The organism is Sporosarcina sp. Y352, from assembly GCF_056786535.1.
The window spans coordinates 115,344-346,029 of the sequence record NZ_JBXCJE010000005.1; the positions used below are offsets into that span (position 1 = coordinate 115,344).

The following is a 230,686-nucleotide window of genomic DNA, read 5'->3' on the forward strand; positions in this document are numbered from 1 at the left end:
GAGGTCAGCAATATCCAACCTTGTTGCAGGCATATACAACATTGCACCGAGACTGTATGACAGCCGTTGCTTATCGGTATGCTTCGTAACCGTCGCCGGCTGACGATAGAATAAATCGTCCACGCTTACAGCCGCTAAGTCATTAAAATACTTCAATTAGAGCACCAACCTTATTTATTTAGGGTAAAGAAAAAAGAAGGTACAAGCCTTCTTCCTCTTTTTATATTAAGTCATCCTACGCTGGTTCATAGTCGTGACCATGAAATTATACGTCTAGACCATAGTTCCGACAAAGCGCTCCCAGACCTCCGGAGAATCCACTGGCGACCGCATTGAACTTCCATTCATTCTGATGCCTATAAAGCTCACAAAAAACAACTGCTGTCTCTATCGAGAAATCTTCTCCCAAATCAAAACGAAGCAATTCTTCTCCCGTAGCTTCATCCGCTAGACGAACAAAAGCATTCGTCACCTGCCCAAAGTTCTGGTTTCGCGCGTCTGCATCATGAACTGTAACCGTAATACCTATGCGGTCAACATAAGCAGGGATTTTTGAAAAATCAACAATTACCTGCTCGTCATCGCCATCCCCTTCGCCCGTCCGGTTGTCGCCTGTATGAATAATGGCGCCACTTGGATGCTTAAGGTTATTGTAGAAGATGAAATCATGATCATTCTGGCAACGATTGTTTACATCCACAAGAAACGCAGAAGTATCCAAATCAAACTCCTTGGCGCCAGTATATTTATTTGTGTCCCAACCAAGCCCTATTACCCCTCTTACAAGACCCGGGTTCGACTTTGTTAAATCAATTTTTTGTCCCTTTGATAAACTAATCGCCATTTGATTCACTCCTGTCCATCATAATTGAACGAAGAAGCCCTATAACAAACGTCATCTATTATGATTAAGCCTGAAGTCCATAATCCTTAACAAGTGAAGCTAGACCACCCTGATAGCCACTGCCAATTGCACTGAACTTCCATTCACTACCATGTCTATACAATTCACCAACAACAACAGCTGTTTCAATAGAGAAATCCTCTCCAAGATCATAGCGGATCAACTCTTCACGGTTTGCATCGTTGACGATTCGTACATAGCTATTTGAAACCTGTCCGAAGTTCTGATTGCGCGTCTCTGAATCATGAATCGTAATCGTGAATGCAATTTTTTCAACTGTAGCTGGTACATTTGCAAGATTGATATTGACTTGTTCATCGTCTCCATCACCTTCACCAGTTAAGTTATCGCCCGCATGAACCACGGAACCGTTTCCACCTTCAAGATTATTGAAAAAGATGAAATCCTTTTCGTCTCCACATTTGCCCGTTGCGTTTAATAAGAATATAGACGAATCGAGGTCAAAATCTTTCCCGCCGTCATATTTATTCGTGTCCCAGCCTAAGCCGATTGTTATGTTTGTTAGTCCTGGATTACTTTTCGTTAAATCGATTTTTTGCCCTTTGCTTAATGAAATAGCCATTTAAGTCATCCTCTTTTCTATTTTTTATATTTTATGAATATCTTTTAACCATATCTGCCAGTCCTGCGTCTGAAGATCCTGAACCAACCGCGCCAAACTTCCATTCACTGCCACTGCGGTAAATTTCCCCTACAGTTAAGCTTGTGGATCCTGCATAATTTTCGGACAAGTTGAATTTTAATAATTCCTCGTTATTCGAAGAATTTAGGACGCGGATAAATGCGTTTTCCACTTGACCAAAGTCTTGCTTACGTTTTACACAATCGTAAATGTTGACAACAAACACAAGCTTATTAACATTCGCGGGAACTTTTTTCAAGTCAACAACCACTTGCTCATCGTCTCCATCGCCCTGTCCTGTAGTATTATCGCCTGTATGTACTACGCTACCACAGTTACTTTTCATATTACCAAAGTACACCAAGTTTTCTTTACCTAGAAACTTGTCGTCTTGAAGCATTATGACAGAAGCGTCAATATCCATATTAGAACCGCCGCTATTACCGCCGCCGAAAAGTCCGCCAAGTAATCCCCCGGATTTTTTCTGAATCGGATCCCAACCAAGTCCAACAACAATCTTCTCAAGGCCAGGATGACCTTTTGTCAAATCAATTTTTTGTCCTTTTTGTAAGATAATCGCCAAATTAATCACTCCTTCGTTTAATGGAAATCCCCATTATTATGCTGTAACAACTTCATTATTCATTTTACTACATCTGACACTGGACTACCAAAACAACGGCTATTTATAAGGATTTTCTTCTTCTGTGAACCGTGGAAGGAGAATAGTTAACATCGAGCGAACTCAATCCTCTCCTACTAGTAGGACGGTCGGTCATATAATTAGTTTCTTGGATTCCCTTAGTTTTCCACTCAGCTGCTCATTTCAAACACATCAAAGACATTTTTGGTAAAGACGAGTGAAATGACTTTTCCTTCTTTTTCATAGAAGTGGATATTCCCTTTTCGCTCATCTTCAAGCTCGGTCCAACCCCACTTTTTAATTTCCTCCAAGTAATGTCTCGGAGGTTCTCCCTGTTCCCCGCCGATAGCCTTCAACTTGTACTTGGCCGATTTCGCAATTTCTGTTGTGCACGCTTCAGGTTTCAGCTCACTTGCATTTTTAGGAACCGGAAAACCCTGGTTAATGACCGCCATGCGATAGCCTTCTTCTGCGCTATATACATTCGAACAGCCCGCTATCACACCAACAATGAAAAGAAGCATGATTATCCGTTTCACAGCGTCATCTCCTCTACAAAAAGTTCACCATATATTATAACCATTTTACTTAAGGGGTAGAGACTTGTCACGGGACATATTTATGACAAGTACGTCTATTCTGTTAATTCCCCACAACTGATGTCACGGGTGTTCTCGGCTTAATCATAAAAGAGTCATCGAAAACCTGATCATATCTCGGCACTGAATACCATTTTCGAAAATTTCATCCTCGTAGTTGTCCGTGAAAAAGTCTTTGATAATAGCCTCCATACGAAATCCGCATTTCTGGTAAAATGCCAATTGACCGATGCTGGAATTACCCGTTCCCACTTCAAGCGTTTCACAGCCTAGCATCTTTGCAGTCAGGATTGCATCACGGATTAGCTTCTGCCCAACCCCTTGACCCCGCTTTTGTTCATCTACTGCGATATTGATAATTTCCATCGTTGTATCACTCAACTTGACTAGCACATAGACACCGATGATTTTATTCTCTTCTTCAGCAACACGGCACTCACCATTGGCAATATATCTTTCTATCAGTTCCCACGATGGATCGGCAAAGAGAAGAAGGTCCATCGGTGGCGCCTCATGCTTACTCAATTTTCTAAATTTCATCCTTGGACCACCATCAAATTTATCGACTTTACGTTTTCCCATCAGCCAACTATCCCGAAATTCCCCTTCATGCAGCTCATTTGCTGGCAGTAATTTCACCTTTTCAAAGCCGCATTTTTCATAACAATGTATTGCCCTTACGTTCCATATTTGTGGGTCCATTACAATCCGGTCCGCACCTTTTTCTTCAAGTAAGTACTTCACCATCGCTTGGACGAGCTCCGTTCCGATGCCTTTGTTCCAATAAGCTGACTCTCCTATGAACTGGTCCATGCCATAGATCAGCTCCGCCGAATCGCCAAAGCCATAGACTTCTCTCTCATCTCCGTCAACTATGTAAAACTGGACATAACCGATTGGAATTCCGCTAAGTTCAACCAGGCATCTAGTCACATTCTCTTCAGTTTCAAAAAATTGCTGTTCCACTTTTTCAAGATTAAATGGATTGTCGCGTCCTTCATAGTATTGTAGGATTTCTGGATCTGAAAGCCATTTCGAGAGAAGTACCTTATCAACTCTTTCCAATTCTCGAACTTGCAAATTTCCCTCATTAATAATGAATGGCCTGGTTTTTTTCCTGCCTATCACATCTTCGACAAAGCATAATTTCCCTTCAGTATACAAACTTTCATTATCCGGATACGTTGCAGCCAATTCTTTCTTCAACGTTTCATATTGTTTCGCAACGTAGGGATGTTCATTTAAATAATCCCTGAAGAATGTATGTTTCTGCCACCAATCGCCGCCATATTCTACAATATGAAGGACATGCGTTTTTGTCAGATCCTCTAGGTTTGTAAACTTAGCGTAAACAACTTTCCCCTCTAATTCCACACGACCAAGATGGTAATAACCGGCTTCTTTCAATCTCCTTTTATCAAATTTCGCTACATCATCCATTGATCGAACACCGACAAGAATATCTAGAATCGGCTTCGCGGCAATTCCTTTGATGGCAGTACTTCCCATATGTTCGATATCCACCACTTGCATTCCAATGGCCTCGCTTAATAATTCTTTTTCCTCAATGAACTTTTCTTCCCAGTCAGTAGCATGCGCTACTAATCTGACTTCACCTTTGTTCAGTCCTAACATTTTCAACACTCCTCATTTGACAAAAATGGTTCATACATCGTAATCGCATGGTTTTCTGTAATGAATTCGTCATCGATGAGTTCGCCGTTCAAGTTGTACGCCTTCCTGTAAATCGTATTATGGCGCACATAGCCACCCCATGATTCACGCGTGAAACTGTGGTCTTTTTCGTACACTTTGTAGGTACGATTCGCCACCGTGGACGCACGCCATTCACCGACGAGGGAAGTGTCCGTCAGATAGATAATCAGTTGATACAATTCACTCGTTTCGTTCTTGAGTTGTAAATCAAGATAGTTATAGGCACATGTAGCACCACTGCCGAACGGCTGATTTCGTTTCGAATCGGGGAAGACGTCGTAACTGTGGCGGTAGCGTTCAGTAAGTGTAAGCGGTGTGTGAAGCGTCATCCAATATATCAAATTTGACAACTGACATAGACCCCCACCAACACCGGTCGTCACTTGCCCGTAATGCAATATCATTCCTTCGACGTACCCTTTGCGCTTCGTCGTATTTCCTATCAGGCGCCAATAGGAAAATGTTTGTCCTGGCTGGAGTATAATTCCGTTCAATCGTTTTGCTGCTATCTTCAAATTCTTAATTTTATTGGTTTGTAATTCCATCTCGACATCTTTCAGTTGACGAAGTAGCGGCGTTCGGTGTTGGAAAATAACATGGTTCAATTTCTCCACTGACCGCTTCATTGCATACTTTTTCCCGTCCATATACCACTCTGAATACCGTTTCAACCGATACACTTTCTTCCCGAAAAATATACGTATCTTACTGCGCTTTTTCGGCTTCAATGAATTCATCCACTTCATCCCCTCTTCATTACTTATTCTCTATTTAAATAGCTATGTCCTTTGGATTTTCTCAAAAACCGAATGCATTTCATCCTTATTTTACTGCAAGTCACCTTCAATTTGTTGCCAGTCACCGAAATCCCGCAGACAATAAGGCCCTTTCATCATACACTTTGATTACAAAGAATTTTCAGACGGAGGTATTGCAATGACAATTATCAAGGTTAGCAATTTAAAAAAGGCTTACGGAGCAAATGCTGTTTTAAAAGGTTTGGATTTTCAAGCACAAGAAGGTGAAATCATCGGGGTTATCGGGAAGAACGGGGCCGGTAAATCTACATTTCTTGAAATCATTATGACGATTAAACAATATGACGCCGGAACAGTGTACGTTTTCAATGAAGATATAAAGGCACTCTCAACTAACAAGCTGGAACGAGTTCGAAAACAAATATCCGTTGTACTGCAGCCGACACAGTTCTATCAGACACTGAAGGTGCAGGAGCTGCTGCGGTTATTTAAAGCGTATTACAAATCGCCCATCGACATTGAAACAATCATTGCCGATTTCAAGTTACAACCACATCGTAAAAAGTATTTCGATAAACTTTCCGGCGGTTGGAAACAGATTGTGAGCTTGGCCATCGCTTTTTTATCGCAACCCAAGCTCCTAATTTTGGATGAACCAACGACAGGGCTTGATCCACATATGCGCAATATTTTATGGACGTACATTACCGATTATAACAATCGTACGGGCGGGACGGTCATTTTAACGACACATAATATGGATGAAATTGAATTGTATTGCGATAAGGTGATGCTTATTGATAATGGAGTCAATGAAATTTTCGATACAACAGAAGGTATTTTAGCAACAGGCTATACATCCGTCAATGCATTTTATCTTGATAAAGTATCCATATAAGGGGGAGAAAATATGTTAGTGACACAGTTAAAGTACGACTTACTCATGTTTTCAAGGGAATTGTTTTATTTGGTTTTCACGATTATCGTGCCGCCAGTAACGTACATTTTCCTGGGGCAATTGTATGGAGATCAGACATACGCAGGTAACTTGAGTTATGCACAAACGTATACACCATCGTTTATTTTACTAATAACATTCACCACCGTATTTTTTGCTTTCGGGTTCGACCAAGTGACGCATCGTGCAACGGGTGTCGAAAAGCGAATCAGACTCTCACCTGTTTCTAAAAATACACTTTTGCTATCCAGTATCGTTCGCTCCATCATAATTACAAGTTTCGGTTACCTATTCATTTATGCAATCGGTATGCTTGTGTATGATTTGCAGTTCCATATATTGAATTTCATCACAGCCTATGGATTTTTCATCGTATTCAATGCCGCTCTTCTCCTAATTGCTTCTTCCATTTACGCTTTTTTCAACGAGGTGAAAAGTGCTTTGGTATTCTCCATTGTCATTTTCCAAGTTGTCATCTTCACTGGAGGATTTACGCTTCCAATCAGTATGATGCCGAAATTCATCCAAGTCATTGCCGATTTCAATCCGCTCTATCATATGAATACGTTGTTCATTGCCATTTGGAATGACCGACTTATTTTTGACAGCGGCACGCTCATTTCCTTCGCCTATATTTGTTGTCTGGCCATTACCGCTTTGTTCGTTGTCCGTTTTTCAACAAAAAGACGCATTTGACAGACTTGTGTAAACAGATAAACTATTGTCGAGAGGGGTGTCTCGCAATGAAAGTATCATTGAACATTGATCGTGATTACGAAGAAACCAAAGTGACGATTGAATGCCCGGAACTGGACGATTCCGTGCAAGAAATTCTTGATTTTATCAAAGGTCAGGATACGGATTTTCTTGTTGGTAGAGACGGCGATATGCAGCACATTTTAAAGCCGGGTGATATCCATTATTTCCATACTGAAAAAGACAGTGTTGTCGCCGTAACTACTGCCGGTTCCTTTAAATTAAAAGAAAAGTTATATGAACTAGAAGCTATACTTCCTTCGACTAAATTCGTACGGCTATCCAAATCAGTTATTGCCAATCTCCATGAAATGAGCCGTTTTGAAGCTTCATTTAACGGAACATTATGTCTGTATTTCAAGTCGGGGGCAAAGGAATATGTTTCTAGGACATACGTCAATTCCATTAAAGATTCCTTGAAAATGAACAGGAGGAAAAGCGAATGAAAACCTTCTTATACAGAAGCATAATCGGTGTTTTCTTCGGTGCATTCATCGCTGTGATTCTGACCAATTCAGTTGTGTTATTCAGTGATATAGATATGCTGGACGGACAATTATTCTTGAAAAACTCGCTCGGCTCCATTTTCTGCGGCTGGTTTTTCACAGTCACGCCACTCTTTTTTGAAAATGTCGATTTACGATTGTCCCAACAAACCGCGCTGCATTTTGTGACAGTGGTAATTCTGTATTTCGTTCTTGCATTTGGAATCGGTTGGGTTCCATTTACATTAAAAAGCTTTTTACTCGCATTGGGATTATTCATTGTATCCTACTCAGTATTTTGGACTTCTTTCTATCTGTATTTCAGAAGCCAGGCGAAGAAGTTGAATGCGGAACTCAATGAGCTTTGATTCCACGTGAAAAGCCGTATCTGGTCATGACCAGTACGGCTTTTTATATCATATTTCCGACCAATCTGATTGCCATATACACAGCGATTCCCCAGACGACTAAAGCAGAGATTTTATTCAACAACGCCATCAGCTTGCCTGTCGAATCCAGCTTCCCGAAATAGCGCCCGGCTGTTGCAAGCCCGAAAAACCAAAGCCATGAAACGATGATTGTCGTCAGCGTGAATGCCATTCGTACATTCCCCGCGTAATTTAGTGAACTTGACCCGATAACTCCAATCGTGTCGAGGATTGCATGAGGATTCATTAAAGATACCGACGCTGCAAAGATGATTTGTTTCTTAGTTGAAAACCGCTCTCCATCTACCTTCATCGACATCGCGTCACTTCTCCATAAAACAAAACCTATATAGAGTAAAAAAAGAATTCCAATACTAAAAACAACATTTTCCAACCAGGCAAACGTCAATACTAGAAGTGAAACGCCTGATACCGCCGCCACAATCAAGAGCGTGTCACAAATCCCCGCTGTGACGACAACCGGCATGGCCCTCATAAATGTAGGTTGCAACGCTCCCTGATTGAATACGAACACATTTTGGACGCCTAACGGTACAATCAAGCCGAATGCCAGAATGATTCCGTGTAAAATCGCCTCAGACACATTCCCACCCCATTCAATCTCTACCATTTATCTATTCTCGATTGACAGGCTTTATCCTCTTTTTTCGAATGCGAAAAGCCGTACCAAATTAACTTCGGCACGGCTTCTCTATTCTCAACTTATTTCGTTTTCTGTATAATGACGACTTTCAAATAGTTGAATTCTGGGTAATCACGGTTGGTCCGGAAATCTTTTGGCAATGTCGATTCCTCAAGAATTTTGTACCTAGACCCTGCTTCATTGAATGCCTGTTCGATGAACGTTTTGAATTTCTTCATACCGAAACTCGCGTTGTTCGTCGACGCAACAATGATACCATTTTTCTCGGTAACCGCAATTGCTTCCATTAGCAATGCTGGATAGTCTTGCGCAGTACTGAACGTATATTTTTTAGTACGGGCAAAGCTTGGTGGATCTAGAATAACTAGATCGAACTTCAAATCATTTCGTTTTGCATAACGGAAATAATCGAAGACGTCCATTATTTTAATATCCTGTTGTTCATAATCGATCCCGTTTACACTGAACTGCTCAATCGTTTTTGCATTGCTGCGCTTCGCCAGGTCGACGTTTGTCGTCTTCATCGCGCCACCAAGGACTGCCGCAACAGAGAATGCACCTGTATACGAGAACGTATTTAAGACATTTCTACCCTCAGAATACTTGTCACGAATCGCTTTACGCATATCACGCTGATCAAGGAAAATCCCAGTCATTGCACCGTCATTCAAGTTGACCGCGAAATTCATGCCATTTTCTTTGACGATAATCGGGAAATCGCCTTGCTCTCCTTTAACGAAATCATCCTGTTCAATGTATCCGCCTTTGGTATCATAGCGCTTCTTCTCATAAATCCCTTTGTAATCAATGATTTTATCGAACACGCTGTAAACATGATGCTTAAGTGAATAAATTCCTTCACTATACCAGCTCACCATAAAGTAGCCGTCGAAATAATCGATTGTCAGACCGCCGATACCGTCGCCTTCTCCATTGAATACGCGGAAAGCTGTCGTATAGGCATCCGCGAATAACGCTTCACGTCTCGCAAGTGCTGCTGCGATTCTCGATTCGAAAAAGTCGAAATCAATTTCTTCTTCCTCTTTTCTCGTGAGTACCCAACCAAGGCCTTTGTTTTGCAAACCGTAATACCCTTTTGCAACAAATCGACGGTCTTTATCCACTAATCGAACAATCGTGCCTTCCGTTGTCAGCACACTGGAATTAATAATCGCATCTTTTAAAATTAGCGGATAGCCTTTTTTGAAATCTGCAATATTTCTTGCATTTACTTGTAAATCGACTGTTTTTGTCATATTGTCATCCTTACTTCACTGTTTTCCTTATTATCGCACGTTTTAACAGGAATTGCGACAAACGCACAATACATCGTAAGTAATGTCGAAACCCGTTTTGCTTACTAGTCCTTCAATAACGTTCTGGAATAAAGCAGCCCAACAACGCCAATGACAATAAACAAAATCGCGCGGACTAGAATGGAAATACTCGACAAATCTACGATGAAAAGCTTGAGTACACAAACAACCAGGAGTACAGCACCGAAGACTTTAACATATTTCCAATTCAATTTCCCCCCTAGACTTATCGACAGGAATGCAAATGCGAATAGTAGGAACGTATGCGCGAATAAAACATAATCTAAATCCCACTCATAAGCATTCGTGAATGCAAAATACCATTTATTTATGAAGATCAAATAAATAACTTGCATAAAAACAGCTAGCTGCGGTGTCTCAAACTTCAGCTCTTTTAGAGTTAAATAGAAACGCTCCCTTATAATTGCCCGAATCATAACCGTTAAGGTCGCTCCATAAGCTAGCTGCACGAAGAAGTTAAACAAAAACTCGCCTTGGTTATAAAAAGAACCTAAACCTTGAAGCAGCATTCCTAAACTTGCTACTAGAAATAGAATGACTGTTGCATGGGTCAAGTACAGGCCCTTACTCCATTTATAGACGTTATACATAGCGATTAGCACCACAAGCAACACAAATCTTTGAATATGAACGCCTGTTTCAAACGATACATAAGCATTCGCCAACCCTAACTTTGTCAGTCCATAAATATACAGAAGAACAAACACTTGAGCGATGATCAAACTTTTATCAATCAATATCGTATTCCCTTTTAAAATAGATGGTTCAAATCGGTATAGCGAATAAAATATCCAACCGATTGTCCCGATAAAAATAAGCCAAACTGCATGTTCCATAGACCAAAATCCAATTATTTGTATCGATGTCAGAACTACAGGTATCGTGAAAAAGTAAACTACTGAACCTGTAAAAATTGTCCGAAGCGTGTCATAACGTAAACCGCCCCCTATTCCAATCGCCCCAGTTAATAGGAGCAACATTAACACAACACGTTCATCTTCCATTTTGAAGGATAGGATGAAAACAGTGACCGCAAGTACCGCAACTGCGGATAGAATTCCACGCAACACATGGTCCTTCTTCCAAAATGTGTACACTGCAAGCGCAATATATAATGTTGCCAACATGCCATACACAACGACTTCCTGCATTTGGTCAAGCAGCTTTATCCAGCCCATCGTAAATACAAAATTGGAGTAAAGGAGTGCTTCTGAGAAAACATCTCTTGAAATACGTTCTTTAAAATAAAAGAATAGAATCCCACCATGCTGAATGAGCGCCGTCACGACTAGTACCGACGCATCCCCATTTATACCTTCAAGAAGCGTGAAAGCCAGTAGCGTTACATGAAATAAGAAGAATGTTACATAAAAGCTATACTTTTGTTTTTGACTAAGGGATACATAAAACAGTGATAAAAATAATAATAGGATGTATGAACAGAATTGTACGGCAGTAGCACCCTCCCCTTCCAACAAAAACGGAAGTAAAAAACCTGCTATTCCCGAAAAAATTGTTAGCGTTTCTGATTTCGTCTTTCTCGACAAAATCAGTCCTGCAATGATATATGCCACGCCTATTGTAAATGCGATAGTAAAGTTTAGATAACCATATAATAGATGTGCCGCAAATGTGGTCAAGATCCCAAGGCCGATAAAACCGCCAAGCAATGTTAGACCAAACCCTATTTTCCCACCATTGTAGTAGCGCATCCCAAGAAAGTAGAGCAAAATCGTTCCTGTGTAACCCATGCCGACTCGCACTGGATTGGTGATAAATCCATTATCCATTCCAACTTTCAGTCCCCATAAGACACCAAGCAGTAAAATAAACATAAATACACGCGGAAGCCAGTTGCTTAATGCTTTCTCAAGATTGAACTCTTTCCTAACTTTCTGCTGAATCGGAACTTCATCCTGAATTGGTTGCTCAGGCAGGCGTTCCATTATGGATGCCAAATGAACTTTTTTCACTTTCTCCGTAGCGTAACTTGTTGCGGGTTTCATGTCCTCCAGTTGCTGTTTTAACGAGTCTACTTCCCCTTCTAAATCAGAGACTCTTTTTAGAATACCCTTCAGCTCTTCATCCAACTCAATCACTCCTTTCTCAGATAGTAGTTTCATAGAAAAAATTGAATTAGAAAAAGAGAGCCACTCCCGTTAGAAAGAAGTGCTCTCATATTAAATACATGCTTATTTAGGCAAGCAATCGGAACGCCAAACTTTTCCACATTCCCACACGGATAGGTGCTCTCTCCCGCTCCTGCTGACCTCTCGTCTGATTCAAATAGGTTTGTAAATCGCCTTCAAACACACGTTCCAAACAAGGGAGCTGTGAGAAATGATGTGGTTGTACTAAACTTGGTGCGATACTGAACATTTGTAAATTGCCTTCATTTACAACCATCGCGACGAATTGCGAACAGAAAAATGCATGCTCCCGCTGAATTCCTTTGTTTACGGCAACACCAAATAATCCGATAAAATTATATTTATAAAGTTCTTTTTCCTGTTCAATCAAAAGGATTTTATCGAGCATACGTGTATAGTCCTCCGTTGTGACTTCACAACGATAAACTGCACATGTTGCTTGGCGGAATATCCCTTCTGTTGCGCATTCTTTTACAAACCCTCCAACGAAAGGATTATGTGGCTGTTTGCGCCCAAAACTGTACATTTCAATCAGCTCATTATCGAATGCAATCGATGTATGATTTAACTCTTTCCCCGTGTACATCCCAATCGCTTTTGACAGCAGGGTTCCTGTGTCAGTCAGCACGATATAGATGAATTTCTTCACTGTACCCAACCCCTTGCCGTTCTCTTATATCCATTATGTGCATTTCGGTCAGCAAATAAAACCGGCCGCGGATGGAAACTGTCTACGACCCGGGACCTACAGGGGTAACGGTAATTCAAGACAGTTAAGGATTTTTTTATACCTATTATCTATTATACGTTGAAACGAGCGATGGAGTTTCATCTATTTTAATCATTCGGTTTCCGAAGCAATTAACAATTAACATTAATTACTGCTCAATACTCGTTTGTCAGCAAATTTCCTTGCAATCATCGCGATGGTGATTGAGCCTGTAAAACCTAACATGAACAGTACTCCTGCGCCATTTGCAAGTTTCCCATCTTCAATGATAACGAAGAATCCATGATAGATTGAAGTGACAACCGTATAAAGATTCACCAAGGTAATTAGTAGAAATACTGCAATGTAAAATCCGGGATACTTTTCTTTTTTACTAAAATAGGCATTTTTCCAAATGGATCGTATTGCAAAATAGATACTGGGAATATAAAGCAATACCAACGACTCCATCAGCGGCTCCGCCCATATGTAGGTCATTTTCACAAATCCATTAATGAAAACCAACAGCGTTATGATGATTAGTGTTTCAAACGCTATTTTATTCCGGTTGTTCACCTGATATTCATCATATCTGTCATTTTTCACACTCATTCCTCCCAAAAGAGATCGTCCAATTTTTTGTCCAACACTTTACAGATGGCTAAGCAGAGCTTTAGAGATGGGTTATACTCGCCGCTCTCAATGGCATTCATCGTCTGTCGAGTAATACCAATTGCTTCTGCTACATCCTTTTGTGACATATCCATTGCTGCTCGTGCAGCCTTAATTCGCAAATTTTTCGACATGGCCACGCTCCTATTACTTTAATTATAGATATACATATATAGGGTGTCAATTATAAATGACATTAGGTAACTTATATATTACACATTTACTACATAAAAAAGCAGCGAGAACAAATTGCTCCCGCTGTACTTACTGTATTGATTTTTATTTATCCTCAGCAAACGTTGCCATTGCATCCCTCATAAACACCGCAAGCCCTTCGCCAAACTGGTCGATATTCTTTGTGAACCTTTCATCCGCAACATACATTTCACCAAGACCTTGGAATGCTTCCAAAGAATAGCTTCCCATCTTATTCAAAAACTTAAACCATTCATCAATACCAGCCTGCGCTTCATCAGAAGATGGATTAATATGACGTATTTTCGCCAAGCTGAAGTAAATACGGTTCATTTCCTCACCTAACTCCGGTCCAAACTGTGCAACTTTTTTATTCGATTCATCAACCGCCTCGTCGCCCCAGCGGTCCCTTGCTTCTTGTTCATATGGATTCTTACTGAAATCAAACCCTTTAAATTTCTCTTCGTTCGTCATTGCTACTTCCCCTCTCCCATGTTGAATTGTCTTCTCAATCGTATTGATCATACTGTCAAGCTGCTTTCGTTTCTCGAGGAGCATTGTACGCTGCATTTCAAAGGCTTCCTGACGACTAAACGCGGGACTCGTGAGCAGTTCCTTGATTTTCTTTAAAGAGAAGCCAAGTTCGCGAAAGAACAGAATTTGCTGCAACGTCGCCATAGTTTCGTCCGAGTAAAGCCGGTACCCTGCTTCTGTCGTACAATCCGGCGTTAACAAACCGATGTCATCATAATGATGAAGTGTGCGCACACTAACACCGGTCAACTGCGATACTTCTTTCACTTTCATCGCTTCAAGCCCCCCTACAAAACTAACTATAAAGTATGACGTAACGTCAGAGTCAACACATAAAAGAGAATTAAATTACCCTTTGAGCCACAAGAAAAATATCATCGTATAGGCCAGCTTTTCATCCGAAGAAATGTGTGACCCGAACTGAACATACTCATGATGGGCATCACTTTGAAAAACCGGTCTCATTGTATAAGGGAAAATACCAAAGCGGTATTTAGCCGTCATACGTCCCTCGTCATCTTCTACATCGATGTCTCCCGCAATTGCTTTTGCTTCAAGCTCTCGCCAAACCGAACCATCCGCATGATACAAAATTCCTTGATTTTTGAGTTTTGCTGTCCAATGGTTCTGTATGTAAGTGGCCATTACTGTACCATCTGGTTCGTTTAAGGTAAGTTCGTCACGCTTTAGATTACTCCGGATTGTAATTGTTGCTAGCAGTTGTCCGTTCATATCTACGATGTCATAATGCACCGGAATGATAAACCCCTTCTCAAATAGTTCGAAAAATGTAAGCCATCTTAACAATTGACCTTTGGATGGTTCAATGACAAACAGTGGATTGCCATTTGAATCGACGTTATACATTTTAAGCAAAAAAGAAGGAATTCGCTCAAGAATCAGCTCGTTTAATCCCTCCAAGTTCAACGTGCTTTCTGGTATGTTCCTTGTTTCTTTGACTAATTTCTCATGCACACCTTTGAAATGGAACCCTGCTCCAATTGAAAACAATGCAGCCAAACCGGTTATGATTAATACATCTCCATTTTCCCTGAAACTTGTATAACCGATGAAATAATATAAAATGCAAAAAATAGCGGTCCCTATCCCAATGATCAAACTAGAAATCCATGTCCTTCTATAAATCTCTTTCACTTTGTACGTCACCGCCCCTTCTATTCATAGTGCTGGGTCGAGTTACCAGTTGTCAACTGAAATTCAAAATATTACAAAATAAAAAAAGAGATTCCCAGCACACGCCGAAATCTCTTCTATATACAATTCTTTATCTGTCCACACTTTCACTCAATCGGTAGCCAAACTTCAATGTCATACCCGGTCGATCCTTTAGGATGAATATATCGTTCAAAGCTGAAACAATTTCGCAGTTGAATACCGTCTGTTTTCATTAAGTTGTTAAACGCGGTTGGTATCGCGGAAACTCCACCTTCCACCTTGGCAACAATAAACTTGCCAGCTGGAACTACAGCTACTTCTGTGTTCAGAAAACCTTCAGCAAGATGAGATTTGACGCCAGCAAGATAGTGGATTTCTCCACCTTTCATCGACAGGCAAAGTCCGAATGATTCTTCTGCCAAGACACCTTGCTCCGCAATTTCCGCATTCAACACATCCCATTTACCCGGAATTTCTGATAGCGGCCCTTTCAGTTCGTAGCCTGTCACCATGAATTCCTCGACTTCAACAATACGTGTCTCCATACGCTCAACGCCCCCTACCTATATTCTTGAATTGAACTTACCTTCTTAACAAAGTAACTCAGATTATTCTTCTTCCTAGTTGGCCTAATGAATAGTGAATCCCATGTTGAAGCGTTTGGAAACAATCAATTTCAGATAAATCTACGCCTGATTGGATGATGGCGAAGCTTAATTGCGGAGAAATTCCTACGAGAACCGTTTCCGTTCCAATCAGTCTTGCAGTAGCTACAATCTTTTCGATAAGGCTTGCCGTATAATGACTAATTTCTTTATGAAGTCCCGTTAAGTCCAAAATAAGGTATTTTACTTTATATGAAGGTAAATTAGTTAATACTCTCTCAACTAATGCTTCAGCACGATCTTCGTCATAACGTCCGATAAGAGGCACTACGACGACTCCCTCATGAACAGGTATAATTGGTGAAGAAATCTCTTTTACAAGTTCTGTCAGATCACGCGTTTTATCTTCTACCAAGGCTTCCAATTGTAAAATCGCATCGGATTCCTTCTTTCTGGATAGCTGATGAATATTACTATTCACAGTCACGTCAGACTCAAAATACGCTACTTCCGTGTATTCATGTCCTTCTAATTGATAGTGAATCACTTTATACCACATATTCGTGTTAAATGTAGTGCTAAAGATACCTGCAAAGTGAGCTGGAATAAAGTTACTCCCCACCTTCTTACCTTGCGCTGTATTTATTTGATGCTCCCAACTATTTTTAAATTTTGCGGTCAGCGTTTTCGATTCGAGGTTCAAGTTTTCAATTATTGTTTGACCCCATCCTGCAGCGGCATATGTATTCGTAATCAATGCTGATGCCTCTTCAATACTTACATCCATCTTTTTCTGAAAGTATTCCCCGACCCCGACGCCTTGTCGATAGCCTGTAGTCTCAAAAACTAAACTGGACGCTTCTTCACCTGAGATTTCTTCGATCGTGTCGAAAAATGATCTCATGGCTGTCGGAATCCAAAAAACTATGGAATCTACCTCCTCATACATGAACCGTCCACTATCAAGATCCCACTTAAAATTAAGTCCGCCTACATTTTGCTTTGTTTCCATTTATGAAACCTCCTTTTATGTTTAAGCAAGAACACCGTGATTTCAGTCGTGGGAGGTTCATAGTTAGTAGACTCTGTGAACTATCTAGTTTTCTTCAATCAACTTCTTCTTTTTCAGAAAACGGAACTTTGTTTCCGAGATGATAATTGCAGCAAGGATAAGAATTGCACCGATGATCATTTTACCAGTCATCACTTCACTTAAAATGGCTACAGAAAATGCCATACCCCAAAATGACTCGGTGGATAGGATAATTGCAGCCTTCGTTTCTGTGATGAATTTCTGAGCCATTGTCTGCAATAAAAATGCAATTGTCGTGGAGAATACTGCCAAGTAAAGAAGTGGCAGCAACCCTTCCGTTTGCGCCGAAAAGGTCATTTCTCCTTTCGAAATAATTACGGTGCATCCAATGATTGCCGCTGCCAACATTTGAATAATTGTCAGTTGGACAGGGTCTTCCTCTTTTACAAACTTCGAAGTGTAGAAAATATGGAATGCAAATGCCACAGCGCAACATAACGTCAACAAATCCCCTATATTGATTTCAGATGAAAATTTAAGTGACAAAACCGCAACCCCAATGATTGCCAAGATTGCTCCGCTGAGTTCAAAGATGTCTATTTTCTTCTTATAGATGATGAACCCTATAAAAGGGACGATTACCACATTGACTGCGGTTAAAAATGCATTTTTCGACGGTGTGGTAAATTGAAGCCCCACGGTTTGAAGAACGAAAGCTATATAAAGGAAAACACCCAAAATCGACCCTTTTACGATTGTGCTTTTTTTTATTGACCTCAACCGTTTATGAAAAACAATCCCTAAAATAAGTACACCGATTAAAAAACGACCTGCCAAAATCTGATACGGCGTGTAGTGCTCCAATGCGACAGCACTTGCCACAAACCCGCTGCCCCAAATGATTGCTGTTATGATAAGCCCTATTTCCCCAATATATTTCCGCATGTAATCCACCGCCGCTTTTACACATAGTGTACCAAATCTGATTGGCTAATGGACGAAGTTGTTAACGAAACTGTTCAATAATTGCATTTATTTTCCCAGCGTTGCTGAGATGTACATTTTCACCTGCCCATAGGGACATGAATTCAGGTTTCCCTTGCAACGCTGCTAATTTCCGAATTTCTTTTGTCAACTCATGTTGAAATGGGTACGGCGCAATCGTGCTTTCTGCCATTTCGACTATAAACCGGTTGCTGATTCCGCGTGCTGTTTTACCGGAGAATGCCTTTGTTAAAATTGTACTGCCTTCTTGAGCTTCTAAAACGGCCTGTTTATACAGCGGATGAGCGCCGCTTTCATCAGTGGCAAGGAGGGCAGTTCCAATTTGGACGGCTTGCGCTCCGGCAGAAAGCATATCATCCATCATTTTTTTATTTGCTACACCGCCTGCCGCAATGACTGGAATTTTGACGGATTTAACTGCGTCGGAAAGCAATTCATCTAAAGGTGTCATTCTAAATTCACCGAAAAAAGACCCGCGATGACCACCCGCCTCACTTCCCTGCGCAACAACGGCATCCATTCCGAACTGCTCTGCCAGTTTTGCTTCTTCCACTGTTGTCGCTGTCCCGATTAAGAAGATATCGTTTTCCTTTAATAATCGCAAAGTTTTTTCATTCGGTAGACCGAAAGTGAATGAACAAATCTTCACACCTTCTTCTATTAATACCTGAACTTGTGCTTCAAATTCCGATTCTGAAAACGGTGTATTCCAAAAAGACAACCCGAGTTCAATTCCTATCGGTTTGAGTGCCTCATACGCTTGCCGCAATTGCTCTTCACTAGGCTCCACCTTTTCCGGAACAAACAAATTTACAGCATATGGCTTCCCGGTAAGACTTTTCACTTTGCGAATGAACTTCCGCGTCTCCTCCGCAGACAGATATCCAGCAGCGATCGATCCAAGTATCCCCGCCTCCGCTGACGCTGATACAAACTCCGGCGTCGTTACTCCCGCCATGGGCGCCTGGATAATCGGGTGTTTGATTCCTAACATTTCCGTTATATTCATTCGACTTACCTCCAGTCCTTCTACTTCAACGAAAGTTCCACTAATATCCTATATTCTAACGAAAAAAAGGCAGCTATGTCAGCTACCTCGCACTTTATTCATTGAATACTTAGAATTGATGCTAAATAACTTGAAAAGACGAAAAGAATGCTCAAGATGAATGTTACGATCACCGGGGCTTTCATGAGAAATGAGTACACAGTTAAAGAGACGAAAAGAATTGCTAACAATAGAAGAGAAAGACCTGTGGCATTTGCTACAAGTTCGACATTCATTCCCTGCTGAAACTGTCCTTGATAAAAGAAACTGAATAATTTTGAAGGTCCTTCACTTTTCAAGGTGTTTCCGCTAGGCGGTGATTGTTGGCCCAATGCAGCCGTTATCGAAAAAATGACTAGGATGAGTATACTTTCCACCCTTGTCCACGGGATTGGATTGAAGTCCTGCTTTTTAAGTAACTTATTTCTAATGAGTATGCTGTTGATCCCTGCATATACCAGTAGTGGAATAATCGTTAGGTGTTTTAGTAATAATAATTGACCATACGGCAACATCCATACATTTGTGTATTCAGTAAGCTCCACTCCGAATGTCATTAATATGATTCCTGATGCAGTAATGATAAGAAAGCAACTAATAGCAACAGGCGAAAACCATTTTAAGAAACTCAACCAGTTTGAATGATCTTTTGAAAACCAGCTAACCACCAGCAGAATTCCTACCCAAATACTCACTGCTGTAAAATGGCTTATATGCGTTAAGAATCCTTTGACTTGGTCTAGGGAGCTAGCGTGACTTGCCCAACCAATGCCCATAATTATCATGACAACAAAAACAATTCCTATATATGAGTAAACAGGTTTCTGACGATCATCAAACCAAACGATAAAAATGAACAGTATATTGACAACGAGAAAAATAAAAATCCACGCCTTGCCCACTTCAAACGTAAGAAGAACTCTTTGGAACGCTCCAGAAAAGCCCATATGCTCATACAGATACATGATTAACACTAAAACAGGCGCGAATGAGAAAACCGCGATGCCGATTGTAGCGATGATTTGTACTGCTCTCGGTATGTTTACCTCTGGCCTGTGAGAACTCGGCACAAGTGCTATCAGGAAACTACCTATAAGAAGCGACACACAAAGATATAAAAGAGTTTCACTAACAATTACCATTATCATTTACTATTTTTTCTCCTTAACCCTACAAAAATCCCTACAATGATTGCAACTAGTCCAATAACGATTACAGGAATGAGGTACGAAGGTAATTGGCTTTGTTCATTTGTTTTAGTATTCTCGACATCTTCCAGAGGTGCTCCATCTTGGCTTGCATCCTGTGAATCATCTTCAATTTCAGCCGGCATTTCAGATCCTGGAACAATTACGGTAAAAGAAAACTCTCCTTGAATCGGATGACCGTCTGCACCAATAATGTTCCAAACTGCAGTATAGTCTCCATTTACTAAGGCGTTTGGAAGGCTACCTGTCATTTGCGTGTCTTCAATGATTATATCTTCAACAGGGATAGACTGACCATTTGAATCACTTACTTCCAACGTACCGCCTTGCTCTATTTTCCCTTCGAAGGTTAAGGCAATTTCACGCAATTCCTCTGTAACAATCCCTCCATTTTCAGGAGAAGACGTGTCTAACCCTGTATGTGCCAAAGCTTTGTTAGTAAGAACAAACATGAAGGCAAATGTAATGAGTACAATTTTTTTCACTATGATTCCTCCTAAAATACTAGTTGATAATACTAAGTTTTAAAAAACTTGAAGATAGACTAATTAAGTTCAGTATAAGCCCTCTTTGTGAGGAATTAATGATGTGTTTAAATTCATTATACTGGTAATATTCAACTTATCGGATTAAACCATTATCCGTCCTATCGCTATTTCCAAATGAAAACCACAACCTTGCGGACTGTGGCAGATTTTAAAATATATATGTTGAAATAAAGAATCCTACAAACAACGCTTGGCGATAGGGGATACTTCTTACGGTAAACCGGCTACCCCAGTAGACACCTTAATTATTAGTTCAACTTATAGCTGCTTTCTCTTTTCATCACAGAATCGGTACATACCCCGTCTTCTCAACAATTTCCTGACCTTGATCAGACAAAATCCATTGAATGAATTCATCGAGATGCGGGTTGTCACTTCCTGCGGTCACTGCATAAATTTCGGCTGTAATTGGATACTCCCCCGATTGGATTGTCTCCGCAATCGGTTCAATTCCCTCTACTTGTAGCAAACGAATTTTATCGTTTTGGATCATTTCTGTAGAATAATAACGGAATGTGAAGCCGATTGCGTTGCTGTAGTTTGTATAAGCTGACACTTGGTCAATGATACCGCCCATCAGGTCTATCGTATTTTCCTTAGGAGAATCCATAATTGTCACATCACCCATCAAGTTTTGAAGTGCAGTCTGACTACCACTATCTTCGGGTCGCTGGAAAGCACGAATTGCTCGTCTTCTTCCACCTACTTCTTTCCAACTTGTTATTTCTCCGGCATAAATCCCTTTTACTTCATCCAACGTCAAGCTTTTCACAGGGTTTTTGGCGTTGACAAAAAAGACAAAAGCTTCTTTACCGATTGGTGTCAATTTCAGTTCTTTGCCTGCTTGTTTCGCATCTTCCATTTGTTTGGCAGAAGGACCTGCTACAAAAATGATATCCGCGCTTCCGTCGATCAATTTTTCGTATGCCACGTTAGTCATGTTCGACATTACTTCACTGCTATATAAGTCGTATTCTTTTTCAGGATAGACTGCTTGTGCGAATGCCGCATACATCGGATAGAGTGCGGTCGCACCATCCATAACGGGTAAGTCACCTTCTAGCCTCAAAGTCGCCGGCACATCCAATTTCACCGCATTCGTACCAATTACAAAAGGCGTATACGCATGTAAATCCACTTCCACATTGTCCACACTATCCAGTGTCTGTTTATACATATCCGGAATTACCTTGGATAACGTAACAATTGCGATAATTACCATCACTAAGTAAAACTTTTTCTTTCCGGCAGCATGCTTCATCCAACCGAATGTTTTAAACGTGATTAGAACCAATACAACTACATACGTAGCAATGATAAACGGAATTGCCACATTCATGCCCGCAAGTAAAAATATTAGTGCTATAAAAGCTGATGGTAAAGCTAGTAGAAACGCAACAGCAGTTATGAGTATGACTCTTCTAACTACACTTCCCGATTTCAATTGAATCCTCTCCTTTTAAGGAATTGTTAAATTTCTCTTTACGTATACTTACAAACTATTACTATCGTGACGTTTAATGAATGCGTCAAGATGCAAATTATCACTGTCGGCAGTGATAGCGTATGACTCGTTCGTAATTGGTTTGTTTTGTACCACTCTTGATGGTTCGTCCCAACCTGAATATTCACCTAAAAAGGATAACTACGCGCATTAATAGACTGCGCATGGTTATCCTTTTTGACCTTTCTTATGACAAAATCTCACAAACCCGTCCGACTTGTCCGTCTTCCAAGCGTACTTTAATGCCATGTGGGTGAAAGCTTGAGTTCGTCAGTAAATCTTTCACGACACCCTCTGTCTTTGTGCCCGACCGTTGATCTTTTTTCAATATGACTGCCACTTTTAAGCCTGGTGTTACATCTGCACGATTTTGTCCATTCATAAATTATTCTTCCTCTCTTTTTTGAAACATACTTTGTACGACGTGTGCGGTCCCAGAATGTAGCTGACCTTCCACGCGATTGACTTCTCCAATATGAAAGTGTTTGACGAAGTAACCGTCGAAGTGCTCGAGCATTTTTACAGGATCAGAAAGCATTTCTACATTGCGCGGGCCGCCTGTTCCGTAACTTAGCTGTTCTATCGTATACAATTCACTAATATAGTAGCCGCCTGGTTTCAACGCTTTTTTTATCCCTGCCAAGGTGCGCTCCATAACGATTTTCGGAAAATGACCAAAAATGTGGACGATGGCATCCCACTGTTCGTCTTCCCACAGTACATCCGCCAAGTCTTGCAGTTCCGTTTTTACAACGACACCTTTTTCATCCGCCAACTGTTTTGTCTTCTCCAGTCCTGCCGGTGCATAATCCCAAGCCGTCACATTGAAGCCGAGTGATGCCAGGTAAACCGAGTTGCGCCCTTCACCTTCTGCGATACACAGGACTTTTCCTTTTGGCAATTGCTGTGCCATCTCCACAAGAAATCCATTCGGTTCTTTACCGAAGATGTATTCATTTGCTGAAAACCGATCGTTCCAACTGTTCGTCATTCGTCAGACCCCTTTTATTAGGTTGCTTCTAGCTTACCACATTGTTCGCTAGGTTTAAGGGAGCATCATGATTGATTGCCGCTGACGGGCCTATATACATCACTTCACCCGCAACAACGGTCATCACAACGTTCGCCTCTAACATCTTTTCCGCTTCCACTTGGAATAAATCCCTGTCCAGCACAGTGAAATCAGCATCAAATCCAGGCACAAGCTTACCGCGGACATCCGCTTTGCCAATTGTGCCCGCACTCCCAGTCGTAAACAGACCAACTGCCTCATAGCGGCTTAGTTTTTCATCAGGCAAATAGCCTTCGTGGGTTTCCCCAGGTTTCCTCCGCGTCACCGCTGCATAAATGCCAAGTAATGGATCAACCTCTTCAATCGGTGCATCCGAACCACCTCCGCAAATGAATCCGCGGTCGAGTAGCTTTTTCCACGCATAGGCCCAGTTAAGACGATTTTCCCCTAAACGGTCCATGACCCAAGGAAAATCAGACGATACAAACACCGGTTGAATATCTAAGATAATCGGCAGCTTTTCCATCCGTTCGACAAGATCTTCGCGCAATACGTTGACGTGGATAAGCCGATCGCGTTTGCCAGTAGGTACTGGGTACTTCTCGATCGCATCGAGTGCTTTTTCAACGGCTGCATCCCCGATGACATGGGCAGCGATTGCTTCCCCATTTTCTCGTGCGAGCGCCACCAGCGCATCGATTTCCTCATCTGTCACGACTGTCATACCGGACGTTTCCGGCGTATCCGCATACGGTTTGCTTAACAATGCTGTTTTACCACCAAGCGCCCCATCTATGAAAAACTTCATCTCGCCAGGATCTATCCAAGGTTCATTATAAATGGCTTGTTCTTTCACCAATTGCTCGAAAACAGTTGACCGCCGCAATAGATGTGCACGGAATTTCTTTTGTTCACCGATGACGTTCTTGAACGCTTGCAGCGGGTTTTTGTAGTCACCATAATACCCAAGGTCATCTGTCACGCCCCCTGTCAGCCCAAGTGACAGCAAATCATCGACTGACTTTTGTAAGGCCCGTGTCAATGATTCTTCCGTCGGCTCCGGAATTAGGGCGAGTACAATCTCCTGCGCTCCTTCTTTCAAGTAGCCTGTTGGTTCCCCGCTTTCATCGCGCATAATGACACCGTCTTCGGGATCTACTGTATCTTTTGAAATACCTGCTAGCTCAAGCGCTTTCGAATTGGCGAGCGCCGCGTGCCGGCACGTCCGCTTTAAAATCATAGGGGAATCCGTCACCTTGTCCAATTCATACCGTGTAAATATCTTTTTATCTAAGAAGTTGTTTTCGTTCCAACCTTCACCGACAAACCATTCGTTTGATTTCAAATCCGGATACGCGTTCATCAGCTTGTCCATCATTTCATCAGCGGATGAAGCCTTCGATAGATCCAGACTTAGTAACTTTTCGCCGTGACCAATCATATGCATATGACTATCGACGAATCCTGGATACAGAACGGAACCTTGTAAATCTATTGCAGTATCTGCTAGTACTTTTAAATCCTCATACGCACCAACTGCTCTAATCTTACCGTTTTCTGTGAGCAGCGCCTCAACTTGGCCGCCTTCTTGTTCCATTGTATACATTGTGCCGTTATACCAAAGTGTTTTCATCCAAATTCCCCCTATCTCTATAGGTATAGTCTAAACTTTCGGTCATTAGTGAGCAACATTTTGAATATCAATGTTACAATTAAGACTAATGATTAGGAGGGATTTAGTTGAGATTAACTGTTTACCTGGCAGGGGAAATTCATAGTTCATGGCGCGAGGAAGTGAAGATGAAAGTTGCGGCACTTAATTTGCCAATCGATTTCGTCGGTCCCATGGAAGATCACGACCGTTCTGATAACATCGGGGAAGATATTCTAGGCAAGCAGCAAGATGCAATTTCCAAAGATGCAGCGGCATCGAGCTTTAACAATTTGCGCACTGAGCTATTGATGAAGCAAGCCGATCTTGTCATCGCTTTATTCGGGGAGAAATATAAGCAGTGGAACACCGCCATGGACGCGAGTGCCGCCGTCGCGTTTGGCAAACCACTTATCCTTATTCGCAATGAAACACATCATCACGCACTGAAGGAATTATCCCGCAAAGCAAACGCCACCGTCGAAACGGTCGATCAGGCTGTAAAAGCATTGCATTATATTTTCGAATGAACCTATACCTTCATACGGGCTGCCCCTCTCAAGGGCTTGCCTTTTTTTGCGTTTAAGAAGGTTTACAGAAGTTACCATTTTAAATAGACATACGAAGACATTCCAAATTACCGATCTAGTTATTCAATAGAAATGGTGTTTAACCTGCTAGGGTAATGGGTATCTGAATATATAATTCGACAATTAAGATGACTATTCTCCAAGAAATTATACGGCCACGTTCGGCTCGAAAAAGTTATTTCATCTTGAAGAAAATGATTTATCATTCGAACAGTGGATAAATAATTGGCAATGGCACACTATACCTGTAAGGAAGAAAATGCGACCATGAAACCGCAGTTTTCGGTAACGTATACGTCAACTAGCTATTGTTGGATCACTCATCAGGGCAGAAATTCTGATCCTCAGAAGTCCCTAGATTCATCCAGAGATGACTGTGTGATGTGGATATCTACTTACATACACATTCTTTTGAATGATTTCTACACCAACCATACATGTCAAAAGACCGATCATATAACCTTGCGCGCCAATCATATAGACCTACGCCCCATTTACAAAACCTTTACAATGCCTTCACACATCCTCAACATTTCACCTCTATCATATGAGTTGTAGTTAAAACACACTTTAGGGGGACAACAACAGATGAAGAACTTTAAGTTTCTAGCAACACTTGGACTTGCAAGCTCGATTTTCCTAGCAGCTTGTGGCGGTACAGATACAGGAAATACAGATACGGACGGAAGCAGTTCTTCCGATAACGATACTCCTGCACTAAGCGGTAGTGTAGCAGGTGACGGATCGTCAACAGTTGCACCAATCATGGAAGCGATTGTTGAAGAATATGCACAAGCTGAAAAAGACGTTAAAGTTTCTGTAGGTGTTTCTGGTACTGGTGGCGGATTTGAGAAATTCATCGCTGGTTCAACAGACTTTTCAAATGCATCCCGTCCAATTAAAGATGAAGAGAAAGCTAAGCTTGAAGAAGCAGGCGTTGACTATACTGAACTTAAAATTGCAAACGATGGTTTAACAATCGTTGTTAATAAAGAAAACACTTGGGTCGATTCACTAACTGTTGAAGACCTTAAGAAAATGTGGGCAGAAGATGGAACAGCAAAAAAATGGTCTGACATCAACCCAAGCTGGCCTGAAGAAGAAATCGTCTTCTATTCACCAGGTACAGATTCTGGAACATATGACTACTTCAATGAAGTTGTCTTAGAAGATACTGATCTTGTAAAATCTGCAACACTTTCTGAAGATGACAACGTCCTTGTAACAGGCATTAAAGGCGACAAAAATGCAATCGGATTTTTCGGATATGCGTATTATGAATCAAACAAAGATGCTTTGAATGCAGTATTGATCGATGGTGTTGAACCGAACGCTGAAACAATCGAGTCCGGCGAATACACACCGTTCTCACGCCCGCTATTCGTTTATGTTAGTAACGAAGCAGTAAAAGAAAAAGAAGAAGTTCGTAACTTTATGGAATTCGTTATCGACAACTCAGCAGCAATGGCAGAAGCCGTCGGTTATGTACAACTTCCTGATGCAGACTACGAAGAAGCACGTAAAACATTAGATGCTATAAAATAATAACCTAACTTTATTCACCCTATAAACATTCCCGGCTGCCCCGCATTGTAGGGGCAGCCATCACACTTTCAAGTAGGAGGTCCATCGATTGACTTCATTTAAACCGACAGAAAAGATGCGGACACGCGATGTCATTGCTGCTGCCAAGAAGAAAGAGCATTTCGGAAAAATCATTCCCCATCTCTTACTCGCTGTTACCTCTGTTGCTGTACTTGCGACATTTGGGATCATTTACACATTGCTGAAAGAAACATTTATCTTCTTTCAAGAAATAAAGATAACTGACTTCCTTTTCGGCACAGAATGGGCACCTTTCTCCAATGCTGATCAGCTATTCGGGGTACTTCCCTTAGTACTCGGTACATTAAAAATTGCAGCCGTCGCACTTATCATCGGGGTCCCTTTCGGTCTTGCATGTGCGATTTTCCTCAGTGAATATGCATCACCCAAAGTCAAAAAATTTACCAAACCAATTATTGAGTTACTGGCTGGTATTCCAACGATTGTTTACGGATTCTTCGCATTAGCAGTCGTGACACCATGGCTTCAGTCATTCATTCCACAATTAAAGTTATTTAACGCACTAAGTGCTGGTATTGTTGTCGGCATTATGATTTTGCCAATGATTATCTCACTTTCGGAAGACGCACTTTCTGCTGTTCCTGATTCATTCCGCGAGGGGTCTTATGCACTTGGTTCTACTAAATTTGAAACAGCTATCAAAGTCGTCTTTCCAGCAGCGATTTCCGGAATTGCCGCATCCATTATCCTAGCAGCTTCACGTGCTGTTGGTGAAACAATGATTGTTTCTCTTGCTGCCGGTTCCACACCGGTATTTAATATGGACTTTACGGGTTCCATTCAAACAATGACTTCCTACATCGTTCAAGTCGCAACTGGTGACGCAGGTTATGGGACTACAATCTACTATTCCATTTACGCTGTCGGCTTCATGCTGTTCCTGTTCACGTTCGTTATGAATCGGGCTGCTTTATACATCAAGACGAAATACAGGGAGGAATACTAATATGGACCGCGTTCTCCTATCAAAAACAAATCGCCGTCTATCCAAAGACTCGGCGATGAAATGGCTGTTTGGTGCAATTGCCGCTGCAGTGCTAGGTATCACTTTCTTCTTATTTTACGGTATTGGTGCAGATGGTGTCGATCGGTTAAACCTTTCATTCTTTACGAATTTCGGTTCCCGTTTCCCTGAAAAAGCGGGCATTAAAGCAGCACTTGTCGGTACACTTGCCCTCATGTCCGTTGTTATTCCGGTATCCATGTTCTTAGGTCTGTGTTCGGCTATTTACCTTGAAGAGTATGCTAAAAAAAATAAATGGACATCTTTTATTGAAATGAATATCAGTAACCTTGCCGGAGTTCCTTCTGTCGTCTTCGGACTTCTCGGATTAACTGTTTTTGTTCGTGCATTATCCCTTGGCAACAGCATCTTAGCTGCTGGATTGACGATGAGTCTGCTAATCTTACCCATTATCATTGTCGCTACTCAGGAGGCTTTGAGATCGGTTCCAGATACACTTCGAGAAGCTTCCTACGGTATGGGCGCAACGAAATGGCAGACAATCATTCATGTGATTATCCCATCAGCAATCGGTTCTATTTTGACGGGCAGTATCTTATCCTTCTCACGTGCCATCGGTGAAACAGCACCGCTTATTGTTCTGGGGATTCCGGTTATTGTTCAATTCCTACCAACTGGTCCACTCAGCACATTTGCAGCGCTACCCATGCAAATTTACGATTGGGCAAAACGTCCCCAACCCGAATTTGCGGATACGGCTTCAGCAGGTATTATCGTCCTGATGGTCTTGCTTATTACCATGAACGGAATTGCCATCTACTTTAGAAACAGATCTCAAAAAAAGCTTCAAAATTGATAGGAGGATTATGATGACAAAAACACTCATCCGAACGAATACAGATGCCAAGTTACGAGTCATGAAGAATGAAAATTGGACAAAAGCGGTTTATGAAACAAACGGTTTAAATCTTTGGTATGGTACGGCGCACGCACTTAAAAATGTCGACTTGTCCATCAATGAAAAAGAAGTAACAGCAATTATCGGGCCATCTGGTTGCGGTAAATCAACTTATTTAAAAACATTAAATCGGATGGTAGAAAATGTAGGTGACGTTACGATTTCCGGTAACGTTACATTTATGGGCAATAATATCCTGGGTAAATCAATGCCTGTTGAACTGCTTCGTTCTAAGGTTGGTATGGTATTCCAAAAGCCAAATCCTTTTCCAAAATCAATCTATGAAAACGTTGCGTATGGACCTAAAATTCACGGTATCCGCAACAAAGCCATGCTAGATATTATCGTAGAAGACAGCTTGCGTAAAGCGGCTTTGTGGGATGAAGTAAAAGACCGTCTTAACAAAAGTGCATACAGTCTTTCCGGCGGTCAGCAACAGCGACTCTGTATTGCGCGCTGCCTCGCAGTTGACCCGGAAGTTATTTTAATGGATGAACCGACGTCAGCATTAGATCCAGTATCCACTCACAAGGTAGAAGAATTGATTCGCAATATCAAAAACGATGTGACCATTACAATCGTTACACATAACATGCAACAAGCATCGCGTATTTCTGACCGTACTGCCTTTTTCTTAAACGGTGAAATCGTAGAATGCGACCGCACTTCTACCCTATTCAGCACGCCCACTGACGAGCGTACGGATGACTACATTAACGGTAGATTTGGTTAATCATAAAGTGATACGCAATCAGTGGGGCTCATCCCCACTGTTTTTTTGTTTGAGATTTAAGTGGTGTTTCAAGAGGGCATCCTCGATAATGCAGGGAAAATAGAAAAGGTCAACTGTACATTAGTGACTACTACACTAATGTACAGTTGACCTTTTTCATTCGCTTTCTAATTGAATAACCTGTTTGTCAATTGCTGTATACGGGACAGTACATCTGCGGGTTTGAATGGTTTCATGATGTAATCGTCGGCCCCTAACCACAAGGCCGCCTTAATATCAGAGTCGCCTGTACGCGCAGTCATCATGGAAACCAGGATGTTTTTTTCAACCTTTTCACGTTTTAATCGACTCAGGACCTCAAGCCCGTCCATTCCTGGCATAACGCCATCCAGGAGTACAATATAATGTGCTTCCGGACTATACCAATCCGCTTCAAGAAAAGTAAGCCCATCCGAGAAAACTTGTACAGAAATATCTATGTCAGGAATCGTCCATTCCATTAGCTTCTCTTGAAGCATTATTCGGATTAACGTGTCATCGTCTACAATAATTATATGTAATTTCCGATTCACATGAGACTTTCTTTCATCAAAAATAACGGTTTGGTTACGACCCGTGCGTTTTGCTTCGTAAAGCGCTTGGTCTGCGGAGGATATGAGTTTCTCTACATCATTATCGTATGTCGCAACTCCCGCAGAAAATGTAACAGAAAAAGATTTGCCTGCTTCCTGAAAGACAATTTCATTAAATGATGTCCGAAGTCTTTCCACAAATTTAGCGGCGTCAACGGATTCCACACCAGACAATAGTATAATGAATTCCTCTCCCCCATACCTGAATACATCATCCGTTTCCTTTTTTTCTGCCTTTAACACTTCTCCTAATTTTCGGAGCACTTCATCTCCGGTCAAGTGACCATACATGTCATTCACTTGTTTGAAATGGTCAAGATCCATCATGACACATGAGAAAGGAATAGCCGATTGGTTATACCTTTCCGTAAAAAAATGAATTCTGTTGTCAAAATGCCTGCGATTCCCTACCCCTGTGAGTCCATCCGTGTAAACCGACTTTCCAATCGACTTCCTGATTTCATCCCGGTTAAACAAGTAAGGGATGAAGACCTCGCTGTCAATCGGCTTGGCAATAAAGTCCATTGCACCTCTTTCAAATGACCGCATCCTGTTTTTCCGCGATCGATCGACGCTCGTAATCATCATCGTCACTTGCCGCGCATTGGCGGTGTCTTTTATTTGATCAAGAATTTCAAATCCACTCATATCCGGCAGCTTTAGGTCAATGAGTACAAAATTGGGACGCATTGAATAAAACTGCTCTATGCCCCTCTTACCATTCATAGCAATGATTACCTGTGCGCCCATCGTCTCAAGAAGCTCTTTCACAAAGGCAATGAACTCCAATTCACTATCGATAATCAGTACAAATGTTTCTTCGTCGAAACGGTTACGGTATACCTCTGGGAAATTGAAGTTGTCTTCTTCTCCTGTACCATCCAAAAAGCTCTTAATCCTGTTACTAAAATTCCCGAGCGATGGTACAGGAATTTTACTGTCATTTCCAAATGATATAGTTTCAAGTTGAGAAGCACAAAAGTCAGAGAGTGCTTTCAATCCTAGTGAATCTGTTGTCCCTTTTAGTATGTATAAAAAGTCATAAAGTTGACCTTCTGCAATAAAACCCATTTTGCCCCATTTCGCTAAAGTCATCTCAATCCATTCGAGAAGCATCTGGCGAGAACTCTCTTGACTCATTGTTTTTTGTACCCCCCTGTTAAAAAATGAATCTATATTACCCAGTTATGAACATTATAGTCTATAAAATCACCTCCAACAATTGATATCAAAATCATAGAGTATAAATAAATTGACTACTTGGCACTCCATCAGGAGGCGGCGCATAGGATGTGATATTTCTAGTCTTCCCTTTCGGTATACTTAAATAAAAAAGGAAACACCCTAGATTTAGGTGTTTCCAATCAATTTTTCCGTTAATTATTCCGTTCCCATTTCTTCACGCACTACATCAACAATCCTGTCGACAAGGCGAACACACTCTTCTTCGTTAGGTGCTTCCACCATGACCCGGACGAGTGGCTCAGTACCAGATGGCCGTACAAGTACGCGACCGTTTCCAGCAAGCTCTTTCTCCACATCCGCTATTACTCCTGCAACCCGTACATTGTCGGTTACTGCATGCTTATCCAGTACGCGTACGTTCACGAGTTTCTGTGGATATATTTTCATTTCAGCCGCTAGTTCAGATAGCTTCCGTCCAGTAATCTTCATAATGTTCACAAGTTGAAGTCCTGTGAGGAGACCATCGCCAGTCGTATTATAGTCATGGAATATAATATGACCGGATTGTTCTCCGCCCAAATTATAATTCCCTTTTCTCATTTCTTCGACAACATATCGATCTCCAACTGCGGTTTGCACACTTTTCATGCCGTGATCTGAAAGTGCTTTATAAAAGCCTAGATTGCTCATGATAGTCGATACAATCGTGCCTTGTTTCAAACGGCCTTCCGAGTTCAGATGGCGGGCAATGATGAACATGATCTGATCACCATCAACAACCTCTCCGTGCTCATCTACTGCAATAAGGCGATCCCCGTCCCCATCAAAAGCCAAGCCGATATTAGCACCTTTTTCAACAACGAGTTTTGCCAATACTTCTGGATGTGTTGAACCGACACCGTCATTAATATTTAAACCATTCGGCGAAGCGCCCATCGTTGTGAGGTCTGCATCAAGGTCAGCAAACACATGCGTCGCCAGTGTCGACGTAGCGCCGTGTGCACAATCGAGTACAACGTGAATTCCTGCGAATTCTTCATCGACTGTCTGTTTCAAATACTGAATGTATTTATGGCCGCCTTCAAAGTATTCCGTAATCGAACCAACTGCTGCTCCCGTCGGACGTGGCAATGTATCTTCCTGTTCATTTAACAATTTTTCAATTTCTTCTTCTTGTTCATCCGTCAGTTTGTAGCCGTCAGCACCAAAGAATTTAATGCCATTGTCTTCGACTGGGTTATGTGAAGCTGAAATCATAACTCCGGCCTGGGCGTTCATGACACGTGTCAAATAAGCGACCCCCGGTGTACTGATAACCCCTAGAGTCATCACTTCAACCCCCGTTGATAAAAGACCCGCAATTAGCGCATTTTCAAGCATGTGACCAGAGATACGAGTGTCCCTTCCAACAAGTACCTGTGACTTCCCTTGGAATTCTTTCGTTAACACATGCCCTCCAAATCTTCCTAGCCTAAAAGCAAGCTCCGGCGTCAATTCTTTATTTGCAATCCCACGAACACCATCGGTTCCGAAATACTTTGTCATTTTCATTCTCCTTTTCAATCCTATCCATTCAACTGAATGTCAGGCAAGTTCAATTTGCATCGTTACTTCTTTATCGGAAATTTCCCATCGTACATCTGAAGGGCCTTCTACTACTATAGGCAGAATTTGTTCCCCTTCATCCGTCGCTCCCGACGCGTCGACATAGATAGTGAAATCTGAACTCTTTAATGCATCGATTACATTTTGTTCTGCAGTGACAGTCAATACGACTAACCCGTCTGCCGGCTTAATAAATGAACTGGTGAATTTCTCGTCCAATCCCTGTACCGCAACGCGAATATCGCGTAAATCTTTCGATGAGACTTTCACATCCTCGTCCGGTTTCGGTGTGCTAGCGGCATCATCTGTTTCTTCCAAGTCATCCGGATTGGTCTCTTCTAAATCTGATTCTGAATCCGGATTCGTTTCATTAGCCGCTACTTTTACTTTGATTTTATCCAACGACATCCCTGAAACGCCTTTAGGTTTTTTCAACTCAAGATCCAACGTTTCAGATTTCTTCACTTTAGATACATCCACATCTACGATGAATTCTTTGATTTGATCCAGCACTTTACGTGACCCGAATAAGCTAATTGATTTGTTATCAGTCGCAATAGAATCGACAGTTACACCTTCAGCGGGAGTCCCTTGCAACTTAAGTATGATTGGCACTTCTTTACTGTATTCTGCAATCTCGACTTTGACATTTACTTGTTCAGGTACAATTGTCACATTCAGCTTCGTCAAATCCTTGTCCAACACACGGACCCTAGTTTCCTGCTCGAATGTCTTGTTAATTTCTTTGTCCCCCGTAATCGAGGCTTTTACAAAACTGATGGATTCAATCACGCTCTTGGCACCTGTCACTTCGATTGTTGTTGGATCAACATCTATTTTTACAACATGGAAGTTTTCTGCGAGCAAACGCTCATTCATTTCAGGGTCAACGCGGAATGACTGTGTTATCTTTTCTTCAATAACAACGTCGATTTCCGCAGGATCAATCTGTACGTCCAGCTTTTCGGAAATATTTTCATGTTGGATCTTGACAGTATGTTTACCCATTGGCAAACTCGACAAGTCAACCCGTAGTGTAAAATCTTTTACTAACTTCGTTGATTGTACAATATTTGCCGGACCTTCAATTGTCATATTGACCGTTTCTGGTACTCCGGTGACAACAAGGTTTTCGTTGTCATAATAAACTTCTACATTCACGTCACGAATGCTGTCTCTCGCATCCCCAACCGCTTTGCCATTGGAGTTCTCTTCCGCTTGCACGAAGAAGAAAAAGATGAGTGCAAGGATTAAGGCTGTGGAGCGAAGAAACCATGGTCTATCCATAAACTTATCCATTATTTCTCCTCCTCCACTTCCAGATAGAAGATTCTTTCAGTTCAGGAGTTGAACCAAACCATACTCTTTTCAGTCGTTCTTCAAACTCCTCCATTTCAAGATTCCGATCAATATCTCCATTCGCAGTTAAACTGATCGCGCCCGTTTCTTCCGACACGATAATTGTCACGGCATCCGTTACTTCACTAATTCCGATTGCCGCTCTATGTCGAGTCCCGAGCTCTTTTGAAATGAACGGGCTCTCTGACAATGGTAAGTAACAGCCTGCCGCCGCAATTCGGTTACGCTGTATAATCACTGCACCATCATGGAGTGGCGTATTCGGGATGAAAAGGTTGATAAGAAGTTCCGAGCTAATCGCGGAATCCATACGAGTACCGGTTTCAATATATTCACTTAACCCCGTTTCCCTTTCAATGGAAATGAGTGCACCAATTCTACGTTTAGCCATATAGCTAACCGATTTCATGATTGCTTCAACGAGACGTTCCCGCTCTTCCTCTTCCTGTATATTTGTCCGAGCGAATAGTCGTCCTCGTCCCAGTTGTTCAAGTCCACGCCTGAGCTCAGGTTGGAAGATGATGATGATTGCCAAAAATCCGAACGGGAGTACTTGATCCATTAAAAATCTGAGCGTATCAAGACCGAAAATGTCTGTCAGAAATCGAACGATGATAATCACAAATATCCCTTTTAAAAGTTGAACGGCTTTCGTTCCTTTTATAATCGTAATCAGTTTATAAAAAACAAACCAGACTAGAAGCACATCTATGATATTAATAAGTGCCGCTACTGGACTGAAATCAATTAATTCTTGCCATTTGGGCATGTGCTCCGCCTACCTTCACAAACAGTTTCTTATGCGTACAGTATAGCATAACAGTACTCAACTGTCTTTCCTCACAAGACACAAAGAGCGACCGTCCCTGCTCGCGGCAGTAGCATCGGTCGCTCTGTTTACTCCCCGTCTTGGTTCTTTTCAGTTGACGCTGGGATGATTGCCTTGGCTGTTTCTTTCATTTTGTACCATAGCCAATCAAAGACTTTATCAATCTCCTCATTCTTGCCTGTTACAACCGCCGTAGAGGCCATATATTTAGAACCCCTAATAACGGTTACATCACCATCTACTTTTCCATCAATTCGGAGCGTACCGTTTTTAACAACAATATCCCCTTCAATGGTTTCCCCAGCAGGAACGAGTACCGTTTGTCCCTCAACGATTAGATTCGGTTGTTTTGTCACTGAAAATTGCTGTTCATTCCCATAACTTGAAAAAAGCGTTGCGCTCATCAAGACGAAAAATAGGGCAGCAGCCGCAAATAGTGGATGTTTTCGCAACCAGCGCTGAGCACCTGCTTGGGACTTTTCTTTTGGAAGACGCGCCATGACAGCGTCAACAAATTTATCTGGTGCTTTTATTTGAGCAGCACTTCCTATAAAAGCAATGGACTCGGTTAACCCATTCATAATTTCTCTACATTCTGAGCAGCTATCTAAATGTTCTTTCAACTGCCGCTCTTCATCGCGGCTAATGTCGCCATCTAAATACGCGTGCATGTAGTGAACGATTTGTTCCGGACACGTATTCATATTATTCCCTCCTACATGGTACCCATCTGTTTCCGAAGTACTTCCCGCCCTCTATGAACACGGGTCTTTACGGTCCCTAAAGGTAGCCCTAAAATGTCACCAATTTCTTGCAGCGGTAATTCTTCGATATATCTTAAAATGATGACAGAACGATATTTATCCGGGAGCCTACCAATTTCATAATGGATACGTTGCTGTAATTCCATTCTTTCAACTTCATCTTCCGGAAGTTCGTCCGTTGCAGCAAGTTGCGAATACATATTCAGACCATCCGTACCTGGTACATTAGCATCAAGGTAATAAGCAGGTTTCTTTTTGCGGATGCGATCGATGCATAGATTCGTTGCAATTCGAAACAACCAAGTTGAAAACTTCCGCTTTTGGTCAAATGTATGAATATTGATATATGCACGGACAAATGCTTCCTGTGAAATATCTTCCGCCTCTTGCGCATTTCCGAGCATCCTGTAACACACTTGGTACAAGCGATGCTGAAATAACGTTACGATCTCCTCAAATGCATTTTGATCGCCTTTCAGAACTTCATTTATTCGTTTATTGATAAGTTCATCCAATGTTTTTCATCCTCCGCTCTATGCGGCTGTCCCTTCTATACGTTTGAAGGTGGCGACAGGTTTCATTTTTTATATTAATTTTATTTTACCAGAGTTTACTAAATACTTCCTCCATTAATGGATAAAAGAAAAAAGCCCATCTTAGGAGCCGGATGGGCTTTCAATACCGATTAAAGTAGCTTTTCTCCAAACAATGAACCCATTAAACCTACTGCAACATCAGCAGTTTTATTTCCTTCGTCAAGAATTGGATTTACTTCTACGAATTCGGCGGAAGTAATTATTCCTGAGTCTTCCAGCATCTCCATTGCCAGGTGGCTTTCTCTGTAACTAATGCCACCCGGCACAGGCGTCCCGACTCCCGGTGCGTATAACGGATCCAATCCATCAAGATCCAGGGACAAGTGGACACCGTCAACTTCATGTGAGCGTAAGTAAGCGATGGCTTCTTCCATCACTGTTGTCATTCCGTAACGGTCTATTTCGTGCATTGTGAAAACTTTAATACCCGATTCCTTAATCAATAGACGTTCATCAGGATCAACCGAACGCGCACCAATAACGACAATGTTTTCCGGTTTAATTTTTTGCCCTTTACTATGTATATTGACGAGACTTTCATGTCCAAGGCCTACGCTTACAGCAAGAGGCATCCCATGGATATTTCCGGATGGTGAGATTTCAGCTGTATTAAAATCAGTATGCGCATCATACCAAATTACACCAAGGTTGTTGTACTTACTTGCAAGACCCGCCAATGTACCGATTGCAATGCTATGATCCCCTCCTAAAACGAGTGGGAATCGACCTGCATCCAAGACTTCAGCCACTTTCATCGCAAGATCCGTGGTCGCTTGTATGACTTCGTCTAAATTCTTCAAATTCGTATCCTTATGTTTTTTCTGTTCCACAACACTTACACGGATATTCCCTTCATCCGTCACCTCATGCCCTATCGATTCCATTCTATCAACAATGCCTGCATATCGAATTGCACTTGGACCCATATCTACTCCACGACGACTTTGTCCAAAATCGAGCGGAACACCTATTATCGATATATTTAAACGTTTCATGACAAGTACCTCCCCCTTTTCTATATATCTATTGTAAGTCTACAATAAGGTTTGGCTCAACTCGACAAATAACTGAATAATTATTCGTTTCTATCTACTTTTCCCATTAACTTTTCACACACATCTGGCGGGGTAGGTTTACTGAAATAATACCCCTGCCCTTCACGACATCCCAAATTCTTCAAAATAGTCACTTGTTCTTCCTGCTCTACGCCTTCAGCAACGACGTTCAGACCAAATGTATCCGCAAGTGTTACAATGGCCTTGACAATTGCAAGGCTGTCTTCATTCATATGTATATCCCGTACGAAAGACATGTCAATTTTCACTGTATCCACCGGCAATTCTTTAAGGTAACTGAACGTGCTATAGCCCGTCCCAAAATCATCAATGGATACTGTAATACCTAAATCCCTTATTCCCCTAATTCTCTCTTGCATGTCTTGCCTATCCGCAAACGCACTTTCCGTTAATTCAATTTCGATTAAATTCGCGGAAAGGCCAGTTTCATCGAGTATCATTTTTACGGTTTTGACAATCTCCGGTTCTTCCAATTGGACGGCGGACATATTGACAGCAATCGGTAAAGGCGCATATCCTCGTTCCTGCCACTCCATCGCCTGCCTGCACGCTTGTCGTAGCACCCATTCTCCCAAAGGAATGATGATTTTCGTTTCTTCAGCGACCGGGATGAACTTATCTGGCGAAATCCTGCCGAGATCCGGATGATTCCACCGTACGAGTGCTTCAACGCCCACTAATTTTCCAGTCTTCAAGTTTACCTTAGGTTGATAATCTAAATGCAATTGACCGAGAACAACACTTTTTCTCAACTCATTCTCCAATAAAATTCGTTCCAAGGTATTGGACGCCGTGCCGTGTTGATAGACTTCAACGCCACCGCCGCCATTCGCTCTTGCGATGGATAGGGCTTTTTCCGCTTTTATCCTCAGTTCAGAAGACTTTTTAGCATGCTCAGGATAAAGAGCGATGCCAAAACTAAATGAAAGTGTATGCTGCTGATCCATTACTTCAATCGGCTCCTCCAGCAATTGTTGCAATTCCCGTGTTAGCTGTTCTGCATGTGCTGCATTTCGTATATTCTTTAGAAGTATTGCAAACTCGTCACCCGAAATCCTGCCAACAACTTGTTCTCCTTGGAGGCTATCTTTTAATCTCTTTGCAACAACAGACAAAACATAGTCACCTGCCTCATAACCAAGTGAATTATTGACATAGCGTAGTCGATCGATATTTAGATAGACAATTGCCAGATTTGTACGATGTTCCTTAGACTTCTCTACTTCTTCTAGCAGTATTTTCCTAAAAGAAGTCCGGTTCGGCAAATCTGTTAATTGATCATTGTAAGCCAGTTTCCGTACCAGTTGTTCCGACTCCTTACGCGCTGTGATGTCATAGCGAATTGAAATGTATTGATAAGGGTTTCCTTTTTCATTCAGAAACGGAACGATTGTCGTATCCACCCAATAATGTGAACCGTCTTTAGCTTTATTACAGATTTCACCGCGCCAGTTATTCCCGCGGCCTATGGTGCCCCACATATCCTTGAAAAACGCACGCGTATGATAGCCTGAGTTAATAATCCGGTGGTTGGCACCAACAAGCTCTTCAACGCTGTACTGTGCTATTTTTGTAAATAGCGCATTGACATAGACTATCTTGCCAGTGCGATCTGTAATGGCCACGATGGCTGACTGATCAAGTGCATAGGCTATATCTCTGAGCATTTTTTCCGGACTGTGACTGCTATCATGACGTATTAAATCGTCTATCATTTTATTATTTTCTAGCATACAATCACTTCTCTCTAAGGTTTCCTTTACAATTCGACAAAAAACAATACTTTTCAATAGTGTATATTAAATGAATGCTAAAGTGCTAGACTGAAATGAACTTAAACATGAAACAAAAAAACCCTTCTCAAATTTCCAGAAGGGTTTAATAAAGCTATTTGGATTTCACATGGTTTTGGTAAAGCAAAAAAAATGGCTGGGGTAGCTGGATTCGAACCAACGAGTAACGGAGTCAAAGTCCGTTGCCTTACCGCTTGGCTATACCCCAATGGTAGAAGGATTACTCTTTTTAACGCTTCGTGTAAATAATTCATGGAAAACTCTTTTCAACACTTTGTGTAAATAATTCATGGAAAACTCTTTTCAACGCTTCGCGTTGAAAAAGTTTAATTGGTGGTGGGGGGCAGATTCGAACTGCCGAACCCGAAGGAGCGGATTTACAGTCCGCCGCGTTTAGCCACTTCGCTACCCCACCAAGTATAGTATAAAGAATTAAGTTTTAAACCTAACAAATTAGATTTAAGTACTTAAGGTAAACTAATTTCACTACAACGTAATGAAAAAGTTTTAATGACCCCTACGGGATTCGAACCCGTGATACCGCCGTGAAAGGGCGGTGTCTTAACCGCTTGACCAAGGGGCCTCATAAAATAATAACTTCCAACTAAGTGTTACTAGTCGTAATAATTATAATTTGTGGCGCATTCCTACGTCTTCTTACTAAAGCCATAATGAAGATATAGTTATATGAACAAGAACTTCTCTGGAGCTTCCAGCCGGAATCGAACCGACGACCTCTTCCTTACCATGGAAGCACTCTACCTACTGAGCTATGGAAGCATATGGCTCCGCAGGTAGGACTCGAACCTACGACCGATCGGTTAACAGCCGATTGCTCTACCACTGAGCTACTGCGGAATAATTAAGTATAGACGTTATTGCCATTACGACAAATTCCATTATAACAAGAAGAAAATATATATCAAGTCTTTTTTAAAATTTGTTTGTTTGCTTGTTCCCGACAGCAACTTTTATATATTACCACATCTTTTTCATATTAGTCAACTGTCTTTCATAAAGTATATTATACATTGTTTAAAGGGGACAACATATGAGAAACAAATACTTCTTCACCGCTATCGTCTGCTGTGCGCTTCTCCTGCTCCTCCCTGCCTTACCTAAACAGATGTCCTTAGTATCTGTCTTCCGAGTAACGGAGGAGCCTGCCGTAATCGTGCGCGGTACTAGCGGCTCTGCACTAACCGTGAATATTTCATTTGGAGATAGTGAAGTCGAGCAGTGGTTCCAGGAATTAGGCAAACCTTATCCCCTCATTTTTGTAGATATGAAGTGGGCTGATCGCTTTCCTGAAACTGTACAGCTTATCAAAGAAAAAAATATTCCAGTCGGACTTCTTGGGGACGAAGGAATGGCTTACGAACAAAATACACCATTGTTCATTGATCAGCTGGAGCGTTTTGAAAAAACATTCGGTCTTAAACCTCTTTGGTTTCGAACGCGTGATGAGGTATTTCCAGTAGCATTACATAACATGCTCTGGGAGGCGGAAATTAATGCTCTTGGTTCATCTGTAGTTTGGCGAGGTGGTGATCTTCCACCAGTTACTAAAGGGGAAATTCTATCTATTCCCCACCATCGTGAAGATCGTATAAATTTAGCCGAATTAAAGAAACTAAACAAAGATCGAACATTTATTTCGGTGGAAACAATGCTGTTTGAAACAAAAGTGAAGGTTAAGAAGATACCCAAATGAACATTTTGGTTGTATTATACCCCGAATTTTAAAAAACAGTACAGTTCGCCATATGGGCTACTGTACTGTTTTTCATTTTGTTTTGGATGCCTTTTGAGCATTCTGGACTTTACGGCGTGCTTTTTTTCGTTCTTCTAGTTTCGCCTTATCTTCATCTGACTGCCTGTTGTACTTTGGAAGCACAAGAAGTTGATAAGCATTAACCGCAAGAAGTGGGAATAGCAACATTGTTACCCATGAATCGATATTTCCTGAACGTACCATCAGTGCGGGTAACCATTCAAGCGTTGTAATAACAATCATGAAAAACAGTGCTGGAATAAGTGTATATTTCTTTGTCCATTTCGCCTTAAAATAAGCCGTTATAGCCGATACAGCCACAAGTGTTACCAGCAATCCAAGATATAACATTGTTCGTCCTGTTTCACCCGTCGTCAATTGGAACCTGAAGAAGATGAGATCAAATAAAACAATCGCAATGATTAGAAGCTGAACCCAGTTCCATAAAGTAAGTGTTTTGAAGATATTTACACCGAATTGATGAATTGTCAAATAAGCAAAAAAGCCCATTTGTGCGACAACGCTCATGGTGAAACCTAGAAAAATTAACCATAGAAATGCACCTATGAATTGCCCGTACTCACCATTCGTTAAATATCCAGAAAAGAATTCCCAGCGGATAATAAGTCCTGCAATCCCCGTTACGAATCCTCCGATTAATAGTGCTGTAAAAAAGAATTTTACCCAATTTCGTATAGTCACGATAGTGTTCCTCCGTTTTTATTACTTCCAATAGTGTAACAACGTTTTCACGAAAAATCTATTTCATTAAACGTTTCATGCATATTTATCGTTGGATTGTGAACAATAAATGAAAATGCTTGTGGAAGGGAATTTGATTTCCATGAAAAAAAGAGTCCTACTACTATTATTTACAGTTTTTCTGCTGACAGCGTGTGGAGCGCAGCCGACAGCTCCAACATACGATGAAATGAAGAAAATGATGACCGATTCACTTCAGACGGAGGACGGAAAGAAAGCGGTTCGGCAAATGTTTGCTGACCCCGAATTCAAAGAACTGCTTATCTTGGAGCAACCTGTAGTAAAGAAATCCGTTGAAGATACGCTTCTTTCTAAAAAAGGAGAAGACTTTTGGAAAAAGACATTTGAAGATCCAAAATTCAACGAGAGTTTTGCTAAAAGTGTAAAAGAGCAGCAGCAAGAAATCATGAAGCAATTAATGGATGATGCTTCGTTCCAAAAACAAATGGAAGAATTTTTCTCCCAGCCAGACATGTTAAAACAACTGGAAACAGTTACACAATCGGCAAATATGAAAAAGCATCTCGAAAAGGTCGTTCAAGAAACAATTAACAGCCCGTTAATGCAAACGAAGTGGCAAGAGCTCATTTTAAAAGCTGGGGATCCAAAAGCGGAAGAAAGTGGCGGTGGCGGTGGCGGTGGTGGTGGCGGCGGCGGTGGCGAATCCGAGAAAAGCAAAAGTGGAGGAGGCCAATAGCCTTCTCCACTTTCTCTGTTTTTCACTTTTCTGTTTTTGTAATAATAGTTGCCGCGATGTCCATGTAGATTTTTCCAATAGCATGGTCTTCTGCATAGACTGAAGGAGCAAAGTCTTCTTCATCCCAGTCTGGTTGACCTAGTGGAATCTGTCCTAACAACTCTGTGCGGAGTTCCTCGGCCAGCTTCACACCGCCGCCCTGTCCAAATACAAATTCACGTTCACCTGACGCTTTTGATTGGAACCAAGACATATTTTCAATAACTCCGAGCAATTCATGATCTGTTTGAAGCGCCATCGCTCCTGCACGCGCAGCCACAAATGCAGCTGTGGGATGCGGAGTCGTCACGACGATTTCTTTAGAAGTCGGAATCATTTGATGGATATCGAGTGCTACATCTCCTGTGCCGGGTGGCAAGTCGAGGAACAGGTAATCGAGATCGCCCCATTCAACGTCACGGAAGAATTGGTCAAGCGCTTTCCCCAGCATCGGGCCACGCCATACTACAGGCGCATTATCTTCAACGAAAAAGCCCATCGAAATAACCTTGACACCAAGTCGCTCCACCGGGATTATCCGATCACCGCGAACCACTGGTAAATCAGTTACGCCCATCATATCCGGAACGCTGAATCCGTAAATATCCGCATCAATTAAACCGACTTTTTTCCCAAGCCTAGCTAGCGCTACAGCAAGGTTTACCGACACAGTCGACTTTCCTACGCCTCCTTTACCAGAAGCTATTGAAATGAATTCTACGTTACTCAATGGGGACAGAATATCTTGAGCTTCCGATTCTGTCACTTTTCCACGGAACTGTTCTAGCACCTCTGCCGGTAATTCTTCGAAACGGATACCGACGGAATCGGCTCCTGCTCCTTTCAATGTATCGACAACTTGCGTTTGAAGACCCATTTGTTCGGCTGTGTTAATTTTTGCGATTGCGAGCTTGACACTGACATGTTTTTTCTCAGGCTTGATCGTCACGCCAATAATTCCACTCGTCTCCGCAAGCGTTTTATGTAAAAATGGATCTTTCAACTGTCCCAATAACTCACGTACTGCTTGTTCGTTCATCAATATAGACACCCCTTGGAGGTTAATTAATTCTTCCCCAAGTATAACATAGTATTCTGTTTTCAAGGATTGTTTTCAGCTCACCTTTCGTCCGCAGTATGAAACTCTATAATGCCTTCAGTTATTGCATTAGCCACTTTCCCTTGATACGCCGGATCTGTCAATAGAGCTCGTTCTTCGTTATTAGAGATAAAACCCGTTTCTACGAGGACTGCCGGAGTTGGTACTTTTTTCAACAAATAGACACCCTTTATCGCCATCGCAACCCTTTCCGTGTTTTTCAAATTCGTTCTAAATGATTCTTGAATTGATTTCGCCAAAAATTCACCGTTCGGATCTCCTTCGGGGTGATAGAACACTTGGGAACCGCGCCACTTTTCTTGGGGTATGGCATTGACATGCACACTGATGAACATATCCGGAGTTTCTTTAATCGCGATACTTTCCCTTAATTGCAAATCCGCCATTTTACGTTGCCTTATAGTTCCAAACGTTTCTTGCGGTGCATGTTCAGCCAAAGCATCACCGTCTTTCATCCGCGTCATGATAACAGTTGCCCCTTTCTTTTCAAGACGCTTTTTCAATTCATGTGAAATACTCAGAGTGATGTCACGCTCTACAACGTCTTCAAATGAAGCTCCTCCGTCCAATCCTCCGTGTCCAGGATCAATAAGAATCTTTACACCCCCGAGTTCTGCAGGCATGAAAAAGTTTCGATCAGACGAAGCATTCACCCCATACAGGACAACCACGAGAGAACATACAAAAAGCAAACAAATTACCAACCACCGTTTCATAGGGACACCGCCTTTTTCCCCACTATACGCAGGAATGCCAGCGGATATGTCCCACTTGAGACTGTCAGAAAAAATTGAAAGAGATAAAAAAAAGAGGAAACCTATAAAGGTCCCTCTCAAAACTTACTTATTCAGTCGCACCTTCCCATTCGAGCATGCCGCCTACCATATTTGTTACATCATAGCCTTCATCACCCAGGAACTCCGCTGCACGCCCGCTACGGCCGCCTGAACGACAAATGAGTATGTATGGCTTAGATCTATCTAACTCGTCCATACGGATCGGTACATCACCTAGAACGATGTGTTTCGACCCAGGTATCATTCCTACCGCTACTTCATCCGCCTCACGCACATCTATCAGGTTGAACTGTTCACCTTTCTCCAAACGTTCCTGTAACTCGGTTGTTGTGATCTCTTTCATAAAAATCATCCTTTCCCTTTTTCTATGTCTATACTTTAACACAGAAAAGCCCTTTTCCACGAATGGAGAAGGGCTTTTCTTAAATGCAATATTAACGTTTTGAGAACTGTGGTGCACGACGTGCGCCTTTAAGACCTGGTTTTTTACGTTCTTTCATTCTTGAATCACGCGTAAGAAGTCCTGCTGATTTAAGAGCCGCGCGGAAGTCAGGATCTACTGAAAGTAGAGCACGTGCAACTCCGTGACGGATTGCGCCAGCTTGTCCTGTGTATCCTCCGCCATCAACGTTTACAAGGATATCGTAGCTTCCAAGTGTTTCCGTTACTACGAGTGGTTGTTTGATGATTTCGCGAAGTGTTGCGAATGGTACGTAGTCTTCTACGTCACGTTTGTTGATGGTAATAGTGCCATCTCCAGGAACTAGACGTACACGAGCTACTGAGCTTTTACGACGGCCTGTGCCGAGATATTGTACTTGTGCCAAGTTATTTCCTCCTCTTAATTAACCGCGAAGTACGAATACTTCTGGTTGTTGTGCTGCGTGCGGGTGATCCGGTCCAGCGTATACGTTAAGTTTTCTGTATGTTTGACGGCCTAAAGGACCTTTTGGAAGCATTCCTTTAATTGCAAGTTCAAGCATTTTTGTAGGGTAGTTTGTACGCATCTCAAGAGCCGTACGTTGTTTCATGCTGCCCGTGTAACCTGAGTGACGGTAGTAAATTTTGTCTTTCAATTTGTTACCTGTAAGATGTATTTTTTCTGCATTGATGATGATGACATGGTCACCTGTATCAACGTGTGGTGTGAACGTAGGTTTATGTTTGCCGCGCAAAAGTGATGCAACTTCAGAAGCAAGACGACCAAGCGTCTGTCCTTCAGCGTCGACAACGAGCCATTTACGCTCTACTTCGTGACCTTTAGCCATGAATGTTGTACGCATAATTTTATCCTCCTAAATGAATATCTATTCGTTCCCGTTTTCTCTATCCCTAAACACAATTTTACCTTCCGGGGCTTCTTTGTGGGGTTATTAGAAATACCATTACTCATCTTATCTCGAATACCACATTAAGTCAAGCATCTTTTCTAAATACACCAGGAAAAGTTGCCTCAGTCTTGATAGCTTACATTTTCAAGGTACAAACCGTGTGCTGGTGCGGTTTTGACGTTGGCTTTCCGACTGCGAGAGTCGAGTATCTGTTTGACGTCATCAGACGTCTTCCAACCGTTGCCCACAACAAGAAGCATACCTGCAATACTCCTAACCATATTATATAAAAACCCGTCACCTTCAATGGTCATGATGAGGTATTCACCTTTTTTTTCAAGTGTTAGCTGCCTCACCGTTCGGACTTTATTGGTCGTAGCGGTTTTTGAAGAACAGAAGCTTGTAAAGTCATGCGTCCCAATAAAATGATTCGCAGCAATTTTCATTGCTTCTATATCAGGATGTGACCTGCCTAAATGAACAGAAAAATTACGCTCAAATGGACTATGCACCTCGCTATAAGACCACTTATAGACATACGTCTTTCCAGTAGCAGAATAGCGGGCATGAAAATCTTCGCTAACATAATCAGCTTGAATAATTCGTATATCTGTTGGAAGTAGAACATTCAACGCCAGTTGCCAGCGATCTGTCGGTAGTGACAGCGGAGTATCAAAATGAATGACTTGTCCTGTTGCATGAACACCGGAATCCGTCCTTCCACTTGCGACTGAAAAGATTTCCTTGTCCTTATGCATTTTCACAAGCGCCTTGTCAATTTCCGACTGCACCGTCCGCATACCCGGCTGTACCTGATACCCTGCGAAATGAGTACCATCATATGAAATTATTGCTTTCACACGCTTCCTATCCATTTACACGCCCCCTATGCCCTGAGTAGGAAGAGGACGACAATGAGAACGGCGAGTAAGCACATAATGGTTGTATCGCGCCAATGCCACTTCAACAGTCGGTACCTCGTCCTACCTGCGCCTCCACGATAGCCGCGGACTTCCATAGCGACTGCAAGGTCTTCAGCACGCTTAAACGCACTCACGAAGAGAGGAACAAGCAAAGGAATGACCGAACGGATTCGCTGCTTAATGGAGCCGGTGCTAATGTCCGAGCCCCTCGCCAATTGTGCTTTCAATATCTTATCCGTCTCATCCATCAATGTTGGAATGAAACGAAGTGAAATAGACATCATCAGTGCCAACTCATGTACAGGCAATTTAAACCGCTTGAATGGACCCAGTAGATCTTCCATCCCATCCGTTATTGAAATCGGCGATGTTGTCAGCGTCAGTATAGACGTGAGTAAAACGAGTACAAGAAAACGAAGTGAAATGAAAATCCCTTGTCTTAATCCTTCTTCATAAATTTTAATGAATTTCCAGTCAACGAGCAAGGCTCCCTCTTTCGTGAAAAGAACATGCATGAGAAAGGTGAAAATAATTAGAAATAAAATGGGCTTTAAGCCGTTGAGAAGAAAATAGAGGCGTATTCTTGAACTGAAGATAACTAACACAGTAAATCCTAATAATAAAGCATAGGTCACTGCATTATTTGCAAGGAACACGCCAATGATAAATAGAAAAACAAATGACAGTTTCGAACGTGGATCGAGCTTATGAATAAATGAATTACCCGGGATAAAACGACCGAAGATCATTTTCTCTAGCATTAACGGCCACCTTCTTCCGCAGCGGCAGTCGCAATCGCTTTTGCGAGCTGTTCTTCCGTAAGTGCCAGAGCATTAAGCGGACGGCCAATTAACTGTTCAATATCTCGCTGAAACTTTACTGAACGCGGTAAACCGAGCCTGAAGGATGATAGTATCCCTTCATCTTCGAAAACTTTTTGCGGGCTGCCCGACAAGACTGAAGTTCCATCATGCATAACGATGATATTATCCGCATAACGTGCAGCATCCTCCATACTATGTGTGACCAGGATTGTCGTGAGGTTTTCCTCAGTATGCAGGCGATTAAATAACTCCATGATTTCACGGCGACCGCGCGGGTCAAGACCCGCTGTGGGTTCATCCAAAACGAGTACTGACGGTTTAAATGCTAGTACACCGGCAATTGCAACTCTGCGCATCTGGCCACCTGACAAATCAAAAGGAGACTCCTGTGCAACTTCTGCCGGCAAACCCAGCAATTTTATCAATTCATGTGCTCTTCTTCTAGCTTCTTCTTCAGGTACACCAAAATTCATAGGACCGAACATGATATCTTTCTCAACCGTCTCTTCAAAAAGTTGATGTTCAGGGAACTGGAATACAATTCCTACACGACTGCGGACTTCTTTCAAACCTTTTGCCTTCGTGCCTGCAGAAATCGTAGTATCACCTATTTTCACTACACCTTCTGAAGGCTTTAGCAAACCATTCAAATGCATAAGTAGTGTCGACTTTCCAGATCCAGTATGCCCAATTATGGCTGAGTAAGAACCCGATGGGATTGTCGCATTAACATTGTGCAAAGCCCTCTTTTCAAAAGGAGTGTCTTTCCCATACAAATACCCTACTTGCTGAAGTGAGATGTCCATAATTCATTCACCAACTCTTCTTCTGTCATATGCTCACCAGTAATCTCCATCCCAAGCTCCCGCAACATTCCCGAAACCCGCAATGCAAATGGCAAGTCAAGACCTATTTCCTCAAGCTCCGCACCTTTGGCAAATATCTGCTCAGGCGTCCCAACTGACAAGACTTTTCCTTTGTTCATGACAATAATGCGGTCTGCAAGAAGCGCTTCTTCTAAGTCGTGTGTAATCGAAATAACAGTAAGACCCGTCTTACGCTTCAATTCTTCAACTAAATGAATGACTTCATTACGTCCTTGCGGATCAAGCATCGACGTTGCTTCATCCATAATTAGAAGTTTCGGATGTAAAGCGAGCGCTCCTGCAATGGCAACGCGTTGTTTCTGTCCGCCTGAGAGATGGTGCGGCTCATGATCTAGGAATTCACTCATATTAACCTGCTTAAGTGCTTCATGAACTCGAGTTACCATTTCATCATAAGGGACACCGTTGTTTTCCAATGCAAATGCAACATCATCTTGGACTGTTGAACCGACAAACTGATTATCTGGATTTTGAAAAACAAAACCCATCTGGGAACGAATCCCCCATAAATTCTCTTCTGTCAGTTTTTCATTGAATAAATTGACATTCCCTTCATCAGGAAACAGTAGTCCAATCATCATTTTGGCAAGTGTCGACTTACCTGAACCGTTATGGCCGACAATTGCTATCCATTCATCGTCATGTACCGTAAATGTCACGCCATCGATTGCTTTTTTCGTCTCCTCATTCTCACTTTGATAAGAATAAGATATATTATCCATCGACAGAATTTCCTTCATCGCCTTCCACCTCCGGCTACATTCACAGTATGTATACTACTAAGGATCCCCTGCAAGTTGACAGGGAATCCCATTTATAAAATTTAGACATTTAATTTTGGATAAAAAAAAGCGCGCACCTCATCCGAAGAAATGCGCTCATATCTATGACTGTTCCAGGTGCTCAATCCGGAACCGCGGATGAGGTGCGTAGAGCTAGACCAGACGTTAAAAACGACGATCGTAACACTCAGCTTTTAAAGGTGTCGTATAAATTTTTAAAAAAAGGGTGCGGCTCTGGGTACGCCAGACACACCCTCTGAAGATTTACTTAAGTACTCCTTCGGTGAAATTTCACCAAAGGCTATACTTGAGTTATCATTCGCATTCATCGCTCTACTTAAAAAAGGAGATGACTACTGCTGAATGTTGTTAAACGAGTTCGATAACAACGACAGGTGCTCCGTCGCCGCGACGAGGTCCCATTTTCATGATACGTGTATATCCACCTTGACGCTCAGCGTAGCGTGGAGCGACATTATCAAAAAGTTTTTGGATTGCGAAGATTTCTGTCTCTTTGCCTTCATCGTCCGTCAATGTAACGAGTTCACGACGGATGAATTGTGCAACTTGTCGACGTGCATGCAAGTCTCCACGTTTTCCAAGCGTAATCATTTTCTCAACAACTGAACGCAATTCTTTCGCACGAGCTTCTGTCGTTTGAATACGTTCGTGGATGATAAGATCTGTAGCTAGGTCGCGAAGCATTGCTTTACGTTGTGAACTTGTACGTCCAAGTTTTCTGTATCCCATAGAAGTTTCCCTCCTTCAATCTATAAATTCGCTCAATCTTCCGTGCGTAACTCCAGGTTAAGCTCGTCCAACTTCGCTTTCACTTCTTCAAGTGATTTACGTCCGAGATTTCGTACTTTCATCATTTCATCCTCTGACTTGGTAGCAAGTTCAAGAACTGTATTGATGCCAGCACGTTTTAGGCAGTTGTATGATCTAACTGAAAGGTCGAGTTCTTCAATCGTCATCTCAAGCACTTTTTCTTTCTGATCTTCCTCTTTTTCCACCATGATTTCAGCAGTTTGTGCTTCATCTGTCATACCGACAAATATATTCAGATGCTCCGTCAAGATTTTCGCCCCGAGTGAAACAGCTTCTTTAGGACCGATGCTGCCATCTGTCCAAACATCAAGTGTTAATTTATCGAAGTTTGCCATTTGACCAACCCGAGTATTTTCCACTTGGAAGTTAACGCGTGAAACAGGAGTATAAATGGAGTCGATTGGAATAACGCCAATTGCGAGATCCTCACGTTTGTTTTGATCAGAACGTGCATAACCACGTCCACGTACAGCATACATACGCATGCGCAAGTGTCCGTTTTTACCAAGAGTCGCAATAGGAATTTCAGGATTCAACACTTCTACGTCACTATCATGTGTAATGTCCGCAGCTGTGACGACTCCTTCGCCTTTCACGTCTATCTCAATCACTTTCTCTTCATCTGAATAGATTTTAAGAGCCAGTTTCTTCACGTTCAAAATAATTGTTGCGACGTCTTCGACGACACCTTCAATTGTTGAGAATTCATGAAGCACGCCATCAATCTGAATCGATGTAACGGCAGCTCCTGGCAGTGAGGATAGAAGGATGCGGCGTAGGGAATTCCCCAAAGTATTTCCGTATCCACGCTCAAGTGGTTCGATGATGAACTTACCGAACTTGATGTCTTCGCCGATCATAACTGTTTCAATCTTTGGTTTCTCAATCTCGATCATTCATTTACCCTCCTTCAAAACGTCAAATGTATTGGCCGTTCCATATTGAAATCGATTATCATAGACGGCAAATTGCAATCGCACAATCATTTTTGACAAAAATTGTGTTTCTCAATCATATGGAGTAAAAGCCATTATACACGACGGCGTTTTGGCGGGCGGCATCCGTTATGTGGAACCGGTGTTACGTCTCTAATTGCAGTAACTTCAAGTCCTGCAGCCTGTAGTGAACGAATTGCTGCTTCACGTCCAGCTCCTGGACCTTTAACAGTAACTTCCAACGTTTTCAGACCATGCTCCATTGATGTTTTAGCAGCTGTTTCAGCAGCCATTTGTGCAGCAAATGGAGTTGATTTACGAGACCCTTTAAAGCCTAGTGCACCTGCACTTGACCAAGACAATGCGTTTCCTTGCATATCTGTAATTGTAACGATTGTGTTATTGAATGTTGAACGGATATGTGCAATCCCGGATTCAATATTCTTTTTCACACGACGTTTACGAGTTTGTTGTTTACGTGCCATGTTAAGAAGATACCTCCTTTACCTATTATTTTTTCTTGTTCGCTACTGTCCGTTTTGGACCTTTACGAGTACGTGCGTTGTTTTTCGTGTTTTGTCCACGAACGGGCAAGCCACGACGATGACGGATTCCACGGAAGCTACCGATTTCCATCAAACGTTTGATGTTAAGGGAAGTTTCACGTCGAAGATCACCTTCAACTTTAAGTGTGTCCATTTGTTCACGGATTTTATCGAGCTCAGCGTCTGTAAGATCGCGAACACGCGCGTCTTCAGAGACTCCAGCTGCTGCCAATACTTTCTGAGCAGTTGTTTTTCCGATTCCGAAAATGTAAGTTAATGAAATGACTACGCGCTTATCGCGCGGAACGTCTACACCAGCAATACGTGCCATATATATTGTGCACCTCCTTCAGAATTAGCCTTGTCTTTGTTTATGTTTTGGATTTTCACAGATTACCATTACTCGGCCGCGTCTGCGAATAATTTTACATTTTTCGCACATCGGTTTTACAGATGGTCTTACTTTCATCTTACCCAACCTCCTTCAATATTCCGGAGTTACAAAAGATTATTTGAAACGGTATGTGATACGACCACGTGTTAAATCATAAGGCGAGAGTTCCATTGTCACTTTATCGCCAGGTAGAATACGGATAAAGTGCATACGAATTTTGCCAGATACGTGCGCAAGAATTGTATGGCCGTTTTCCAGCTCTACTTTAAACATTGCGTTTGGCAATGTTTCGAGTACGGTTCCTTCAACTTCAATTACATCATCTTTCGCCATCAACCCAATCTCCCTTCTATATCCAATAAAGGTTCTCACCATCGAGCGGCATCAGTCGCCTTTAAAGCTTCCTTCAACATATGTCCGGATTGCATGAGTGATGTTCAAAAGAGGTCCGTCACATTCCGTTTCCCTTAAGTCAGTCCTCGACTTCTAGTTGTGGAAAATCGCGTCGAATTGGACACGACTGTCCAGAATGCCGTGGATGAGTTCCTAGTTGCTTTATACAGTTCTTTCCACGAAACATATTATACCTACCTGAGTAAGAAAATGCATTTCTAATGTATCAGAACATTAAATTGCTAAAATTCAACCAGTTATTATACCGGGCATCATATGCTTTTGCAGCTCGTTAAACGTTTTTTCGTTCACCAATACTATACTGCCCAATTAATGGCATAAATATCTCAGTCCGAAAAAGATTACTTTTCGCTATCTTGAAGGATAACGTCCAGATCTTTGAAAACGTCCTTAATATCTTTCTGTCCATCTATGTTCACTAACACCTCTTTGGTATCGTAAAACGCCAAGAGTGGTGCCGTTTGATTCATATTTACTTCCAGACGGTTCGTGACAGTTTCCGGATTGTCATCGGCTCGCTGATAAAGTTCTCCGCCATCCTTATCACATACACCTTCAACCTGTGGAGGATTAAAAAGCAAATGATAGGATGTACCGCAAACTTTACAGATGCGGCGGCCTGTCAGCCTCGCGACAAGTTCTTCTTTCTCGACCTGGATATTGATGACGTGCTCAATTTTCCGACCCATGTCAGCCAAAAGCTGATTAAGTGCTTCAGCCTGAGGTACTGTACGCGGGAAACCGTCGAGCAAGAATCCGTTATCGCAATCGGATTTGCCTAATCTTTCACGAACAATTCCGATTGTCACTTCATCAGGGACAAGTGCTCCCTGATCCATGAACGATTTTGCTTTGACTCCAAGTTCCGTGCCTTCTTGAATAGCTGCACGGAACATATCGCCTGTAGAAATATGAGGGGTTCCGTACTTTTCGACAATTCTGTCTGCCTGTGTGCCTTTACCGGCTCCTGGCAGACCCATTAATACGATATTCATACGTATTGCACTCCCATTCATATTCAAATCACGAAGAGATGAACCTCCGCGAAGATTACTTCATGAACCCTTTATAATGCCTTTTCACAAGTTGTGATTCAAGTTGTTTCATCGTTTCAAGTGCAACCCCGACGACGATGATCAAACTCGTTCCTCCAATTTGCGCAGACTGTGGAAGGTTTGCGAAATTGATGAAGAAAATCGGCATGACTGCCACCGTAGCGAGGAATATCGCGCCAACGAATGTCAGTCTATACAAAGTGCTCGTTAGGTAATTTTGTGTATTTTGTCCTGGACGAATGCCCGGGATATAAGCGCCTTGATTCTTTAGATTATCTGCAATTTTCTCCGGATTCACCTGAATGAAAGCGTAGAAGTATGTGAATGCAAGAATCAGTATCAGATAAAAGACCATTCCAACCGGTTTTGTATAATCAAACATAGTTGTAATTGCGGTCGTTACACTGTTAGTTCCAAAGAAGGTCGCAATTGATTGTGGTGTAATGAAAAATGCTGAGGCAAAGATTACCGGGATAACCCCCGCAGCATTAAGTTTCAATGGTAAGTGTGTCTGTTGGCCTGCAGTCGTTTGACTTCGTCCTGTGACACGTTTCGCATATTGAATTGGAATCTTCCGTAATGCTTCCTGGAAGTATATGACCAAGACAGTAATCGCAATGATCAAGAGGAGTAGAAGAGCCATAAGCGCAATTCTAATGAACAATGCATCGCCCGCTCCTTGGATCTGAGTTGCGTAAAGTTGGTTGACTGCATTTGGAATCGCTGCGACGATACCAGCAAAGATGATAATGGAAATACCATTCCCAACACCTTTTGCCGTGATCTGTTCACCGAGCCATAGAAGAAATGCAGTTCCTGCCGTCAATACGATCGCGATGACAACATATGTCGAAACACCTTCGTCTTTTATCAGCGAGCCGCCATACATTCGGTTGAAACCGAAAGACATTGCGATTGCTTGAATAAAGGCTAGGATTATTGTGAAATACCTAGTGAACTGTGCAAGTTTACGTCTTCCAACGTCACCTTGTTTCGCCCATTCGGTAAATTTTGGTACGACATCCATCTGCAATAATTGCACGATAATGGATGCGGTGATGTAAGGCATAATTCCCATTGCAAGAATGGAGAAGTTTGCAAGAGCTCCACCGCCAAATACATTCAGTAAGCCGATAAGGTTATTATCAGTTTGCTGTAAAGCAGTCGCATCAACGTTTGGTACTGGTATAAATGTTCCTAATCTAAAGATGACAAGAACAAGCAATGTGAAAAATATTTTAGACCGTATGTCTTTAACGCGCATAAAATTAGCGATCGTCTGAAACATTAAATCACCTCGGTCTGTCCGCCCGCCTTCTCGATTGCTTCCTTAGCAGAAGCAGAGAATTTGTGAGCTCTGACAGTAATCTTTTTCTCAAGAATTCCGTTACCCAGAATCTTAATACCTGATTTAGCGTTGCTCACGATGCCTGATTCAATTAGTAGTTCAGGCGTTACTTCTGTGCCTTCGTCGAAACGATTAAGTGTGTCAAGGTTTACAATTGCATAATCCTTGCGATTGATGTTCGTAAAACCACGTTTAGGTAGTCTTTGGAAGAATGGAATTTGTCCACCCTCGAATCCAAGACGTACGCCACCGCCCGAACGGGAGTTTTGTCCGCCATGACCTCTACCGGAAGTTTTACCAAAACCAGAACCGATTCCGCGTCCAATACGTTTACGTTTTGTACGAGAACCTTCAGCAGGTTTCATAGTGTGTAATTTCATCTTATTGGCACCTCCTTATTCAAAAAGTCGATAATTATTGTTCAGTGATCGTAACTAGGTGGTCGACTTTGCTAATCATGCCGCGAATTGCAACATTATCCTGATGTTCGACCGTTTGGTGTAATTTGCGAAGTCCAAGTGCTTCGATTGTTTTACGTTGTGCAGGTTTCGCACCGATAGTGCTTTTTGTAAGGGTGATTTCAAGTTTATTCGCCATTGTATTTCCCCCCTTAACTGTACAGTTCTTTCACGGTTTTACCACGCAATTTAGCAACATCTTCAGCGCGTTTCAAATTCGTTAATCCTTCGATTGTTGCACGAACCATATTAATAGGTGTGCTTGAACCAAGTGATTTTGAAAGGATATCCGTGATGCCTGCAAGTTCAAGTACCGCACGGACAGGTCCGCCGGCGATAACTCCAGTACCTGGAGCTGCTGGTTTGATGAGGATTTTCCCTGCACCAAAGTGTCCAAGAATTTCGTGCGGAGTTGTTCCTTTGACCATTGGTACAACGATCAAATTCTTCTTCGCATCTTCGATAGCTTTACGGATTGCATCCGGAACTTCTTGTGCTTTACCAGTACCGAAACCGACACGGCCATTTTTATCTCCGACAACGACGAGAGCAGTGAAACGGAAACGACGTCCGCCTTTCACAACTTTCGCTACGCGGTTAATCGTAACTACGCGTTCTTCGAATTCACTTTTATTCTGATCATTACGACGCATGAAATGTGTCCCTCCTTCTTAATTAAAATTCCAGACCGTTTTCACGAGCTGCGTCCGCAAGAGCTTTCACACGGCCGTGGAATAAGTAGCCGCCACGGTCAAATACTACCGCTTTAACGTCTTTTTCTACAGCTTTCTTTGCAATCATCTCGCCGACTTTTACTGCTGCTGCAGTGTCCGCTTTGGATTCAGATTCGAACTCTTTATCCATTGAAGAAGCACTAACAATCGTTACTGCATTTACGTCATCTATCAATTGAGCATAGATATGCTTGTTTGAACGGAATACGTTTAGACGTGGACGTGCTGCAGTCCCGCTAATTTTGTTACGAACCCGTGTATGACGTTTCTTACGAGTAGCGTTTTTATCTTTTTTCGTAATCATCGTGATCACTCCTTCCGGATGCCTTAAGCGGCATTATTTACCTGTTTTACCTTCTTTACGACGGACAACTTCACCTTCGTAGCGAATTCCTTTGCCTTTATATGGCTCTGGTGGACGTACTTTTCTGATGTTTGATGCAAGAGCACCTACGCGTTCTTTATTGATACCGCGGACAGTGATCTTAGTGTTAGCAGGAACTTCAACTTCAATTCCTTCTTCGGGTGTAAATTCAACCGGGTGAGAATAACCAACGTTCAATACAAGTTTAGGACCTTGAAGGGAAGCACGGTAACCTACACCGACTAGTTCAAGTTTACGTTCAAAACCTTGTGAAACGCCAATCACCATATTGTCGAGAAGTGAACGCGTCGTTCCGTGAATAGAACGGTGTTCCTTGGATTCAGAAGGACGGACCAAAGTGATCACATTGTCTTCCTGCTCGATTTTAATATCCGTGTTAAATGTGTTTGTAAGTTCGCCTTTAGGACCTTTAACAGTAACGAAGTTACCTTCTGTGATGGTAACTGTCACGTTTTCAGGTACCTCAATCGGCTTTTTGCCAATACGGGACATTCAATTGCACCTCCATTCAATTGTTACGAATTACCAGACGTAAGCTACTACTTCTCCGCCTACTTGTTTAGCGCGTGCTTCCTTGTCAGTAAGAACGCCATTTGATGTGGAAACGAGGGCGATACCAAGACCATTCAACACTTTTGGAACTTCGCTTGTTTTTGCATAAACACGAAGACCAGGTTTTGAAATACGTTTAAGTCCAGTGATGACACGCTCGTTATTTTGACCATATTTAAGGAAAATGCGGATGATACCTTGCTTGTTATCTTCTACATATTCAACATCGCGTACGAAACCTTCACGTTTCAAGATTTCTGCAATTTCTTTTTTCATGTTTGAAGCAGGTACTTCAAGCTTCTCGTGACGAACCATATTGGCGTTACGGATGCGTGTAAGCATATCTGCGATCGGATCACTCATTGTCATTACATTTACCTCCTTCCCAAATTTAGGGGTTTACCAGCTGGCTTTTTTGACGCCAGGAATTTGTCCCTTATACGCTAGTTCGCGGAAACAAATACGGCAAAGCTTGAATTTCCGGTATACAGAATGCGGACGGCCACAACGCTCGCAGCGTGTGTATGCCTGTACTTCGAATTTCGGTGTACGTTTTTGTTTAGCAATCATTGACTTTTTAGCCACGTTTACGCCTCCCTCTTATTTACTTCTGGAACGGCATGCCGAACTGCGTTAATAACTCATGTGCTTCTTCGTCCGAGTTTGCAGTCGTAACGATGACGATATCCATACCGCGTATTTTAGAAACTTTATCATAGTCGATTTCAGGGAAAATTAGTTGCTCTTTAACACCAAGTGTGTAGTTACCGCGACCATCGAATGCTTTCTTCGAAACACCACGGAAGTCACGTACTCGGGGTAGAGAAACAGAGATTAGCTTATCTAGGAATTCGTACATACGCTCACCGCGTAATGTAACTTTTGTTCCGATAGGCATACCTTCACGGAGACGGAATCCCGCGATTGATTTCTTCGCTTTTGTGATGACCGGCTTTTGACCGGAAATGATTGTTAGATCTTCCACTGCCGCATCTAGTGCTTTCGTGTTTTGAACAGCGTCACCAACACCCATGTTAATAACGATTTTATCTACTTTAGGGACTTGCATAACTGATGTATATTCAAACTTGCTCATTAGAGCAGGTGTGACTTCGTTTTTAAACTTATCTTTTAAACGGCTCATCTGTTGGACCTCCTTTCATCCGTTACTTATTTGTCCAGTAATTCCCCGGATTTTTTAGCAACACGAACTTTTTTGCCATCTTCGATCTTGTAACCTACGCGAGTTGGCTCGCCTGTTTTAGGATCGATTAACATGACGTTTGATACGTGGATAGCTGCCTCTTGGCTCACAATTCCACCTTGAGGATTCTCCTGGTTAGGTTTCGTATGCTTCTTGACGATGTTAACACCTTCAACAAGTACACGATCCTTTTTAGGGAAAGCCACTAAAATCACACCGGTTTTACCTTTGTCTTTACCAGTGATGACCATAACTTTATCACCTTTTTTAACATTCATTCTGTCGCACCTCCTTGATTGGCACTATCATGTAATTAAAGAACTTCAGGAGCGAGTGAAATGATTTTCATGAAGTTGCTGTCACGAAGTTCGCGAGCAACCGGTCCGAAAATACGTGTTCCACGTGGGCTCTTGTCGTCACGGATAATAACACAAGCATTTTCATCAAATGTAATGTAAGTTCCGTCTTTACGGCGTACTCCGCTTTTCGTGCGGACGATAACAGCCTTGACGACTTCACCTTTTTTAACAACGCCACCTGGTGTTGCTTTTTTTACCGTAACTACAACAACATCACCGATGTTTGCTACTTTACGGCCTGTACCGCCTAATACTTTAATTGTTAAAACTTCACGAGCGCCTGAGTTGTCGGCGACTTTCATACGACTTTCCTGTTGAATCATTGAGGCTACCTCCTCCCGGATTTATATATCCGAACGTTATTAGATGATGACCGCTTTTTCGACTACTTCAAGTAGACGGAATCGTTTCGTTGCCGATAATGGACGAGTTTCCATAATACGAACAACATCACCGATTTTCGCTTCATTCAGCTCATCGTGGGCCTTGAATTTTTTAGAGTACTTAACACGTTTACCGTATTTAGCATGTTTCTTCTGTGTTTCGATCATTACAGTAACTGTTTTATCCATTTTGTCGGATACAACGCGGCCTGTATACACTTTGCGTTGGTTACGCTCCTCAGTCATGGCTGCAACCTCCTTCATCAGTTATTTGCACTGATTTCTCTTTGACGTATTACAGTTTTCATGCGCGCAATCGATTTACGAACTTCTCGGATGCGTGCAGTGTTTTCTAATTGACCTGTCGCGAGTTGGAAGCGAAGGTTGAAAAGCTCTTCTTTCAGTGATTTCACTTTTTGCTCAATCTCTGCAGTTGTCAGATCACGAATTTCATTAGCTTTCATTAGATTCACCACCAATTTCTTCACGTTTTACAAACTTAGTTTTGATAGGAAGTTTGTGAGATGCAAGGCGAAGCGCTTCACGCGCAACTTCTTCCGGTACACCTGCTATTTCGAACATAACTCTACCAGGTTTAACAACTGCTACCCAGCCTTCTACAGCACCTTTACCGGAACCCATCCGGACTTCAAGAGGCTTCTTCGTATATGGTTTATGCGGGAAAATGTTGATCCAAACTTTACCGCCACGTTTCATGTAACGTGTCATTGAAATACGTGCTGCTTCGATTTGACGGCTTGTAATCCATGCCGCATCAACCGCTTGTAGACCGTATTCACCGAATTGAACTGTTGCTCCGCCTTTTGTAGTACCGCGCATTTTACCACGGAATACACGACGATATTTAACTCGTTTAGGCATTAACATAATTAGTTGCCTCCTTCCTCAGAGATCTTCTGTTTCTTCACTGGAAGGACTTCTCCACGGTAAATCCATACTTTAACGCCAAGCTTACCAAATGTAGTATCTGCTTCAGCATGTGCATAATCAATATCTGCACGTAATGTATGGAGAGGGACAGTACCTTCACTGTAATGTTCCGAACGAGCTATGTCAGCCCCGCCAAGACGACCAGAAACCTGTGTTTTAATTCCTTTAGCACCAGAACGAATCGTACGTTGAATCGCTTGTTTTTGTGCACGGCGGTATGATACGCGAGTTTCTAGTTGACGAGCAATTGACTCTGCAACTAATTTAGCATCAAGATCTGCACGTTTAATTTCGATGATGTTGATGTGAACGCGTTTACCAGTGATTTCGTTCAGTTGTTTACGAAGTGCTTCAACCTCAGTACCACCTTTACCAATAACCATACCTGGTTTAGCAGTGTGAATGCTGATGTTAACACGCTTTGCAGCACGCTCAATTTCTACTTTAGAAACAGACGCTTCTATAAGACGCTTTTCAATGTATTCACGGATTTTCAAATCTTCGTGTAAGAGAGTCGCATAGTCTTTTTCTGCGTACCATTTAGACTCCCAGTCACGGATGATACCGACCCGTAAACCGTTAGGATGTACTTTTTGACCCACGAATTATCCCTCCTTCTTTTCAGATACCACTAAAGTAATGTGGCTCGTACGCTTGTTAATCGCACTTGCGCGTCCTTGTGCGCGTGGTCGGAAACGTTTCATAGTCGGACCTTCATCAACGAATACTTCGCTTATGAATAGGTTTTCGACGTCCATTTCGTAGTTATGTTCAGCATTTGCAATCGCTGATTTCAAAACTTTTTCTACAACCGGAGATGCCGCTTTCGGCGTCAGGCGTAGAATTGCGATAGCTTCACCGACTTTTTTGCCCCGGATAAGATCAACGACCAAACGGACTTTGCGAGAAGCAATACGGACTGTGCGGGCAGTAGCTTTTGCTTGTTGCATCAGAAATAACCTCCTCTCAAATTAACGTCTTGTTTTCTTATCGTCAGCGCCATGACCTCTGTATGTGCGCGTTGGTGCAAATTCACCCAGTTTATGACCTACCATATCTTCAGTAACATAAACAGGAACATGTTTACGTCCGTCGTATACAGCAATTGTCATTCCGATGAATGTCGGGAAGATAGTTGAACGGCGTGACCAAGTTTTGATAACCTGTTTTTTCTCGGAATCCTTTTGTGCTTCAACCTTCTTCATTAGATGATCGTCTACAAATGGTCCTTTTTTCAAGCTGCGGCCCATGTCGGAACCTCCCTCCGTGTCTGTACTACGGTCCATTCGTTGAACCGCAGTGCATTCAAATTATTTCTTGCGGCGACGAACGATAAGTTTGTCGGATTTGTTGTTTTTCTTACGTGTTTTATATCCAAGTGTCGGTTTACCCCAAGGAGTAACCGGCGATTTCATACCGATACCAGTTTTACCTTCACCACCACCGTGTGGGTGATCGTTAGGGTTCATGACAGAACCACGAACTGTTGGGCGTTTACCCATCCAACGTGAACGTCCTGCTTTACCGATATTGATAAGTTCGTGTTGCTCATTACCGACTTGACCAATTGTCGCGCGGCATGTTGCAAGAATCATGCGAACTTCTCCAGATTGAAGACGTACAATTACATACTTGTCTTCTCGGCCTAATAGTTGTGCAGAAGTTCCTGCAGAACGTACTAGTTGTCCGCCTTTACCTGGTTTCATTTCGATGTTGTGGATTGTAGTACCCATTGGAATGTTTTCAAGTGGAAGTGAGTTACCCACTTTGATATCTGATTCCGGGCCTGACATAATCATTGCTCCAACTACTAAACCTTTTGGAGCAAGAATGTAGCGTTTCTCTCCATCTACGTAATTGATTAGAGCAATGTTAGCTGAACGGTTTGGATCGTATTCGATCGTAGCAACGCGTCCTGGTATGCCATCTTTCCGTCGTTGGAAATCGATGACACGGTATTGGCGCTTGTGGCCTCCACCTTGGTGACGAACAGTAGTCCTACCAGTGTTGTTACGGCCGCCTTTCCGCTTAAGCGGTGCAAGCAATGATTTTTCCGGTTTGTCAGTAGTAATCTCAGCAAAATCGGATGTAGTCATGTTACGGCGTCCGTTGGAGGTAGGTTTGTATTTCTTAATCGCCATTTGTGTTCCCTCCTTCGTATAATTAGATATCTATTAGTCGTTCAAATTACATTTCGAAAAGTTCAATGTCTTTTGAGTCAGCAGTTAGTGTAACAATCGCTTTGCGGCGTCTGTTCGTATAACCAGAATGCTTACCCATACGCTTAAGTTTACCTTTGTAATTCTGTACGTTCACTTTATCAACTTGAACACCGAAGACTTCTTCGATAGCTTGCTTAATATGTGTTTTATTAGCGCGCGTGTCAACTTCGAAAGTGTACTTTTTGAATTCCATTTGTTCAGAAGTACGCTCGGTAATGACCGGACGTTTTAGAATATCACGTGCTTCCATTAACCAAGCACCTCCTCTATTTTTTGCACCGCTGCTTTTGTCATAACAAGTTTGTCGTGACCAATAAGGTCAAGTACATTGATACCTGTAGCTGTTACTACACTGATTCCAGGGATGTTACGTGCGGACAATGCCACAGTTTCATCTAGGTCTGCAGTTACAATCAATGCTTTTCTGTCAATCGAAAGATCAGCAAGTACTTTGATGAATTCTTTTGTTTTTGGTGCTTCGAATGTTAGTCCTTCAAGAATGATTACTTCTTCGTCGCGAACTTTCGTAGAAAGTGCTGAAAGAAGAGCCAACCTGCGGACTTTCTTCGGTAATTTGTAGCTGTAGCTTCTTGGAGTTGGACCGAATACGATACCGCCTCCACGCCATTGTGGTGATCGAATCGAACCTTGACGGGCACGACCTGTACCTTTTTGGCGCCATGGCTTACGTCCACCACCAGCTACTTGTCCGCGGCTTTTCACTTTATGGTTACCTTGACGCAATGAAGCACGTTGGCTAACTAATGCTTCGAATAAAACAGATTCATTCGGCTCGATGCCAAAGATTGCTTCATTTAGCTCGATGTCTCCGACAGAAGTTCCTGCCTGATTTAATACGGTTACTTTAGGCATTCCTGTTTCCTCCTTCCTTTAGTAGTTAGTTCCCTTTGATTGCGCTGCGCACTTGTAGAAGTGATTTGCGTGCTCCAGGAACGTTACCTTTAACTAGTAACAAGTTACGTTCAATGTCAACCCGTACAATTTCAAGGTTTTGAACTGTTACTGTTTTACCGCCCATACGGCCCGGCATTTTTTTACCTTTGAATACACGTTGTGCATCTACAGATCCAATTGAACCTGGTGCGCGGTGATGACGTGATCCGTGAGTCATAGGTCCGCGTGAATATCCGTGACGCTTGATAACACCTTGGAACCCTTTACCTTTTGATGTGCCTGTAATATCAACGATATCGCCTTCAGCGAAAGTATCGACTTTGACTTCTTGACCAATTTCGTAGCCACTAACGTCTAATTCGCGGAATTCACGAATGAAGCGCTTAGGTGCAGTATCAGCTTTTGCAACGTGCCCTTTTTCAGGTTTGTTAGCAAGCTTTTCGCGTTTATCTTCAAATCCGATTTGGATTGATTCGTAGCCGTCCGTTTCTTTTGTCTTCTTTTGAAGAACAACGTTTTGTCCAGCTTCAATCACAGTTACCGGGATAAGATCTCCGTTTTCAGCAAAAATTTGCGTCATACCGAGTTTTCTTCCCAAGATTCCTTTGGTCATTTAGTCCACCTCCTGAATTAATGTGTGTTTTATTTTGTATCGATTAAAGTTTAATTTCAATGTCTACGCCTGATGGTAAATCGAGTTTCATTAAAGCGTCGACAGTTTGTGGTGTCGGATTAACGATATCGATAAGACGTTTATGAGTACGCATTTCGAACTGTTCGCGCGAATCTTTGTATTTATGTACCGCACGAAGAATCGTGTAGACAGTTCTTTCAGTCGGTAGTGGAATCGGACCCGATACACTAGCACCCGAACGTTTTGCTGTTTCTACGATCTTTTCAGCCGATTGATCAAGAATTCTATGATCATATGCTTTTAAACGAATACGAATCTTTTGTTTTGCCATTATTTTCCCTCCCTTGCGCCTATTTTGTTATAGACATTCTCCGCGAAAATTTCCCACACACATGCCATGGCAAAGCGGCCTGGTGTGTCGGCAACCTCTCGCTTCATCGCAGTCAAAGACCAACATTCAATATTATACACAAAGAAAAAGAATCTCGCAAGTGTTTTGGCGGAATTCTTTTTCTCAACTTTATTATTATAATTCTTTCTCTCCATTTTTGCAACACAGAGCTTAATAGTCCGAAAAATTTATTTATCAGTTTAGATACATTACTGTTATCCATCCGAACACCAACAACGGAATGTTGTAATGAATGAACGTTGGTACACATGTGTCCCATATATGATTATGCTGACCATCCACGTCAAGTCCAGCAGTCGGTCCAAGTGTAGAGTCAGATGCAGGCGAGCCTGCGTCTCCCAGGGCCGCTGCAGTTCCTATGAGTGCGATGATTGATAACGTACTGAAACCGAAGGCCATACTAAGCGGTACAAAGATTGAAGTGATAATTGGAATCGTAGCAAATGATGATCCTATGCCCATCGTGACAATCAAACCGACCATAAGCATTACAAAAGCAGCGATTCCTTTACTGTCACCAAGAACGGTACTTGCATATTCCACAAGCGTAACAATATGACCCGTCTCTTGAAGCACAGCAGCAAATCCATTCGCCGAAATCATAACGAAGCCGACAAACGCCATCATGCGCATTCCTTCATTGATAAGACCATCAGCATCTTTCCATTTTAGTGCCCCTGTAATATATAGAATTGTGATACCGGTTACGGCACCTGCAATCATCGAATCTGTTGGTATTTGTACTGCAAGGGTACCGATAAGCGCAACCACTGTAAAGACGATATTGCGTTTCTTCACAATAACTACCTCTTCGGCAAATTCAATTCGCTTATCCGCATACTCTCTTGGTTTACGATAAGAGAAGAAGATCGCAATCAGTAGTCCAACCACCAAGCCCAGAACAGGAAATGCCATTGCTTTCGGGATATCTGCCATGTTGATTGCTAGTCCAGATGCTTCCATTTGAATAGCGAGAATCTCGTGGAAGATGAATCCATAGCCATATGGCAGTAGGATATATGGAGCCGTTAATCCAAATGTCAGAACGGAAGCAATTAAACGACGATCCACTTTCAACAAATTTAAAATATGTAGAACTGGCGGTACTATTAACGGTATGAATGCAATATGAATAGGTATAAGATTTTGTGAGAACAAAGCCATCGTTAGAAGAACTAATATAATTAGAACTTTTCCGAGACCGGTTCTGTCCGCTTCCCCATCTCTCTTTACAATTCGTAGCATTGCAGCTACCAGTAGCTGTGGAATACCAGTTTTAGAGATTGCAACAGCAAATCCGCCAAGTAACGCGTAACTTAGGGCAATGGTTGCACCGGCTCCTAGCCCACCCGTAAATGAAGTTATCGTCTCATTTAATGACAAACCACCTGCAAATCCGCCAATAATTGCTCCTGCAACAAGAGCCAACACGACGTTAACCCGCAGTAAACTTAATATAAGCATTATTCCTACAGCAATTAGTACAGCGTTCATGTATTTTCCTCCCGAATGTTTCTTTAGTCAGTTAAAGCGTTGAAGTGACTATATTAAGATAACAAAGGGTGTTTCATCTGTCAATGGAAATTCAAGGACAAAAAAATCCCGCCACAATGGGCGGGATTTAAAAGGTAACGAATTATTTAATGATTGTTGCTACAACGCCAGCGCCTACAGTACGTCCACCCTCACGGATAGAGAATTTCGTACCTTCTTCAAGAGCGATTGGAGCAATCAAATCGATTGTCATTTCAACGTTATCGCCAGGCATAACCATTTCTACGCCTTCTGGAAGCTCGATAACACCAGTCACGTCAGTTGTACGGAAGTAGAACTGTGGACGGTAGTTAGAGAAGAATGGAGTATGACGTCCACCCTCTTCTTTTGAAAGAACATAAACTTCAGATGAAAATTTAGTGTGTGGAATGATAGTACCTGGTTTAGCAAGTACTTGCCCACGTTGGATATCGTCACGTGATACACCACGAAGTAGTGCACCAATGTTGTCGCCAGCTTCTGCATAGTCAAGAAGTTTACGGAACATTTCTACGCCTGTTACAGTAGTAGCTTTCGGTTCTTCAACGATACCGATGATATCAACAACATCACCGATTTTAACTACTCCACGCTCAACGCGACCAGTAGCAACAGTTCCACGTCCTGTGATTGAGAATACATCCTCAACAGGCATCATGAATGGTTTTTCAGTATCACGTGGTGGTGTAGGGATATATTCATCAACAGCATTCATAAGCTCCATGATTTTATCTTCCCAAGCTTCTTCACCTTCAAGTGCTTTAAGAGCAGATCCTTTGATGACAGGAATGTCATCGCCAGGGAAATCGTATTCAGAAAGAAGGTCACGAATTTCCATTTCTACTAATTCAAGAAGTTCTTCGTCATCAACCATGTCACATTTGTTCATGAAGACAACTAGGTAAGGAACACCTACTTGACGTGAAAGAAGAATGTGCTCACGTGTTTGTGGCATAGGGCCGTCAGCTGCAGAAACAACTAGGATACCGCCGTCCATTTGAGCTGCACCAGTGATCATGTTTTTAACGTAATCCGCGTGACCTGGGCAGTCAACGTGTGCGTAGTGACGTGTTGCAGTTTCATATTCAACGTGTGAAGTATTGATTGTGATTCCGCGTTCTTTTTCTTCAGGTGCGTTGTCAACGTCAGCATATGATGCTGCAGTTCCACCTAATTTTTTTGCAAGAACTGTTGCAATTGCTGCAGTTAGTGTTGTTTTACCATGGTCGACGTGACCAATTGTACCTACGTTAGCATGCTGCTTGGAACGGTCGAATTTTTCTTTTCCCATTATGGAAATCCTCCTCGAAATATAAAAGTTATTTTTGTTTTTATATATAGTTATAGGTGTTAAAGGGGGGCCCCCCTTTAACTGCCCATATCTACTACTTACATTTTAATTAGAAACAAATTAGAATGCTATTATTCGCCTTTGTTTTTCTTGACAATTTCTTCTGCAACTGATTTCGGCACTTCTTCATAGTGATCAAATGCCATTGAGAAGTTTCCGCGTCCTTGTGTGTTAGAACGTAGAGATGTTGCGTAACCAAACATATTAGCTAGTGGAACCATTGCACGAACTACTTGTGAATTACCACGAGCGTCCATTCCTTCTACACGGCCACGGCGTGATGTAACATCACCCATGATATCGCCCATGTATTCTTCAGGAATTTGAACTTCTACTTTCATCATCGGTTCAAGTAGAACCGGGTTAACTTTTGATACTGCGTTTTTAAGTGCCATAGAAGCAGCAATTTTAAACGCCATTTCGTTGGAGTCGACATCATGATAAGAACCGTCGAATAGACGAGCTTTAATGTCAATCAAAGGATAACCAGCAATTACACCATTATCTAGTGAATCACGGATACCTGCTTCAACTGCAGGGATATATTCACGTGGAACTGATCCCCCAACGATGTTGTTAATGAATTCAAATCCTTTTCCTTCTTCGTTAGGAGAGAATTCGATCCAAACGTGACCAAACTGTCCACGTCCACCGGATTGACGCACGAACTTACCTTCAACTTCCGCCGAAGAACGGAATGTTTCACGATAAGACACTTGCGGTGCTCCGACGTTAGCTTCAACGTTGAATTCACGACGCATACGATCTACAAGAACGTCAAGATGCAATTCACCCATACCAGCGATGATTACTTCTCCTGTTTCTTGGTCTGTATGTGCGCGGAATGTAGGGTCTTCCTCTTGAAGCTTAGCAAGAGCCATACCCATTTTATCTTGGTCGGCTTTCGTTTTCGGTTCAACAGAAAGTGAAATTACTGGTTCTGGGAAGTCCATTGACTCAAGAATTACAGGCGCGCTAGCATCACATAGTGTGTCACCAGTTCCTGTATCTTTAAGTCCAACTGCAGCAGCAATTTCCCCTGAATGTACTTCAGAGATTTCTTCACGTGAGTTAGCATGCATTTGTAGAATACGTCCTACGCGTTCACGCTTACCTTTTGAAGCATTCTGTACGTATGATCCTGATTGAAGAACACCAGAATACACACGGAAGAATGTTAGTTTACCTACATAAGGATCCGTCATAACTTTGAAAGCTAATGCCGAGAAGGGCTCTGAATCGTCTGAGTGACGCTCAACTTCTTCATCAGTTTCAGGATTTGTTCCTTTCATAGGCGGGATGTCAAGTGGAGATGGAAGATAGTCGATAACAGCATCAAGAACAAGTTGTACACCTTTGTTTTTGAAAGCAGTCCCACATACAACCGGATAGAATTCAACAGCTAATGTCGCATTACGAATCGCTTTTTTGATTTCATCGTTTGTAATTTCTTCTTCATCCAAGAATTTATTCATAAGTGCTTCATCGAATTCAGCAACCGCTTCAATTAGTTTTTCACGGTATTCTGCAGCTTGCTCACGATATTCTTCTGGAATTTCTCTAACTTCAGCGTTTAGGCCTGTATCATCTTCGTAGAAAACTGCGTTCATTTCAACTAAATCGATAATTGCAGCGAAAGTATCTTCCGCACCAATCGGCAATTGAATTGGATGTGCGTTTGCTCCAAGACGGTCAACAAGTGTGCCTACTGAGTAAAGGAAATCAGCACCAGTTTTATCCATTTTGTTAACGAAAACCAGACGTGGAACGCCGTAGTTTGTCGCTTGACGCCAAACTGTTTCTGTTTGTGGTTCAACACCCGATTGAGCGTCAAGCACTGTTACAGCCCCATCAAGAACACGAAGTGAACGTTCAACTTCAACAGTGAAGTCTACGTGACCCGGAGTATCAATGATGTTTACGCGGTGGTTTTTCCATTCAGCCGTTGTAGCAGCTGAAGTGATTGTGATTCCGCGTTCTTGCTCCTGCTCCATCCAGTCCATTTGAGATGCACCTTCGTGCGTTTCCCCGATTTTGTGGATTTTACCAGTGTAATAAAGTATCCGTTCAGTTGTCGTTGTTTTACCAGCGTCAATGTGAGCCATGATACCAATGTTACGTGTATTCTCTAAGGAGAATTTTCTAGCCATTATATGATCTCCTTCCGTCTTGGATTAGAGTAGTTATGAATCGCTTGAGCTTACCAGCGATAGTGAGCGAATGCTTTGTTAGCATCAGCCATTTTGTGCATTTCTTCACGGCGTTTCACAGAAGCACCAGTGTTGTTGGAAGCATCAAGGATTTCATTCGCAAGACGTTCTTCCATTGTTTTTTCTCCGCGTGTGCGTGAGTAGTTAACAAGGTAACGAAGTCCAAGAGTTGTACGGCGATCAGGACGTACTTCAACTGGTACTTGATAGTTTGCTCCACCTACACGGCGTGCTTTAACTTCAAGAACTGGCATTACATTAGTAAGTGCCGCTTCGAATACTTCAAGTGGATCTTTTCCAGAACGTTCTTTCACTAGCTCGAACGCACCATAGAGGATTTTTTGAGATGTACCTTTTTTACCGTCAACCATCATTTTATTAATAAGACGTGAAACGAGCTTCGAATTGTAAATCGGATCCGGAAGTACGTCACGTTTCGCAACAGGGCCTTTACGTGGCATGTTGTATTCCTCCTTTCAAGTTTTTAAGCGTTTGCCGCTTAAATAACCTTCAATCATCATTTTTTAAGCGGGTTTTGCTTAACTATCATTTTGAATTTATGTTGTGTAATTAGTTTTTCTTAACTTTTGGTTTTTTAGCTCCGTACTTAGAACGGCTTTGTAGACGTCCAGTTACACCAGCTGTATCAAGTGCTCCACGAACGATGTGGTAACGAACACCTGGTAAATCTTTTACGCGTCCTCCGCGAAGAAGAACAACACTATGCTCTTGAAGGTTGTGACCTTCACCGCCGATGTATGCGTTGACTTCCAATTGGTTCGTCAAGCGTACACGTGCATATTTACGAAGAGCCGAGTTTGGCTTTTTCGGTGTCATTGTACCAACACGCGTACAAACACCTCTTTTTTGTGGTGAGTTTACGTTTGTTGTAGCTTTTTTGAAGCTGTTATAGCTTTTTCCAAGTGCTGGAGATTTAGATCCTGCCACTTTTGTCTTACGTGGTTTACGGACCAATTGATTAATTGTAGGCATCGATTTTTCCTCCTTCCGAACTTCTTTTGTAAGACCACACATCCAGGTGGTTCATTTTTGGGGTAAAAACAAAGTCTTTGTGCTAATCTGCACAAAAACTATTAATCAGTAATCGCAACCACAGCTGCACCGACTTGAATGCCACATGCATTTCCGAGTTTTTCTCTCGAATCAACATACGTTACTTGAACGTTATGAAGTTCGGCCTCCTCCATCACTGGAGCAATAATCCGTCCTTCTGCATCCTGCGCAATAATAACTTCTATCACTATCCCTGCACGGATTGCTTTCACTGCCTGCTTTGTACCGATGATCGTCTTCTTTGCCTGCTCAACTTTTTCATAAGACATTTCCATATCCTCCAAAGTACAGACATCAACTATCAACCTTTTGTATTTTATCACCTGTATCGGTAACTGTCAACACTTTCAATAATAAATGGGAAGGAAGTCTTTCGAGTTCCCCCATTTACTGTTGAGTTAAAGACTTCAAACTTATTTCGTTACACTTTTTTCTTTATCCTGTTCCATAACGATGTGACGGTAACGCTGCATTCCTGTTCCAGCTGGAACAAGTTTCCCGATAATGACGTTTTCTTTCAAGCCGAGTAGCTCGTCGGTTTTCCCTTTGATGGCTGCATCTGTCAAGACACGAGTTGTTTCTTGGAAAGAAGCTGCCGATAAGAAGGATTCCGTTTCGAGTGAAGCTTTCGTAATACCGAGAATAACAGGACGACAAGTCGCCGGAACTTTGTTGACTTTAAGCACTTCCGCATTCGCATCTGAGAATTGATGGATGTCGAGTAGTGAACCCGGTAATAGATCCGTGTCCCCTGCTTCGATGATGCGCACTTTACGAAGCATTTGGCGAACCATTACTTCAATGTGCTTATCACCGATTTCAACACCCTGACTGCGGTAAACTTTTTGAACTTCTTTCAAGAGATAGACTTGAACGGTAACGACGTCTTTGACAACAATCAGTTCTTTCGGATCGATAGAACCTTCTGTTATCACTTCACCCCGGTCAATCGTATCACCGACCTCAACTTTAAGACGGGCGTTGTATGGCGTCAGGTATTTCCGCGTTTCTACATCGCCTTGAATTGTAATTTCTTTCTGACCTTCACGAATTTCATCAATTTCGACGATTTCACCTTTGATTTCCGAAATGACTGCAACCCCTTTTGGATTACGTGATTCGAAAATTTCCTGGATACGTGGAAGACCTTGTGTTATATCAGACCCTGCAACTCCACCTGTATGGAACGTACGCATTGTAAGCTGTGTACCCGGCTCGCCGATTGATTGTGCAGCGATAATACCAACTGCTTCACCAACTTCAACTGTTTCACCTGTTGCCAAGTTAATGCCGTAACATAATTTACAAACACCGTGTTTCGTATTACATGTGAACGCAGAACGGATTGTTATTTGTTCAAGTCCCGCATCCAAAATGGCACGAGCTGCATCAGCCGTAATTAAGCCATCACGTTTAAGGATTAGGGCACCTGTTTCAGGATGGTAGATTGTTTTCTTCGTGTGACGGCCTTCGATACGTTCATCCAGACCTTCGATAACTTCTGTTCCATCCATAAGCGCACCGATATCCAATCCACGATCTGTACCACAATCATCTTCACGGACGATGACGTCTTGTGCAACGTCAACTAGTCGACGTGTCAAGTAACCTGAGTCAGCTGTCTTAAGGGCTGTATCGGCAAGTCCTTTACGAGCACCGTGTGTCGAGATGAAGTACTCAAGCACTGTTAGACCTTCACGGAATGACGATTTGATTGGAAGTTCAATGATTCGTCCTGCCGGGTTGGCCATCAGACCACGCATACCAGCTAGCTGCGTAAAGTTAGATGCGTTACCCCGTGCGCCCGAATCACTCATCATGTAGATCGGGTTAGAGTGATCAAGTGAATCCATCAGTTTGTCCTGAATTACATCCTTGGCATGACTCCAGTAAGAGATAACGCGATCATATCGCTCTTCCTCAGTAATCAGACCACGACGGAACTGTTGTAGTACTTTATCCACTTTGTCTTGTGCTTCATTCAAGATGTCATCTTTATTCGGCAAAACGACGATATCGGAAATACCGATTGTAATTCCTGCACGAGTAGAGTATTTGAATCCAAGGTTTTTCATACGGTCAAGCATTTTCGACGTTTCTGTAATATGGAAACGTTTAAAGATTTCCGCAATAATATTACCTAGGATTTTTTTCTTGAAAGGTTCAATTAAATCCATTTCAGCTAAATGGTCCTTTATGTTGACAGTACCACTTACGAAATACTTATCTGGTGTTTCAATTTGTAAGTTGAAATCTGTCGGCTCGTTAATATACGGGAACGATTTAGGCAGAATCTCGTTGAAAATAACTTTACCAACCGTTGTTAGTAGTAGTTTTGAATTTTGTTCTTCATTGAAAGTAGGGTTGTTCAAAGTACTTGCCTGAAGAGCAATACGTGAATGAAGATGCACATGACCGTTATGGTAAGCGATAAGTGCTTCGTCCGCACTGCTGAAGGAAGTTCCTTCACCTGATGCTCCTTTACGTTCCAATGTGAGGTAATAGTTTCCTAACACCATATCTTGAGACGGAGTAACAACTGGTTTCCCATCTTTCGGGTTCAATATATTTTGTGCCGCTAACATAAGAAGACGCGCTTCAGCTTGTGCTTCTGCCGATAACGGAACGTGGACTGCCATTTGGTCACCATCAAAGTCAGCGTTGTAAGCTGTACAAACGAGTGGATGAAGCGTAATTGCACGCCCTTCTACAAGGATTGGTTCAAATGCCTGGATACCCAGTCTGTGAAGAGTCGGGGCACGGTTCAATAAGACCGGATGCTCCTTGATGACTTCTTCTAGAACGTCCCATACTTCTGAATGTAGACGCTCAATTTTACGTTTAGCACTCTTAATATTATGTGCTAGACCACGTTCAACAAGTTCTTTCATTACAAAAGGTTTGAACAATTCAATAGCCATTTCTTTCGGCAAACCACACTGATACATTTTCAGGTTAGGCCCTACGACGATTACGGAACGACCAGAATAGTCAACCCGTTTTCCAAGTAAGTTTTGACGGAAACGACCTTGTTTACCTTTCAGCATATGTGAAAGGGATTTGAGTGGACGGTTACCCGGTCCAGTAACTGGACGGCCACGACGACCATTATCGATAAGTGCATCGACTGCTTCTTGCAGCATCCGCTTCTCATTCTGAACAATGATGCCCGGTGCTCCAAGATCTAAGAGGCGTTTCAATCTATTGTTCCGGTTGATGACCCTTCGGTACAAATCATTCAAGTCGGATGTTGCAAAACGTCCTCCGTCAAGTTGTACCATCGGGCGTAGTTCCGGTGGGATGACTGGCAATACTTCTAGCACCATCCACTCAGGCTTATTGCCTGAATTACGGAATGCCTCAACGACTTCAAGGCGTCGAATCGCACGTGTGCGGCGTTGTCCTTGAACAGTTTTCAACTCTTCTTTTAAGAACTCCATCTCTTTTTCAAGATCGATTGCCGCAAGTAGTCGCTCAATCGCTTCAGCACCCATGAGTGCTTGGAATTTAGTTCCGTATTTTTCGCGGTAGATGCGATATTCTCTTTCGGATAGCAACTGCTTTCTTTCAAGCGGTGTATCCGCAGGGTCAACTACTACATAAGATGCGAAGTAAATAATTTCTTCCAAAGCACGTGGTGTCATATCGAGTATGAGTCCCATACGGCTTGGAATTCCTTTGAAGTACCAAATATGCGTCACTGGAGCTGCTAGTTCAATATGCCCCATGCGTTCACGGCGAACTTTTTGACGCGTCACTTCTACTCCACAACGGTCACAAACGACGCCTTTATAACGTACGCGTTTATATTTTCCGCAATGACATTCCCAATCTTTCGTAGGTCCGAAAATACGTTCACAGAACAGACCGTCTTTTTCGGGCTTCAACGTACGATAGTTAATTGTTTCCGGCTTTTTAACTTCACCATATGACCATGATCGAATCTTATCTGACGAAGCAAGGCCGATCTTCATATACTCAAAATTATTTACATCTATCAAGGAGCCTACCTCCCTTTAGTCTTATCGCTGCATTTGGCTTTTCCGAGCAGGCGCACACATTATATTGAATAGAGAAAGGGGAAGATGTGCATTTCCCCTTTGAACCATTTATATCATTCACTAGGCAAATCAAACTGTTTGATCTTCTTTTATCAGATTCAGAGCATCTGTCGGTTGCATATCGTCATCTTCATCAAGATCACGCAACTCGATTTCTTCAAGGTCAATCGATAACATTTTAACGTCCAAACCAAGGCTTTGAAGTTCTTTTATTAGAACTTTGAATGATTCAGGAACACCCGGTTGTGGAACGCTTTCACCTTTAACAATTGCTTCATACGTCTTCACACGTCCTACAACATCATCCGACTTCACAGTCAGAATCTCTTGAAGCGTATATGCAGCACCGTATGCTTCTAGCGCCCACACTTCCATCTCTCCGAAACGCTGTCCACCAAACTGAGCTTTACCGCCCAGTGGCTGTTGTGTAACGAGTGAGTAAGGTCCTGTTGAACGAGCGTGCAATTTATCGTCGACCATATGCGCCAATTTGATAAGGTACATAACACCAACAGATACACGGTTGTCGAAAGTTTCGCCTGAACGACCATCATAAAGTACCGTTTTTCCATCTCGGTCCATACCGGACTCTTCCATCGTTTCCCAAACGTCCTGTTCATTCGCTCCGTCAAATACGGGCGATGCCATATGAATCCCAAGACTGCGGGATGCCATACCAAGGTGCATTTCAAGAACCTGTCCGATATTCATACGTGATGGTACGCCAAGCGGGTTAAGCATGACGTCGATTGGTGTGCCATCCGGCAAGTAAGGCATATCTGCTTCAGGCAAGATGCGAGAAATAACCCCTTTGTTACCGTGACGTCCAGCCATCTTATCCCCAACGGATATTTTACGTTTCTGAACGATATACGCGCGCACCAATTGGTTAACACCTGGCGGCAATTCATCTCCGTCTTCACGGTTGAATACCTTAACATCCAGAACGATTCCGCTAGCCCCGTGAGGTACTTTCAGGGATGTATCACGGACTTCACGAGCCTTTTCACCGAAGATTGCATGTAAAAGCCTTTCTTCAGCAGTCAGTTCAGTTACGCCTTTCGGTGTCACTTTCCCGACTAGGATATCTCCATCACGCACTTCAGCACCAACACGGATGATTCCACGGTCATCCAAGTTACGGAGCGCTTCTTCACCTACGTTAGGAATGTCGCGCGTGATTTCTTCAGGGCCGAGTTTAGTATCCCGTGCTTCAGATTCGTATTCTTCGATATGCACCGATGTGAATACATCATCTTTCACAAGTCGTTCACTCATGATAATAGCATCTTCATAGTTGAAGCCATCCCATGTCATGAAGGCAGTTAGAACGTTACGACCAAGCGCAAGTTCTCCTTGTTCCATTGAAGGACCATCTGCAAGAATGTCAAGTGGCTTAACTCTGTCTCCTACACTACAAATAGGACGTTGGTTGTAACAAGTTCCCTGATTCGAGCGGATGAAGTTTTCTAGATGATGTATTACAAGATCACCCTTCACTTCTTTGCCATCCACGGTTTCAATGCGACGAACGCGGATTTCTCTCGCTTCAACATGCTCGACAATTCCATCAAACTTCGCAAGTACAGCTGCACCTGAATCGCGTGCTGATATGTGTTCCATACCAGTTCCTACGAAAGGTGCTTCCGGATTGAGAAGAGGAACAGCTTGACGTTGCATGTTCGCTCCCATAAGGGCACGGTTAGAGTCATCGTTTTCTAAAAATGGAATACATGCAGTTGCCGCAGAAACTACTTGTTTAGGCGAAACATCCATATAGTCGATTTGTTCGCGTTTAAATACTGTATTATCCCCTTGGAAACGTCCAACGACTCCTTCACTAACGAAAGAACCATCTTCTGAAAGGATTGCATTTGCTTGAGCCACGACGTAATTATCTTCTACATCTGCAGTCAAGTAATCAATTTTGGCGGTGACCTTACCAGAGACAGGGTCAACTTTGCGGTATGGCGTTTCAATGAATCCGAACTTGTTCACTTTCGCAAATGTTGAAAGTGAGTTAATCAGCCCGATATTCGGTCCCTCTGGTGTTTCAATTGGACACATGCGTCCGTAATGGGAGTAGTGAACGTCACGTACTTCCATTCCTGCACGTTCCCTTGTTAAACCACCAGGCCCTAATGCTGACAGCCTCCGTTTGTGTGTTAATTCGGCAAGCGGATTTGTCTGGTCCATGAACTGGGACAATTGTGAACTACCAAAGAACTCTTTAATCGATGCGATAACAGGGCGGATGTTAATCAGCTGCTGCGGTACAATCGACTGCGTATCATTTATAGACATACGTTCTTTTACGACACGCTCCATTCGGGAAAGCCCGATACGGAATTGATTTTGAAGTAGTTCGCCTACAGAGCGCAGACGACGGTTACCGAGATGATCGATATCATCCGTATTACCTACCCCATGGAGAAGGTTGAAGAAATAACTGATTGAAGCAACAATATCTGCCGGCGTGACATGTTTAATAGAATCATCGACATACGCGTTGGATATTACGTTGATTACTTGCTTTTCTTCACTTTTCGGAGAATAGATTTTAATGGACTGGATTGTTATCTTTTCTTCAAGAACTCCACTTGCGTGGGTAATCTCTTCAAAGCCGATACCTTTTTCCAAATGCGGAAGCAGTTTGTCCAATGCGCGACGATCGATGAGTTGGTCTTTCTCCAGTAAAATTTCGCCTGTTTCAGGATCGACAAGCGTTTCAGCTAGCGTCTGATTGAAAAGACGGTTTTGAACATGAAGTTTCTTATTCATCTTGTAGCGTCCAACATTGGCTAAATCGTATCTCTTTGCATCGAAGAATCGAGAGAATAACAGGTTTTTCGCACTATCAAGTGTTGGTGGCTCACCCGGGCGAAGACGTTCGTATATTTCGAGTAATGCTTTTTCAGATGTTTCCGTGTTGTCCTTCTCTAGCGTGTTGCGCAAATACTCGTTATCACCGATTAAATCAATGATCTCCTGGTCGGATGAAAATCCGAGCGCGCGAAGGAGTACTGTAACAGGCAATTTACGAGTCCGATCAATTCGGACGTGGACAACATCTTTTGCATCTGTTTCATATTCCAACCAAGCACCACGGTTTGGAATGACAGTTGCACCGAAACCACGTTTACCGTTTTTGTCCGTCTTATCACTGAAATAAACACTCGGTGATCGAACGAGTTGTGAGACAATAACCCTCTCAGCACCATTAATGACAAACGTACCATTTTCCGTCATCAGCGGGAAATCTCCCATAAAGACGTCTTGTTCTTTTACTTCTTCCGTCTCTTTATTATGGAGACGTACCTTGACGCGGATTGGAGCTGCGAACGTAACATCGCGCTCTTTTGACTCTTCAACAGGGTATTTAGGCTCCCCAAGAGTATAATCGATGAATTCCAACGAAAGATTTCCCGTAAAATCTGAAATCGGGGAAATATCGTGGAACATATCCATCATTCCTTCTTCCATGAACCACTCATAAGATGCCGTCTGGATTTCAATCAGATTCGGCAGATCGAGCACTTCGCTGATCCGTGCGAAACTCCTCCGCTGACGGTGTTGACCATACTGTACTAGATGACCTGTCAACTCTTTCACCCCTTATAAAACAATATTAGGTCTTTTCGAAATCACAAATATAGTGTATGATATCGAAAAAACAAAAAGAAAACGAGTTCCGGCAAGAGCTCATTTTCGGTTTGACTATCTTTTATACATTGTCAGTATGCCTTTCATTTCCATTTTTCATGCAAAAGGGCATACGACTGCACTATAATAATTTATGCATTTTACAACTTTACCATATCAATACTATAGCGTCAATTCTTTTCAACTTTAATAATAGAATAACCCTTTTTCTTGACAACCGTTTCAACATTACCAAAAAGCTTTTCCAAAAAATCAATTGTTGAAGGTGCACCTTGTTTCTTCTGGATGACAATCCAGAGTTCACCGCCGACTTTCAACTTGGAAAAAGCACCTTCGTAAAACTTGAATACCATCTCTTTTCCTGCACGGATCGGAGGATTTGTTAAAATTGCAGCAAACCCCTCTGCCGTGATACCGGATAATGCATCACTTGAATAAATCTCCGCATTTGTAACACCGTTTTGTTTTGCGTTATGCACAGCAAGAGTGAGTGCACGTTCGTTCACGTCGACCATGTGAACAATCCGTTCCGGAAAAGATGCGGCAATCGATAAACCGATTGGACCATATCCACAACCTAGATCAAGAATTAAACCCTCTGATTCCGGTGCACTAAATGCTTCAGCTAAAAGCCGTGAACCAAAATCCACTTCCCCTTTACTGAATACCCCGGCATCCGTTTTGAATCGAAGTGTTTTTCCACGCAATTCCGCAGACCATTCTTTCGGATCGCTTTTAACCTTCGGATTTTCCGAGTAATAATGTTCAGACATACCAGTCTTCCCCCTCGTATAGAAACTTATAACAAAAAGTAACAAAAAGCAGATAGTAATTTCCCACTACCGGCTAGATAAAAAAACGAAGAAAAGCTCGTCTATATCTGACGAGCTTTTCTTCATTATTCAAAAATTACTTAACTTCGATTGACGCGCCAACTTCTTCAAGTTTAGCTTTCATTTCTTCTGCTTCTTCTTTAGAAACAGCTTCTTTGATTGCTTTTGGAGCTTCGTCAACAACCGCTTTCGCTTCTTTCAAGCCTAGGCCAGTGATTTCGCGAACTGCTTTGATAACTTTGATTTTTTGGTCTCCAGCAGCAGTAAGAATTACGTCGAATTCAGTTTGCTCTGCAGCAGCTTCTCCGCCGCCAGCTCCTGCCATTGCCATAGGTGCAGCAGCAGTTACGCCGAACTCTTCTTCGATTGCTTTTACAAGGTCGTTAAGTTCAAGTACTGTCATTTCTTTGATCGCTTCAAGAATGTTTTCTTTAGTCATTATATGTTCCTCCTAGTAGTTGTTTTGTCAGGTACCCGCAAGTATATACTTATCGAATTTAACCCGCAATGTTTGTTTCAGGCAGCGTTATTATGCGCCTTGTTCTTCTTTTTGTTCTGCAACAGCTTTTGTTGCAAGCGCAAAGTTGCGCATTGGAGCTTGAAGTACGCTGAGTAGCATAGAAAGTAGACCATCGCGTGACGGAAGTTCCGCCAATGCTTTAATGTCAGTTTCTGATGCAACTAAACCTTCGATTACGCCAGCTTTAATTTCAAGCTTTTCGTTTTTCTTTGCAAAATCGTTAAGGATTTTTGCAGGAGCAACGACGTCATCATTTGAAAATGCAATTGCGTTCGGTCCTGTTAGGTGTTCGTTCAACCCTTCAAGTCCTGCAGCTTCAGCAGCACGGCGTGACATCGAGTTTTTATAAACTTTGAAGTCAATACCTGCTTCACGAAGTTGTTTACGAAGTTCCGTAACTTGACCTACAGTCAAACCACGGTAGTCAACAACAACAACAGAAGCTGCTGATTTCAACTTATCCGTAATTTCACCAACAACTGCTTGTTTGGCTTCTAATACTTTGCTCATTTGGACACCTCCTAAAAAGTTTGGGTCACTTATACCGAAATGAAAAGCCCTCAATCTACGGAAGTAGACTGAGGGCTGAAAAGTCGTCATCTTTTTAAAGAAAAAGAGCGTCTTGTCCTCGGCAGGAAGTTTTAAGCGGCATGCCGCTCCTGCTGTCTACGGTACAAATGATTATATTCACAACAGAAGTCATCTTATCAAAAGATTATCTGTTTGTCAACATTTTTTATTTGTTGATTGAAACGCTTGAAGGATCCACTTTTACAGAAGGTCCCATTGTAGTCGTGATGTTAACTGACTTCATGTAAGTTCCTTTTGCAGAAGCAGGTTTCGCTTTTTGAACAGTTTCAAAAACAGTTTTGAAGTTTTCTTCAAGTTTAGCATCGTCGAATGAAACTTTTCCGATTGGCGCGTGAATGATTCCCGCTTTGTCCGCACGGTATTCAACTTTACCTGCTTTGATTTCTGCTACAGCTTTCGCTACGTCAAATGTTACTGTACCTGTTTTCGGGTTAGGCATAAGTCCTTTAGGTCCAAGAACACGACCAATTTTCCCTACTTCACCCATCATGTCTGGAGTAGCAACGATAACGTCAAAGTCGAACCAACCTGATTGGATCTTAGCGATATATTCTGCATCCCCTGCAAAATCTGCACCTGCAGCTTCAGCTTCTTTAAGTTTTTCGCCTTTAGCGAAAACGAGAACACGTTGAGTTTTACCAGTACCGTTTGGAAGTACAACTGCCCCACGGATTTGTTGATCATTTTTACGCGTGTCGATTCCTAGACGGAATGCAACTTCTACAGTCGCGTCAAAGTTAACTGTACTAGTTTGCTTTGCAAGTGCGATTGCTTCTTTTGCGTCATACGCTTTCATGTGTTCAACTAGCTTTACAGCTTCTGTGAACTTTTTACCTTTTTTAGCCATTTTATATTTCCTCCTCGATTGTGGTTTTAACGGGTTAAACCTCCCACGAATAAGGGTTGCGTGCTCCGGAGAACAAGCGCAACCCCCACTACAAACAACTATTGATTTATAAAATCATGATCAGTCTTCGATCGTGATTCCCATACTGCGAGCAGTACCTTCAACCATTGCCATCGCTGCTTCAACTGACGCCGCGTTTAAATCTTCCATCTTTTGTTCTGCTATTTCGCGAACTTTATCACGTTTCACAGTAGCAACTTTCTTTTTATTCGGTTCACCTGAACCTTTTGTAAGATTAGCTGCAACCTTCAGCAAAACTGCTGCCGGTGGAGTTTTAGTAATGAAAGTAAATGAACGGTCTTCGAATACAGAGATTTCAACAGGAATAATAAGACCTGCTTGATCTGATGTACGCGCATTGAATTCTTTACAGAATCCCATGATGTTCACACCTGCTTGTCCTAACGCCGGTCCAACTGGTGGAGCCGGATTCGCTTTCCCTGCAGGAATTTGCAATTTAACAACCTTTATGACTTTTTTAGCCACGAGACACACCTCCTTAAGTCCGTGATGTGGTAATAGGGTTGCCCCTCCCACTCATATGTGCCTGCCGACTTGCGCCGGTAGAATTTGATAGTTCGTTCAGACCACTTGATTATAGGCTGACCTTTGAAATGATACCACTGTTTCGCGTTTTGCGCAAGTAGTATACGATTATAATTTTTGAACTTGTTCGAAGTCGAGTTCCATTTTCGTCTCTCGTCCAAACATATCCACTGATACTTTCACTTTGCCTTTATCTTCATCGATTTCTTCCACTTTACCTTGGAAGTTTGCGAATGGCCCTTCGAGTACTTCAACCATTTCACCGAGAGCAAAGTCAATTTCTGCTTTACGCTCTTTCACGCCCATTTGTTTGAGGATGAACTCAACTTCTTCTGGAAGTAACGGTGTCGGCTTAGCGCCTCCACCAGATGAACCGATGAAGCCTGTAACTCCAGGTGTATTCCGAACAACATACCAAGAATCATCTGTCATGATAATTTCGACAAGGACATATCCTGGGAATGTCTTTTTGAGGAGAACACGTTTTTTACCATCTTTGAAATCTGTTTCTTCTTCTTCCGGGATGACAACGCGGAATATTTTATCTGACATGCCCATCGTTTCAACACGTTTTTCCAGATTGGCTTTCACTTTGTTTTCATAACCGGAGTACGTATGAACGACATACCAATTTTTCTCCATATCCATAGTGACGAGGACTGTACGTCCGTCCCTCCTTTTATCGTGCAAATAATATAGAAGCGTAAACGCTTTAGATTCGTCGATAATTTATATCATACGTTACCTGGCGTTGGGGTCTAAACGTTAAATCTCCATCTAATAACTTATTCACTGGTTGTTTCCTAGACAATTGAAAAAACCCGCTCAACCTGTCAGACGGGCTATTTTTCAAGGGATTATTCATGTTTCTTCTTATAATGCAATATACCATTCCAGAACTCGTGAAATACCAAGGTCAAGAATTCCGAAATATATCGCCATGAAGACGACTGTAGAAAGGACTACGATTGTGTAACGAGTCAATTCTTTACGTTTCGGCCAGCTTACTTTTCTCATTTCCGAGACAACGTCTTTTAAAAAACCACTTAACTTGCTCATTATACCGTAACCCTCCGAATATTAAGTATGATCCTGCTTTATGCCGTCTGTTTGTGCAATGTATGTGCATTGCAATTGCTGCAAAACTTCTTAAGCGTCAAACGTTCCGTTGGCTTATCGCTACGTGCTGGCACGGTATAGTTCCGTGACCCGCATTTGTCGCAACTTAAAATAATTTTCTTAGACATTCCCTCACCCTTTTCGACTCATAGTTCTTGTCCGAATGGAGCCGGGTAGCGCATTTTTAACTACGCAGGGAACGGAGATAAATGCTGGCAAAAAACATCGAAGTCTTATGTCCCCAGGCTTTCTGAACATCTTTTCATAGTCTTGCTAAAGAGTACCACCTATAATTCATGATGTCAATACGATGGAAATCGCTTTTTAGTTGACCGCATCAACTTGCATATATCGCTCAAGTTTACGCTTAATCCGCTGAAGCGCATTATCTACAGATTTAACTTGTCTATTTAACTCTACGGAAATTTCTTGATAAGATTGTCCATCCAAGTAAAGTGCTAGCACTTGTTTTTCAAGACTACTTAATACTTTGTTCATTTCATCTTCCATCTGGATAAAATCTTCTTTATGAATCATAAGCCCTTCAGGATCATCCAACACCGGACCTGCAATCACGTCGAGCAATGTACGTTCGGATTCTTCGTCAAATACAGGTTTATCTAATGAAATCGATGTATTTAAAGGGATGTGTTTCTGTCTGGTCGCCGTTTTGATAGCGGTAATGATTTGACGAGTGATGCATAGCTCCGCAAAGGCTTTGAACGAACTTAACCTATCCTCTTTAAAGTCACGAATTGCTTTGTATAGACCAATCATGCCTTCTTGAATAATATCCTCTCGGTCTCCACCAATAAGGAAATAGGAACGCGCTTTCAATCTGACAAACGATTGATACTTTTTAATAAGGAAATTGAGAGCATCCGTGTTGCCTTCGTGGATAATAACAATGATTTCCCCATCGGATAACCCGTGAAAATTCGGTATGTTACCTTCTGCGTAAGTTTGCTTCAACACGTGGATCACCCCGGTTCGTTATCAATACTATTTAACTAGTATACAGTATTGGAAAAATTTACGTCAACCGTTCACTTCATTCCACGGCGCCATTTTTCAAATATTTCCGCTATTTCATCAGTTAGAGGTATCTTTGAAAGTGGCTGTTGTTTTTGAATAGTCTTTACTTCCGTGGAAATCAGCTGATCTATTTCATTCATCTCTAGTTCAAGTTCTCTTGCCGACTTTCTCAGAGCTCCATGCGCAAAAATGACCCATTGTTCCGTTAAATCTGATGTAGCCACATGAATTTGCACACGCCTGCCACTCAATTCAGTGACAAGTTTTTCAATTCTTTCATCGGCAGTTTCATTTTTCCTTGTAAAGACAATTTCAACATTATTAAGCACTTTCCTTTTTTCTACACCCGGTACAAGATGCGCATCGAAGACGATAATGACACGCCAGCCGGTATGCGCCCTGTATTCCGCCATCCGTTCAATCAGCCGGTCACGTGCATCCGCCAATTTTTTACGCTTCATCCCACCCAGTTCCTCCCACGCGCCGATGATATTGTAGCCGTCGACCAGGAGTATATCTGTTTTCATCTGTCGGACTTAAGCGGTTGACGTTTACGCAGTACCTCGTACATGAGAAGGGACGCTGCTACCGAAGCGTTCAAAGACGTAACATGGCCGATCATTGGCAAATGATAAAGAAAATCACATTTCTCTTTTAAAATTCGAGACATTCCCTTCCCTTCACTGCCGATAATTACAGCCAGAGGGAGTGTTGCGTCCATCAGTCTATAATCCACTGATTTACTAGCATCCGTTCCCGCTATCCAGACACCCCTCTTTTTTAACTCTTCAACTGTCTGCGATAAATTATTCACACGCACAACCGGAATATGTTCAATTGCACCTGTTGATGACTTCGCTACAACGCCTGTCAATCCTACAGCACGACGCTTCGGTATAATAACACCGTGCACGCCAGACGCATCCGCAGTCCGCAATATCGAGCCTAGATTGTGAGGATCTTCGAGTTCATCAAGTATAAGGAATAGCGGGTCTTCCCCACGTTCGGTCGCGACCGTGAAAAGATCTTCGAGTTCAGCGTATTCGTAAGCCGCTACAGAAGCGACAATTCCTTGGTGATTAATATCGAGTAAGCCATCCAGTTTTTGTTTCGGTACTGCCTGTACAATAATCCCTGCTTTTTTCGCAAGCGACAGAATTTCCCCGATGCTTTTCATGTTAAGGCCTTCGGCAACCCAAATTTTATTCAACTCTCTACCTGAGCGTAGCGCTTCAACAATCGGATTTTTTCCACCGATCAGCTCGGATTCAATGTCATTCTCATTTCCATTTTCATACTCATTCATTTTGACCCTTCCTCCTTCGTTAGTTCGATGAATCTGATTGCCTCACCGATATATTCTTGGACTCGCTCTGTTCTTCCTAGTAAATGTAGATAACCAATGACCGCTTCAAATCCTGAACTGTAATTATACGTTATTACATCGGTGTTTTTCGGTACTGAACCGGACTTCGCATTACGACCGCGTCTCATGATTGCCTCTTCTTCTTCTGTTAAAAACCCTGATTCCTGCATCATTTTCAGCGTAGCTGCCTGCGATTTAGCGGATACATAGTGCGTTGCTTCCCTATGCAGTATATTTGGCTTTACGCGCCCCGAACGAAGGAGATGCTCCCGAATTGCTTGTTCGTAAACCGCATCTCCCATGTAAGCGAGGGCTAAGGCCTTTATTTGTTTTACATCTATATCACGCAAATTGTACAAACCAGTCATCCTCTTTTCCAGCGAGTGCCTTGTGCTGTATCTTCCAAGAGAATTCCTTGTTCTTTCAGTTGATCGCGGATTTCATCTGAACGATTAAAATCACGATTACGGCGCGCTTCCAAACGCTCTTCGATTAACACGTCGATGTCTCCATCTAAAAGGCCTACTTCCTCATCAAACGGCAATCCAAGAACTGCCATCAAACCATCAAACGTGTCAATGAAATGCTTAAGTACTTCAGTTTGGGTGTTTTTCTCCAATAAATAGACGTTAGCAAGCTTCGCTAATTCAAATATGGATGCAATTGCATTTGCAGTATTGAAATCATCATCCATAGCAATTTCAAATGTTTTTTTGATTTCATCCACTTTATAATTCCAAATATCTGCCTGATCACCGAGATCTGCAGATGCAACAAGACGGTGTTTCAAGTTATTGTACGCAGTCTGAATTCGTTCCAAACCGTTTTGTGCGCTGATGACAAGTTCCTCCGAGAAGTTGACTGGATGTCTGTAATGCACGGATAACATGAAGAACCGAAGCACCTTCGGGTCAATCTGCTTGCGGATATCATTCACAAGAACAAAATTCCCAAGTGATTTGGACATTTTTTCATTATCAATATTAATGTAGCCATTGTGCATCCAATAACGCGCAAACTGCTTACCTGTCATTGATTCGGATTGAGCAATTTCGTTCTCATGATGTGGGAATGTTAGATCCTGACCGCCTGCGTGAATATCGATCGTATCGCCGAGGTGCTCTCTAGCCATTACCGAACATTCGATATGCCATCCCGGACGTCCTAATCCCCACGGACTCTCCCATGAAACCTCACCAGGCTTAGCCGCTTTCCAAAGTACGAAATCAAGTGGATTGTCTTTCTTGTTCCCTTGCTCAATACGCGCTCCAATTTTCAGTTCATCTGTCGATTGATGGGACAATTTACCGTAGCCTTCAAATTTCTGTGTACGGAAATAAACATCCCCCTGTGATTCGTAGGCATAGTCTTTATCGACTAAAACTTTTACAAAATCCACGACATCCTCAATGTGATCTGTCACACGTGGATGAACGTCTGCTTTTCCACAACCGAGTGCAGTGACATCCTCAAAGTAAGCGTTGATGAAGCGCTCTGTCAGTTCTCCAACTTCTTCCCCAAGTTCATTTGCCGTTTTGATAATTTTGTCGTCTACGTCCGTGAAATTCGAAACGTACTTCACATCATATCCCCGATAGTCAAAATAGCGTCGAACTGTGTCGAATACGATAACCGGTCGTGCATTACCAATGTGGATGTAGTTGTAAACTGTTGGACCGCACACATACATCTTCACTTTGCCTTCTTCTATTGGAATGAAAGGTTCTTTCTTACGCGTCAGTGTGTTATAGATTTGAATAGTCATGATAATTTCCCATCCTTCACTTTGGAATCCTCTAGTTGTTCAAGCCTGTTCTTCAAGTACTCGACCTCATTTTCAAGCATCTCACATCGATCCGCCACTGGATCCGGCATATCGCGGTGATCATGCTTACTCTTGACACGTACACCGTTCGCAACGACGACTTTCCCGGGAATCCCCACAACTGTCGACTCGGGCGGGACGTCTTTCAATACGACTGAACCTGCTCCTACTTTGCTACCCTCACCGATTATGATGGAACCCAGTACTTTCGCGCCAGAGGCAACAAGTACATTGTCATGGAGTGTAGGGTGCCGCTTTCCACTTTCTTTACCCGTTCCACCGAGGGTTACGCCTTGATAAATCGTAACGTCGTTGCCTATTTCACAAGTTTCCCCAATAACAACTCCCATACCATGGTCTATGAAAAACCTGCGCCCGATTTTAGCACCCGGATGTATTTCTATACCTGTGAAAAACCGGCTAATCTGCGAGACAACACGAGCTAGGAATAACAGTTTCTTCTTAAATAGAGCATGTGCAATTCGGTGAGACCATAACGCGTGCAGGCCAGAATAAGTTAGGATAACTTCAAAAACATTACGTGCTGCTGGATCTTGTTCAAATATGCATTGAACATCTTCTTTCATTCTGCGAAACAACTCGTTCACTCCCCCTTAACTCAGTGTCTAGCTATTGCGGCCAGATGCTCGGGTCATTAGCCGACCCGGCTATGCGGCCGCCTCCGCTTTTCTCATAAAAAAAATACGTCCCCGTCAAATAAATGACAGAGACGCATTGAATGCGCGGTTCCACTCCGCTTGGAAGGTGTTAGCCTTCCCGCTTGACGCCTATAACGCTGGCGATGCGTCCGGCCTACTAACTTTCGGCACGGCACTCTAAGGGGCATTTCCACAATGTAGAGGCACGGATCATTTACAGCCGGTGATGATCCTCTCTGAAGAGCTTGCATTGTGTACTTAATCCTTTTCATAGGTTTACGTAATTAATTTAATTGTACATTTCAAAAGAGGAAAGTCAATGTTATTGTTTTGCGAATTTAGCCACACGTTCAATTGACTTTTCTTTCCCAATCAATGCAATGGATGCCTGCAATTCTGGGCCATGCATTTGACCCGTTGTTACAACACGGATTGGCATGAACAAGTTTTTACCTTTGTGGCCTGTTTCCTTTTGGACTGCTTTGATGGCGTCTTTAATAGATGGCGCATCAAATGTCTCAAGCGCTTCTAGCTTTTCTTTAAAGGAAGCCATCACCTCAGGCACCTGTTCTCCAGCAAGTACTTCCGTGGATTCTTCATCATATTCAATCTCGTGGTCGAAAAACTGGGCAGATAATTCAACAATTTCTGCTCCGAAGCTCAACTGATCCTGATAGAGAGCGATCAAATCGTGAGCCCATGCGGTTTCCGATTCAGTCATCTCTTTATTGAGAAGACCTGCATCTTGAAGGTATGGCAATGCAAATTCGACCACTTCTTCAAGGCTCATCTTTTTCACGTATTGATTGTTCGTCCACGTCAATTTTTGTTTATCGAACATGGAGGGAGATTTAGAAAGACGGCTTACGTCAAACATCTTGATTAATTCTTCGTGCGTGAATATCTCCTCTTCTCCACCTGGAGACCAGCCTAGCAGTGCGAAGAAGTTAAACATAGCGTCAGGTAAATACCCAAGGTCTTTATACTGCGAAATGAATTGAATAATCGATTCATCACGTTTAGAAAGTTTTTTTCGATCTTCATTGACAATTAACGTCATATGACCGAATTCTGGATACGACCAACCGAAGACATCAGACACCATCAGTTGTTTCGGCGTATTTGTTAAATGCTCCTCGCCGCGGAATACGTGGGAAATTTTCATTAAATGATCATCGATAACAACCGCAAAGTTGTAAGTTGGAATGCCATTTGCTTTCACAAGAACCCAGTCGCCTACATCTTTCGACTCGAATGTCACTGTGCCTCGGACAAGGTCTTCCACTTTATACGTTTTGTCTTTCGGTACACGCATACGAATTGTATATGAAAGTCCAGTAGCTTCTTTTTCCGCTACTACTTCTGCACTCAGATTCCGGCATTTACCGCCGTACATTGGAGCAGCGATTCCTGCCGTCTTCTGCGCTTCACGCTCTATTTCCAGTTCTTCAGATGTACAGAAGCATTTGTAAGCATGACCTTTTCCCAATACTTCCTGACCGTATTTCGTGTAAAGATCGAGACGTTCCATTTGACGATAAGGAGCGTATGGACCTCCGATATCAACCGACTCATCATAATCGATACCTAACCACTTCAAGTTTTCAAGCTGGGAAAGTTCTCCCGCTTCGATATTACGTTCAATGTCTGTGTCCTCAATTCGTACGATGAATTTACCACCATGGTGACGTGCGAATAGGTAATTGAATAATGCTGTGCGTGCTCCGCCGATATGTAGATGGCCGGTTGGACTTGGCGCATAGCGTACGCGTACTTCTGAAGTCATATGAATCTCTCCCCGATCTGATTTCATTACTGTTTGTTATTTTACCACTTGCCTCGACCGTTTAAAAGGTGTTATGCCTTAACGAGCAGAATTGTTGCCATAGAGGCAATTCCTTCCTCGCGTCCAGTGAACCCTAATTGTTCAGTTGTCGTCGCTTTGACATTCACTTGTGTTACATCTGCTTTCAGCAAGTCTGCGACACGCTTTTGGATTACTTCAATATACGGAGCCATTTTCGGCTTTTGCGCAATAATCGTACAGTCAATATTGCCGAGTTTATAACCTTTTTCTTCTACAAGTGTCCAAATCTTTTCTAACAACACTGCCGAATCAGCGTCTTTAAATTCCGCATCCGTATCCGGAAAATGCCTTCCGATATCCCCTTTACCAATTGCACCAAGCGCTGCATCGGTAATTGTATGTAGAAGTACATCCGCATCAGAATGACCTGTCAGCCCTCTGTCATGCGGAATTAGAACACCACCGATGATAAGCGGACGCCCCGTTTCAAACTTGTGTACATCAAACCCTTGTCCTACTCTAATCATTTAAAAAACCTCCTACTTTTTTTCAATAAAACCTCTCCAAAAACAAGGTCCTCTTGCGTTGTCATCTTCACATTATCATAAGTACTTTCTACAATATGTATCGGTTCGCCAAGGCGTTCGACGAGCATCGATTCATCCGTGCCTAGAAAACCCTCTGCTTGTGCTTGTGCGGATGCCAGTTTCAGCAACTCATAGCGGAATGCCTGGGGAGTCTGAATGACCCACAACTTCTCACGATCCACTGTGCCTTCGACAACACCCAATTCAACATACTTCATTGTATCTTTTGCCCGTACGCCAGCAATCGCCGCTCCGTGCTTCTCCGCTACTTTAACAAGCTCAGTAATAACGCTATGTCGGATAAATGGCCTGGCAGCATCATGAACGAGGACAATACCACCCTCGTCATGTGCACAGATACATGCCGCTACACTATCTTGCCGCTCCCCTCCACCATCTACTAAAGCTGTAACTTTATTAATAGCGAATTGGTCAAGCATGGATTGAATTTGAGCACGCTCTTCAGGCTTCACAGCAAGAATAACCCCAACACACGCCGGATCTCCTTCAAACACTTGTAGTGTATGGATAAGAATTGGTTTGTCATCCAGTTTCAAAAACAATTTATTGAATCCGGCATCCATCCGTTGACCACTTCCGGCTGCCGGCATCATCACTGTATAGTTCACGATTTCCATCCCTTTTTTATGAGTTCGTCATGCTCAATTTAGTTTTTAAGGTTTACCATTTTTCAATTTAGCAAAAATCATTCTTCCCGCCGACGTCTGCAACACACTTGTTACAACGACATCGATGGCATTACCAATATGGAATTTCCCATCTTCAACGACAATCATTGTACCGTCATCCAAGTAGGCAACACCCTGGTTCTGTTCTTTACCGTCTTTAACAATCACGACATGCATGTCTTCACCCGGAATAACAACCGGCTTCACCGCATTCGCAAGATCGTTGATGTTTAGAACTGAAACGCCGTGCAAATCTGCGACTTTATTCAAATTGAAATCGTTTGTTACTACGAGCCCACCCATACTCTTAGCCAAATGCACAAGCTTCATATCGACTTCGGGAACACCAGCGAAATCTTCGTCAGTAATTTGAATAGATGGACCGTCATAGGTTTGCATGCGCTTCAATACGTCAAGTCCGCGTCTGCCTTTCGTCCGTTTTAACGTGTCTGAAGAATCCGCAATATGCTGAAGCTCTGTTAATACGAACTGGGGCACAACTAACACACCTTCGAGAAAACCTGTCTCCGAAATATCAGCAATCCGACCATCTATAATAACGCTGGTATCCAATATCTTGTAGTGCTTCCCTTTTGTTTGAGTGGATGCATCCTCCACTTCTTTCTTTTTGAGTCCACTGTTCTTTGTAGATTGTAGCGTATTGATAATTTCTTCCCGCTTCTTAAACCCAACCTGAAAACCTAAATAGCCGAGAATGATTGATAATAGAATCGGAAGAACCGATGTAATGATTGGTATTTGGATACTGCCCAAACCAAAACTGACAAGGAACGCGACACTTAAACCCACGACGAGGCCGATTGTACCAAATATTAAATCAAAAACTGGCGCTTTCAGTAAAAGTTCTTCCATCCATTTGATGAAATTGACAATTGGTTCCACTAAGAAAAGACCGAGCACGTAAAAAATTGCTGCTCCAAGGATTGCGGACACGTATGGATTATCAATCCATAGACTCTGGGAGAAAGAAAATAAGGCGAATAAATGCGGTAAAAATAATACACCCAGTGTTCCTCCTATAAGCAGGAATGTAACTTGAACTACTTTTTTCAACATATGAACCACCTCCTTCAGTTATTAATTATACATGTTTTCACGCCAAAACGCTTTGATAAGCATAGGCAGGAGTAGCTTTCACCTCTGTTGTAATAGGACTCTTTAGGACAATTGAAAGTTTCTCTTTTTCCGTTTATTTCAAAAGAGAAGTGACAGAACTGCCATAATTACAGCCCTGTCCTTCATTCAATCTGTGAAAGCGATTTTCAATGCATCACTGACTGTTTCTACACCTATCACACGGATGCCTTTCGGGTAATCCCAGCCGCCAAGGTTCGATTCAGGAATGATTGCGCGTTCGAAACCAAGTTTTGCTGCTTCCGATACGCGCTGTTCGACCCTGGATACCCGGCGTACTTCCCCCGTTAAGCCAACTTCGCCAATAAAGCAGTCGGATAGCCCTGCCGCTACGTCGCGGTAGCTGGAGACGATGCTAACGAGTACAGCTAGGTCAATCGCCGGTTCATCCAGCTTTACGCCGCCCGCTACTTTAATATAAGCATCCTGTGCTTGCAGGAGCATCCCCATACGTTTCTCAAGTACAGCCATCAGCAATTGGACACGGTTTTGGTCGAGCCCTGTTGCCATGCGCTTCGGGTAATTAAAGCTTGATGGCGTCACGAGCGCTTGAATTTCCACAAGAATCGGCCTTGTTCCTTCCATAGATGCAACGACAGTTGAGCCAGCCCCCCCTTGAGATCTTTCCCGAAGGAATAGCTCGGATGGATTTAGTACTTCTTTTAAACCCTCCTGCAACATTTCAAATATGGCAATTTCATTTGTAGAACCAAACCGGTTTTTTACACTGCGTAAAATCCGGTATGTATGATGACGCTCCCCTTCGAAGTAGAGTACAGTATCCACCATATGCTCAAGCAGTCGCGGGCCGGCAATCTGTCCGTCTTTCGTTACGTGGCCAACGAGGAAAATGGCAATGTTTTGCGTCTTTGCGATCCGCATCAGCTGAGCCGTACATTCGCGTACTTGAGATACGCTTCCCGGCGCTGAAGCTACTTCTGGATGATGAACGGTCTGGATTGAGTCCACAACGACAAATGTAGGTTTCACATCTGCAATCGTTTCGTGAATTAACCCAAGATCCGTTTCTGCATAAATATAGAGTTCGTCAGACTTTACGCCTAACCGCTCGGCACGTAACTTTGTTTGGCGAATTGATTCCTCGCCTGAAATGTAAAGGACACGCTGCCCTTTATTCGCCAAGAGCGACGATACTTGTAGTAGGAGTGTCGACTTTCCGATACCCGGATCCCCACCGATAAGTATGAGTGAACCAGGGACAATTCCACCACCTAGAACGCGGTTAAACTCTTCAAGATCCGTTCCGATTCTTGGTTCCTCAACCATTTCAATCGAACTAATTGGTAGCGCCTTATGACGGACTGTATCCGTATGTTGAAATGCGCCGCGCGGACCTTTTTGGACAGCGGCTTCAACTTCTTCCTCCATCATGTTCCACTCACCACACCCCGGGCAGCGGCCCATCCACTTCGGTGATTCATATCCACATGACTTACACATGAATTTTACCTTTCTTTTAGCCATGGAATCCTCCAAATACGAAAAGGACAGCCCATCTTCCCCCAAAATAGCGGGTTAAGGATGGGCTATCCAATTCACTCTTTATTTTTCGATTACTACTTCTTTTTCTGCGACCTCTGTTTGTTCAGCATCTTTGCCAACCTTGACGACAAACTCCTCATTCACCACATCGACGAGGACTTTACCACCTACGAGGACTGTACCTTTTAAAAGTTCCTCGGACAACCGGTCTTCGACGTGTTTCTGGATGGCACGGCGCAATGGTCGAGCACCGTACTCAGGGTCGTAACCCGCGTCAACAATTTTCAATTTCGCAGCATCCGTTAATGCAAGCTCGATATCTTGTTCGACGAGACGTTTAGTCAACTCATTAGACATAAGTGTGACGATTTCACGCAAATGATCTTTTTCAAGAGAATGGAACACAATCATTTCATCGACACGATTTAGGAACTCTGGACGGAAAGCTTTCTTCAACTCTTCGAGCATCGCCGACTTCATGCCTTCGTAATCACGTCCTGCGTCTCCAATATTGAAGCCCACATAACGATTTTTCCTGAGTTCTTGTGCACCTACGTTGGACGTCATAATAATAACCGTATTACGGAAATCGACTGTGCGTCCTTTTGAATCCGTCAATCTTCCATCTTCCAGTACTTGCAGTAGTATGTTAAATACATCCGGGTGCGCTTTTTCGATTTCATCCAACAGGACTACTGAGTAGGGTTTACGTCGAACTTTCTCTGTTAACTGTCCGCCTTCTTCATAGCCTACATAACCTGGAGGTGAACCGACAAGTCGTGATGTCGAATGTTTTTCCATATACTCGGACATGTCGACGCGGATCATTGCGTCTTCGTCACCGAACATGACTTCTGCAAGCGCTCTTGCAAGTTCCGTCTTCCCGACACCTGTAGGACCGAGGAATATGAACGAACCGATTGGACGCTTAGGATCTTTCAAGCCTGCACGCGCTCGGCGTATTGCCCGGGAAATAGCTGTAACTGCTTCACCTTGACCGATAACACGTTCATGGAGCATTTCTTCCATATTGAGCAATTTGGCGGATTCCGCTTCTGCAATTTTAGAGACAGGTATTCCCGTCCACATCGCTACAACTTCAGCGATATCTTCAACTGTTACTTCGGATTCCTTTTGACCTTGCTTTTCTTTCCAGTCAGTTTTCGTTGTTTCAAGTTCTTCTTTCATCTTCTGTTCTTTATCACGGAAAGATGCTGCTTTTTCGAATTCTTGACTTTGTACAGCCGCATTCTTCTCAGAACGAATTGCTTCTAGTTTCGATTCGAGCTCTTTCAAGTTCGGTGGTGTTGTATATGAACGTAGGCGAACCTTCGAGCCCGCTTCGTCAATTAAGTCAATTGCTTTATCCGGAAGGAATCTGTCGGAAATATAGCGATCCGACATTTTTGCAGCCGCTTCAATTGAGGCATCCGTAATTTTCACACGGTGATGCGCTTCATAACGGTCACGCAATCCGTATAGAATCTGGATTGTTTCATCAACAGTTGGCTCATCGACTTGAATCGGTTGGAAACGTCGTTCAAGCGCTGCATCTTTTTCAATATATTTACGGTATTCGTCCAGTGTCGTTGCACCAATACATTGCAATTCACCGCGTGCGAGCGACGGTTTCAGGATATTAGATGCATCGATTGCACCTTCCGCTCCTCCTGCTCCAATTAATGTATGCAATTCATCGATGAACAGGATGATATTGCCTGCCTGGCGAATCTCTTCCATTACTTTTTTCATGCGATCTTCAAATTCACCACGGTATTTCGTACCTGCGACAACTGTTCCCATATCAAGCGTCATAACACGCTTGTCGCGAAGGATTTCAGGTACTTCGTTGTTAATGACTTGCTGCGCAAGCCCTTCCGCAATTGCTGTCTTACCGACACCCGGTTCTCCGATTAGTACCGGATTGTTTTTCGTCCGGCGTGCCAATACTTCAATAACACGTGTGATTTCTTTGCTACGTCCGATAACCGGATCTAGCAAGCCTTCACGTGCCACTTCTGTTAAATCACGTGCCAAACTATCTAACGTTGGTGTTGCGGCAGAATTAGAGACCCCTTGACCTGTTGCTGAACTGTCATTGCTTCCCAGCAGTTGAAGTACTTGCTGACGCGCTTTGTTCAAGCTAACGCCGGAATTATTCAATACTCGCGCTGCAACGCCTTCACCTTCACGAATAAGTGCAAGCAAAATATGTTCCGTACCGATATAGGAATGGCCAAGTTTGCGTGATTCATCTACGGATAATTCAATAACTTTTTTTGCTCTAGGTGTGTAGTGAACGATGGGACCGACATCCTTTGTTCCGGCTCCGACAAGTTTTTCCACGCCTTGTACGATTGTTTCAAAGTTCACACCAATCGCTTCAAGTGCTTTCGCGGCAATACCCCCGCCTTCACGGATTAGCCCTAGCAAAATATGTTCTGTGCCGATGGACTCGTGTTTCATTCGAATTGCCTCTTCCTGTGCAAGTTGCAATACTTTCTGTGCACGCTGTGTAAATCGGTTAAACATCATAATCAGTCCTCTCCTTCTATCTATATATATACAATCAATTCCCCAAATACTCGTACATTACTCAATTGAATTATAAATATTAGAATGGAGCGATAAAACAACCATCCTAATTATACGTATTCAACTGGTAACGTCAGAACTCCTTTATTAGAGAAATTGACTTTGACTATCTTTGACCTGACTATACAGAAACCTCAGATAATGTGCAAAATAGTTGCTCACTCTTCCGCTTCTTTTTCAACCGGCGGCACTGTTCTTTCCACGTTAAGCCGTTCGCGGAACAATTTTGCCCTGAAGATATCCCGTTCTTCCTGGGATAACTCCGTACTCGCATATTGCTGCAAAAAACCCGGTTGCATAAATATCATCAACTCATTTAAGATCGACACATCAACGTCCTGGATAATACCTAAATCGATTCCGAGCCTGACGTCGGACAGACATCGAGCGGCTTCTCCTGACGGTAACAGACGTGCATAGCTGATTGTGCCGAGCGAACGAAATAGCCTGTTCTCAAGTGAAATCCGTGACTTTGCAAGTAACAACTCCCGTGACTTACGTTCATGAGCAATCAGGCGAGATGTAATGTTCCTGAGGTCTTCCAATATCTCCTGCTCCGTTTTACCAAGCGTTGTCTGATTTGATACTTGATAGATATTTCCTGGCGCTTCGCTTCCCTCTCCATAACTTCCACGGACAATCATGCCAAGTCGCGAAATAGCCGGAATAATACGTTCGATTTGTTTGGTAATGGTAAGTGCCGGCAAATGCATCATAACTGATGCGCGCATGCCGGTTCCCGTATTTGACGGACAACTTGTCAAAAAACCGAAATCCTCATCAAACGCGTATGGTAGTTCTTTTTCCAAATAATCATCTACTTGGTCCGCCTTTTTGTAGGCATCCTCTAGCTGGAGCCCTGGACAGATGCATTGAATCCGAATATGGTCTTCTTCATTGACCATGACACTCACCGTCTCATCTTCCGATAACAAGACAGCCCCGTGCCTATTAGGTGCTGCAAGTTGCGGACTGATTAAATGCTTCTCAACGAGCACTTGTCGTTCCAGTGCTGGAAGTTCCGACATCTTGGTGTAGGTATACCCGTTTTCTACAGCATCAAGCAAGACGCCTGTAACCGCCCTGTCAACCGCCATAGCCTCTTCTTCCGTGATGGCGATTGGAAAACGATAGCCTGTTAAATTACGTGCAAGCCGAACCCGCGTAGATAATACGATATCTGAGTTTTCTCCATAAGCTGTCATCCAGGTGGTTACCGCATTACGCATGAACTTTTCAATCGACATCGTTTTCTTCACCTCCATGTGAAAGGTGTTGCTTGAGTGTATTCGCTTCGTCACGTAATTCTGCTGCTTCTTCAAAACGTTCGGCTTCTACAGCATCTTTCATTTTGACCCGAATCTCATCAATCTTCTTTTTAACGGCATATAGCTCATTAAAAGACACTGGGATTTTACCCGTATGTGATGAACGTCCGTTGTGCAGTTTCCCAAAAACATATGGAAGGCTTTCGCGGAACGTGTCGTAACAGGCCGCACAGCCAAACTTACCGATATCGAGAAATTTCGGGAACGTCAAACCGCATGAAGGACATTCAGGTCCTGTCAACTGTTCCCCTCTTGCCGGCTGTTGTTCCTGGAATGATTCTGAACCGCTAAACCAGTGCGATAGAAATTGTTGAATCGACAGCGGTTCCTGATTAGGATCAAAAATTAATGTATGTGATTGGAAGGCGCACTTCTCACATAAATGATGTTCCATGGATCCGACCACGCTTTCTTGAGTGATGCTGACGGATGCGGGCCGTTCTTTACAATTTTCACATATCATTGAAAGTCACCTCAAATCAGTTAGATTATCAATCAATTTAGTTGCTCGTAAATGAGCGTCAAAAGCATCGCTTGCAAAATACGTGCACGTATAATATCACGTTCGGGAAGTGGCTGATGGATTGTTGTTCGATCGACAGCGGCGAGAATAAGCTTTGACTCGCGCTCAGATATAACGTCTTCCTCAATTAGTCTGTAGACGACATCCAGGGCCATTGTAAAGGAGGCTCCTGACTGGATACCCTCTAGAATATGTTCAATTAATTCTTTACGAGAATTTGCCTGCACGCGGAATATGCGTATATAACCACCGCCACCTCGCTTAGACTCAACTGCATATCCTCTTTCCGCTGTAAAACGGGTCTTAATGACGTAGTTGATCTGCGATGGTACGCACTGGAATTTTTCTGCAACTTCATTGCGCTTAATTTCAATCGTTCCACACTGTTCCTCTTCGATTATTGCCTTCAAATATCCTTCTATAATGTCGGAAATGTTTCGCATGTCCTCACCTCTTTCCTACTGGGGGAATAAGCCGTTGACTTTGACTATCTTTGACTTGATTGTACAGGACTCTCTGTTCGCACTGCAATCGATATGCACCAAGAAGGAGGGGATTCCCTTAGCATCGGCATAGTAGGTGTTCTTTTAGTCTCTAAACAAAAAAATGGAGTGCAAGGCGTATAGCCTTACACTCCTTTACCCTCTATTCCACGCTAACATTCGTCAATTCTTTGACCGGCAAGAATAGTTCTCCCGTTTCTAAATACGTTACGGCAAGTTTATCGCCTGCTTGAATATAAATGGCAAGCGGCACAGTTTCAGAAGAAACGATGAAGTTACGTCCATCCTCCGCTAAAAATGAAATCAGTGTAAAGTCGCCAACGCGTTCTTTAAAGACACGCACGACAGTTACCGCCACCTTCGCCTCTTCGGCGCCTGAACTGCCATCCACACTGCTACTTCCGCGTTGAAGAGCTGTTTTATATAACTTTAACGCTTCATTTGGCGTATTTCCGTAGACCGAAATCTCCGGATTCGCTGCTGATACGATGAAGTAATTTTGTAGGAATCCATTTGAATCGAGTACCGGTGTCAACCAGCTAGCTTCTCCGTAGAAGTTATACAAGACTGGCATTTCTCCCGACCATTTCTTTTCTATGAATTTCTTTTCTATGATTTGAAGTGCTCCTTGAGAATCCATATAGGACTCTTCTAGATTACCTGTATAATATGTGGCTATACCTGTTCTCCCGTCAGTCAACGCATAGCCTAGCATCGAATCGACGCCTTCTTTCGGGCTAGTGAAATCGGTGAAGTAATACATATGGCCATCTTCATCGAAGATTGGACTGACATTCGCCTCTGTTCCTTCATCAGACGGTAGTTTAACGTCTTTCTTCCCAATGATTGAATTCCAGAAACCATGGATATAGTTACCGAAATAGCTGTTCTGCAAACTGACAGCTTCAGGTGAAACAGCGCCATCAATATATTCCGGAACATCTTTTAGCGAATATTTCTTCACACTACCACTCTCAGGATTAACGACTACAATTCCCTTTACGTCAAAACCATTACGTGCGCTGATGAATTCACCGTATGAACGTATATAATGCGGCTTTCCTTCATCATCAATTTCGAGTTGTACATCTCCATAAAAGATGAGGTTCGGCATTTTCATCCGTATATGACGCTCAACTTGCTTATGGAAGAATGACGATGGCGTGTAAGCCATTTCTGCTTCCACAAATTTAGGATTATCTGCTGAATCCGTCGCGCTCATCGTGAAATAGCCCGGAGTTGTATCCGCATTTAGCCATTTAAAAAAGCCAGAAAACTCAACGGGTGCAATGTAGACGAATTTACCATCTACTTTTTGAATCTGCAGACTGCCAAGTTCATAATAACTTGTATTCGGTACTTGCCCGAACGCTTTCTTCATTTTATTTCTTGCAAATTTCGGAGGGACACTTGCTGGCGTTTTCGTTTCGTCAAAAGCTGTGATTTCAACTTTCTGGTCCATCTCAACCGCTTTGTATTTCTTATCGGCATTGAATAGCGGAGCACTTAAAATATAAACGCCAAACACAAGTGCGCCCAGGAACAAAATACCTTTCACTTTACGATCTTTACCGCCAGCGGAAATGGCTCCTAGAAGTGTAACGACTAGAAACGCAATCCAAAGCGACGTCCAGTTGCGATCCATATTAGTCAAATAGTAAAACAAAAATACCAAAATAGCAGAGATAATCGCTACTGTAGCTATTGCGGCACCTCTATTGAAGGCAATCGGCGTTTGCGCATCATCTGTGACACGTTTCGTTTGACTGCTGAGGATAAAAGGTACGATTAATAAACTGAATACAACGCCCGTAATTATAGAAAATAATAGTAAGTTAAGCATAAAATACACCCTTTTCCATCTTGAATATTTTTTGCTGATAGTTAGTATACGGACTATCAGCAAAATAGTTTCATTTTTCGGATTGAAGATGAAAAAAGTTTATCATTTTGAATATATGGGTAAACAGAGCAATAGAGGATTTTTCTTGCCCTTCTTTTTTCCTCGGTCTTACAATCCAGTAAATAAACCATTGGAGGCAATACATTTTGAATTGGTACGAGAAGTTAAATGAATACTTCCCCGTTGAAGAGATGAAGTCAAAGGAACATATGGACGCGTTGCTGTTGGATAAGAAAAGTGTCTACAAAAAAGACGAAGGACCACATCATGTGCTCATGTATGTTGAGTTCGAAAAATTCATCTTCGTAGATTATTTGTTTGTTTCCACACAATCACGCGGTATGGGACTTGGCGGTAAATTGTTGACAATGTTAAAGTCCAAAAATAAACCGATCCTCCTAGAAGTGGAGCCAGTCGACTATGAAGATACAGATACAGCTAAACGACTTAAGTTTTACTCACGCGAAGCGTTCTCACATGCACAGCGCATCGGCTATAACCGCCGCTCTCTGGCTACGGGTGAAAACACAGTGCTCGAAATTTTATACTGGTCGCCTACTGATTCAGGCGAAGAAGAAATCTACAACGCAATGACTCAGACGTACGATGAAATTCACACATACAAAGATGAAACTTTTTACGGTCAAAAGTACGACCCGACCGATAAAGTACTTGTTTTTCACACGAAGGGCAAACGCGATATTCTTCAACCTTTCGATACATCCGAATAAAAATGGACTTCCCTTTGGAATGGGAAGTCCATTTTTTATGCCTTAATCATTTCTTTCTCCAAAGGTTCCAAATCTACTTCGAATCCTAAGTCTTCCAGCATTTTACGATCCCAATCGCTTTCCTGTCCAGCCGTTGTTAAATAATCTCCGATGAAAATTGAGTTTGCTGGGTATAAACCAAACGGTTGTAGACTGCGTAAATTCACTTCTCGCCCACCTGAAATCCTAATTTCTTTTGTAGGGTTGATAAACCTGAACAAACACAGTACTTTCAAGCAATAACGTGGTGTTAATTCGTCCGTACCACCAAGGGGCGTGCCATCTACGGCATGTAAAAAATTGACTGGAATTGAATCTGCGTCCATTGCGTACAGACTACGCGCCATGGAAACGACATCTTGTTTTGTCTCACGCATACCGATAATTACACCCGAACACGGTGAAATACCCGATTCCTTCACAAGATCCACTGTATTTACACGATCCTCATATGTATGGGATGTCGTAATACTTTCATGGTGCTCAGCTGAAGTATTAATGTTGTGGTTGTAGCGGTCGACGCCGGCTTCTTTCAATCGTTTTGCCTGTTCCGGTTTCAAAAGTCCGAGACATGCACAAACGGTCATATGTTCATGCTTCGACTTAATTTCTTTCACAGAATCAATAACGATTTCGAGTTCACGATTCACAGGACCCCTACCGCTCGCCACGATACAGTAGGTTCCCGCATTCAATTCGGCCGCCCTTGTCGCACCCGCTACAATTTCTTCTTTTTTCATCATGGAATACTTTTCGATTGGCGCTGTCGAAATAATCGACTGCGCACAATACCCGCAGTTTTCCGCGCATAAGCCCGATTTCGTATTCATTATCATATTAAGTTTCACTTTATTCCCATAATACTGTTTCCGAATTGTATATGCCGCATGCAAGAGTAAGAGTAATTCCTCATCAGGACTATCCAATATGGAGAGTGCTTCCTCATCCGTTAAGACATGTCCTTCTAGAACACGTTCAGCTAAATCAGTATACTTCGTCATATTAGCGCCTCACTTTCAATACTTTATACATACGATGTCCAAACATTCCGCCAAGAACTGCAAGAATAATATCTTTCGGCAATGGTGGAACCATCCATAACCACGCCACTTTGTACGTGAACGCATCTGGAGCCGCAGCCCAAAACTTATAGGCATAATACATCCAGTTCGTACCAAATAGATAGTTCACAGACATTCCAACGAGTGCCGCGATAATATATCCATGAAGCTTTCCGTTCTTCTCAACAATTTTTCCGGCAATGAATGCAACGAAAATGAAAGAGACGACAAATCCGAATGTCGGACTGATAATCGATCCAAAACCGCCTCCGAATCTTGCAAATACGGGCGCCCCCGCAAGCCCGATGAACATGTAGACCGTCATTGCCAGCGCGCCTCTGCGACTGCCAAGAATAAGTCCTGCAAGAATCGCGAAAAAGGTTTGTAATGTAATCGGTACTCCGCCAACTACAAGAAATGGTAAAAATGCTGTAATATTGGCTCCAATCATCATCAGTGCTGCGAACATGCCACTGTAGACAAGTGTTAGTGGGCTCATTACAATTTTACTGTTTGTTTTTACTGCAACTGTTGTCATAAGTACACCCCTTAAGTTTGTGTTATCTTTAATAGAATAGTAGATAACACATTATGTGTCAACCTAATATTATTAAGGGTTAACACAAATGCGCATAAAAAAAGACCGACAGCATATTCGCCATCGATCGAATTTAGGATTTTTCGCCTTCATCTTTTGGAAATAAAAAGTAAGAAATGACCCCGCTCACAATCATCGCACCGATTATGATAGCCAAGCGCGTTAACTCGGGCACTTCTTGGTATTCTTTCGTCAACTTCATCCAGCCGAATCCGCCAACTAGTAACATAATGGGAATGACAAATTTAAAAGCTTTCAACAAATTCACCTACTGTATAGAGTTATGGTAGTTTTATTCTACCATAACACTACCTTATCTACGACGACGACGTCTTCCACAGCCATGCCGTGAACCGATACCGCCTACTTGCGGACCATAGCCATCCATGCCCGGACCATAACCAGGTTGGGCGGGCAGTGTTTGACCCATAACGTCTTGTGTCGTTTCTGTGTAATAGTGACGCGGAATTTGAACGGTATGAACCCGATTCACATTAACGATCGGATGGATAAAAGGTACTTCTTGTGGAACAAATTGATCGTGACAACGATACTGCGTTGGGCATACGACCGGTTGCACCTGTCCGGCACCCATATTGCCTGGGTACATCTGATTGCCGTGATGCATTTGATGGCCGTGATGCATTTGATTACCGTGATGCCAATTACCTTGTTGCATCATACTATCACCTCCTCCTTATATTAGATGTGAAAAGTAGGAGGACAAACGGGCGATAGACTCTACGGGCGGTAAGGAATATCAGAAAACGTATTTTGTTATCTGGGATTAAAATTCGCTTTGCTCAAGCAAGCGAATGTGGTTAACATCAGTCCCAATACAATGGATGGATTCAGAAATCATGCTAATACCGCTTTGCGCTTTGTGGATGCCTCTCGCGATAAGCCGGAAAGAAGTTCACTTTCAGTCTTATCGCTTCGGCTACCACGAAGTCGCGCCTTCGCTGGATTGTCTATGTTAGAAAGCGCATTTCGTTGTTAGGGGTGAAATCTGCAACCTATAGTGCGTACTTCTTCGAATTAAATCACATCATATTCTCAGGATATACATCCCTAAAATCACAACTCTATCGATTATGAACACTTCAGCGCAGGCGCGGCAAAGGGGTAGCCGAAGCCCTGAGACTGGATGCGGAGCGTTAATCCAGGCTCAGGGTCAGAGGCATCCCCAAAGCGCCAAGCGATATACAATCCACAATCCGAATCATAGCTCTCTCGATAATGAACTCCCAGAGCGCCAAAGCGTTGTATGAGGATATCTTTATTCCCACCTATTTAACTCACTACTATTTTATTTGCTTTTGTAGATTTATTTTTTCACATATCCTAAAACTTTGCCTTCCACGCTATCTAGCGGTAATACCCCGAACTCTCTACTATCTGTCCCTCTCCACCATTGATCCACTAAAACAAATATGGTGTCTTCCATCACTTTTACGGGATCCATATTAGTCGCGAAATAGTTCTTGGTAGATTCTATATTTACGCTTTCGAGCGTGTTCTTTCTTTTAAAATATGCTTCTTCTTCCATGCCCAATATCGTAGCTTTCGCATAAAAAGTATCTAATATTTTATCATCAATAAAAACTTGTCCTTTTTTTATTTCAACAATCTCTCCTGGCAAACCAACTACCCTTCCAATATAGTTTTCAGGCGACTGAGGGTAACGTTTTAGGACAGCGGTAGGGGTTTTATAGTAAATTACATCCCCGCGATTCACATCCGAATAATCAAGGTCCACAACCAGTTCACTATGAGCAACTGTGTCATAATCATGATTTCCTCTATCCATTGCATCCGAACGCCATTCTATTAACGCTGTGTTTTCAGCGGTTTCAATCAACCCGACTTCTGGTTTTGTGTTTTCATCCGTTATGGTTTCCGCTGAACAAGCCACCAAGAAAAGCATAATCGCGACTATACTAATTTTTTTCAAATCCACCCTCTCCTTCTGAAAACAGTATTCTCTGTTTAGTTGATGTTTTACTAGAATACTTATTTTCCAGGGATATTAACATATAGAAGTTGGAAATTCGGCAAAGAAAAACACCTCAACTACCATCATTCTCTTTGTCAGAGAACATGCAAATTGAGGCGATTGGTGGTGCCTGGGTTTAGTTATTGGATTTCATTCGGGATTTCTTTATCGTCATCGAATACGTGGGGCTCTTTCCTTTTTACATCTAGTTCTTCAGGTGAATCATAAATCGGACTTCCCTCGCCAATCATTTTTAACTTAGCAATGAAATCTGGATTGTGCCTAAGTTCCATTTCAGACGACTCCACAGATAAGCGTTCCATTTATATCATCCTCCTCACAATTTTAACCGTGGCGAACTACGCTGGAATATAGCTATACATACAACAACATTCGATTTCTCTTTCTACCATTATACTAAATATTCAGAAATAAGTAAACTTTTAAGTGTTGCATGTTTTTTTAGAGACCGCAACGGATATACTATAACTACATAGCATAGCTAAACGAGGAGGTTCCTAAATGAAAAGAATTATATTATTTGATGGCGATTGTAATTTCTGTGATGCAAGTGTGCAATTTATCATAAAGCGGGATCCTTCAGCCCATTTCCATTTCACTTCATTGCAAAGTGAAAAAGGGGTGGAACTTCGTAAACAATATGCCATTTCAGATGAGATAGACAGCCTGGTTCTAATTGAAAATGGTCGGGTTTACACGAAGTCTTCTGCCGCGCTACATATAGCGAAAAAGTTGGATGGGCTATGGCATCTGTTATTTCTATTTATACTCGTACCGCCTATAATACGTAACGGCGTTTATGATTATTTCGCTGCGAATCGCTATAAATGGTTCGGTAAAAAAGAGGATGCCTGCATGCTGCCATCTCCCGATGAGCGCAAGCGATTTATTTGACCAACACGAAAGAGGGACCCAGACATCTCCGGGTCCCTCTTTCGTTATTCATTTAAACCTGCAGTTCTTTATTCTCTTCAGCTGTAAATGCGCGTGACCTAGTCAGAAAACGTTTGCCTTCTACTCCTTCAAGTGAAAACATGCCTCCGCGACCCGGGACAACATCTATAATCAACTGTGTATGCTTCCAGTATTCGAACTGGTTTTTGTGCATATAAAACGGTGTTTCACCAATGTAGCCAAGAAGGACGTCCTGGTCACCCAGTATTAGTTCACCGTCCGGATAGCACATGGGGGATGAACCATCGCAGCACCCACCCGACTGATGAAACATCAGCGGTCCGTGTTTTCCCTTTAAAAACGCAATGAGTTCAAGTGCAGCGTCAGTTGCGAGGACGCGTTCCGTCGCCGTCATCCGCACTCCCTCCTTTCTTACCGCTTAAAAGAACCCTTGTTTGTTTTCGCTATAGCTCACTAACATGTTCTTAGTTTGCTGGTAGTGACTAAGCATCATTAAGTGGTTTTCACGTCCAACTCCCGACGCCTTGTATCCACCGAATGCAGCGTGTGCCGGATACATATGATAACAGTTCGTCCAGACACGGCCTGCTTGGATGTCGCGGCCAAAACGGTAAGCTGTGTTCATGTCGCGGGTCCAAACAGCAGAGCCAAGGCCATATAGCGTATCATTCGCGATTTCAAGTGCTTCTTCTTTGGTTTTGAATGTTGTAACGGACACAACCGGCCCGAATATTTCTTCCTGGAAAATACGCATTTTATTGTTGCCTTTAAAGACAGTCGGTTTGACATAGTAACCGCCTTCCAAGTCGCCCTCCAACTTGTTTTGCTCCCCGCCGACTAAGCATTCTGCGCCTTCCTGTTTTCCGATATCAAGATAAGAAAGAATTTTTTCGAGCTGTTCATTCGAGGCTTGCGCGCCCATCATGACAGTCGGGTCTAGTGGATTTCCTGTTTTAATCGCTTTTACCCGCTCAATTGCACGCTCCATAAACTTATCGTAAATCGATTCCTGGATTAAAGCACGTGAAGGACATGTACATACTTCCCCTTGGTTAAGAGCAAACATGACAAACCCTTCCACCGCTTTATCCAAGAATGCATCGTCTTCTTCCATGACATCTTCAAAGAAAATATTCGGTGATTTACCACCCAACTCAAGTGTGACAGGGATTGCATTTTGTGAAGCATACTGCATGATTAGACGTCCTGTTGTTGTCTCACCTGTAAACGCAATTTTACCAATGCGCGGGCTCGATGCAAGCGGCTTTCCTGCTTCCAAACCGAAACCATTCACGACGTTGAGAACGCCAGGCGGCAATAGATCTCCAATCAGTTCGACGAGAACGAGAATCGATGCCGGAGTCTGTTCAGCAGGCTTTAGCACGACACAGTTACCTGCTGCGAGTGCCGGTGCGAGTTTCCACACTGCCATTAGAATCGGGAAGTTCCAAGGTATAATTTGTCCAACGACACCAATCGGCTCATGGAAATGGTACGCCACAGTATCATTATCAATTTGGCTTACTCCGCCTTCTTGTGCCCGGATAGCACCGGCAAAATAGCGGAAATGATCGATAGCAAGTGGCAAATCCGCATTCAATGTTTCACGGACTGCCTTTCCGTTATCCCACGTTTCGGCAACAGCAAGCATTTCCAAGTTCTGCTCAATCCGATCAGCAATCTTGAGCAATATATTTGAGCGATCTGTAACTGACGTTTTACCCCATGCGTCTTTTGCAGCATGTGCCGCATCCAGCGCTAGTTCAATATCCGCTGCAGTTGAACGTGCCACTTGTGTAAATACTTTGCCTGTAACCGGCGTCACATTATCAAAGTATTCACCCTTGGCTGGCGCTGTCCATTTTCCGCCAATGTAGTTATCGTAGCGTTCCTTGAAATCCACTTTTGCACCTTTTGTGTTCGGAAATACATAAACCTCATTTTCTACTGCTTGTACCATTTAACCATTCCTCCCCGTGAGCTGATTTTCACACGCAATGCCACTATACGTTGCAAACTTCTGCGGTATGCACTTCCACCCGAATTAAATTAGTGTATGCGCTTACACATCTTCTGGCATAAAGAAAGAAGCTTGTCCTCTCATTCTGTCAGACTATACTAATTATTTCAACTACTAAACTCAAAAATCATTCGACATGTTCATCAATTATTAATGCCTCCGTAATAATTTGTTCATATTTACCTATTATGATTAGGTTAATCGATTAAATAGGAGGAAGATATTATGGATACAGAGAACAAAAATAAATCAGGTAAAAGATTTTTATCAACCATCGGAGCTGGCATTATCGGTTCCGTATTGACGATAGCAGTTGTTACAAATACAGACTTTCTGAAGACGAGTCAGACAGAGTCACCGCCCGCGACTACGGAAACGGCTCCATATAATGTGCAACAAACGTCTGCGACAACAACCACATCACTCTCCGATATGGTCGAAAATTCATCGGATGCAATTGTCGGGATTCTTAATTATCAAAATGCGCAAAACCCATTTTCGCAACAAACCAAAAGCACCCAAGCTGGTACCGGTTCGGGCGTTATCTATAAAATAGATGGGGACAAAGCGTTCATCGTGACAAACAACCACGTCATTGAAGGTTCAGAGAAAATCGAAGTATCACTGGAAGGCGGAGAAGTTGCGACAGCTGAGCTGATAGGCAAAGACGCGCTAAGTGATCTTGCGGTTTTGACAATCGATGCGAAGTACGCAAAAAACTCCTTGGAGTTCGGCGATTCTGACAAGCTTCGTGCTGGGGATGAAGTCATCGCAATCGGAAATCCGCTCGGCCTCGACTTCTCCGGAACAGTCACACAAGGTATTGTAAGTGCGGTCGATCGTTCCATTAATGTACAGACATCTGCCGGCGAGTGGGAAATGAACGTCATCCAAACGGACGCGGCGATTAATCCAGGTAACAGTGGTGGTGCTCTTCTGAATAGTGCCGGTGAAGTAATAGGTATTAACAGCCTAAAAATTTCCGAAAGTGGCGTTGAAGGACTTGGTTTTGCAATTCCAAGTAATGAAGTTGTCCCGTTAATCGAAGAAATGACGAAGAACGGTGAAGTTGAACGTCCTTACATCGGCATCGGACTAGCAGATTTCAACCAAGTACCACGCACGTATTTTCAAAACCTTCCTGAGAAAGTGAAAGGCGGCGTGATTGTCGCTTCAATTGATCCGCAATCGGCAGCAGGAAAAGCTGGACTGCGTGTAGAAGATGTCATAACTGCGATAAATGGTACCGAAATTCTTGGCTCGGCGGATCTGCGAAAGTTCTTGTATTCCAACCTTTCTGTCGGTGACAAGGCAACATTTACAATTTATCGGGGTGCAGAATTGAAAACGATTGAAGTTACACTTACAAGCAACGTCTCCACGGCAAATTAAAATATACGGCCATTCACCTCTTCCTACTAGCCAAGGGAGAGGTGTTTGCAATTGCAAATTCCCCCATTTCGATTTACGTTTAGTAGAACACAATGCGTAAGGAGGTGTATTGCAATGAAAATCTTAGTAATTGAAGACAACGAAAGTGTCTCCAAGATGATTGAGCTGTTTTTTTCAAAAGAAGGAATAGATGGTTCATTCGTAAAAAATGGTTTGGAAGGTTTTGAACTTGCAAAGCAGGACGGCTGGGATTGTCTCATCATCGACTGGATGCTCCCCGGAATGGACGGTATTTCAATTTGCCGTAAACTTCGGCAGGAGGCTATTGCGACACCCATTATTATGCTGACCGCAAAAGACGGCGAATCAGACCAGGTACTAGGGCTCGAAATGGGCGCGGACGACTATGTTACGAAACCATTTAGTCCACTAGCACTCATGGCCCGCATTAAAGCCGTGACTCGGAGGTATTCGACACTACAAGACAAACCGTTAGAAGACGGCATTGTCGAAACAGCACATTTCAAAATTAATCCAAACACACGCGAAGTCTTACGGGATGGCGTGCGAATCCAAAACCTAACTCCAAAAGAATTCGATTTGCTGATTCACTTTGCCCAACATCCAAAACAAGTCTTCTCACGCGAGCAGCTGCTCGACAATGTCTGGGGCTATGACTTTTACGGTGACGATCGAACTGTAGATGTACATATCAAGAGGCTTCGGACGAAAATCGCAACAGAAGAACTTCCTTTTTTCCATACAGTATGGGGCGTTGGCTACCGATTCGACGAAACTGCGGGTGACGTCACCAAATGAAAATCAAATACCTCTACCAGCAACTTATGAGTCACTTCAGTGTCATTGTCATCGCATTTTTACTACTAAGCTTACTGTTTTCTCATTATGTTGAGCGATTTGTATATGACAATAAAACAGAAGAACTGGCTATATACGGGCAGTCTATTTTACGAGACATCAAACAAGACCAGCGAAATTCGGACCGTATTTTAAAATCATATGGAGATGTCCTGAACGCTCGCGATATCCAATATAGCTTATTCGATGAAAAGTCGGCCATCATTTACTCAACTGGCATAAATGCGCCGCTCATTAGTTTAAGTGAAGAAGAATGGCGAAATATCAAAAACGGTAAGACAATTATCGTTAAGCAAGACTTTAAACGTTTCAATGAAGCCGTTACATTCGTTCTCCTACCTTACATTCGTGGGCAACAGTTTGTCGGCGGGATTCTATTAACATCCCCTATCAAAGGCTCTCGCGAAGTTATTTCACAGATGAATTCTTATTTGCTAATTACGACGTTTATCGCACTGGCAATTTCGCTACTTCTCAGTTGGATTTTATCGACTTTCCACGTCAGAAGGATCAAACGACTTCAACTGGCTACATCCGCGGTTGCACAAGGCGATTATTCGGTGCGGATACCGTGGTCGAATGTTGACGAAATCGGTGAACTTGCCGGGGATTTTAACGAAATGGTTGAGCAATTAGATGCTTCTATGGAAGAGATTGAAAATCTTGAGAACAGACGACGTCAGTTTATGGCTGATGTATCCCATGAATTACGGACCCCTCTTACGACAATTAGAGGCATCATCGAAGGCTTAAGAAACGATATGATACCGGAAGCCGAAAAGGTGAAAGGCCTGCAACTAGCCACGAACGAGACAATGAGACTCATTCGGCTTGTCAATGAAAACCTAGACTACGAGAAAATTCGTTCAAACCAAGTCACATTGATCAAACAAGACATCCAGCTTATTGAATTGCTGGAAATCATTCAGGATCAGCTCGAAGGCGTTGCAGCAGAAAGGAATAATAAAATTATCGTTACTGTTGAACCCAACGTGTTCGTGCATGCGGATTACGATAGACTCACACAGATATTGATCAATATTACGAAAAACAGTATCCAGTTCACTGAAAGTGGCGCTATCTACCTTCGAGGCTACACAAGCGAGGAAAACACTGTCATTGAAATTGAAGATACCGGTATCGGCATCGACCCCGAAGATATCGAGAAAATTTGGGGCAGGTTTTATAAAGCGATTGTGTCACGGACAACCAATCCATATGGTGAATTCGGCCTCGGTTTGTCGATTGTGAAAAGTCTCGTTAGGATGCATAACGGAACAATCAAGGTAACCAGCGAAAAAGGACAAGGCACAAAGTTCACTTTGTCATTTCCACACCAAATCGAAAAGTAAATACTTGTTTTGTTTCCCATTTCAGACTTGTTAATAGTTTGTTCATATCTATCCTGTAGGATGAATTTACATCAACTACTGGAGGAATTAATTTTGACTAAAAAAAGGAACTTACTCTTAATGGCAGTTGCCTTGCTCGCAATTATGTTTGTGGCAACGGGCTGTTCGCAAGAAGCTAAAGCAACAAAAGCCACAGATGAAACGGTAGCAACGGTCGGTGATGAAAAAATAACGAAAGATGAACTGTATGACGTACTCGTTCAATCTTCCGGAAAAGAAGCACTCGATTCTATGATTGACAAGAAAGTGATTGCACTTGAGCTGGAGAAGAAAAAAGTAAAAGTTACTGATAAAGAAGTAGATGCAGAACTTGCGAAATACGTTGAAAGTGGTGGCGGGCAAGAGGCATTCACTGCCGCACTGGAGCAAATCGGCGTGACTGAAAAACAATTCAAAGAAGACATTACAGAATTTTTGTCCATCCAAAAAGTGCTAGAACCAGGTAAAGATATAACAGACGAGAAAGTTAAGGCCTACTTCGAAGAGAATAAAGCGTCTTTCCAAGTAGAAGGCGAAGCTGAACCTGTCTTGGCTGATCACAAAGAGACAATAAAACTACTTTTATCCGACCAGGAATTGCAAGCTAAGTATGTCGAGTGGTTGGATAAAGCAAGATCATCGTACGAAATCGAAAATTCGTTATCAAAAGAATAAACAATACCCCGTCTGTTGATTAACTAAAATTTAACCAGTAAATAACTCAATCAAATACCGGGTACTACAAGTATAGTTGCTTTGGATTGCTTTGAATTGAACAACTTCTATATCATTATCGAGATATCTTGATAAGTAGGGATGCGACTTCTTCGCATCCCTACTTTTTTTCGATAATCGTATGGTGTTTGTTCTTCCGTCGCTCTCCAAAAACATAAGTACAAGAAGTACCGAAGCTATTCGGGACGATAGAATAGCTCGCATCTCATCTGGAGAAAGGCGGTTAAAGTGTCGTGATTAATTCACTGAAAGCAAGCCGGAAATATCCCAGTGAAAATGGCTGTTATACAACATTTCAATGAAAGCGTCTTCATCGTACTTTCTCCTAAAATATTATATGCAATATATCATATACGCTTTTATTTCACATTCTTTCATGTTAAAGTTAGTGAAAATCTTATTATCTGAAAGGGGCGAGTTCCATGCCGCAAATGTTAGCTTTAGTAATTGTTGTTGCTATTTTATTTATCGGAGATGCCGTTTCTGTTCGAACAAATGCATGGATTCCATCCGTATTCGTCAGTGCCGTTCTCTTTCTACTCGGCTATTGGACATTTTTCCCGCCTGATATTGTTGCGGTTGCAGGCGTACCTCCCGTCGTTGCTACCATGTTGATTTACTTACTCATTACAAATATGGGAACATTGCTTTCGCTACGACAACTGAAAGAGCAATGGAAGACAATAACAATTTCCCTGTCAGGAATTCTAGGGGTTGTCGTTTTCCTCTTCGGAATCGGAACATTACTGTTCGGTCTAGAAACAGTTATTATCGCAATTCCACCCCTCGTTGGAGGAATCGTATCGTCATTAATCATGTCGGAAGGTGCTGTGGAAGCGGGACTGATTAATTTATCAGTATTCGCAATTGCCATTTACATTATGGGAGGGTTTGCGGGTTATCCCCTTACGTCATTTGTTCTGAAAAAAGAAGGTAAAAAGCTTCTTGAGAAATACCGAAATGGGGAACTTTTGGTCAAACAAACGAGCGATCATCCATCTCCTCAAAAAGAACCGATTGAATTGAAAATGTTTAGTAAATTACCGGAAAAATATAATACCGATTACTTTAAATTCTTCAGGCTTGCAATCGTCGGATATTTAGCGTATCTCACGTCTACATTCCTTGCACCATTCGTTTCAGTTAGCCCGTATGTCATTTGCCTCTTGTTTGGAATTATCGCAGCTAACGTTGGATTCTTGGAACCGCGTGTGTTGCAAAAAGCGAACGGTTTCGGTTTGGCTATCATGGTTCTTATGCTATTCGTTTTCGACGGATTGAAAGTGGCAACACCAGCTATGATAGTTGATATGATCTATCCACTCGTCGTATGTATCATTTTAGGCGTTATTGGAATGCTCCTCTTCTCGTTCATCATGGGGAAAGTGCTAAAAGTAACTAATAATATGGCGTTCGCCATTTCCTTGACCGCTTTTTACGGATTCCCAGCTGACTACATTATTACGAACGAAGTCATCAACTCCTTAACAGAGGACGAAAAAGAAAGAGATGCATTAACTGGGCAAATGTTGGCACCAATGCTCGTCGGTGGATTTACAAGTGTCACGATAGTTTCTGTCATCCTCGCAGGCATCTTTGTAGGGTTCCTGTAAGAATTTTCCCTAGGCGACTGTTACCTAGGAAATTCTGAAGCTATTCGGACTACTAACATAAGGAGGAATAGGAATGAAAGCCATTCAACAAAGGATTGAAGAACATATTGAATTGTTGAGTCGTTTTACAGCTACTCCTGGTAATGGTGTGACACGGCTTACGTATAGTGAAGAGGATTTACACGCACGCAACTACATCAAAGAGAAAATGAAGGAGTATGACCTTCACGTTTCGGAAGATGGCTTCGGTAATATTTTCGGAAAGCTGGAAGGTACATTAACAGACGCCCCTTCCGTCATAGTCGGTTCCCATTTCGACTCCGTTCCTAACGGGGGCGCCTATGACGGCGCTGCTGGTGTTATTGTCGGTTTGGAAGTTGCTGCATTGTTCAAAGAGAACAATCTTAAGCCCGCTTACCCACTTGAAGTCATTGCACTCGTTGAGGAAGAAGGCTCCCGTTTTGGCGGCGGTCTGATGGGTTCACGTGGCATGATGGGTTTATTGTCAGATGAAGATTTTAACTCATTGGCCGACAAAAATGGCGTATTGGCAGTGAATGCGATGGCCGACATTGGGCTTAATCCTACGAATATAAAAAAGCGGGACCCGAAAACAATAAAAGCCTTTCTGGAGTTACACATCGAACAAGGCCCTATTCTTGAAGAGAAGAACATTCCTATTGGTGTCGTTGAAGCAATTGTCGGTCTCACTCAATTAGAAGTGACAGTACATGGTCAGGCAGGACATGCTGGCACTACACCAATGGATCGGCGGTCTGATGCACTTGTCTCTGCAGCTCATATCATCTCAGCCTTACCTCAACTCGCTAAGATCGAAGGAAAAGGCACCGTCATTACAACGGGGCAGTTGAATGTCTTCCCGAATGGGGCGAATGTCATTCCAAACAAAGTAGTTTTCTCCATCGATATTCGTTCGAGCAAAGAAGCGCATGTATTGAATGCTGTCCAAAAGGTAAAAGAGTTGATTGCGCAGCAGGATGGCAACGGAATTCGCACTTCAGTAGAACAGCAACTCTATATCGCACCAAAACAGCTTGATACAAGCATCCGTTCGTTATTAAAAGAAGTCAGTGACGATCTTAAAATCCCATATTGTCCAATTAATAGCGGTGCCGGCCACGATGCCATGGTTTTTTCAGATTTCACAGCTTGTGGGATGGTATTCATCCCAAGCAAGGACGGGCTAAGTCATTGCCCGGAAGAATGGTCCGATGCGAGTCACCTCGCGGAGGGAACGAATATTATCTTTGAAGCAGTAAAACGATTAACGGAGGGACCTACATCATGATCAGTCAAAAAATAAAAGAAGCTATTACTAACTACAGCGATGAACTAACCGCTCTGCGACGCAAATTGCATAGCGAGCCGGAGCTGTCGTTTGAAGAAGTGAAAACAACTGCATTCGTCTGTGCCTATTTGGACGAACTCGGTATTTCCTACCGTAAAACAGAGCCGACTGGTGTTATCGCAGAAATTAAAGGCGCGCTTCCGGGCGAAACAGTCGCATTGCGCGGTGATATGGATGCGCTCAATGTTGAACAACTAAACACCCATGTCCCCTACGCTTCCAAAATAGACGGTAAAATGCATGCATGCGGCCATGATGCACATACATCGATGTTATTAATCGCTGCAAAAGCATTGTCCGAAGTGAAAGACGAATTACCAGGTAATGTTCGCCTGCTGTTCCAACCCGCAGAAGAAATTGCGCAAGGAGCCAAAGCAATGGTCGACCAAGGTGCCATGGAAGGCGTCGACAACGTTTTTGGTATCCATATTTGGTCGCAGTTGCCGACACATAAGGTTTCTTGCCCACCAGGACCTACATTCGCGGCGGCAGATATTTTCAAAGTGCATTTCACAGGTAAAGGTGGACACGGTGCCATCCCTCAAGACTGTATCGACGCAGCGCTCGTTGCTTCTTCGTTCGTTATGAATGTTCAAACCATAGTTTCACGTACAATTGATCCGCAACAAGCCGCCGTTTTGACTGTTGGTAAAATGGAAGTCGGTACGCGTTTCAATGTCATTGCTGAGAATGCATTGATTGAAGGAACGGTTCGCACGTTCAACCAGGACACGCGTAATCATATCGAAAAAAGCATTTCACATTACGCCAACAGCGTCGCCGACATGTACGGAGCGACTGCAGAAGTTGAATATATCCGTGGCACACAGCCGGTTGTCAACGACGAAGCGAGCGCAAACCTCGTCCAGCAGGTTGCAGCAGAAGCATTCGGTCCGGATTTTGTTTTTGATGAAAAACCGACGATGGGCGCTGAAGATTTCTCATTCTTCCTCGACAAAGCACCCGGTAGTTTTGCACTTGTAGGATCCGGCAATCCCGAGAAAGATACGGAATGGTCACATCACCACGGCAACTTCGACATTGACGAAGACGCACTCGCTACTGGCGCGGAACTGTATGCGCAGTATGCCTGGGCTTACTTGAATAAATAATAGACTGATCAAAAGGAAAAGCCAAATTGGCTTTTCCTTTTTTTTCATGAGCAATAATATCCCCTCGCCTCCTTCACCAAGATTACTAGAAGGATAATCCCCAGATTACAGCCCAACAAGTGGAACATTCCAATAAACTTTATATACAAGGTTGTTATTTTGAATCGCGGAAAACATGGAAATCAATCAACCCGAACTGATGTTTAAAATTATTTTCCCCGCGTCATTCCCGTCCATCGTGAGCGGCCTGCACCTCGCACTCGGAAGTGCATGGATTTTTCTAGTCGCAGGCGAAATGGTAGGTGCGCAATCAGGGCTTGGTTTTTTAATTGTCGATGCGCGTAACACACTAAATCTTGCAGGTGTACTCGCCGGCATTATCTTCATAGGGCTATGCGGATTTATCCTTGACCGCCTAATTACACTGTTTGAGCTATGGGTCGGCCGTCATTGGGGTGCATCTATATAAATCCAAAAAATAAGAACGGAAGCGAGATACTTCTCACTTCCGTTCTATCGTGATTTCGCGAGTTACGTGTTTAGGGTCTGAACGGGTTCAATTTCGACACTTATAGCTTCAATATCATGGACAATTTTCCCCGTTCTTTTTGAGTAATACACAATCTCAACTTCATCGCCCGTTGATGAATCAACAAGTTTTTTATAGCATTCATCCAAATGTTTGGTGCCCCATATGATTAATGAATTAAATACATGTTCTAGATCTTCACCGCTCTTGGTAAGCATGTACTGGTAACGTGGAGGATGATTGGTGTATAGTTTCGCCGTAACTAACCCCTCCGCTTCCAATAACTTTAGACGTTCCGATAATAGATTAGCAGATATGCCATTTAACGCTTTCTTTATTTCGTTAAAAGTCGTTCGTCCAGTAAGGATTTCATGAATGATGAGAAGCGTCCAGCGATCACCTATTATGTTCAGTGATTGAGCGATGTTGCACGGCAGATTGTATTTTGGTTTCACAACAAACATCCTTTCAATGAAATCTCATTGATTGATTATACAACATTATCAGTCAATGGGTTGCTTTTATTAACTAAGTATTATAATATAACCCTTAAGGTTGATAAAACCAATAGGAGAGGTAGGTTTTCGGAAATGAGTCTATATTTAATCGAATCATCTCTAACTGGAATCGCAAGTACTAAGCAAGAGGTGGACCAAAAAGCAAATGAGCTTCAAAAACTACTTAATGAAAAAGAAGCTACTTTGATTGAATTACAAGTATCGAAAGACTTTTCACGCTCTTTTTTCATTATCGAAGCAGAAAATGAAGAAACAGCAACAAGCGTAGTAAAAGAAGCAGGCATCGCAATCGAACTCGTTAAAGATGTACGCCTTGTTGGAGACGAATTGGAACAGGTAAAACAAAAAAAGGACGTCGTGAATTATTTAGTTGAATGGAATATTCCAGAAGACTTGACGATGGATCAGTACCTTGCACGCAAAAAGAAAAATTCCGTTCATTATGAAGAAGTTCCAGAAGTATCATTCGCAAGAACTTACGTCTGTGAAGATATGAGCAAATGTCTATGCTTCTACGATGCACCTGACGAAGCTGCCGTAAAACGTGCACGTGAAGCAGTAAAAACCCCGATTGACTCAATTACAGAAATTCTAGGATAACAAGATGACTTAGGAGTGGTATTCGTGACGAAAAGCACAGCAGAGAAAAAGGAAGTCCTCAGCAATTTAATCGAGCAGGAATTGAAGCCATATGTGAAGAAAATCGATGTGGATGCCTTCTATGCGGAAACATTTTTACGTAAACTTGGCGAATCAGGGCTTCTTTCTTCTGTCGGACGCACGAGAAAAGAGGTTGTCTTGGATGAGGTGTCCATAATATCCGAAACAGCAAAAACGTGTATGACGACTGCTTTTTGTTTATGGTGCCACTTAGCTGCTATATCATATATCCGCAACACGGAAAATGAACAACTGCGTGAGGATTTACTGGGGCAACTTGAAAACGGTAGCATGCTTGGCGGAACGGGACTTTCTAACCCAATGAAATACTACGCAGGGCTTGAAAACTTAAACTTGAAAGCAGAACGCACAGAAGATGGATATCTAGTCTCAGGCGTGCTTCCATCAGTTTCAAATTTAGGGAAATACCATTCATTCGGACTCGTAGCTAGTCTAAATGACAAGGAACGGATTATGTGCTTCGTCTCATGCAGTTCAGAAGGTCTGTCAATGAAGGAAAGATCCGATTATCTCGGTATAAATGGTAGCGCCACGTATGCTTGTGTATTTAAAGATGTATTTGTGCCAGATGCGCGTGTAGTTTCAAAAGATGCGGATTCATTTATAGAGAAAGTACGACCCGTGTTTATCGCTTATCAGATTCCACTCGGTTTTGGCGTAACAGAGGCATCGATTCGTTCAATCGAAAAAGTATGCAACAAACAAAACGGGTGCAACCAATATCTACAAACGCAACCGAACGAACTCAAGGAAGCGAAAATAGGATTTGAGAAAGATCTACAGGACTTGATCCAGTCCGACACCTTCGATTGGAAGGAACTCGCGAAAATCAGATTATCGATGGCCTATTTAACACTGAGCGCAGTTCAGACCGCGATGCTCCATAACGGAAGTGCAGCTTATCTAAATGCCAGCCCGAGCGCAAGAAGACTGCGTGAGGCTTACTTTTTCGCCAACTTAACACCAACTATCAAGCATCTTGAAAAGGTATTGAGTTCATAAACGCTTTCAAGAAATGCGCTCAGTAACCCCGACATCGACGAAGACGCACTCGTTACTAGCGCTGAACCGTACGCGCAGTATGCTGGGCTTACTTGAAGAAATGATGAAAGAACGGAAAAGCCTAATCGGCTTTTCCGTTCTTTTTTGTGGGTGGCGGCGAGAACATGCTGCAATACTGTAATAAAATAGCTTGAGTTAACCATAGAGTCATTGTGATATGATGAAACTAATTATTCCTATATGATTTAAAGGGAGGAGTTTCTATGAACTTCATTGCCTGGACAATTGTGGCATGTGAAATTGGTTTTTGGGTCGTCATTGCTCTCGGACTCATCACGCGCTATATTTTCAAACGTGAAAAGCTAGGTTTTTTCTTGCTCGCCCTAACGCCTGTAATCGACTTGATTCTACTAATAGTCACGGCAACTGATCTTTATAATGGAGCAACTGCGACGCAAGTGCACGCCATAGCGGCCATATACCTCGGTTCATCCATTGCGTTCGGTAAAAGCATGATTCGCTGGGCTGATGAACGCTTTCGTTATTATGTTCAAAAAACAGGTGCAAAACCGCCGCGTAAAATCGGCTATGAACATGCTCGTCACTCGATGAAGGGTTCAATGCAGCATCTGCTTGCGTATATCATTGGCGGTGCTTTCCTGATTGCCATGATTTATTTTATCAGCGACCCGGCGAGAACCGAAATACTGTCCGCAACATTAAATACATGGGGGCTTGTACTAGGCATTGACTTTGTAATTTCTATTACGTATTTCATCTGGCCACGGAAAGCGGCAACGAAATGAACGCATGAAAAAAGCCAACCTGTAGTGAGGTCTGGCTTTTTTTGTATTAACTTTAATCTTCTTCACCCATTAGCAGATTCCTTCTGTTTAAGCTTCAGTGCATGTAACCCGATAAAGACCAGGATAAGGATCATCGAAATTAGGGATCCACCTCCAAGCTTCCACCCCTCACTTAAAGATGTAAAGTTGAGGACAAATTCCGGACCGAAAAGAAGTATCGGAATGATGATGACAATCCATGATTTCAGAAAGACCGCCCCGACAATAAAGACGAGTAGACACACTGCGACGAAAAACTTATTCATACCTATTGTAGCAATGTATAATGGTTCAAAAAGAATCGCACTTATCAATGCAACAGCGATGAATAGAGAATTTACAACGATTACTGCTACGAGCACGGGAACTATATTTCTCTTACCGTTCAGTTCTTTTTTCGCTACATTTCTGAACAGTACCCAGTAGACAATAAGTGAGAGGATAACAACAATCGGTATGCCAATCAACTGAATAATATCCAGCTCAAATCTGTTATTTAGTGCTGAGCCCATTACAGAATAGGCGATAATCAAAATACTTAAAATTGGAATGAACTTCAGCCAAGATGCATAATCATTCGTCATTTCTCTTTCAAGCGACTTCATATACACAGCCGGTGATCCAGCTGTAATGCTGTCCACATCCTTTCCGCGACGTTCGAGCTCAGCTAGATGATCTTCGAGTTCCCCTGCTACCTCTTCAATCTCAGCCTCATTTTTACCGGATGTTATTAAATATAATCGAACATTCTTTACAAACTCATCACTTCTCTTTGATAACTTCATGTTGCTCCCCCTCCTCCATTAATAAATTCACGCCCATTGAAAGCTCATGCCATCGTTCTTTGAAATCATCAATATCGGCGCTACCCGCTTCCGTTAGTGAGTAATATTTACGTTTAGGTCCGTTTGGAGAGGGACGCATAACTGTCGATACAAGCCCATCTTTCTGCATTCTCATAAGGACCGGATAAATACTCCCTTCACTCACCATCGTCAACCCATACTTCTGCAACTCTTCAATCATCTCGTATCCGTACGTCTCCCCTTTGCTTATAATTGCGAGAAGACAGCCCTCCAATATACCTTTTAACATTTGACTCGATGAAGCCATCTATCTCCTCTCCTTTTCACTACCTTGTATAACACCTTAGCATGCACATTTTTATATGTCCACTACCTTGTATAACACGTTAGTGTTTTTTTGGTATTCAAATGGAGAGGGCGCTTGCTTTTAAATTGAACGCACCAAAAAGCCGACCCATTAATGAACTGCCCCCCAATTGTTAGACATCATCTAACAATTGGAAGAGCAACTCATCGCAGGTCGGCTTTTATATGATTAATCGATATTGCAATAGCTGCAAACAACTTCGGCAACCGATTTCGCGGAAACAATAAGGGCATCTTCATCAATTTCAAACTTCGGATGATGATTCATGAATGCTCTATCTACCCCTTTTGGCTTACAACCGATATTAAAGAAAACGCCAGGTACTTTTTCCAAGTAATACGAAAAGTCTTCCGATCCCGAGAACACTGGGAACTCCACTACTTCCTTGATATCCGGGTCATTTGAATTCTCAAGAATAGAAACAACCTCCGCGGTTACCGTCGGATCATTGTAGAGAGCCGGATAATCAGCCGTATACGTCAAGTCACACTTCACGTCGAACTCCACCTCAATGCCGCTTACAATGCGATGAATTTCCCTCGAAATCAATTCCTGCGTTTCTCCGTTCATATAACGCACATCGCCTTCAAGTTCGATACTGTCCTTGATGACATTGAATGAACCTTTCCCGTCAAACGAACCGATTGTAACAACACCCATTTCAAATGGATTCAAACGCCTGCTGACAATGGTCTGGATAGCTGTTACGAAATGGGCACCCGCAACGATAGGATCATTCGCGTGATGCGGAGAAGAACCATGCCCCCCACTTCCTTGAATCACTAGCTTGAAATACGTTCTTCCCGCCATTGAATAGCCACTTCGATAACCGACCGTTCCCGCTGGATGGGTTGGAAATAGGTGCGTACCGAAAACCAAATCCAAATCGTCAAGCACACCTGATTCGACGATACTCTTCGCTCCGCCCGGCGGTGTTTCTTCCGCATGTTGGTGAATAATTTTAATCGTACCGGCAATGGATGATTTCATTTGAATAAGGCAGTCTGCAAGAATTAACATATAGGCAGTATGTCCGTCGTGACCACACGCGTGCATGACACCCTCATTTTTCGATTTGAACGGCACGTCAGCCTCTTCATGAATGGGCAGTGCGTCAAAATCGGCACGGAGCCCGATTGTCTTACCAGGCTTGTCTCCTTTAATGGTTACGATAATCCCATATCCATTGCCAACATTCGTCTGAACCTCTACATTTTTTCCTTTATAAAAATCAGCGATATATTGTGCAGTTTTTTCTTCTTTGAAAGACAGTTCAGGATTCTCATGTAAATGGCGGCGAATCGCTACCATCTCGTCTTTACGACTATCAAGCAGATCCAATAATTGACGTTTTGTTTGAATTCCTTCTTGCACGCTTTGACTCATTTGTGTCATTCCTCCTTGTTTTTCAATAAAACCAATACATGCATTGTCTCATACCAATGTTAGTTGTTCATCCTCATTTATTTTACTGCTTTCTTACTTTTTAACTTTTCAAGTAGTATGCAACCGACAACTGTCCCCAAAATGCAAAGGAACGTTTTCAATGAAGCCGGCACCGGACCCAAATTAACCAGAAGTCCAAAAGCCAACCCAACGATGCCCCATAGCGGTTTCTTAATGGCAAATTGAGCAATAACTCCACCGAATATGGCCGGCAAGACAAACTGGAAACTGGCGGTTAATGATTCCGGTAACAATGCAATTAGATATGAACCGAATAGGATGGCGAACACGAGAACAACCGTATTAACGATAGAAGCAGCCGCTATAGCGAGCGTCGCTGTCACTTCCCCTTTTTTCGTGCCAGGTTCCGCACCGACTACACTTTGAGCGATCGACGCGCTCGGCAAGCACATATTTCCTATGTTACCTGTCAGAAATGCGAGATAGGTGCCTGAAACGCCTAAAACCGGATAATAACTAATGGGTTCAACAAACCACAAAACCGCAACAATGGATGCATAGGCAAGGAACCCTGACAAAATCGGGGACCATCCCGGATGAAAATTAAGACCGAATGATAGATATAAAGGCAAAGCGAGCGTTAATGCAATAACGCTCCAAATCGTCAAACGTCCCCAAAAATGCGACTTAGCATGAAATGTTGCAAAATCGATTGCCCCACCTGTTTTATTCGTCTGTATAGCCTCTTGTAACATCACTTCCGTTTTTGCTTCGTTCACAATTGCCATGCTCGTTCTCCCGCCTTCCTCGTTACATTAATAAAAGCCCCACCGATATACCGACGACAATAACTAATCCGAGTGACCATTCTCTTAACCAGCTCAATTTAAACCTATTAGAAGCCCATATGATAATCGGCATGATAAGAAATGCAATGATAAATACCGCTGTCTCATTAAGTCCTTTCACCATTTGACCTGCCCCAAAATAACCGAAAGCCCCAATCATCGCCGCAGTCGAAACAACACTTAACATTTGAATGTTTTTTCCATTTCCAGCGATTTTCTCTTGAAATTTTCCCAGTGATTTCGTGAATAGTGCTGTAACTAATAGCCAGCCCATACCACCGAGACACATGACCCAGACCGCTGTTGTAAATGCTTTTTCAGTAAAAGTCGACGAACCCAGTTCCGATCCGGCAGCCTGCGCTCCCAAGCTCGCCCCAACAGTTTCAATCGGTGCAGATCCGACGATTCCAATTCGCATGAGCGTCACCGGATTTCCAAGAAAGGTTATCAAGGAAATTGCGACAATAACAATCGCAAAAGATGGCCCTAACGAACTAATTGCTCCCGTCCGCACTACCGATTTCACCTCTTGGTTTGTCAACCCAACAGCAGGCGCTGTTTTTGAAGCGAGCCTGATAAAGACAATTGCTTGAAAGATAACAATCCCAATAACGAGCGATGCAATCAGCCAAATCGGGAAACTGTTTGCCAAATTCATTACTTGTTCCATCTGTTTTCCTCCTCATTTTTTCTAGTCACTACCCCAGGTTTTCAAAGCAGTATAAAAGATACCTTTATAAAGCGCTTTCATTTTTTAGAATCTTTAATCTTTTCATTTTATGTTCCCTACTATACACTGAGAGTAGATTGATAACAATAGAGGTTTATACATAATTTCATTTATATTTATGGATATATCTACACCTTGATGATTTGGGGGAGTCTCATATGACTAAAAGCAACACGGATAATCCTATATTACATGGGAAGCTTGGGGACGTTGAACTTAAAATTTTGGTCGATAGCATCCGTTCTATTACTTCAAGCTTAGACCTTGATGAAGTTTTGCAAAAGATTATGCGGAATGCACTTAAGGTGATTCCAGCTACAGGTGCGGGTTATTTAATGCTGTATGACGAAGAATCAGAGCGGTTAATCCCAAAAGCGCTAATCGGATTTAGCGATAATATTTACAATTTCAAAGTAAAAATTGGAGAATCCATTACAGGGAAAGTATTTGAGGATGGAATAGGTCGGATATTCAATTCTAAGGAAGAAATATTCGAGGCAATGAATCATAATGGTGTTTCCCAAAAAAACTATGATCATATCACATCATCTGCAAGCTTTCCTGAAGCCCTTATTTGCGTTCCTATTTCTATCGAAAATAAAAGGATTGGAATCATGATCACCCACCAACGACATCTAAAAAAAGTGTTGGATGAACATGACCTTCTTTTATTGCAAGCGTTTGCCGAACAAGCTGCTATCGCTATTCAAAATGCACAGTATTTTTCAGAAGCGACTCAGCAGATTGATACAATTACACAACTGAGTGCACAGCTTGAGGAGCATAACAACCAACTTCAAAAAAGACACGAAGTACATGAGGCGTTAACGACTATTTCATTAGAGAATAATGGCCTGGAGGCAATCATACACAAATTCAACCAATTGATTGATTCACCCGTCAACTTTTTCAACGTTATCGAAGACAAATTCTATTTGTACAATCTTAATGAAACACCCAATTACGATCCTTTCGAACTTAAAAAAATCTTTTCAAAGAGAAGGAAACCAATTCACTTAAAGGAGGATTCCCCTTTTGCAACAACCCATTATTTGCACCCTATTCATAATGGCTCCATCTTTCTTGGTTGTTTCATAATTGACGTTGACGAGAATATATCCGAACCGGATCGGATTGTGCTCGAACAGGGAAGTTCCATTTTAGCTTTAGAGTTAATCAAAAATCAAACTGCCACTGAATACTTTTATAAAAAGACACACGAACAATTCCTGGCACTGCTTAACGCTCAAAACGCTGAACACCTTGACGCGCTCGCACAGAACTTCAACCTAAACGCTACTTCCCATTGGTTCATGACAATTTTTGAAATACCAAATTACTCGGATTTACAGCTACTAGAAATCAAGATCCACCACTTAATTCTAAAATTAAAGAGCGAATTGCCCATGACAGGAACAATGATTTACGGATTACAAAATCGAGTCATCTTCTTTGCTTCCTTAACCAATCCGGATTATTTCTCTAATTTTCACCAGAAATTCCAAGCTATCAAACAAGAGTGGGACACAAGGGGTAAACCTTCTTTCCGTGCAGGCACCAGTGCAATTTATAATGGCTTGCACGCCACAAAAAAAATGTACGAAGAAGCCAATAAAACACTGATCTACCTGGCCTCACGTAACCACCTGGATATAATTCGTTATGAAGACATCGGATTGAACAAGCTTTTTTTAAACCAATCGCCTGAGGAGATCCGACAATTTGTCATTGAAGTCTTTCTTCCCCTAACGAACGCGAACGAACACAAAACTGAGTTGGAGGAAACCTTACTTTCCTATTTCGAATCAAACCGGTCTGCTACAAAAACGGCCGAGAAACTACATATTCACATCAACACACTGTACCAACGCATACGAAAAATCGAACATTTACTGCAACTGGACTTAAACAACAATGAGGACTCTTTGAAGATTCACCTAGCCTGTCATTTGCGAACGACTTACTTATGAAAATAACATTAGGATACGAGAATATACCGACCGGATATTTGGTCGGTCACCCCTCCAGATGAAAACAAAAGAATTTTCAAACACAAAAAAGCCGACCTATTAATGAACTACACCACCTAATATTTGGAGTGTAGTTCATCGAAGGTCGGCTTTTTGTATTATGCGTTCATGCTTTTCATTGCTTCTCCAACTTGCACCGTTCGTCTCGCTTGATGAGCAACTGCCGCTTTGATCGCCGCTTCGCCATCCACCATTTTTCCGTCTTGGTCGACGGTTACGCTTGTTCCATATGGGTTTCCGCCAGCTCCGTAGGCAACTGCATCCGTGTAACCAGGCGCCGCAACAATTGCTCCCCAGTGGTACATCGTCGTGTATAGTGACAGAATTGTCGCCTCCTGGCCACCGTGCGGGTTTTGTGCGGAAGACATTGCGCTTACTGCTTTATTGGCAAGCTTGCCTTGTGCCCACAAACCGCCTGTCGTATCGAAGAAGTTCTTCATTTGACCCGGCATGTTACCGAAACGTGTCGGTACGCTAAAAATAATTGCATCCGCCCAGGCAAGGTCTTCTGGCGTAGCTACTGGAACGTCTTTTGTCGCTTCAACATGCGCTTTCCACCCAGGATTTGAATCGATTACGGCTTGTGGCGCTGTCTCCGGAGCTTTTATCACTTTCACTTCAGATCCTGCTTCTTTTGCTGCTTCTGCTGCCCATTGCGCCAATTGGTAGTTCGTACCACCCATGCTATAGTATACGATTGCCGTTTTCGTCATAGTTACCGTCTCCTCTGTCGTTGTTGTAGTTGGATTTTCGAATAACATGTCTAAAAAACCCATTTCAAAAGCCTCATTTCATTTGCACAAAAGCTCTTTTATACCATTCCACCGCTGCATCCACTTCTGTGTGCGTCAGCGAATGGTCGTTCATCTCCCAATGGACTTCCGTCGCTGCACCCGCTCCCGCCAACAGTTCATCCAGTTCTTCTGATTCCTTTGCAGGACAAATCGGATCGTTTTTTCCGGCGGTGATGAATACCGGAATGCCAGTTAAGTCAGGCAAATTAATGCCCCGTCTCGGAACCATCGGGTGGTGAAGAATTGCACCTCTCAAAGAATCGGCATAATGGAACAGCAGGCTTGCCGCGATGTTTGCTCCATTCGAATAACCAACTGCGATGACATTTAACCTATCAAAACCATTTTCCTTTGCAGCTTTGTCAATAAAATCATGCAATTCATTCGTACGGTAGATTAAATCTTGCTCATCAAATACACCTTCTGCTAACCTACGGAAGAAACGGGGCATGCCGTTTTCAAGGACATTCCCTCGAACGCCAAGTACCCCTGCATTCGGGTCGATCGACTCTGCAAGTCCGAGTAAATTCTGTTCCGTACCTCCCGTGCCGTGCAACAAAAGCAGGACTGGTTTAGATGAATCTTCCCCAGGCTTATAGATATGCTTCAAAATCCACCACTCCTTCCACCATGTACACCGCTGATTTTCAAGCATAAAAAAACAGGAAAGCCTATTAAGCTTTCCCGTCCACTTGTTTTCTATTCAGCTGAATTCTTACAGTACCTTACTCAAAAATGCTTGCGTCCTTACTTCTTGAGGGTTTCCGAAAATTTCTTCAGGTATATTTTCTTCTACGATATAACCGCCGTCCATGAAAATGACACGATCTCCTACTTCACGCGCAAAGCCCATCTCATGCGTTACAACAATCATCGTCATACCTTCCAAAGCAAGTTGTTTCATAACTGCGAGTACGTCGCCAACCACTTCAGGATCGAGCGCAGACGTTGGTTCATCGAACAGCATGATTTTGGGATCCATTGCAAGCGCCCTAGCAATTGCCACACGTTGCTTTTGACCACCTGAAAGCTCACCTGGATACGTCTGCGCCTTATCGGACAGACCAACTTTCGCCAATAACTCTAATGCTTTCTTTTCAATCGATTTCTTATCACCTTTACCCAGTTTCATGGGGGCAAGCATGATATTTTGAAGCGTTGTCATATGAGGGAACAAGTTAAATTGCTGGAATACCATACCGACGTTTTCACGTATTTTATTGATATCTTGCTTCGAATCTGTGATATCTAATCCATCAATGACAACACGACCCGCAGTGATGTCTTCCAGACGATTCAAACAGCGTAAAAATGTACTTTTTCCAGAACCAGAAGGACCGATAACGCAGACCACTTCACGTTCCTTTATCTCAACATTGATATCTTTCAGTACTTCAAGGTCACCGAATGATTTCTTTAAGTTTGTTACTTGGATAATAGTCATCTAAGCACAAACCTCCTTTCGAAGAAGCTGGCAAGCAGCGACAACAGATAGATGATGATGAAGTATATGATACCAACTGTCAGCCAGATTTCAAAGTGCATAAACGTAGCACTTGCCTGTACTTTCCCTTTCTGTACAATATCCGCAATTCCTATAATGGACAGAAGTGAAGTATCTTTGAAACTGATAATAGACTGGTTCGTAATTGTCGGCAACATTCTTCTGAAAGCTTGCGGTAACACAACAGAACGCATCGTTTGCGTTTGTGTGAGACCGAGAGACCTTGCTGCTTCCGTCTGCCCTTTGTCGATCGACTGAATGCCCGCACGAATAATTTCAGAGAAATAGGCACCGGCATTCAATGCGACAGTCAAAATACCAGCAACCGTTCTGTCCAACGAAATAAATTCAAGTGAATTTAATCCAAAGTAAATAAAGAACAATTGAACAATAAATGGTGTACCACGGATTATGTCCACAAATGCCTTCGAAATCCAGTTTAATGGCTTAATAGGCGTCAGTCGCATTAAAGCTGTTACCAATCCAATCAAAAATCCAATAATAATTGAAAAGAAAAAGATGTAAACGGTAACTTTCAGTCCTTCAATTAAATATGGCAATGCAGCAATTATCGTCTCCATTTAGTCATCTCCTTTAAGAAAAAAAATATAGCGCAAGGAACACGCTATACTTTAAAAGTCTATTTTTTATTCCCCAAGATACTTGTCTAGAATTTTGTCATATTCGCCGCTGTCACGAAGGTCTTGCAGTCCTTCGTTAATTTTCTTAAGAACATCTGCTTGTTCTCCTTTAAGGACAGCAATTCCATATTGGTCTCCATTCAAACGTTCGCCGACAGTTTGTAAGCCAAGACTGTTTTGGGAAATTGCATAAGCAATTACTGGATAGTCTTCAATCAATGCATCTGCATTGCCGTTTTGAACTTCTTGGAACATAGAGGGGCTATCATCGAATAGAACGAGTTTGTAGCCATATTCACCTTCATTTTCCTGTGCAAATTTAGCGCCAGTTGTTCCGTTCTTCGCTGCGATTGTCTTACCTTTCATATCTTCAATCCCTTTAACATCTGTTGTTTTTTCATCAACAACGAGTATAAGACCTGCTTCAAAGTAAGCGTCAGAGAAATCTACTACCTGTTTACGCTCGTCAGTAATACTCATTCCAGCGATTGCGATATCAAGTTGGTCTGCTTGCATTGCCGGAATAATTCCGCCAAAATCCATTGCATCGAATTCAATTTCAAATCCTTGGTTTTTTGCGATTGCTGTAATAATGTCGATATCGATTCCTGTATATTCTCCGTCCACTTCGAACTCAAATGGTGGATATGTTGTATCTATTCCAACCTTATAAACTTCCTTGCTGTCCCCAGAATCCGAGCTGCCCCCAGTGCTTTCCTCTTTATCCGTTCCGCATGCTGCAATAACTAGGATAATAGATAGTAGCAAAGTGATAATACCAAACTTTTTCATACTAATTCCCCCTCTTTGGTAATTTCATAATCTAACATATCACAATAGTCCCACATCGTTAAGTCTATTTTTGCGTTTCGACCTAAGTTTCGGTTCCTGAAAGATTGAGTCAACTGTGCAAAATTAAATATAAACACTGAACTCTTCCTATCTTAACAAGCGGAAAGAGTTCAGTGTTTACTATTCAAAATTAGATATTCGCCAGTATTGCCATGCTGTTACACCCGACATCCAAGCAAGACCTTTACTCTCGGCCTGATGAATCGGTTCCCACGTTTCTCCTTCACCGCGAATCAAATAGATTTCATGATTGGGTGCCTGATCGTGATAGCCACACAAGTCATACATACCATCCCGCCGCATAACGGCACGTACTTCATAATCGATATCAGGAGCTGTCGTTAAAGGATTGCCTACAGCATGGGTAAGATGGAATCCGGACTCGCCTTTCTTGTGGTCTGTACGCTCCAATGAAATCCCTTCGCTTGACGCTGTTTCCTGTTCTCGAAAGCGCTTCAAAACAGAATAAGCAACCGAAGGACCCACATCCCTCGTGAACGTTAGCGGAGAGTCCTTGAGATTGTACTCGAGGTCGATGTCCACACGGGTACGATAGCTTTCCCCATTTGGGTCAAACCCTCTGTCATCCCCCTTGAAATACCGATTCCGTGATAAGAGGTTTGGATTCATCACCCATTCGTCTTCCAGAAAAGTCGTATATCTAAAATGCCACTTATCCGCGTTTGGCAACTGCACTCGATCTTGGACGGGGAGTAGCAGCTTGTTCGCCTCGCCTATTACTTTTACTACCGAAAACCTTTCAACCGCCGCTTCTTCCTTCGACGACTTCGGATTCACTAACCCGAAAGTAGAGGAAACAACGGACTGAAAGACATTAAACCGTTCCTCCGATTTCACGAGTGGTCGCTTGGACTCGATGGAATATACATAAACTTCATCCAACGAAAAGTCCCGGTCGATGTAGCGATTTCCATTTACCGTCGCCATGTATGTTCCATTTCGGTAAACGTCATATTCGTCTACATCTTTAATTCTTTCCCAAGACAGCGCAATTTGTGTTTTTGCAACGATGGTTGTCATAATAAGGAATTGGAGTGGATTTTCTAGTTCCTTCTCTTCAGCAAAAGCAGGCGTTTGCAATACAATAACGTCGACAACATTTCCATCTTCGACTCGTTCAATGGAATAATTATATAGTTTGCCATGTTTGAAATCACCGTCGCTGAATTCAGGCACGGTTCCTTCATATAAATGGCATCCGTCTTTATAGACATTATAGGTCCCACCTACATCATTCCATGTGAAATAAATCAAATCTGGCTTATGCAACACGGATTGTATTTCAAATGCTTTCTTTTTCATAAACACGCCTCCGTCCTATTCAGAAGTGTGGTGTATTTTACGCATGATTAAACATCACATTTCGATGCCAGTTAATGAAATAAGCACTGCCCCTTTCATTCGACTTGCCGCTTCCGCAGGATCTTCTTCTCCCGAAATCGCAGAAATTACTGCTACACCGGACGCTCCCGCCTTAATAACTGCACCCGCCTTACGTTCTGTAATACCGCCAATACCAACGATAGGTAACCCAGGCAAAAGAGATGCTACTTCACTTACCATTTCAATCCCAATGGTAGGTTGCGCATCACTTTTCGACGTCGTTTCATAAACAGGACCAAGACCAATGTAATTTGCCCCCGCATCAGATGCGGCTAGCGCCTCCTCCACATTATGGGTAGAAACACCGATAAGCATGCCTGTGCCGACCCTCTTGCGCACAGCAATAATTTCTCCGTCTTCCTGTCCAAGATGGACACCATCCGCCTCTATCTCAATTGCCAGATCCAAATCATCATTGACGATGAACGGCACATTATATTGTCCGCACAATTGCTTACACGAGATAGCAAAAGACTTCAGTTTTTCACCTTGTAAAGCACCATGCCCCTTTTCACGTAACTGAAAACATGTGATACCACCTTTTAGCGCCTCTTCCAATACGAACAGTGGGTCGAGTCCTGCCAAATTCGTAGTTCCCATGATGAAATAGAGATTTACAGTCCGCTTATCCATTCACTACAACCCCTTCAAGTATCTTTTTTTCACGTCGCCCATACGCCCAGTGATTCGTAGGGCCGTGACCTCCACCAATTCCTAGTCCATCTTCAATAGCCGCGTGGATGAAACATTTCGCAGAAACCACCGCCTTCGCAGCGGGCTCCCCATTTGCGAGAAAAGCTGTCAGTGCGGCAGAATAGGTGCACCCCGTTCCGTGCGTATCTTTCGTATCTACCCAAGGCGAGCGAACTGAAAATCGTTCTCCCCCCGCACCCATGAACAAATCTTCCGCGAATAACGCTTCTTTACGGTGCCCCCCTTTAATGAGGACTGCACGAGCACCCAAAGCCAATATGCGTTTCGCCGCTTCTTCCATATCCGCATCAGACTTTATCTCCATTCCCGCAATTACTTCCGCTTCCGGGATATTCGGCGTTACAATGGCCGCAAGCGGTACCAGAACGGTTTTTAACGCAATAACCGCTTCATCTTTTAATAATGAAGCACCGCCTTTTGCAATCATCACCGGGTCGATAACCAGCGGAATTCTATTCAAACGAAGAGCATCTGCCACTGTATGAATTATTTCTGAAGAAAATAACATTCCCGTCTTAATGGCTGTGACTTCGAAGTCTTCCATTACCGCCTTTATTTGCGCTTCAATGATGTTCAATTCAATTGGTTGAATCGCCGAAACGCCAAAAGTGTTTTGCGCGGTAACTGCTGTCAGTGCTGACGTACCGAAAACACCCAATTCATGAAACGTCTTCAAGTCCGCTTGAATACCCGCACCGCCACCACTATCCGATCCCGCAATTGTCAATGCCACTTGTACCATTCAATTCGCCATCCTTTTATATATATTAAAAAGCCGCTTTCCGATGACGTTAGGAAGCGGCTGGCCATTTAAATGGTGCTAAAAGGCGTACCCACTTTCCTACGCCGGTATAATCCGGATCAGGTTCCAAGGGTCCGCGCATCCATGCACGTCTCAGCCTTAAAAAAGGCTCCCCCAGTGGTTGTTGAACTATTTAGCTTTGTATTTAGTGTACCATACCTGACCTAAGAAGACTGATAAGTATATTATTTCGGAGCGTGTTTACTTCTTTAATAGACCAGGAGGCGTATAATTAAAAATACAATATCGAAAGAAGGCGCATTTGTATGCATAAAGCAGACAGCAGACCGAATAATCCCGACCGATCCATGTGGTTCAGTTTTTTGGGGGCACTCGTTATTATCGCACTAGTCATTGTTACTAGTCTTACAGTGGGTTAACATATCAAACTACCAAACAGGCCAAGACTCCATCGGCCTGTTTTTTCATTGCTGGACAGGACATAGTGCGCCGCTTCGCAGTCTTGTCATGTGCTTGTCGCGTCTTGCAGGCGACCTCCGCTTTTGTTACTCCAAAGTCGTTCCACGGTTGTGGATTCGTCATTAATGTGAACGACGTAGACATCTGGATTGGTTAGTGCTTGCCACTTTTCAAAACCAAAGTGTTCATCATGGCATCTTAACAACAATGCCATCAAATTCCCGTGCGTTACAAGCACCGTTTTTGATTCCTCACCTAGTTCATCAATTACATCGCATATCCGCGACATAGCCTCTCTTGAAGATTCCCCATTATCATATTTTAGGTGAAGGTCCAAAAAGGTATCCTCGAGTTTTATCAACCAATCCCTAAACGCAGTCGAACTCAACACCCTCTCCTTCAGTCTGCTATCAACCTCGACATACAAACCTTTCTTTTCCATTAGAGGCTTGGCTGTTTCACGTGCACGCTTAAATGGGCTCGTAATAATCCGATCCACTTCAATTTCATCGAAGAAGTCTGCAAGATGCCCCGCTTGTAATATGCCCTCTGCAGTCAAATCCGCCTCCGGTTCCTGCCCTTCGGCTGAGCAATGGCGCACAACATATATCGTTTTCCCCATTTCTGATTCCCCCCTTACATACTATTCTATTTTCCCTCGTAGTCTGAAAAGGAAACATTTCAGGTATCATGCAATTACAAAACGACTCATTTAGCTAGCAAAGCAGATATGTAGACAAATAAGTTTAAAGGGCTTAAGCTTAAATTACCTTGAATTCAAGATAGCACCTCTTATATAACTTTCTTGGAACCACTTTCCAATTAATTATTTTGGATTCTAGCTTTAGGTGACTATACAATTCATTTACATCATAGAAGGACTTTCAATTTAAATTAAGTTGGAGATACTATATTTAAATTGAACTTTTCACTTCTCAGAGAATTACATAAGTCCCGTCATGGCGAAGTACGCATCAAATTAAGAACGGAATGGTAGCACAGTAAATTCAAATTGGTTGATCTTCTGATGTAACCCAATTGCAGATATTCGTGTTTCATTCACATTTTCCAACAAAGAATAGTAATGGCGGTGTAAGTAATGGGTTTTTTCAATAAACTATTTGGCAAGAATAATGAGGAGGAAATAACAATGACTAACGCAAAACTAAAAATCGGTATTGTTCAAGGTAGTGTACGTGTAGGTCGTAATGGTGATGCTGTTGCAAAATGGATGAACGAATTTGCACAAAAACGCAATGACGCAGAATATGAAATTGTGGATCTTGCAAATTATAACCTTCCACTTTTGGGCTCAGCAAACGCACAACCTGATGCTGAAACTCAAATTAAAGCATGGTCAGAAAAAATGGCTTCTTTCGACGGCTATATTTTCGTAACTCCTGAATACAATCACGCAATCGGTGGAGCACTTAAAAATGCACTTGACTACTTGAACCCAGAATTGAACAACAAAGCAGCTGGGTTTGTTGGATATGGTAGCTTAGGTGGTACGCGTGCACACGAAAACCTTCGTCTAATCTTAGGTGAGCTACAAGTTGCTGACGTACGTACGGCAGTTACATTCTCACTAATGTCAGATTTCGAAGACATGAGCGTGTTCAAACCTGCTGACTACCATGCTGGTAACGCTAACACAATGCTTGACCAAGTTCTTGCTTGGAGCGGCGCTTTAAAAACTTTACGTTCTTAATAGTCAAAAGGTGTGAAAGGATGACTACTCATCCTTTCACACCTTTTTTCATTTTAACTCACTAAATTCATTTCCCCGAAATTATACGAATAGTGCGCTTGAAGTAATAATAGGATGAATTTCTCCATTTATAGCAAAAGAAACTTTCCCTGTCTCTTCGGAAACTACCAGCACTAAAGCATCGCTTACTTCGGATAAACCAATCGCAGCCCGATGACGTGTACCTAACTTTTTTTCACCGACAACTATGTTTGATAAAGGCAAAACATTTGCAGCAGAAAAAATTTGATTGTTACGAACCAATACAGCACCATCATGAAGGGGGTTACCTGGATAAAAGAGAGATTCCAAGAGGGAGTGAGTCAATGTTGCACCGATGGGCGTTCCAGAGCGTATAAAAGAATCCAAGTGATTCTCTCGCTCAATCACAATCAATGCACCATGCCTTTGGTTTGAAAGGCGTTGAATGCTAGTAGATATCGCTAAGTACTTGTCAGTATATGGTGACAAATAACAATTTAGATAAAAAGATGCAGCAACAGCTTCCGCTTTTTCAAACTCCCCTTTAATATCAGCAAGTTTTCCTAATAGACAATAGTCATCACTTTTCAATGTTTTTATTCCATGATTAACTTGAACCAAAACATTCTCTAGCCCCTTTATTAATTGTTCTTTCAGTGGGGTAAAGTCACAATTCATTTGGTCTATGTTAATACACCTCATTTCATTTGTTAGCGTTTTTGTCAAACTCCATCTACTCCATTTGTTTTTTGTTTAGTAGCATAGTTTACCCTAATTCCAGCATTACATCCTCGCAGGATATGCTTTTACTGTATTTCTTCTATTATTCGCATTCAAAATTTCCCGGGAAAAGTAATAAAAATTGATATTGAGAGAGTTGTGATTCGAAGTATGGGTCGTAGACCGCTTAGCGCTTTGGGGATGCCTCTGGCCATGAGCCTGGATTAACGCTTCGCATCCAGTCTCACGGCTTAAGCTACCCCTTTGCCGCGCCTGCGCTGGGGTGTTTATTATTGAGTGAGTGATTTTTAGATGTATGGACTGAGATATAATGTGAGTACTATTAGATACTAATTTCATTGAAGAAAGAAACACTTCAGATTGCAAATCTCCTCTCCGACTTTGAAATGTGCCTTCTTATATAGATCCTACAACGAAGGCGCGACTTCGTGGTAGCCGAAGCGATAAGACTGATAGAGGGATGCAGTTCAATCCCTCCCGGATCTTCTTTCCGGCTTATCGCGGTAGGCATCGAGGGCGCTGAAAAAGTTCTTTTTTTATAGTAAGATCTAGTTGATTGTAGTGAAGAGCGGCGACTCCAGCGGGAACAGCTAGGAAGAGAAGGAAGTTCACTCTTCCCTGGCTGAAGACCCCGCAGGAACGCAGTGACGAGGAGACTGAAGCCGTGCCCGCGGAAAGCGTCCGCTCGGAACGGAAATCAACGGGATTGTAGGAAATCGGACTTTTTCAGTGGCTTCGGAGGCATCCACGAAGCGCTGAAGCGGTTTTAACGGAATTACTAATATATCTATATGTAGACACAAAAAACAGGCCGCCTATTCTCCATATACGGAAAACAGGCCGCCTAAAAGATGTGTTACTTATTCATTTGAGCAAGGAAGTCGGCAAGAGGATCTAGCTCTTCTTCCTCTTCGACAGGCGTGCTTTGCGTTTGTTTTAACGATTCCCAGTCGAAGTTGTCCAAATCGTCATCCGCATCATTATTTATGAAGAACTTCTCTTCAATGACCGTTTCTTCTTGGAGATATAAAGCATCATCCACCTCTAATGCATTACTGTTAAGCGAAGCAAAGAGGGCAGCTGTACGGTTTGGATCGGACAACAGCTGATAAACAATACTTCCAAGCAACGCTTCAGAATGTTCATGTTTGAGCCAATCCCGTTGCGCTTTAGTTAATCCTTTTGGCAGCGGAATGACGATGGTTTCCCTGTGCTTTACAAGAGAATCATTCACACCATCTATCACAAATTCAGCAATTTTGCTGGAAAAGTTTCTTCGTTCAACTTCTTTCAACTTTTGCAATTGCTTTAATGTGTGGTCAGATGTATCGGACGGGATACGAAATGTAATGGGCTGACCCCTTTTTAATCCTGTTTCACTCATGCACTCTCACCCTATTTTGTTTTAACGAACTTTTCTTCGGCTTTCCGTTGTTGTTGTTGTTGTTGTGTTTGTTGTTGCGTTTGTTGTGGTTGAACTTTTTGATTCTTTCTAGCGAAGTCTGAAATTAGCTTGTAATAGGCATTAGCCATCATCCAAACGCTTTCTTTTTCATCTTCAAAGAAATCGATGTTAAAGCCATCCAAACTATTATTCAATGTTTTTAGATAGTCTTTAAGTACAATAGAACCTCCGCCGATAAAATAACAAATCTCTGATTGCGAGTTTCTTGCCCATACATTACGCAAATGACGGTATTGTTTTTTCGCTAAATCCATAAGAATACGGTCAACAATGTCATGCACACTTGTCCGGCTTCCTTTTACCATAATGTGATTGCGGTCATTTTTCTTCGTAATAATGTCCACTACATCTAATCGGCTATCCAACTCTACGCCATGTCTAGCATAGATTTCTTCCCGGATTGCATCTAGCGACTCTGATACGCCTAGGTTGAATCCTTGTGCTTTATCATCATCTACTTTACGGTTTTTAATGACTGCCACATCTGTTGAGAGGCCGCCGATATCTTGAATTAAAAGTTGCTTATCAATTAGTTCTTTATTAATGACATTTAAATCATTATCCATTACAAGGTTGATAAACGCCGCAAAACCTTCTGGATAGACTTTCACTTCATCAAACTTAATATTAACCTTTAGGCCTTGGTATTTAGGTGTAACTAAAAACTCCACCTGGTGAACAGATCCAAGCAGTTGAGAACGATAGCCAACATCTTTCCCTTCTTTCACTTCCCTAAGCGGAAGACCTGTACCCAGTGTATACGTAGCTTCAATAACATTGTTATTGCGTTTGAAAATGGCTTTATTTTCGTCACGCGCTGCATCTAATGCAAGTGCCGCGAACATCATGACTAATGTTTGATCTTCTTCTGATTTGTTACTCCCCGGGTCTAGCTCTGTAGAGTTACCACTTTTCGTCGCTAAATTCCCAACCCGATAAATTGCATTGTTATCATGTAATGTTGGCGAGTGCAAACGAATATGAATGCCATCAGCAGGCTCTTGGTTGTCGAGTTCTTCAATTCCGATGATTGGACGATCTGCAATATCCTGTGCAATTACATTAGGTATATTGAGTTCTACTTCTACTTTACCAAAAATTGCTTTTAATGAATCATTTCCTACGTCAATTGCCGCAATGCGAGATTCTGTCAATTAAATCATCCCTTCTATAAAACATATCTTACTACTAAAATAGTATCTGAATTTCAGAGACAGGTCAATCCTACGTTACCATTTAACATACAATTGTAATATTGTAATCACTTCCGTAAACTTGTAAACATTTAAGTATACTTGTATTCTTTCGTGTAAACACCTTCACCTAAAGCATGTGTACATCTTTGTGTACGTGTTTACAACATTGTTTACCTATGTATACGAAATCGTGTACAACATAAGTATTAATGTACACAAGGCTTATAGCTATTTGAGAGTATGCCACTTCACACTCCCCTCCCTGCCACTCGGTTCGAAAATCAATCACTCCTCGGCGTGATTATGTCTAAAACTCCAGTTAAATCGTATATATTATTCAAATTAATCCCACAAATGACAGTCATGAATGAGTTCTACTGAATGAAGTTAAACTGCTATAGTACGCACCTATGGGAATTTCGCATCGATTCCTTATCAATATTGGGGTTAATCAGTCTCTTTATCAGCAAAAACGACCTCCCAGGACTCCTTCTAGTATGCCTCTCCACTAAAAGTAATATAAATCTCTACGAACTCTCTAAACCCACGCTAAAGCGCCTTTAACACCCTCTGTCGACTCGTATTATCAATACACCTAAGTAAAATGCAAAAAGGCACAAAAAAAACAATCGTGATTGTTCAAACATTCACGATTGTTTTTACACAAGTACCTGTCATTTTTCGATATCCGATTCAATCCGTTTCATGAACTCCTCCGCCGCGCTATAACCTTGCTGTTTTAGATACCAGTTATTCGCTGCCGCTTCGATTAGACCCGAAATATCTCGACCTGGCTGAAGTTGGATTTGAATGTGAGGGATTTGAACGTCCATGTATTCTACGAACTTCTCTTCCAATTCCAATTCGTTATTCAAGTCATTCCCCTTCCATTTGATCAATTCAATATCTAGTGAAATTCGTGTCTCTTCTTGAAAAGCCGCTCTTCCATATAAGCGCACAACATTTAACAAACCAATACTACGCAATGCAAGGAATTCTTTGTTATTGTCATCATGTGTACCAAGCAAAGTTTGTGGACTCAGTTTTTTCAGCACGACAATATCATCCGCTACCAACCGATGTCCCCGACCTATCAGCGTATGCGCCGTTTCACTCTTCCCTACACCCGAATTGCCACGTAGCAGAACACCTATCCCTGATACATTGACACAAACGCCATGAATCGCTATCTCCGGAGCCATTGCTTTCACAACATATCCATCCATCTTCGCGCTTAGCTCCCCCGTGGAATCACGTGTGCGCAACACAGGGATCTTTTCTTCCGTACAGTACTGAATCAGACCTAATGGCTCTTCCTGCTTTGACGTGATAATAATGCAAGGAGGCGCGTATTGAACAATATTCCCAATCCGCAGCTTACACTCCTCAATGGTTAGCGTATGCAGATAATTTATCTCATTTTTCCCTAAAATTTGTACATAACCAGTTGCGATGAAATCAAATTTATCCATAAATTCTAATCCTGGCCGACGTACTTTAGTCTTTTTAATAATACGATGCAATTGGTCCTGTCCGCTCAACACTTCTAATGAAAATGTATTGACTATCTCCTCAATCGTTATTATTCTCATGAACAGCCTCCATTTTACAGTCTTCTTACTACACTACCATTTGGTGCTTCTCCTTAAAACGACTTTATGTCTTCTTACCGCCATCCACTGGTTCGTTCTACTTTCGGTATGAACGAACTGGATAACGCCTTCAACCTCGCTTCCAGCAGTTTGAGACGACCCTCGACAGTTCTGGTGTAGATGAAGTCAGACTTTCCAACCCGTCGTTCCCAATCTTCCAAGAAATAGCTAACATATTCTTTCTTTTGTCCGATTATTTGTGGGATAGCATGATAATCAGACCTCTTCCAAAGCTTTCCTGCCTTACGTATTAGAATGTATCGAGGATTTTCAATGGGTTCAAGAAACTCCTTCAATGCAGTCATGAAGATCGTCTTCTCATGTGTCGTCCCTTCTTCAAGCCAGCATGTGTATGTTCCTGCGCCGTCTCGCGTCACTCTAATCATATTCTTATGGAGAGGTGTTTTAACAGCACCTGCATGAAGCATGGATACATAGACAGTTTCCGCAATCTCTTTCATGCTCGCTTCAACGGAAGGGTGCTTGCTATACAACTTCACCGTTTTATAGAAAGAAGGTGCTGCGAAAAGGAGTCCGAGTACTGTCGCAATCGCCATTCCTTCACCGAACGAAAAGGCACCAAGATTTCGGAAAAGATTGCTGAAATCAACTACTGCTTCTAAAGCGATAAAGCCCGTGATCCACAAAAGACCTCTCAACGTGTTATCCAGATAATATGGACGCGGTAAGGATTGTTTATCTGCCACGATTTCCTCGGTCATTTCACGGCCTCCATCGATGGCTCTTTGCCAACGGACATAAAAAGTGTCTCTTTTGCCCGCACGTTGAGTCATTTCACGATTTAATATGTTAACGCTTTCCACTGTACCTGGAGGAGCCCCAATCTCCAGTCGAGCAATGCCCGTTTCGATAATATCTCGCTTTGCTCCTATGCCAATTAAGGATCGAAATCTCCGCGTTAGATTATCATAATCTGCTCCTCCACCTGCATCACTCCTATCTACACAGACCAGATGCCAGATGGAAGACGTTTTAGCGGGATCATTTCGATCTGTTCGAATTGCACGTCCGCGCATTTGATTGGACAGCATGAAAGAACCTACATTAGAGGCTAAAATAAGTGAATTTATGCAAGGCGCGTCCCATCCTTCTCCAAGGAGAGCGGCCGTCCCGGTTAGCACATCCACGCCGCCCCTTTTGAGAACTTCAGTCATTATCGCGACCATCTGTTGTCGATCAGCCGAGCCCACCTCGATTCGGATAAAGGACGCATCAACTTCAAGTGGTAATGCAACGACAGTCACCCCACGGTTATTTGCCTCCTCCTCAAATATGGACCTTGCACTCACCGGCAATACGACAATCGAGCCAGTCAGGATACCCGGCTTAATGAGTGGACCGAGGTTTCTACGCAGCACTTCAAAAATCGGTACGACACCAAGGCGAGCAAATGGAAGCTCATCCCCTTTTTTTAATGGCATATCCGCAATTCGAATGTAATCTGTCAAAATAACCATGCGGAGCTGTTCGCCGAGAAGCGCTTTCTCTGCCTTCACAATTTCTTCTATACTCTTCAATTTTGATGCACTATGTATTAGCCCCCTCTTTATGGACGCGTTTGAAAGGAGTACGACTTTCCGACGTTCCACCGCTCCGATACGCGTTAGACGTTTTCGTATGTCTTTTAAAATGATGTTTTTATCATCCATATGAAATAGCAAGCCCGTAAGCAACTCTTCAAGCCAAGGAAGCGACAACTCCGGCATTTGCTCATCTTTCATCCCGATGATAGGGAGGGCATGGGCATACGCTTGTGAATTGTTATTTTTTAAGAACAAAAGCATACTGGAGAAAACACCTGGACTGGACAAAATCTGCTCAACATGTGCTTCAGGTTCTGCTATCCATGGATGGTTTTCGAGATACACCACAAATTCTTTATCCCCAATCAATTGCTCGATGAAACGATCCACATCGTCACGAAACGCTAGAATTCGCATCATTTCATCCACTTCAGGAATTGAATAGTGAATGAAATCCTGGTGTGGACAAAGTTCTGACGCTTTCACAAGCTCAGGTACCGATATTTCCAAATCAATCGGTCCGCACAATGCGACATAACGCTGCCACTCTGAAGCTCCCACATCGTAAGGTGGTGTGGCAGTTAGCGCGACGACAACAGGTTCACCAAGTCTCTTCTTCACGTCCATCATCGTCCTCCACCAAGATGTGCGAAGATGGTGGGCTTCATCCAATATAAGTGTGCCAAAGCCAATCTGATCCAGTTTACGGATTAGCTCATCACCACTTCCGATCATATGGTCTTCTAGCAGTTCATCGTCAGTCTGTTCTTCACCATTATCTAGAATTTCTTCACGTCCAGAGATTAGGCTATGTAACGATTGATAGGTCGTCACAGTAACAAATGCAGGTTCCTTTAAATTAGTAGACATCCAATCAGGCGGTTCGTCTCCAAGGAAAAGCTCTGTGAATCGTTCCATCCACTGCGCCCGAATGGCCAAGGTCGGCGCAACAATCAAGGTCGGGCGATCCAGCCGAAGCATAACCTCAAGACCGAGGACCGTTTTTCCAGATCCCGGCGGCGCCACAAGATGCAGATGCCCATTCACTAGATGACTTTCCAGTTCGTTCAGTATGCGTTTCTGATAGGAACGCCACTCATAGCAGAATTGAATGCCATCCGGAAACCGTTTCATGCTTCACTACCCCCTTTCGATCGGGCTGGTTCTTCATAACTTTTTCATTTTACCGTTACACAAATTATACCAAATGAACACCATCTTTTCTCACTTGTTAGCGAAAATCTTTACCGAAAGAAGCCTATTTAGTAATCTCGAAGTTTCGAATCTTTTTTTGTGGCATTCAAAACAGCGTCCCTTTTGGCAGTCGTTGTTTTGAATGACTGATTTCATATAACAAAAAGGGATATCCCATGATCGGATATCCCCCTTACTTCATTATTGATTCGGATGTATTGCAACTGAATTCATAGCCTTTCAAACATAACAAGGCACTCTCTTTGAATTCAATTAATATTTATACGACTGCCCACCGTCGATAGAAATTACAGTTGCGTTAATGAATTCAGCTTGATCTGAAAGTAAGAAGGCAACTAAATACCCTACTTCTGCAGGTTTCCCGAAACGTTTCATAGGGTTTACACTAACAAACTCTTTACCTGCTTCTTCCCAATTGTCGCCGCCTAGTTGTTTCAATGACGCTTCAACCATTGGCGTCATAATCGCACCAGGTGCAATCGCATTTATGCTAATTCCGAACTGTCCGTATTCAATACCAGAGTTTCTTGTTAATCCTACAACGCCGTGCTTACTTGCTGAGTATCCCGATTGATTACCCACACCACGGATCCCACCAACAGAAGCTGTGTTTACAATCGATCCAGATCCTTGTTTTTTCATAACGGCTAGTACATATTTCATCCCGAAAAATACACCATTTAAGTTAACACTAATAACTTTCTGGAACTCATCGCTACCGTAATCTTCTGTCAGGTTTTGTTTGCCTTCAATCCCTGCATTATTGAAGAAACCATCAATTCGACCAAACTTCTTAACTGTTTCATCTACATAATTCTTAACGGAATCTTCATCTGCGACGTTTGCTGTGATTAAAAGCACTTCTGCTTTTGAAGATACTTCTAGCGCTAGTTTTTTTGTTTCCTCTAACCCTTCGCTATTTAAGTCAACTAAAGAAACATTAGCTCCCTCTTTTACCACTTGTAAGGCAGATTCACGACCTAAACCTGAACCTGCACCTGTAATTAAAATTACTTTACCATCGAATCGATTACTCATTATGAATTCCCCTCTCAAATTTGGCTCATTAGTCGTTCAATTTCTTTATCAGACTTCCCATACCTGTGATAAACGTACACTCATCAGAAGGCAGGAATAACACCAAGTTACTAACACTTTCTTTGTCCCGTTATCTAGTATCTATTCCCTAGCACATATCCATTTAAACAATTGCATGGGCAGAATCAGACATCCTGTGAATATCACTTATGCACATTGTGGATGGTTGAAAGTGCATTTCATTATTGTGGATAAAACCTGCAACTTGTAGCGATATAAAGCGAGTGAATGCACTTATCAACAGTCGCAATACGTGGAATGAATTAGAATTCCCGCTATTCCCGCTTCGGCTACCACGAAGTCGCGCCTTCGCTGGAAGGTCTAGGTAAGAAAGCACATTTCGTTGTCGGGGAGAAGGCCTGTAGCTCGTAGTGTGTCTTTCTTCAATGAAATTAGTATCAAATAGTAATCGCATCATAATCTCATTGCATACATCTTAAAATCACTTTCAATAATGGAACACTCTAGCGCAAGCGCGACAAGGGGTAGCCGAAGCCCTGAGACTGGATGCGAAGCGCTAATCCAGGCTCAGGGCGAGAGGCATCCCCAAAGCGCCAAGCGGTCTACAATCCACACTCTGAACCGTAACCATCTTCCCCGTTTACCATTGTCCCTTTGCGGTCATACTTGGGGGAACACGGACTTGTACAGATGGAGGTAGAGATTATGAAAAATACACAGAACAATCAAGAGTATTTGACGAACAGAGAAACGTTTGCACGACGAAATCTCTGGTCGGGTATCTTGTTTGGATTAGGATTTGTTGCTTTTCTTGACGAAACCTTGTTCCACCAACTGCTCCATTGGCATAAATTTTACGACAAATCGACTGTCGCGGTCGGTCTTGTTTCAGATGGGCTATTTCATGCATTTAGCTGGTTCGCGACCGTTGGGGGGCTATTCCTGGTTGCCGATTTAAGAAGGCGTCATGCACTGTGGCATAAGATGTGGTGGGGAGGAAAACTTCTTGGCGCGGGGGCTTTCCAACTATATGATGGAACAATCCAGCATAAGATCATGCGCATCCACCAAATCCGATACAATGTAACTATTTTACCGTATGACCTTGTATGGAATATTTCCGCAGCTATTATGATTATCATCGGCATCGTCCTAATCATCCAAGCTAAACGCGATCAGCGTAAAGCAATAGGAGTGATTTCCCATGCATCATGAACCGAGCAATCACGCTTTCTTTCTCTTTACCGATTTGTTTTTTGGAATTCTGGCATTGCTTGCGATTGGATTTTACATAGGGGCTGTTTTGGCAACCAACCGACGGATACGCCTTCGTAAATGGCCTTGGTTACGCACGATTTCTTTTGTTATAGGTGTACTATTCGCTGCAGCCGCAGTGGTCGGTCCACTCTCTCGTCAATCCCACTCCGATTTCACGACACATATGGTGGGTCACTTGCTTCTCGGCATGCTCGCTCCGCTGCTCATCGCACTCGCTGCACCCATGACATTGCTGCTGCGCACACTCAATGTCCATTCCGCAAGAAAACTGAACCGGCTGTTACAACGTCATCCGATCCGTTTCTTCACCCACCCCATCACCGCCTCCATCTTGAATATTGGTGGGTTATGGCTCCTTTATACAACCAATTTATACACTGTTATGCATGCAAACCTTTTTCTCCACGTCGTTGTGCACATTCACGTATTCATTGCCGGATATTTATTTACAGTTTCTTTATTATACATAGATCCAGTTTCTCACCGTTCAAGTTTCCGATATAGAACAGTCGTCTTTGTCCTAGCCCTCGCTGGTCATGGCATCCTGTCCAAATTCATCTACGCCTACCCACCGGAAGGCGTTCCAGGAGAACAAGCTAGGAATGGAGCCCTACTGATGTATTACGGTGGGGACGCGGTCGATCTGCTACTCATTTTCATCCTATTCAGGCACTGGTATAAATCTGTTCGTCCACGAAAAGGCGCAGAAATCTTTGTCAGCCATAAACATCAACAAGTTAAAGTATGAACCTCCCATGACTGAAGTCACGGGTGTTCTTGGCTTAATCATAAATTCAGAGCTTGCCTAATAAACTTAACTATTAGGTAAAAGAGAGGATGAAGCTTTGAAACGGGGGCTGATTTTTGCAGGCACTATCATCGTTGGCATAATGCTGGGCATTTTGGTAACTGTACTCCTCAACTAAGCTAGATTCAATGAGTGTGGCGGGAGGACTAGGCTCATTGCTTAGTCTTTTTCGTAGTGGTTTAGAGGCTCTGACTTGAGCCTTGAAAGAATAATTGAGTAAACCAGGTTACACCTGTTTCTTTTCCAATATCTCAACAAACTTTGTTGAGGCTGATGATAGCGGCACACTTTTCAAATAGCATACACCGATACTTCTCTTAGGTATTTTTTGAATGAGTTGTACTTCATGTACCAAACCTTTCGCTAAATACTCTTCGGAAAACTCTTTGGTCACACAAGCGATCCCTAGATTTATTTTAGCAAACTCCAATAACAAATCATGAGAGCCTAACTCAATTTCCGGGGACACCTTTATCCCTTTCGATATCATATAATCCTCAACATACTTCCGGGAATTTGATTTTCGTTCAAGTAATATTAATGGCAGTTTTGCCACTTCTTCCAGGCTTACAGGATTGGATAATATTTTCTGGAACCTCTCCCCGTAAACAAACGTATCTTGAATTTCAAACCAGGGTCTTAGTTCTAGCGAAGGGTCTATAATGGGTAGGTTACAAATCGCAATATCTACCCCACCTGATTTCAAGATCGAACAAAGTTCAAATGTTGTGCCATTTACAATTTTTAACTTGATATTTGAATACCTTTTATGGAAATACTCTAAATAAGGTAGTAAAAAATACCTTGAAATCGTATCACCAACACCAATCTTTAATTCCCCCGTCGTTAGGTTTTTAAATTCCAACATTTTTTCTTCGCCAGTTTCAATTAAATGAATCGCCGAATTTACATATTCAAAAAGAAGGCTACCCTCATCTGTTAAAGAGACCCCTTTAGGCGATCTATTGAAAAGGCGCGTGTCCAATTCTCTCTCCAACTGCATGATCGCTTGACTGACAGCGGGCTGCGTCATATATAGACCTTTTGCTGCTTTAGAAAAACTTTCACTTTTGCCGACCATACAAAATACTTTATATAAATCCAACTTACTAACCATATAAGCACCTCTTATACCTATCATTACATATATTCATTTTACTTATACCATTAAAACGTTGTATAGTACAAGTAGATAAGAATTTCAAAATACACTAAAGCGACACGAGGAGCGATACTATTGGGAAGAGTAGTGGGAACAGTTGTTAGAGGTCTTCGTTGCCCGATTGTTAATCGAGGGGACAATATAGAAGAAATCGTTGTAGATAGCGTGCTAAAAGCTTCAGAAGTTGAAGGCTTTGCCATAAATGATAAAGACATCGTCACGATAACAGAGTCTATCGTTGCACGTGCTCAAGGGAATTACGCGACGATCGATCACATCGCTAAAGATATTAGCTCGAAATTTGGTGATGATACAATTGGTGTAGTGTTTCCTATCTTAAGCCGAAATCGTTTTGCAGTCTGTCTTAGCGGTATTGCAAAAGGCGCTAAAAAAATTGTTTTAATGCTCAGCTATCCATCTGATGAAGTTGGTAATCACTTAGTAGACATAGACTTATTAGATGAAAAAGGAGTTAATCCTTGGACAGATGTCTTAACAGAAAAACAATTCCGCGATCATTTCGGATATATTAACCATGCTTTTACGGGTGTCGATTATATTGATTACTATAAATCGTTAATTGCCGAATACGGCGTGGAATGTGAAGTTATATTCTCAAATAACCCTAAAACCATTCTGTCGTATACAAAAAGTGTTCTTACGTGTGATATCCACACGAGATTCAGAACGAAAAAGATACTACAAGCCAATGGTGTAGAAAAAATTTATAGCCTGGATAACATATTATCCGAGTCCATCGACGGCAGTGGATATAATGAAAAATATGGCCTGTTAGGGTCCAATAAATCTACTGAAGACGGCGTAAAACTATTCCCACGTAATTGCCAGCCTGTCGTTGATAACATACAGAAAACACTCAAAGAAAAGACTGGTAAAAATGTAGAAGTCATGGTTTACGGCGATGGCGCATTCAAAGACCCAATCGGTATGATATGGGAACTTGCAGATCCAGTTGTATCACCCGCTTACACAGCAGGCCTGAAGGGCACGCCAAATGAAATAAAATTAAAATACCTTGCAGATAATAACTTTGCCCACTTAAGAGGAGATGACCTTAAACAAGCAATCTCTGACTTCATCGATAACAAAGACGAGGATCTTGTGGGGTCGATGGAATCACAAGGCACAACGCCTAGAAGACTGACTGACCTTATCGGCTCTCTGTCTGATTTAACATCAGGCAGCGGCGATAAAGGGACACCGATTGTCTTCATCCAAGGTTATTTCGATAACTTTACAAAATAACCTTATCTCAAAAACAAGCAATGCCATTTTTCTTTGGCATTGCTTGTTTTTTATTTCCTTTCGGGGCATTGAGCAAAGCACTGAAAATTACATTCCTCCAACGCTTTTCTATCAAGTACCGCAATAGGTTTGATAAGGTGCCGTCGTATCCGGCAATGTAGAGAATTCAGCTTGTTCATCGGAGTACTCGTAAGGGTTTGAAAGCACATTCAAAAGCTTTTCCATCACGCTATAGTCTTCTTGTTCCACTGCGGCCTTCAGTGCTGCTTCGACTCGGTGGTTCCGTGGAATTAATGCAGGATTACTGTTCTTCATCAGCTGTTTCGAATCGACTTTCGATTGTTGCTGTCCGCTTATCCTCGCCTGCCAGCGCTCAAACCATTGAGCAAAGTCCGGGGTTCCAAACAGGACTGTATCTTCCGGCTTATCTAAAGTAAATGCGCGGAAGGTATTCGTATAATCCGCCTGATGCTTTTCCATCATACTGAGTAAGTCATTAATCAGTTCTTCATCCTGCGTTTCTTCGTCAAATAGCCCCAGTTTCGCTCTCATACCTGCGAGCCAATGAGCGTGATACAACTCAGTAAAACTTGAAATCTCATCTTGGGCAAGTTCAACAGCCCTCTCCTGGTTGTCATGCAATAGTGGCAAGAGGGTTTCAGCAAATCGTGCAAGATTCCATCCAGCAATTAATGGCTGATTACTGTAAGCATAGCGACCTTGCCTATCAATGGAACTGAACACCGTAGCGGGGTCATAGATATCCATGAAAGCGCAAGGCCCATAATCGATGGTTTCTCCGCTAATGGTCATATTATCCGTGTTCATTACCCCGTGGATAAAGCCGACCAGTTGCCATTTAGCAATGAGCTCTGCTTGCCGCTTCATGACTTCCTGAAACAATGAAAGGTATCGGTCCTCATCCGCTTCAATGTCCGCGTAATGACGCTTGAGTGTATAGTCAGCCAGAATCCGTAATTCATCAATCGTTCCCCATTTTGCAACGTATTGGAAGGTACCGACACGCAGGTGACTGGCGGCCACTCGGGTCAGAACTGCACCAGGCAGCTCGGTTTCACGGATGATTGATTCAGCAGACGTCACCACCGCCAGACTACGAGTCGTAGGAATACCCAGCGCATACATGGCTTCGCTAATGATGTATTCGCGCAGCATCGGTCCAACTCCTGCCCGTCCATCGCCTCCACGTGAGTACGGCGTTCTACCTGAGCCCTTAAGCTGAACATCAACCCTTTCACCTTGAGAAAGAATTTGCTCGCCCAACAGTATAGCCCGACCGTCCCCCAACATGTTAAAATGTCCAAATTGATGCCCCGCATACGCTTGAGCAAGAGGAGATGCACCTTCGGGAATCTCATTTCCAGCAAGCACCGCTACACCCTCTTCGCTTTTCAACGCCTGAACGTTTAAACCCATTGCTTGTGCTAATGAATCATTAAGTTTGATCATCTTCGGTGCGCGTACTGGAGTTGGATTGATGCTAGTGAACAACGCATTCGGCAAACGGGCATAACTGTTATCTAAGTTCCATCCTGTTTCTATACTCATGTATAATTGCTCCTTTTTTTAAGTCTATCTTTATATCAGTATCCATCAAATCGAGGCAATTTCATAATACTGTGTCCTATTCCCTTGCTTGTTAACATATATAATACCTTTCCCTTTGCAGCGAAAACTACTCATGAAAAATAACTTCTACGATGGCCAAAACTTTTTTTGATAAAATACACGAATTAGGAAAAGATACGATTGAATGAAGAAAAAAGTAAAGGGGCGACTTAAGCATGTCGATGGAATGGTTTAACAGAGTAACCAGTGAGCTTCATGATCACTTAAATTCAATTTGCGAAAAATATGATCAAGTCGGTCATATGGCGATTGACCAAAGCGCCAAACATCCACGTATCGAATTTTTTGTCGAAACGGAGGACGGCGAAAATGAATACTTCTGTACCCTTCATTTTGACCCACATAATGCAGAGTTTTACGTGGAAACTTTTGACTTTGAATTCGAGCAGCCAACGAGAATTATTCTTACTGACATTGAGGATATAATTGACGCTGTTCATGATATCTTCCATGATTTCATGACCGATGATGATCTAGATGATCTCGACGAAGAGTTTGTTTTAGACGCAGTAGATGGCGGAGAATACTACGTGGGTGAAATTACTGATACAGAGTTTGAGGAACTGAGCGTCGAATGGGAAACACCTGAAGTCACCGCTTTCCAAATTGAAGATGAAATAGAAGTAACGCATCAATTCGGCGTAGTTAATGCTACTGGCAATGGCGTTCTCCGAAGGGTCAAGCGCTTCTGGTCAGAAGGAAACGAGCTTCACAAAGAAGAAAGCAGTTTTGTCTTTACAAAAGAAGAAGCCAGCACACTTATTGCTTTGGTTGCGAGTAATATGGATAAGATGGCTTCATATGAAAATCTGTAAAGCTTAAAGAAAATACGTAACCACAAAAACAGGCATTAGGAAATTTTCCTAATGCCTGTTTTATCGTTTGTTCAAGAAACTAGTGAATCGTACGCTCCAAAAACTGATCTACTTTCTCTTTGTAGTTGTCTTCGTCGAGCGCAAAGGATTCACCGTGGTTCGCTTCTGGGACAAGAAAAAGTTCTGCATCACTTGACGTATTCTGATACAAATCCTCTGTCATTTCTGTAGGAACGAACGTATCACCTTTCCCGTGGATATACAGAATTGGGACATCCGTTTTCTCCACTTCTTTCAACGCACTTGCCTCCCTGAATGAATAACCAGCCCTGATTTTTGTTAAAGCACTGGTGCTGTCTAACAATGGGAGAGCCGGCAGGTGAAACATTCGGTTCATTTGGTACGCGAATAATTGATAGACAGATGCATATGGACTGTCCGCTATAATGGCCTTGACTTGTCGGGGAAGCCCTTCTTCTCCACTAGCCATCAAGACCGTTGCTGCGCCCATCGATAGACCATGGTAGGCCACTTCAGTGCCAGATCCAAGCTTTTCCACCAATGTTTCTGTCCAATCGATTAAATCGAGCCGATCCGGCCAGCCGAATCCGTAGTAATCACCCTCGCTTCTTCCATGCCCTCGTGCATCAGGCATAAAAAGATTGTAGCCCAAATCTTTATGATAATACTGCCCAAATAGCCCCATTTGCTTCGCGTTACCTAAATAGCCATGTGTTAAAATAACCAATTTATCTGTTGGCTGGGATGCGGGCAAATAGTAGCCTGACAGTTCTAGTCCGTCGCGTGATGGTAACGTAAGGCGTTCAAATTTTTGAGCAGCCGTCCAGTCTATCCAATCGCCATTCAAAAAAAGGTCCATTGTCTGATCCGACACTTCTAAATCTGAATTCTTCTGCAAAAACTCTTTCGGTCCTCGCTTGACTGCTAACTCATAGAAAAAAAAGCTACCAATGAGTTGGAACAGCAAGAAGACAGTTGCAATAAGAAAAAGTAGTTTCTTCCAATTAATTCGAATTTTAATCAGTCTCCTTTTCTTTTCTGTCCCCGCGCATGCATGAGACCTATGACTATTATAGTAGAAAAACAGATAGAATTGGACGAAATCACTAAGATTACACAAATTCCCAAAGCGTTTCGAACTATAGCATTTAAAATTAAACAGCATCTCAATCTAATTCAAAAATCATATTTTTCGATCTATCTAAAAAACTGACCCCTACGCTTTACACTAAATTGATACTTTTCAATAGTCCAGATATTTGCTAAAGTTATGAATACAAAAATGATTTCACTAAGAAAGGGATGCTTTATGACTATGAGAACATCACTAACGACTACAACAAGTTATTCAAAATCACGCACTTTTGATATGGTAATAACAGCAATGTTAATTGCACTTGTATTCGTTGCAACCCTTACTTTAAATATCAGACTACCTATCGCGGCAAATGGCGGGTTGGTTCATCTTGGAACAGCCATGCTCTTTATTGTAGCAATTCTTTTTGGCCCTAAAAAAGCGGCACTCGCTGGCGCTATCGGTATGGGGTTATTTGACTTAGTGTCTGGTTGGACATTGTGGGCACCATTTACCATTGTGGCTCGTGGGTTGCAAGGATATATTGTTGGGACAATTGCTTGGTCGTTGAGCCGCAGAGGAAAAAGTATTCCTTTCAATCTACTAGCCACAATCGCTTCAATTCCCTTTATGTTGGGCGTTTATTACGTTTGTGAACGGATTCTTTTCGGCAACTGGGTGATACCACTTGCTTCAATTCCCGGAAACCTGGTTCAAAATATTGTAGGGATTATTGTAGCCATTCCAGTATGTGTTTTGCTGAAAAAAGTTTCTGTTTTTAAATAGGAACAATGCATTTATTTGCAAGACTAAGAGCGCACTCATTTTCATCACCCAGACATAAATTGCTTCTCCTTGGACACAATAGAAAGGATGAAATCTTTCTGCAAAAGGAGGTTCATGTTATGTCAGAGGAAAACAAAAACAAGAATAAGGATAAAGGGAAACAACGAAATGCCGCTAAATACGATACCAAGCCGAAAAACGATGTAGAGTTTGCAAGCGAGAGCGAATTTCTAAATTTAGATGGTAAGAAAAACAAAAGAAAACGATAAAAACAGTGCCTGTTCACCATATGTGTGACAGGCACTGTTTATTTGGTTCAACAATTTTCATATTGAATAACTAAAAAAGACGCATTTCCGTTGTATATACGGAAATGCGTCTTTTTAAACTGAGGTACCAATTTTAACTATAAACGGGCTCGTTTTCACTTAGACCAAGCGACTCCGCTGTTGAAGCATGAATTTCGCGCAGAAGCTCTGGATTTTCCATTAGGGACATGCCATAAGAAGGAATCATTTCCTTGATCTTCGGTTGCCATTCTTCAATATGTTCAGGGAAACATTTCTCCAGGATGTCAAGCATGACCTGAACGGCGGTTGACGCACCCGGGGAAGCGCCGAGCAATGCAGCAATCGATCCATCTGCCGCACTCACCAGTTCCGTACCAAATTGAAGCGTACCTTTGCCGCCCTTTTCCGTATCCTTTATCACTTGTACACGTTGGCCAGCTACTACTAAATCCCAATCCTCACTTTTTGCGTTCGGGACAAACTCTCGCAAAGCTTCCATGCGCTTTTCTTTCGATAACATCACTTGCTCAATCAAGTATTTCGTCAAAGACATCTCTTTTACGCCAGCCGATAACATCGTTAGGACATTATTCGGTTTTACGGAAGTTAATAAATCCATCATGGATCCGGTTTTTAAAAACTTCGGAGAGAAGCCCGCGAACGGTCCAAACAGCAACGATTTTTTATCGTCGATGAATCGTGTGTCAAGATGCGGAACAGACATTGGTGGTGCACCCGCCGGAGCTTTCCCGTATACTTTCGCATGATGCTGTGCCAAAACTTCTGGATTTTTACAAACCATAAACATGCCGCTTACTGGGAAGCCCCCAATCCCTTTTCCTTCAGGAATTCCGGATTTTTGTAGTAAATGCAGGCTGCCTCCGCCGCCGCCAATAAAGACGAATTTGGCAGTATGGCGTTCCACTTTTCCATTATCAACGTTTCGTACTTTCAATTCCCATGAACCATCGCTCAACTGATTAAGATCCTCTACGCTTTGTCTGTAGCGCATGTCGACGTTTTGACTCGTTAAGTGGTCAAACATGCTATTGGTTAACGCACCAAAATTGACATCCGTTCCAGCGTCAATTTTCGAAACCGCAATCGGCTCATTGGTTGTCCGGTCTTTCATAATAAGCGGAAGCCATTCCATTAGTTTCTTAGGATCATCCGAAAATTCCATCTCTTGAAATAATGGATTGTTTGACATCGCTTCAAAACGTTTCTTTAGAAACTTTACATTTTTCTCACCGTGTACGAAACTCATATGAGGCAACGGCATGATAAAGTCCTCTGGATTACTGATTCGTTTTTTCTCAACCAAATACGACCAAAATTGTTTGGAGATTTGAAACTCTTCATTAATTTTTATCGCTTTACTAATATCAATAGATCCGTCGGGCTTTTCGCTTGTGTAGTTCAGCTCGCACAGTGCAGCATGGCCCGTCCCCGCATTATTCCATTCGTTCGAGCTTTCCTCCCCGGCGTTTGAAAGTTTCTCAAAGACGGTGATTTTCCAGTCCGGTACCAACTCTTTCAAGAGTGATCCTAACGTCGCACTCATAATGCCAGCACCAATTAAGATAACGTCTGTTTTCGTTTCTTGGCTACTCATTTTATCCATCCTTATTTTGAATTTGCAAAAAAGAGCGTGGACAATCCCGTCACACACCTTTTTTGTATCTATTAATCTGTATCACACTCTATATTAATTATGCATCGATGATTAAACATACTATTCCTTCCTAATTATAGACTAGTTTCGACAGATAAAAAAGGGAGAAGTTTTCCTAAAAGAAATTAAATACAGAAAAAGCGACATATTTCATCATTTCCTGCGAAGGTAAGTTGAGCGAATTGGCTGAAATGTGCCTACGCTGACGCTTACTAGCCATGAGTAGGATTTCATGAAATAGATAATAGCCGAGCTTGCTCTCGAATTCAATGAGAGAAGGTCCGCTTTTATTATTGAGCAATCGCAACAGTTAGTTCAAATGAGGCGAAACTCCAATCGTCCAAGTATAATGAACAAAGTTTATCTTCTGTCCATTCATTTCGAATTCTTCACCCTCAGTAGCGATCCTCTCGAACCCATTGGTGTTTAGAACTTTTTGAGACGCTATATTGTTAGTTGTTGTTTTCGCTTTAACTCGCTTTATTTCTTTGTCATCTACTATTTCTAATAATAACTTCAATGCTCTAGTGGCAATACTTTTTCCAGTATGCGCTTGCCCCACCCTATAACCGAGATGACCGATTTTTTGAGATTTATCAATATCTACTAAATTTATTCTTCCTAGTATAGAACTATCGTTATCGTTATCTTTAATTAAATAGAAATACGAACCTCCTTGAACTTGTTCTTCAAGTAAAGCTTCGTGTCTTTTTTTAAAAATCTCAATGTTATAGTAGTCATCTCCACGAGAAGGTACCATTTCTTCGAAAAATGTTCTATTTTCAAGTTCAAACTTATATAAACCTTCGGCATCTGTAACTTTTAATTTTTCAATATATACATCCATGTATAATACCCTCCATACAAATCCCCATTCTGACATTGCTGACAGTTACAGATTTTCTTAAAACAATCCTACCAATGAGCAATACAATTCGTTAAACATTGACTTCATGATGATTTTTTCTAATGAAAAATTCATGTTCTTCATCTACACCCATTACTAATGGTTTATCAAGTGTTATTGTCATTGGGAAAATCACTGATTTCTTTTCCGAGAACAGCCATCTTCTACCTATACTAGTTAGAAGAAGAAAAACACCATTATTATATTCTTGCATGAAATTTAAAAGATTATTTGTAATAGGGTCACTATCTCTTTCAAAAATATTAACTTTTTTCAATTCCTCTCCAACCTTTGGTGCATCTTTTACAATTAAACCAATTTCACTGATATTCAAAATATTATTTACTGAAAATGGCGTTTCGCTATTTGGATTCACAGTATGCCGAGCAATAAGTTCAACTATATTTCCTGCTGGATCTTCAAAATAGCAAGCGGATGCAGACCAAAATACAAAATCTATCTCGTCTTCTCCCTCTTCTAATAAAAGCGTAGTTTTTCCTTTCAACCATTCCTTTGCTTCCTGAAATTGATTGGCGGGTATATTAAATGCAAAATGATAATAGGGGTCGCCTGCTACTTTTTCATTAGTAAATTCTAAAATACTTGTTCCTACTTGAATTTGAAATCCATTTGGATTCTCCCCACAAATTGAAAAACCCAAATGTTGCGTATAAAATTCTTTCATCATTTCTATTTTATTTGTTTGTAAAGTCAGTAATTTTATCTCCATAAAAAATTCCCCCTTATGAATATCTACCTTTAATTACTGCAGAGTAAGCGTAAAATAGCGACCACTTTTTTTACGCTTATTTATCTATTGAAATAGTAGGGAAACCATTATTCAGGTTTCCCTACTATTATTTTTCAGATTCTATTTTAGGAGCCTTTATTATTGGTTGCTCGGCTGTTGTAGAATTTTCTTCTTTAGCCCTTTTTGCTTTCAGTTTAAAATATTCGTCTACAGCTTGCTGGACAATCTTATTTTGAGCGCCACTCGTGTGATCTCCTGGCCTTGTAGTAATGTTCGGGATAAGGACTGCATAAGCAATTTCCGGATTTTCGTAAGGTGCAAAACCGACATGCGATAAGTTGATTGTCGCCTTTCCAGAGCTAAATGCCTGCGCCGTCCCCGTCTTCCCAGCTCCATCATAGGCTTTTCCTTCAAATATTTTAGAAGCCGTCCCTTTAGGTGCATAATACACGTAATGCATACCACGCTTCATTTGATCAATTTCTGCATCCGTATTCTGAATCTTATTTAAGATATTAACCTCTGTTTCTTGAATGAGCGGACCTAGAATTTCACCATCCTCAGATGGTTCGCGCATTTCTTTTAACACTTTCGGAGCAATACGATAACCGCCATTTGCAATTGTTGAGACGAATTGAGCCAGTTGAAGTGTTGTATAAGTGTCGAACTGTCCAATGGTTAAATCCATTAAAATACCTAATTCATTACTATCACCAATCAGGCCGCCTGACTCGCCCGGTAAGTCAATGCCGGTTTTTGTTCCAAGTCCGAAAGACGCAAAAGATTGTCGGAATGTATCATATGCATTTCTTCTATTACTTCCCGAGTCCTTAGAACTATTTCGGGAATTCACCATGGACAATGCAGTACGGAACATATAAACGTTCGAAGACCTGCCGATTGCTTCAATATCATTTACATAAACTCTACCGTTTTGATTAAACAGTGATCTTTTTGTAATACCACCACCGATATTAATTGGTTCATCTATCTTCGTTTCACCGATACGTACCAAATTTTCCTGATACCCCGTAAGAATCGTTGCCATCTTAACTGTTGATCCCGCTTCGTGAAGTGCAGTGAACGTCCCAAATGCGTAGTCCCATATTTCGAGCTTTCCTGTTTCTGGATTCGTAACAACCTGCTTACCTACAAGAGAAAGAACTTCACCATTATTCGGATTCATCATGACTAGGAAAGCCCTGTTCAATTCTCCGGTATTTGGGCCTCTTTTCAATTCCAACAATTTATCCGAAACAATTTTTTCAAGTGTCTGTTGCAGTTCGCTATCAATCGTCAGAATAAGATCCTTGCCTGGTTCGCCTTCTCTGATTGTTTTCGTTTCGACGATACGCCCGCTACGATCTTTAATATTCTTAACAATTGTTTTTTGTCCCTTTAACAAGTCTTCATAATACTGCTCAATATAACTTTTTCCAACACGGTCATTTCTTGAATAGTCCCGTGCCAATAAATAATTCTCTCGAGATTTAGGAATACCTTCAATGGGACTCGTAGTTGTCCCTAGAATCGTATTGTCTGATCTCCTCATACGTTCCCAATCTGTCGTTGTATCTACGCCTGGCAACTCTCCTAGACGTTCAGATACAGTTGCGAATTCCTCGTCCGTCACATTTCCACTTTTCACTATTTGTGGGGAGTACGCATAGCCCGACATCATTTCTCTGTAAATCGCAAGTACTTCTAGCTCCTCTTCCGTGAATGAATCAATTTCCTCTTCCGTAATACGTTCACGTGTTAGCCTATTAATCTCACGCTGCAATTCGATCCTTGAAAGCGTACTTTCCTTTTCAAGTTTCTCTAATTCCTTTATAGAAACCTTTTTCGACGCTGCCTCAGAATTCTTTAAAATCCAGAAGTCTCTCCTATCCCCAGTAGTAATCCTTTTCGTCTCTTGGTCAATCAAGACCGCAAGTTTCTCAGCGACTTTTAGCATATCTGCTGAACTCGTAGACGTCATTTTCGTATATGTAATGGCATTTTTAGGATCGTTATCAACCAGAATATGCCCCATGCGGTCAAAAATTCTTCCCCTTGGCACGCTTGTGTTGACAGGTATTTCTTCTGTTTTTTCCAACTCACGTGAATATTCCTCACCTTTGACGATTTGTAAATAACCAAGGCGGAAAATGAGCAATGAAAATAGGATAAAAATCGAAAAGAACAGGAAGTTCATCCGGAATGGGATATGTTTTCGTTGGCTTATTTTAGCCTGATTCGCCTTGCGCGTCTGATTATTCATAATACTCCCCTCATTCTCCATTACTTATTTCGAATTATATCATGCATTATATAAAACTAGCATATATTTACGTTTGAGGGAATTTTTTACTCCAATACTCAATGAGAATCGGCCGCCCTGTAAAGGCTGTCGATTCTTAAATTAATGCTCATGTTATTTCAAGAAGAAGTAAGTTTAGTCTTATTATTAAGGAATCTAAGCAATACCATAGCTAACGCTAATATTCCTATTAGTAGAAAACCAACGAAAAAAATTTTCAACCCAGCAGTAGGAGATTTTGATACGAAACCACTTAATACCAAAAACAAAGCGCCAATACCAGATAAGAAGTACGAAAATATCCTACCCTTACGTTTGAGTAGTATATATCCTATAAGGATTATGAGGTACGTTGCACTTAGTAACATAAGTAAAGGAAAAGTAGGTGCAAATTTTGCAGCATATACAAAATGGTCAATCGGTAAAACTTCAGTTAGGTTTTCTACTTGTCCATTTACCATTTGAGAAAAGATTGCAGTATGTTCCCATTCCCACGGTTTCTCCAATATCGTACTGCCTTCATACCAGGCAGCCCCAGTAGAAAGCATTAATAGTATTGAAGCCAAACCAAATTGGATAATAATTTTAATAGACACTTTCGACACCTCAAATATATTTTAAAATTTAATATTTTTACAATTGAAGAAGCAGGCCGTCACCAATGCACTTTAAAAATCCTATTCTACTGTAAAATAAAACACGCTTAGGAAAATTTCCAAAGCGTGTTTTATTTCACATCATCCTCTGACTGATATTGGTCCGAGACAATAAAATCGTCTTCTAGTAGCACGTAAGGGTGTGTTTCCATCAAAATTGTTTTGAGGTAGTCAGGCATTTTATTTGATTCGTACGCACAAATTAATGGAAACGCCAGCAGGTTAACAGCTTCGTCTACTATTTTCTCTAAGTCTTCTATAAGATGTAGTGGCTCTTCCATAGTGGCCCACTCGACATGTGCCCATGCGCGGAAAGAAATTTCATTTTCCAAATAGGGCTGGATTGTATTACTAAAGTACTCAGCGATTGAAGGAGGATGATAGCTGCCACTAGACCAATAGAATTCCAGGCTATTTACATAGTGTATGAACTTCATTTGATCTTTTGTTAAACGAGTGCTCAGTTCTTTTTGAATAATAGGGTATATTCGAGAATTCTCAATGAGAATCACGTAATCTCCTGCTGCAATGCCATCTTGTACATAATTCAAAACCTGTATAATATAATTTTCAATTCCATTGTACTTATATAAAACATGAAGATGAACATCTTTTGGGTTCTCAAACAACTGATTCATTTTGCTTTTCATTTCTATTTTTGCAATATCATTTGAAATTTCAATCACATTTATCCCTCCTTTATTTATTTTATAAATATACTTTGATAATTCTATCTTAAACTAAATCCCACTATTTGCAAGATAACATATGCATTATTATTTAAATAATCCAACAATTCAAACCGTTATCAGCGAAAGCAACTAACATGATTCTGATATCTCCCGTATTCCCTCTTTCTTTCCTCTATCGTAAAAGACAATGAAAATAACACGTCTCATTCAATAACTGAATGGAACGTGTTTTGTTAGCTAGTTACAAGTATCTATGACTATAAACGTTGTATTTCTAACACCAAAAGCTTAACCCTCGGGAATTAGCAATCGCTCCTAAACAACCTAACCGTTATAAACACTTTCACATGTTCCAGCTAGTGGTTCATAAAAACAATGTTGTTTAAACTGACCAGTAAAAGGTTGATCATACCATGTTGGAGGACATGGACCAGACGGATTAAAATACCAAAGGGCATATTTCGCTGGATGGTCTCTCCAGTAAAGCAAAGTCTGTTTTGCTAATCTCTTTTCATTAGGTCTCGCTCGTTCATAAAACAAATTCCCTTTTTGAACAGCTTCAAAAGAATAGTTTCCTCCTTGTATTTGAAAAATGACGTCTTCAATTGATCTTAAATCTATAAAGTCTGGACATTCTGCCACAAGACGATTAACGATTACATTTCCAACATATAACATTCCTTGATTACCTTCAGCCTCGGCTTCTGCTCTCATCATCCTTGCTATTAAGTCAATGTCTGAATCGCGGTATTTTACTCTCGCCATTTTTTCACCCCAAGGTATAGTATGAATAAAAGTATACAATGATGTCATTATTACAACTTTATTCAACTGACGCTTGAACATAAGAAGCGTTTGCTCTTATTGAGCAATTGCACCTGTTACTTTAAGTACAATACTTCACAAATGTCATGGGATAAATCCGTGAAACTATTTTACTAATCTCTATTTAAGCTAGCTAATATCTAAAAATCTGATCGATTGTTGAACACAGATTAAACATCCTTCCCCAACTTGCCTGCATCGTTAATTGATGAACACAGTTTCATTAAATGAAATCCCAAGATATCTATACCTCAAATGAACCTTATTTATAGCTTCATGATGAATAACACTAATCCCATAAATCTCATCCTTTTTAGAAGCTGTGCCAGCATCTAATTTTTTTAAGTTTGAAGATGGAGATGTGCCCACTTTAATAGATACATCCTCTAAACTTTTGAATCCATACTCTTTTGATTCCTCATTATTATAATCATCCGATATGATGAAACCTTGTAAAGCGTTAGTAACCTGTACTTTTGTTTTTAATGGTGCTTCATTGTTGTTCACTGAAGTGTCTAATACTTTAATTTCACGAAAACCTTTATTACCAATTCCAACAACGACTGATTTACGATCTCCAGACGAAGCAATAGTACCAATTTCTAAAGGCGGATTAAATTTCACAATAGAATAGAAAACGGCTATAGCTACTCCTAAGATTAGAACAGAAATCCAAAGTTTCTTCTTCACTTTCCCCCTCCTTACAATCGTTTTTCTTCAAATAAACCTGCCTGTTAGTAAAAGTGGGTTTCTACTTATTAGAAACGCTACCATCAGCTTAAAAAATGTAATGATTCATTTGTCTAATTGTTTTTCTCTCTTCCACTTAGAATACGTATAGACTAATTGAAAAAGCAAAGCAACTATTAATACAGAGGTTGATATTATTTTATATAGAACGGGTAATTCCGAATAAGTGAACAGTATTATAATTACCACGACACTGAATGGTACCAGCCATAAAGTCCTCATGAACTTTTTTCTAAAATTCAGCTTCCAGTAAATAATTCCGCCATTACGTCCATTCTTCAATGTAAACACCCCCATATTTCGTATGTGACCTGCCCGTTGGCTTAACAAGGTATTTTGTGTTTTAACAGTCCTTTTTATAAAATATAAGAGTTGCGTTATCGTTTAATTTCTTGCTGACTCCTGTTTTGCTATAACCCATTTTTTCGTATAAATAACAATTTTGTTCTTCCTCTAGTATTGTAGCTAATTCCCAAGTAGTTGCTTGGGGGAACATATCTTCAATTAAATTTAAAACCTTTTGAGCTATCCCTTTTCCTTGATGAGTAGGCAAAATAAACATAGGACTAATCCAAAATTGAACGTCTTCTCTCCAAAAAACACAGATAGCTCCCACAAGGGTATCGTCTGCAAATATCTTATAGAAACCACTATTATATTGATTTATTCTCGATAGTACTCTTTCGATAGTTTCATTCGCTGGGTTTGTTTCGTAATCCTCATATTTATGTAACAAAGGCATAAAGGCTTTTACCTGAATATCAAAAATAGCTTGTGCATCGTTTTCAGTTGCCTTTTCCAATATAAGTCCCATTATTTAACCTCCTTTATATTTGAATTCTGTATTATTCAACAAGAATTTGCTTACTTGTTAGTGAAAAAGCGTCTCCACTTATTGTAGAAACGCATCCCTAAGTTGAGTAATCCCACTCATCTATGTTATTGAAATTCTTTACTCCACTCATCATCTTCCAATATCACACCATTTTCAGCGACGTAACCGATAATAACAGTACCCTGTTGCAGTTTGTCTTCGCTTTCCAGAAAAGATATGAACTCATTAAAGAGTTTTTCATCCTCGTTACTCTTTTTTCGGGGGATATTAATACGAATCGTAGGTGCAACGTTAAAATCTTTATAACTCCCCGGATTAGCAGAATCAATACCCAATTCATCTCCTACTTCGTCATCATAATAGACGTGAAAATCAGTGATTTCTCCGAATTTTTCTTTAATGTAAGGACCTATTTCATGTTCTAAATCATCTGCCCATTTATCAGCGGCGTAAGTGTCCACTATTTCTTCCTTAGCTTCGCTATAGTAAACAAAAAATGTTACATTATTTCTCTTATCCCGCACCTTGGCACCGTATTCAAAATTAAAGTTACCCATATTATCATACAAAATGTCATATATCTCGAAGTTATTATTAAATTTATCTTCTAAATATTCCTCTGCTTGAATTTTCACCTTTTCTTCTTTATCTTTATCTGGCTTCATACTCTGAAGAAAAGAAATTACAAGTATTGCTATTCCTAATAGAATCACTCCGAAAACAATAAGGGTTACTTTTAAAAATTTGTTCACAAAGTCACCTCTATCCCCTTTTAGTCTTTCCACAAAAAGAAATTCATGAATTTTGTTCCAGTAATGCACCCGTTAGCGAATCTTCCGATAATTTATCCAAGTAAACTATCTGTTAGTGAAAAATAGCTATCATTGATCAATTTAATATCTATTCTACATGCTAATTTAAATTGAATAACTCTGAAATGATTTCAGCACTTCCTGGAGAAAACATAAATAATGAGAACGAAATACATAATAGTCCTACTAAAACCAGGCTGTATTTTTTATTCCCAAGTAGCCCCTTAACTACTAGAAATAATCCTACAAGTAATAGTAAGAAATACCAAAAGCCCATAATCTCACCCCTGCTTAACTTAATACAATGACGCTACCGTCCACTGTAAAGTTCTTCCTCCCTGCTTTAATACAGTCAAAACGAATTTCCCCAAATTAACTTATTAGTGAAAGTTTTTTCCAGTAACATGCAAGGTTGCAATATTGTAATGTGAACGTCATCTAAAGCGATGGCTAGAAACTTGCGCGCCTCCTCTAATAAAATCAATAGTACAGATGGTTATAAAATAGAAATGGCGATAAACAAAATGAAAAAACAATACTGGTTATTTTCACAACACTTATGGCGGTAACAGCATTAACAGGATGCAATATGTTTGCAAAAGCAAATGGAGTAATCCTGTATGGGGAAGAAGAGGAAATTCTAAATGCTGTGGAGAAAAAGAAGGATAAGTTAGTAGAAGAAGAATTGCACAAAATTAAAATATTAACAAATGATGATAAGAAAATCATGATCCTGACAGAAGAAACCGCTCAATCACTTGTAGAGAAAAAATTAATATCAGAAATAACAAATCAAGAAAAAGCTAAAACGAAAACAATTTCATCTCTTTCGAAAGTAGCTAAAGGCGAGGCATTGCTTTTCACTAAGGAAAAATCACACGAATTAGAAATAGAGGATGTAAATATAAACATTAACTATGAAGGTAATTTGGTCATTGGGGAAGGAAGAGTATATACGGATCTATTTTTAATAGTAAATGATGATGATTGGGATTCTCTAAAAGGAACGGAAAAAACATTGGCTATATTAGAATATGACAAAGATCCAAGTGCCAAGGGATTAAGTTATGACGTGGAAAAAGCACATCTAGTTCGAATACAAGACTGAAAAAGGAAGAACTCTACATCATAAAATGCACCCTATAGAATAGACGTAAGCGGCAAATAACGGCCACCTGCCATACGCGTGGCCGTTATTTGACGCTTACGTTGGATCAAAGCTCTGGATAATTGAAAAACGTTTCTCGATGCGAGGCTACTTTTAACATCTTACATACTTGCGTTTAAAACCAATCTTTTCTTTATCGACTATTTTTTGAATACTTTCGGAAGCATTGAGAAGACTGCTTTTTTTGTTGTCTCGTTTGACTTCTACGATACCTATTTCATTTGCGATCTTAACTGCCTTTTCATGGAGCGGCAAATAGGAAACACCTACAGTGTATACAAAATTATTCATAGCGGATTTCGTTCGTTCTGGCGCATCGTGAATCGTATTTTTCACTATATCAAGCATATCGGAAATTTTGACTGCTGAAAATTCAACGTCCTTTCGATTCCCTAAAAGCCAACAGTAACAACTATAGCCCGCTGACATTCTCAACTCTTCACCGCTTGCAATCCATTTATCAGCAACTTCTTGTGCAATATCTGACTCTGACAAAGTTACAGCCACTACATAATCGGACAGCATATAAAAATACGCCCCATCCATCCAACGATCATAATCCGACTCAGTCATGGCTTTTGGGTCTGCAATAATGCCTGCAAAGTACATTGCATCATAGTTCCTTGTCGCATAAAGCTCTTCAGCTAAAGCTTGATTAATTTTTATTTTCTTTACGATTGGTTTCATAGCGCCTGTACCCGCGCCAAAAAGCGGCTCTTGCGCACCATTCGATATGTACATTTTTTTCATTCGTTCCTTACCAAGGGCTTCAAGCTCCTGCATAACCATTTCTAAATTCATCGTTTAGCACTTCCTTCTTTTTAGAGTTTTCCCCTACTCGTTTGCCAGCAATTCCATCACTATTATCCCATTTACTATCACTTATTCGATTAACTCATTGATATGTCTCATGGATTCCTCTAATCTATCTAAATAACTTCCACTAACAGATATATACTCAACTCCACGCTCATTTAACATCTTCTTCAGCGACTCATTATTCTTCATTCTAACTTCGCGTTCGCCAAATGTTCTTGTGCCATCATTTATCCATTCAACATCTGGTTCTAAAAATAGCCATAAATCATAATCCTGTCTAGCGGCTATTGAGTCCACTATACCGTCGAAATGACCCGCATATAGATCGGAGTAGTATTGAGTCACATTTGCTTCTGTATCGATGAACAGCACCCTGTTGGCTGTCTCTGCTTGCTTCTTTTCATTAAGCTTATGTTGCATTGCAATTTCTGCATAATCCGTTGGAAGCGACACATCAACAACACTATCCCCAAGTTGTTCATAAAACACCCTACCGTACTCTTCTACATAATTGGTATTGTATAACTTAGCTAAATTGCGAACGAGAGATGACTTTCCTGTTGACTCTGTGCCAACGACAACTACCTTCTTAACAAAGTGGGGTTTGATGATATCAGGAATCATATTCCAATGTTTCATGGCACCTTCTGTACGTAGCTTAGTTGCCGAGATGTTGTACGTTAAACGTTCTGCATCGATGACAATGTGCTCGGCCTTAGGATACAGCCCTTTAAAGTAGACATCATATTTGGGCTCAGAGCTGAATACGTGGGTGATTTCCTTTGTGATTGCGAACTTTATTTTCTTCGCTCCATCTTCCCAGTCAGCATACTGTCCAGTTTCTTTCTGCTCAATGGCGTGAACGTGTACATGTGGCATGTCTTTTGTGATTTGCCTCCACCATCTGAGTCTGATGTTGTATGGGATATGTTCAATGACAGCATTCGTAAATAGTGTGTTTCGTTCATATTCGGTATCATATGTGACAATTACATGTAGCTCGTCTACCCTCGTTGACGCTGTAATCACGGCATAGACGTGTCCTTGATGTGGAATTAGAAACTTCCCGCCTATAAAACCTACTGTCTTAGGCATAAGTTGTCACCCGCTTCTGGCCTGTGTAAATCTTACTCCAATTGATATAGGAAACTACTGAATTGAACAAAAATGCCGACCACATTAGTACCATAGCCCAATCATTTCCACCTTGTTGTAGCAACACAATAACCCAAAGTGTAATCGTAAGTACGTTAACAGTAATCCACAGAATCCACTGTTCGACATATCGCTTAATCATCAAAAATTGTGCAACGATTGAAAGCACTACAGCCACAGAGTCTAGTCTGACTTGTTGTCCACCCATGTAATCTAGCAAATAAGCGTATCCAATTGAAGCGATAATTGAAATGATAGTTAATTGAAGAATTTGCTTGTTATTTAACCTCTTAACTACAACATCTTCTCCACGAATACTATCTTTTGTTTTTGCTCTGCTCCATAAGTAGATACCTATGAATTGAATCGGTAAGTAGAATAATCCATTTAACATCGCTTCCCCAAACAGTCCGTACGTCCATGCGATATAAGCATATGTGGCCGCTTGAATGATACCTGCATAATAAGTGGATATCTTCCCTTTTCCAGCAAGCACAACGCACAACACTCCGAATGTAGAAGATACCAATCCCAACATCGTGTCATCAAATGCAAAAAACAGATAAACGTTAATTACCATAAAGAAGCTTAGCCATGTCTTTTCAAATGTTGTCCATCCTTTTAACATTTTAACCCTCATTTCTAAACTATTGGTATCGTAGGAGATTACAACATCAAACTCGAATAATTTCATGGGATTAAGGCCGAACTACCTTGTATATGCCATAGACAAAAGGCTGACAAAACGTCAATTTCTGAGAAGTATTTAATTTCATTACTCAATAAGAAAAGGCTACCATGAGGGCAGCCAGTTCTTCACTAACACACCTTTTAGTGAAAGTAGAAATAGTAGTAATTTAAATAGGTTATCTATTTTTTATTTACGCCAAAAAGTTGAACAGTCTGCCTTATCCAATATATTAAAGTCGATCATTTTTTCAAGTAATGAAAAATCAATCGGACCATCCCATGGGATACGTACCAACTGCTGGGTGTGACCATAGCCGGCCTGCACAATTTCATCAGTGAGATGAATAATCCCTGCATTTTCAGGGGCAACAGCCAAATGTTTTTTAGCTGTGCTAAAACCAATAATATATGTGTCGTGATCGGTAAACATAGGCTGATTCCACGCGATTTTCGGCATTAAACTCGGATATTTTTCAGTTACCCATTCTAAAACTTCTTTCGTTCGGGCTTGATGTTGTGGGTCATCAATACCCGCTAAGTATTCTGCGAAAACTTCCATATGGCGCCCTCCTAAAATAATAATTATGTAGTTCGGTGAAGGCGACTAACGAGGTAGCCGAAGCAATAAGACAGACAGTGAGTTTTCGCCTGGCTTATTGCGGAAGGCGTCCCCTATCACCAAGCGTTCTAGGTAGGATTCTATATTTCAACATATATAGATACAAAACAATATTTTAAAAAATGGATATGTTCATTGTTGTCTCGGCGGGTTTCGTTTCGACAATCATTTCCCCATTCCGCATCGAATAGAGCACTGGTGCTTGCGTACGAATCGCTTCATATTCGGAATCAGCGTCAATCACAATTAGATTCGCCTTGTTTCCTTCTTTCACGCCATACTCGTCCTTCATGCCGAGCGCTTTGGCTCCATTTACTGTGATTAAATCTAGGGCTTTTACGATATAATTATGATCGGTCATGTGGCAGGCGTGCAAACCAACATCGACGACATTCATCAAATTGCCATCGCCGAGCGGATACCAAGGGTCCATAATAGAATCGAGTCCAAAGCTGACATTGATCCCTTCATCTACCATCTCTTTTACCCTTGTCAGGCCACGACGGACTGGATGACTGTCAAATCTACCTTGTAAATGTAAATTGGCTTTCGGCAACGCAACAAAATGAATGCCGGCTTTTTTCAGCGTTTGGAATAGCTTGTACGTGTATGCATTACTGTACGAAGCCATCGCGGTCGTGTGGCTTGCTGTCACCCGGTCACCCATGCCTAATTTCAGCGACTCCCCAGCGAGTACCTCCAAATACCTTGATTGGTCATCATCGATTTCATCGCAATGGATATCAACCAATTTATCATATTTGTTTGCTAGCTCAAGCACCTTTAACACGGAACGGACCCCATCTTCACGGGTCAATTCATAGTGGGGAATCCCACCAACGACATCGGCCCCCATTTCAAGTGCTTTAACCAACAGTTCTTCCCCATTTGGTTGTGTATAAAGGCCTTCTTGCGGAAATGCTACGAGTTGCAAGTCCAACCACGGCTTAATTTCCTCTTTCACTTCCAGTAATGCTTCCAATCCTTTTAATGTCGGATCACTAACATCCACATGTGTCCGAACATGCTGTATACCATGTTTCAACTGCATTTTTATCGCCTTCAAGGCACGTTCTTTAATATCGTTTTTCGTTTCATTGGCGATTTTCTTTCTTTCAGACCAAATTTCGATCCCTTCGAATACAGATCCCGATTGATTCCACCTTGGGGTTCCGGCAGTAAGCACGTAGTCCAAGTGAATATGCGGCTCCACGTAAGGGGGTAGTACTATTTTTCCATTTAGATTGATGTTATTGAGATCACTAGACTCGCTTGTACCGGTAGCTGGTTTAATGGATTGTATGATACCGTCTCCCACTTCAATATCCCATCTACCTTTTTGGCCATAGAGCTTTGCATTCTTTAAAATCATTTAACAATCCCTCCTTCATGTTAGTACCTATCTAATTATAGCAACGGGCATTGTTGAAGACAAGATTTCCAGTCGTTTCCATAATAGAAGTACTCAAAACTCCCTGAGTACGACCCTCTAACAATGTGAGTACCTATTAATGCTCTGTTTCATTCGTTCAGCTACCTTTCCCGTAACTTCACCACAAATACACTACAACTTTATAATATTGGAATGAAACCTGGCTTGAAGTAGAGATACTTCTTCCAAAAAAGCACATCAATTTTATATAAAATTGATATGCTTTCATTTTAATTTAATTCTAATTAAGTTTTCTCTGAATAACTACATAGTTCAATTAAAGTGCCATCTGTTGAGGCGGGATTAATATAAATGAGCCTTCTTCCACGTGCGTTCGTACGCAGTGTGTCCTCTAGAAAACGAACGCCATTTTCACTTGCCTCGCGTATTGCTTTGTCCAAATCGTCAACTCGATATGCTATATGATGCACGCCTTTTCCCCGTTGCTTGATAAACCGAGCCATTGGAGAGTTCTTGTTGGTTGGTGCCAGTAATTCAATTACTTTATCTTCCGTTCTGACTACAGCAACGTGCACTTCAACACCTGGTGCATCGCTTGTATAACGGTCTTCCACTAATCCTTTTAATACATTAATGTAAAAGGGAAGAGCATCATCAATGCTTCGAACAGCAATTCCAACGTGATCTAAAACGTATCCCAATTTTGCTCCCCCTTTCAGCTATGTCCTTACTATCAGCTACATTTATGCGAATCTAATGCATAGGATCGCCTTAGATTTCTTGCTTAATCCAACAGCTCTTCTTGAATCAGTTTAAATCCTTCAATCATCGTGTCTTCTTCCACTTCTATCAAAAGGCAGCGTTTTCCATTGTAATTGACCTGTCTGACATATCTTAAGTCTTGCGGGCTGATTGCGATATCCGCTACTTTCGTGCTGATTTTGATGGACTTGGATGTGTAACTTGGAACGACATGGCTTGCTTTCATTTCATACGTTTCGTCATCAATCACCTTTTGAAAAGCCATTTCCACTCTTTCCGTATTCACGTTCTTCACGCCGCATGCCTTCAACACACGTTCCATCTCTTTCGTATCCAAGGTAGGGATGCTTTCGTCTTCCTCTTCCTCGTCTCCCTCATCCATCATGCGATTGATTTCTTCATATACGTTGGCGAGGGTCCGCGTATCCACTACATCACCAATCACTTCTTTTACTATCTCTTCAAATACGGCTTTGTCATCCTCTGCAGTCATGATATCTTCACCGTCCAGCACATTCTCGATGAAATTAATGTCTGGCTTATTCGATTTTCCTGCAGCGTAAAGGATGCGATTGACATCTGCCGCGCCATCCGTAAAGCTAGGAAACCAAAATCCACCAATTGGAGACGCAAGATTAATGATGGGATCGGCTATCGTACTCGATTTAAATTCCCTCTCGATAAAATCAAACACAAGTGAACGTTTCGGCAGCTCGGTCTGATTCATGCTACAAAGGATGAAAGGATTCGTAAACACCTCATCCCGATTGTCTATTTCGGATTCATCTGAATTTCGTTTCGTCGGTTTATAATAATTTCCGCGAATGAATGTTACGACCAAGTCCTTTTCATATTGGACGTCCTGAACCATCTTCCGCGTGATACTATGCATACCCGCTTTCCATTCTTCAACGTCGTCTGTACGAAGACCTTCATATAAAAGCTGCTGCGTATGATCCGTTTGCTCTTCTGCTGGACGCGTAAAACTGACTTCAAACAGTTTCACATCCAATTTTCCACCTAAAACCTTTTTAAAGTTGGTGAGGAATAATTCTTGTTCCTCCCGATCTAACAAGGGGAACGGCTGGCTCTCCTCATGAAAGATGTCAGTACTCTCCTGCTTAATATAAATTTTATAAATATCAGTAATTTTTAGTAAATCAGTGTCCAACTTAAATTGTTTACGAATCGCTGCAATATCTTTCTTATTCATCTCAAATTCCAACTCCCTGGCTAGTAAAATCATACTCTTTAAAAAGAAAAGCATCTAAAACCAAAACTACAGTTTAGCTTTTCACACGCCCTTATTATAGCAATATTTACGATAAAGACAGGAAAGCAGTCTATTTTGAAAGACATGCGGATCAAAAGTCTTTCTTGTAGAAATGGAACTATACGGGTAAAGCAAATCAAGTAAGCCATCTCGATAACAAGTCCACTTAAGGTATATTTTTAGTGTTTCATATCAATTGGATTCAACAGCTTAACTAACTATTCAACACCATAATGTTTACAATCCCTATAGATATAGTATATATTTATAGCAGAAAGTTTGAAAGGGAGATTGAATATGACAACGATTAAAAATGATCATTTGAAATTCGGCAGTGCAGATGCACCTTTGAAACTAGAGGCTTTTATTAATTTGGCGTGCCCAGGCACTAAAAGAATTTATCATTTAGCAAAAGAAGTATTACCAACATATATCGAAAATGGTCAAATTGAAGTGATTGTGAAATTATACGATAAACCACGCGAAGAACTTCTCCACGGTGCATTGATTCACTGGACATTCGACAATGCAAATCCAACAGAAACATTAGATGTGATTGGTAAACTACTTGAAACACAACCAGAATGGCACGAACTATCAAATAAGGAATTAAAACGATTGCTTGTCGATAAATACAACTTGCAAGAAGAGGAACGCCTTGAAAACGTCGATGTAAGCTTGGCGATTACGGCTGAAGCGATTGAACGTGAAGTGAAAATTGTACCCACTTTATTCTTCAATGGTGAAAGATTATTAGGTTTTACGTATGAATTAGAACCGTCTGATTTAAAACAAGCTGTAGAAACGGCATTAGCAAAAATTTCATAAAACGATCAATGAGGAATAGCTCATCTATCGATTAACTAAGACAAGATCTCAAATCAGAGGTCTTGTTTTTCTTTGTGATTTTCAATGCATATGCTTATTTTATTATTTCTATAAAGTGTTTTAATATCCTAGCTGTTAAACCCCAAATTGTATACTTTTCATAATCGAAAAACCATTCTTCCACTGAACGAGCTCTCCATTTATACTGAGTACCATTCATTATTTTTTCAAACGGGAAGTTTGGCAAAGGCACTGGATCCACAGATATTAAATGCATATAAGGCTCATAGTTCAATAGCCATTTAATAGGAATTGTAAATACTTCTTCAACTTCATCTTTGTTATACGAATGGATAATTTGATTGTAATCAATGATTGCTACAAAGGGATAGATAACAAATGAAGACGAGGCAATGAACGGGCTTAATGTCCCTACAATCGTAACTGTTTCTGGGTCGACACCTAATTCTTCATGCGTTTCTCGTAAAGCGGCTGCCATTGGGGATGGGTCTGTGGAGTCGATTCGACCGCCGGGAAAACTAATATCACCTGGCTGTTTTCTCATGGTGAATGAACGTACTTCAAAAAGAATATGCCATTCTTCCTCCACTTTAACGAGTGGTAGTAAAATCGCTGAACGAAAAGCTGTTTGCTCCCCTATAAACAAGGGCTGACCTTCATTTAACTGGTTCTTCAATTTGTCTAGAAACATGAAATCCCCCTCACCTCAATGTTTTATATTTAATATATCGTAACACTAAAAGATGTATGTTTAAAGAACCCTTTTGAATCCCCTGCGGCGCTTTTTTAGGGGCCTCCCGCCATAAGCAAGGATTGATAAAGTGCCGGCTTGAATAAGGTCAGAATCCCCGCTATAAGCGCTTTGGTGCTCTGTGGATGCCCCCCAGCGAAAGCGTCTACATTATAACCATCCCCTCAACATATAGCGAACTTTTTTCCGTTATAATTAGAAGAACTTTCTGCTCAGGCGTCGCCTTTGTCCAAATCGGCTTCCCCAAAAGTAATCGCTGAATTTCCACACTGCCTTTGTACTAAACCATACCCACACTTTCTATAAATCTAGGAAAATACCTTCATTAATTCTTTATTTTATTGCTTATTCTTATCACCACAAACACAAATTACCATTATACAAAAAACCTTGAAAGGCATTTAGCCAATCAAGGTTCAATTATTTTTTATATTTCAATGCTTCTTCTAATATATTCTTTTCATGTTCTAACATACCACTGACTATAACGCCACAAACCATTTTATTTATGTCTAAAGCAAATCCCACATTATCATTTTGTATAATTGACACAGTATCATTTTCCGAAAATGAAATTAATACCTTATCAATCCCTATATATACATTCAATTTACTATTTTCATCTATATACATCTCTTTGTCATATTCTTCAACTTGGAAATTAGGTATACCTTTAATCAAAGTTATATTTGTCATATCCAAGTTCAAATTCTCTATCTTGTATACGTTTTCACTCAAAGTTAGTGTAATAGAACGAATATTTCCTGTATATTTCCCTACTCCTATTTCAATTAAAGATTTCTTGAAATCCCCAGTTCGCCAATATATCGTTGGTTCCTTTGATATATTCCAAGTACCGAATTCTATATTAATCGGTGTATTAACATCATATTCAATATTCACAAACTTAATTTCTTTATATTCTGTTACTTCCAACATAATCATGTCTCCTTCTAAGGTCTATATACAGCGTGCTTTGTAGTTAGCTATATAATGTAATTCATTACTAATTCTATTTTTATGCCAACTAGCCTAATTAAATTCGTAAGTTTTTGTCTTGTTACCAGTAATAATACTTCGTATGTTTAAAATGTCATCTCGACTAATTATCGTACATTTTTCATAAACAAAATATCATTATACAAATCCTTGTAGTAAAACCATCAAAAGTTTTTGAGTTTCTTTGTTTCAGTTATAATGTCTTTATATTTATCTATCTTAAAAATCTTCTTCCCATGCTTCTTGTGCATCCAACAACCTTTGTGATAAAAACTCATAAAAGTTCTTAGCTGTGTTGTAGTCATCAAGTCCCCCAGGTCTATTCCAAGCTATTACTGGGCACTCATTATTCTCCATTTTTCTTGTATATAGGCAATAAACATATTCTCCAGCATTTTCGATAACTACTAAATCCTTTTCCAATCCTAAATCTCTATATCTCTTTGTGTTAACAACAACAGCTCTATTTGACTTAGTCACTCCTGAAATATCAACTCCAAATAATCCACCAGAACCATAGGTAGTTAAAAACCACTTAAAACTTTCTGGTAACTCCACCCTTAGCTCATTTTGGACAAGATTGATTTGACTTTCATCTACTCCACCAGTAAAGTCATCTGATTCCTTATGTTCATTTATAAAATTTGTTAATTCCTCTTTATCCATATATGGTTCCTCCTTTTACAAGTCGCTTTTCTCGATTTGCTTAGCTCTCCATCTCCAATATTTACCTCTAAAGTTATCGTATGGCTTTTTTAATACAGGGTCATTTCTAAAGCTCCAACCATTCTCCACCAAACCATGCAAAACTTTATGATATTCATCATGCATACTCGCAGGAATTTCCACCATTGACCCTGGCTCTCTTTGGATTAAATGATGAAGCTCTATAACTATTCCATCTTTCCAAATTGGTGCTCTTCCTTTTTTCATTAACCTTGGTCGTTCCAGTATATTCTACATCCTTATAGTTTTTATATTCTAAACATTTTCAACTTTCTTAGGACTTATCCACTTCACAACTGGAGTTTTCCTAACAAGTTTAATACCCGCGTTACCCGCTTTTATCACCTTCCCAAAAGGGGTAAACGAGGCCAGTGCCAGTCCCTTGGCCGCGAAGGAACCATCGGGATTCTTGATTGTATTTAAGTCATCCAGGATTAAAAAGTTAGCTACTCCCAACCCGGCTTTATCAACGAGGCTCAATTCTTTTGGTCCGTAATCCTTTGAAACTCGGACGAGTCCTTGGTTCATCATGATGTATTCGCCTGTATGAGGATCGATTGTGTAGTCATTCACATCATGACTTACATGTTGTTCTTTTTCCATTGCGGCATAGAGTGCTTTCATTCTCTCGTCTTCAGGCGTATTCGCCCCTACTAGATCGCCAAGATTTTCCACAGATTCTTGCCCAGCATAAAAAAGGTACCTTGTACTAACACAATTTGGAATTGTGTCAGAATCAGGCACCTTAAATTCAAATAGCATAAATTTTTAATTTTTGTAGTAACAGTATGACACCTTTTATATGTGTGACAACTACTATGTTAAAACTTACGAGTTCGTTAATTTAATATACATTCCACGTGTTTATATTCATCACCCAGTAAAATGTCATCTCGCCTAAGCTCGTACTTCGTTTTCTTCTATAATTGCACACGGTACTCTATGATGGTACAACCATCATAGAGTATGTACTTTTTTAACAGCCTATTCTCTTTCTTACCACTGCAAACATACTTTATTCGTATTAATCTACATATTCTGCCGTACTAATAAAGTCCAAATTATAGGTATTCTTATCTACGAAGTTAACAATTTTACCTTCTTTATTATAATCATAATTATAAATTAAAATGATAGTATTGTATTTAGACTTTAACTTAATGTTATTGTACTGTTGTATTAATTGATTATCATACGAAAAATCTACTAATAGCTTTTCTATGTCATCTTCAGCGTCAGGAATCCAATCTTTTTCAACTAAGTCCCTATCATAATAACCTAATTTAAAATCTATCTCAAAAATAGAGGGAATACTATCTCCATCTTCATTATATTTTATTTCAGTGTACGTTTCGAGTTCATCAAAATCACTAAAGCATCCTAACCATAAAGAAACATCGTTTTTCATTTTTTACCTCCCCAAACCTTCTGGTAAATCCATAATGCCATTTTTCATTCTATTTCCAGCCCACTCATTAAGCCCTTTAACAAAACTTTCATAGTCAGAAGCAGAATCAATAATCTTTAACATTTCATTATGTGCTTTTGTCGAACCTCTGCTTCCATGACGACCAGGTGGATTTACAAATTCAACATCTTTGGTCAAAGACCTCATTTCTTTAATGTCATCCATACTAATTTCCCACTGCTTAAATTTAGGAGTTCTTGCTACAAGATGCCACTCATGGTATCCTCCTGGACGTCTAATCCTATCTTCTATTTCACTTCTCAATTGAGGATTATTCCACATTTCATCATTTTTTTTGCTGCTAGATTATCAAACCATTTATTGAACTCGTTATTTCTTACTGATGGAATTTTCACATCACTTAAATGCGTCCTATTCCCACTAGTACTCTTACTAACTTCTCCCGCACCCTTACCACTAACCTTTTCAACTTTCTTTGGATTAGTTGTTTTCACAACTGGAGTTTTCCTCACAAGTTTGATGCCCGCATTACCCGCTTTTATCGCCTTCCCAAAAGGGGTAAACGAGGCTATTGCCAATCCCTTGGCCGCGAAGGAGGCATCGCGATTCGTGATTGTATTTAAGTCATCCAGGAACAAAAAGTTAGCTACTCCCAACCCGGCTTTATCAACGAGGCTCAATTCTTTTGGTCCGTAATCCTTTGAAACTCGGACGAGTCCTTGGTTCATCATGATGTATTCGCCTGTATGAGGATCGATTGCATAGTGATCAAGGTACGGTCTATACGTCGTATGCGTATCAACACGCCGTTAAAGAAAGGAATTACCATGAGCATGTCCCGCAAAGGTATGCCCGCTGATAATTCCCGAATTGAGACGTTTCACTCCCCACTAAAGTCTGAAACGTTCTATCTCGACGGAATTCATCGTACAACAAATGCACATGTCATCCAAATCGTCGAAGACTACATTGATTATTATAACAATATCCGTATTCAAACGAAATTAAACAGCCAGTCGCCGGTAAAATACCGTCAACTGGCTGCACTATAAGTTATTTTCTTACTGTCTCAAAAACGATAGGCAGCTTAAAATAGGTGGGCGCTATTTTAAGCTTACCTTTTAAAGAAGTGATTAGTCTAAAAGTATTGTTTTTCCACACAAACTTTTGGATTCAAAAACTTTGTTACCCGAAATTTAATCCATGTACTCCTCAGCAATTTGTATACTTCTCTTTAAATTTAAGTCTGGGTATCTTTGATCTAGGCAGTATAGTAATTCAATATACTTTTTACTTTGCAAATTATATGCCACTTCTTCAAAAACCTCACTTAAAAATGAAAGTTCTGTTTTTGTACAAATCTGTAAGAAATTCAAAGTCAAGTTTTCATCTTCACTAAGTAAGACAATTAGCTCTTCCCACTTTTGCTCAGTTCTTGGGTCATTATCATCTAGTAATGCTCGTGCACCTAAGACTGCTCTTACTTTTTCCTCAAACATTGTTAATACCTCCCTTTAAAACTACGGTTGTAACATATTATCCGGAAAAATAGTTCCTATCTCTCCATTTGTTTTGATTACACCTACCCTAACACCATTGTAATCACCGAATACTGGTACACCATCAGCAATATTCTTGTGTTCAGGTATATTCGTTACATATTCTCCAGCTTTCCTTATATCTTCCTTAGACCAATTTCCAGGAAACCATGCTTGACCAGTAACTATTCGCTTTCCTTTAGACTTATGGTCTGGTACATTGCCAACTCTCACCCCGTTAGGATAACTTTTTTCAATATTGTACTCGATGCCATCCTGTTTAAGAAACTCTATATTATCTTGACCATGACCACCACCACTCATTTTAGAAATTTTTCCTGTTTTAGGATTTCTAGTAAAGTCACCTACATTTGCATGGTTAAGGGATTTTTCACTCACTTGTATTTTTAGAGTTACATTTTTACCCGTACCCTTACCAGTAACATTTTCAACTTTCTTAGGACTTATCCACTTCACAACTGGATTTTTCCTAACAAGTTTAATACTTGCGTTACCCGCTTTTATCACCTTCCCAAAAGAACGAGGCCACTGCCAGTCCCTTGGCCACGTATCAACTATCGGAATTCGTGATTGTATTTAAATCATCCTTGATTCATCATGATGTATTCGCCCGTATGCGGATCGATTGCGTAGTCATTCACACTATGACTTACATGTTGTTCTTTTTCCATTGCGGCATAGAGTGCCTTCATTCTCTCGTCTTCAGACGTATTCGCCCCTACTAGATTGCCAAGTTCATCACCGGATCCTTATCCGGCATTTACGCCGTCCAACCCAGCCGTCTGTGAACAATCCTTCGATATCAGAAATCCATGTTTCCATCGTCTTCAGATCATTCTCTATCGGGTGAGGACATTTACGTTATAGCTTTTGAATGACATGAAAAACTGTAAGAACGGCAGGTGGCACTCCGCATAAAATGCACGGATCGCATCCCCCCCCTTGTCCTTTCAATAGATCTTCCATCGTAACAAGCCCTTCGACTGCGCTCTCGATTGCTTTCATTTCACTTTCTAAACGATTTAGCATGGTGCTATTTCGCCGCAAGCCATCGTGCAAACGGCTGATATTTACTACTCTCATAGCGCCATCAGTATATATGAAAAGGAACCTATCAATGACATAAATCTGTATCTTGTCTTTGATAGGTTCCACGGCGTTTTATATTTTTGAGTTTCAGATGAAGATCAGTAAAGTCTACATCATTTTCTATGAAAATCTTTGTTAGTTCATCCAGTTCTTTATAGTGGTGCATTCGACACTAGGTATGCCCTCAACAAAAAAACCTTGAAAGGCACTTGGCCAATCAAGGTTTTACTATCACATTATATTTTAGGAATATCAACTAATTCACCTGGTGATTTACTAATAAGCAAATCTGATATATTCGGGTTATTTTTTCTAATCCTATATATCTGATTTTTTTAATTCAGGCTCAAATGATATATTACGTGTCTTAAAATTTAGGTTTATTAGTTTATTATAAATATTTAATAAAAAATCCTTCCACTCTTCTAATGCTGAATTTGAAACTTCCTCCGGGTTTTCTAACATTCGAAATCCATCTGCGTAATGAAACATTAGTAATCCTGTTCCTAAATCACAATACTCATTTTCAATGAGTGCTGTTGGACCAACAAACCCACTATTCCAGTTATAATTTGCTGCAAAAAAATGGAGTATTAGTGGATTGTCTATATTACCTAATTGACTGATTATATAATTTTTATCCGTATAATAAAGCAGTTCTTCCAGAAAAGTAATTTCTATGTTACCCATCAATTAAGTCTATTCTCCATACTTATAAGTGTTTTCTTACTCATAATTTGTAGTAGTAATAAAGTCAAAAGTATTAGTTGAAGTAATTTCATTGTTATACTCAAAGTTATATATCAGAATTACTGCATTATATGATTTTTTTAAGTCTATACTTTTCTTAATTTGTGGGATGATAATTTCTTCATACGAACACCCAGCTAATAATGTGGAAATATCACTACTACTATTCTTATTGACCGCTTTTTCTATAGTATCCTCATCTGTTTCATCCATATCAATATTAAAATCGATAAAAAATTTGGAAGGTACAGACTCGCCATCCTCATCATACGTTAAATCTACATACTCTCCTATAGAGTCCTCTTCTTTAATATTACCTAACCAAAAAGAAACCCATCCTTGTTTTTCCATTATAGTATCCTCCTACTTTAATCTAAGACCTTCCGGTAAAGATGAAACCCCACCCTCTAGCCTATAATTAGCCCAATTATTAAGTCGTCTTACAAATGTATTATAGTCGTTAGAAGTATCTATTATTGCTAACAATTCATTATGTGCTTTAGTTGAGCCTAAACCTCCATGAACACCGTTTGGATTGACAAATTGAACATCAGATATAGATGTTCGTAAAACTTTAATCTCTTCAGCACTAATATTCCAATGCTTAAATTGCGGAGCCCTTGAAACTAAGTGCCATTCATGTAAACCTCCAGGTTCTCTAAGCTGACGTTCAATTTTCTTTCTAATCTTTTTATCTTTCCAAAGTTCGTCTAGTTCACTATTTGTAAGGGAATTGAAGAATTTATTAAAGTTCCCACTCTTTGCAGTTGGTATATCATCAACAGTTAATTTGGTTATATCTTTAGCATTATCTATACCCTTACTAGTAACATTTTCAACTTTCTTTGGATTAGCTGTTTTCACAACTGAAGATTTCCTTACAAGTTTGATGCCCGCGTTACCCGCATTTATCGCCTTCCCAAAAGGGGTAAACGAGGCCACTGCCAGTCCCTTGGCCGCGAAGGAACCATCGGGATTCGTGATTGTATGTAAGTCATCCAGGATCAAGAAGTTCGCCACGCCCAACCCGGCTTTATCAATGAGGCTCAGTTCTTTTGGTCCGTAATCCTTTGAAACACGAACGACTCCTTGGTTCATCATGATGTATTCGCCCGTATGAGGATCGATTTCGTAGTCATTCACAGGATTATCTACATGTTCTTCCTTTGCTAACGCGGCATAGAGTGCTTTCAATTGCTCATCTTCAGAAGTATTTGCCCCTACTAGATTGCCAGGTTCATCTCCGGATTCTTGTCCGGCATTTACGCCGTCCATCCCAGCCGTTCGTTGCGCTAAATCTGTCTGAAGTGTATTTTCCGCCGATAAAGCTGCCCATTTACCCATCGGGAAGTTTATGGCCGTCGTGCCGTCCGTGAACAATCCTTCGGTATTAGAAATCCATGTTTCCATCGTCTTCAGGTCACTCTCTATCGCTATTAATGCCCTCGTCTGGTTCGCATCAAATTCATACAAATCGGCAATCGTTTGATCCCGTTTCCTCCGTGCATCTCGAACCCCATCCTGCACATCACTATCATTCAAATGTGGAAGGGCAACGATATCCGCGACTTGATTCATAATGTCGTTGGCTTCGTCGGTGAGACTGCTTGTCAGTCTAGAAATTACCGTAAGTCCTTCTTCAACTTCTCCTTCAAGAAACGTTTGACGGATGAACCCGTTCGCATCCGGCTCCAGTGCATCGAGTGCGGAATCCATTTGTGTGAGGACATTTGCATAATTGCTTTTGAATGTCATGAAAAACTGTAAGAACGGCAGGTGGCACTCCGCATAAAATGCACGGATCGCATCTCCCCCTTGTCCTTTCAATGAATCTTCCATCGCAACAAGCCCTTCGACTGCGCTCTCGATTGCTTTCATTTCATTTTCCAAACGATTTAGCATGGTGCTATTTCGCCGCAGGCCATCGTGGAAAGGGCTAGCATCTAGTACTTTCAATATAACATCCCCTGCTTCGGTCCGGATAATCCACTATGCAAGACGGATGCTATTTTCCCACTCTTCACACCCATGAATTCAACGGAACTGGTAGTTGTTTTAATGCTCACATCACTTAATTGGTTTTGAACCACTGTATAGACCATCTTCACTTCGGTCGACATGGTAGTCCCCCTTCCCTTACGCACTTTTTTGCCGCTTCCTTAGCAAACCGACGCTCGATAGTCTGTTGGAAAGACTGTATGATTTTTTATTACAAACGTCAGAAGGATCTTAAAAAATAGTATTATTCATTACTATTATAAATAGCATTCCAACCCTGGGTTTGTCAAATATATCCAACAATATGGAATGTTTATGCGAGACTATTATCCCTATGTCTATTGTCGTGTTTGTATAACTAGCGCATTATTACATCTAATTCTTCCACCTCATTCTGTGATGTTACTTCTTATGTAGTAGATAATCCGGTGGGGAATTATAATTTCATGGCTAAAGATTCATCTTTAGATGAATTCAAAAAAGGAGCTGACAACCGATATGGTTTTAGCTCCTTTATATATATCCCCTTATATAGTCATGCAGTTTTTTTATTTCTTCCGTCTGTTCAAGAAAGCTTTTGTTCGTCTTTCTAATCATGTCATATAGTACAAGCGTAATTGCATTGATAAACAACGAGTCTATATCTACACCTTCTTTATATTGGATGATAACTTTCATTAAAACGATGACTTCTTCCTATTTTACAAACTATACTCAGTCAACTACAGTAACGCCCCGCAAATCATGACAATTCAACTGTATCGGTATTCTTTTGGCATCTAATTATTTACCCAAAAAACGGACTACATGATTAAGTGATTAAAATCGGGGTATATCAAAGACATGCTTCACTTAAACAACTAGACAAACTTTTGGAGGAGATTATAATGGCTTTGAAACTAACAGGAGACAAGAAATGGTTGAAACTTGGTGCAGCAACATTCTTATCGGTCGGGATGCTTGCAGCCTGCGGAGACGGTGAAGACGATGATGTCGACGTGGATGTTAATGATCCTGTAGAAGATGTCAATCCTAGTGACAATAAGGATACAGATGTGGACGTAGATACTGAGGATGGTACGGATACAGATGCCGACATTGACGATGGTGGTGAAGGCGTCAATGATGATAAGACTGACGACGGAGATACCGAAGACGGCAACGAGGGTTGACCAGCAAAACCACTAAGCGCTTAGCTCACAAAAGGACTGAATGGCACATTGGCCATTCAGTCCTTTTTGGTAACTCAAAGTTTATTTTTCAAATGAACATCCCAGCGATTGCAGCACTTAATAACGAAGCTAACATGCCTGCTGCGACTGCACGGATACCAAGTTTAGCAATGTCCGGGCGACGACTTGGTGCTAGAGAACCCAATCCGCCAATAAGAATGGCCAGCGAGCTTAAATTCGCAAAGCCACACAGCGCAAAGCTTACAACAATGACCGTTTTAGGACTGAGAGAAGGTATTTCAGGTGCAAATGACGCATAAGCGACAAACTCGTTCAACACAAGTTTTTGGCCGATGAATCCCCCTGCAGTAACCGCTTCCGACCATGGAACGCCGATTGCAAACGCGAGCGGTGCAAACAAAACGCCAAGAATCCCCTCAACCGTCAACGACTCAAAACCAACCATTTTACCGAGCCCGCCCAGCATTCCGTTCATTAAAGCGATAAGAGCGATGAACGCCAGTAACATTGCACCGACATTCAAGGCAAGTTTTAATCCATCCCCTGCCCCGCGTGCCGCTGCATCGATGACGTTCACCGATTCCTGATCTTTTTCCATCTCAAAGGTTGTAACTTCCGGGCTTTCCGTTTCCGGGAAAAAGATTTTCGCCATTACCAACCCTGCCGGTGCAGCCATGAAACTTGCCGCAATCAAATACTCAAGAGGGACGCCTAAAAGCGCGTACCCTGCAAGAACAGAACCTGCGACAGACGCAAGTCCGCCCGTCATGACTGCAAAAAGCTCTGACTTCGTCATATTTGCGATAAACGGTCGAATGACAAGCGGAGCTTCCGTCTGACCGACGAAAATATTTGCGGCCGCTGACACCGATTCAGCCTTGCTCGTGCCAAGTAATTTCGATAATCCGCCTCCGATCAGTTTAATGATCAACTGCATAATTCCGAGATAGTACAATACGGAAATTAGGGATGAAAAGAAAATGATGACCGTCAACACTTGGAATGCGAAGACGAAACCGAATCCTTCCAAATCCGCTGCCGGACCGAAAAGAAATGCAACCCCTTCGCCAGCATAGTCAATGACATTTTGCACGAGGTCGGAAAACGCTACCAAGCCCGCTCTACCTGCCTCCCACTTCAAGACGACGAATGCAAACGTCACTTGTATGATTAAACCAACGACGATAGTCCGGTAATTAATCGATTTCTTTGAATTAGAAAAAAGAAATGCAATTCCTAACACAACCACTATCCCTAAAAGTCCCCACAATAAATTCAACAGCTACACCTCATAATGGCAATTTCCCATTTTTAATTTTGTTAAAAGTACATCTATTCACACTAGGTAACACCTAATAACCTCGTCAGACGTCGGACAACTAAATGATTTTATCAAACGAAATGGCATAAGTAAATTAATTGTATGAAAAACAGGAATAACTATGTTTTCATAATGATTCAACGGTTAGTATTCCACTTTTTTTTGATATTACTCACCTTTATTTTGACGAGTTTCTTATGTATCTGCGCATGAAAATATTTCAACAGTAAAAGGCATACAACTGTTGATTTAATGGGTTCAGTTGATGCGGGGAAAACGCTATTGACTGTTTAAACATCATATTAATCTTTGTTTAAACAGCAAATTCACAATGTAAATGGCAAATAAAAACGCCCAGAAATCTGAGCGTTTTTGGACACATATTTATTATCCTAAATTATCTAATGCACTCCAGTTCGATGAGTATGCCTCACCGATTTTGTTGGTGATTCCACTACTTCAACCAACTACATGCGTCCAGGCGACCAAATTTCAATGCGCCTACCTATATCCTCTACATTTAAATTTTTTATAGTTGTCTCCTTTCCCCTACTTTTCTTCTATATAAAGAATAAAGGGGATATTCTTTATGACAACTTACTTAACGGAATACGCACACTTCACAAACAAACACGATTTGGACGCAGCAACAAGGCAACACGTACTCACACACTGGAACGGAATGAACCAAACTGAGCGGGCCGTTCTCGAAATGATTCGTCGCTACTCCGTTAAATATGGCGCTGCCCACTTGAAACACGAAACCATTGAAAAGGCCATCAAGAAATCCAATGCAACTGTACGACGCGCCATTCGCAAGTTAGAAAAGCTTGAAATCATCGAACGCATTCACTATATCCGCCCAGTCATGAGCGGTCTAGGCGCTAACATTTATGTCATTAAACCTACTAATGACCAGTCGAATTTGAACACCCCGAAGGATGACGAAAAGCCTTCTGGCAGTGAGGCGGAACCTTCTAATCTGCAAAACGAAGCTTTTCTTTCTAAAGCGCTAAGTACTAAAGATCTTAAAAGAACGTCTCCTTCGGAAATTGTGCCTACTACACTTTTTGGTAAGATGAAAACGCTTCTTTCTTCAACAATCGGAGAGAGTAAATTAGCACGCAATTTTTACGGTGTCTATCGAAAACAGTCCCTGCAAATGCTGAAATTCAGTATCCACGAAGACAAAGGGGACCTGTTCGAGCAATTGGCTATGCAAGCACTTCGTATTGCGATTCAAACGACAAAAGTGAAAAACATTCGAAATCTGCCCGGCTATTATTCAGGCGTATTGCGCGAACTCATCGACAAAGCTTTATTCAGCGAGGCTTTCATGGATTATGACGTGCCATTCGAGGGGTTTTTCTACCGGTAGTTGTCATTCAACACGTGGAATAGTCGGTCCAGAACTTTTGACCATGAGAAAGGCACCTATTCTTCAGGTTCAAAGCGTTTATATCTGGTTCTGGTTCTTTGGATTTCTGACGCTCCAGATACTTCTGGTTGTGAATCCTTAGGTTCCGGATTCTTGGGTACTTCTGGCTTTGGACCTTTAGGCTGTGGATTTCCAGGTATTTTTTTAGACTCTACAATTTAATGATCTGGATAGTCGGTAGTGAATTTTTTATAACATCTTAGTGTTACAGCTAAAAATAGAAGGGTAGCCACTATCGCTAATCCAGGAGGGCTCTTTAGAAAACTTACTATGTACCCGGCTTTAGGTATATGAAATTGTAGAGATCCAATAACCAATTCTTTTGGAATCAGGTCTTGATCGCTACTATTATTTGCATCTCCTTTTGTTTGAAAAAAAACGTCATTATTTTTGTCAACGACCTCTACAATTCTGTGCGTGATTAACGTATTATTGCTATTTTTGAACGTGACTATGTCATTCACCTTTGCTTTCTCTGCGTTAAAAGTCTTAACCACTATTAAATCCCCAACTTTAAGCCCCGGTTCCATACTCCTCGTTAAAACGGTCATACTGATGTATCCAAATACAGTAGGAGGTTTTCCGGGTATCTTACTCGAATGCCATAATGAATAGATAGATGCAAACGCTACGATTATTAGTAATGTAGCAATACTACTTCCTATCCTTCTAAAATATTTTTTCACTACCAATAATCCCCTTTTTTAATTCATCAAGTCATTTTTCAATCTCCTTTGGATTCATAAACTAACAAAGAAAGTTAAATTTTCATTGCGGTAGTTGAAGTATTGAAGTTTGTTTTGAAACGGGGGTATGGAGCATGTCCCACTTAACGCCTGTAAGTCGTTGGTGACATTACTTTATGATGAATACGAATCTTTTATTCCACCGACCTACAAAAAACAATCTTGCACCCGAAAAAATTATAAAAGCGCACTCCACGGAGTGCGCTCAATGTAATCTCTTTATTTGAAGTAACAGCATACAGCTATTCTTTCAGACGTTCCTGTTCTTCTAAATGCTTGCGGAGCCGGATCAAATAATCCGGTGCATCCATAGGGTCAGTGACAATCATTTCAATCATGCACAGTTGGCTTGTTTGTGCTTGCTCCGCTGCTGCAATCGCTTCATCCAGCTCTTTGTTGGTACGCACCGCAATCGTGAACGCCTTACCACCAAAGGCTTCAGCTAGCTGCGTATAATTCCAGTCCGGAATCTCGTTGTACTGCTGGTTGGACGTTAAAACATTCAAATACTTCTCAATCGTGTAGCCGCTGTTGTTGAGGATGAACAGAATCGGTCGGCAGCCATTATCCAGCATTGTGCTGATTTCCTGAACCGTCACCTGCAGCGAACCTTCTCCCGTAAACAGCAGCACACGTCTATCCGGTTCCGCGATGCATGCCCCGAATGCGGCAGGCGTTGCATAGCCGATGCTTTGCCAACCTTGCTGGCTAATGTATTCAACCCCTGCTGGAAGTCGTACTTGTGACATGCCGTATGAAAAGGTTCCAGTCTCAACCACAACAATGTCTTTGTCCTTCAACATCCGCTGGAAGCGTGGATAATAAGATTCCGCCCGGATTGGCTGCTCCGGCTCGCCAGATAGTTCATCATAAGGGAAGGTAACCTGAGGTAAAGCGCCACTACGGGACCAACCACATGCGCTCAAGGCAGCAATGAGATCTGCCGCCATCACCTGCTCGTACATGGATTCCCCGACTCGTACAAACTCGGGCTGAATGTCGATGAGACGAAGACGATCAAGCTTTGTCGTTTCTTTAGCGGAATTCGTGTCGTTCCAAATCATGCCAACCGCAATCACACAATCCGCGCTTTCTACGATTGTACTGACCTGTTCACTTCCTAATGCTCCGCCGTATACGCCGATGTAATTCGGATGGCGTTCATCGAAGCTACTCTTGCCCATCATAAGCGAAGCAGCCGGTACGTTTAAATTCGACGCGAGCTGGTGAACGGAATCTCTGAGTCCATAGCGGAGCGACAGCATATCCGATAAAAGCACTACATTGTTCGTCCCATTCAACAATTTCGTTATTTGCTGAATCGCTGCCTCAAGCGCAGGTTTGTATGTCGTGATTTTTTTCACTTCCGGAACAACGCGCTGGACGATGGGCTTTGTGACCAAATCCATAGCTACCATCAAATAAACCGGCTTGCGTTTTTGTTTAGCTATACGGATTGCTGCTGTAATCTCCTGTTCGGCATTTTCCGGCGTCACGATTGCTGTGTAGGCGCTCAGATGCGAATACACTTGCCGGAATACGTCAAAATCGCCGTCCAGCAGGGAATGATGCGCTAGTTTATGCGCCTGCTGATCCATTGATTTGGGCGCTCCGACGATATGTATGAGAGGTACATATTCACTGTTCGCACCCGCAATAGAATTGCAGGCGCTCATCTCGCCAACGCCAAAAGTTGTAATGAGCGCCGATAGGCCACGAAGTCGTCCGTAACCATCAGTTGCATATCCCGACCCCAGCTCGTTGCGTCCATTGATGAAACGGATTCCATCATATTGCTCCAATGAATCCAGAAGGCTGAAATTGTAATCACCGGGAACACCGAAAACTTCGGTAATGCCTTCCGCTTTTAAGCTGTCGAAAAGATACTGTCCGAGTGTGGGCGGGTGTGTTGGTATGGGCAGTTGCATTTTATCCATTTAAATATATTCCTCCTTCACGTTTTTCACAGGATAGCTATTTCCGTAACCAATTGAGCGTTTCGGTAGCTACTCTATATATCTAAATTACCCCAATTCCTCATGCCTACTCCCAATTTCTCGTCGGTTCTATCCGTTCATACGAAAGAAACACTACAACAAGCCGCTGTAGTGTTTCTTTGCTGTTTTTCTTCCTATTTGAAGGGGTACATTAAACTAGGTGAGTAAGACGAGAAATGAATCACACTCAAAAGCTTTGCGAAACCTGCGGGGGTAATCGCTTCATCATATTACTGCTCTTTCACAATCTCATTGACTGCATTTAATTGCTGCTTCATCAAATCTAGCTGTTCTTTGTTTTGCTGGACTGAATTTGCCGGCTCATCCTGCTGTTCTGCATGTAAGAACGCCTTGTCCGCACGTGATAGCGAATTGAAAGCATGCTCAACTGCGATTTCTTCTGGATGTGTCATTGCTTGCTTCACCGAACGATCCGCCTTTTGAACAGAGTTGCTTAAAAATGTGTTTGGATTATCCTTTTTCCAACTTGTTTCAGAGCGCTTAGCCATTTCTACCTCTTCCCTTCCTCCAAATAAATTTAGTTACAGCGCGCTTAGTATTGTGAATTATTCTTAAAGTATGCGCGGCTCAGGCTATTTCAATTTAAAAATAAGGCATTAATTTAACCTCAAAACAATGCATACCTTCATCCGCCTTAGCTAATACTACCCTCGAACAGGAGGGTACAAAATGGAGGAAATTACGTATTCAGAAGCCGTATTACAGGAATACAAAGTTGGCATGGGCAGTTTCGCAGAAAAATTGCCGGATGTGACCAAGGCTTTTCATGCATTCACTGAGTCGTGTTTCGAAGACGGCAAATTGAAGCAGAAAGACAAACAGCTAATCGCACTCGCCATTAGTGTGCACGCTCATAACGAATATTGCATCCTTTACCATACAAAGGGTTGCCTGGATGCGGGTGTTACTGAGGAAGAAATGATGGAGGCAATCGGAGTGGCTGCAGCTCTAGGCGGCGGTTCCGCAATGAGCCAAGGCGTAACCATTTGGCAAGATGCCCTCGAAGACTTTACAGGAATCGTACTATAACAATGAAAAGGAACAAATCCTGTCAAATGGATTTGTTCCTTTTTTAGTATGATAACTATGAGTTGAGTAAACCCTAAACTATAAGCCCCAATCCAATTTCAGAAAGTCTTTAAGAATTTTTAACTGTCCAGGATCTAACTTATTTGCAATTTCTGTTTCTAAATTTGCCTTCAACGACTCATTTTTTTCATAACACTCTTCGCCTAATTGAGTTAATCGTATGCGTTTGTTTTTTTTGTTATTTTCCATGTTGTTAATTTCAACTAAGCCTTTTGCTTCCAAGCTTTTAATGACTTTATGGGTGGCTTGCCTGGATATATCCACATGTTTGGAAACATATGCAATCGTAGACTGTTTTTTATAAACTCTCGCCATGATGAACCACTCGGAATTCGACAAATAAATATCACTGCTGGCATTCCATCGTTTTTCTGTTATTTTTCTCAGTTGAAGATGTCGTTCGCTTAATATATCTATTAAATCTAAGTTTTTTAATTCCAAATCCAACCATTTCACCCCTAAAGATATCTTTGCACCTACTATATAAAACCACTACTCCATTGTCAACCAAATTGACAATTTAGTGAATTTGGCGTAAAATGAAAATTGTAAACTAAATTGACGATTGTAGAGTTGGAGGCTAACAGGTATGTTTAATATTGGAGATGTAATTATTTATTCGTCACATGGATTATGTCAAATTGACGATATATGCGAAAAAACCTATGGTGACAGTACGGGAACCTATTATGTATTGCATCCACTTGATAATGCGAGATTAATCATAAATATCCCTATTGATAGTGAAAAAATTGTCATGCAGAACGTCTTAAATAAAGAAGAGGCGGAAGAGATTTTGCATTCCTTCCAACAGCCAGGCATCGAGTGGATAGAGAATGGCAGAGAGCGTACGAAAAAATATAAAAGTCTTGTAAACACAGGAGACCGTACTGTAATTGCTTCAGTGGCGGTTACGTTAATGGAGAAAAAGCGTGAGGCGGATGCAGACGAAAAGAAACTCGATGGAGATGATCGAGTTCTTTTGGCAAACATAGAGAATATGATGTATAAGGAATTAGCGGTGTCGTTGGATACTTCTTATGAAGAAATATCTAAAAAAGTTAAGCTCCTGGTTAGTCAATAAGCAGTAAGTGATCGCTGCGCAAGAAACAAACGTAAAGCCCCAGTTTCCCAGGGCCTTACGCTTTTTTCGTGTGCTTAAGTAAAATACTCCAACTTCGCATTCGGGAAGTACTTTTCCATATAGCCGTATAAATACATCTTTATTTCATCCTCTTCGTCCTTTTGATAAATATACTTACCGATTCCGTACTTGCCCCATTTGTAGCGTCTTTTTTCTTCATCTAACTCCAGTTTTGTTTTCGGATAGTTCTTTTCAATCACTTTTTTCGCGGGCTTCGTAAACCGGTGTTGAATGAATTCAAATGTTATGTCGTCTCTTGCATCTTGCGGTAATTCCTCGTCAAGTCGCTTAAACAAGTGGTGGTAGCCTTCCTCCCAACCTTCGTGAAGATAGATCGGCGCAACGATAAAGCCTAATGGGTAGCCGGCTCTTGCCACTTTCCCTGCAGCCTCGATTCTTTTATCCAGAGGAGAAGTGCCCGGCTCGAAATTCTTAATGACGTAATCAGCGTTTACGCTAAATCTGAAGCGCGTATTGCCATTATGCTTGGCATCCAGCAAATGGTCGACAAAATGGAATTTCGTCACAAAACGCAGCCTACCTAGTTCTGTTTGGCCAATATGTTCAATTGCTCTCTTTAATGAATGCGTCAAATGGTCAATTCCCACAATATCGGATGTACACGCAGCTTCGAACCGGGTAATCTCGGGTGCACGTTCTTCGATGTATTGATCAGCCGCTTCTAAAATTTCCTCCACGTTAACGTAAGTTCGAATATAAGGTTTGCTGCCCATCGTTGTTTGAAGATAACAATAATGACAATGCCCCATACACCCCGTCGCAAGTGGGATTGCATATTCAGCTGAAGGCTTGGACGTATCGAACTTTAACGTTTTTCGAATGCCTACAACTAAGGTGGATTTCGCGATACGGTATTTTTGAGCGTCTGTATCACCCGGTAAATCCCGAATTTGATTATGTGATGTCGTAAAACGCGTTTCAATCCCCATGTTCTCGAACTTTTCCTTTAGTTCTTTGCCAAGCGGATAATCAAGTGCATTTGGCTCAAAATAAACAAGCTGTGGTGTAAAGGGTTTATTCATACCGCGAACTACCTAATCCATAATTAGTATCCATATGATCACCTTTCTCCTTTTTGTATAGCTTGTCTTAAAAGTGAGAAATTATGAAAATGGACTTGATGAAAGGTACCCGTGCTAACATAATTCGAAATTGTATCAGAACCAGGTACCTTAAATTACAGTGATGAAGGTAATTCATCAGTTGAAAGAAGTGTCAAGGAAATCGAGTTATTCTTTGACGCTCCTTTTAAAAATGACTTTGTGCTCACATCTGGTACGGTTCCCCGTGATGGAGCTAAGTGAGGTTTTGTCAATATACCCGATGAAATTAGACTCTATTCCATAGTAGAATCAAGTCCTATAATCGAGGAATACCAAATTAATTTAGTTCTTTTTAGATAAATATACAAATACTGAATACATCTCTTTTATTATTTTCCCAATAATCTTTTTGCTAGCTGGCGGTCTTCTTTATCTTTCGTCGTATTTGCAATATTTTTAATACTCCCCTGCAAAGCAGGTTGTTGCGAAATCGATGGAGACCATCCTTCTAGTACACTGAGTGCATGGTATTGCAAACTCCCATTATCTGATGCAAGAGCAGCTTGAATCAATGGTAATCCCACTCCTTCGTGTCCATACAAATCTTGAACAATGCATTGCAGACAATGTTGTTCTTCATCTGACAGACTTGATAACGATAAATGCGTTTCCGCAAATGTGCAAATGTTTTCGATATACTTACGATTATTAGTATCCATAACCGCTACATATAGTTCACTGTTTTCGGGATATTTCTCTAGCATATCAAACAAATTCTGCGTAACGTCTAATTGATAAAAGAGAGCGATTTCAAGTGCTTTCATATTGTTTTCTTGCTGTAGTGCATCCATGACAAGCTGTGGCCATTTGGGTTCATTAATAAAGGGTTGAATCGCTTGCTGAATAGAAGCGTACTCTTGTTTTTTCCACTGATCGTTAAACCGTTCTTCCCAAACTTCACCATCGGCATTTAAATATTCACTTATTTTCATTAACGGATAAAAATCCTCAAGTGTTTTACAGTGCGTACTCGCATGATAAACGAAGCGCGAAAGAACTAAGCTTGCATATGGATAGTCTTCGATGCTTTCTGAAGCACGCTCATTAAGAAGGGCTTGGATGATAAGACCTGCTCCATCATATAGCTCTTTCGAAATCGCTTCTTCGTATAGAGCTACATCAAGTTCTCCTTTTACGGCACAACTATAGGCTAAATACTCATCCATAATTATATTTCTGCAGCCCTTTGTCAGTAACCATTGTTTTATTTCTGGCGTCGTTGCTTCCAATTGTTCAACAGCCGCAATCTTACCCCAACCATGGACGGACTGAGCAAGTTGCCAAACCTGGTTGTTTGCCCGCATTGTGCCATTTTTCAATGCAAATAGGACAAAGGGTGTAAACTCTTCATGCATGCCCAATGTGAATAATAGCTCTTTATATTTTTCACAATTCGTACAACCAAGTACGGTGATTGAAAACTTTACAACCTCTCTATGTGCTGCATGCTCTAGAAGCCATAATGCCTCTTGTTGTACACGGGATTCGTCAAATTGAGCTTGCTGGAATCGTTCAATGAATTCATCACTGTAGTTAGCCATATTGTCAAAAATAATTTTTTCGTATGTTACTTTTCGTGTTTTGGTAGAAGGGTGATTTAGCTGTTCTTCAAAAAGCTTCAGTAGTTTTTTTACGTAAAATGGTGTAGGTATGTCATCTGCAACATTATCGAACATACCTGCAGCCAATCGTGGATGATTTTCATCATACAAATATTCTTCATCTGGTAAATGATCATCTACTATTTTGTTGTGCGTTTGAATTTGTTGTTGAATAAAGGGAACAATTTTTTCTTTATTATCCCATGGAAGAAAGTCTAACTTCAGGGAGTCGTCTAAAACCGTTTCATTATCTATTTTTACAATACAATTAAGCCGTACATATCCACCGAGTTTAACGGAAATGACATGCTTTGTGCCATCTGCCAGATCAAGTATCCCTGATAACTTGGAATACGGGATAATATGGGAAAATAAAGATTTTCTTTTTTTCCTATCAACTGTTATACCATCAATGATAAGTAACTCTTCTTTCATCTGGTTTACAACTTCAATACGATGCCCTCTATAATCCATCTCCCACGTTTTATGTACTTCTTTTTCTACGTCTTTCTTTAGGTTACGCATCTCACGTTTAAATTCGTCTTTAAAGCCCATAAAGTCCTCCCTGAAGTAGGAATCGAATACAGTATAATTTGTACTCGTTTCCGATTCCTTTTTGCGAATCTATATTATTAATGTTATAAAAGGTGCCTTAAATTTTCCTGCACAGCCTCCCAACCACTTGTACACTCACATTGAAGAATAAACAAGGCGGTCGCCTACAAAAATCCGACAATGCATTCTCACGATTGAACCTATTGAAACCTTTATATCTTCATACTTGTCAGCTTCAATCTCTACCTTTCCAAATAATCTTGAACTGAACCGAATTCCTATTTGTTGATCTTGTAAAACCCCGTCAACAAACAGTTTTTCACCACCAAACCAACTGTTTTCCACACGAATACTATGGCCAGCGTGCATTACTTCCCACGTCTTTTTCATGTCCCCGCCTCCTTAGTTAAAACTTTCTGTCGGACAAACAGTCACGAATATTTGAACCTTCACGGTAATTTCTTGCGCGAGTAATGCAAATCCGCGTAGCGCATCTGAAGGTTTATCCCCTTTAAAATCTCTTCAACTCTATATTTATAGAGTCGATAGCAAAATCCTGATAACGCTGCATCCGTCCCCACTCAACCATATGCTCATAATCAGGGTGTTCGGGATTAGCAAGAATCTTGAGGAATTCTTCATAACCATACGCACCGCCTACATCTTCTGGCGGTGTATTCCCTTCACCTTCTAAGCAAACAGGATAGTTGAACTCATAGTTCTCTATCATACTTTCTACTTCGATATCATGGTACCAGTCATCACCAAAATCATAATTGTATGTCATTTTTTCGTATGCAGGGATATATTCCGATAGCTTCACGCCTTTTTCATGCTTCATGCTAACTTCCCCTGGATAAGAAAAAGCCTCTTGGTCACAAACAAGATGAATGATTGGTTTATGGTTTTTTTCTTTATGTCCTTCAATGATGTGATTCCCTGCATTGACCGCCCTACCATAAACGTGAAAATCATGAAGATGATAATCTTGCCATCCAAAGGCCGTCTGTAAAACTTTGTGCAATTGGTTAAAGGTTTTATTTACAGGGACCACAAGTCGCCGCCATACTTGACGATTTTCAAGCCTAAGTGTCACTTTTATTATTGCTGCTTTCGCTTCAAAAATGGATTGGTCCACAAAAAGGGTAAGATCCTTATACATCTCTTCATTCGGTACAATATAGCTTTTTTTCCCATCTCCAACTAGAAAAGCGCTGATTCTGATACCCATGTCCGGCTGAAAAATAGAATCTACATCCCATAAATCATCAAGGAAGTATACATTATCACAAGCCTTATTCATCCTTGCCACAGAAGTCCGATCCTTTGTTTTCGTAATGGAAACTTCCCCGGTATGAAGTAAATACTGGTCAATCACCTTGTCCGATATCCCTTCTCCCTGAAATGTTTCACGGATTCCTTGCAGGGCAATTTCAGTGAACCTTTTAAAGTCTTTAGCTTTCAGGCCGTACAACACAACGGCATAACGATTATGATCATTCACTAACACAACCACTTTCTTACGATTGACCACGATTATATTTGCATGCCAAGAGAAAAGTGAATTTTCCTCCTCAACTGATTCAGGTTCGACTTTGAGTTCAACTAAGAGTTTCTTCGTACAACAGATTAGCATAACTGACAACTCCTTTAATGAAGGATACCTAAGTTATCGGCGTCTGTGCAAGGAAAAACCACAAGCAATTCATTTAATTCCCGGTTGATGAGTAAGCCAAGAACACTCGTGACTTCAGTCGCGGGAGGTTCATTGTATGAATTGAATAATATCTTGCACCGCAACCTAAAAAAGACTAGCAACTGGTTCGCTAGTCTTTCTAATTGTTTATGAGGCACCGGATGTTTATTAGACAAGTTTATGTTCTTGGATAAAATCTTTCAAAATACCTTTTAAGTTCGGACCGCTTATTTCATCTAAATCGTAGTGTACACGTGTACACGGTTTATTAATCGAAATGATGCGTGTTAAATCGATTGGTGTGCCAATAATCACTGCATCACAGTCGGCATTATTAATCGTTTCTTCAAGATCTTTCAATTGCTGTTCGCCGTATCCCATCGCTGGAATCACGTTACCAATATGTTGGTACTTGTTGAACGTATCAGCTAGTGTACCTACTGCAAATGGACGTGGGTTAATGATTTCCGCCGCACCCAAACGTTCAGCCGCAACTGTACCCGCGCCAAGTTTCATCTCTCCGTGTGTCAACGTCGGACCATCTTCAACGACTAACACGCGTTTTCCAACAATTCTCTCTGGAAAATCGACTGTAATCTTGGATTCAGCTTTAATGATTGTGCTATTTGGACTTGCAAATTTAATATTATTTTCGACGATTTGAACAGCTTCCTCTGGTGCACTATCCACTTTGTTAATGATGGCCACATCAGTTGTTCTTAGGCATACTTCGCCAGGATAGTATTTCAATTCATGACCTGGGCGATGTGGGTCCAAGACAGTAACAGCTAAATCAGGCTTGAAGAATGAGAAGTCATTATTTCCCCCGTCCCATAAAATAACGTCACAGCCATCTGGATCATTTTCAGCTGCAGCCAAAATATCTGCATAATCCACGCCAGCATACACAATATTTCCTCGTGCTACATGTGGTTCATATTCTTCCATTTCTTCAATTGTACAATTATGTTTCTTTAAATCCTCAACTGTGGCAAAACGCTGAACACGTTGTGCATTTAAATCGCCGTAAGGCATCGGATGTCTCACTACAATGACTTTTAAATCATTCTCCAGAAGCGTTTCGATTACTTTACGTGACGTTTGGCTTTTTCCAGTTCCAGTTCGCACAGCGCAAACAGAAATGACGGGCTTATTGCTTTTTAACATCGTGCTTTTTGGACCTAGCAATGTGAAGTTAGCACCCGCTGCATTCACGATTGCAGCTATGCTCATTACATCTTCGTAACGAATGTCACTATACGCAAAAATACATTCATCCACTTGTAGCTCTTTAATCAGCTCTGGTAATTGATCTTGTGAATAAATCGAAATTCCTTCGGGGTAAAGTTCACCTGCTAATTCGCTTGGATATTTTCGTCCATCTATATCTGGAATCTGTGCCGCTGTAAAAGCAACAACATTAAATGCCTCATTCCCGCGATAATAAGTATTAAAGTTGTGAAAGTCTCTTCCTGCAGCACCTATGATAATAATATTTTTTCTTTCCATAGCAATCTCTCCTATACCTACAATGTCTTAATGTTGTTATAATTATAACAAGTAATGCATAATAATACAACTTTATTTTCATAAGTGCTAAAAAATAAAAAATATGGAGCTCAGAAAAAGACAATCCCTACGTATTGTTCTTGTACGGCAGACACGCTTTTCCTTGCCTAATGCTTGCTGTGCCTCCCTTTATTGTATAGGGAGGTGTTTCCGGCAAAACATTCAAGACCAAGAGTCGGATTGAATGTTCTCTATAAAATATTTCATCAAATGAAGGAGTTATAGGCGGTTCTGTATTTTCATATATTCTTTTTTGTAATTCTTCTATATCTACATCAAATGGAATCCCCAATAAAACATTGTCTAATCCCCGCACTTTGTCGGCCACACCGAAAACAACGCTGCCCCCGCCGCCATTTGCCATACAAACTGCATATTTAATCATTTTATTGATATTTTCCTCCAAAGCACTATAATTCCATTGCTTAAAGTCTAGGTCCTGGGCTTCAAAATTATCTGCAATATGATGATCCAATTGCTGAATAATCCTCATGATTTCGCTTTTTTTCTTCATAAGAATATCCTCCTTTCCAGCAAATATATCTATATGCATGCAATTACGTGAATGAATGCTTATACAAAAAAGGCAGTCCCTTATCACAAATGTACTTGTGGGAACTACCTGTTCTTATAATTATATGTTTGTTTAGGCATGGCTGTTTATATTGATTTTTGGAATTGTATGGTGGTCTGTTACTTGCAGGAAGCCCCCGTGGGTTAATGATTCATTTAACCTCCCTTTCTAACCAATTCAGAGCTATCTTCAGCATTTTTAATTACTAATTATTGAAGCAAAAAACCTCACTTATTTATGATAGGGTTCCCCGTGATACACCTAACGTTTATTTTAACTTTCTGTTTTTCTTTCTTTATAGACTTCAATTTTATCTTGAATCCATCTTTATGCCTCAAAAGTTTAATTCCAGTTAAGCCCTTATCCATTATGGAAGTAACAGACAGGTTAGTTGCATAAGTTTTAATTTAAAGAGATTAAAGTTTTATTTGTAATGAGGAATGTTTTATATTTTCGTCTAAATCATACTTTAACAACAATAATATTGCTAAAATTAATAAATATTTATTGATAAACAATAAATAATGTATTAAAATGAAACATACCATATATATGTGAGTTGCTTTTATGAAACCAAAAATGATTTAACGATGTGCGGTGTAATCAACGGCTAACCTTTAAAGGCAAAAGCCATTCGATTATTAAATCTAGAAAGGTTTGTAAGGCTTTAGAATGTCAGCCTGGAGATATTTCAGAAACAAAAGTGACGAAGACATTTAAAGACAATGAAGTTTGGTTATAAGCAATGTGGAGGATAGTAGGAATTAGTAGGACATTTATTAGAGGAGGTATAACCGTGGAAATCGACAATTCGATTAGTAAAAATATTACTAACCCCCGTGAGCTGGAGAGAATGTTTAGAAATGACCCCAATGCCTTTAAAAAGTCATTCTCATACGCATGGGAACAAAATCCTGATTCGCCGGTTCTTGCCGCTTGGTATGAAAGATTGAATTTCAAGGAGACGGCACATACAGAAAAAGCTTCCTTGCTTCAGAATGGTTTCTTATTCATGGGCATTTTAGCCATTCTGGCCGGGATAAGCACCAGGATCATTTTCCATTTTGTCGAACAGCAGGCAATAGCCCCAATTAACCTTGCTTTTGGGATTCTTCCTTTTATTGCAGTTTATTTTGTATACAAAAATAAACCCCATAAAAAGGTTCTTTACACACTTGCATTGATGTTCCTAATCTCCGGTTTGCATCTTAATATGCTGCCATTAAATGATAATGACAGTACTATCCTTGCTTATTTACACCTTCCCATATTCTTATGGGGATTGATAGGGCTTGCATTTACAGGAAATGAATATACAAAAGGCAGCACAAGATTAGCCTATCTTAAATTCAATTTGGAACTTTGCATACTCTACGCCAGCATGGCCATTAGCGGAATGCTGTTAGCAGCATTAACTATGCAGTTGTTTAGCTTTGTCGATTTGGATATAGAAGACTTCTATTTTAGAAATGTTGTGTTATTTGGTGCTGCCGCTCTCGCTATTGTGGCTACATACCTGGTATCGATGAATCTTAAACTTGCTAAGAATATTACACCATATATCGCTAAAATTTTTAGTCCTCTTGTCCTGGCCACATTGTTGGTCTATCTTATAACGGTTATTTGGGTCGGAAAAAATCCATTCTTGGATCGCAATTTCCTGATAGTCTTCAACGGAATACTATTTAGTGTATTGGCTGTTACCATATTTTCCATTACTGAAAGCGGTACAGACAGGAAAAAGAACATTTCTGATTATATAAATTTCGCCCTAATTATTCTTGCTCTTATCATTGACAGTGTGGCTTTGTCAGCCATCGTGTTCAGACTTTCTTCTTATGGGATTACACCAAACAGACTCGCTGTTTTAGGTGTAAACATACTTATCTGGGGAAATCTAATTTGGATTATGGTCTCCTATATGCGTTTTCTACAAAACAAGACCGGACCTTCACCCATCCAAGATGCGGTTACTAAGTATTTGCCAGTCTACGTACTTTGGGCGGCTTTTGTTACATTTACTTTTCCTTTCATTTTTAATTAGAAAGGCTTTATTAATGTAACGAATATTGATCTTCCTTATGAATGCCGAAAATGAACAGGTTCTATCCATAGCCCGTACATTTTCGGCTTTTTGTTTTTCTAAAAAAACTCATTTACTTGTGATACGAGACGAATACTTTCAAGGTATGACCTTTTGTATCTTCAGTAAGTAACGACTATAAAGGGGATTAAAATAAAAATTGACTTCTAATTCGTTTCAAAATTTGCAGCACAAGAAAATTATTGACTCAATCCCTTAATAATTAACGTCCCTAACCGTCTAGTATTATGAGGATTTCCTTTTCCATTAAGAATAGACACGGAAATCAAACCAGCTATTTTCTTTAAAATAGGATATGCAGCTGAAAGCTTCTCTCCGTCCTCATAAACTTCAATAGTCCCACTTTCCAACTCTTGGATGACGTAGTTATGATAAGCTGCTTTTCTGACTATCAGAATCTCGCTATCATTACGGATTTTCTTGTTTGGTTTATAAATCTTTGATAATGTAATAGCCAATTTCCCATTCCCTTGTTGAGTCATTAATGTTTTAGCTTCATCAATTGACTTATCTAAGAGAATTTCCAACTCCATTTCCTTATCATCAAATCTCAATATGACAACGCGATCTACAAAACTCAAAGTGTTTGGATTAAAAGATACATGTCCTTGGCCATTTGACATTGTTGTCGTCTTCACTGATATCTTTTCATTCTCTTTTGTGACAACATCATATCCTTTTTCCTTTACATGTTCAGCCAAATTTCCATTCGTATACAGGGCAACATACAATTCGCCAATACGTCCTAAGAGATGTCGTAACTCAGCTGGATTCGCTCCCCAACTAATCTCCCTTTCCAACCAATTCATTGCCTCCCCTAACGATTGAATAATTTGCATTTGTGATAGTGCCAAATTAAATCTCCCCTTTCAAATGACGGTTACAGTCCAAATTTCCTTCTATCCCTCCATTATAAACAGAAGTTATACACCTTTTATCTTATAAGGCGACCACCGATACTAATATAATTCGGAATTGTAGCAGCACCAGTTACCTTAAATTATCTCATAAACTTTCTGACAAATGGATTGTTATAAGCAACTCGGCCCGTTATGTTTAATTTACAGAGAAAGTTTCCGGAGGGATAGTCATGCCAAACTGGTTGGATGGATACGCGATATTGACAGGTAGGATTGAGGATATTTTAACGTTCATTACAACGCGAACAATGTATCAAGAGAAGCCTGTACATGCAATAGTAGAGGGAAATAAAATCATGTTCCCCGCTGGTTTTGTTCCAGAAGATCTATATGTATTAGATTCATCTCGTGCATTTATTGGCTTTTGGTATGAGCATGATATAAAGACAACAGATACCCCAGACGTTTATGAAGTTAGTGTTACTTGGGACCAGGCACGTGGTCTCATTACAGAGGAATTATCAATCTTAGCTAAGCAAAACAACTTGTCTATTGAAGTAGAAGGCATCCTATTTGAGTTAGAGCTTAAAGAGCACATCATCATTAATAACCGGGGAGAAATATTATTGGACGATTGCATTGAATATCGTCATCAAGACTATGATCCTTATGATGATTTCAGGAAAATAAGATAGTACTTGAGTATTTGATTTCGAGAAAAATCACGGGAAAGTGAGGTAGGCGTCGAAGCCATATGACTTGTTTTAGAACAAGGGACCTATTTTATTTCTTCTTAAATTATATCGATTTTAATTTGCCATAAAATAACTAATCACGTATAATATTAAGGTTACTCTTGATCCTAATCCACAAATAGTGTATAATGATTAAAAGAAAGCGAAAGGGTGTTCGCAAATGTCTGATAACAAAACTATGCGCGTTTTGGAATTATTCGCTGGCGTCGGCGGGTTCCGTCTCGGATTGGAACAAGCTAATCCCCATTTTTTCGATGTTACCTGGGCAAACCAATGGGAACCTTCCCGAAAAACTCAAGATGCTTTCAACTGCTATTCACGTAACTTCCAAAGTGGAACTCACAGTAATGATGATATAACGAAAGTAACCGACGAAGACTTCCGACTAGCCGCTCCTGATTTGGTGGTCGGCGGTTTTCCTTGTCAAGATTACTCCGTGGCCCGTACACTTTCCGGTGAACAAGGAATTCAGGGAAAAAAAGGCGTTCTATTCTGGGAAATTAAGCGAGTTATAGAAAGTACAAAACCAAAGTATATCCTTCTCGAAAATGTGGACAGGCTTCTTAAATCTCCATCTTCACAAAGAGGAAGAGACTTTGCGGTCATGCTCGCAACATTTAGGGATCTTGGTTACAGCGTCGAATGGCGCGTAATTAATGCTGCTGAATATGGCTTTGCACAAAGGAGAAGAAGAGTATTCATCTTTGCCTATAAAAATGGCATAACATTCGAGAAGGTTCAAGATAAACTTGACGATAATGAAGTGATTTTTAAAGAAGGATTTTTTGCAAAACCATTTCCCGTCTATGAAAAACCATACAAAAATCGGATAACTGCAGAAGCTCTGCCAGAGGATATCATTGAAATCTCCGATAATTTTTCTTTCAATTTCCATACTGCTGGAATTATGAGGTATGGAAAAATATTAACTGCTCATGTTGATCCCATTTTAAAAAAACCGACTATTTTACAAGATATTCTTCTTGATGAAAACATGATTGATGAAAAGTTCTACCTCACACCAGAAAATGAATTGAAATTTAACTATTTAAGAGGACCTAAGAAAATTGAAAGAACTACAATTGATGGTCACAAGTATGTTTTCTCCGAGGGCGGTATGTCTCTTACCGATGATCTAGAAAAACCTGGAAGAACTATGTTAACAAGTGAAGGTTCTATTAATCGCAGCACGCATGTCGTGGAAGTCAACGGTCGCAAAAGATTTCTTACCCCTATTGAATGCGAACGAATGAACGGATTTCCAGACGACTGGACTGCTTGGATGACGGATCGAATGAGATATTTTTGTATGGGGAACGCATTAGTCGTGGGTTTAATCGAAGTAATGGGCAGACGAATCGAAGAAATCGAAAAAACTAACAAACCTGCCGAAGTGCAAATGGAACTATCCCTTTAAGCTGATACTTATGTATCGGCTTTTTTTATTTGTGGTAGAGTATTGGTAATAGTCTGTTTAGAGGGAGTGTATGAATGATTTATAAAAGTGAAGAAGAATTAATGTATAAAGCCAAACAAGCAGAAGGGCAATCTTTTGGTGAAATTGACAAAACTGGCCGTATCGTAAATGAACGAGCCAAAGGACAGCTTGGACAGATAGTTGAAGAAAGTTTCTTTGGATATGAAATAAACTCTAAAAGTGAAGCAGACTTTTCAGACCTAGGAATCGAATTAAAAGTCACCCCTGTAAAGAGAAACAAAAATGGCACATTATCAGCAAAAGAAAGATTAGTCCTAAATATTATTAACTATAACAATGAGGTCAACTACTCATTTTCCGAATCCAGCTTTTGGAGAAAAAACGAACTTATTTTAATGATGTTCTATGAGTGGATTCCAGATCTTAGCAGAGCAGAATACAAAATACTCAAATCTCACTTACATAGATTTCCCGATGAAGACCTACAAATCATTAAGCATGATTGGAAGTTGATTGTCGATAAAATCAAAGCCGGTCTCGCCCATGAAATTTCAGAGGCGGATACCAACTACTTGTCCGCATCGACGAAAGGCGCAAATAAGAGTTCCTTACGCACACAACCGTTCAGTAATGAAATGGCAATGCAAAGGGCTTTCTCATTTAAACAAAGCTATATGACTGCCCTTGTGCGGAATGTGATTCGTGATGAAGACTTAATAAGGTTCAGTACAACTGCCGACCTCCAACAAAAAACACTGAGTCAATTACTAGAAGATAGGTTTGCACCTCACATCGGCAAATCCCTAAATGATATCGCTTTTGAAAATAGTTTGAGTATAAATTATAAATCGAAAAGCTTTTTGCAAGAATTTATTAGCGGTTTACTTGGGATAAAGGGAACAAAACTCAACCAAATAGAGGAATTTGCAAAAGCCAACATAGAAATTAAAACAGTAAGATTAGAACCTGATGGAAATCCGAAAGAGCATATGTCTTTTAAAAATATTAATTTCATCGAATGGTCCAATGAAAAGTGGGATGATAGCTGGCTTAAAAATCATTTCGAAGAAACAAAGTTTCTTTTCATCATTTTCCATTACAAGGAGACCAAAAAACAAAATCCGAATCGGCAACTTTATTTTAGCGGCATAAAACTATGGAATATGCCACTAAAAGAAATCGAAGGTAGGCTTAAAGAATTTTGGGCTCATTTACAATCTTTGATTAATAATGGTATTGATTTAAAACCTGTACAGCAGAAAAAACGAATAATTGTAAGTAATAATCTTCCGAAACCGGGTAATAATGGACTTTGTCATATCAGGCCAAAAGGAAGAGATGGTAGTGACAAAACCCAATTGCCGGACGGTCGGTTGATTGCTAAACAGGCTTTTTGGTTGGACAAAGAGATAGTTAGTAAAATCATAACAACGGGCTCAACTCACTGAATTTAAGTGTTGTGCCTATGTCAATATCTTAGACACAACAAAGTTAAATCCCTTTCATAGCATATAATTATACGAGAAATGGTAGTGATTACTTATGGATATTAATTTATGGAAATATGAATATAAACATAGTCTACGGAATCTAGAACAATGGATGCTATTCGCTATAGCTATTGGTCGATTTTCCAAGAAAAATAGCCTTGTAGGAAATAACATCCATATATATCTCTCTTTACCTAATAACCTGATTTTTTCATATTTTGTAGCTTTGGGCGTTTTCGATGAAAATATGAAAAAAGAAATTGCAGATGACACTATTTTATCTCAATTTAAAAAATTGAAACACGGTGATTATATTTACTATTACAATTTTGAAAAGTGGGTTCGCTGTTCTGTAATAGATTTACTTCATGGTGAGTTTTCTAACGATTCCTGGTATTTGAAGTTTTATAACTTACAAAAAACTACACATTCAATTCCACAAAAACAGTGGCGAGAGCAGGTGATAATTGCTGGAAAAGGTAGCGAACATATTAAATCAGCAAGAAGTATTAAAGAATTAGATCGATTAGGTTCGACCAACTTACGGTATATTTACGACAGTTCGACGCTTCAAACACATGAATTATTAAATGAGCCTTGCATTAATATTGCAGGAACAAAAACAGAATTTAATGATAATTTACGTGTAATTAAATTTAATATCTCTGGTCATAAATTAACGATGAAAGATTTTTTGATGGATGGAAGTATGAGCGATTTCCGAAATATTCATTGGGTTACAAATTCAACTAGTGCTGATACTACAGATGACAAAAGTTTACCTATATTATTTATAGGAGCCAATAAAGCTCTTACACACCTGAACGGTTTTAAGAATAATTGTCGTGTTATTCTAGATGATCGCCATGAAAATACCGAAACCTCAGATCTGTTGCGTGCAACAATAGAGCAAGAAATCGTTAACACAAAAAGCACAATTGTTACAAATCAGATTGTCCAGTATCTAAATGAGGGAAATATCACTTTACCCAAGGGGGTTGAAATGCTTGGTTGGCAATCGAAAAACTCATATCGAGCTAATTAACTCACACTATATGGAACCTAAAAATATTGAATTTCTTCAGATAGAAAATGCTGAAATTTCAAGTCTATATGTGTTGTGCAGAGAATTATCGAATGAAATTAAAAAACATTACGAATCGGAAGATCAATTAATAGAAACATTCACCGCATTCAGGAAAATAATTAATCGATTTTTCACCTCATTGGATATTTACAATAATATTTTCGACGAGTTTTTAGAGGATATTTTTATACTCCTTCAAAATATTCAAGCTCGTTATCCTGACTTATTTCAGCAATATTGTATTCCCATTGCTAAAATTCTAAAAACAATTCAAACAGACTATGGAGAAATAAATTTCATGAGAAATTTACTCTTGGAAAAATCACAAAGTATTATTACAGAAAAAACATATATTTTGACTAAGTTTTTAAGTAACACCCCATTTTTATTATTAAATGAAATCCGTGTTCCTATTATGAAAGCCAATGAATTTATTAGGTTGGGCATTGTAGCTGACAATGTTATTTTTATTGGTTCACCATTTAACTATGACAATAAATATTCGTCATTATTTTTTGCGAAAGACACTTATTTTGTAACGTACTCTATTTTTAATAATAAATTACAAGAGGTTGAAAACTTCAAACAACTTAGCACTTCGGATACTGTGACTACTATCTATGATTACATTCAATTATCGGAAGGTCATAATGGTGCTATTTTCGAAGTAGATTTGGGGAATATTACAGATAGTTTGAATGAAGAGGAAATTATTAAGCACTATGAAAGCAATACTAACTCAATTAAAGTAGCAGATAGAGTTGAGTGTAAACTTATTTTATTAGAAAATAATTATTACAGTCTCATTCCAAATACCTCCAAAATACGTCGCTTAGAACCTAGTAGTTTACAACTCGATTCTGTTGGATTAAAGCAAATAGAGTTAGGGAATTTACTGCTCTTCCGTAATCATAGCTCAGTAGATTTAATTATAGAAATTGCCGATTCCCTATTAGGAGTGAAATCCATTGGATACCGCAGTAATCAAAGAATTTGGAGAAAAAGACTTACGAATCAAATAAAAAGTCATGGTATTCGAAAGCTTACCCAAATTTTAAAAACCCAAGGTATATCGACTGCTACAGAGCAAAATATTAGAAATTGGATTGAGCCTGAACGAATTGCCCCTAAATGTCTACCTGAATTACTAAGTCTTTTAGATTTTAGCGAAAGAGAGAGCCGCATTATATTACGTTCCACTGAAAAAATTCGTTCTGCACATTTAAAAGCAGGGAGATTTGTGACAACACAACTACTTGAATCAATAAAACCAGATTTAATTAATGATGTAGAGAATCAGGGCTTCGCTACCTTCTCTGCTGATACCTTAGTAGGAGCATCATTCAATATTGAAGTCGTAAAAAAAATTCATGAAAAAACAATTGTTGTAGATAAAAAAGATATTTTAAAAGTTTGGAGGGCATAATATGGTTGTTAAAATGGAAAATGCACTTATTAATAGAGAAAAACTTATTAAAGCCGTCGAAATTGAAATTATTGGTCCTAGTCGTATACACGAGAAGTCTAAAGCATTTAAAGAAGCTGGGAATATTGTGTTAACAGCGGATGAGGCAAAAAATAATTATTATCGGTTACATTGTGGAGAAAAAGAAGAGGTTTTGCAAACAGATTTCCCTTCTCGAAGATATTCTGCAGGTATGCTTTACCCTATGCAGGCTAAACAAGAAGAAATTGTTGCATTAGATGGGCTTTCCCCGAATGAAGATGAAACAGACATAGTTATTATAAATCCAGATTTACAACACAAGGAATTGAACCAAACTAGAAATGAAAACTTAACTACAGAAGGAACAAAAAGTGTATCATCAAATGATTTCTTACCCTCAAGCTTAGGTTTTACTTGCCGTATTGCACCTGAAACAACAAAACTTAGAGTTTCTTTTAAAGGGGCAAACTATAAGGCACATAAAGTAACTATTGGAGAAAAGAAATATTCGAAATCATGGTGGCTTCGAGAAACAATGATTGGCGAGTATACGATAGATTTGGATTCGTCTCCTGACAACTTTCAAAGAAGTGTAACACTTCCTCTATATAACTTAGATAAAGAATTAATAAATAAGTTTGATATTTCTCTAAGTATTCGTTGTAGATTAAAAAACAATACAAAACTCATTACATTAACAGTCACAAACCGTACTTCTACACAAAAAAATAAGGGACAAGCAGATGAAGCAGTTGTTTTCCAAGCAGAAATTTCTGCACAAGTGTTAAATAGCTCATTTTTGAATTATCCAAAACATTATCAACGCATGTTACCTATGACACCTGAAGAAACAAATGACGAGCTACTTTACCGTAATAAAATTAACTATGCGTTTGGACATGGATGTTCTACTACTTGGGACCAATTTTCCGATAGAATCACAGAAATTAAGACCACGTTCGTTCCAACCTATGAAACAACTAGTATGACACCAGATGTTACGATTGTAAAAGATGGTATAGAATCTGAATTGAAAATTAGTATGATTGACTTAGCGAACTGCATAAGCTATGAAAATATTGCCACGATATTAGAACCTTTACTAAATGGATATGAACAATGGATTCGAGCTTGCGAACAAGAAATCAATGCACTTACTACCGTCCTTCAGCCTGCAGCTATTCACAATATGAACCTAGGGAAAGAAAGTTTAAATCGAATGCGTCGTGGGTTAACCCATTTACAAGATGAAACAATACGAACAGCTTTTATACTTGCTAATAAAGCAATACTATTACAACAAGTAAACGGGAAAACAGAGCGTGTCCCTGAAACAAAAAATCTCGAATTACATTACGCACTATCTTATTCAGAAGTTGTAAAACTATTACCGCAGCTCTTACAAAGTCGAAATAGCTGGCGTGCATTCCAAATTGCATTTTTCTTAATGTCAATTGATTCTATCGTTAATGATGAATCGCCTGAGAGAGAAATCGTGGATCTTATCTGGTTCCCTACTGGTGGCGGTAAAACAGAAGCCTACTTAGCGGTAGGCGCCTTCCAAATGTTCTATCGTCGACTAGTTAACCCAAGTGATGCCGGAGTCGATATTTTGATGCGTTATACATTACGATTATTAACGGCTGATCAATTCCAACGTTCTTCCCGCTTAATTTGTGCAATGGAGTATTTACGCACGACCGAGGACACGACACTAGGTTCTAAACCATTTTCAATTGGTATGTGGGTTGGTGGTACAACATCACCAAATAATCATAAAAAAGCTCTTGCTCAATTAAGAGAGATGAATAATGGTGTACGATCTGAAACATTTATTTTAAATCGTTGTCCTTGGTGTGGCAGTACGATTGGTAGAATCAAATCAAAAAATCAAAAGGGTAAAAAAGATACTTCCATCCATGGTTATACAAGTGTAGAAAATAAGCTAGTTACTTACTGTCCAGATGTAGATTGCCATTTCCACGAAGAAATCCCAGTGTACTTTGTAGATGAAACTATTTATGAGAAGCGTCCAACTTTCTTAATTGGGACTGTCGATAAATTTGTCCAACTTGTATGGAATCCTCAGGCACGAACGCTATTTGGCATAGGTAAAAATGGAGAACAGTTATACACTCCACCTAACTTAATTATTCAAGACGAACTCCATTTAATTTCTGGACCACTTGGCACTTTAGCCGGTCTTTTTGAGGGATTAATTGAAGAACTTTGTACCAAAAAAGTAAATGGTAAATCTATTAAACCAAAAATCATTTGCGCGACAGCGACAATAAAAGATTTTGAAGAACAGGCACGTTGCTTGTTTGCTCGTAAAAAGGCAAATCTATTTCCTAGTCCTGGTTTAAATATAGATGATTCTTTCTTCGCAAAAATTGCTCTAGATAAAGGGACTAACCGGCCAAAGCCTGGACGTAAATATGTAGGTGTATTTACATCAAACGTAGGGTTAATGATGGCTGAAGTACAAACATTCTCTGCAATTTTACAAGAAGCTTTCCTCCTACCAGAAGATGAATGTGATCCATATTGGACATTACTTGCTTTCTATAACAGTTTGAGAGATTTAGGTGCAGGCATTAACCTTTGTAACATGGATATTCCAACTTATATTAGTTCCATTAAAAAAAGAGAAGACTATGATCAACAGCGTTTTATTAAAGAACCTTTAGAATTAACATCTCGTTTACAAAGTCATGAAATTTCAAAAACAATTGATGACTTGAAAAAAGAATTCAATACAAAAGTTAAAAATAAACCATTAGATGTTTGTCTTGCTTCTAACATTATTGAAGTAGGTGTAGATATTGATCGTCTGTCAGTTATGGCTGTAGTAGGGCAGCCAAAGACAACAGCTCAATATATTCAAGTGACAGGTCGGGTTGGGCGTAGAGCAGATGAACGTCCAGGAGTTATTTTCACAATCTACTCCAATCGAAATTCTCGTGATAAATCTCATTTCGAACATTTTAATGAGTATCATCAAAGGCTGTATGCACAAGTAGAAACAACAAGTGTAACACCGTTTTCTGATGCAAGCCTTGAACGAGGTCTTAGCGCTGTTGTAATCGGTTTTGTCCGTCAGCGATTCACAGACTTACTCGCTAAAACACCAGATGCCGCAGCATTTGCGGATATTATGGACTCTGAAGAATTTACACACTTTGAACAGAGTTTAGTTAACCGTTTAAAAATAGTAGATATCGAACAAGCAAATGTATTCAAAAATACAATGGATGCCATTTACAATAAAATTTTAAGTGGAGACTTTAACTCTTGGGATGTTGGTAATAACGTACAGGGATTAATGTATAAAAGCGGAGATCCGATTGCTAAAAATAATTCACCCAAATCTATAGGAGTTATTAATTCACTCCGCAGCGTAGACGCTGAAAGTAAAGGCGAAATTTCGTTAAATATTACATCAGAATCAGTAACTCCAAAAACAAAGAGAGATTGGGGAGTTTTTAATATATGAGAAGGTTACCATTACGCCGTAGTCAATTAGTTGGCTCAAACGGTCCAGGTTCTTTAATTGTTAGCCCTGAAGGGGAGACTGCTATTGTTGGCGCTTTAGATTATTGGCTTCAGGATTCTAAAGGGAACAATATAGATTCTAAAGCTGAATTCGAAATATTCGAACCACGTCTTAAAGGTTTTTTAGGCGTTAATAAATTATATTTACCACCTGACTATCGAGATGTAGGGGCAGATGTAGCAAATGCAAAAATTACGATTCCCCTTTTACGATTCCCAAAGTGGAATTATTGTCCATTTTGTCACACTATGCATGAATTAAATTACACAATTGAATCAGCGAGAAACTACTGTGCCGAATGTGAAAATTCTCGCTACTATAAGCAAGTACCATTTATTATTATTTGTGCCAAGGGACATATCTCAGATTTCCCCTGGCGAGAATGGGTACATCAAAGTGATCAACCGACTTGCAGAGGAAGGATGAAGCTCATTACAGTGGGTGGAGCAACACTTGATTCTTGGAAAATCACATGCTCATGTGGCTCTGCTAGAAGTTTAAAAGGAATCACTTCGAATAATTCTCAGAAACCTGGCGGAACAGTTCTTTCCGAAAAACTGAATTCTACGAATAAAGAATTTAAATGTAATGGCCATAAAGCTTGGTGTGGGGATGAATTTGAAGAATGTAACGAAAATCCTGTGGCAATTCTTCGTAACTCAATCAATGTTTATATGCCACAAAAAATTAGTATAATCTCATTACCCGGTGAAAAAAATCAAAATGTTGATCGCTTACTTGATATACTCCAGCGGAATGTTGCTGTATTGGGAGCTTTAGAAGCTGCAAATACTTTTGAAGGAAAAGTAGATATTTTGTACAACGCTTTAAGTACACAGATTAAAGCGTCCCGTGAAGATTTTGAAAAAGTTGTCCTTTATTTAGAGGATAGCATCGTTGAAGATGGCAATACAATTGAAGTAGGTTCTCCATTATTATTACGCAATAAAGAATTTGAGAAACTTCAGGATGAATGTACAGAGGATTATTTGAAGGTTCAAGTAGAATGGACAAATACAGATAAGGATACAGATAGTATACAATTTTCCGATGTTTATAAGTCTTTTTTTAGACGAGTTAATCGCGTGACAAAACTAAGAGAAACTACTGCATTATCTGGTTTTAAGCGTTTAAGTAGAACAGATGAAAACGGTCAGTACTCTTATACTTCTTCTTATGACCTAATGTATCATAAAGAAGTACCCCATAATCAAAAATGGCTTCCTGCATATACAGTATATGGTGAAGGTATCTTTATTCAATTTGACTTAGAAAAAATTTCACTTTGGGAACAAGAAGAACTTGTAAAAACATATTTTGAGGATTATAAAGAACGAATTGAAAATATGGATCATATAATGCCTGAGATAATAGAGGCACCTCGTAATATTATGATGCATACACTAGCCCATTTGATAATTGAAGAAATTTCGAATACAAGTGGCTATAATATGGCATCCATTCGTGAACGTCTTTATATGCATCCTGAACAAGCATCCATATTGATTTACACATCCGCGGGAGATATTGAAGGTACTTTTGGAGGTCTTGTACGTTTAGGACGAAAAGATAAATTTTTTAAGCTAATCGATAATTCCATAATGAATTCACAATGGTGTAGTTCCGATCCTGTTTGTAGCGAACTTGCAATTTCTCAGGGACAAGGGCTCCATGGTGTAAATGGGGCAGCATGTTATAACTGTGTCCATCTACCAGAAACATCTTGTGAAATCGGCAATATGTATCTAGATCGGAAGCTGATTAGCGATCCAACAATTGGATTTTTCAAATCTATATTTTAATTAACAGGATGATTGAATTATTGTTTTGGATTCAAAATTTAGTGTATGGAACTTCTTTGGTTCTAGAATTCATTCCGACTGAAACCCCTCCAAAACGGGTAAAGAACTAGTAACATATGTCGCAAAGGAGTTTTAGCCCCCATGAATCCCCAATTCGAAGAGATGCAGAAACGTATGAATCATATCGGAAACCTGAATAATTACTTGGAGGAGTTGCTTGCAAAAATCCCGGGTAATTTGTTGTCGGGTAAGCAACAGGCGAAATTGATGGATGTTTTGCTAGATGATAAGGATTTGAACAAGCTGCTGGAAGGTTTGAAGGATCCACGTCCTCCCCGCTTTGTGCTTGTTGGCAGGACGGGTGTCGGTAAAAGTAGTCTAATCAATGCGATGAGTGGGAGATATCTTGCGGAAGTGAGCGACGTTGAGATTGGGACGAAGGAAGCGCGACGGTTTACATATGAATCGGATGGTCAGGTGTATTTTGAAGTCATTGACACACGCGGAATAGGTGAATCGGAGTCGTTTACCAAGTCGGCTGAAGCTGAGCTTACGGCTATTATTAAGGAATTCCGGCCGGATGCGATCCTATTTTTGCAGAAGGCGACGGAGCGGGCGCATATCGATATTGACGTGGACAGTGCGAAAAAGATCATGCTGAATGTGGGATATGATTTGCCGATGGTTGGCATACTTACGCATGTGGACGAGCTGAATCCTTCTCGCGCGAAAGACCCCGCGGATTATCCGGTGGGCAAGCTGGACTTGGTGGAGGAGAAGAAAGCGCAACTGCAACGAATCTTCAAGGCCCGTGATGCGCACGTGGAGGCGATTATTCCTGTTTCTTCTTATATCGAATGGAATCGGAACCCTGATGAGTTGTCTGATGCTGAGCGCCGTGCGTTGACGATTGAATTTGACGGCCGTTACGGCATTGAGGAACTGCTGGATTTTTTGGAACAAAGTATCGACATACGGGCAGCCATTCACCTCGGCATGACGATACGAATGAATAAAATCTCTGAAAAGATTGCGCTGCGGTTCATTAAAGTGTTTTCGGCACTTTCAGCGACAGTTGCACTGAGTCCGATTATCGCGACGGATATTGCTGTTCTTCTGTCGCTACAGACCGTCCTTCTGATGATCATTGCCTATTTGTCTGGCCGCGATTTGGAGTTTAAAACGGCAAGGGAATTACTGGTTTCGCTCGGCGGAATTGGAGCGACTGGTTTCACGTTGCGAATGATTGCGCAGCAAGGCAGTAAGTTTGCGAATCTGGTGCTGCCAGGTGCGGGGTCTGCGATTAGTGCAAGTATCGCGAGTGGCGGAACGTATGCGATTGGAAAGGCTGCAGTCGCTTACTATTTGAAAGGTGTTCCGGAAGATGAGTTGAAGCAGATCGTGAAGAAGGCGCGGGATGAGTTTGATGCATCACGCCCCTAATGCAAATCTCCACTTCACCATGTATATTGCCGTTTGAAGCGGAGACAATACGTTTAAGTGGAAAGGAGAGATTGGATGACATTTGATAATGTTAAAGTAGCGGACTTGGACGTTAAACAATTGGAGGAACTACTTGCCCTTGAAACTAAATTAGGGGTTACGCTCGTCGCGTATGAAGGTTCAAGCACTACGGCTTCTAAGCGCGAGTAATACACTACTTTTGGTATCAATACTCTATTACAAACAAGAAAACGCCATTGCTGATGTAGTGTCAGCAATGGCGTTTTTCTATGCGTTTCAGTTTATCCGAGTTTATTACAATAACAAGGTTCTAGACGTTTTAAAAAACGCTTTTGCAGTGATTTTTCACCAATCAATCCCTGTCACAGCACCAAAACCTAGCGCTAGCATGATAACGAATGCTGGATGCCAATTCCACTTTTGAAGCATCAAGAAACTTGCCAGGGCGATGCCGCCGGTAAGTAGAAACCCTACCCCTTCGACCGCTGTCTCCACAAACTGGAGAGTCATGAATAACAAAAGAATGGCGATGACTGGACGAACAAACTTCGTTATACTTTTCACTTTGGGATGGTCCTTGTATTTCATGAGAATTGCCATTAATCCGATCATCAATAATAGAGAAGGTGCAACGGAAGCGAATAAAGCGACCACCGCCCCTAGGATACCGCCTTCTGAATAGCCGACGGATGCAGCCATTTTCGTCGCAATGGGTCCCGGCAAGGAATTCCCGATAGCGACGACCTCACTGAATTCTTGGGTGTCCATCCACCCGTAGGTACCGACGACTTCGTTTTCCACGAGCGGAATGCTAGCCGGTCCGCCCCCGTACCCTAGTATTCCAGGTATAAAAAACGCTAGAAACAGTTGCCAATAAATCACGCTTTTCCCCTCCTATTTCGAATTGGAAGGAAGATGAATATAAGAACGAGCAATATAACAAATGCGGGGTGTATGTTCAATGCTTCCAATAAAATCCCCGCGGCGACCAACATCGTTAATGCCTTTTTCCAACCGAGCGTATCGCCGGATTTTTTGACGAAATCCCAAGCCAGTATGCCTAGCATAACTGCCACGACTGGCACAACAGAAGCGGACATGTTTTTTACCCATGGAATGTCTTTGTATGTCTGCAAAATGCCGATTAACAATATCATCATTATGGACGTTGGGATCACAGAGGCAATTATGGCATTGAGACAACCTAATTTACCGCCCACTTTGTAGCCAATATACCCAGCCAACTTTGTCGCAATCGGTCCAGGCATTGTATTTCCGAGCGCAAGTGTGTCGCTGAATTCGTCTTCATCCATCCACTTGTATTTGCGTACAACTTCTTGATGGAACAACGGAATTGCAGAAGGTCCTCCACCAAAACCCAATAAGCCTACTCTGCAAAAGGCGGCGAATAAATCTTTTTGTAGCTTCCACTTTCCAGAAACGGCCGTTTTCTCGACACTTCGGGTAGTCTCGTTAACTTTTACCAAGCTGCTAGCGCCCCATCCGTACGAGATTCAGTTCCGCCCTGAAGTACGCCTGTTTCTGGGTCTCGCCATATGATTTGGCCACGTCCAAAACCTCCGCCATCAATTGAGACTGTCACTTCATGGCCTTTTCTACTAAGTGCCTGCACCAAATGATTCGGGAACTCTGGCTCCACTCGCACTTTTTTCGCTTCAGTCCATTGCCACCTAGGCACGTCAAGCGCCGCCTGGGGATTTAGCAAGTAATCGATTGTGTTTACGACGACTTGGAAATGACCTTGTGGCTGCATATAGCCTCCCATTACACCAAATGGACCAACCGCATTTCCGCCTTTTGTGAGGAAACCAGGAATGATTGTATGATAGGATCGTTTACCTGGTCTCAGAACGTTCGGATGGTTTTCATCGAGCGAAAAGTCGTGCCCTCGATTTTGAAATGCAATCCCTGTTCCTGGAACAACAATACCCGAACCAAAGCCCATGTAGTTGGATTGGATGAAAGATACCATATTCCCTTCTTCGTCTGCTGTCGCGAGGTACACAGTTCCCCCCTTCGGCAATTCGTAAGGCTCTGGATCGATTGCTTCATCACCAACCAGCTGTACCCGTTTTTCCGCGTATTCGTTTGATAACAGGTGTGCTGTTTCGACTGGCATATCCGCTTCTTCCGTAATGAATGCCTTACCATCTGTGAATGCTAGTTTCATACTTTCGATTTGTTCATGAATCGATTGAGCAGATTGCCACTCGGGTTTACTTAGTTTCTTATAAATATTTAATGCCATAAGTGTTACCATCCCATGACCATTTGGAGGGATTTCCCACACATCATAGCCTTTATAGTTCACTGAAATAGGTTCAACCCATTCCGGTTTGTAGGTAGCTAGGTCTTCTTTCGATAAAAAGCCGCCATGTTTTTTCATGAATGCATCAATCTCATCGGCAATTTCGCCTTCATAAAAATCACGTGCCTCAGTTTCTGCAATGGCTCGAAGTGTCTTTGCATGACCTGGTGAAGACCACATTTCACCTATTTTAGGTGCACGGCCATCTGGTGCAAACGTTTCGAACCAAGCATTGAACTCATCTCCGCTGAATTGCTTTTTAAACTCTTTATAGGCTGATTCCCAGTACTTGCCGAGGATAGGTGTGAGCGGGAAACCTTCTTCTGCGTAACGAATGGCTGGCTCCAGTACTTCCTTCAAAGGTAGCTTTCCAAACCTGCGCGACAGTTCTACCCATGCCGCGGGCGTCCCAGGCACTGTAATTGGAACCATCCCGTAAGTCGGCATCTTATCGTGCCCCAGTGCTTTAACTGCTTCCACCGTTAACGTCGCTGGTGCAGGTCCAGATGCATTAAGTCCGTACAATTTATCCTTCACCCAGACCAGTGCGAACGCATCGCCCCCTATGCCATTTGAAGTTGGCTCGACGACTGTGAGTGCTGCCGCTGTTGCAATTGCAGCATCAATGGCATTGCCTCCTTTTTGTAAAATGGCCAATCCTACATTCGCTGCAAGTGGCTGTGATGTAGCGACCATTCCTTTTCGAGCAAATCCTGTATGTCGCTGTGATTGAAACGGATGATATAAGTGATCCATGAAAGCCCTCCTCGGGTAATTTTATTTTCAGCTAAATTGTGTTTTTTAATCACTTGTTAATCAAAAATCAATTTTCACTTAACAAATGTTATAAATATGGTTGTCACGAGTATAAAACAAAAATTCAGTTAAAGCAATACATGGTTTTTCAAAAAAATGTATAACCATTTCGATTCACAAAATAAAAAACCTATCCAAGAATAGGTTTTTTCTGTCCGATTTACAATTTCAGTCCCGCTCGACTTTTAAATCTCCGAAGTAAGATATGACTCTCCACTCTCGTTATTCCATCAAGTGCATATAATTCTTCATTGATGAACTTCTCCAGGTCGGTAAAATCATTTACCAATACGTGCATATGAAGGGTTGATGGGCCAGTCATTTGATAACAGCTTGCTACAGAGGGATTGTCAGCGAGCGCTTGTGCAACACTCACTAGGGACGCGGGTTCGCAGTCTACTTCGAAGAATGCTGATACACCCTTCCCCACTTTTTCACTATTCACGACGACTGTGAAGCGCTCAATAATCCCATTCTCTTGGAGATTATGAACCCTTTCACGTACCGCAACACGTGATAAATTAAGTTCTTTTCCTATATCCACGTAAGATAGGCGTCCATTAGCTATAAGTAGCTCTAAAATTCTTTTATCAGTTGCGTCCATTTCCGGTTTCCTCCCTACCTATATGTCTAATATCTATGTAAATTACGTACAATGTGATCCGAAATGTATAGTTCCAATATGCACTTTGGGTAGATAAAGGTCAAGTGCTGCCTTTCGGGAGATACGCTGTATGGTCAGCATTTCAATCAGACTTCCAACTTGTTTACGTTTTTGTTTGGCTTCATGGAGTACTAGTTGAGTAGAAGACGAAATGATCGAAAGCTGAAGCACAAAAATACGTTGTTTGGCAGAGCAATATGAAAACAGGACATACAAAAACCTCACTCTACAGTGAGGTTTTTCATCAATTCTATTCTCGATTGACAGGCATTGAGCAACACCTGAAAGAGCCGCCAGATTTAATGATTTCATCGAATTCGACTTCGATGACTTCAAAACCGTGTGCACGGATTTGAGCGTTGACTTGTTTGTTTTGTGGGAGACTAAACACTTTTTTGTCACCAATGGATAGGACGTTTGTGCCCATCGTGAATTGTTCTTCTTCGGAAACGTCAATCAGTTTATAGTTTTCTGCAAGATAGTCAATAATTCTCTGGTCAAATGCTTTCCTGAAAATCAGCGCGACCTTAGGTGAAAGAATGTTAAATACGCAATCGAGATGTAAATACTTTTCATTGAAAGGGACAGGGATAATCGTGTAATCCGGTAGATCCACCTTTAGTTTCTCAGCGGCCTCAATCGAAGTTCGACTGCTAATACCGACAAACAACGTGCCGCGATCTACAATGACATCTCCGCCTTCAACTTGACTCGTAGTGGTTTGGAACGAAATATCTTCTTCATCCAGCCATTCCTCGAGTGCTTCCTCTTCCCCTTTGCGTATATCGCTTGCCATTTCCGCTACAAAAATATCTTCACCCACAGTAAAACCGATATCTCGGGTAAAAACTTGCTCTGGAAACTTTTCGGATGAAGGCAATTTAATGACTTCCACTCCATGCGCTTTAAGGAGTTTTTCAAATTCATTATGCTGTTTCATCGCTAATTCAATATTTATATTTTCATCTTCATACTTTCTTTGTACGTCATTGATGACTTCTTCAATAGCCATAAATTTCGGCTGACATAGGATGACACGGAGAAGCGTATCATATTCAGTATTGCATTGAGTTGTCGAGGTATCTTCCATAGGGGAATTCATCATCGTTCCTCCAATTGATTTTTTCATTTTCTATATTTTCGTCTTCTATACGTTTCCCTAATGCTTCGTTTTCAAACATTTTTTGTTTAATTTCTGTAACTAGAGGGAAGATGAAAGATTAAAGAATTAGTAGATTGGGGGAGAAACAATGATTCAGTTAGATAATGCTTTATTGACAAAAGAGGATTTTGCGGAGCGAACGGATTTACCTGATTGGTTGTTGAAAGAATACCAAACATTCCATGAAACGGTGACAGACAAATCGTTTCCTTGTTATTTCGGTATGGGTGGAGAGTTAAAGGGTGAATTGCGTTATGGATATGTGACACAAGACGACTGGTCCAACTTGCCAGCGACTTTAAAGGCATTTTTAGCACTATTCGAGAACCCCGAGCATAAGCGACATGGTCTCTTCGTTTTTGTAGAACCGTTTAAAAACGAAGGCTCTTTAGAGGATTATCGGATGCAGTTCTGGGAAATATTACAGTATTTGCATGGAGCAGATGACTTTGAATGGCCTGCCGATAGTCCCCGAGATCCTGCGCATCACTTATGGGATTTTCGTTTCCACGGTGAGCCGATTTTTGTTTTTGGCAATGCACCAGCTTACAAGCAACGGAAAACGCGAGATCTTGGCAATGCGATGGTGCTCGGTTTCCAGCCGAGACGAATCTTCGAAGGGCTGAAAGGAACAGAAAAAGGCGGTGTGATGTCGCGTGAAAAGGTACGCGAACGCGTAGAAGTTTGGGACCAGCTTCCGAAACACCCCGACATCAGTCATTTTGGCGATCCCGATCATAATGAATGGAAACAGTTTTTCATTGGCGATGACGTGGAACCGATTCAAGGTAAATGTCCGTTTTCACATAAGGAGATGCAGTAAATACCATACAAACCTAAAAAACCTCACATTTCTGTGAGGTTTTTTATTCTCTGCAATTATTTCCCGAATAATGTCCATTTCCCGGGAAATAGCTCGAATTATTTCCCGCTCATTTCCGCCATCCCATAGTACAGATTCATTTCAGATTCGGGCACCATACTACCGCCTGTTCCCCACACGAGATGAGTTGTGTTTAAGGAATTTGCGCCTGGAATATTCTTGTTAATGACTTGTATCGGGCCAGTCATCCCCGCAAGTGCAGATGGTTCAAGTCGAATGCTTTCTGTATCTGCAAGTAGCTTCAATAACTTGAACATTGTTCCGTCTGCTATTGTGTAACAGCCAGCTAGTAAAGGTTCCATCGTCTTTCCGACAAAACCAGATGCTGTGCCAACCGCGAGTCCGTCAGCGGCCGTTTTATTGTCGAGTCCGAAGTCTTGAACGGAAACATTATCGTGAAGACCGGTCATCATGCCAAGCATCATACACGGGGAATGTGTTGGCTCTGCAAAGAAACAACTTACCGCGTCACCGAAAGCGAGCTTCAATCCAAACGCTACGCCTCCAGGTCCTCCACCAACACCGCATGGCAGGTAAACGTAAAGTGGGTTGTCTTCAGTAACGATTGTACCTCGAGCTCTCAACTGGTCTGCAACGCGTTCTCCCGCCACTGCATAACCTAAGAACAGATCGAGTGAATTTTCATCATCGACAAAATGACATAAAGGATCTGCATCTGCCTGACGACGTCCTTCTTCAACAGCTTTGCTATAGTCGTCCGCGTATTCAACGACCGTTACACCCTTTTCACGCAGCATGTCTTTCTTCCACTGCTTTGCATCTGCAGACATATGAACTGTGACATTGAAACCTAGTTTAGCGCTCATGATGCCGATACTGAGACCTAGATTTCCCGTTGAGCCAACAGCAATTTTATGTTTGGCAAACAAGTTACCGAATTCAGGTTCTGCAAATTTACTGTAGTCTTCCTCTGTTGTTATCAATCCATGTTCAATCGCAAGTGTTTCGGCATGTTTTAGTATTTCATAAATACCTCCACGTGCTTTGATAGAACCTGAAATAGGAAGCGCATTGTCTTCTTTCAGGAGTAGCTCTCCCTTAATTGTTGTTCCGTATGCATTGGAAAGTGCATCTTTCATATTAGGCATGGCGGTAATCGGCGATTCAATAATGCCATTAGATGCTTTGGTTTCCGGAAAAACGAGCTCGATGTACGGTGCAAAACGCTTTAGACGATCAGATGCGTCTTTCACGTCTGCTGCTGTCACGCCTGTTTTCACAAGGCCTGTTGTTGACGATTCGATTAAGGGATTGAGCCACAATACTTCTTCTCGTGCCGCCATCTGCTCGATGAGCGGTAATTTTGCTATCCATTCATTGACTTGTGTTTTATCCATCATGTTTATCGCCTCTTTTTTTCAATTTTGTAACAACAGTATATCATGATGTGCCAGTTAAAATCGCCAAACAAATAGCCCTTCCACGAGTGGCAGGGCTACTCTTCTTTATTTTTTGGATTGATGATTGAGTTTGCTTTTCAGTAAATTTGATTTCTCCCCATTATTCCATAACTAATTTCTCAATTAGCTCTCTTGTCAGATCGAATCTTGGGTTCGTCGTATCTTCGCCATTTGCTTCAACATCCATGACGACCGAGATAATACGTTGCCCATTAAAGACGCCCGTGCTCACAAAGCAAGATCCTGCTTGATCTGTGTAACCGGTTTTCAATCCGTCAATCCCTGGCATTGCTTGTGGCATACCCGCCAACATTAAATTTGTACTCCACAATGTAGCGCCGGCACTTGTTTTAAAACTCGCCATCTTTGTAAAGTCGAGCACCTCAGGATATTTGGCAATCAGCTTTTGTGCAATGACTGCAACGTCACGGGCAGATGCACGATTCGTTTGTTCAGGTCCTTTGCCAATGTAATCGCCATCCAGGCCACTCGCATTGAAGAACGTTGTCTCTTTCAGCCCGAAACTGTTGGCTTGTTCATTCATCAATTCAACAAACGCTTCTTCCGTTCCACTAACCATTTCAGCTACCGCTATTGCAGCGTCGTTCGCGGAGTTTACAGTCATGGCAGTAAACAGTTCTTTCAATGAATAAGTACTGCCTTCAGTCATCCCAAGTTTGACCGCTGCGGATTTTCCCATGACTTTTTGAATTGCTTCACTTGGATTGTATGTACTATCCCATGATAGCGTGCCGTTCTTCACGGCGTTAAGGACAAGATACTGTGTCATCATTTTGGACATGCTTGCGATTGGTAACGATTCGGCACTATTTTCTCCATAGATCACTTTCCCCGTGTCGGCATCCATTAAAATGATTGCTTTTGCGCCAACATTTAACTCTACTATTTCCGGGGTTGCTTCCTTCGTTTTCAATACAACCGTTACGCTAAGTATAACTAGCACTAGTATAAAAATTAATTTCTTCATCTTTTTCCGCCTTTTCAGTCGATAGGGTTCATTACCTTAATATTGAACCCTAATCATGAAGATTCTCTTAGCGTGATTATGAAGATTTTCTTAAGTTTCGCTATACATGCGATCTATAGGAATCGACCAATTAGCCATACCACAACTAAAATCGCACCAAATCCAAACCAAATAAGCGCTAGTAGTTTCTCCCTTTTCTTTTTATCTTCCATATTTTTTGTTAAAAAACGTACAAAGAATTCTAACGCGATTGCCAATACAATTATTAGTATCCAACGCATTTCTAGCCCCTCTTTTCTAAGTGGTTATCTCAATACATTAATCCTACCATTTAACACTTCAAAAGAATGTTCCATATACAGTTCCTTTTCCTTAATAAGTCATTTCAACAGCACACACCACACCCGTTCTTCGCGAATATGCTACTAGAACTACTCAGGTGATGGCGGTGCTTAAAATGAAACTAACAACGATACTTGCGGGCCCTATTTTGCGAAGAGTTGAAGCCGATTCGGTAACAATTTGGATCGCAACGAGCCAGCCTTTTGATATTGACGCTTCCATTTACGTTATCTCTACCGATGCTAAGCTTCCTACAAAGACGCGCACCTCTTCCATTCGAGCTGGACAGCAGCTTTTCATCTACCTCGTACACATAAACGGAAACTTCCCGGTAGATACGTTGCTCGGGTATGACCTGTTTTTCCATAATGGTATAGACTCTTACACCTTTGCAAGCCTCGGTTTAACTTCAGCCAATAAAGAGCAATCCATCACTTACGGTGATCTTGCTTATCCCTCATTTTTCATCCCCGCCGGTAAAACCTCGAACTTCCTCTATGCTTCATGTAGAAAGTTACACGGGAAAGGCGAAGATGCACTTGCGGCAGGGGATGAACTTATAAAGAATACCCAGCTAGACTTGGAGAAACGACCAAGCGCTCTGTTCCTTCTCGGCGATCAAATCTATGCGGATGATGTAGCAGATCCTTTGTTCCCAGTTATCCAGGCAGTTGCAGGGAGCTTAAATAGACAAGAAGATTTAACTCAGCTGGACAGCCGGCTTGCAGATAAACCATTCAATACTTCATCCGTGCAAGTAAACGGCAGGCAATTCATTATGGAACAGTTTTGCCGATTTACAGCTACAAATGCCGGCAATCATCTAATGACATTCGGTGAGTATGCCGCTATGTACTTACTGTCCTGGAGCCCAAGCTTATGGGAAACCGCTTGCATCCCTTCATTTGATGAAATCCTTGAAACGGATGGCTATCATTTTATGTTGCCGGATGATGAGGCGGAATGGGCGCGCTGCAAGGCGAGATACGACCGGCAAAGCGAAGACCTTCTCCAAACAATCGGAGCGCTCCATCAGGTTCGAAGATTACTTGCGAATGTTCCTACGTATATGATCTTTGATGACCACGATGTAACGGATGATTGGAATTTATCGGCCAATTGGCGTGATCGCGTAGCACAATCACCTTTAGGGAAACATGTAATCACAAACGGATTGTTCGCTTACTGGGCTTTTCAAGGTTGGGGCAATGAACCACAACGGTTCGCGGAGGAGTTCCTACTGTCGATGGGCAATCATGTCGACGGGTTTATTGCCGATACACCTGCGTACGAAGAGTGGACGGAACACCTTTGGGATTTCCGTTATTGGCACTTCGTAGCGCCTACCAATCCCGCTGCCTTGTTTCTAAATACGCGTACATTGCGTTCTTTTGACGATGCGCCACAACCGGTAAAAGTAGGCTGGATGGTCAAAGAAAGTGTCCGAAGTCCTCGGCTGATCGGTCCCGAGGGGTGGCGTTTTGTGTCTGAGACGCTCGTCGCATCCGGTTGGAAAAAGGGCAACCCACTAATTATCATCTCTCCGACGCCTTTTTACGGCATTGGTCTGATTGAATCTATTCTTCATGCATACGTCTATCCCCTTCGTGCACTAGGGATTCCGGTTAATGAAGGATTCGATTTTGAAGCATGGAAATATAACGGGAAAGGGTTCAATGATTTTATCCGAACCATTTTCAAATGGCAGCCTTCTCGCTGTATTATTTTATCGGGTGACGTCCATTATGCTTCTGCAGTCACTTCACATATAACGTCTAAAACCGGTACAGTTGCCGATATTGTGCAATTTACAAGCAGTCCTTCAAATAATATGAGTTTTAGGGGTGTATGGGGATTCTGTATGAGAATGGCAATTTTGCTAAATGCTCAAAAGCGAAAAGGGAAGAAAATACAGCGCTATTGCGATGAAAACTTGAAGATTGTCAACGGGAAAGAAGGTGCTAAATGCCCGGACAGTGCGGAGTGGCAAGAGGAGCTCCGTTATGTGTCGATGAGAAATGGCGCGATTGTTGAAACAAAGAATAATATTGGATTTCTATCGATTCATGAAAATTCCTTGCAGAATTCGCTTCTTCGAGTGAACGAAGAGAAAATTTCATTTGAAAGATTGGAGTGACATCTACTTAGTTTGATTGACCACCCTATAAAAAAAACTCCGCCGACAAAAAATAGTTGGCGGAGTTTTCCCATTTACAACTTTGTCCGTACATCCCATAGCTCTGGGAAGAACTGGTGGTCGAGAACAGCCTTTAAGTAATTGACACCCGACGAACCGCCCGTCCCCATTTTAAAACCGATGATTCGTTCAACGGTTTTCATATGACGGAAACGCCACTGCTGATGGCTGTCTTCAATATCGACTAGCTTCTCCGCCAGCTGATATAAATCCCAGTGATCATCTACATTGCGATAGACTTCAAGCCACGCAGCAGCTACCGACGCATCCCCTTTGTACGTAACAGAGAAATCGCGGTCGAGTAGTTCTGGATTAATGGCGAAGCCGGCTCTCGCAAGCGCACGTATCGCTACATCGTAAATACCCGGCGCACGGAAAGCCGTCTCAAGGCGACTCACAAGTTCAGTATCTTTCTCGTAAATCTTCAAAATATGCGATTGTTTGTAACCGAGGGCAAACTCGATAAGCCTATTCTGGTAGGACTGGAAACCCGATGCACGCCCCAAACTGTCCCGGAATTCCATGTATTCAGCAGGCGTCAACGTCGACAATACATCCCATGCCTGAATAATTTGCGTCTGAATTTTTGATACGCGTGCCAGCATTTTAAACGCTTCCGGCAGTTCGTCTTTTTCAATCAATTCAATACCTGTGTTGAGTTCATGCAAAATCAGCTTCATCCACAGTTCGCTCACTTGGTGGATAACGATGAACAGCATCTCATCATGATGGCCGGACAAGCGTTGCTGGCTCGACAGCAATGTATCCAGATTCAAATACTCCCCGTATGTCATCGTATCTTTGAAATCCGTGTGAATTCCTTTTTCCGTCATAACGGTTTTCGACTCCCCTCGATTGCACGCAGCACAGCACGAACAGGACTGCCGTCACCTTCTTTTATGGGAAGTGGCAAGGCAATCAGATCATAATCGCCAGCATCCACTTTGCTGAGGTCAATGTTTTCCAAAATCATGACGCCATTGTCATTGAGCGCATGATGCGCACTGACCGTCTTGCTCGTTTCCGGGTCAACAGATGGCGTATCTACACCGATAAGTCGAACGCCTCGTTCTTTCAATAACGGCCCAATATCCGTCCGTAAATACGTAAACGTCTCTGGGAACACGTTCGGATCAGGACGGCTTCCTGTTTTCAATAAAATCCGTTCAGCCCCGCCGAAATCAATGCCTTCCAGTTCTGCACGACCAATGCTTTCTTTTCCTGAAACATCAACGATACGTGCACGTCCGATGTATAAATCAATCGGTAAATCAAGCACTTTCAATCCATTATCGTCAAAATGAAAAGGCGCGTCGATATGTGTTCCCATATGCGTGCTGGTAGATAGTTTCCCAATATTGACTGATCCTGTTTCATTCTTTGAGTACTCGACCTGGTAAGAAAACGGCGTGTCACCTGGCCATTCGGCAATCTCATTATGCAATGGTTGCGAAATATCAATCCACTTCCCAGTCATGCGACAACACCCCTTTTGTTCTCAAACTTTTCGTAGCGTTTTTCATCCATGATGACTTTTAACTTTTGAATCGTATGCCAGACGTCTTCGAAAGAATTATAGAGCGCAACCGGCGAAAGTCGAATGCCATTTGGTGCACGAAAATCCGGAATAACGCCGGCTTCTTTCAACGCTTTACAAATGCGCGCCGCCTCAGCGTGTTCCAATAAGATATGCCCCCCACGCGTATCGTCAATTGGATTTCCAATGACAAAACCATGCGCAGACAGTTCTTGTTGAATGAGTTTCAGCATATAATCCGTAAGTTGAAGCGATTTTTCGCGGATACGCTTAATGCCTATTTCGTCAAACAGTTCAAGCGCACCAATAACCGGTGCCAGACTAAGTACATGCGGCGTCCCGATTTGATAGGCCGCGGCATCCATCGCTGGATCCATTGTATGATTCATATCGAATTGCGATTCCTTTTTCGAACCAAACCATCCCGCTAATCCAGGCGCTTTACTGAAATGCTTGTCATGAACGAACAATCCTGCAACCGAACCAGGCCCCCCATTCAAATGCTTATACGTACACCAAAATGCGAAATCCGCTCCCCAGTCATGCAATTCATGTTCAACCGAACCAACGGAATGGCATAAATCAAAACCAATTGGGATGCCTCTTGCGTTCGCCGCCTTTGCGAGTTTTTCCATGTCTAGAATTTGTCCGCTTCTGTACAAAACAGCCGGTAGGACAATGAGTGCAATGTCATCTGTCATCGCTTCGATAATATCGTCTTCACGCAAAAATCTGCCATCCTCACTCTTCACTTGGACAAGGTGTTTGGCAGGGTCATATCCTTTAAGCAGAAGTTGGCTTTTCAATGCATATATGTCTGAAGGGAAATTGAGTTCATCCGCGAGAATTTTTGTTCTCGTTCCGGAAGGTTTGTAAAATGTGGCCGCCAACTGATGTAAATTTGTCGTTGTAGAACCAGTTGCAATCACTTCATTGCTCAATCCGCCTACAAGTGGTGCCATTTTCTCCCCAACCGACTCAGACAAATAAAACCAAGGATTGTCCCCCTCCGTCCATCCATCGATGCCTAAATTTCTCCAAGAATCCAGTAAGTCATGCAGCGTGCGCTCCGCTCTTTTCGACAACAAACCGAGTGAATTACCATCCATGTAGATGGTGTTTTTGAGTAAGTAAAATTCACTTCTGTAATGAGCCAAACCGTCTTTATCGTCAAGCCCTCGTGCATATTCGAACTCAAACATGTTCGATTCCCCCTTGTGAGAAGTTTCTGTTATTAGTGAAAGTGTAACATATTGGGTGGGGTGTGTAATGAGGGGATAGTGTTGGGGGTTTGGGCGTTTTGCTTCAGTTTTCGGGCGGTGCGCTCCGGGATTTGAGCGGTTTGCTTCGGATTTCGGGCGGTCCGCTCCAGGATATGAGCGGTTTACTCCAGCATTCGGGCGGTCTGCTCCAAGCTTTGGGCCGTATACCTCGGTTTTCGGGCGGTCCACTCCGGGATATGAGCGGTTTACTTCGATTTTCGGGCGGTTTGCTCCAGGTTTTGGGCGGTATACTCCAGTTTTCGGGCGGTCTCCAATAAAAAACAAAAAAACCGACATCGCTGCCGGCCTCCTTCTTCATATGTATCCACTTACTTAAACCAGCCCTTGTCTTTAAATCGAGAAATGGCTTCTATCCGGTTACCGACGTCGAGTTTATCCAAAATCGCAGAAATGTAATTTCGTACTGTGCCCGGCGTTAAAAATAAATCCCCTGCTATTTCTTTAGTTGTCTTGCCGTCGGCGATGAGCTTAAGAACTTGGGTTTCACGTTCCGTCAGCGGATTTTCAGTTTCGTCCCCGTCACCGTAAGCGATGTCGACGAGTTCAGGCGCGTAAATCCGTCTGCCGTCCATAATTGTCCGAATTGAATTGACAAGCTCTTCAATCGGACTATCCTTTAGCAGATAGCCACGAACACCCGCTTTTCGGGCACGTTCAAAATAGCCAGCTCTGGCAAACGTCGTCAAAATAATGATTTTACAAGACTCGCTTTTCAAAGCTTCGGCGGCGTCGAGTCCCGTCATTACAGGCATTTCAATGTCCATGATACAGACATCTGGCTGGTGCTCCCGCACGAGGGCAACTGCTTCCTCACCATTTTTTGCTTTACCAACCACTTCCATATCCTCTTCCATATTCAATAAGGAACCGAGTGCTCCGAGCATCATCCCTTGGTCTTCCGCTATGACAATACGTATCACGTCAATCACTCTCCATAATATGTTGTATGACTGCAGGAACACGAATCGATAATTTCGTTCCTTCGCCACCCTCCACTCGAAGGCTTCCGTTGACAAACTCAAGTCGTTCGCGCATTCCAGTCAAACCATTACCAGGCGAGGTTTCTCCGCCTCTCGTGATGCCAATTCCATCGTCTGCTACATTGATAACGAATTCATTTGGCAACTGTTCAAACGATACACAGCATGTCTTTCCGAAACTATGTTTCACGACATTGGTCACCGCTTCTTTCAAGCACATGCTTAAGACACTTTCAACAATCGCAGGAATATTGGTGAATGATGGATTGCCCTCGATTGTATAATCCATTTCAGCCGCCTTCAACATCTGCTCAATGCGAATCACTTCATCTTCAAGTTTCATCGACCGCATGCCCGCCACTAACTCACGGACTTCTTTCAATGCTGTACTTGCAGTCTGCCTGATATCCCGCAGTTCTCTTTCAGCCGCTCTCGGATCACGAGATACCAGCTTTCCGGCCAAATCACTTTTCAAGCCAATCAGCGATAACTTTTGACCGAGTGTATCGTGCAAATCACGGGAAATTCGTTCGCGCTCCTCCAGGATAATCAGCTCTGAAATTCGTTCGTTCGCATTTTCTAATTGATCAACCAAGTTTTCACGCTTATTGCGATTGTAAAGATTAAACGGCAACAGCACTGTACCAATTACGCAAATAAGGATGAAATGGATTTGTGAGATGAACAATTCAATTTCAATGAAAAATCCTATGACAATCGCAAAAATTGTAATCGCAATATGTAACCCGTATATGACAAAAAAACCAATTGGATTTCGTATATTACCAATGAAAAATGCAGTGAATATGGACAAATACACATAACCGAATAACAGCGTCATCGCGACGTTAATCACAATTTCAAAACTGATCCACATATAAACGATTCCGCTCTTTGATTTGAATGAAAACATGTAGGACAGGAAAAATAATAATAGCAACGAAATGCCAATCGTTATTTCAAGTGGGGAAGATGATCTAAAGATGAAAAAGAACGGAAGAAAACAAAATACAGCCCATGCGTAAATACTGACCCATGGATTTTTTGGGAAGATACTATACCAACTTTGCATACCGTTCGTTCACCATCCTGTCTATACTTACCATTGTACCAAATTTCCGGATAAAAAAAACAGCCATCCTCTGAAGAGATGACTGCTTTCGCTATTATTTCTGGTCGAAACTTGTGCGTTTCGGTTTCAGATCAATAGAAGGACTTGCTGATTTAATCATATGCTTTACGTCTTTGAATGCGATAAATCTTTTCTTCTCCGGATCATACAACCGGTAACGGATTGACGAAATACTTTCTTTGATTGTAATCGTTGTTGCCACATGAAGAGGTGGTGTCGATTCATGTGCCATTTCCAAGTTGTAATTGGGAACACGCGGTGACAAGTGATGGACGTGATGGAAACCAATATTTCCTGTAGCCCACTGCAACACACGTGGCAACTTGTAGTATGAACTGCCGTCAATAGCAGCTTTCACATAATCCCACTCAGATTCCTCTTCGAAATATGAGTCTTCAAACGTATGTTGAATGTAGAACAACCAAATTCCAAGTGCTCCTGCAACGAACATAATTGTTCCTTGAATAAGGAGGAATGCCTGCCATCCAACAAGTAGAATCATGCCTGTGTAAATGACAACAAGTGCTGCGTTCGTCAAATACGTATTGTTGCGCTCTTTCTTACGCGCATCTTTACGGTTGAAACGGCTTGAGATAAGTACAAGGAAAAGCGGTCCAAAACCGAACATGACGATTGGATTTCGGTATAACCGGTAACCAAAACGATGCCATTTCGATGCTTCTACATACTCTTCAACCGTCATGACCCAAATGTCACCTGTGCCGCGCTTGTCGAGATTCGAGCTTGTTGCATGATGGATTGAGTGTTCACGTTTCCACTTTTCATAAGCAAACAGTGTAAGGATACCGGTAATGGTACCGACGATGTCATTTGTTTTTTTGTTTTGGAAGAATGAACCATGCGTGCAATCATGGAAGATGATAAACGTCCGAATGACGAATCCTGATGCAATCACAGAAATTCCAAATGTTAGCCAGATCGAAACCGACAAACTCTGGTAAGCCAAGAACCATAGGATTAGAAATGGTGGGACTGTATTGATAAGTTGTATAATACTTTTCTTTTTATCTGACTTCGCAAAAGGGGCAACGTCTTTGTGTAACTGCTTCGTTTTTTCTTTAGACATGTTGAGTAATCCTCCTTCAATCTGATGTTCTTTTTCTGATTCACTATCTTGAATCTAATGATAAAGAAATATCCGACTTTACAGAAGGCATAGATGTCATGATTATCGATATGACAAGTGTCACTTGTTGTGAATTAATTCACAAGGATAGATTTCCTTCCTATTTCTGAATCATCGGCACAAAACTTGCATGTATTTATAGGTGTAAAGATTTTTTTCACCTATAAATACAAAAAGAGGAGCGTTAACTACATGAAAATTGGAAACGAAAAACAGATTGTTACAGATAACTATCATGGCACTCTTGTCGAAGATCCTTTCAGATGGTTGGAAGACGATAAGAGTATTGAAACAAAAAACTTTGATGAGCAACAAACAGCCAACACACAAGCCTATTTCAAAACAATTCCCGAAAGAAAAGAACTAAAAGAAAGACTATCCCGACATTGGAATTACGAAAAGTACTTTGTTCCTCAAAAAGAAGGGGACTATTACTACTACCAAAAAAATGATGGCCTGCAAAATCAACCTGTATTTTATCGTTCGAAGTCACTGTTAGATTCCTCACCCGAAGTTGTAATCGATCCAAACGCACTAAATCCGGCTGGAACAACAGCTTTAACACATATCTCTTTCAATAAAGAAGGAACAATAATGGCTTATGCACTTTCAGATAACGGTAGCGACTGGCAAGAAATAAGTATCCGTGACATGGAAAATGGCGTGGAGTATCCCGAAAAGATTTCACGTTGTAAATTCAGCAGTCTTGCCTGGGTTGAAAACAGCACAGGCTTCTATTACAGCCGCTATCCGAAACTTGGTGATGTGGACGCTG

At 41.4% G+C, this 230,686-nt stretch carries 244 protein-coding genes, 5 tRNA genes, 4 pseudogenes, 1 riboswitch and 2 other annotated features (2 of these 256 only partly in view); of the genes and pseudogenes, 52 read left to right on the top strand and 201 right to left on the bottom strand.

The features are described from left to right. The 7 genes from AC1TO6_RS10305 to AC1TO6_RS10335 form a co-directional block, all read right to left on the bottom strand. Window positions 1-156, bottom strand: the start of a protein-coding gene (locus AC1TO6_RS10305) for an HpcH/HpaI aldolase/citrate lyase family protein (protein ID WP_482101522.1). Its footprint begins 1,023 nt before the window's first position; only the first 156 of its 1,179 coding nucleotides appear in the window; it begins with the start codon at window positions 154-156; its stop codon lies off the left edge, out of view. A gap of 109 nt (window positions 157-265) precedes the next feature. Then, entirely contained in the window at window positions 266-844 is a 579-nt protein-coding gene (locus AC1TO6_RS10310) for a TerD family protein (protein WP_482101523.1), read from the bottom strand. Between the two features lie 64 nt (window positions 845-908). Continuing rightward, entirely contained in the window at window positions 909-1,487 is a 579-nt protein-coding gene (locus tag AC1TO6_RS10315; protein ID WP_482101524.1) for a TerD family protein, read from the bottom strand. Between the two features lie 31 nt (window positions 1,488-1,518). Further along, window positions 1,519-2,130: a TerD family protein gene (locus tag AC1TO6_RS10320; protein ID WP_482101525.1), complete on the bottom strand. Its 612-nt coding sequence runs from the start codon at window positions 2,128-2,130 to the stop codon at window positions 1,519-1,521. A gap of 230 nt (window positions 2,131-2,360) precedes the next feature. Next, a complete protein-coding gene (locus tag AC1TO6_RS10325; RefSeq protein ID WP_482101526.1) occupies window positions 2,361-2,729 on the bottom strand; it encodes a hypothetical protein in 369 nt (122 codons plus the stop codon). 144 nt (window positions 2,730-2,873) lie between these two features. Beyond that, window positions 2,874-4,424 carry a GNAT family N-acetyltransferase gene (locus tag AC1TO6_RS10330; RefSeq protein WP_482101527.1) on the bottom strand — a complete coding sequence of 517 codons (1,551 nt, stop codon included), beginning with the start codon at window positions 4,422-4,424 and terminating at the stop codon, window positions 2,874-2,876. 2 nt (window positions 4,425-4,426) lie between these two features. After that, the gene (locus AC1TO6_RS10335; RefSeq protein WP_482101528.1) at window positions 4,427-5,242 is read right to left on the bottom strand and encodes a VanW family protein; all 816 of its coding nucleotides are present in this window, start codon (window positions 5,240-5,242) and stop codon (window positions 4,427-4,429) included. Between the two features lie 199 nt (window positions 5,243-5,441). Between AC1TO6_RS10335 and AC1TO6_RS10340 the strand changes: the two genes are divergently transcribed. Genes AC1TO6_RS10340 through AC1TO6_RS10355 form a run of 4 tightly spaced genes read left to right on the top strand, consistent with a single transcriptional unit; the run spans window position 5,442 to window position 7,830 of the window. Beyond that, entirely contained in the window at window positions 5,442-6,161 is a 720-nt protein-coding gene (locus tag AC1TO6_RS10340) for an ABC transporter ATP-binding protein (RefSeq protein WP_482101529.1), read from the top strand. Window positions 6,162-6,173: 12 nt separating this feature from the next. Next, window positions 6,174-6,917: an ABC transporter permease gene (locus AC1TO6_RS10345; protein ID WP_482101530.1), complete on the top strand. Its 744-nt coding sequence runs from the start codon at window positions 6,174-6,176 to the stop codon at window positions 6,915-6,917. Between the two features lie 47 nt (window positions 6,918-6,964). Continuing rightward, the gene (locus AC1TO6_RS10350; RefSeq protein WP_482101531.1) at window positions 6,965-7,423 is read left to right on the top strand and encodes a LytTR family DNA-binding domain-containing protein; all 459 of its coding nucleotides are present in this window, start codon (window positions 6,965-6,967) and stop codon (window positions 7,421-7,423) included. Beyond that, window positions 7,420-7,830: a DUF3021 domain-containing protein gene (locus AC1TO6_RS10355; RefSeq protein WP_482101532.1), complete on the top strand. Its 411-nt coding sequence runs from the start codon at window positions 7,420-7,422 to the stop codon at window positions 7,828-7,830. Before AC1TO6_RS10350 ends, AC1TO6_RS10355 begins: the two co-directional genes overlap by 4 nt. 43 nt (window positions 7,831-7,873) lie before the next feature. Here AC1TO6_RS10355 and AC1TO6_RS10360 read toward each other — a convergent pair whose 3' ends face one another. From AC1TO6_RS10360 to AC1TO6_RS10445, 18 genes are all read right to left on the bottom strand, one after another. Further along, a complete protein-coding gene (locus AC1TO6_RS10360; RefSeq protein ID WP_482101770.1) occupies window positions 7,874-8,494 on the bottom strand; it encodes a LysE/ArgO family amino acid transporter in 621 nt (206 codons plus the stop codon). A gap of 119 nt (window positions 8,495-8,613) precedes the next feature. Next, the gene (locus AC1TO6_RS10365) at window positions 8,614-9,810 is read right to left on the bottom strand and encodes a class I SAM-dependent rRNA methyltransferase (protein ID WP_482101533.1); all 1,197 of its coding nucleotides are present in this window, start codon (window positions 9,808-9,810) and stop codon (window positions 8,614-8,616) included. 104 nt (window positions 9,811-9,914) lie between these two features. Beyond that, entirely contained in the window at window positions 9,915-11,981 is a 2,067-nt protein-coding gene (locus AC1TO6_RS10370) for a DUF2339 domain-containing protein (RefSeq protein ID WP_482101534.1), read from the bottom strand. Between the two features lie 106 nt (window positions 11,982-12,087). After that, window positions 12,088-12,690 (bottom strand): hypothetical protein, encoded by a 603-nt coding sequence (locus tag AC1TO6_RS10375; RefSeq protein ID WP_482101535.1) that lies wholly within the window; start codon window positions 12,688-12,690, stop codon window positions 12,088-12,090. Between the two features lie 225 nt (window positions 12,691-12,915). Next, complete coding sequence (locus tag AC1TO6_RS10380; protein WP_482101536.1) at window positions 12,916-13,356, bottom strand: hypothetical protein; 441 nt, start codon at window positions 13,354-13,356, stop codon at window positions 12,916-12,918. 2 nt (window positions 13,357-13,358) lie between these two features. Then, complete coding sequence (locus tag AC1TO6_RS10385; RefSeq protein WP_482101537.1) at window positions 13,359-13,556, bottom strand: helix-turn-helix transcriptional regulator; 198 nt, start codon at window positions 13,554-13,556, stop codon at window positions 13,359-13,361. Window positions 13,557-13,701: 145 nt separating this feature from the next. Further along, entirely contained in the window at window positions 13,702-14,424 is a 723-nt protein-coding gene (locus AC1TO6_RS10390; protein WP_482101538.1) for a MerR family transcriptional regulator, read from the bottom strand. Window positions 14,425-14,499: 75 nt separating this feature from the next. Further along, window positions 14,500-15,306 (bottom strand): hypothetical protein, encoded by an 807-nt coding sequence (locus AC1TO6_RS10395; RefSeq protein WP_482101539.1) that lies wholly within the window; start codon window positions 15,304-15,306, stop codon window positions 14,500-14,502. Window positions 15,307-15,452: 146 nt separating this feature from the next. Further along, a complete protein-coding gene (locus AC1TO6_RS10400) occupies window positions 15,453-15,872 on the bottom strand; it encodes a GyrI-like domain-containing protein (protein WP_482101540.1) in 420 nt (139 codons plus the stop codon). Window positions 15,873-15,930: 58 nt separating this feature from the next. After that, a complete protein-coding gene (locus AC1TO6_RS10405; RefSeq protein ID WP_482101541.1) occupies window positions 15,931-16,944 on the bottom strand; it encodes an STAS domain-containing protein in 1,014 nt (337 codons plus the stop codon). A gap of 84 nt (window positions 16,945-17,028) precedes the next feature. Next, window positions 17,029-17,910, bottom strand: coding sequence for a DMT family transporter (locus AC1TO6_RS10410; RefSeq protein ID WP_482101542.1), 882 nt, complete (start codon window positions 17,908-17,910; stop codon window positions 17,029-17,031). Window positions 17,911-17,971: 61 nt separating this feature from the next. After that, the gene (locus AC1TO6_RS10415) at window positions 17,972-18,979 is read right to left on the bottom strand and encodes an NAD(P)H-dependent flavin oxidoreductase (protein ID WP_482101543.1); all 1,008 of its coding nucleotides are present in this window, start codon (window positions 18,977-18,979) and stop codon (window positions 17,972-17,974) included. 98 nt (window positions 18,980-19,077) lie between these two features. Further along, window positions 19,078-20,166 carry a copper resistance D family protein gene (locus AC1TO6_RS10420; protein ID WP_482101544.1) on the bottom strand — a complete coding sequence of 363 codons (1,089 nt, stop codon included), beginning with the start codon at window positions 20,164-20,166 and terminating at the stop codon, window positions 19,078-19,080. Next, window positions 20,163-20,711: a copper resistance CopC family protein gene (locus AC1TO6_RS10425; protein ID WP_482101545.1), complete on the bottom strand. Its 549-nt coding sequence runs from the start codon at window positions 20,709-20,711 to the stop codon at window positions 20,163-20,165. The genes AC1TO6_RS10420 and AC1TO6_RS10425 overlap by 4 nt, the downstream gene beginning before the upstream one ends. A gap of 343 nt (window positions 20,712-21,054) precedes the next feature. Next, window positions 21,055-22,218 carry a PstS family phosphate ABC transporter substrate-binding protein gene (locus tag AC1TO6_RS10430; protein WP_482101546.1) on the bottom strand — a complete coding sequence of 388 codons (1,164 nt, stop codon included), beginning with the start codon at window positions 22,216-22,218 and terminating at the stop codon, window positions 21,055-21,057. 247 nt (window positions 22,219-22,465) lie between these two features. Then, the gene (locus AC1TO6_RS10435; RefSeq protein ID WP_482101547.1) at window positions 22,466-22,660 is read right to left on the bottom strand and encodes a YwbE family protein; all 195 of its coding nucleotides are present in this window, start codon (window positions 22,658-22,660) and stop codon (window positions 22,466-22,468) included. A 3-nt stretch (window positions 22,661-22,663) separates the two neighbouring features. Then, window positions 22,664-23,269, bottom strand: coding sequence for a class I SAM-dependent methyltransferase (locus AC1TO6_RS10440; RefSeq protein ID WP_482101548.1), 606 nt, complete (start codon window positions 23,267-23,269; stop codon window positions 22,664-22,666). 28 nt (window positions 23,270-23,297) lie between these two features. Beyond that, window positions 23,298-24,923: an amidohydrolase gene (locus AC1TO6_RS10445; RefSeq protein ID WP_482101549.1), complete on the bottom strand. Its 1,626-nt coding sequence runs from the start codon at window positions 24,921-24,923 to the stop codon at window positions 23,298-23,300. Between the two features lie 107 nt (window positions 24,924-25,030). Here AC1TO6_RS10445 and AC1TO6_RS10450 point away from each other — a divergent pair, with 107 nt between their 5' ends. The 5 genes from AC1TO6_RS10450 to pstB all read left to right on the top strand — a co-directional run bounded on the left by AC1TO6_RS10450 (window position 25,031) and on the right by pstB (window position 29,812). Next, complete coding sequence (locus tag AC1TO6_RS10450; protein WP_482101550.1) at window positions 25,031-25,471, top strand: YtoQ family protein; 441 nt, start codon at window positions 25,031-25,033, stop codon at window positions 25,469-25,471. Between the two features lie 648 nt (window positions 25,472-26,119). Continuing rightward, entirely contained in the window at window positions 26,120-27,076 is a 957-nt protein-coding gene (locus AC1TO6_RS10455; protein ID WP_482101551.1) for a PstS family phosphate ABC transporter substrate-binding protein, read from the top strand. Between the two features lie 88 nt (window positions 27,077-27,164). Further along, on the top strand, window positions 27,165-28,103 hold the full coding sequence (gene pstC, locus AC1TO6_RS10460; protein ID WP_482101552.1) for a phosphate ABC transporter permease subunit PstC: 939 nt from the start codon (window positions 27,165-27,167) through the stop codon (window positions 28,101-28,103). A gap of 1 nt (window position 28,104) precedes the next feature. Then, the gene (pstA, locus tag AC1TO6_RS10465) at window positions 28,105-28,977 is read left to right on the top strand and encodes a phosphate ABC transporter permease PstA (RefSeq protein ID WP_482101553.1); all 873 of its coding nucleotides are present in this window, start codon (window positions 28,105-28,107) and stop codon (window positions 28,975-28,977) included. A 61-nt stretch (window positions 28,978-29,038) separates the two neighbouring features. Then, window positions 29,039-29,812, top strand: coding sequence for a phosphate ABC transporter ATP-binding protein PstB (gene pstB, locus AC1TO6_RS10470; protein ID WP_482101771.1), 774 nt, complete (start codon window positions 29,039-29,041; stop codon window positions 29,810-29,812). Between the two features lie 167 nt (window positions 29,813-29,979). Here pstB and AC1TO6_RS10475 read toward each other — a convergent pair whose 3' ends face one another. The 13 genes from AC1TO6_RS10475 to AC1TO6_RS10535 form a co-directional block, all read right to left on the bottom strand. Continuing rightward, window positions 29,980-31,584 (bottom strand): GGDEF domain-containing response regulator, encoded by a 1,605-nt coding sequence (locus tag AC1TO6_RS10475; RefSeq protein ID WP_482101554.1) that lies wholly within the window; start codon window positions 31,582-31,584, stop codon window positions 29,980-29,982. Between the two features lie 240 nt (window positions 31,585-31,824). After that, entirely contained in the window at window positions 31,825-33,174 is a 1,350-nt protein-coding gene (glmM, locus tag AC1TO6_RS10480) for a phosphoglucosamine mutase (protein ID WP_482101555.1), read from the bottom strand. 39 nt (window positions 33,175-33,213) lie between these two features. After that, window positions 33,214-34,533, bottom strand: coding sequence for a CdaR family protein (locus tag AC1TO6_RS10485; RefSeq protein ID WP_482101556.1), 1,320 nt, complete (start codon window positions 34,531-34,533; stop codon window positions 33,214-33,216). Then, window positions 34,526-35,362 carry a diadenylate cyclase CdaA gene (gene cdaA, locus AC1TO6_RS10490; protein ID WP_482101557.1) on the bottom strand — a complete coding sequence of 279 codons (837 nt, stop codon included), beginning with the start codon at window positions 35,360-35,362 and terminating at the stop codon, window positions 34,526-34,528. The genes AC1TO6_RS10485 and cdaA overlap by 8 nt, the downstream gene beginning before the upstream one ends. Before the next feature lie 128 nt (window positions 35,363-35,490). Then, entirely contained in the window at window positions 35,491-36,126 is a 636-nt protein-coding gene (locus AC1TO6_RS10495; protein WP_482101558.1) for an anti-sigma factor family protein, read from the bottom strand. A gap of 11 nt (window positions 36,127-36,137) precedes the next feature. After that, window positions 36,138-36,701, bottom strand: a complete 564-nt coding sequence (gene sigW, locus AC1TO6_RS10500; protein ID WP_482101559.1) for an RNA polymerase sigma factor SigW — start codon at window positions 36,699-36,701, stop codon at window positions 36,138-36,140. A gap of 170 nt (window positions 36,702-36,871) precedes the next feature. Next, complete coding sequence (gene rocF / locus AC1TO6_RS10505) at window positions 36,872-37,777, bottom strand: arginase (protein ID WP_482101560.1); 906 nt, start codon at window positions 37,775-37,777, stop codon at window positions 36,872-36,874. An 80-nt stretch (window positions 37,778-37,857) separates the two neighbouring features. Continuing rightward, entirely contained in the window at window positions 37,858-39,591 is a 1,734-nt protein-coding gene (locus tag AC1TO6_RS10510; RefSeq protein WP_482101561.1) for a putative bifunctional diguanylate cyclase/phosphodiesterase, read from the bottom strand. Window positions 39,592-39,784: 193 nt separating this feature from the next. Continuing rightward, a tRNA-Gln gene (locus AC1TO6_RS10515) sits at window positions 39,785-39,859 on the bottom strand. Between the two features lie 123 nt (window positions 39,860-39,982). After that, window positions 39,983-40,066: transfer RNA gene (locus AC1TO6_RS10520), tRNA-Tyr, on the bottom strand. A 96-nt stretch (window positions 40,067-40,162) separates the two neighbouring features. Next, a tRNA-Glu gene (locus tag AC1TO6_RS10525) sits at window positions 40,163-40,234 on the bottom strand. A gap of 121 nt (window positions 40,235-40,355) precedes the next feature. After that, window positions 40,356-40,431 (bottom strand) — tRNA-Thr (locus AC1TO6_RS10530). A 3-nt stretch (window positions 40,432-40,434) separates the two neighbouring features. After that, window positions 40,435-40,509, bottom strand: a tRNA-Asn gene (locus tag AC1TO6_RS10535). 193 nt (window positions 40,510-40,702) lie between these two features. Between AC1TO6_RS10535 and AC1TO6_RS10540 the strand changes: the two genes are divergently transcribed. Beyond that, a complete protein-coding gene (locus tag AC1TO6_RS10540; protein ID WP_482101562.1) occupies window positions 40,703-41,365 on the top strand; it encodes a polysaccharide deacetylase family protein in 663 nt (220 codons plus the stop codon). 72 nt (window positions 41,366-41,437) lie between these two features. Here the strand turns inward: AC1TO6_RS10540 and AC1TO6_RS10545 are convergent, their stop codons facing one another. Further along, entirely contained in the window at window positions 41,438-42,127 is a 690-nt protein-coding gene (locus AC1TO6_RS10545; protein ID WP_482101563.1) for a KinB-signaling pathway activation protein, read from the bottom strand. 142 nt (window positions 42,128-42,269) lie between these two features. Here AC1TO6_RS10545 and gerD point away from each other — a divergent pair, with 142 nt between their 5' ends. Beyond that, the gene (gene gerD, locus AC1TO6_RS10550; protein WP_482101564.1) at window positions 42,270-42,884 is read left to right on the top strand and encodes a spore germination lipoprotein GerD; all 615 of its coding nucleotides are present in this window, start codon (window positions 42,270-42,272) and stop codon (window positions 42,882-42,884) included. A gap of 22 nt (window positions 42,885-42,906) precedes the next feature. Here the strand turns inward: gerD and AC1TO6_RS10555 are convergent, their stop codons facing one another. The 70 genes from AC1TO6_RS10555 to AC1TO6_RS10900 form a co-directional block, all read right to left on the bottom strand. Beyond that, entirely contained in the window at window positions 42,907-43,962 is a 1,056-nt protein-coding gene (locus AC1TO6_RS10555; RefSeq protein ID WP_482101772.1) for an Mrp/NBP35 family ATP-binding protein, read from the bottom strand. An 80-nt stretch (window positions 43,963-44,042) separates the two neighbouring features. Next, window positions 44,043-44,759 (bottom strand): N-acetylmuramoyl-L-alanine amidase, encoded by a 717-nt coding sequence (locus AC1TO6_RS10560; RefSeq protein ID WP_482101565.1) that lies wholly within the window; start codon window positions 44,757-44,759, stop codon window positions 44,043-44,045. 127 nt (window positions 44,760-44,886) lie between these two features. Then, the gene (locus AC1TO6_RS10565; RefSeq protein ID WP_482101566.1) at window positions 44,887-45,183 is read right to left on the bottom strand and encodes a rhodanese-like domain-containing protein; all 297 of its coding nucleotides are present in this window, start codon (window positions 45,181-45,183) and stop codon (window positions 44,887-44,889) included. Window positions 45,184-45,274: 91 nt separating this feature from the next. Beyond that, complete coding sequence (rpsI, locus tag AC1TO6_RS10570) at window positions 45,275-45,667, bottom strand: 30S ribosomal protein S9 (protein WP_482101567.1); 393 nt, start codon at window positions 45,665-45,667, stop codon at window positions 45,275-45,277. 18 nt (window positions 45,668-45,685) lie between these two features. Then, on the bottom strand, window positions 45,686-46,123 hold the full coding sequence (gene rplM, locus AC1TO6_RS10575) for a 50S ribosomal protein L13 (RefSeq protein ID WP_340793008.1): 438 nt from the start codon (window positions 46,121-46,123) through the stop codon (window positions 45,686-45,688). A 170-nt stretch (window positions 46,124-46,293) separates the two neighbouring features. Continuing rightward, a complete protein-coding gene (gene truA / locus AC1TO6_RS10580) occupies window positions 46,294-47,046 on the bottom strand; it encodes a tRNA pseudouridine(38-40) synthase TruA (RefSeq protein ID WP_482101568.1) in 753 nt (250 codons plus the stop codon). Between the two features lie 11 nt (window positions 47,047-47,057). Next, complete coding sequence (locus tag AC1TO6_RS10585) at window positions 47,058-47,855, bottom strand: energy-coupling factor transporter transmembrane component T family protein (protein WP_482101569.1); 798 nt, start codon at window positions 47,853-47,855, stop codon at window positions 47,058-47,060. After that, complete coding sequence (locus AC1TO6_RS10590) at window positions 47,855-48,724, bottom strand: energy-coupling factor ABC transporter ATP-binding protein (RefSeq protein WP_482101570.1); 870 nt, start codon at window positions 48,722-48,724, stop codon at window positions 47,855-47,857. Before AC1TO6_RS10590 ends, AC1TO6_RS10585 begins: the two co-directional genes overlap by 1 nt. Further along, window positions 48,700-49,545 (bottom strand): energy-coupling factor ABC transporter ATP-binding protein, encoded by an 846-nt coding sequence (locus AC1TO6_RS10595; protein WP_482101571.1) that lies wholly within the window; start codon window positions 49,543-49,545, stop codon window positions 48,700-48,702. The genes AC1TO6_RS10590 and AC1TO6_RS10595 overlap by 25 nt, the downstream gene beginning before the upstream one ends. A gap of 411 nt (window positions 49,546-49,956) precedes the next feature. Beyond that, entirely contained in the window at window positions 49,957-50,337 is a 381-nt protein-coding gene (gene rplQ / locus AC1TO6_RS10600) for a 50S ribosomal protein L17 (protein WP_482101572.1), read from the bottom strand. 32 nt (window positions 50,338-50,369) lie between these two features. Further along, window positions 50,370-51,314: a DNA-directed RNA polymerase subunit alpha gene (locus AC1TO6_RS10605; RefSeq protein ID WP_482101573.1), complete on the bottom strand. Its 945-nt coding sequence runs from the start codon at window positions 51,312-51,314 to the stop codon at window positions 50,370-50,372. A gap of 134 nt (window positions 51,315-51,448) precedes the next feature. Further along, entirely contained in the window at window positions 51,449-51,838 is a 390-nt protein-coding gene (gene rpsK, locus AC1TO6_RS10610; protein WP_482101574.1) for a 30S ribosomal protein S11, read from the bottom strand. Between the two features lie 25 nt (window positions 51,839-51,863). Next, a complete protein-coding gene (gene rpsM, locus AC1TO6_RS10615; RefSeq protein WP_067204810.1) occupies window positions 51,864-52,229 on the bottom strand; it encodes a 30S ribosomal protein S13 in 366 nt (121 codons plus the stop codon). Window positions 52,230-52,253: 24 nt separating this feature from the next. Continuing rightward, the gene (gene rpmJ, locus AC1TO6_RS10620) at window positions 52,254-52,367 is read right to left on the bottom strand and encodes a 50S ribosomal protein L36 (RefSeq protein WP_067204807.1); all 114 of its coding nucleotides are present in this window, start codon (window positions 52,365-52,367) and stop codon (window positions 52,254-52,256) included. Window positions 52,368-52,406: 39 nt separating this feature from the next. Further along, window positions 52,407-52,625: a translation initiation factor IF-1 gene (gene infA / locus AC1TO6_RS10625; RefSeq protein WP_067204804.1), complete on the bottom strand. Its 219-nt coding sequence runs from the start codon at window positions 52,623-52,625 to the stop codon at window positions 52,407-52,409. 422 nt (window positions 52,626-53,047) lie between these two features. Beyond that, window positions 53,048-53,701 carry an adenylate kinase gene (locus tag AC1TO6_RS10630; protein ID WP_482101575.1) on the bottom strand — a complete coding sequence of 218 codons (654 nt, stop codon included), beginning with the start codon at window positions 53,699-53,701 and terminating at the stop codon, window positions 53,048-53,050. A 55-nt stretch (window positions 53,702-53,756) separates the two neighbouring features. Further along, window positions 53,757-55,049, bottom strand: coding sequence for a preprotein translocase subunit SecY (gene secY, locus AC1TO6_RS10635; protein ID WP_482101576.1), 1,293 nt, complete (start codon window positions 55,047-55,049; stop codon window positions 53,757-53,759). Then, window positions 55,049-55,489 (bottom strand): 50S ribosomal protein L15, encoded by a 441-nt coding sequence (gene rplO, locus AC1TO6_RS10640; protein ID WP_482101577.1) that lies wholly within the window; start codon window positions 55,487-55,489, stop codon window positions 55,049-55,051. Before rplO ends, secY begins: the two co-directional genes overlap by 1 nt. A 34-nt stretch (window positions 55,490-55,523) precedes the next feature. After that, on the bottom strand, window positions 55,524-55,706 hold the full coding sequence (gene rpmD, locus AC1TO6_RS10645; protein WP_482101578.1) for a 50S ribosomal protein L30: 183 nt from the start codon (window positions 55,704-55,706) through the stop codon (window positions 55,524-55,526). Window positions 55,707-55,719: 13 nt separating this feature from the next. Then, window positions 55,720-56,220 carry a 30S ribosomal protein S5 gene (gene rpsE, locus AC1TO6_RS10650; protein WP_482101579.1) on the bottom strand — a complete coding sequence of 167 codons (501 nt, stop codon included), beginning with the start codon at window positions 56,218-56,220 and terminating at the stop codon, window positions 55,720-55,722. Between the two features lie 22 nt (window positions 56,221-56,242). Continuing rightward, window positions 56,243-56,605 carry a 50S ribosomal protein L18 gene (rplR, locus tag AC1TO6_RS10655; protein ID WP_482101580.1) on the bottom strand — a complete coding sequence of 121 codons (363 nt, stop codon included), beginning with the start codon at window positions 56,603-56,605 and terminating at the stop codon, window positions 56,243-56,245. A 33-nt stretch (window positions 56,606-56,638) separates the two neighbouring features. Then, complete coding sequence (rplF, locus tag AC1TO6_RS10660) at window positions 56,639-57,178, bottom strand: 50S ribosomal protein L6 (protein WP_482101581.1); 540 nt, start codon at window positions 57,176-57,178, stop codon at window positions 56,639-56,641. Between the two features lie 30 nt (window positions 57,179-57,208). Then, window positions 57,209-57,607, bottom strand: a complete 399-nt coding sequence (gene rpsH / locus AC1TO6_RS10665; protein ID WP_149581701.1) for a 30S ribosomal protein S8 — start codon at window positions 57,605-57,607, stop codon at window positions 57,209-57,211. 30 nt (window positions 57,608-57,637) lie between these two features. Further along, the gene (locus AC1TO6_RS10670) at window positions 57,638-57,823 is read right to left on the bottom strand and encodes a type Z 30S ribosomal protein S14 (protein WP_482101582.1); all 186 of its coding nucleotides are present in this window, start codon (window positions 57,821-57,823) and stop codon (window positions 57,638-57,640) included. A 19-nt stretch (window positions 57,824-57,842) separates the two neighbouring features. Further along, the gene (gene rplE / locus AC1TO6_RS10675) at window positions 57,843-58,382 is read right to left on the bottom strand and encodes a 50S ribosomal protein L5 (protein ID WP_482101583.1); all 540 of its coding nucleotides are present in this window, start codon (window positions 58,380-58,382) and stop codon (window positions 57,843-57,845) included. Window positions 58,383-58,408: 26 nt separating this feature from the next. Further along, the gene (rplX, locus tag AC1TO6_RS10680; protein ID WP_179392967.1) at window positions 58,409-58,720 is read right to left on the bottom strand and encodes a 50S ribosomal protein L24; all 312 of its coding nucleotides are present in this window, start codon (window positions 58,718-58,720) and stop codon (window positions 58,409-58,411) included. A 35-nt stretch (window positions 58,721-58,755) separates the two neighbouring features. After that, window positions 58,756-59,124: a 50S ribosomal protein L14 gene (gene rplN / locus AC1TO6_RS10685; RefSeq protein WP_482101584.1), complete on the bottom strand. Its 369-nt coding sequence runs from the start codon at window positions 59,122-59,124 to the stop codon at window positions 58,756-58,758. Window positions 59,125-59,163: 39 nt separating this feature from the next. Next, window positions 59,164-59,430: a 30S ribosomal protein S17 gene (gene rpsQ, locus AC1TO6_RS10690; protein ID WP_340792992.1), complete on the bottom strand. Its 267-nt coding sequence runs from the start codon at window positions 59,428-59,430 to the stop codon at window positions 59,164-59,166. A gap of 17 nt (window positions 59,431-59,447) precedes the next feature. Continuing rightward, window positions 59,448-59,648, bottom strand: a complete 201-nt coding sequence (gene rpmC / locus AC1TO6_RS10695) for a 50S ribosomal protein L29 (RefSeq protein WP_025783856.1) — start codon at window positions 59,646-59,648, stop codon at window positions 59,448-59,450. Continuing rightward, window positions 59,638-60,072 carry a 50S ribosomal protein L16 gene (rplP, locus tag AC1TO6_RS10700; protein ID WP_482101585.1) on the bottom strand — a complete coding sequence of 145 codons (435 nt, stop codon included), beginning with the start codon at window positions 60,070-60,072 and terminating at the stop codon, window positions 59,638-59,640. Before rplP ends, rpmC begins: the two co-directional genes overlap by 11 nt. 2 nt (window positions 60,073-60,074) lie before the next feature. Continuing rightward, window positions 60,075-60,737 carry a 30S ribosomal protein S3 gene (gene rpsC, locus AC1TO6_RS10705; protein ID WP_482101586.1) on the bottom strand — a complete coding sequence of 221 codons (663 nt, stop codon included), beginning with the start codon at window positions 60,735-60,737 and terminating at the stop codon, window positions 60,075-60,077. A gap of 3 nt (window positions 60,738-60,740) precedes the next feature. Then, on the bottom strand, window positions 60,741-61,085 hold the full coding sequence (gene rplV, locus AC1TO6_RS10710) for a 50S ribosomal protein L22 (RefSeq protein ID WP_067204760.1): 345 nt from the start codon (window positions 61,083-61,085) through the stop codon (window positions 60,741-60,743). Window positions 61,086-61,106: 21 nt separating this feature from the next. After that, the gene (rpsS, locus tag AC1TO6_RS10715) at window positions 61,107-61,385 is read right to left on the bottom strand and encodes a 30S ribosomal protein S19 (protein WP_340792988.1); all 279 of its coding nucleotides are present in this window, start codon (window positions 61,383-61,385) and stop codon (window positions 61,107-61,109) included. Window positions 61,386-61,445: 60 nt separating this feature from the next. Continuing rightward, window positions 61,446-62,276: a 50S ribosomal protein L2 gene (gene rplB, locus AC1TO6_RS10720; protein ID WP_482101587.1), complete on the bottom strand. Its 831-nt coding sequence runs from the start codon at window positions 62,274-62,276 to the stop codon at window positions 61,446-61,448. 46 nt (window positions 62,277-62,322) lie between these two features. Beyond that, a complete protein-coding gene (gene rplW / locus AC1TO6_RS10725) occupies window positions 62,323-62,607 on the bottom strand; it encodes a 50S ribosomal protein L23 (RefSeq protein WP_340792986.1) in 285 nt (94 codons plus the stop codon). Beyond that, entirely contained in the window at window positions 62,607-63,230 is a 624-nt protein-coding gene (rplD, locus tag AC1TO6_RS10730) for a 50S ribosomal protein L4 (RefSeq protein WP_482101588.1), read from the bottom strand. Before rplD ends, rplW begins: the two co-directional genes overlap by 1 nt. A gap of 25 nt (window positions 63,231-63,255) precedes the next feature. Beyond that, entirely contained in the window at window positions 63,256-63,885 is a 630-nt protein-coding gene (gene rplC, locus AC1TO6_RS10735; RefSeq protein WP_482101589.1) for a 50S ribosomal protein L3, read from the bottom strand. 43 nt (window positions 63,886-63,928) lie between these two features. Beyond that, window positions 63,929-64,237, bottom strand: coding sequence for a 30S ribosomal protein S10 (rpsJ, locus tag AC1TO6_RS10740; RefSeq protein WP_067204744.1), 309 nt, complete (start codon window positions 64,235-64,237; stop codon window positions 63,929-63,931). A 255-nt stretch (window positions 64,238-64,492) separates the two neighbouring features. Then, on the bottom strand, window positions 64,493-65,812 hold the full coding sequence (locus AC1TO6_RS10745; RefSeq protein WP_482101590.1) for a Na+/H+ antiporter family protein: 1,320 nt from the start codon (window positions 65,810-65,812) through the stop codon (window positions 64,493-64,495). Window positions 65,813-65,954: 142 nt separating this feature from the next. Then, window positions 65,955-67,142, bottom strand: coding sequence for an elongation factor Tu (tuf, locus tag AC1TO6_RS10750; protein WP_482101591.1), 1,188 nt, complete (start codon window positions 67,140-67,142; stop codon window positions 65,955-65,957). Window positions 67,143-67,273: 131 nt separating this feature from the next. Continuing rightward, entirely contained in the window at window positions 67,274-69,352 is a 2,079-nt protein-coding gene (gene fusA / locus AC1TO6_RS10755; RefSeq protein ID WP_482101592.1) for an elongation factor G, read from the bottom strand. A 50-nt stretch (window positions 69,353-69,402) separates the two neighbouring features. Next, complete coding sequence (gene rpsG / locus AC1TO6_RS10760) at window positions 69,403-69,873, bottom strand: 30S ribosomal protein S7 (RefSeq protein ID WP_067204733.1); 471 nt, start codon at window positions 69,871-69,873, stop codon at window positions 69,403-69,405. Between the two features lie 109 nt (window positions 69,874-69,982). Further along, entirely contained in the window at window positions 69,983-70,405 is a 423-nt protein-coding gene (rpsL, locus tag AC1TO6_RS10765) for a 30S ribosomal protein S12 (RefSeq protein WP_482101593.1), read from the bottom strand. Between the two features lie 101 nt (window positions 70,406-70,506). After that, entirely contained in the window at window positions 70,507-70,755 is a 249-nt protein-coding gene (locus AC1TO6_RS10770; protein ID WP_482101594.1) for a ribosomal L7Ae/L30e/S12e/Gadd45 family protein, read from the bottom strand. A 144-nt stretch (window positions 70,756-70,899) separates the two neighbouring features. After that, window positions 70,900-74,487, bottom strand: coding sequence for a DNA-directed RNA polymerase subunit beta' (gene rpoC / locus AC1TO6_RS10775; RefSeq protein WP_482101595.1), 3,588 nt, complete (start codon window positions 74,485-74,487; stop codon window positions 70,900-70,902). 129 nt (window positions 74,488-74,616) lie between these two features. Next, on the bottom strand, window positions 74,617-78,150 hold the full coding sequence (gene rpoB, locus AC1TO6_RS10780; RefSeq protein WP_482101596.1) for a DNA-directed RNA polymerase subunit beta: 3,534 nt from the start codon (window positions 78,148-78,150) through the stop codon (window positions 74,617-74,619). Window positions 78,151-78,380: 230 nt separating this feature from the next. Beyond that, window positions 78,381-78,983: a class I SAM-dependent methyltransferase gene (locus AC1TO6_RS10785; protein ID WP_482101597.1), complete on the bottom strand. Its 603-nt coding sequence runs from the start codon at window positions 78,981-78,983 to the stop codon at window positions 78,381-78,383. A gap of 136 nt (window positions 78,984-79,119) precedes the next feature. Then, window positions 79,120-79,482, bottom strand: coding sequence for a 50S ribosomal protein L7/L12 (gene rplL, locus AC1TO6_RS10790; protein ID WP_482101598.1), 363 nt, complete (start codon window positions 79,480-79,482; stop codon window positions 79,120-79,122). A gap of 90 nt (window positions 79,483-79,572) precedes the next feature. Further along, window positions 79,573-80,073: a 50S ribosomal protein L10 gene (gene rplJ, locus AC1TO6_RS10795; RefSeq protein ID WP_482101599.1), complete on the bottom strand. Its 501-nt coding sequence runs from the start codon at window positions 80,071-80,073 to the stop codon at window positions 79,573-79,575. A 31-nt stretch (window positions 80,074-80,104) separates the two neighbouring features. Continuing rightward, window positions 80,105-80,253, bottom strand: a sequence feature (ribosomal protein L10 leader region). A gap of 46 nt (window positions 80,254-80,299) precedes the next feature. Next, window positions 80,300-81,001 carry a 50S ribosomal protein L1 gene (gene rplA, locus AC1TO6_RS10800; RefSeq protein ID WP_482101600.1) on the bottom strand — a complete coding sequence of 234 codons (702 nt, stop codon included), beginning with the start codon at window positions 80,999-81,001 and terminating at the stop codon, window positions 80,300-80,302. Between the two features lie 120 nt (window positions 81,002-81,121). Beyond that, window positions 81,122-81,547: a 50S ribosomal protein L11 gene (rplK, locus tag AC1TO6_RS10805; RefSeq protein ID WP_482101601.1), complete on the bottom strand. Its 426-nt coding sequence runs from the start codon at window positions 81,545-81,547 to the stop codon at window positions 81,122-81,124. 168 nt (window positions 81,548-81,715) lie between these two features. Next, window positions 81,716-82,249 (bottom strand): transcription termination/antitermination protein NusG, encoded by a 534-nt coding sequence (gene nusG / locus AC1TO6_RS10810; protein WP_482101602.1) that lies wholly within the window; start codon window positions 82,247-82,249, stop codon window positions 81,716-81,718. A gap of 231 nt (window positions 82,250-82,480) precedes the next feature. Next, window positions 82,481-82,666: a preprotein translocase subunit SecE gene (gene secE, locus AC1TO6_RS10815; RefSeq protein ID WP_482101603.1), complete on the bottom strand. Its 186-nt coding sequence runs from the start codon at window positions 82,664-82,666 to the stop codon at window positions 82,481-82,483. Between the two features lie 38 nt (window positions 82,667-82,704). Then, the gene (gene rpmG, locus AC1TO6_RS10820; protein WP_482101604.1) at window positions 82,705-82,854 is read right to left on the bottom strand and encodes a 50S ribosomal protein L33; all 150 of its coding nucleotides are present in this window, start codon (window positions 82,852-82,854) and stop codon (window positions 82,705-82,707) included. Window positions 82,855-83,050: 196 nt separating this feature from the next. Then, complete coding sequence (gene sigH, locus AC1TO6_RS10825; RefSeq protein ID WP_482101605.1) at window positions 83,051-83,698, bottom strand: RNA polymerase sporulation sigma factor SigH; 648 nt, start codon at window positions 83,696-83,698, stop codon at window positions 83,051-83,053. Window positions 83,699-83,772: 74 nt separating this feature from the next. Next, window positions 83,773-84,288, bottom strand: coding sequence for an NYN domain-containing protein (locus tag AC1TO6_RS10830; protein ID WP_482101606.1), 516 nt, complete (start codon window positions 84,286-84,288; stop codon window positions 83,773-83,775). Beyond that, window positions 84,285-85,067 carry a 23S rRNA (guanosine(2251)-2'-O)-methyltransferase RlmB gene (gene rlmB, locus AC1TO6_RS10835; protein ID WP_482101607.1) on the bottom strand — a complete coding sequence of 261 codons (783 nt, stop codon included), beginning with the start codon at window positions 85,065-85,067 and terminating at the stop codon, window positions 84,285-84,287. The genes AC1TO6_RS10830 and rlmB overlap by 4 nt, the downstream gene beginning before the upstream one ends. Then, entirely contained in the window at window positions 85,064-85,495 is a 432-nt protein-coding gene (locus AC1TO6_RS10840; RefSeq protein ID WP_482101608.1) for a Mini-ribonuclease 3, read from the bottom strand. The genes rlmB and AC1TO6_RS10840 overlap by 4 nt, the downstream gene beginning before the upstream one ends. Further along, a complete protein-coding gene (cysS, locus tag AC1TO6_RS10845) occupies window positions 85,492-86,892 on the bottom strand; it encodes a cysteine--tRNA ligase (RefSeq protein WP_482101609.1) in 1,401 nt (466 codons plus the stop codon). Before cysS ends, AC1TO6_RS10840 begins: the two co-directional genes overlap by 4 nt. Then, window positions 86,889-87,551, bottom strand: coding sequence for a serine O-acetyltransferase (gene cysE / locus AC1TO6_RS10850; RefSeq protein ID WP_482101610.1), 663 nt, complete (start codon window positions 87,549-87,551; stop codon window positions 86,889-86,891). Before cysE ends, cysS begins: the two co-directional genes overlap by 4 nt. Window positions 87,552-87,675: 124 nt before the next feature. Further along, window positions 87,676-87,892: a binding site (T-box leader), on the bottom strand. A 41-nt stretch (window positions 87,893-87,933) separates the two neighbouring features. Further along, window positions 87,934-89,397 (bottom strand): glutamate--tRNA ligase, encoded by a 1,464-nt coding sequence (gene gltX, locus AC1TO6_RS10855; protein ID WP_482101611.1) that lies wholly within the window; start codon window positions 89,395-89,397, stop codon window positions 87,934-87,936. A gap of 71 nt (window positions 89,398-89,468) precedes the next feature. Continuing rightward, window positions 89,469-89,945, bottom strand: a complete 477-nt coding sequence (gene ispF, locus AC1TO6_RS10860) for a 2-C-methyl-D-erythritol 2,4-cyclodiphosphate synthase (RefSeq protein ID WP_482101612.1) — start codon at window positions 89,943-89,945, stop codon at window positions 89,469-89,471. Then, window positions 89,942-90,634, bottom strand: coding sequence for a 2-C-methyl-D-erythritol 4-phosphate cytidylyltransferase (gene ispD / locus AC1TO6_RS10865; RefSeq protein ID WP_482101613.1), 693 nt, complete (start codon window positions 90,632-90,634; stop codon window positions 89,942-89,944). Before ispD ends, ispF begins: the two co-directional genes overlap by 4 nt. Window positions 90,635-90,679: 45 nt before the next feature. After that, a complete protein-coding gene (locus AC1TO6_RS10870; protein WP_482101614.1) occupies window positions 90,680-91,771 on the bottom strand; it encodes a PIN/TRAM domain-containing protein in 1,092 nt (363 codons plus the stop codon). Window positions 91,772-91,957: 186 nt separating this feature from the next. Beyond that, window positions 91,958-93,334, bottom strand: coding sequence for a DNA repair protein RadA (gene radA / locus AC1TO6_RS10875; protein WP_482101615.1), 1,377 nt, complete (start codon window positions 93,332-93,334; stop codon window positions 91,958-91,960). A 78-nt stretch (window positions 93,335-93,412) separates the two neighbouring features. Then, on the bottom strand, window positions 93,413-95,887 hold the full coding sequence (locus AC1TO6_RS10880) for an ATP-dependent Clp protease ATP-binding subunit (protein ID WP_482101616.1): 2,475 nt from the start codon (window positions 95,885-95,887) through the stop codon (window positions 93,413-93,415). A 218-nt stretch (window positions 95,888-96,105) separates the two neighbouring features. After that, window positions 96,106-97,194: a protein-arginine kinase McsB gene (mcsB, locus tag AC1TO6_RS10885; protein WP_482101617.1), complete on the bottom strand. Its 1,089-nt coding sequence runs from the start codon at window positions 97,192-97,194 to the stop codon at window positions 96,106-96,108. Then, entirely contained in the window at window positions 97,184-97,669 is a 486-nt protein-coding gene (locus AC1TO6_RS10890) for a UvrB/UvrC motif-containing protein (protein WP_482101618.1), read from the bottom strand. Before AC1TO6_RS10890 ends, mcsB begins: the two co-directional genes overlap by 11 nt. A 101-nt stretch (window positions 97,670-97,770) precedes the next feature. After that, window positions 97,771-98,241, bottom strand: coding sequence for a CtsR family transcriptional regulator (locus tag AC1TO6_RS10895; RefSeq protein ID WP_482101619.1), 471 nt, complete (start codon window positions 98,239-98,241; stop codon window positions 97,771-97,773). Window positions 98,242-98,443: 202 nt separating this feature from the next. Then, complete coding sequence (locus AC1TO6_RS10900; protein ID WP_482101620.1) at window positions 98,444-100,144, bottom strand: hypothetical protein; 1,701 nt, start codon at window positions 100,142-100,144, stop codon at window positions 98,444-98,446. A gap of 206 nt (window positions 100,145-100,350) precedes the next feature. On the opposite strand from AC1TO6_RS10900, the gene AC1TO6_RS10905 reads away from it, so the two are divergent. Beyond that, entirely contained in the window at window positions 100,351-100,935 is a 585-nt protein-coding gene (locus AC1TO6_RS10905; RefSeq protein WP_482101621.1) for a GNAT family N-acetyltransferase, read from the top strand. A 35-nt stretch (window positions 100,936-100,970) separates the two neighbouring features. Here AC1TO6_RS10905 and bioB read toward each other — a convergent pair whose 3' ends face one another. From bioB to AC1TO6_RS10935, 6 genes are all read right to left on the bottom strand, one after another. Beyond that, the gene (gene bioB / locus AC1TO6_RS10910) at window positions 100,971-101,975 is read right to left on the bottom strand and encodes a biotin synthase BioB (protein ID WP_482101622.1); all 1,005 of its coding nucleotides are present in this window, start codon (window positions 101,973-101,975) and stop codon (window positions 100,971-100,973) included. 1 nt (window position 101,976) lies between these two features. Beyond that, window positions 101,977-102,573, bottom strand: coding sequence for a biotin transporter BioY (locus tag AC1TO6_RS10915; RefSeq protein ID WP_482101623.1), 597 nt, complete (start codon window positions 102,571-102,573; stop codon window positions 101,977-101,979). A 133-nt stretch (window positions 102,574-102,706) separates the two neighbouring features. Continuing rightward, window positions 102,707-102,892 (bottom strand): histidine kinase, encoded by a 186-nt coding sequence (locus AC1TO6_RS10920; protein WP_482101624.1) that lies wholly within the window; start codon window positions 102,890-102,892, stop codon window positions 102,707-102,709. 54 nt (window positions 102,893-102,946) lie between these two features. Continuing rightward, entirely contained in the window at window positions 102,947-103,315 is a 369-nt protein-coding gene (locus AC1TO6_RS10925) for a hypothetical protein (protein WP_482101625.1), read from the bottom strand. Window positions 103,316-103,960: 645 nt separating this feature from the next. Continuing rightward, window positions 103,961-104,587, bottom strand: coding sequence for a signal peptidase I (gene lepB, locus AC1TO6_RS10930; protein WP_482101626.1), 627 nt, complete (start codon window positions 104,585-104,587; stop codon window positions 103,961-103,963). 182 nt (window positions 104,588-104,769) lie between these two features. Beyond that, on the bottom strand, window positions 104,770-104,952 hold the full coding sequence (locus AC1TO6_RS10935) for a hypothetical protein (protein ID WP_482101627.1): 183 nt from the start codon (window positions 104,950-104,952) through the stop codon (window positions 104,770-104,772). A 199-nt stretch (window positions 104,953-105,151) separates the two neighbouring features. On the opposite strand from AC1TO6_RS10935, the gene AC1TO6_RS10940 reads away from it, so the two are divergent. Next, window positions 105,152-105,544 carry a thiol-disulfide oxidoreductase DCC family protein gene (locus tag AC1TO6_RS10940; RefSeq protein ID WP_482101628.1) on the top strand — a complete coding sequence of 131 codons (393 nt, stop codon included), beginning with the start codon at window positions 105,152-105,154 and terminating at the stop codon, window positions 105,542-105,544. A 52-nt stretch (window positions 105,545-105,596) separates the two neighbouring features. Here AC1TO6_RS10940 and AC1TO6_RS10945 read toward each other — a convergent pair whose 3' ends face one another. Both AC1TO6_RS10945 and adh read right to left on the bottom strand, forming a co-directional pair. After that, window positions 105,597-105,959, bottom strand: coding sequence for a DUF779 domain-containing protein (locus AC1TO6_RS10945; protein WP_482101629.1), 363 nt, complete (start codon window positions 105,957-105,959; stop codon window positions 105,597-105,599). 24 nt (window positions 105,960-105,983) lie between these two features. Continuing rightward, a complete protein-coding gene (gene adh / locus AC1TO6_RS10950; RefSeq protein ID WP_482101630.1) occupies window positions 105,984-107,525 on the bottom strand; it encodes an aldehyde dehydrogenase in 1,542 nt (513 codons plus the stop codon). A gap of 285 nt (window positions 107,526-107,810) precedes the next feature. Here adh and AC1TO6_RS10955 point away from each other — a divergent pair, with 285 nt between their 5' ends. The 8 genes and pseudogenes from AC1TO6_RS10955 to AC1TO6_RS10990 form a co-directional block, all read left to right on the top strand. Next, the gene (locus AC1TO6_RS10955) at window positions 107,811-108,977 is read left to right on the top strand and encodes a S1C family serine protease (protein WP_482101631.1); all 1,167 of its coding nucleotides are present in this window, start codon (window positions 107,811-107,813) and stop codon (window positions 108,975-108,977) included. Window positions 108,978-109,091: 114 nt separating this feature from the next. After that, window positions 109,092-109,796 carry a winged helix-turn-helix domain-containing protein gene (locus AC1TO6_RS10960; protein WP_482101632.1) on the top strand — a complete coding sequence of 235 codons (705 nt, stop codon included), beginning with the start codon at window positions 109,092-109,094 and terminating at the stop codon, window positions 109,794-109,796. Then, the gene (locus AC1TO6_RS10965; RefSeq protein ID WP_482101633.1) at window positions 109,793-111,208 is read left to right on the top strand and encodes a sensor histidine kinase; all 1,416 of its coding nucleotides are present in this window, start codon (window positions 109,793-109,795) and stop codon (window positions 111,206-111,208) included. Before AC1TO6_RS10960 ends, AC1TO6_RS10965 begins: the two co-directional genes overlap by 4 nt. Window positions 111,209-111,301: 93 nt before the next feature. Next, on the top strand, window positions 111,302-111,922 hold the full coding sequence (locus AC1TO6_RS10970; RefSeq protein WP_482101634.1) for a SurA N-terminal domain-containing protein: 621 nt from the start codon (window positions 111,302-111,304) through the stop codon (window positions 111,920-111,922). A gap of 482 nt (window positions 111,923-112,404) precedes the next feature. Continuing rightward, the gene (locus AC1TO6_RS10975) at window positions 112,405-113,595 is read left to right on the top strand and encodes a hypothetical protein (RefSeq protein WP_482101635.1); all 1,191 of its coding nucleotides are present in this window, start codon (window positions 112,405-112,407) and stop codon (window positions 113,593-113,595) included. A 73-nt stretch (window positions 113,596-113,668) separates the two neighbouring features. Continuing rightward, window positions 113,669-114,904: an allantoate amidohydrolase gene (locus AC1TO6_RS10980; protein WP_482101636.1), complete on the top strand. Its 1,236-nt coding sequence runs from the start codon at window positions 113,669-113,671 to the stop codon at window positions 114,902-114,904. Then, entirely contained in the window at window positions 114,901-116,076 is a 1,176-nt protein-coding gene (locus AC1TO6_RS10985) for an amidohydrolase (RefSeq protein ID WP_482101637.1), read from the top strand. The genes AC1TO6_RS10980 and AC1TO6_RS10985 overlap by 4 nt, the downstream gene beginning before the upstream one ends. Before the next feature lie 163 nt (window positions 116,077-116,239). Next, window positions 116,240-116,545 (top strand): annotated as a pseudogene (locus AC1TO6_RS10990) (ABC transporter permease); the annotation flags it as partial. Between the two features lie 62 nt (window positions 116,546-116,607). Here AC1TO6_RS10990 and AC1TO6_RS10995 read toward each other — a convergent pair. After that, window positions 116,608-117,060 (bottom strand): winged helix-turn-helix transcriptional regulator, encoded by a 453-nt coding sequence (locus AC1TO6_RS10995; RefSeq protein WP_482101638.1) that lies wholly within the window; start codon window positions 117,058-117,060, stop codon window positions 116,608-116,610. Between the two features lie 135 nt (window positions 117,061-117,195). On the opposite strand from AC1TO6_RS10995, the gene AC1TO6_RS11000 reads away from it, so the two are divergent. The 3 genes from AC1TO6_RS11000 to AC1TO6_RS11010 all read left to right on the top strand — a co-directional run bounded on the left by AC1TO6_RS11000 (window position 117,196) and on the right by AC1TO6_RS11010 (window position 119,612). Beyond that, entirely contained in the window at window positions 117,196-117,723 is a 528-nt protein-coding gene (locus AC1TO6_RS11000) for a DUF4242 domain-containing protein (protein WP_482101639.1), read from the top strand. A gap of 24 nt (window positions 117,724-117,747) precedes the next feature. After that, window positions 117,748-118,806, top strand: a complete 1,059-nt coding sequence (locus AC1TO6_RS11005; RefSeq protein ID WP_482101640.1) for an acyl-CoA dehydrogenase family protein — start codon at window positions 117,748-117,750, stop codon at window positions 118,804-118,806. Window positions 118,807-119,069: 263 nt separating this feature from the next. Beyond that, window positions 119,070-119,612, top strand: coding sequence for a hypothetical protein (locus AC1TO6_RS11010; protein ID WP_482101641.1), 543 nt, complete (start codon window positions 119,070-119,072; stop codon window positions 119,610-119,612). Window positions 119,613-119,674: 62 nt separating this feature from the next. Here AC1TO6_RS11010 and AC1TO6_RS11015 read toward each other — a convergent pair whose 3' ends face one another. From AC1TO6_RS11015 to AC1TO6_RS11035, 5 genes are all read right to left on the bottom strand, one after another. After that, on the bottom strand, window positions 119,675-120,436 hold the full coding sequence (locus tag AC1TO6_RS11015; RefSeq protein ID WP_482101642.1) for an HAAS domain-containing protein: 762 nt from the start codon (window positions 120,434-120,436) through the stop codon (window positions 119,675-119,677). Continuing rightward, window positions 120,414-120,764 carry a PadR family transcriptional regulator gene (locus tag AC1TO6_RS11020; protein WP_482101643.1) on the bottom strand — a complete coding sequence of 117 codons (351 nt, stop codon included), beginning with the start codon at window positions 120,762-120,764 and terminating at the stop codon, window positions 120,414-120,416. The genes AC1TO6_RS11015 and AC1TO6_RS11020 overlap by 23 nt, the downstream gene beginning before the upstream one ends. A gap of 228 nt (window positions 120,765-120,992) precedes the next feature. Further along, window positions 120,993-122,210 (bottom strand): M20 family metallopeptidase, encoded by a 1,218-nt coding sequence (locus tag AC1TO6_RS11025; RefSeq protein ID WP_482101644.1) that lies wholly within the window; start codon window positions 122,208-122,210, stop codon window positions 120,993-120,995. Window positions 122,211-122,287: 77 nt separating this feature from the next. Continuing rightward, a complete protein-coding gene (locus tag AC1TO6_RS11030) occupies window positions 122,288-123,019 on the bottom strand; it encodes a small-conductance mechanosensitive channel (RefSeq protein WP_482101645.1) in 732 nt (243 codons plus the stop codon). A 22-nt stretch (window positions 123,020-123,041) separates the two neighbouring features. After that, window positions 123,042-123,749, bottom strand: coding sequence for a DUF5058 family protein (locus tag AC1TO6_RS11035; protein ID WP_482101646.1), 708 nt, complete (start codon window positions 123,747-123,749; stop codon window positions 123,042-123,044). Window positions 123,750-123,967: 218 nt separating this feature from the next. Here AC1TO6_RS11035 and AC1TO6_RS11040 point away from each other — a divergent pair, with 218 nt between their 5' ends. Next, complete coding sequence (locus AC1TO6_RS11040) at window positions 123,968-125,779, top strand: helix-turn-helix domain-containing protein (RefSeq protein WP_482101647.1); 1,812 nt, start codon at window positions 123,968-123,970, stop codon at window positions 125,777-125,779. A gap of 158 nt (window positions 125,780-125,937) precedes the next feature. Here AC1TO6_RS11040 and wrbA read toward each other — a convergent pair whose 3' ends face one another. The 9 genes from wrbA to AC1TO6_RS11085 form a co-directional block, all read right to left on the bottom strand. Beyond that, window positions 125,938-126,615: an NAD(P)H:quinone oxidoreductase gene (gene wrbA / locus AC1TO6_RS11045; RefSeq protein ID WP_482101648.1), complete on the bottom strand. Its 678-nt coding sequence runs from the start codon at window positions 126,613-126,615 to the stop codon at window positions 125,938-125,940. A gap of 10 nt (window positions 126,616-126,625) precedes the next feature. Then, window positions 126,626-127,243, bottom strand: coding sequence for an alpha/beta hydrolase (locus AC1TO6_RS11050; protein ID WP_482101649.1), 618 nt, complete (start codon window positions 127,241-127,243; stop codon window positions 126,626-126,628). 105 nt (window positions 127,244-127,348) lie between these two features. Next, on the bottom strand, window positions 127,349-128,077 hold the full coding sequence (locus AC1TO6_RS11055; protein WP_482101650.1) for an amino acid ABC transporter ATP-binding protein: 729 nt from the start codon (window positions 128,075-128,077) through the stop codon (window positions 127,349-127,351). Then, complete coding sequence (locus tag AC1TO6_RS11060) at window positions 128,074-128,718, bottom strand: amino acid ABC transporter permease (RefSeq protein ID WP_482101651.1); 645 nt, start codon at window positions 128,716-128,718, stop codon at window positions 128,074-128,076. Before AC1TO6_RS11060 ends, AC1TO6_RS11055 begins: the two co-directional genes overlap by 4 nt. 66 nt (window positions 128,719-128,784) lie before the next feature. Then, window positions 128,785-129,570, bottom strand: a complete 786-nt coding sequence (locus AC1TO6_RS11065) for a transporter substrate-binding domain-containing protein (RefSeq protein WP_482101652.1) — start codon at window positions 129,568-129,570, stop codon at window positions 128,785-128,787. Between the two features lie 180 nt (window positions 129,571-129,750). After that, on the bottom strand, window positions 129,751-130,953 hold the full coding sequence (locus AC1TO6_RS11070; protein ID WP_482101653.1) for a DUF3238 domain-containing protein: 1,203 nt from the start codon (window positions 130,951-130,953) through the stop codon (window positions 129,751-129,753). A 54-nt stretch (window positions 130,954-131,007) separates the two neighbouring features. Beyond that, window positions 131,008-131,667, bottom strand: coding sequence for a thiamine phosphate synthase (gene thiE / locus AC1TO6_RS11075; protein ID WP_482101654.1), 660 nt, complete (start codon window positions 131,665-131,667; stop codon window positions 131,008-131,010). Then, entirely contained in the window at window positions 131,660-132,490 is an 831-nt protein-coding gene (gene thiD / locus AC1TO6_RS11080) for a bifunctional hydroxymethylpyrimidine kinase/phosphomethylpyrimidine kinase (RefSeq protein ID WP_482101655.1), read from the bottom strand. The genes thiE and thiD overlap by 8 nt, the downstream gene beginning before the upstream one ends. Before the next feature lie 79 nt (window positions 132,491-132,569). Continuing rightward, window positions 132,570-132,676, bottom strand: a riboswitch (TPP riboswitch). A gap of 340 nt (window positions 132,677-133,016) precedes the next feature. Next, the gene (locus AC1TO6_RS11085; protein WP_482101656.1) at window positions 133,017-133,592 is read right to left on the bottom strand and encodes a histidine phosphatase family protein; all 576 of its coding nucleotides are present in this window, start codon (window positions 133,590-133,592) and stop codon (window positions 133,017-133,019) included. A gap of 528 nt (window positions 133,593-134,120) precedes the next feature. On the opposite strand from AC1TO6_RS11085, the gene AC1TO6_RS11090 reads away from it, so the two are divergent. Further along, window positions 134,121-134,681: an NADPH-dependent FMN reductase gene (locus AC1TO6_RS11090; RefSeq protein WP_482101657.1), complete on the top strand. Its 561-nt coding sequence runs from the start codon at window positions 134,121-134,123 to the stop codon at window positions 134,679-134,681. An 81-nt stretch (window positions 134,682-134,762) separates the two neighbouring features. Here the strand turns inward: AC1TO6_RS11090 and cdaS are convergent, their stop codons facing one another. The 6 genes from cdaS to AC1TO6_RS11120 all read right to left on the bottom strand — a co-directional run bounded on the left by cdaS (window position 134,763) and on the right by AC1TO6_RS11120 (window position 143,553). Further along, a complete protein-coding gene (gene cdaS / locus AC1TO6_RS11095; RefSeq protein ID WP_482101773.1) occupies window positions 134,763-135,389 on the bottom strand; it encodes a sporulation-specific diadenylate cyclase CdaS in 627 nt (208 codons plus the stop codon). Between the two features lie 910 nt (window positions 135,390-136,299). Next, window positions 136,300-136,827, bottom strand: a complete 528-nt coding sequence (locus tag AC1TO6_RS11100; protein WP_482101658.1) for a hypothetical protein — start codon at window positions 136,825-136,827, stop codon at window positions 136,300-136,302. 11 nt (window positions 136,828-136,838) lie between these two features. Beyond that, window positions 136,839-138,062 carry an Alp7A family actin-like protein gene (locus AC1TO6_RS11105; RefSeq protein WP_482101659.1) on the bottom strand — a complete coding sequence of 408 codons (1,224 nt, stop codon included), beginning with the start codon at window positions 138,060-138,062 and terminating at the stop codon, window positions 136,839-136,841. Window positions 138,063-138,778: 716 nt separating this feature from the next. Continuing rightward, a complete protein-coding gene (hprK, locus tag AC1TO6_RS11110) occupies window positions 138,779-139,696 on the bottom strand; it encodes an HPr(Ser) kinase/phosphatase (protein ID WP_482101660.1) in 918 nt (305 codons plus the stop codon). A 74-nt stretch (window positions 139,697-139,770) separates the two neighbouring features. Beyond that, complete coding sequence (locus AC1TO6_RS11115) at window positions 139,771-142,434, bottom strand: DEAD/DEAH box helicase family protein (protein WP_482101661.1); 2,664 nt, start codon at window positions 142,432-142,434, stop codon at window positions 139,771-139,773. A gap of 333 nt (window positions 142,435-142,767) precedes the next feature. Further along, window positions 142,768-143,553 carry a glucose 1-dehydrogenase gene (locus AC1TO6_RS11120; protein WP_482101662.1) on the bottom strand — a complete coding sequence of 262 codons (786 nt, stop codon included), beginning with the start codon at window positions 143,551-143,553 and terminating at the stop codon, window positions 142,768-142,770. A 726-nt stretch (window positions 143,554-144,279) separates the two neighbouring features. On the opposite strand from AC1TO6_RS11120, the gene AC1TO6_RS11125 reads away from it, so the two are divergent. Beyond that, window positions 144,280-144,789, top strand: coding sequence for a DUF2243 domain-containing protein (locus AC1TO6_RS11125; protein ID WP_482101663.1), 510 nt, complete (start codon window positions 144,280-144,282; stop codon window positions 144,787-144,789). Beyond that, window positions 144,779-145,600 (top strand): cytochrome c oxidase assembly protein, encoded by an 822-nt coding sequence (locus AC1TO6_RS11130; RefSeq protein WP_482101664.1) that lies wholly within the window; start codon window positions 144,779-144,781, stop codon window positions 145,598-145,600. The genes AC1TO6_RS11125 and AC1TO6_RS11130 overlap by 11 nt, the downstream gene beginning before the upstream one ends. 286 nt (window positions 145,601-145,886) lie before the next feature. Here the strand turns inward: AC1TO6_RS11130 and AC1TO6_RS11135 are convergent, their stop codons facing one another. Continuing rightward, entirely contained in the window at window positions 145,887-146,777 is an 891-nt protein-coding gene (locus tag AC1TO6_RS11135; protein ID WP_482101665.1) for a LysR family transcriptional regulator, read from the bottom strand. A gap of 120 nt (window positions 146,778-146,897) precedes the next feature. Here AC1TO6_RS11135 and AC1TO6_RS11140 point away from each other — a divergent pair, with 120 nt between their 5' ends. Beyond that, on the top strand, window positions 146,898-148,088 hold the full coding sequence (locus AC1TO6_RS11140) for a coenzyme F420-0:L-glutamate ligase (protein WP_482101666.1): 1,191 nt from the start codon (window positions 146,898-146,900) through the stop codon (window positions 148,086-148,088). Window positions 148,089-148,199: 111 nt separating this feature from the next. On the opposite strand, the gene AC1TO6_RS11145 is transcribed toward AC1TO6_RS11140, so the two are convergent. Continuing rightward, window positions 148,200-149,657 (bottom strand): protein adenylyltransferase SelO, encoded by a 1,458-nt coding sequence (locus AC1TO6_RS11145; RefSeq protein ID WP_482101667.1) that lies wholly within the window; start codon window positions 149,655-149,657, stop codon window positions 148,200-148,202. Window positions 149,658-149,893: 236 nt separating this feature from the next. Here AC1TO6_RS11145 and AC1TO6_RS11150 point away from each other — a divergent pair, with 236 nt between their 5' ends. Next, complete coding sequence (locus AC1TO6_RS11150) at window positions 149,894-150,553, top strand: hypothetical protein (protein WP_482101668.1); 660 nt, start codon at window positions 149,894-149,896, stop codon at window positions 150,551-150,553. Between the two features lie 79 nt (window positions 150,554-150,632). On the opposite strand, the gene AC1TO6_RS11155 is transcribed toward AC1TO6_RS11150, so the two are convergent. Further along, window positions 150,633-151,472 (bottom strand): alpha/beta hydrolase, encoded by an 840-nt coding sequence (locus tag AC1TO6_RS11155; protein ID WP_482101669.1) that lies wholly within the window; start codon window positions 151,470-151,472, stop codon window positions 150,633-150,635. Between the two features lie 417 nt (window positions 151,473-151,889). Here AC1TO6_RS11155 and AC1TO6_RS11160 point away from each other — a divergent pair, with 417 nt between their 5' ends. Together AC1TO6_RS11160 and AC1TO6_RS11165 are read left to right on the top strand one after the other, a co-directional pair. Next, window positions 151,890-152,435: an ECF transporter S component gene (locus tag AC1TO6_RS11160; RefSeq protein WP_482101670.1), complete on the top strand. Its 546-nt coding sequence runs from the start codon at window positions 151,890-151,892 to the stop codon at window positions 152,433-152,435. Window positions 152,436-152,554: 119 nt separating this feature from the next. Then, window positions 152,555-152,704, top strand: coding sequence for a hypothetical protein (locus AC1TO6_RS11165; protein WP_482101671.1), 150 nt, complete (start codon window positions 152,555-152,557; stop codon window positions 152,702-152,704). 133 nt (window positions 152,705-152,837) lie between these two features. On the opposite strand, the gene AC1TO6_RS11170 is transcribed toward AC1TO6_RS11165, so the two are convergent. The 10 genes from AC1TO6_RS11170 to AC1TO6_RS11215 all read right to left on the bottom strand — a co-directional run bounded on the left by AC1TO6_RS11170 (window position 152,838) and on the right by AC1TO6_RS11215 (window position 162,870). After that, a complete protein-coding gene (locus tag AC1TO6_RS11170; RefSeq protein WP_482101672.1) occupies window positions 152,838-154,397 on the bottom strand; it encodes a malate:quinone oxidoreductase in 1,560 nt (519 codons plus the stop codon). 313 nt (window positions 154,398-154,710) lie between these two features. Further along, window positions 154,711-155,247, bottom strand: coding sequence for a GNAT family N-acetyltransferase (locus tag AC1TO6_RS11175; protein ID WP_482101673.1), 537 nt, complete (start codon window positions 155,245-155,247; stop codon window positions 154,711-154,713). 91 nt (window positions 155,248-155,338) lie between these two features. After that, window positions 155,339-156,037 (bottom strand): VOC family protein, encoded by a 699-nt coding sequence (locus AC1TO6_RS11180; protein ID WP_482101674.1) that lies wholly within the window; start codon window positions 156,035-156,037, stop codon window positions 155,339-155,341. A 127-nt stretch (window positions 156,038-156,164) separates the two neighbouring features. Beyond that, complete coding sequence (locus AC1TO6_RS11185; RefSeq protein ID WP_482101675.1) at window positions 156,165-158,321, bottom strand: peptidoglycan D,D-transpeptidase FtsI family protein; 2,157 nt, start codon at window positions 158,319-158,321, stop codon at window positions 156,165-156,167. 158 nt (window positions 158,322-158,479) lie between these two features. Further along, window positions 158,480-158,956, bottom strand: coding sequence for a DUF4306 domain-containing protein (locus AC1TO6_RS11190; protein ID WP_482101676.1), 477 nt, complete (start codon window positions 158,954-158,956; stop codon window positions 158,480-158,482). Window positions 158,957-159,087: 131 nt separating this feature from the next. After that, a complete protein-coding gene (locus AC1TO6_RS11195) occupies window positions 159,088-159,702 on the bottom strand; it encodes an MEDS domain-containing protein (protein ID WP_482101677.1) in 615 nt (204 codons plus the stop codon). Window positions 159,703-160,032: 330 nt separating this feature from the next. Then, a complete protein-coding gene (locus AC1TO6_RS11200; protein WP_482101678.1) occupies window positions 160,033-160,473 on the bottom strand; it encodes a cell wall hydrolase in 441 nt (146 codons plus the stop codon). Window positions 160,474-160,734: 261 nt separating this feature from the next. Then, window positions 160,735-161,223: a hypothetical protein gene (locus AC1TO6_RS11205; protein ID WP_482101679.1), complete on the bottom strand. Its 489-nt coding sequence runs from the start codon at window positions 161,221-161,223 to the stop codon at window positions 160,735-160,737. A gap of 403 nt (window positions 161,224-161,626) precedes the next feature. Next, window positions 161,627-162,097 carry a GNAT family N-acetyltransferase gene (locus AC1TO6_RS11210; protein ID WP_482101680.1) on the bottom strand — a complete coding sequence of 157 codons (471 nt, stop codon included), beginning with the start codon at window positions 162,095-162,097 and terminating at the stop codon, window positions 161,627-161,629. A 125-nt stretch (window positions 162,098-162,222) separates the two neighbouring features. Next, window positions 162,223-162,870, bottom strand: a complete 648-nt coding sequence (locus AC1TO6_RS11215; protein ID WP_482101681.1) for a hypothetical protein — start codon at window positions 162,868-162,870, stop codon at window positions 162,223-162,225. Between the two features lie 649 nt (window positions 162,871-163,519). Between AC1TO6_RS11215 and AC1TO6_RS11220 the strand changes: the two genes are divergently transcribed. Continuing rightward, on the top strand, window positions 163,520-164,038 hold the full coding sequence (locus tag AC1TO6_RS11220) for a lipoprotein BA_5634 family protein (RefSeq protein WP_482101682.1): 519 nt from the start codon (window positions 163,520-163,522) through the stop codon (window positions 164,036-164,038). Window positions 164,039-164,191: 153 nt separating this feature from the next. On the opposite strand, the gene AC1TO6_RS11225 is transcribed toward AC1TO6_RS11220, so the two are convergent. The 7 genes from AC1TO6_RS11225 to AC1TO6_RS11255 form a co-directional block, all read right to left on the bottom strand. Next, window positions 164,192-164,899 carry a DNA alkylation repair protein gene (locus AC1TO6_RS11225; RefSeq protein ID WP_482101683.1) on the bottom strand — a complete coding sequence of 236 codons (708 nt, stop codon included), beginning with the start codon at window positions 164,897-164,899 and terminating at the stop codon, window positions 164,192-164,194. Between the two features lie 81 nt (window positions 164,900-164,980). Further along, entirely contained in the window at window positions 164,981-166,012 is a 1,032-nt protein-coding gene (nadR, locus tag AC1TO6_RS11230) for a multifunctional transcriptional regulator/nicotinamide-nucleotide adenylyltransferase/ribosylnicotinamide kinase NadR (protein WP_482101684.1), read from the bottom strand. Continuing rightward, a complete protein-coding gene (gene pnuC / locus AC1TO6_RS11235) occupies window positions 166,005-166,700 on the bottom strand; it encodes a nicotinamide riboside transporter PnuC (RefSeq protein ID WP_482101685.1) in 696 nt (231 codons plus the stop codon). The genes nadR and pnuC overlap by 8 nt, the downstream gene beginning before the upstream one ends. 249 nt (window positions 166,701-166,949) lie before the next feature. Beyond that, window positions 166,950-167,321 carry an iron chaperone gene (locus tag AC1TO6_RS11240; protein ID WP_482101686.1) on the bottom strand — a complete coding sequence of 124 codons (372 nt, stop codon included), beginning with the start codon at window positions 167,319-167,321 and terminating at the stop codon, window positions 166,950-166,952. Between the two features lie 175 nt (window positions 167,322-167,496). Beyond that, window positions 167,497-168,753 carry a cytosine deaminase gene (gene codA, locus AC1TO6_RS11245; protein ID WP_482101687.1) on the bottom strand — a complete coding sequence of 419 codons (1,257 nt, stop codon included), beginning with the start codon at window positions 168,751-168,753 and terminating at the stop codon, window positions 167,497-167,499. A 305-nt stretch (window positions 168,754-169,058) separates the two neighbouring features. Beyond that, window positions 169,059-169,475 carry a VOC family protein gene (locus AC1TO6_RS11250; protein ID WP_482101688.1) on the bottom strand — a complete coding sequence of 139 codons (417 nt, stop codon included), beginning with the start codon at window positions 169,473-169,475 and terminating at the stop codon, window positions 169,059-169,061. Window positions 169,476-169,558: 83 nt separating this feature from the next. After that, a complete protein-coding gene (locus AC1TO6_RS11255) occupies window positions 169,559-170,749 on the bottom strand; it encodes a DUF4317 domain-containing protein (RefSeq protein ID WP_482101689.1) in 1,191 nt (396 codons plus the stop codon). Window positions 170,750-171,106: 357 nt separating this feature from the next. Here AC1TO6_RS11255 and AC1TO6_RS11260 point away from each other — a divergent pair, with 357 nt between their 5' ends. Further along, on the top strand, window positions 171,107-171,637 hold the full coding sequence (locus tag AC1TO6_RS11260) for a thioredoxin domain-containing protein (RefSeq protein ID WP_482101690.1): 531 nt from the start codon (window positions 171,107-171,109) through the stop codon (window positions 171,635-171,637). Window positions 171,638-171,731: 94 nt separating this feature from the next. Here the strand turns inward: AC1TO6_RS11260 and AC1TO6_RS11265 are convergent, their stop codons facing one another. The 8 genes from AC1TO6_RS11265 to AC1TO6_RS11300 all read right to left on the bottom strand — a co-directional run bounded on the left by AC1TO6_RS11265 (window position 171,732) and on the right by AC1TO6_RS11300 (window position 176,294). Then, complete coding sequence (locus AC1TO6_RS11265) at window positions 171,732-172,349, bottom strand: NUDIX hydrolase (RefSeq protein WP_482101691.1); 618 nt, start codon at window positions 172,347-172,349, stop codon at window positions 171,732-171,734. Window positions 172,350-172,829: 480 nt separating this feature from the next. Continuing rightward, window positions 172,830-173,348 carry a hypothetical protein gene (locus tag AC1TO6_RS11270; RefSeq protein WP_482101692.1) on the bottom strand — a complete coding sequence of 173 codons (519 nt, stop codon included), beginning with the start codon at window positions 173,346-173,348 and terminating at the stop codon, window positions 172,830-172,832. Window positions 173,349-173,627: 279 nt separating this feature from the next. Continuing rightward, window positions 173,628-174,074 carry an SMI1/KNR4 family protein gene (locus AC1TO6_RS11275; protein WP_482101693.1) on the bottom strand — a complete coding sequence of 149 codons (447 nt, stop codon included), beginning with the start codon at window positions 174,072-174,074 and terminating at the stop codon, window positions 173,628-173,630. A 15-nt stretch (window positions 174,075-174,089) separates the two neighbouring features. Next, window positions 174,090-174,341 (bottom strand): HNH/ENDO VII family nuclease, encoded by a 252-nt coding sequence (locus AC1TO6_RS11280; protein ID WP_482101694.1) that lies wholly within the window; start codon window positions 174,339-174,341, stop codon window positions 174,090-174,092. 48 nt (window positions 174,342-174,389) lie between these two features. Beyond that, window positions 174,390-174,809, bottom strand: coding sequence for a hypothetical protein (locus AC1TO6_RS11285; RefSeq protein ID WP_482101695.1), 420 nt, complete (start codon window positions 174,807-174,809; stop codon window positions 174,390-174,392). Between the two features lie 349 nt (window positions 174,810-175,158). After that, the gene (locus AC1TO6_RS11290) at window positions 175,159-175,542 is read right to left on the bottom strand and encodes an immunity 22 family protein (protein ID WP_482101696.1); all 384 of its coding nucleotides are present in this window, start codon (window positions 175,540-175,542) and stop codon (window positions 175,159-175,161) included. A gap of 3 nt (window positions 175,543-175,545) precedes the next feature. Then, window positions 175,546-175,767 (bottom strand): hypothetical protein, encoded by a 222-nt coding sequence (locus tag AC1TO6_RS11295; protein ID WP_482101697.1) that lies wholly within the window; start codon window positions 175,765-175,767, stop codon window positions 175,546-175,548. A gap of 95 nt (window positions 175,768-175,862) precedes the next feature. Beyond that, window positions 175,863-176,294, bottom strand: a complete 432-nt coding sequence (locus tag AC1TO6_RS11300; RefSeq protein WP_482101698.1) for a hypothetical protein — start codon at window positions 176,292-176,294, stop codon at window positions 175,863-175,865. A 26-nt stretch (window positions 176,295-176,320) separates the two neighbouring features. Between AC1TO6_RS11300 and AC1TO6_RS11305 the strand changes: the two are divergent. Further along, window positions 176,321-176,615: pseudogene (locus tag AC1TO6_RS11305) on the top strand (transposase); the annotation flags it as partial. Window positions 176,616-176,759: 144 nt separating this feature from the next. Here AC1TO6_RS11305 and AC1TO6_RS11310 read toward each other — a convergent pair. The 9 genes and pseudogenes from AC1TO6_RS11310 to AC1TO6_RS11350 all read right to left on the bottom strand — a co-directional run bounded on the left by AC1TO6_RS11310 (window position 176,760) and on the right by AC1TO6_RS11350 (window position 181,637). Continuing rightward, window positions 176,760-177,062, bottom strand: coding sequence for a hypothetical protein (locus AC1TO6_RS11310; RefSeq protein ID WP_482101699.1), 303 nt, complete (start codon window positions 177,060-177,062; stop codon window positions 176,760-176,762). Window positions 177,063-177,083: 21 nt separating this feature from the next. Further along, window positions 177,084-177,629: an EndoU domain-containing protein gene (locus AC1TO6_RS11315; RefSeq protein ID WP_482101700.1), complete on the bottom strand. Its 546-nt coding sequence runs from the start codon at window positions 177,627-177,629 to the stop codon at window positions 177,084-177,086. A gap of 365 nt (window positions 177,630-177,994) precedes the next feature. Then, window positions 177,995-178,082: pseudogene (locus tag AC1TO6_RS11320) on the bottom strand (T7SS effector LXG polymorphic toxin); the annotation flags it as partial. 36 nt (window positions 178,083-178,118) lie between these two features. After that, a pseudogene (locus AC1TO6_RS11325) lies at window positions 178,119-178,205 on the bottom strand (hypothetical protein); the annotation flags it as partial. Window positions 178,206-178,529: 324 nt separating this feature from the next. After that, complete coding sequence (locus tag AC1TO6_RS11330; RefSeq protein WP_482101774.1) at window positions 178,530-178,901, bottom strand: DUF4274 domain-containing protein; 372 nt, start codon at window positions 178,899-178,901, stop codon at window positions 178,530-178,532. Window positions 178,902-178,937: 36 nt separating this feature from the next. Next, entirely contained in the window at window positions 178,938-179,312 is a 375-nt protein-coding gene (locus tag AC1TO6_RS11335) for an immunity 22 family protein (protein ID WP_482101701.1), read from the bottom strand. A 12-nt stretch (window positions 179,313-179,324) separates the two neighbouring features. Further along, window positions 179,325-180,917: a ribonuclease YeeF family protein gene (locus AC1TO6_RS11340; protein ID WP_482101702.1), complete on the bottom strand. Its 1,593-nt coding sequence runs from the start codon at window positions 180,915-180,917 to the stop codon at window positions 179,325-179,327. After that, complete coding sequence (locus AC1TO6_RS11345) at window positions 180,914-181,081, bottom strand: hypothetical protein (protein ID WP_482101703.1); 168 nt, start codon at window positions 181,079-181,081, stop codon at window positions 180,914-180,916. The genes AC1TO6_RS11340 and AC1TO6_RS11345 overlap by 4 nt, the downstream gene beginning before the upstream one ends. A gap of 391 nt (window positions 181,082-181,472) precedes the next feature. After that, complete coding sequence (locus AC1TO6_RS11350; RefSeq protein WP_482101704.1) at window positions 181,473-181,637, bottom strand: hypothetical protein; 165 nt, start codon at window positions 181,635-181,637, stop codon at window positions 181,473-181,475. A 209-nt stretch (window positions 181,638-181,846) separates the two neighbouring features. Here AC1TO6_RS11350 and AC1TO6_RS11355 point away from each other — a divergent pair, with 209 nt between their 5' ends. Continuing rightward, entirely contained in the window at window positions 181,847-182,131 is a 285-nt protein-coding gene (locus AC1TO6_RS11355; RefSeq protein WP_482101705.1) for a hypothetical protein, read from the top strand. Between the two features lie 88 nt (window positions 182,132-182,219). Here AC1TO6_RS11355 and AC1TO6_RS11360 read toward each other — a convergent pair whose 3' ends face one another. After that, the gene (locus AC1TO6_RS11360) at window positions 182,220-183,431 is read right to left on the bottom strand and encodes a NupC/NupG family nucleoside CNT transporter (RefSeq protein WP_482101706.1); all 1,212 of its coding nucleotides are present in this window, start codon (window positions 183,429-183,431) and stop codon (window positions 182,220-182,222) included. A 631-nt stretch (window positions 183,432-184,062) separates the two neighbouring features. Here AC1TO6_RS11360 and AC1TO6_RS11365 point away from each other — a divergent pair. Beyond that, window positions 184,063-184,851: a helix-turn-helix domain-containing protein gene (locus tag AC1TO6_RS11365; protein WP_482101707.1), complete on the top strand. Its 789-nt coding sequence runs from the start codon at window positions 184,063-184,065 to the stop codon at window positions 184,849-184,851. A 218-nt stretch (window positions 184,852-185,069) separates the two neighbouring features. On the opposite strand, the gene AC1TO6_RS11370 is transcribed toward AC1TO6_RS11365, so the two are convergent. The 3 genes from AC1TO6_RS11370 to AC1TO6_RS11380 form a co-directional block, all read right to left on the bottom strand. Beyond that, entirely contained in the window at window positions 185,070-185,597 is a 528-nt protein-coding gene (locus tag AC1TO6_RS11370; protein WP_482101708.1) for a signal peptidase I, read from the bottom strand. A 302-nt stretch (window positions 185,598-185,899) separates the two neighbouring features. Further along, window positions 185,900-187,594 carry an alpha-keto acid decarboxylase family protein gene (locus AC1TO6_RS11375; RefSeq protein ID WP_482101709.1) on the bottom strand — a complete coding sequence of 565 codons (1,695 nt, stop codon included), beginning with the start codon at window positions 187,592-187,594 and terminating at the stop codon, window positions 185,900-185,902. A 290-nt stretch (window positions 187,595-187,884) separates the two neighbouring features. Further along, window positions 187,885-188,163, bottom strand: a complete 279-nt coding sequence (locus AC1TO6_RS11380; protein WP_482101710.1) for a hypothetical protein — start codon at window positions 188,161-188,163, stop codon at window positions 187,885-187,887. Window positions 188,164-188,344: 181 nt separating this feature from the next. On the opposite strand from AC1TO6_RS11380, the gene AC1TO6_RS11385 reads away from it, so the two are divergent. Then, window positions 188,345-188,704 carry a carboxymuconolactone decarboxylase family protein gene (locus AC1TO6_RS11385; RefSeq protein ID WP_482101711.1) on the top strand — a complete coding sequence of 120 codons (360 nt, stop codon included), beginning with the start codon at window positions 188,345-188,347 and terminating at the stop codon, window positions 188,702-188,704. Between the two features lie 78 nt (window positions 188,705-188,782). On the opposite strand, the gene AC1TO6_RS11390 is transcribed toward AC1TO6_RS11385, so the two are convergent. Then, window positions 188,783-189,211: a MarR family winged helix-turn-helix transcriptional regulator gene (locus AC1TO6_RS11390; RefSeq protein WP_482101712.1), complete on the bottom strand. Its 429-nt coding sequence runs from the start codon at window positions 189,209-189,211 to the stop codon at window positions 188,783-188,785. Between the two features lie 142 nt (window positions 189,212-189,353). Here AC1TO6_RS11390 and AC1TO6_RS11395 point away from each other — a divergent pair, with 142 nt between their 5' ends. Beyond that, the gene (locus AC1TO6_RS11395) at window positions 189,354-189,848 is read left to right on the top strand and encodes a CarD family transcriptional regulator (RefSeq protein ID WP_482101713.1); all 495 of its coding nucleotides are present in this window, start codon (window positions 189,354-189,356) and stop codon (window positions 189,846-189,848) included. Window positions 189,849-189,922: 74 nt separating this feature from the next. On the opposite strand, the gene splB is transcribed toward AC1TO6_RS11395, so the two are convergent. The 6 genes from splB to AC1TO6_RS11425 form a co-directional block, all read right to left on the bottom strand. Continuing rightward, window positions 189,923-190,951, bottom strand: a complete 1,029-nt coding sequence (gene splB / locus AC1TO6_RS11400; RefSeq protein WP_482101714.1) for a spore photoproduct lyase — start codon at window positions 190,949-190,951, stop codon at window positions 189,923-189,925. 410 nt (window positions 190,952-191,361) lie between these two features. Beyond that, complete coding sequence (locus AC1TO6_RS11405; RefSeq protein ID WP_482101715.1) at window positions 191,362-193,188, bottom strand: hypothetical protein; 1,827 nt, start codon at window positions 193,186-193,188, stop codon at window positions 191,362-191,364. Window positions 193,189-193,323: 135 nt separating this feature from the next. After that, a complete protein-coding gene (locus AC1TO6_RS11410; protein ID WP_482101716.1) occupies window positions 193,324-193,578 on the bottom strand; it encodes a hypothetical protein in 255 nt (84 codons plus the stop codon). A gap of 121 nt (window positions 193,579-193,699) precedes the next feature. Beyond that, on the bottom strand, window positions 193,700-194,824 hold the full coding sequence (locus tag AC1TO6_RS11415) for a plasmid pRiA4b ORF-3 family protein (RefSeq protein WP_482101717.1): 1,125 nt from the start codon (window positions 194,822-194,824) through the stop codon (window positions 193,700-193,702). 228 nt (window positions 194,825-195,052) lie between these two features. Continuing rightward, window positions 195,053-196,393 (bottom strand): cyclic 2,3-diphosphoglycerate synthase, encoded by a 1,341-nt coding sequence (locus tag AC1TO6_RS11420; protein ID WP_482101718.1) that lies wholly within the window; start codon window positions 196,391-196,393, stop codon window positions 195,053-195,055. Window positions 196,394-196,520: 127 nt separating this feature from the next. Further along, window positions 196,521-196,967, bottom strand: coding sequence for an ATP-binding protein (locus AC1TO6_RS11425; RefSeq protein WP_482101719.1), 447 nt, complete (start codon window positions 196,965-196,967; stop codon window positions 196,521-196,523). 856 nt (window positions 196,968-197,823) lie between these two features. On the opposite strand from AC1TO6_RS11425, the gene AC1TO6_RS11430 reads away from it, so the two are divergent. Then, a complete protein-coding gene (locus AC1TO6_RS11430; protein ID WP_482101720.1) occupies window positions 197,824-199,071 on the top strand; it encodes a DUF4153 domain-containing protein in 1,248 nt (415 codons plus the stop codon). A 239-nt stretch (window positions 199,072-199,310) separates the two neighbouring features. On the opposite strand, the gene AC1TO6_RS11435 is transcribed toward AC1TO6_RS11430, so the two are convergent. After that, window positions 199,311-199,985 (bottom strand): DUF6998 domain-containing protein, encoded by a 675-nt coding sequence (locus AC1TO6_RS11435; RefSeq protein ID WP_482101721.1) that lies wholly within the window; start codon window positions 199,983-199,985, stop codon window positions 199,311-199,313. A gap of 236 nt (window positions 199,986-200,221) precedes the next feature. On the opposite strand from AC1TO6_RS11435, the gene AC1TO6_RS11440 reads away from it, so the two are divergent. From AC1TO6_RS11440 to AC1TO6_RS11480, 9 genes are all read left to right on the top strand, one after another. Beyond that, window positions 200,222-200,686 carry a hypothetical protein gene (locus AC1TO6_RS11440; RefSeq protein WP_482101722.1) on the top strand — a complete coding sequence of 155 codons (465 nt, stop codon included), beginning with the start codon at window positions 200,222-200,224 and terminating at the stop codon, window positions 200,684-200,686. A gap of 220 nt (window positions 200,687-200,906) precedes the next feature. Continuing rightward, on the top strand, window positions 200,907-202,163 hold the full coding sequence (gene dcm, locus AC1TO6_RS11445) for a DNA (cytosine-5-)-methyltransferase (protein WP_482101723.1): 1,257 nt from the start codon (window positions 200,907-200,909) through the stop codon (window positions 202,161-202,163). 74 nt (window positions 202,164-202,237) lie between these two features. Next, window positions 202,238-203,632, top strand: a complete 1,395-nt coding sequence (locus AC1TO6_RS11450; protein ID WP_482101724.1) for a Sau3AI family type II restriction endonuclease — start codon at window positions 202,238-202,240, stop codon at window positions 203,630-203,632. A gap of 94 nt (window positions 203,633-203,726) precedes the next feature. Continuing rightward, window positions 203,727-204,719 (top strand): hypothetical protein, encoded by a 993-nt coding sequence (locus tag AC1TO6_RS11455; protein WP_482101725.1) that lies wholly within the window; start codon window positions 203,727-203,729, stop codon window positions 204,717-204,719. After that, entirely contained in the window at window positions 204,682-206,187 is a 1,506-nt protein-coding gene (locus AC1TO6_RS11460) for a hypothetical protein (RefSeq protein WP_482101726.1), read from the top strand. Before AC1TO6_RS11455 ends, AC1TO6_RS11460 begins: the two co-directional genes overlap by 38 nt. A gap of 1 nt (window position 206,188) precedes the next feature. Next, a complete protein-coding gene (locus AC1TO6_RS11465) occupies window positions 206,189-209,704 on the top strand; it encodes a helicase-related protein (RefSeq protein WP_482101727.1) in 3,516 nt (1,171 codons plus the stop codon). Continuing rightward, window positions 209,701-211,566: a DrmB family protein gene (drmB, locus tag AC1TO6_RS11470; RefSeq protein WP_482101728.1), complete on the top strand. Its 1,866-nt coding sequence runs from the start codon at window positions 209,701-209,703 to the stop codon at window positions 211,564-211,566. The genes AC1TO6_RS11465 and drmB overlap by 4 nt, the downstream gene beginning before the upstream one ends. Window positions 211,567-211,707: 141 nt before the next feature. Next, window positions 211,708-213,009 carry a GTPase gene (locus AC1TO6_RS11475; protein WP_482101729.1) on the top strand — a complete coding sequence of 434 codons (1,302 nt, stop codon included), beginning with the start codon at window positions 211,708-211,710 and terminating at the stop codon, window positions 213,007-213,009. A gap of 75 nt (window positions 213,010-213,084) precedes the next feature. Continuing rightward, window positions 213,085-213,219 (top strand): hypothetical protein, encoded by a 135-nt coding sequence (locus AC1TO6_RS11480; protein ID WP_482101730.1) that lies wholly within the window; start codon window positions 213,085-213,087, stop codon window positions 213,217-213,219. Between the two features lie 156 nt (window positions 213,220-213,375). Here the strand turns inward: AC1TO6_RS11480 and AC1TO6_RS11485 are convergent, their stop codons facing one another. From AC1TO6_RS11485 to AC1TO6_RS11505, 5 genes are all read right to left on the bottom strand, one after another. Continuing rightward, window positions 213,376-213,912, bottom strand: coding sequence for a chromate transporter (locus tag AC1TO6_RS11485; RefSeq protein WP_482101731.1), 537 nt, complete (start codon window positions 213,910-213,912; stop codon window positions 213,376-213,378). Beyond that, on the bottom strand, window positions 213,909-214,412 hold the full coding sequence (locus tag AC1TO6_RS11490; RefSeq protein ID WP_482101775.1) for a chromate transporter: 504 nt from the start codon (window positions 214,410-214,412) through the stop codon (window positions 213,909-213,911). Before AC1TO6_RS11490 ends, AC1TO6_RS11485 begins: the two co-directional genes overlap by 4 nt. 98 nt (window positions 214,413-214,510) lie before the next feature. Continuing rightward, on the bottom strand, window positions 214,511-216,115 hold the full coding sequence (locus AC1TO6_RS11495) for a gamma-glutamyltransferase family protein (protein WP_482101732.1): 1,605 nt from the start codon (window positions 216,113-216,115) through the stop codon (window positions 214,511-214,513). Window positions 216,116-216,335: 220 nt separating this feature from the next. Then, a complete protein-coding gene (locus tag AC1TO6_RS11500; protein ID WP_482101733.1) occupies window positions 216,336-216,779 on the bottom strand; it encodes an Lrp/AsnC family transcriptional regulator in 444 nt (147 codons plus the stop codon). A 310-nt stretch (window positions 216,780-217,089) separates the two neighbouring features. After that, complete coding sequence (locus AC1TO6_RS11505; RefSeq protein ID WP_482101734.1) at window positions 217,090-217,941, bottom strand: dimethylarginine dimethylaminohydrolase family protein; 852 nt, start codon at window positions 217,939-217,941, stop codon at window positions 217,090-217,092. Between the two features lie 148 nt (window positions 217,942-218,089). On the opposite strand from AC1TO6_RS11505, the gene AC1TO6_RS11510 reads away from it, so the two are divergent. After that, on the top strand, window positions 218,090-218,824 hold the full coding sequence (locus AC1TO6_RS11510) for a YqcI/YcgG family protein (protein ID WP_482101735.1): 735 nt from the start codon (window positions 218,090-218,092) through the stop codon (window positions 218,822-218,824). 98 nt (window positions 218,825-218,922) lie between these two features. On the opposite strand, the gene AC1TO6_RS11515 is transcribed toward AC1TO6_RS11510, so the two are convergent. The 3 genes from AC1TO6_RS11515 to AC1TO6_RS11525 form a co-directional block, all read right to left on the bottom strand. Next, entirely contained in the window at window positions 218,923-220,245 is a 1,323-nt protein-coding gene (locus AC1TO6_RS11515) for a D-serine ammonia-lyase (RefSeq protein WP_482101736.1), read from the bottom strand. A gap of 160 nt (window positions 220,246-220,405) precedes the next feature. Next, window positions 220,406-221,293: a D-alanyl-D-alanine carboxypeptidase family protein gene (locus tag AC1TO6_RS11520; RefSeq protein WP_482101737.1), complete on the bottom strand. Its 888-nt coding sequence runs from the start codon at window positions 221,291-221,293 to the stop codon at window positions 220,406-220,408. Window positions 221,294-221,406: 113 nt separating this feature from the next. After that, window positions 221,407-221,574, bottom strand: a complete 168-nt coding sequence (locus tag AC1TO6_RS11525; RefSeq protein ID WP_482101738.1) for a hypothetical protein — start codon at window positions 221,572-221,574, stop codon at window positions 221,407-221,409. A 176-nt stretch (window positions 221,575-221,750) separates the two neighbouring features. Between AC1TO6_RS11525 and AC1TO6_RS11530 the strand changes: the two genes are divergently transcribed. Continuing rightward, complete coding sequence (locus AC1TO6_RS11530; RefSeq protein ID WP_482101739.1) at window positions 221,751-223,772, top strand: alkaline phosphatase D family protein; 2,022 nt, start codon at window positions 221,751-221,753, stop codon at window positions 223,770-223,772. Between the two features lie 74 nt (window positions 223,773-223,846). Here AC1TO6_RS11530 and kynA read toward each other — a convergent pair whose 3' ends face one another. From kynA to desA, 6 genes are all read right to left on the bottom strand, one after another. Continuing rightward, the gene (gene kynA, locus AC1TO6_RS11535; RefSeq protein WP_482101740.1) at window positions 223,847-224,665 is read right to left on the bottom strand and encodes a tryptophan 2,3-dioxygenase; all 819 of its coding nucleotides are present in this window, start codon (window positions 224,663-224,665) and stop codon (window positions 223,847-223,849) included. Next, complete coding sequence (gene kynB, locus AC1TO6_RS11540) at window positions 224,662-225,309, bottom strand: arylformamidase (protein ID WP_482101741.1); 648 nt, start codon at window positions 225,307-225,309, stop codon at window positions 224,662-224,664. Before kynB ends, kynA begins: the two co-directional genes overlap by 4 nt. Continuing rightward, complete coding sequence (gene kynU / locus AC1TO6_RS11545; RefSeq protein ID WP_482101776.1) at window positions 225,306-226,571, bottom strand: kynureninase; 1,266 nt, start codon at window positions 226,569-226,571, stop codon at window positions 225,306-225,308. Before kynU ends, kynB begins: the two co-directional genes overlap by 4 nt. A gap of 389 nt (window positions 226,572-226,960) precedes the next feature. Further along, a complete protein-coding gene (locus AC1TO6_RS11550) occupies window positions 226,961-227,572 on the bottom strand; it encodes a response regulator transcription factor (RefSeq protein ID WP_482101742.1) in 612 nt (203 codons plus the stop codon). A 1-nt stretch (window position 227,573) separates the two neighbouring features. Then, on the bottom strand, window positions 227,574-228,704 hold the full coding sequence (locus AC1TO6_RS11555) for a sensor histidine kinase (protein ID WP_482101743.1): 1,131 nt from the start codon (window positions 228,702-228,704) through the stop codon (window positions 227,574-227,576). A gap of 94 nt (window positions 228,705-228,798) precedes the next feature. Then, window positions 228,799-229,851, bottom strand: a complete 1,053-nt coding sequence (desA, locus tag AC1TO6_RS11560; protein ID WP_482101744.1) for a Delta(5) desaturase DesA — start codon at window positions 229,849-229,851, stop codon at window positions 228,799-228,801. Between the two features lie 252 nt (window positions 229,852-230,103). Here desA and AC1TO6_RS11565 point away from each other — a divergent pair, with 252 nt between their 5' ends. Continuing rightward, a protein-coding gene (locus AC1TO6_RS11565) for a prolyl oligopeptidase family serine peptidase (RefSeq protein ID WP_482101745.1) crosses the window boundary here: on the top strand, window positions 230,104-230,686 show its beginning. Its footprint extends 1,469 nt past the window's final position; the window shows 583 of its 2,052 coding nt (coding positions 1-583); the start codon lies at window positions 230,104-230,106; the stop codon falls past the right edge of the window.

What these genes read in the sequence shown, in the direction of transcription:
- AC1TO6_RS10310 (WP_482101523.1), bottom strand. Translation starts at nt 844, where the DNA reads ATGGCGATTAGTTTATCAAAGGGACAAAAAATTGATTTAACAAAGTCG.
- AC1TO6_RS10315 (WP_482101524.1), bottom strand. Translation starts at nt 1,487, where the DNA reads ATGGCTATTTCATTAAGCAAAGGGCAAAAAATCGATTTAACGAAAAGT.
- AC1TO6_RS10330 (WP_482101527.1), bottom strand. Translation starts at nt 4,424, where the DNA reads ATGTTAGGACTGAACAAAGGTGAAGTCAGATTAGTAGCGCATGCTACT.
- AC1TO6_RS10335 (WP_482101528.1), bottom strand. Translation starts at nt 5,242, where the DNA reads ATGAATTCATTGAAGCCGAAAAAGCGCAGTAAGATACGTATATTTTTC.
- AC1TO6_RS10340 (WP_482101529.1), top strand. Translation starts at nt 5,442, where the DNA reads ATGACAATTATCAAGGTTAGCAATTTAAAAAAGGCTTACGGAGCAAAT.
- AC1TO6_RS10345 (WP_482101530.1), top strand. Translation starts at nt 6,174, where the DNA reads ATGTTAGTGACACAGTTAAAGTACGACTTACTCATGTTTTCAAGGGAA.
- AC1TO6_RS10350 (WP_482101531.1), top strand. Translation starts at nt 6,965, where the DNA reads ATGAAAGTATCATTGAACATTGATCGTGATTACGAAGAAACCAAAGTG.
- AC1TO6_RS10355 (WP_482101532.1), top strand. Translation starts at nt 7,420, where the DNA reads ATGAAAACCTTCTTATACAGAAGCATAATCGGTGTTTTCTTCGGTGCA.
- AC1TO6_RS10365 (WP_482101533.1), bottom strand. Translation starts at nt 9,810, where the DNA reads ATGACAAAAACAGTCGATTTACAAGTAAATGCAAGAAATATTGCAGAT.
- AC1TO6_RS10385 (WP_482101537.1), bottom strand. Translation starts at nt 13,556, where the DNA reads ATGTCGAAAAATTTGCGAATTAAGGCTGCACGAGCAGCAATGGATATG.
- AC1TO6_RS10390 (WP_482101538.1), bottom strand. Translation starts at nt 14,424, where the DNA reads ATGAAAGTGAAAGAAGTATCGCAGTTGACCGGTGTTAGTGTGCGCACA.
- AC1TO6_RS10400 (WP_482101540.1), bottom strand. Translation starts at nt 15,872, where the DNA reads ATGGAGACACGTATTGTTGAAGTCGAGGAATTCATGGTGACAGGCTAC.
- AC1TO6_RS10405 (WP_482101541.1), bottom strand. Translation starts at nt 16,944, where the DNA reads ATGGAAACAAAGCAAAATGTAGGCGGACTTAATTTTAAGTGGGATCTT.
- AC1TO6_RS10410 (WP_482101542.1), bottom strand. Translation starts at nt 17,910, where the DNA reads ATGCGGAAATATATTGGGGAAATAGGGCTTATCATAACAGCAATCATT.
- AC1TO6_RS10415 (WP_482101543.1), bottom strand. Translation starts at nt 18,979, where the DNA reads ATGAATATAACGGAAATGTTAGGAATCAAACACCCGATTATCCAGGCG.
- AC1TO6_RS10420 (WP_482101544.1), bottom strand. Translation starts at nt 20,166, where the DNA reads ATGATAATGGTAATTGTTAGTGAAACTCTTTTATATCTTTGTGTGTCG.
- AC1TO6_RS10435 (WP_482101547.1), bottom strand. Translation starts at nt 22,660, where the DNA reads ATGAATGGACAAAATCGTGCAGATGTAACACCAGGCTTAAAAGTGGCA.
- AC1TO6_RS10440 (WP_482101548.1), bottom strand. Translation starts at nt 23,269, where the DNA reads ATGACGAACAGTTGGAACGATCGGTTTTCAGCAAATGAATACATCTTC.
- AC1TO6_RS10445 (WP_482101549.1), bottom strand. Translation starts at nt 24,923, where the DNA reads ATGAAAACACTTTGGTATAACGGCACAATGTATACAATGGAACAAGAA.
- AC1TO6_RS10455 (WP_482101551.1), top strand. Translation starts at nt 26,120, where the DNA reads ATGAAGAACTTTAAGTTTCTAGCAACACTTGGACTTGCAAGCTCGATT.
- pstA (WP_482101553.1), top strand. Translation starts at nt 28,105, where the DNA reads ATGGACCGCGTTCTCCTATCAAAAACAAATCGCCGTCTATCCAAAGAC.
- pstB (WP_482101771.1), top strand. Translation starts at nt 29,039, where the DNA reads ATGAAGAATGAAAATTGGACAAAAGCGGTTTATGAAACAAACGGTTTA.
- AC1TO6_RS10475 (WP_482101554.1), bottom strand. Translation starts at nt 31,584, where the DNA reads ATGAGTCAAGAGAGTTCTCGCCAGATGCTTCTCGAATGGATTGAGATG.
- glmM (WP_482101555.1), bottom strand. Translation starts at nt 33,174, where the DNA reads ATGACAAAGTATTTCGGAACCGATGGTGTTCGTGGGATTGCAAATAAA.
- AC1TO6_RS10485 (WP_482101556.1), bottom strand. Translation starts at nt 34,533, where the DNA reads ATGGATAAGTTTATGGATAGACCATGGTTTCTTCGCTCCACAGCCTTA.
- cdaA (WP_482101557.1), bottom strand. Translation starts at nt 35,362, where the DNA reads ATGCCCAAATGGCAAGAATTAATTGATTTCAGTCCAGTAGCGGCACTT.
- AC1TO6_RS10495 (WP_482101558.1), bottom strand. Translation starts at nt 36,126, where the DNA reads ATGAATACGTGTCCGGAACAAATCGTTCACTACATGCACGCGTATTTA.
- rocF (WP_482101560.1), bottom strand. Translation starts at nt 37,777, where the DNA reads ATGAAACGTTTAAATATATCGATAATAGGTGTTCCGCTCGATTTTGGA.
- AC1TO6_RS10510 (WP_482101561.1), bottom strand. Translation starts at nt 39,591, where the DNA reads ATGCTAGAAAATAATAAAATGATAGACGATTTAATACGTCATGATAGC.
- AC1TO6_RS10540 (WP_482101562.1), top strand. Translation starts at nt 40,703, where the DNA reads ATGAGAAACAAATACTTCTTCACCGCTATCGTCTGCTGTGCGCTTCTC.
- gerD (WP_482101564.1), top strand. Translation starts at nt 42,270, where the DNA reads ATGAAAAAAAGAGTCCTACTACTATTATTTACAGTTTTTCTGCTGACA.
- AC1TO6_RS10555 (WP_482101772.1), bottom strand. Translation starts at nt 43,962, where the DNA reads ATGAACGAACAAGCAGTACGTGAGTTATTGGGACAGTTGAAAGATCCA.
- AC1TO6_RS10560 (WP_482101565.1), bottom strand. Translation starts at nt 44,759, where the DNA reads ATGAAACGGTGGTTGGTAATTTGTTTGCTTTTTGTATGTTCTCTCGTG.
- AC1TO6_RS10565 (WP_482101566.1), bottom strand. Translation starts at nt 45,183, where the DNA reads ATGAAAGAGATCACAACAACCGAGTTACAGGAACGTTTGGAGAAAGGT.
- rplM (WP_340793008.1), bottom strand. Translation starts at nt 46,123, where the DNA reads ATGCGTACAACATTCATGGCTAAAGGTCACGAAGTAGAGCGTAAATGG.
- truA (WP_482101568.1), bottom strand. Translation starts at nt 47,046, where the DNA reads ATGGATAGGAAGCGTGTGAAAGCAATAATTTCATATGATGGTACTCAT.
- AC1TO6_RS10585 (WP_482101569.1), bottom strand. Translation starts at nt 47,855, where the DNA reads ATGCTAGAGAAAATGATCTTCGGTCGTTTTATCCCGGGTAATTCATTT.
- AC1TO6_RS10590 (WP_482101570.1), bottom strand. Translation starts at nt 48,724, where the DNA reads ATGGACATCTCACTTCAGCAAGTAGGGTATTTGTATGGGAAAGACACT.
- AC1TO6_RS10595 (WP_482101571.1), bottom strand. Translation starts at nt 49,545, where the DNA reads ATGAAGGAAATTCTGTCGATGGATAATATATCTTATTCTTATCAAAGT.
- rplQ (WP_482101572.1), bottom strand. Translation starts at nt 50,337, where the DNA reads ATGGGATACAGAAAACTTGGACGTACAAGTTCACAACGTAAAGCAATG.
- AC1TO6_RS10605 (WP_482101573.1), bottom strand. Translation starts at nt 51,314, where the DNA reads ATGATCGAGATTGAGAAACCAAAGATTGAAACAGTTATGATCGGCGAA.
- rpsK (WP_482101574.1), bottom strand. Translation starts at nt 51,838, where the DNA reads ATGGCACGTAAACAACAAACTCGTAAACGTCGTGTGAAAAAGAATATT.
- rpsM (WP_067204810.1), bottom strand. Translation starts at nt 52,229, where the DNA reads ATGGCACGTATTGCTGGTGTAGACGTTCCGCGCGATAAGCGCGTAGTC.
- rpmJ (WP_067204807.1), bottom strand. Translation starts at nt 52,367, where the DNA reads ATGAAAGTAAGACCATCTGTAAAACCGATGTGCGAAAAATGTAAAATT.
- infA (WP_067204804.1), bottom strand. Translation starts at nt 52,625, where the DNA reads ATGGCGAAAGATGATGTAATTGAAGTTGAAGGAACCGTACTCGAAACA.
- AC1TO6_RS10630 (WP_482101575.1), bottom strand. Translation starts at nt 53,701, where the DNA reads ATGAATATCGTATTAATGGGTCTGCCAGGAGCCGGTAAAGGCACACAG.
- secY (WP_482101576.1), bottom strand. Translation starts at nt 55,049, where the DNA reads ATGTTTCAGACGATCGCTAATTTTATGCGCGTTAAAGACATACGGTCT.
- rplO (WP_482101577.1), bottom strand. Translation starts at nt 55,489, where the DNA reads ATGAAATTACACACTATGAAACCTGCTGAAGGTTCTCGTACAAAACGT.
- rpmD (WP_482101578.1), bottom strand. Translation starts at nt 55,706, where the DNA reads ATGGCGAATAAACTTGAAATCACCCTTACAAAAAGCACTATCGGTGCG.
- rpsE (WP_482101579.1), bottom strand. Translation starts at nt 56,220, where the DNA reads ATGCGTCGTAATGATCAGAATAAAAGTGAATTCGAAGAACGCGTAGTT.
- rplR (WP_482101580.1), bottom strand. Translation starts at nt 56,605, where the DNA reads ATGATTACGAAAAAAGATAAAAACGCTACTCGTAAGAAACGTCATACA.
- rplF (WP_482101581.1), bottom strand. Translation starts at nt 57,178, where the DNA reads ATGTCCCGTATTGGCAAAAAGCCGATTGAGGTACCTGAAAACGTGACA.
- rpsH (WP_149581701.1), bottom strand. Translation starts at nt 57,607, where the DNA reads ATGACAATGAGTGATCCGATCGCAGATATGCTTACACGCATCCGTAAC.
- rplE (WP_482101583.1), bottom strand. Translation starts at nt 58,382, where the DNA reads ATGAGCCGTTTAAAAGATAAGTTTAAAAACGAAGTCACACCTGCTCTA.
- rplX (WP_179392967.1), bottom strand. Translation starts at nt 58,720, where the DNA reads ATGAATGTTAAAAAAGGTGATAAAGTTATGGTCATCACTGGTAAAGAC.
- rplN (WP_482101584.1), bottom strand. Translation starts at nt 59,124, where the DNA reads ATGATTCAACAGGAAAGTCGTATGAAAGTCGCCGACAACTCAGGCGCT.
- rpsQ (WP_340792992.1), bottom strand. Translation starts at nt 59,430, where the DNA reads ATGACTGAGGAGCGTAACCAACGCAAAGTGTATACAGGCCGCGTTGTA.
- rpmC (WP_025783856.1), bottom strand. Translation starts at nt 59,648, where the DNA reads ATGAAAGCTAATGAAATTCGTGATCTGACAACTGCAGAGATTGAGCAA.
- rplP (WP_482101585.1), bottom strand. Translation starts at nt 60,072, where the DNA reads ATGTTAATGCCTAAACGAGTTAAATATCGTCGTGTATTCCGTGGTAAA.
- rplV (WP_067204760.1), bottom strand. Translation starts at nt 61,085, where the DNA reads ATGCAACAAGCAAAAGCTACTGCCCGCACAGTCCGTATTGCTTCTCGC.
- rpsS (WP_340792988.1), bottom strand. Translation starts at nt 61,385, where the DNA reads ATGGGCCGCAGCTTGAAAAAAGGACCATTTGTAGACGATCATCTAATG.
- rplB (WP_482101587.1), bottom strand. Translation starts at nt 62,276, where the DNA reads ATGGCGATTAAGAAATACAAACCTACCTCCAACGGACGCCGTAACATG.
- rplW (WP_340792986.1), bottom strand. Translation starts at nt 62,607, where the DNA reads ATGGAAGCACGTGATATTCTAAAACGTCCGGTCATTACCGAGCGTACT.
- rplD (WP_482101588.1), bottom strand. Translation starts at nt 63,230, where the DNA reads ATGCCTAAAGTAACCGTATTAAATCAGGCAGGAACTTCTGTCGGAGAC.
- rplC (WP_482101589.1), bottom strand. Translation starts at nt 63,885, where the DNA reads ATGACCAAAGGAATCTTGGGAAGAAAACTCGGTATGACGCAAATTTTT.
- rpsJ (WP_067204744.1), bottom strand. Translation starts at nt 64,237, where the DNA reads ATGGCAAAACAAAAGATTCGTATTCGTTTAAAAGCATATGATCATAGA.
- AC1TO6_RS10745 (WP_482101590.1), bottom strand. Translation starts at nt 65,812, where the DNA reads ATGAACGCTGTACTAATTGCTGTAGGAATAATGCTTATATTAAGTTTA.
- tuf (WP_482101591.1), bottom strand. Translation starts at nt 67,142, where the DNA reads ATGGGAAAAGAAAAATTCGACCGTTCCAAGCAGCATGCTAACGTAGGT.
- fusA (WP_482101592.1), bottom strand. Translation starts at nt 69,352, where the DNA reads ATGGCTAGAAAATTCTCCTTAGAGAATACACGTAACATTGGTATCATG.
- rpsG (WP_067204733.1), bottom strand. Translation starts at nt 69,873, where the DNA reads ATGCCACGTAAAGGCCCTGTTGCGAAACGTGACGTACTTCCGGATCCG.
- rpsL (WP_482101593.1), bottom strand. Translation starts at nt 70,405, where the DNA reads ATGCCTACAATTAATCAATTGGTCCGTAAACCACGTAAGACAAAAGTG.
- AC1TO6_RS10770 (WP_482101594.1), bottom strand. Translation starts at nt 70,755, where the DNA reads ATGTCTTATGAAAAAGTTGAGCAGGCAAAGAAGACGATCATCGGTACA.
- AC1TO6_RS10785 (WP_482101597.1), bottom strand. Translation starts at nt 78,983, where the DNA reads ATGTCTGAACATTATTACTCGGAAAATCCGAAGGTTAAAAGCGATCCG.
- rplL (WP_482101598.1), bottom strand. Translation starts at nt 79,482, where the DNA reads ATGACTAAAGAAAACATTCTTGAAGCGATCAAAGAAATGACAGTACTT.
- rplJ (WP_482101599.1), bottom strand. Translation starts at nt 80,073, where the DNA reads ATGAGCAAAGTATTAGAAGCCAAACAAGCAGTTGTTGGTGAAATTACG.
- rplA (WP_482101600.1), bottom strand. Translation starts at nt 81,001, where the DNA reads ATGGCTAAAAAAGGTAAAAAGTTCACAGAAGCTGTAAAGCTAGTTGAA.
- nusG (WP_482101602.1), bottom strand. Translation starts at nt 82,249, where the DNA reads ATGGAGAAAAATTGGTATGTCGTTCATACGTACTCCGGTTATGAAAAC.
- secE (WP_482101603.1), bottom strand. Translation starts at nt 82,666, where the DNA reads ATGAGCAAGTTAAGTGGTTTTTTAAAAGACGTTGTCTCGGAAATGAGA.
- rpmG (WP_482101604.1), bottom strand. Translation starts at nt 82,854, where the DNA reads ATGTCTAAGAAAATTATTTTAAGTTGCGACAAATGCGGGTCACGGAAC.
- AC1TO6_RS10830 (WP_482101606.1), bottom strand. Translation starts at nt 84,288, where the DNA reads ATGAAAACAGATATACTCCTGGTCGACGGCTACAATATCATCGGCGCG.
- rlmB (WP_482101607.1), bottom strand. Translation starts at nt 85,067, where the DNA reads ATGAATGAGTATGAAAATGGAAATGAGAATGACATTGAATCCGAGCTG.
- AC1TO6_RS10840 (WP_482101608.1), bottom strand. Translation starts at nt 85,495, where the DNA reads ATGACTGGTTTGTACAATTTGCGTGATATAGATGTAAAACAAATAAAG.
- cysS (WP_482101609.1), bottom strand. Translation starts at nt 86,892, where the DNA reads ATGACTATTCAAATCTATAACACACTGACGCGTAAGAAAGAACCTTTC.
- gltX (WP_482101611.1), bottom strand. Translation starts at nt 89,397, where the DNA reads ATGACTTCAGAAGTACGCGTACGCTATGCGCCAAGTCCAACCGGCCAT.
- ispF (WP_482101612.1), bottom strand. Translation starts at nt 89,945, where the DNA reads ATGATTAGAGTAGGACAAGGGTTTGATGTACACAAGTTTGAAACGGGG.
- AC1TO6_RS10870 (WP_482101614.1), bottom strand. Translation starts at nt 91,771, where the DNA reads ATGTTGAAAAAAGTAGTTCAAGTTACATTCCTGCTTATAGGAGGAACA.
- radA (WP_482101615.1), bottom strand. Translation starts at nt 93,334, where the DNA reads ATGGCTAAAAGAAAGGTAAAATTCATGTGTAAGTCATGTGGATATGAA.
- AC1TO6_RS10880 (WP_482101616.1), bottom strand. Translation starts at nt 95,887, where the DNA reads ATGATGTTTAACCGATTTACACAGCGTGCACAGAAAGTATTGCAACTT.
- mcsB (WP_482101617.1), bottom strand. Translation starts at nt 97,194, where the DNA reads ATGTCGATTGAAAAGTTCATGCGTAATGCGGTAACCACCTGGATGACA.
- AC1TO6_RS10890 (WP_482101618.1), bottom strand. Translation starts at nt 97,669, where the DNA reads ATGGAACATCATTTATGTGAGAAGTGCGCCTTCCAATCACATACATTA.
- AC1TO6_RS10895 (WP_482101619.1), bottom strand. Translation starts at nt 98,241, where the DNA reads ATGCGAAACATTTCCGACATTATAGAAGGATATTTGAAGGCAATAATC.
- AC1TO6_RS10900 (WP_482101620.1), bottom strand. Translation starts at nt 100,144, where the DNA reads ATGCTTAACTTACTATTATTTTCTATAATTACGGGCGTTGTATTCAGT.
- bioB (WP_482101622.1), bottom strand. Translation starts at nt 101,975, where the DNA reads ATGACGAAGTATACTGATTTAGCTGAACGTGTTCTAGAAGGACATGTC.
- AC1TO6_RS10915 (WP_482101623.1), bottom strand. Translation starts at nt 102,573, where the DNA reads ATGACAACAGTTGCAGTAAAAACAAACAGTAAAATTGTAATGAGCCCA.
- AC1TO6_RS10925 (WP_482101625.1), bottom strand. Translation starts at nt 103,315, where the DNA reads ATGATGCAACAAGGTAATTGGCATCACGGTAATCAAATGCATCACGGC.
- AC1TO6_RS10935 (WP_482101627.1), bottom strand. Translation starts at nt 104,952, where the DNA reads ATGGAACGCTTATCTGTGGAGTCGTCTGAAATGGAACTTAGGCACAAT.
- AC1TO6_RS10940 (WP_482101628.1), top strand. Translation starts at nt 105,152, where the DNA reads ATGAAAAGAATTATATTATTTGATGGCGATTGTAATTTCTGTGATGCA.
- AC1TO6_RS10945 (WP_482101629.1), bottom strand. Translation starts at nt 105,959, where the DNA reads ATGACGGCGACGGAACGCGTCCTCGCAACTGACGCTGCACTTGAACTC.
- adh (WP_482101630.1), bottom strand. Translation starts at nt 107,525, where the DNA reads ATGGTACAAGCAGTAGAAAATGAGGTTTATGTATTTCCGAACACAAAA.
- AC1TO6_RS10955 (WP_482101631.1), top strand. Translation starts at nt 107,811, where the DNA reads ATGGATACAGAGAACAAAAATAAATCAGGTAAAAGATTTTTATCAACC.
- AC1TO6_RS10960 (WP_482101632.1), top strand. Translation starts at nt 109,092, where the DNA reads ATGAAAATCTTAGTAATTGAAGACAACGAAAGTGTCTCCAAGATGATT.
- AC1TO6_RS10965 (WP_482101633.1), top strand. Translation starts at nt 109,793, where the DNA reads ATGAAAATCAAATACCTCTACCAGCAACTTATGAGTCACTTCAGTGTC.
- AC1TO6_RS10975 (WP_482101635.1), top strand. Translation starts at nt 112,405, where the DNA reads ATGCCGCAAATGTTAGCTTTAGTAATTGTTGTTGCTATTTTATTTATC.
- AC1TO6_RS10980 (WP_482101636.1), top strand. Translation starts at nt 113,669, where the DNA reads ATGAAAGCCATTCAACAAAGGATTGAAGAACATATTGAATTGTTGAGT.
- AC1TO6_RS10985 (WP_482101637.1), top strand. Translation starts at nt 114,901, where the DNA reads ATGATCAGTCAAAAAATAAAAGAAGCTATTACTAACTACAGCGATGAA.
- AC1TO6_RS11000 (WP_482101639.1), top strand. Translation starts at nt 117,196, where the DNA reads ATGAGTCTATATTTAATCGAATCATCTCTAACTGGAATCGCAAGTACT.
- AC1TO6_RS11010 (WP_482101641.1), top strand. Translation starts at nt 119,070, where the DNA reads ATGAACTTCATTGCCTGGACAATTGTGGCATGTGAAATTGGTTTTTGG.
- AC1TO6_RS11015 (WP_482101642.1), bottom strand. Translation starts at nt 120,436, where the DNA reads ATGAAGTTATCAAAGAGAAGTGATGAGTTTGTAAAGAATGTTCGATTA.
- AC1TO6_RS11020 (WP_482101643.1), bottom strand. Translation starts at nt 120,764, where the DNA reads ATGGCTTCATCGAGTCAAATGTTAAAAGGTATATTGGAGGGCTGTCTT.
- AC1TO6_RS11025 (WP_482101644.1), bottom strand. Translation starts at nt 122,210, where the DNA reads ATGAGTCAAAGCGTGCAAGAAGGAATTCAAACAAAACGTCAATTATTG.
- AC1TO6_RS11030 (WP_482101645.1), bottom strand. Translation starts at nt 123,019, where the DNA reads ATGGCAATTGTGAACGAAGCAAAAACGGAAGTGATGTTACAAGAGGCT.
- AC1TO6_RS11035 (WP_482101646.1), bottom strand. Translation starts at nt 123,749, where the DNA reads ATGGAACAAGTAATGAATTTGGCAAACAGTTTCCCGATTTGGCTGATT.
- AC1TO6_RS11040 (WP_482101647.1), top strand. Translation starts at nt 123,968, where the DNA reads ATGACTAAAAGCAACACGGATAATCCTATATTACATGGGAAGCTTGGG.
- wrbA (WP_482101648.1), bottom strand. Translation starts at nt 126,615, where the DNA reads ATGGGTTTTTTAGACATGTTATTCGAAAATCCAACTACAACAACGACA.
- AC1TO6_RS11055 (WP_482101650.1), bottom strand. Translation starts at nt 128,077, where the DNA reads ATGACTATTATCCAAGTAACAAACTTAAAGAAATCATTCGGTGACCTT.
- AC1TO6_RS11060 (WP_482101651.1), bottom strand. Translation starts at nt 128,718, where the DNA reads ATGGAGACGATAATTGCTGCATTGCCATATTTAATTGAAGGACTGAAA.
- AC1TO6_RS11065 (WP_482101652.1), bottom strand. Translation starts at nt 129,570, where the DNA reads ATGAAAAAGTTTGGTATTATCACTTTGCTACTATCTATTATCCTAGTT.
- AC1TO6_RS11070 (WP_482101653.1), bottom strand. Translation starts at nt 130,953, where the DNA reads ATGAAAAAGAAAGCATTTGAAATACAATCCGTGTTGCATAAGCCAGAT.
- thiE (WP_482101654.1), bottom strand. Translation starts at nt 131,667, where the DNA reads ATGGATAAGCGGACTGTAAATCTCTATTTCATCATGGGAACTACGAAT.
- thiD (WP_482101655.1), bottom strand. Translation starts at nt 132,490, where the DNA reads ATGGTACAAGTGGCATTGACAATTGCGGGATCGGATAGTGGTGGCGGT.
- AC1TO6_RS11085 (WP_482101656.1), bottom strand. Translation starts at nt 133,592, where the DNA reads ATGGGGAAAACGATATATGTTGTGCGCCATTGCTCAGCCGAAGGGCAG.
- AC1TO6_RS11090 (WP_482101657.1), top strand. Translation starts at nt 134,121, where the DNA reads ATGACTAACGCAAAACTAAAAATCGGTATTGTTCAAGGTAGTGTACGT.
- AC1TO6_RS11100 (WP_482101658.1), bottom strand. Translation starts at nt 136,827, where the DNA reads ATGAGTGAAACAGGATTAAAAAGGGGTCAGCCCATTACATTTCGTATC.
- hprK (WP_482101660.1), bottom strand. Translation starts at nt 139,696, where the DNA reads ATGAGAATAATAACGATTGAGGAGATAGTCAATACATTTTCATTAGAA.
- AC1TO6_RS11115 (WP_482101661.1), bottom strand. Translation starts at nt 142,434, where the DNA reads ATGAAACGGTTTCCGGATGGCATTCAATTCTGCTATGAGTGGCGTTCC.
- AC1TO6_RS11120 (WP_482101662.1), bottom strand. Translation starts at nt 143,553, where the DNA reads ATGAGTAATCGATTCGATGGTAAAGTAATTTTAATTACAGGTGCAGGT.
- AC1TO6_RS11125 (WP_482101663.1), top strand. Translation starts at nt 144,280, where the DNA reads ATGAAAAATACACAGAACAATCAAGAGTATTTGACGAACAGAGAAACG.
- AC1TO6_RS11130 (WP_482101664.1), top strand. Translation starts at nt 144,779, where the DNA reads ATGCATCATGAACCGAGCAATCACGCTTTCTTTCTCTTTACCGATTTG.
- AC1TO6_RS11135 (WP_482101665.1), bottom strand. Translation starts at nt 146,777, where the DNA reads ATGGTTAGTAAGTTGGATTTATATAAAGTATTTTGTATGGTCGGCAAA.
- AC1TO6_RS11145 (WP_482101667.1), bottom strand. Translation starts at nt 149,657, where the DNA reads ATGAGTATAGAAACAGGATGGAACTTAGATAACAGTTATGCCCGTTTG.
- AC1TO6_RS11150 (WP_482101668.1), top strand. Translation starts at nt 149,894, where the DNA reads ATGTCGATGGAATGGTTTAACAGAGTAACCAGTGAGCTTCATGATCAC.
- AC1TO6_RS11160 (WP_482101670.1), top strand. Translation starts at nt 151,890, where the DNA reads ATGAGAACATCACTAACGACTACAACAAGTTATTCAAAATCACGCACT.
- AC1TO6_RS11165 (WP_482101671.1), top strand. Translation starts at nt 152,555, where the DNA reads ATGTCAGAGGAAAACAAAAACAAGAATAAGGATAAAGGGAAACAACGA.
- AC1TO6_RS11175 (WP_482101673.1), bottom strand. Translation starts at nt 155,247, where the DNA reads ATGGATGTATATATTGAAAAATTAAAAGTTACAGATGCCGAAGGTTTA.
- AC1TO6_RS11180 (WP_482101674.1), bottom strand. Translation starts at nt 156,037, where the DNA reads ATGGAGATAAAATTACTGACTTTACAAACAAATAAAATAGAAATGATG.
- AC1TO6_RS11185 (WP_482101675.1), bottom strand. Translation starts at nt 158,321, where the DNA reads ATGAATAATCAGACGCGCAAGGCGAATCAGGCTAAAATAAGCCAACGA.
- AC1TO6_RS11200 (WP_482101678.1), bottom strand. Translation starts at nt 160,473, where the DNA reads ATGGCGAGAGTAAAATACCGCGATTCAGACATTGACTTAATAGCAAGG.
- AC1TO6_RS11210 (WP_482101680.1), bottom strand. Translation starts at nt 162,097, where the DNA reads ATGGGACTTATATTGGAAAAGGCAACTGAAAACGATGCACAAGCTATT.
- AC1TO6_RS11220 (WP_482101682.1), top strand. Translation starts at nt 163,520, where the DNA reads ATGTTTGCAAAAGCAAATGGAGTAATCCTGTATGGGGAAGAAGAGGAA.
- AC1TO6_RS11225 (WP_482101683.1), bottom strand. Translation starts at nt 164,899, where the DNA reads ATGAATTTAGAAATGGTTATGCAGGAGCTTGAAGCCCTTGGTAAGGAA.
- nadR (WP_482101684.1), bottom strand. Translation starts at nt 166,012, where the DNA reads ATGCCTAAGACAGTAGGTTTTATAGGCGGGAAGTTTCTAATTCCACAT.
- pnuC (WP_482101685.1), bottom strand. Translation starts at nt 166,700, where the DNA reads ATGTTAAAAGGATGGACAACATTTGAAAAGACATGGCTAAGCTTCTTT.
- AC1TO6_RS11240 (WP_482101686.1), bottom strand. Translation starts at nt 167,321, where the DNA reads ATGGAAGTTTTCGCAGAATACTTAGCGGGTATTGATGACCCACAACAT.
- codA (WP_482101687.1), bottom strand. Translation starts at nt 168,753, where the DNA reads ATGATTTTAAAGAATGCAAAGCTCTATGGCCAAAAAGGTAGATGGGAT.
- AC1TO6_RS11255 (WP_482101689.1), bottom strand. Translation starts at nt 170,749, where the DNA reads ATGAATAAGAAAGATATTGCAGCGATTCGTAAACAATTTAAGTTGGAC.
- AC1TO6_RS11260 (WP_482101690.1), top strand. Translation starts at nt 171,107, where the DNA reads ATGACAACGATTAAAAATGATCATTTGAAATTCGGCAGTGCAGATGCA.
- AC1TO6_RS11265 (WP_482101691.1), bottom strand. Translation starts at nt 172,349, where the DNA reads ATGTTTCTAGACAAATTGAAGAACCAGTTAAATGAAGGTCAGCCCTTG.
- AC1TO6_RS11270 (WP_482101692.1), bottom strand. Translation starts at nt 173,348, where the DNA reads ATGTTGGAAGTAACAGAATATAAAGAAATTAAGTTTGTGAATATTGAA.
- AC1TO6_RS11275 (WP_482101693.1), bottom strand. Translation starts at nt 174,074, where the DNA reads ATGGATAAAGAGGAATTAACAAATTTTATAAATGAACATAAGGAATCA.
- AC1TO6_RS11280 (WP_482101694.1), bottom strand. Translation starts at nt 174,341, where the DNA reads ATGAAAAAAGGAAGAGCACCAATTTGGAAAGATGGAATAGTTATAGAG.
- AC1TO6_RS11290 (WP_482101696.1), bottom strand. Translation starts at nt 175,542, where the DNA reads ATGAAAAACGATGTTTCTTTATGGTTAGGATGCTTTAGTGATTTTGAT.
- AC1TO6_RS11295 (WP_482101697.1), bottom strand. Translation starts at nt 175,767, where the DNA reads ATGGATGACATTAAAGAAATGAGGTCTTTGACCAAAGATGTTGAATTT.
- AC1TO6_RS11300 (WP_482101698.1), bottom strand. Translation starts at nt 176,294, where the DNA reads ATGATGAACCAAGGACTCGTCCGAGTTTCAAAGGATTACGGACCAAAA.
- AC1TO6_RS11310 (WP_482101699.1), bottom strand. Translation starts at nt 177,062, where the DNA reads ATGTTTGAGGAAAAAGTAAGAGCAGTCTTAGGTGCACGAGCATTACTA.
- AC1TO6_RS11330 (WP_482101774.1), bottom strand. Translation starts at nt 178,901, where the DNA reads ATGGGTAACATAGAAATTACTTTTCTGGAAGAACTGCTTTATTATACG.
- AC1TO6_RS11335 (WP_482101701.1), bottom strand. Translation starts at nt 179,312, where the DNA reads ATGGAAAAACAAGGATGGGTTTCTTTTTGGTTAGGTAATATTAAAGAA.
- AC1TO6_RS11345 (WP_482101703.1), bottom strand. Translation starts at nt 181,081, where the DNA reads ATGTCGACCGAAGTGAAGATGGTCTATACAGTGGTTCAAAACCAATTA.
- AC1TO6_RS11350 (WP_482101704.1), bottom strand. Translation starts at nt 181,637, where the DNA reads ATGAAAGTTATCATCCAATATAAAGAAGGTGTAGATATAGACTCGTTG.
- AC1TO6_RS11355 (WP_482101705.1), top strand. Translation starts at nt 181,847, where the DNA reads ATGGCTTTGAAACTAACAGGAGACAAGAAATGGTTGAAACTTGGTGCA.
- AC1TO6_RS11365 (WP_482101707.1), top strand. Translation starts at nt 184,063, where the DNA reads ATGACAACTTACTTAACGGAATACGCACACTTCACAAACAAACACGAT.
- AC1TO6_RS11375 (WP_482101709.1), bottom strand. Translation starts at nt 187,594, where the DNA reads ATGGATAAAATGCAACTGCCCATACCAACACACCCGCCCACACTCGGA.
- AC1TO6_RS11380 (WP_482101710.1), bottom strand. Translation starts at nt 188,163, where the DNA reads ATGGCTAAGCGCTCTGAAACAAGTTGGAAAAAGGATAATCCAAACACA.
- AC1TO6_RS11385 (WP_482101711.1), top strand. Translation starts at nt 188,345, where the DNA reads ATGGAGGAAATTACGTATTCAGAAGCCGTATTACAGGAATACAAAGTT.
- AC1TO6_RS11395 (WP_482101713.1), top strand. Translation starts at nt 189,354, where the DNA reads ATGTTTAATATTGGAGATGTAATTATTTATTCGTCACATGGATTATGT.
- splB (WP_482101714.1), bottom strand. Translation starts at nt 190,951, where the DNA reads ATGAATAAACCCTTTACACCACAGCTTGTTTATTTTGAGCCAAATGCA.
- AC1TO6_RS11405 (WP_482101715.1), bottom strand. Translation starts at nt 193,188, where the DNA reads ATGGGCTTTAAAGACGAATTTAAACGTGAGATGCGTAACCTAAAGAAA.
- AC1TO6_RS11410 (WP_482101716.1), bottom strand. Translation starts at nt 193,578, where the DNA reads ATGAAAAAGACGTGGGAAGTAATGCACGCTGGCCATAGTATTCGTGTG.
- AC1TO6_RS11415 (WP_482101717.1), bottom strand. Translation starts at nt 194,824, where the DNA reads ATGCTAATCTGTTGTACGAAGAAACTCTTAGTTGAACTCAAAGTCGAA.
- AC1TO6_RS11420 (WP_482101718.1), bottom strand. Translation starts at nt 196,393, where the DNA reads ATGGAAAGAAAAAATATTATTATCATAGGTGCTGCAGGAAGAGACTTT.
- AC1TO6_RS11425 (WP_482101719.1), bottom strand. Translation starts at nt 196,967, where the DNA reads ATGAAGAAAAAAAGCGAAATCATGAGGATTATTCAGCAATTGGATCAT.
- AC1TO6_RS11440 (WP_482101722.1), top strand. Translation starts at nt 200,222, where the DNA reads ATGCCAAACTGGTTGGATGGATACGCGATATTGACAGGTAGGATTGAG.
- dcm (WP_482101723.1), top strand. Translation starts at nt 200,907, where the DNA reads ATGTCTGATAACAAAACTATGCGCGTTTTGGAATTATTCGCTGGCGTC.
- AC1TO6_RS11450 (WP_482101724.1), top strand. Translation starts at nt 202,238, where the DNA reads ATGATTTATAAAAGTGAAGAAGAATTAATGTATAAAGCCAAACAAGCA.
- AC1TO6_RS11455 (WP_482101725.1), top strand. Translation starts at nt 203,727, where the DNA reads ATGGATATTAATTTATGGAAATATGAATATAAACATAGTCTACGGAAT.
- AC1TO6_RS11465 (WP_482101727.1), top strand. Translation starts at nt 206,189, where the DNA reads ATGGTTGTTAAAATGGAAAATGCACTTATTAATAGAGAAAAACTTATT.
- drmB (WP_482101728.1), top strand. Translation starts at nt 209,701, where the DNA reads ATGAGAAGGTTACCATTACGCCGTAGTCAATTAGTTGGCTCAAACGGT.
- AC1TO6_RS11475 (WP_482101729.1), top strand. Translation starts at nt 211,708, where the DNA reads ATGAATCCCCAATTCGAAGAGATGCAGAAACGTATGAATCATATCGGA.
- AC1TO6_RS11480 (WP_482101730.1), top strand. Translation starts at nt 213,085, where the DNA reads ATGACATTTGATAATGTTAAAGTAGCGGACTTGGACGTTAAACAATTG.
- AC1TO6_RS11495 (WP_482101732.1), bottom strand. Translation starts at nt 216,115, where the DNA reads ATGGATCACTTATATCATCCGTTTCAATCACAGCGACATACAGGATTT.
- AC1TO6_RS11500 (WP_482101733.1), bottom strand. Translation starts at nt 216,779, where the DNA reads ATGGACGCAACTGATAAAAGAATTTTAGAGCTACTTATAGCTAATGGA.
- AC1TO6_RS11505 (WP_482101734.1), bottom strand. Translation starts at nt 217,941, where the DNA reads ATGAATTCCCCTATGGAAGATACCTCGACAACTCAATGCAATACTGAA.
- AC1TO6_RS11510 (WP_482101735.1), top strand. Translation starts at nt 218,090, where the DNA reads ATGATTCAGTTAGATAATGCTTTATTGACAAAAGAGGATTTTGCGGAG.
- AC1TO6_RS11515 (WP_482101736.1), bottom strand. Translation starts at nt 220,245, where the DNA reads ATGATGGATAAAACACAAGTCAATGAATGGATAGCAAAATTACCGCTC.
- AC1TO6_RS11520 (WP_482101737.1), bottom strand. Translation starts at nt 221,293, where the DNA reads ATGAAGAAATTAATTTTTATACTAGTGCTAGTTATACTTAGCGTAACG.
- AC1TO6_RS11525 (WP_482101738.1), bottom strand. Translation starts at nt 221,574, where the DNA reads ATGCGTTGGATACTAATAATTGTATTGGCAATCGCGTTAGAATTCTTT.
- AC1TO6_RS11530 (WP_482101739.1), top strand. Translation starts at nt 221,751, where the DNA reads ATGAAACTAACAACGATACTTGCGGGCCCTATTTTGCGAAGAGTTGAA.
- kynA (WP_482101740.1), bottom strand. Translation starts at nt 224,665, where the DNA reads ATGACGGAAAAAGGAATTCACACGGATTTCAAAGATACGATGACATAC.
- kynB (WP_482101741.1), bottom strand. Translation starts at nt 225,309, where the DNA reads ATGACTGGGAAGTGGATTGATATTTCGCAACCATTGCATAATGAGATT.
- kynU (WP_482101776.1), bottom strand. Translation starts at nt 226,571, where the DNA reads ATGTTTGAGTTCGAATATGCACGAGGGCTTGACGATAAAGACGGTTTG.
- AC1TO6_RS11555 (WP_482101743.1), bottom strand. Translation starts at nt 228,704, where the DNA reads ATGCAAAGTTGGTATAGTATCTTCCCAAAAAATCCATGGGTCAGTATT.
- desA (WP_482101744.1), bottom strand. Translation starts at nt 229,851, where the DNA reads ATGTCTAAAGAAAAAACGAAGCAGTTACACAAAGACGTTGCCCCTTTT.